The following is a 174,483-nucleotide window of genomic DNA, read 5'->3' on the forward strand; positions in this document are numbered from 1 at the left end:
GGGGAGATCGCGGCGCGGCTTTGCGAGCACGCGTTGGTGCGCGAGGCGGTGGTGGTGGCGCACGAGGGCCCCGGCGGCGAGCAGCGTCTTGTCGCCTATGTGGTGTGCGCGCCGGAAGCAGCTTCGAACGGGCTGGATGGAAGCGAGCTTGCCGGCGCCTTGCGCGCCCACCTAAGTGCGCACCTGCCGGACTACATGGTGCCATCGGCGTTCGTGCGGCTGGCGGCGCTGCCGCTGACGGTGAACGGCAAGCTCGACCGCAAGGCGCTGCCGGCGCCGGACGATGAGGCGTATGCGCATCGCGCCTATGAGCCGCCGCAAGGCGAGATCGAGACGGCGCTGGCCGAGATCTGGGCGGAGCTTCTGGGTGTGGAGCGGGTCGGACGCCACGACCACTTCTTTGCGCTCGGCGGGCACTCGCTATTGGCGGTGCAGCTGCTCAGCCGGGTCTCGCAGGCCATTGGCTTCACACTGCCGCTGACCACGCTGTTTGCCAAACCGGTGCTGGCCGATCTGGCCGCGAGTATCATGGATGAGTTGAGCCGCTCCGGCGCGCAAGACCTGCCAGCCATTGCGCCGGTGTCGCGTGAAGCGCCGCTTGTGCTGTCGTTTGCGCAGCAGCGGCTGTGGTTTTTGGCGCAGCTGGATCAGAGCAGCACGAACTATCACATTCCACTCGGGTGGCGGCTCAAGGGTGGGCTCGACCGCAGGGCCTGGCAGCGTAGCCTGGACCGTGTGTTGGCGCGCCACGAGGCGCTGCGCAGCGTGTTTGTCGCGCCGGAGGGCAAGCCCTGGGTGGAGCTGTTGCCGCAGGATGCGGGGCTGCCGGTTGTGGAGCACGATCTGCGGGACAGGCCGGATGCGGACGAGGCGCTATTGGGTCTGTGCAGGGAAGAGGCGCGCACGCCGTTCGATCTGGCGCGTGGCCCGCTGATCCGCGGCCGGCTGATACGGATCGCGGATGAGGAGCACGTCTTGCTGCTGACGCAGCATCACATTGTCTCGGATGGTTGGTCGCTGGGCGTGTTGGCGCGTGAACTCAGTCAGCTGTACCGGGCGTTCGTGGCCGGAGAAGGCGATCCGCTGCCGCCGCTTGCAATCCAGTATCCGGACTATGCCGCCTGGCAACGGCAGTGGCTGTCGGGCGCGCGGCTGCAGACCCAGGCGCAGTATTGGCGCAGCAATCTGTCCGGCGCGCCGGCCCGTCTGGCGCTGCCGACGGACCGGCCGCGGCCGGCGCAGCAGTCGTTTGCGGGGGCGACGGTCCCGATCGTCATTGATGCGGAGCTGACGCGGGAGCTGAAGCGGCTGAGCCGGCGGCATGGCACGACGCTGTTCATGACGGTGCTGGCGGCGTGGGCCGCGGTGCTGTCGCGTCTGTCGGGACAGGACGATCTTGTGATTGGCGTGCCGAGCGCCAATCGCGGGCGCCGCGAGATCGAAGAGCTGATCGGCTTCTTCGTCAACACGCTGGCGCTCCGGCTGGACCTGTCGGGCGAGCCGAGCGTGTCGGAGCTGTTGGAGCGAACGCGGCGCACGGTGCTGGCTGCGCAGGAGCATCAGGACCTGCCGTTTGAGCAGGTGGTGGAGATCGTGCAACCGCCGCGGTGTCTTGATCACACGCCGCTGTTCCAGGTGATGCTGGCCTGGCAGAACAACACCGCTCCGTGCTTCGATTTGCCCGGGCTGAGCGTAGAGGCTGCGGGGGAGGGGTTCGATCAGGTCAAGTTTGATCTGGAGCTGAACCTTGGCGAGCATGGCGAGGTCATCGCCGGAACGTTTGATTATGCGACGGCGCTGTTTGATCGGACAACGATCGAGCGGCAGCGGGGTTATCTGCTGACGCTGCTGCGGGCGATGGTTGCCGATGCGCAGCAAGAGGTGGGGCGGATTGAGCTTCTGTCGTCCGCCGAGCGGGCGTATCTGTTGGAGGAGCTGAACCGGACGGCATCGGCCTATCCGTCGGACGTGTGCATCCACGAGCTGTTCGAGGCACAGGTTCGCCGTGCGCCGGGCGCGGTGGCGGTGGTCCATAAGGAGGAGCGGCTCAGCTATCGCGAGCTCAATGCGCGGGCCAACCAGCTGGCGCATCATCTGATCGGGCTCGGGGTCAGGCCGGACCAGCCGGTGGCGATCTGNGTTGCGCGCAGCGTGGCGATGGTGGTCGGGCTGCTGGCGATCCTCAAGGCGGGCGGGGCGTACCTGCCGCTGGACCCGGCCTATCCGCCGGCGCGGCTGCGGCAGGTTCTCGACGATGCGGCGCCGCGAGTGCTGCTGGCCGATGCGGCCGGACGATCCGCGCTGGGCGCTGATGCGCTGGCCGATGTGAGCGTGGTGGATCTGGAGACGGCCATGCCGGCGTGGGCAGACCTGCCGGCGTCGGATCCGGACCCACGCGCGCTTGGGCTGACCTCGCGCCATCTCGCCTATGTGATCTACACTTCCGGCTCAACCGGGACGCCCAAGGGGGTCATGGTCGAGCATCGCGGCTTGGTCAATCTCAGCTTGGCTCAGATCGGGCTTTTTGGCGTTTGTTGCAACAGCCGCGTGGTGCAGTTCGCCTCCTTCAGTTTTGATGCAAGCGCCTCGGAGCTTGTTATGGCGTTTGGCTCGGGAGCCGCATTGCATTTGCCTGCGGATGAGCACCGTCAAGCGAGTAACAAGCTATCGGATTATCTGCGGAGCGAAGCCATCACGCATGCGACGCTGCCTCCAGCCTTGCTTCAGGGAAGCCAGAAGCTGGAAGGCTTGGGATCGCAAGTTCTCATTCTTGCTGGAGAGCTGCCCAAGGCAGAACTCGTCCGGAGTCTGGCTCCAGCATCCATTGTCAATGCTTATGGACCTACCGAAGCAACAGTTTGTGCGGCGACCTGGAGTTGCCCCGATGAGTTTGATGGGGCCATTGTCCCGATTGGCCGCCCGATTGCGAACACGCGGGTGTATCTGCTTGACGGTCATGGCGCGCCCGTCCCGTTTGGCGCGGTGGGAGAGCTTTACATTGGCGGGGCGGGGGTGGCGCGCGGCTACCTGAACCGGCCCGAGCTGACCGCGGAGCGGTTCATCGCCAGTCCCTTTGTGGACGGCGACCGGCTGTACAAGACCGGGGATCTGGCGCGCTATCTGCCGGACGGCAATCTGGAGTTTTTGGGCCGCAACGACGACCAGGTGAAGATCCGCGGCTTCCGGATCGAGCCGGGGGAGATCGCGGCGCGGCTTTGCGAGCACGCGTTGGTGCGCGAGGCGGTGGTGGTGGCGCACGAGGGCCCCGGCGGCGAGCAGCGTCTTGTCGCTTATGTGGTGTGCGCGCCGGAAGCAGCTTCGAACGGGCTGGATGGCGCTGACCTTGCCGGCGCCTTGCGCGCGCACCTAAGTGCGCACCTGCCGGACTACATGGTGCCGGCAGCGTTCGTCCGGCTGGCGGCGCTACCCTTGACGGTGAACGGCAAGCTCGACCGCAAGGCGCTGGCTGCGCCGGACGATGAGGCGTATGCGCATTCCGCCTATGAGGCGCCGCGGGGCGAGATCGAGACGGCGCTGGCCGAGATCTGGGCCGAGCTGCTCGGTGTCGAGCGGGTCGGACGCCACGACCACTTCTTTGCGCTCGGCGGGCACTCGCTGGTGGCGGTGCAGCTGATCGAGCGGCTGCGGCGGCGGTCGCTGGGGGTCGACGTGCAGACGCTGTTCGCCAGGCCGGTGCTGGCCGATCTGGCCGCGAGCCTGGGCAGTCATCAGGAGGTGGCAGTCCCGGCCAATCGGATCAGCGAACAAAGTACGGCGATCACGCCAGAGATGCTGCCGCTGATCGAGCTGACGCAGGGCGAGATCGACCGGATCCTCGCCACAGTGCCCGGCGGGGTCGGCAACGTCCAGGACATTTATGGCTTGTCGCCGCTGCAGGACGGCCTCCTGTTCCATCATCTGTTGGCTGGCCAAGGCGATCCGTACCTGCTGGTCACTCAGATGGCGTTTGCCGAGCGTGGGCTGCTGGAGCGCTATCTTTCCGCGGTGCAGCGGGTGCTGGACCGGCACGATATCCTGAGGACGTCGTTTGTCTGGGAGGGGCTGTCGCGCCCGGCCCAGGTGGTGTGGCGCCACGCACCGCTGGAGGTGAGCGAGGTCGAGCTGGACGGGTCTGCTGGTCCTGGCGCCGCGCAGCTTAAGGATCGGTTTGATCCGCGCCAGCACCGCATCGATCTTGGCCGAGCGCCCTTGTTGCGGTTTGTGATTGCGCGCGAACCCGGCAGCGCGCGCTGGCTGGTCTTGCAGCTGCTGCATCATCTGATCGGGGATCACACGACGCTGGAGGTGATGCATGCCGAGGTCCGGGCCGAGCTGGAGGGGCGGGCGCATGAGCTGATGGCGCCGCAGCCGTTCCGCAACCTGGTGGCGCAGGCGCATCTCGGCGGTGATGCCAAGGCGGATGAAGCGTTCTTCCGGGAGCTGCTGGCCGACATCGACGAGCCGACCACGCCGTTCGGCTTGCGCGAGGTGCGCGGCGACGGCAGCGGGATCAGCGAGGCGCAGCGGATGCTGCCGCNAAGGCGCTGGCTGCGCCGGACGATGAGGCGTATGCGCATTCCGCCTATGAGGCGCCGCGGGGCGAGATCGAGACGGCGCTGGCCGAGATCTGGGCGGAGCTGCTCGGTGTTGAGCGGGTCGGACGCCACGACGACTTCTTTGAACTGGGCGGGCACTCACTGCTGGCGGTGCGGCTTCTCAGTCGAGCGCTCGATGCCGGGTTCAAGTTTACCGCCGCCGATCTCTTCCAAGCTCCTGTTCTGAAGGAACTTGCATTGAAGGTTCATTTGGAGCCACAGCCCAGTAGTGCGGGAGTGATTTGTGTTCGCGCAACCGGATCGCAGCCGCCGCTGTTCTTTGTTCCCACAGGCTTAGGAGATTGTTCTTATATCCTCAACTTGGTGGAGGAAATGGACGCAGACTGTCCAATCTATGGTCTACCGTGGCCTTCTTTCAGTGAAGTTTGCTCACCAACTCTTGAAGCGATAGCCTCGCAAGTAGTTCCGGCGATCAGCGAGATACAGTCCCGGGGTCCATATCGATTTGCTGGATACTCATCAGGCGGAATATTGGCTTATGCCATAGCCGAGCACTTACTGAGCCTCAATGAAACTGTCTCATTTATGGCGTTCATTGATGTTACGTTACCCGCAAAGCCAGCCGCCATGACGCCCACCCAGATGGTATGCGAAGTGGTGCTGGAAACTCTTGAATCCCTAGAGGACGAGCACTTCAAACTATTGAAGCGCTTTGCAAGGCACAGTTCAATTGCTCAACTACTTGAGAAGGGTCATCAAATAGGAGCTATACCTCCGGATCACAATGACGCTTTGATGTACGAAAGAATTGAGCAGTTTCAAAGGGCGCTGCAGCTATATCGGGCTCCGTCGCTGCCAATTAAGATACATCAGTTTTACGCGACGGATTCTTCCGTAAGTCGTCGCGCACGACTAGACAAGAGCTCAATAGCTCCAGAGAGGAGGTCGCCGATGCGAGGCTGGGACAGGGTTTTGAGTGCAGCGGCCATTGATACAACACCGATTCCAGGCGATCACGCGACGATGATGAACACTCCAGAAAACCGCAAAGTCCTGGCACGCTCGTTATCAAGAGCCTTAAACAGCTCACCGACGAAATGATCTGAGGCCGCCGGCGAACTCGACCATTTTTGGTTAGAGTTTTTCGCGATTTCCCCGGCCGGGAGGTGCGAAGAACGATGAAGGCTCGAAGTTTTCGGGCGCCCAGAAGGCGTTCATTTTGAAGCTCCACTGGAAGTCCTTGAAGCGGCGTGCGGGTTGATCGGTCTTCTCGGCCGTAGCCCGAGCCGCCGTCAGTTCGTCCGCGATCATGGCGAGCAGCCGCGTGTTGGGTCGAGCCCGAACAGATAATCCACGTGGTTGTCCTCGCACCACGCCATCAGCGGCTCGCGCGCAAAGGTATATCGGCTTCGCGCTTATGTCGGTGTTAACCACACGGACCAACTTGAGATACCGCTTCCTCACAAAGCGGCTATTCATGTATTCGCCACTATCGAAAAATGGACAACAAACGCTCTAAAACGCAGTGCTTGGACCATCTCGCGCCAGCTCTGGTGGGGTCATCGCATCCCGGCTTGGTTCGGTCCGGATGGCGCCATCTTCGTCCAGGAGACCGAAGAGAAAGCCAAAGCTCAGGCTCGCGCGCACTATGGCCATGACGAGCCGCTCACTCAAGACGGGGACGTGCTCGACACTTGGTTTGCCTCGGCGCTGTGGCCGTTCTCGACCCTTGGCTGGCCCGAAAAGACAGGTGATCTTGAGTGCTTCTATTCGGTGATCCCTGGCGCTTGTGCTGCTGATGACGCTGTTCTTCTGAGCGGAAATCAGGCGCCCTTCGTTTCCAGCTTCAATACTCGATTCGGCGTACCTTGCCGCGATGTCAGAGGCAGATCAAACTCGAGTAGATGGTGGCCGGCATGGCCTCGGCCCCACGAAGCACATCACCGCTGTCGATCGTGCGCGCGCCGCGGTCGCGGCCCGTCGAGCAGGCCTTCGAAGGGATGGCGCAGCGCGGCGAAGTGCGTGAGTAGAATGCTGCCTTCAAGGAAGCCGGAGCGTGGACGCGACCCTCCGCTATGCGACCTTCATCTCGGCTAAAAAAGCTGCCATGATCGAGGAGCTCGCGCGGCGAGAGCAGGACTTAGGATTTGAGCCAGTGGGCGGGCTCACCGAGTGAGAAGTGTGACCTCAATTCCGACTTTGAAGTTACCATGTCGGCAAGTAGGTAGGGGTGGACGGCCGGAGAAGCTGTCTGGAGGGGGGCGTTCAATGACACGATGGTCCGCTATGGCCTTGGGGCAAGGCATGCGAGTCGCGGGCGGTGCTGACCACGCAAGCCTAACATTCCTCATCCGGCATCCCATGGATGATGGACGAGAACTGGCCAACTATGTCGCGCATGCGATCACAATGCGATCCGAAAAAGCGCGGGTAACGGCACTCACCTCGGTTCGTGAGAACCCAGGAAGAGAGTTCCCGGCGCGAATGCATCCGGTGCCCGGGCGTAGTCTCGTCAGCTTCTCGAAAGCTTCTCCGAATACGGACTAACCCACTGATGTGATCCTGGACGGGAGACTGGCATGGACTCGCACAATTTCGACATAGCCAACACAGGACCTCCACCATCGGTACAGCACGCCGTCAGACGATCGGCAGCCGAACCACGCGGGAAATCGCCTTTGAGCTGCAATTGGATGCGGCGCGCGGGAACGATTCCGCTGGCCTTGCCCGACGCTCCCGCCGCAAACCGCCGCCGAATGTGTCCACGCTGATTTTGATTAGAGTCGCGAGATGATGAGCGGTGCCAATACTCGACGAAAACTGTCACGGTTGACCGCTTAGAACTATCTTCAAATGCTTTACAAGGTGGCTCGTTTCCCCGGCGAGCGCGACCAGTCGCTCGAAGCCGGTGATGACAATGCACGAAATCGGCTCTCTAACACCCTGTAGGTATGGCTTTGCGGGCGCTTCAAGAACAGCGCGGAGGTTCATCAGCAGTCAAGGTCAGGCGCGCGCGTGCCGCGGCTTCGGCGAGGTGTCGGGCGCACACCTGTTGCTCCCACTGAGGCGATCTGGCAGCGGCTAAGTAGACGAGCCTCAATCGGAGCGCATCGGATCGCCTTCGACAGCTCTTAGCGCCAGCGGCGGTGAACAGCCCATGTCCTTCGCGGGCGCTCGACCTCGATCTTGCCGCCGTGAAAGCCGATCGCCCCCGCGTTCGTCCAACGACGTGTGGCTACAAATCTTGCTGTGCGCCTTCCTGGCTGAACGGCGGCTTCGGTGACAGGTGTCCCTGGGCGCGCCTGTCACTTCTTGTAGTGCGGCTCTTCGATCAAAGATCGATGTGACGCAGCGTCGCGATTCACGCGCAGTTGTTGATGCCGAAAATCGGGGCCGGTTGGGCACTCTCTCAGTGTGAGAACGCTGAGAAGCTGTTTGGATTTTGGACTAACGCTTCGTCTTGTTCGCGCATAGGCAAGGTGCTGCTGCGCAATTGCAACGTTCAGGCCTCCTGCGTCTTATAAATGTCATCTTGCGCGGGCCACTGACGCGCGCGGCGACTCGATCGAGCCAGCGCTCAATACCAGACAAGGCACGCGGCAAGGATGCGCGTGACAAAGCACGAGCAGGTCAATGACGAAGCGTTTTCGCAACTGGGCCCTATTATCCATACTCGCCTCCATCGTTGTCTGCCCCGCCGCAAAAGCGCAAGACCGCCGGACTATCGTCGAACCTGTTGCACCTGATACGGTCTGCGATCGCCCTGTGCCTTCCGGCAAGAACGATACAGTTGGCTTACAGGACGCCATTGAACATTGCCCCGCCGGCGCTGCAGTTTATCTCGGGCGCGGCGAGTTTCACTCAGGTCCACTCGAGATGAAATCGGGCGTGACCTTATGGGTCGGACGCGGTGCGACACTGATCGCCATCCCTGAACCTGCTGCTTACGACAAGGGCCTCGGACAATGTGGTCGCATTGCGGAAAAGGGCGACGGTTGCCGGCCACTCATCAGCTTTTCTAAAACGCGCGGCGGCGGCATCTACGGAGAGGGCATCATCGATGGTCAGGGCGGCGCAATGATTGGTGGCGGCGCGGAAACTTGGTGGCAGCTAGCCCGCCGCGCCCAAGCCCAGGGCGGCAATCAGAACGCCCCACGCTTGATCCAGATCGATCATGCGCAGAACATCACGTTCTCTGGTGTCACTTTGCGCAACGCCGCCAATTTTCATGTCGCGATGAACCGGGTTGAAGGTGCCACGTTTTGGGGCCTCACGATCGATTCGCCGGCGGATGCCCGCAACACCGATGGCATCGATGTTGGCGCCAGTCAGGATGTGACCATCACCCACAGCCTGATCCGTACGGGTGATGACAACGTCGCAATCAAGGCCGGCGACAATGGCTCAAGCAGCCATATCTCAATCATTGATAATTATTTCGGCTGGGGGCATGGCATGTCGATCGGCAGCGAGGTGAATTCCGGGGCCAGAGACATATTGGTGCATAATCTGACGCTGGATGGTACGACGTCGGGCCTGCGCATCAAGAGTGATGTTAGTCGAGGCGGTCTGGTCGAGAGCGTGACCTATGAGTACGTGTGCCTGAGGGGCAACCGGTGGCCGCTGGCTTTCGATACAAAATATGATCCGCGCGCTCAAGGCACGAGGATTCCGGTCTATCGGCAAATCGTTCTCCGTCATGTGCATGGCGACACTGGTGTGCTGCTGATGCGCGGCGTAGACGAGCGGCATGCCCTGGACGTGACACTCGAAGATGTCCGATTTGCCAGTTCCGCGACTTGGCAACTTGAACATGCGAAGGTCACCGCAAATCACTCTGACGTATGGCCCCCGCTGCCCGGGCGAGCTACACAACCGCTGCTGCGCGGATCGGAGGTATGTTCCAGGGCATTCCGCGACGTCAATCGGTAACACTACACCCGGCGCCGAACACAGGTGGTGAGTTCCGCATCTGGGGCCAAAAGGTGCGGACGAGGCCGGGCTCATGTCCCGAGTTGGTGCAACTGGCCGACGGTTTTGCAAGGCCAGAAATGTCAACGTGACGTGCAGGTTCTGATTTGGCGATGAAAATCTCGTGTCGATGCGCGGCGGCTATCCCGCTGAGAAACGAAGTGTAAAATCACATGCGAATTTTCATTTCCTCGGCTGCACTTCTGGCGGGATGTTTCTGCATCCCCGCGGCGTACGCTCATCCACCGTTGGTTTCGCATGCCGGAAATGCAGACTATCACTCCGTGCAGCAAGCCATCGACGCGTTGCCGGCGGAAGGCGGAAGTATCCGGATCGCGCCGGGCGTCTATCGCGAGAAGGTCAAAATCTCCAAATCCGGTATTCATATCGAAGGGACTGGCAGGAAGCCGGAGGATACGGTCATTGTGTATGGCGACGGCGCGATCAATGTAGGAGGAACCGCCCGTTCGGCCACGCTGGATGCCGCTGGCGATAACTTCCGGCTCGAGAATCTGACAATCCAGAACGACTACGCCCTCGATCCGGCCAATCCACCTTCGCAGGCGGTAGCGCTGTCCGTTACCGGAGATAGGGACGTCATTACGCGCGTCCGCCTGCTCGGCGCCCAGGACACGCTGTTTGCCGGCAAGGGACCAAACGGCAGAATGTCACGACAATACTTCTCGAACTGCTACATCGAAGGGCATGTCGATTTCATATTTGGTAACGCCAAGGCTTGGTTCTGGCAATGTGAGTTGCACGGCATCGCCAATCAAGCGGTCATCTATACTGCTCAGAGCAAGGCAACGCCGGACGAGGACAGTGGCTATGTTTTTGATCATTGCAGGCTAAGTGCCGACCCTGCTGCGCGCTATATCGCACTTGGCCGCCCCTGGCGTCCCTACGCCACCGTGGTCTTCCTGTCCGCGAAAATAGATGCCCCTGTGATCGCGGAAGGGTGGCGCGAATGGACGCCCGGTAAGACCAATATGTTGAAGACAAGCTATTATGCTGAATATAGATCCTTCGGCGTCGGGGCTAACCCCTCAGGCCGCGAGCCTCATTCTCATCAACTGACAGATGGCGAGGCTGCGAGATGGTCGCTGAGCGTGTTCTTCGAGGGTGTCACAGATTGGCTGCCAATGAACCATCAGGATGGAACAAAGAGCAACGTTCACGGTGAAGGGGTTCGACGACGATCCTCGGATGAATGACGGGAGGGAGCCTGATTGTAATGGAGCGTCTTGTACAGCAAGCCAACTGCCGCCAGAGTCACACCGACAGAAGGGGTGGGCGCGTTGAAGAGCGACATCATTTCTCGGGTGTGTCGAAGTCAATATAATCAGATGCAAGAGTCGAGACGGCCCCGAGCAGGTGCTGACGAACCTGGATGCAGTATAGCCTCCTGCAGCAAAGGTGGCTTCACAGGGCGAGGTCTCGCGCGTCACCGACGTTGACGTTGATAGCGCAGAGACATGGGAAGCCCGTCCTATCATGGCGTCGAGTGTGGAGGAAATCACGCGGCATGCAGTTCGCCCGGTCTTAGTGCGCGATTGAAGAATTTCTTCGTGCGTTCGTTTCCATATTCGCGCACTGCGCGGCGCAGGCGACGACGGTCAGACGACATGGCGCGCTGCTCAACACGCTTGAGAACCTCGTCCTTGGCTTCGGCAAGCTGATCAACGTTGTTGACAAGATCAACAAGCAGAAACTCCTTGGTCAGAGATTTTGGAAAGCGCGGCTTCAAGCGGAAGGCAAACTCGCGATTGCCGAGCTGAAACACGCCGTGGCGCTTGTGATTGTAGACGACGGTCTTGTCATAAAGCTGCGTCGTCCCCACGCGCAGGCATAGGCGTTGGGGGAAGCTAGCACAAACGTATCTTCCTTCAGAAATGCGCTCACGACATCCTTATCAGAAGCGGGCGCCGGGCCGAATGCCGTTTCCTTCGGATAGGCATAGAGACCTCCTGAGAGTTTCTTGAGCGTGCCCTGCTCGACCAACTGCCTGAGATGTCGATCGACAGACGTCGACCAACGGGCCAGATCCGCACGACGATAGGCGTGGCCCGGTTTCAGGTGACGTTTGAGTTCCTCAAGCTTGCTCATGACCGCCACTTTAGTCCAAAAGCGTCCAATTTGAAGTTTTCTCATTAAAAAATCATGCAAATGCCCCCACTGGAGCTAAACGATTCTACCCGGTTCACCCGCAAGCTGGATTGCTTCGCTCATCAGTCGCAAACTGAGCAACTCTGAGGTTCTGCAGCGGCACTCGTCAGCTGATCGACAGGTAAGCCTGCTAAGGGCAGGACGTTACGCTACCCCGTTGACTGTCCTACCGGACTTAACTGTCAACGAAAGGCAGCAAGCTCGCAGCAGTATCGATCGATTTGCCGCAGTCGGCTCGTGTGAATGTGCACCCACTTAAGTCGGGCGGGAGCCGCAGAGCACGTGCACGGGCGGTCGAATGATCAACGCGCTGCGCTACCGCCTGCTTCGTGAGCTTGAGAAGCGGGGGGATTCTTGTTCTGACGATGGAGAAATTGATGAACACGGGACAGGCACTGTTGAGTGCAGGTTCTTCCTCCGCGCCTTCTGAAGACGCGGACCAGGAAAGCTACCTCGGCGGCTTCAATCGTGCCGTCGCGAATTTGATCGAAACCTTGACAGGTTATCGGACCCCAGCCTCCGCGCGCGCGCAGATCCTGGACAATTGGGTTGCCGAAGAGGGGCAGGGCGAGGCCGAGAATAGGCGACAGGGGCGCAGACGAATCAGGAATTCGGATAACACAGGCTCGCACTCGCTGGATTTGTCCTCGCTCTCGCTAACCGCGCTGCCCGCCGCGCTCCCGCCTAGGTTGCTGGAACTGCGCGCCAGGCACAACGAGCTAAGCAGCCTGCCCGCTATGTTCCCACCCGGTCTCCAGCATCTTCTCGTTGGCCATAATCGCTTGACCAGTTTGCCGGACGATCTTCCGGCGACCCTCTCTGAGCTGGAGATCGCTGATAACAGCTTGACCAGTCTGCCGGCAAACCTTCCGGCCGGGCTCCAGATCCTGAACGCAAACGACAACCGGCTAACCAGCCTGCCGGACGCTCTCCCGAGCGGGCTCACCTCGCTTGCGGTCAGTGGCAATCAGCTGACCGACCTCCCCGAGTCCCTCCCTTCGTGGCTCATAGAACTCGATGTCAGCGGCAATCAATTGGCCGACCTGCCCGGCCCTCTTCCGAGCACGCTGCAATCACTCAATGTCAGCGGTAACCGGCTGACCAGCCTGCCTGAAGGGCTACTAGAAGCTCTTGTACCGCATAATAGTCTTTACTACCCTCATCTGGAGAGCCTCGACTTCCGGGATAACCCGCTGCCGGACGACGTCCTCGGTCATCTGGCGGCGGCTGAAGCGCCACCGCAGCTTGCGCAGCAATCCCTGCATGAGGCGGCCGCACACTGGCTCGCAGACGATCCGGCCGTTCTGGCCGAATGGCAGCACTTTGCGGATGAGCCCGGCGCCCAAGACTACGCACAGTTCCTGGAGAGGCTACGAGGCACCGTGAACTACGGCAATGACGAATTTCGGCAGGCAGTGGCTGATGATCTGCGGCAGGCGGCCACCAATCCGACATTGCGCGAGCAGCTCTTTGCGCAGGCGTCCGAGGCCAACGAGAGCTGCGAGGATCGTGTCACCTTGCATTGGAATGGTATGCAGACCGCGCGCCTCAACGCTGACGTCGAGGACGGGGTATATGACGATCGGCTTGGCGATCTGATCCAGCGCGGCCGAGTCGCATTCCGTTTGGAGACGTTGGACGAGATCGCGCGCGACAGAATCAACTCGCTCGCCAACGGCAACCCGAACGTAGACGACATCGGAGTCTACCTGGCCTATCAACATCGGTTGCGCGAGCCGCTGGAGCTCAGTCATGTCGCCCCTGACATGCGCTTCCTGGCGGTGTCTCACGTAAGCGAGGATGATGCGACGGAGGCGCTCGACCTGATCCGGGAGCGGGAAGCAAGCCAGTTCACCGACTACATGGCAAGCCGCTGGCAACCCTGGGAGACGGTGCTGAGGCGCATCGCTCCGGACGAATATGCCGCGATGCAAGACCGGCTCGTCGAGGCCATGGGCGAGGAGTTTCAGAGCCGCTTGGATCAGCGACTGACCGAGCATGGACTTCTCGGCGATCCGGATGCCGAGCGGGTGCTCGGCGCCCACGTCCGAAACGAGATCGGTGGCGAGATCAAACGCGCGGTCATGCACCGTGTGCTCGCAGAGCGCGGCCTCAAACTATGAGGCTCCCAAACCGCGGCTGAGATATTTATCATTGCTCTGCGGGCGGTACGCTAAGATTGATCGTGAAGCCGCGCCCATCACTGCCAAGGTGCTTTTGCACCTTGCAAAGTGCGCTGCTTTCGATGAGGCGCCTGTCGGCGACGCGCGAGGCGAGGACATATCTGCGTCCCGTCGAAAGCCGCTTCGGGACGAGAGCTCAGTCGGTCGAAAAGTTGTTGAGGAGACCAAGGCGCGCAGCGGTGAAATCATCGTATGGAGGCGTTGCCTGCCAACCAGCTCGGTTTGACGAGGCCGCTGACTGTTCGGCAGGTTGACTTCGGGGGCTTCCCGCGAGCTCCATGTTGGCAAGCAAGTTGTGGAGTTCAAGCATGCACCGCGTCGGTAGCGTGCGATGGCTAAGCCGTCGTGCAGGTGAGGTCGTGCGCGCGCTCGAGCGGGGCGATTCCGAGATTGCACGAGAAGCCTTGCGGTCCCTCAGTCAAAGAGACTGAGCCCGATTGAAGTGAGCGAATCGAAGTCTGCCGGATCTTCATTGACAACTTGGCTTGTCAGGGCCCGTAAGCGAACTGCGCGCTGGATAAACTTTAAACCTATCCGGTCCCGAGAGGCGCTCACCGTTACTGCTGCGAACTCAGGACGGCCTACGCATCTTCTCAAAAAAAATGTTGGGGCGTTTTGATGCCTGAACGCGCTCGTCGCCACTGGGCGAGAATCTCGTCTTCAAGGGCGGAACGTCCCTTTCGAAGGCTGACGGCGCAGTTCGCCGTTTCCCGGACGACGTGGATCTCACATACGGCGTTCGAGCAATAGCTCCGGACCTGGCGAAACACAGCGAGGACAATCCCTCAGAACCGCAGTCAAAGCAAAAAAATGGAACTCCAAGGCACGAGAACGCCTCCCGGTTCGCGTGAAGGGAAAGACGTTGTGCGTCATCAATGAGCGCCTACAACAGGACAAGCTCACTACCAAAGTTGATGCCAACGACAACAAGATGCTCGTCACGTATGGTCCATTGGAGGCTGGTAGCGGCTATGTGAGTCCCGCCGTGATACTCGACTTGGCGCACGATCGACCGGCGGTCCATTGTTATATTGGTCGACCAATTTCGTAAGCTCGAAGACGAGGCCGGCGAAGAGGTGCGACAAGATTGGAGCAACCCGTCCGTCGTCAGGCTGGTGCCGATCCGAGGCCGGTCTCGCGCGCAGCAATATCCTGATCTCGTCAGCTTTTAGAAAGGTTGCGGCTACAACAATCGAGAATCTGAAGAGCTGCTATCTCGCCGTAATCCAGGCCGTACGGATTGCTGCAGGGTCTATACAAACATGAGGAGAACAGGATGGATCCGGTTGACCCATTCTTCGATTCAGGAGCCTGGATGCGGGAGTACGCCGCGCTGCAGGGGCGGGCGGGGCAGCGACGCAGCGACTCAAGCGAGCAAGGCGACTTTGAGAAGCGGATGGAGGATTTGCATCTCGATCCGTCTGATCAAAGCAAGTCAACTTCACCTGATCGGCCTCCCACAGGAGGTGGTCGAGCAGTCCGGCGGGACGATTTCGGCGGTTCGATGCGGGTGCCGCCGCACTCCGCTTTCAGGGCGGGTGCGCTAGGCGGCACGCGCCGGAGCGTAGACATTCCCAGCTTTCAGCTTCCCGCTTCGGCGCAAGTGCCGCAGTCCAGTTTGCGAGATGATCTGTTCAGCAGCGCACGCTACAGCTTTCCGGACGCCGAGTCTGCGTCGGCCAAGAGCGAAAAAAGCCGCGGATTATGGTCACGCTTCAAGTCGGGAATCGGCAAGGCCCTTGGCGGGAGCGGCAGCGGAAAGTCGTCGCGCGACGCGGGTCAATCTGACGTATTTTCGACGAATTTACGAATTGATTACGCTAGGCAGCCCGGTCGGACCCGCGGGGTCTCTGCGGCCGATGAGGAGCTTATTGAAGATTTCCGGAACAGGGCGGGTAACCTCAGCGATGGCACCATCAGGAATGCGGCAGCCGATTTGCGTCATTTGAGCGCGCGCCTGAGCGACGCCGGCAGGCCCTCGATCGCCGATCGAATTCGCCGGGAATTGGAAAACGCGCAGCTGGAAAATCCCGAGGTGGAAAACCACCAGTTGGAAGCTGAGCTCGATGAGGACGTCAACACATACGCAAAGGACCGCGGCAGGCGCATCAAGGCGGCCCTGAAGAAGCTTCGTGAAGTCGGTGCCGGAAACACCTTGGCAGCCGATCTCCGCCGGCTGGCTCCTCATGCTGAGGACGCAACCCTCATCCGCATGTGGGCGGCCGCGGAAAAGGCAACAGACAGGATCGATCCAAAGACGATCGACAGGCAAACTCGCCGCATGTTCAGGCTGAGTGAGTGGCTGCAGACGCATGACAGACAGCCGATCGCCGGCCGACTTTCCACCCCTGGGCTCGCTCAGGACGTCGAGGAGTACAAGCACGAGACCGGGGACAGCAAGATCAATGCTGATCTGGTGAGGCTTGGGCTCTACCAGCAAATCCTTGAGGCGAACAGGGCACTTGGATTGCCGCCTCCTGAGGACCCGGGTCAGCCTTCTGCGGAAGCTGCTCGGCAGGCCCACTCGCCACAGGACCCTCCCGCAACGCCAGCCACGCCGAGCGCGGGAGCTTGGGAATGGCTTGGAGATCAAATGCACGGATCTGGCTCATCGATGCCGGCGCCGCAAAGCGGATGGCAAGCCAGCTCGTCCCAGCTGCTTCCCGCAACGCCTGCGACGCCGAGCGCCGGAGCCTGGGATTGGCTTGGTGAGCAGATCCACGGACCCGCCTCACCGGTGCCAGCGCCGCACTGGGGCGCGCAGGCTCATCTGCCGCTCGAGCTTCCTGCCACTCCGGCCACCCCGAGCCAGGGAGCCTGGGCCTGGCTGGGGCAACAGATGCAAGAGCCCGCATCGCCATCATCCGTGAGGCCCCGATCGTCAAACATCTACGGCGGTCTCGACTCCTTCGTTGATCTGGATCCGCCCACGCCGCACGATTTGCGTGACGATGCGCGCTCTGCGCCGGCACCTGAATTTGCAGCCGCCTCGTCGTTCGCAGGACCGCCGGGGGCGGCTCCGGAGCTGCGGGATATTGGAGCGATCGTTGGCGCCAACTGGCGCCACGGCTCCCAGGCGGCTTCAGACGTGTTGATCGATGTATTGGGCAACATCAATTTGCTGCCAAACCAGTTCGGGCCAAGTCAGTTTGCGATCAATGGGGAGCGCTATTCCGCGACGTTCGGACCGCGAGGCAGCATGGATGTTCGCCTGATCCATCATCCTCGCGTGAGCCAGCCGGATGAACCCGGCCCGTCTCAATCGCTCCATCGTCCCCGGCCGATCGTGCCAGCCGCGCAATCCGGTGAGGGCCGCATTGATCTTGGCTATCTGATCCGCGGGCGATGGGAGCACCGAGAGCGATTCCTGCCACCTTACCTTGTCCGCGTCCTGGAGGGCCAAGGCATCCTGCCGCAGGCGGGGCAGCCAACCCATTTCGATATCCGCGGAGTGCCTTACAGGGGCGAATTGGTGGAAAGCGAAGGCCGCCAGCGCGTACGCATTTATCCTGAACGTGGCTGAAGAGGCAGCAGGGCCTGCAATCAGGCTTTCGGCGGGGCAGCTCGCGTAAGGCGTTCTATGGCGAGGCTTTTGGCAGGCGATGGACGGTTGCAGGGGCACGGCCTGAACCGTTCAGCCTCCTCTTTGTAGAATCTGCCAGGCGATTCTACGAATTTGCTGCATGTCGGGACCCGCTTTCTGCATCCCTGATCCTTTCACATAGTCCGCCAATTCTTGTCTTGGAAACCGCAGCTACTACAGATCCAACGCATTCGTGATCGACGGAGCACCGCGCCGAGTGCAGGCAATGGACAAGCGCCAAGAACATGGCCACGAAACGAAAGTTTGCTGACGAAGGCTTTTCCTGATTGCGGCCCAAATTCCTCGGCGGGCGCTGTACTTCGCAACCTGCATAGCTTAAGCCTTCATGCGCAGTTCAGTATTGAGCTATGCAAAGTCTCCTCGCGCGCTCTGCAAACGCCTGGTCCGCTCGGGAGCAGAGTGCAAGGTCCCGCTGGACTGGGGAAGCCGATGAAAGCGAGCTTGGTGCGACAAAAATCGATAAACCATCGTATAGCTCGCTTCCCCTTTCCTTTCGGTCTTATCGCAGAGTCAGCTATTGGAGCGTCGACTCTCGGTGGCAATTGTCTCCGCTGCCTGTCATCGGATAGCTCGACTTCCATGCAAACCGACTATGCAACAGCGACGTGCCCTTAACAATAGGTGTTGGCCAACCTCAGCTATGTATTCGGCTGGTTGGATAAGGTGTGCCGAGATGATGATACATCATGTAACAGGAAAGGTTTTGCCTGAGACAGCCTCCGAATCGCGATCTCGCTTTGGACTTCACCAAAGGAGTGCTCATCATTTTAGTGATCGTCGGTCACCTGATCCAATATATCCACTATCAAAATGCAGGATTTTGGGATTCGGCATGCTTCAAATGGATCTACATGTTCCACATGCCCCCCTTTATGGCGATAAGCGGTTATCTTTCTTGCCGAGCGCTCCTGGTAAAGTCGTTCACGCAAGCTATCGGCGATCGTGCGACGCAGCTCCTGGTGCCGATGCTGTTTTGGTGCTGCATTCTCGAGTCATTGAAGTTTGCCGTGTTTCCCCGATCGGCGGGCGCACCAGATACCGTTTTGCAGTTTGTGAATGAGTCCGCCGGCACATATTGGTTCGTCTGGGCCGCGTTCATTTGTTTTATTTTCGCTAAAGCTATTTCGATTTCCAAGCATTGGTCGCCCTGGGCCTTGTTCGTATCCGTCATTCTGGTCGTGCTTGCGCCTCTGACTTTTTCCATATTCCCTCTCATAAAGTATATGTACCCGTTCTACTGCCTGGGATTCTCATTTGCGCAGTCGAGAGAACGGTGGACGAGCATAATGCGCTCTCACAGGCCGTTCTTGATTATGTCTGCCTCAATAGCGGCTATGATGTGCTTTCTGGCCTGGCGCAACGACACTTATGCATACAACAATCTCGCTTTGGTCCAGGATTTGCCATCGGCAAAAAATGTTCTTCTGATGTTTCTCGGCTCCGCAGCTGCCTCAGTGGTAATGATCGAGGTCCTGCTTCGATGCTGGAATATTGGTCACTCAAATCGGGTGGTCCGCTTTATCGCCGCGAAACTGGGGCCGAGCACGCTCGTGCTGTACTTGATTCAGGGGCGGTATTCCGTCTCATGGATTCCATACAGTATGGAGAACTTTGGGGCCCCGCAATGAGGTCTGCCGCGGCTGCATTTCTCGGGACAATGATTGTTGCCGTCGCGCTAGCGGTTCGCTGGACGGTGCGCGACATTCCTTATCTGTCCCAGCTCATGCTCGGAGTGCCACCCGCTCACCTCGGTAAGTAGCTGTAACCGAGATCTGATCAGGAGGCTCTCGCAAACCCATCGTAGATTGCGTTTCTTGTACCCCTGCTGTCTACGCAAGGCGAGACAATCTGGCAAAATGTTCTCAAAAATTGGGTCGTTGCGCCACGTAGTTTGTTTCCCCCGAACGTCTAGCGCAGATGCAGCCGATCCCTGCGAGGGGATCGCGAAGGCCCGGTCCCATGCGGCACGATTACGTCGGAGCAGAACGGCGCTTGCGATGATCAGAAGAATATCAACGTAGATACCAACAGATTGAGCGCGTGTTCCGTTTGGGGCGTGTGTGTGATGCTTGTCGGGTAATGAATGTATGACAGTCCGACGCTTGCATATATCCCTGGAGCGAGATGCGCGATGTATGTTCCCGTAACTGCTGTGCTATCGCGGTGCGCAAGCTGGCCTTTAGCCAGAGCAGCATCCACTGCAAGCTTACTCCATGCCGTGTTGGTCGCAACGAGAGCAATCAGATCGCTTGGCCTGCTATCAAAAGGTCCCTTCGCATAAAGACGAAGCTCGTAATACCGGCTGATCCTGTTGCGCTCAGGTGGAGCTCCCATGACGGAGAAGCCGCCGTAGATGCCGCGAGACGGCGACCCAAGGGCGTCACTCTGCCAGAGCTGCCTGTCCGCAGCGATGTAGTGAAAATTATTTCCGCTCTCCCTTTGTTGCTTGGGATCCGCCAAATTCGTGTAGCGGCTACTGTTCAAACCAACGCCCGCCCGCAGCCACGTGTCGGGTACGCCGGGAGCAGCCTTGCTCTTGTAGCCGGCTTCTTCGACGAGAAGGATGCCTGCATTGGCCGTGCTCCATTTCAAGCCGGTGGGATTCTCGGTTATATGAGCATAGGTACCATCCGGACTGATTGAGCGCTGGACGGAGACCTTGTTGTACAAGCGAGCGTCAAAATTGTACTTCAAGTTGGCCGCTGGCGTGGGCGCGGCATTGGTGCTCATCCCAGCCTGGAACAAGGCAGACATGTTCGATCCTGTCCCTCCGAAAAATGTGCCGGTGAATTCATTTTGGTTTCTGAGATAGCCAAGTTTGAGTTCTAGCGTCCTGTCGAAGAAAGTCTGGTAGTAGGCGAGCGTATTGAGTCCCACTCGATCTGGCCCTGGGCGATCCCACGTCCAGTATTGCTGCTCGGCTCCTACGACAATCTGTCCGTCGGCAATGCCAAACCGGCTCAGATCGTAGGTGACGATCATGAAGTTCGCCGACGCGAACGTCGGATTCTGGCCCATATAGAGCTGGTTTGCGATAGTGCTTCTGGCTGCATGCGGTAGCTGGTTGCTTGCAAAGGAGTTTTGTGTCCACCCGATATAGCCGATGCCGACGTCCGCCAGCGCAGATCTAACGCCCCCCTTGTCCTGACCAATCGTATCTGCAGGACCAGGGATGGGGAACCACAACCCTTTTTCACGGAGATTGTCGTACCTTTGGAAGGGATCGATGGTCTTTTGCGGTCTCGTCTGAGCGGCCCCGTTCGCACTGCCGCGCTTCTCCAAAGGCACTCCGGGACCTGCTGCGGGCGCCGGGGCAGGAGGGCGGATTGCCTGACGGATCAGGTGGATCGGGAGCTTTGCGGCCCGGTCGGAAGACTTTCCTCTTTTGCTGGCCTGATCCACAGGGTGGTTACTAGGATCAAGTCCGCTTGCTGCTTGTGCCAGTACGGAATTGCCGACCAGACAAGCCGCTAGCGAAAATGCGATAACAAGCCCAGATTGCTTTCGCCTTGGTCTGGAATTGAAAGAAAGTGCTGCCGTAGCCGAGTATGTCCGAGGCGAGGTCGTCGCAAGAAGGCAATCACGCATGGCGTACTTCGGGTCGATGTCTGCCGGCCATGAATGGATTGAACTGCGGCCTGATTGGCCTGGAGTGAGCTCCCGGCGCAGTGTGGCACGCGCCTGCTTCCACATCGTCATTGCGAGCACAGCGAAGTAATCCAGAATCCCCCCGCGGCGAGGCAGTCCGGATCGCGTCGTCGCCAGCGCTCCTCGCAATGACGAGCAAGCGGCATCGCCGGCGTCGTTTCGCGTCCGAGGGTGAGGGGGACGAGCCAGAACTCGATCTATCCGAACAGAGCCACTCAGGCTTGCTGAACCCCTCAGCTCGCGGCGCGATGATGATCCGATCCGAAATTTGCTTGTGCACGACGCCGGTGCGCCGAGAGCCAGCGGAGAGTGCTGGCTCGGCAAATGCTCACGAGCGCGCGGGGGCTTGCTGTCCTGGCCACCAAAACATTGCGAATGTCCACCTTGCTCATTGTGAGTCAGGCGAGTCTGGCGGTGCCGCGCATTTGCATCCAAGGCAGCTTTCTGGACCAAATGACAGCTACCGGAAAGCAGGGCTCGCCGTGCAAGAGACTCGGCTTCACGAAGCTCTTCATCGGTATTGTTGTCAGCGAAACACGAGACAATCGGCGGGCTTGGCCGAAAGGCCTTTGAATTTGCGCGCTCGGCAACCAGAGCACAACATCCAACGTGAAGGCCCAAGAGACCGGAGGAATCAGCCATCCAGCTTTGGCGGACATCGGCGAGCAGTTGCTGCTTACCGTCAGCGCGGCAAAACTTGTCTTGCATCCGAATCCTTGACGTGCGCGGCGTTCGTTGGCCACGCTTGGCACGTGCCCGTCATCTCGAACAACCTGCCGGAACTGGTAGTTGATCAGGTGCAATGTTTGCCGGTCCAATCGCGCCATTGCGGCTCGGCCGATCAGCCGTGGCGCTTACGTGGCGCGTCCCGGACGAAGTTGTTGGTCTGGGCAATGCGTGAGGCGGGGCTCCATCGAACACTTGCAGGAATCAGTGGACGGTTTGCATTCGTGCCGGGGCAAGGTAAGAAAATCTGCAAGGTGCTTTTGATTGATGAGAAAATGTGCGCGCTGCGCCATCGCCAACGAAGACGAAAACCATTGCTCGCTGGTGGCGCTATCATGGAGAACGCGCGCAAATTGTCGCGTTGCATTGCTCAAGAAGGAGCGTTTCATAGGAGCAGGCGCAGCCGATCGGGAAGATCGCAAACATTGATTATTGTCGACGCGGTAACTCCTGGAGCGCGGGAGCATCGCGGGCTATCGAGTCGACAAAATAAGCCTGCTGCAATGGGATCTCGAGTGAGGGACAATGGACCTGATTGATCAAGCGGCTGCTTCCGACTTGCGGCCGCTCTTGCACGGGCCGTCAAGAAGGATTCTTCCGGTTTTGGTGCTCCCGCTTGTCCTCGTCGGCTCGTGTGCTGCTGGCGCCTGGGTTTGGGCTAACCTTGAAGATTTTGTCGAGACGCCGGAAAGCAGAGATGTCGCTTCAACAATGAGCCTGTCACTGGAGGACAGGGCATCCCTATTCGAGATAAAGTGGGCACAGCAGAAAACTGACGATGAGATCGCAGAACTCAACCGCCGGATTGATGCCCAGCGGGATGCCCTCAAAGAGATCCTGGATCAGATCACCATGCTGACTTCGCGGATCGATTCGCTGCAGAGTTCAACACCTGTCCCTTCTGCTTCCGAGCCGCCTTTGTCGCCACCCCGGGCTGTTTCGACCAGGAAACGCTTCGGGCGGTCCAAACCACGGGGACCTGTTTCCGTCGGAGGCGCGCCAGTGATCGCCGGACCGAAGACCGCCGAGCCTTGAGCTCTGAGACGCTGCAGGCGTGGTCGAGTCTCCAACTGTGCTTGAGGAGGTGGACCGTAGCTTCGCAAAGCGGCCGCCAGCCGTAAAATCCCGAAGCTTGTGCAGGCGCTGCCGTCTCCAGCGGCACGTCGCTGAAGCCACGCCATTATCAAGAGCACTCAAGGGAGGTGGGGCATAGCCCTTTAGGCATGATCGAGCCGTGGCCCTGAACGGGGGAATCCGCTGCGCCTCTCCTTCAAATCAGCTTCCTTTAGTCAGCCCTCCCGGTTTGAGGCCATATCTGAAAGGTCGTTGTCATGACACCGCCGCTGCATTCTCGAAATCTGGCCTGTCTGCCGGAGGTGCCTCTTCAGATCATTTCGTCGCGAAGAGCTTAGATCTTTGGGATCTGCTCACATGCGGAGCTTAGTTAATAGGGGTACGGTCGAGATAGGTGTCGAATGCGGCAGCAACAGCACGAATGAGAAACCGGTGTTCCTGCTTGACCCGAATGAATCCCTCTTCAATGTCCACTATCCCGTCTTCGGCAAGCATTCGCAACCGGTCGGCCGAATTGAGAAGAGGAATCGGATCAAATCCGTGAGCAGCACAGATCGCTGGTACGTCGGCCTGCAAATCGCACATCAGACGCTCGATAATTGCGGCGCGGAGCCGATCTTCGGGGGAGAGACAGTAGCCTTTTGAGGTTGCCAGACGACCAGCCTGAATGTGTTGGCGATAGGAAGCGGTTGCACTCTCGTTCTGGACGTAACCGTCACGCAGACGGCCGATGGCTGACGGACCTAAGCCGATCACGGTTTTGCAGGTATCAGCGGAATAACCCAGGGAGTTGCGGCGCAGCTGCCCGGCTTTCTGCGCCAGCGCGAGCTCGTCGTTCGGCAGGGCGAAATGGTCGAGCCCGATCTGGCGGTAGCCGGCCGAGACCAGCGTATCTGCAATAGCCGCGGCTTGCTCGGCGCGGGCGAGATTATCGGGCAGCGCCGTCTCATCGATCTGGCGCTGACGTTTCATATAGGAGGGGACGTGAGCATAGCCGAAAACCGCAAGCCGGTCTGGCCGCATGGCCAGAGCCGTCCGCGCGGAGTCCACGCAGGACCGCACCGTCTGATGTGGCAGTCCGAAGAGAAGGTCGAAATTGATGCGCCTTATCCCATGCTGGCGAAGGCTTTCGACGACAGAAGCCGTCTGCACCTCGCTCTGGACGCGGTTGACCGCCCTTTGAACCACGGGGTCGAAGCTTTGCACACCTATGCTCGCGCGGCTGATCCCCGCCGCTTCTAACGTTTCGACCATCTCGGCCGTGACCCCACGCGGATCGACTTCTATGGCGATGGTAGCTGATTTGCTGAACGCGAAGCAGCGGCGCAAGAGTTCCATCAAGCCAAGGAAATCGGTCGGCGCAATGGTGGTCGGCGTCCCGCCGCCGAAATGCACGTCACTCACCGGCAGAGGAGGCGGCGCTTGCTCTGCGACCAAACGTATCTCATCTCGCACCGCCGCCAAATAATTGCGGATCGGTCGCTCGCTGCGAGTGAGGCTTGTAGGGAAGCCGCAATACCAGCAGATCGAGCGACAGAACGGAACGTGGAGGTAGAGCGATACGGGTTCGTTCGGCGGCAGCCGCCTCAACCATGTCTCACAAATCTCGGGACCGATCATCGCGGAGAAATCCGGTACGGTTGGGTAGATCGTGTACCAAGGCAGGCGAGCATCGCAATACTTGTTTAGGAGGGAGGTCTGCAAGACTTAACTTTCCCATGCTCAAACAGCGTGAAGCTGACCGGCGCCCTCTCTTGTGTCTTTGCGTTATGTCAAACGCGCCCAACTGTTCTTGAGATTGGTCCCCGCTCTCGATGTCACTGCCAACCCAGCTTAGGGGCCGGGAGTGGGAGTGAGCGCCGCTCCTTGGCGATTATCTGGATGCTTGTGGGTAGAATGAAGGTCTCTTACGAGTACGGCCCAAGCGGCTAGAGAGCCTGCGTGCAGTGTCAATCATTCATCCGAGGGCGCGTTGCTTCTACACTCCCTGACATGCAGCCCTTTTGCGACAAAGACAGAGATCTAAAGGCATCACCAAAAGCGGGCCAGGCTGTCCCCAAACTCAAGCTGGTGTTTCCTGGAAAAATCGATGTGCATGCTCGCAGCATTTGACCGATGCCTCCGTCCAAGGCCGGCGTGTCACGGACAATACGTTGCTTGCTGGATGAAGAGCGCCAAGTTCGCGATCGTACAATGTGACGCTACGTGCGATTCAAGTCCTTTGGAGCAGCTCACGAAAAACATTGTCGAAGTTGAAGTACAAAACGCAATGAGCCTCAATTCCGCCACGCTACTTGTCTCATTGCCGGGAGCATCATCACGGATGTACTGATGATGTTGGGCGAGCCCGGCGCACTTTCGACACCCGGCAAAGTGCGTCGGGTGCGCCTTGGTTCGGCGGCGTCTCGTTCCGGCTCCAATGCAGCTCGCCAACTCACAACAACTTGCAGCTTATAGCGAACGCGCGCCAGGCCAGATACCTCACACGTGACACCATCTGCGATGTTCTATTCTGCTTCAGCGCTTGATGTCTTTTGTTTTTTGACAACGCCTTTGCGGCTAGCGGTCACCGTCCGAGCGCGCACATCGCACTCGGCCCCTCATTGGCCTCGCGATCAATCCGATGCACCAGCAGCTCTCACTGTTCACATAGACCGCCCGGTGAGGCGTCGATCATCCCGTCACTAGGAATCGTTCTCGCGCGGCGACCTGGAGGCCATCTAGGCAGAAGCCGGCTGGGAAATCTTGCGCCGGATCATTACACCAAATGGGAGTCGCACCCTGGCATTCCAGTCCATTCACAGGATTGAGAAAGCTTGTGCTCCGTAAGCCGATCGGGTCTGAAGATCATCTTCCAGGAATGAGAGCTGAGCCGATCAAGGCAGCGAGGATGATCGCCAAACAGTTTGATAACTTGAAACTGGGCACCCACCAGGGGCCCATAACTGAAGTGCTCGGCTCGCCGCGAGCCCTCCATCGGGTGACGACTACCCGCAAGACAGTGGCGGCAACAATCAGCGACGGCTGCCTACGTCAGTATATGATCTGTGGCGATCATCGCCTTCAATTTCGCTATTGAAACGTTTGCCAACTGTCGATACGTCACGCGCCCAGACCGCATGGCTCTATCAGCAGCCTTCAGCGAGACCGCGTGAGAGGGTCTCAGCTTTTTTCAGATGGAGAGGGGATCGAGGAATGATGGCGTCGACCCACCATGGGCCAGCAAGCAACATTCCTGCTGTAAAACGGCGTCGGAGAGCCGGTGAAAGGGTGACTTTGTCGGCGTGGCCGATAGGAGCATGCGCGACGGGGGCTCATTGCCGCGCCTCCGCATCCTTGCCCATTTCGAGTTGACTGCGACTTTCTGGCGCTCAGCAAATCATCTTCCCTGACAATCTCCATGAGCAGCGCGCCGCAAGGACGGACCCAACTTGCTCCGAACTTGGCTTGCAGACCGTCCTCACCAAGCTCCTCGACGTAGTCGACGCGCGAGCCGACAAAGAGATTGCCGCAGCCTTCCAGAATGCTGATAAACATCTCACCGCCCCTGCCGCTCTCGAGGGAGCCGAATGAGCCCCCTGGATCGATCCGCACGAGCGTACCTAGCGAGAGCGCGCTTAGTCGGGGATCCCGCGGCCGGAGGGGCAGTCGGTCCAAGTTCCTCGACGATTGTCATGTGTCGACCGCCCTCATCAATTGCCAAGGCTAATGCTTGAGTGGGCTGGGCACCGACGGTCGGACTCGAGGCCGCCGCCGAGAGAAGGCGTGCACCTTTCGTGGTCCAGGTCAACTCGTGCTGCGGCTCGCGCAAATGGCCCTGTCGGCTTTCCTCCCGATGTCATGATTGCTTCAATGCAACTTACCTTCTAGTCAACCGGCCGCCTTTCAAGCCCTTGTTTCGGCGGTGATTTTTGCGAAATCAGCAGTTGGTATGACACTTGCTGAACTGGTGCGATCCGATCTGGGGTCCTCTCCCTTCTGGAGATGCGCATGCAAAGTGTCCTCTGCATCAAGCGGGTCTCGCGACTGCGAGTATCTCCCATTGCGTCTTTGACGTGGCCATTTTCTGCCCCTTCGATTCATTTGCGCCGGACCTGCCGGACGGACCCGCTGAGACGCCGGGCAATCATGCGAGGAGTATGGCTTCGGCTGTTCCGTGTTGCTCATCGATCGCGTCCCCGACGCCGTCGCAGGGCGGAGCATCAGCCAACGGTTGACGATGGCAATTCGCAAGATTGGGAAGAAAAATGACGCTCCTGTTGTCTTCGTCGGCAAGCAGAGAATCGATACCGACAACGCGCAGGTCCGGTCCGGCACCGCTAACGGCATGGGCGTGCTCTACCTCACCGGTATCGCGGAGTTTAGTGCCCAGCATGTCCTCGTGCTTGGCCTCGATACAAAGCGAAGCGCCGTTCGGACAGGACCATGGTTTCTCGCCATCCAATCTGAAGAGAGCTGGGCCTGTGACCGCTCGTGCTGTTTGGTTCGTCTCGCCAGCTGAGTCGTCAGGGCCCTCGGACTTTCTATCACTGCCAAACCAACAACATGGACGACCGCCCGGTGATCTCCGGTTTCGCCAGTACGCTATCGGCGAGCTCGATCGATCACTTCGCATGTGCAACGGCGCTTCGATTGCGGCGTGCCGTTCAGCCTCGGACTAGGGCATGATGGCGGGAGCTCGGCTGTTTGACGGGACGACCATGCCGGCGCAGCCAGCGGCGGGGCAACGAATCCGGGAATGGCGTCTGACGCAGGATTCGGCGCTCGGACTTCACGAAGAACAAACCCAAGGGTTCAGGTCATGGAATTGAATTTGGCTCCGCCTGAAACAAGCGCAAGCGAACACACTGACCGGGAGCTTGAACGAAGTTCTGAGGCGCCCATCAGGGATCTCTTTAGCTTCACTGAATGCGCGAACCAGACGCATTCGCTCAGAGCGCTGTTCCAGCTTCTTGTAAGCTGTGCCGCCGATGAAGGCTTCAGTGAAGTCGCTTTCGGCGCTCTCAACTTCGTCGAGCCACTTCGGCTGGCGGAATATCCACCTCCGGCTGTGGCTGTGAAGTGGCCGCCAGACTGGTGCGACCGATACTTCAAACGCAAGTACCATACTATCGATCCGGTGGTCCGGAGGACACCGATGCTTTCGCGGCCGTTTTTGTGGGACCAACTCGCCGACCGCTATCAACTTCAAAAGGACGAGAGACGCGTATTGGACGAGGCGAGAGAGGCGGGCCTGAAGCATGGCATGAGCGTGCCATTGTTTGGCCCGTTGGGTCGGGTATCTGTGGTGTCGTTTGCATCTGCGTCAGATGATGCTGATCCTCAGGACCACATCGGTCATCTTAACGCCCTGGCCTGGCAGTTCCACACCGCCTATGGCGAGATCGCACGTCCCTGCAACAATGGCTGCGAAAGAAAAGTTGCACTATCGCAGCGGGAGATCAATTGCTTGCGGTGGGTGGGAGAGGGGAAATCGTCATGGGAAATTGGGAAGATCCTGGACATCAGCGAGAATACAGTCAATTTTCATATCAAAAATGCAATGCGAAAGCTGGGTGCGACCAGCCGGATTCAAGCGGTCCTCATTGCGGTTCGCCTCAATCTTCTTTGAATTCATCAGTCGAATGGAAGGAGCACCAAGTGCCAAATCTTGCTTCAGCTTCTGGCAGGTTCAATCGATGCTTATGGAGCTCCACAACCTCACGCGGCGGGAGGTTTCAGACTTGCGGAGTGCTGTATTTGCGGCCTCGCCGAAAGTGCCATCAGATGTTGAATCGACTGACCTGGTCCGCCAGTGTTGAGGTCAGGTGGCGTCGTTCCATGCAGCCGTTGAGCCCTGCTTAGACGAACTCGAACCTGGTGCTTCGGAACTGCGGGAGGGGTGCCGGAGGGGGAGGAGCGTGTGAAGCAAGAACCCCGACCGCGGTCGGGGTTCCCGATTCACGCAACCGCGTGGAGATCACTATTTGGCAAACCCTTGGCCGAACTTGTAATTGAGCCGTGCCGTGATGAGATCGACGTCCTGGTGGACGCGATCGGCAGCAACGGCCGCTGGGAAGCTTACGTTGCTGCGCTGCATGAACAAGTGGGTATACTCGACGCCAGCTGACCAGCTGGGCGCGAGGCTGACTTCGGCACCGGCGCCCAGCGCGCCACCCCAACGCACATCATTGTCTTTGGCAATCTCGGTGCCAGTAGCCACCGAGTTCAGGTGATAGGTGTTGCTGGTGACCGCAGCACCGCCCTTGGCGTACAGCAGCACGGCATTGAACGCGTAGCCAATATGGCCGGTGAGCAGACCGAATGCATCTGTCTTGGTGCCAATGGTGTCTGCTGGGAAGGCGGTGCTGACATTGGAGCCGCTAAAGTCGGCCCAATTGCCCTGGCCTTCGATCCCGTAGACCATGTTGAAGATGTGCCAACGATAGCCAATCTGACCGCCAATGGTACCGCCAGTCGAATCATGGCAACCCTCGGGTGTGACTCCATTGAAATCCCAGCAGTTGCGGCTCGTTCCCCAGCCGCCATTGACACCGATATAGTAGCCGGACCAATCGATGATCGGAGCTGCGACCGGCGGCGGTGGCGCCTTGACCTGGACGGGCTGCCTGGCCAAGTCCGCGCCGAATGCGGGAGCGGCTGCACTGAGTGCGCCGATGCTTGCGGTCAGAATCAGAAAATTCTTCATTCGAGTGTCGTTCCTTTCGGTGCTCCCCGGCGCCGTGCGTTTAGCAACATGATCGCGAATTGCTGTAACTGCCGCACCACACGTCTTCGAAAGAAATGGGTCGAATCGCACGCCGCGTCAGATTGTGGATCGCGCAACGTGCCATGCACTGCCTCGGCGAAATGCTGCGGCCTGACGTGGTCGCTTCGCGCAGATGCTTCTTTGAATGCGATCCGTTCGTTATGGCCTGTGATGGGACGCAATGCTGCGAGGTGCTTGGCTCCATTTGTCGACAAGGCCCGTCTGCGCCAACCCGTCCCGTGCATGCTCGCTGTTCAGAGAGTTCGGCAAATGAAGACCGCTGATCGAAGACGCGTCTCGGGTGCTCAAGCTCATTCTTCCGGCAGGAGGGTCGTGCTGCCGCTCGCAATCGTGGGCGATGCGGCGATGATCGATCACAGGTCTGGATCGCTTTGGCTCCGGACCTATCATAAGTGCAGCACGATGTTGCTCAACCTCGACCCCCGATCGACGGTTGTCAAGAAGCCGATGCGGCCGTGCTTGACGCGGCTCTTGCCTGAAGTTGCGCAACCGTCCCATCGCCGACTTGCTCTGGGTTCCAGGTTACTGGTCTGGGGTCACCAGAAGAGCTGCGTAGGCAACAGTCGTCGCGAACGTGCTCGTCTTCAGCGGGGCTGAACATGAGTGGAGGAAGGTCAGCTCGACCACGCTCTGCCCCGGTGTTTTCCCGCCGCATAAGGTCCCCAAGAGCCTTAACGAAGCTGATCCTATATGGCAGTAGAGGTGCATTGCTCCGCCGACAGCGCCAGTTCAGCCCGCAAGCTGCGTATCGCGTCGTTTGCCAGATTCAAAGTATTCCGTTCGCCCTTCCTTATCGAAGACTCAAGGAAAGTGTGCAACCGGCTATGGAGGACCGTCTTGGGATTATGCGCCAGCAACGGATCCTTCTCAACAAAGCGCCAGGCCTTGTCAAATGCGACGCTCACGATAGCATCTGTCGTCTGCACTTGCTCGAGTAAGAACTGATCCACCTCAACACTCCACGACGTCCTGATACAAGGAAGTACCTTGGCAAAAGCTAACCGAGAGCCTGTGGCTTGTCCCAGCAAGTAAGACATCAGAGCGGCAGGACGCTCGGACACCGAGCTGCTCTCGGTGCTTCAATGAATTTATAGATGTTTGTTGAAGTTCCGATGACCCCGCAGTCGTATCGTCAGGCGCAATTCGAATAATTTTGAAGCGGCTGAAACGAGTACGCGTTGTTCGCGCGGCTTCGTTGCCGCGTGTGACGTTTTCCGAACACTGCCTGTTTGCTTTCTGACATGTGTCCGCGGCCCTTCGTCCTTTGCTCGGCCCTGCGCGTGACCTCATGCTCTCGGTGCAGGCTGCAGCTTTCGAGCATGGGGACAAACAGTTGCGATATGGAAAAGCCAGCGGAACGGGCGCGCTTACGTGACGGTGAGCCCATAAACGTCGAATCGTCGATCCCTGGTGCGTACGGCCGTAGCAGTCAGCCCAGCGATAAACGTTCAACAAGCGCGCCATCAACCGCAGAAAAAGGCAAATGAAAACTCAATCCGCTGCTGAACGTGACAGAATTAGTTTCGCGATCTTCATTCGATTGGCAGGAGTTCGGAGCACCGCCGGTAATGCTGCCACCGCCTGATCGAGAAGGTGTCCCAAAACCTGAAGGTCTTCCGGGTAGTAAACGCCAAGGTCTCGCGCCAGTCGCGTCGTTCGCCGGTCGCTGGCGCGGCCCCCGGTTCTGGTATCGCCCAGCTGGCCGAGCTCCACTTCCGCCGTAATCATTTGGTTTGTGAGTGCGTTTAGCAGTCGGATCGCTTCGAGCTCGTTGCCTTCTTCGCGTATGAGAGCGGCCACGATGTCGAGTTGCAGGTCGATGCGTTCCGCGAGGTCCTCTGCGCGTGAATTGGAAGGGTCAAGTTCCACAGTGTTGCTCCAAAGTAGTTAAATGCAGGCAGCTGGCTGATTAACGGTTGTGGCAGACGGCGATAGAACGAAGGGCTGCTGCACAGGGCAAGGTGCGCACGCACGGTCGCTGAAGGACGGCAAGTCGAGAAGCGAGGCCCGAACTGCTTCGGGATTGCTTGCCGCCTGACATAGCGATCTAGACGTAACCGGAGGCCTCGCCAAACAAGGGATAACCGCGTCGGGATATGGTTGAAGAGCGCCGGCGCATAGAATGAGACAACGTGGCGTCAGTCTGTAGGAAGTGGGTGTCGGGGCGGCCCGCCGACGAAGACTGTGCATGTGAGCAGAGTGAGAATCCGCGATCACACGAGGTATGGGCGTGGGCAGTAAGGTCGCGAGGCTGGTCTCATCACGCCGATCGACATCAGTGCATCGTCCTGGCCGGAGGATATGTCGCTTGCACTTACCCTGGTCAGATAGCTGATCGCACTGCTTTGTTTGAAGGCCGCGACAGCGGCGGATTGTCGACGCTGCCCGCCTGGTCAGGGCGAAAAGTCCAGCCCGCACCGGTGTAGAGGGCAGTTCGCCTGCCCGAATTCTATGCTGCGCACGCATTTACTTTGGCCAAGCAGTGTGCGTGAGAGCTGATCTTCTTGGAGGGCCTTAGTGAGATTGCAAAGGGGGAGGCGACCGCGCGATAGGTTGCGCGCCAGACGTTGCGGTTGGCCATCCAACTGGATTTGCGCCGCACGCGTCTCGATTCCAAAGATTGATGGGTGTCGTTGGGGATGCAGCCACAAGAAGCGTGAATCGGCCTGCGACTACGCTGAAAGCAAAAAGGATCCATGGTCACGCGACATTCGTGAAATGTGCTTTCCGGAAACCGGCGATCGACTTATGGGGTATTTGGCTGAAATTGGTAAAATCGAAAGTGTTGATGGGATGCATCCAGTTCGTGGATCGCGTACGCGAGTAATCTTACCGCCTACATCGAAAATGGGTTTTTGGTCTTTTCCCGCTGTCTTGGTTCAGTGAGTTTGTGAGCCTTTAGGCGAGCCTGCTGATTCGTTGATGACCGGCCATGATAGAGAAGACAACAATCGCAGCGAATGCCTCTAAATTGGACTCCAGATGTCACGAGGGTCCCGCAAAAACTCCGTTGATCCGCGTAAGCCGAGGAGAAGGCCATGGAATCTCGACGGCGACTATCCACCAGCTCCGGCCTCCGCAGATGCAGGATGCCCCTGAGCAATCGCTGGCCTTCATTGAAAAGGCCCGCGAGATCGAAGCGGACAAGGGCGGCGTCAGCCTGCGGATGAGTTGATAAAGGCTCGCAAACACTCCCTAAGCCAAAGCTCGCTCTCATAGAAGCGCCAGGCGGGTCAGACGTCGCCGATTTCTCCAGTATAACGTGTGCGGGACTACCCTCAATCATGAGCGCCTGTGGCTTCCCATCTGAGAAGTTGGTAGGCCAATCAAGCGTCAGGCTCCTGCCGGTACTTGAGCGCCAATTACAAGCGTGCTGCCGGTTGGCGCATATAGGTGACAGTCCCCTTTATGCGGCGGCCTTGCTCGATATAGGTACCACTATAGCGAAGGTTTCCAACGTCGCCCCCCGACAATCCTGCCGTTGCCGACGTAGACGGCACCCCCCGGTTCGCCCATGCCGACAGTCCATTGCGTAAAGCGCGCTCACAACGAGGAATTCTCTTCGAAAGCAGAGTGTCATGTGCCGAAGTAGGAAGAAGCGCAGTCAGAAAAGTGAATGCTTGATCGCTGCCATTGAGGCTGACGATCGCTTTCGCTTGCAGCGCAAACGACAACCAAAATCGCAACCGGCTTCGGACAACCTCAATGCGCCGGTCTCCTTGCCAAGCATATGATTTCCCAATGTAGACATTAGCCACCAAAGCCATCGAGAATTTCAGCTTTGATTGCGGTTGCCGTGTACAGGGAGATCTCCAGCGGAAGGTTTCCAAATGCAAGCTGGCAGAGCAAGTAGTTGGCACCTGCCTCTTCCATCTGCTGAAGAAGAAGCTGCCGGACGGAAGCTGGCGTTCCAACGACACACAATTCGCTCTCAAGTGCTGCATCGAAGGTCAGCGGAAGGGCGGGCGGCGTCGGAATGGCATTCAGGTCGTAAAGAAACTTGAAGCTCTCCAGCCATCGTCCATACGCAGTTTTGGCCGCCGTATGAGCGTCTTGGTCAGACTTAGCAATTACGACCATGCGGGCCAGGCCGAGAAATGACTCGCGGCCTTGTGCTACTGTATCGTGGGCTCGATGGGAGCGGTAGGCGTCCGTAACTTTCCGGACAACAGAGGCGGGGCCTATGCACGCCAGATTGGCGCCATTTGCAGCGGCCCACTGCGCCGACTCAGCCCGATTGCTTGCGATCCAGGTCGGCGGATATGGACGTTGGTGAGGCCTCAACGTCAAGGGTACCTCGCTCAACTGAAAGTGGTGTCCCTGATAAGATAGCGTATGTCCCTTCAGCGCAATATTCAGGATTTCACTGGCTTCCGTATAACGGCTTGGTGCGGCATCCGCACCGATGCCGAAATAACCCCATTCAATCGGCTGGGAGCCGCGGCCTATCCCGACCTCGAGCCTGCCGCCGCTCAATTGGTCAAGCATGCAGATCTCTTCGAATGCGCGCAATGGATGATAAAGGTTGAGCAACAGGACGAGCGGACCAAAGCGCAATTGCCGGGTGCGCTGCGCGAGGCTTGATAGAAATAGGTTCGGCGAGGGCCCTCTGCCATGAGGCGTGCAGTGGTGTTCGGCCAGGTGATAAGCGTAGAAGCCCAGAGAATCACAGACCTCCGCCAGCTTGAGACGATCTTCATATTGTCGTGCGGCATCTCGACCGTCGTCATCCAAATGGTCGAAAATGCCGCACGTTAGTCTTGAAGGAAGGCCACTCTTCACTCGATCAATCTCCGATTATGGACGGGGCGGCGAGCCCCGGTTGCTTCATGCCGTCGCGTTCAAAGAGGTGTTGTGCGTCATTTGACGGCTTAGGGCGTTTCTCTTTGGGTGCGTGGATCTGAAGTTGCACGTGTGATTGGGTCACGAGAATGCGTAGATGGCGCAGTGACTTTGAAAGAGGTGGCGAAGCGCCTCCACACCGAGCATGTGCTCGACCGGAAGCATCGTTAGCTTCGCGTTCTCCTCTTTCTGGGCCTCACCCAACGCTTGGCCGCAGAAATGTCCATGCCCGAACCTAGCACAACTGTAGATGGCTGCTTCAGAGGTCATGTGCCCGCGAGCCGGATCAGCGCGACAGGGCTGCTATTTGTCTATGGTCGGACGCAGCGTCTCCTTCAGGTCGACATCAGGTAGCCCTGCGAGGGCTGCAGCAAACGCGACGAACGCTACGAAAGCTGCAAGAATAAGAGAGCTTGCGAGTATCGCTGCTCCAACATCCTGAGGGCGTCTCATCATCCGTGTCACTTTGGGTTTGGAGAGACGGCGTTAACGCCAATCAGTTCTGCTCGACAGTTTCAACACGGCCGTCGCGCCAGCGGTAAACCAGAAAACCAGGAACCGCATTGTCTCCCTTTGTATCGAACCGGACTGGGCCAATCACGGTATCGATCGCGCGTGAACGAAGTGCGCTGGCGACGCGCGCAGCATTGAGCGAGCCGGTCCGGTTCACCGCCTCTGCCCATGCTTGCACGGCGGCATAGGCGTAAAGCGTGTAGCCTTCAGCAGACAGGTTGGAAGCTTTGAGTCCGGCGACCACGCCGGCCGCATTGGCATTCCTGGCGGGGTCCGGCATGAAGGTAAACAACGTGCCATTTCCAGCGGTGCTGGTAATGGCCCAGAATTCAGAGGTCATCAACGGATCGTTGGCCATGACGATGAGGCCCGCTCCTGCCTCTGATGCCTGGCGTACAAACAAGCCAATTTCGGTATGATAGCCGCCGATATAGACGACGCGCACCCCATCCTGTTTTATTCTTGAGACCAGCGCCCTGTAATCCTTTTCGCCGGCTACGTAGCTTTGCCGAATGACTTGTTCACCGAACCTCTGAAGCTGTGCCTCAACCACGTCGGCAATACCCTTGCCTGCGGTGCTCTTGTCGTCGAGCACTGCGATCTTGGCGTTAGGGTAGTTCCTACGAATGTACTCAGCGGCAGCGGTGCCCTGTTGGTCGTCGCGGCCGCAGATCCGAAAGACGGTCTGAAGGCCTCGTTCTGTTAGCTGAGGATTTGTCGAGCCAGGGGAGACCTGAACGATGCCTGCTTCGGCATAGATGTCGGAGGCCGGGATCGACGAAGAGGAACAAAAATGGCCAATGACCAACCGTACCCGCTCTGTTGTGAGCTTATTCGCAACTGCGACAGCTTGCTTCGGGTCGCAGGCGTCGTCGGCGACACTCATAATCACCCTGGTATCGGGAAGTAGGCCCGAAGCGTTCAACGCCTCGACCGCCGCAGCCGCACCGTCGCGCATTTGCAAGCCGAACGCAGCGCTGCTTCCGCTCATTGGGCCAGCCACGGCAATCTTGACTTCGGAGCCGCGCGCAGCCGAGGCGAGGGCGCAGAAGAGAAGCGCTGCACTCGCAGCAGAAGCGTAATGCCCATTTAACATTGTAGAGCTCCCAATGCTCACCTGAAGTGAAACGCCAGCAGCTGTGATCAGAGGTGCCTGCACGTTGAGGCTGTCTGCCAAGCGAAGCTTGCGTTAGGTCGGCCAGGTTGCGACCGCGTAGGAGCCTACAATTTGACGTTACGTGCGGTTCAAGCCCCTTTTGAAAGGAGCCTCGATCATGCGTCAGGGAGCGCGGATCGGCGAGGTCATGATGACTGTCCGCTTGAGTCCATAAAATTATCGGCGGCATCAGAGCCGCCGATCAACCAAGCGTCGTTGCATCTTCAGATTGCCAGGGGGCGATTGGCAATGCCATGCGGGGTCAGCCATGAGGACGTCAATACGGCTGATCCTCCAACCCGCCGAGGGCGAGATCGAGATATTGCATGAGGCAGGGATCCCAACCAGCCAGGCTACGGGGGGCGCTTAATCGTGCAAGTACCTTCAGGATCATCGAAACGCGTGAATCGGCGCCGGCGATTTCGCTGATCAGCAAGCGTGCTGCAACCGCGACAGCCTTTGCCCGCTCGCCGCAAGGATGCTCGCCCCGATCCATACAATCACGCAGGTCGTCGCGGATCCGCCGCCACCGCTCCTCGCGATCTGCAGCTAGCTTGCAGGTGCATCGGGACGTCTGACTACGCGTCTCGACCCGCGACATGGCATTCAAGGCAGCAGGCAGCTCATCCACACTTACCTGGATCTCGCTGTCGATGGTCATGTTGCGCAGGCGATCTCGCAACAGGGTTGCTCGAGCTACCTGAAGTTCTATCCGCTCTAGATGCTTGCGCAGCAGGTCGGTGAGCGAGGTCGTGCCCTCCATAGCTTTACGGATCTCGACAAGGGAGAAGCCAAGCTCACGTAGCGCCCGAATCTGGTGAACCCGTTGGACGCTTTCGCGGTCGTACATCCGGTGGCCGCCGTCAGTACGCTCTGAGGCTGCTAGGAGTCCCGTATGTTCATAATGATGCAGCGTGCGCACCGTTACTCCGGTCGCCTCTGCAAGTTCGCCAATGCGCCATCGACGCCTTCGTGGTGTAGCTTTGCTCATGTTGTTCAATTTCAAAGCCTACAACCTGACGTCACGTATGGTTCAAGCTATTTCAAAGCTCTAGCTGGATCGTCTTCCATTCCAGCGCGAGAGTGGTGACTATCCTCAGAATGGCGGGGGATCAACCCTGAGGGGAAATGGTGATCAACAAGTTCGTCAGGCATGCCAGTTGAGCATCGCCAGCCGCTGTACGCTCCAAGATGAGTTTGGCGATTGCAGTGCAATTTTCCGGAGTTTGCATCGATGGGGGTAGCGCGGTGACCGCACTATCATAAAGGTTTCCCAGGGCGGAAAGCTCTTCCGGATCGAACACGCCGCTGCATTGCTCCAACGTTCAGCTCCTTGTTTGTCATTGCGTCATGGCAGCGCACGTCGACAAGACGTTTGGCGGCGATAGGGCAAAAAGAAGTCAGACCCGCGGCGCGGAGCGACGAAGATGCGATGTACTCCAGGCTGATGCGATAGGGCAACACGCGTGCGCGATGCTTGCGTCGACCGCGCAAGAGATCGTGGTCATGTGCATGATCGATGACTTCCAAGCCCACAGTGCGTGGTGGTACGACCTCGAAAATCAAGAACCGTCTCCGCTCGTCGGGAGCCACTACTGATTCGGAGAGTTGACGACGACAGCCCAACGCCGATCCTGCTGTATCGAGGCAGGTGCGCCCGACGGCCAGGTGCAACGTACGTCCCTGTCTCTAAAAGCAGGCCAACGGTCCAGCGGCTGCTCGCACGTCGAGCCTAATGCCAACGTGCAAAAGACCTACACAAGGCCAGCATGATAGCCGTTCGCTCCGACGATCTTTATAGAGCGACCATGAATACGAGCGAGGCGAGCCTAAATTGTGCTTGAGACATTCGTTGGGATGTGAGGTTCGCACATCTTGAGATCGTCCCTAAGACAGCGGCGAGACAGATCGTGCGAAATCTCCGGCGGTATCCGCTCGTTCCGAAGTGCAGATGATGGAGGGGTCTTGTCCAGTTGTCATGCGGGTAGCCTCCTGCAACAATATCTCTCGCATCCACAGGCTTTCTGGATCGCAATTGTGAAGCACGGGCCATTGGACGGACTCAGTGAAGGCGGGGAATGGCTGCGGAAGCTCGGCAATCCGAAGGGGAATCGTTTTTTGGAAATGCTTTACGAGCCTTAATGGCATCGTCCCTATGCGGCTCGTGCCTACCAGCAGGGGCGGGATCATGCTGAAGCTCTGCACGAGAATGTCGATGCGCCGATTGAGACAGAGATCGAGTAGAAAAGAATCCTCGACCGGCGTCTTGCGCGCGCCTCCGAGCTTAACCGCAACATGGCCCATCGACATATAACGATCAAATGTAAGCCGCCGTAGCAGTTGGCTGTTCGTGCAGCAACCTACGCAGACGAGTCTCTCCTCGAATAAGGCCGCCCTGGGGTGCGCTCTGGACATGAATAATTCCGGCAAAATAACAAAATCGACTTCGCCGCGGCGGAGAAGCTCATCGTGCCCATCAGTGAGCGCCATGAGTTCGAAGCTGACGGCAGGTGCTTCTCGCGCGACGCGCTCCACGACATTTCGAAAGAATACGATTGTTATAAAGTCAGAAAGGACGATCCTAAATCGCCGGTTCGACCGAGCTGGGCCGAACACGTCCCGCGCGATAATTGAGAGCTCAATGTGCGTTAGAGCCTCGCGCACAGGAGCTGCGAGTCCTTCCGCGCGTGAGGTCGGGACAAGTTCCCGCCCCCTCATCCCAAACAGCTCGTCATGGAAATAGGAGCGCAGCCGGGCAACGGCTGCACTCATGGCCGGCTGACTAAGGTTAATCTTGCGTGCCGCTGCGCTGAGGTTGCGCTCCGTCATTAGGGCATCCAGCGCGACGAGAAGATTTAGATCCAGACCTTTGAAACGCATGTCTTCTTATCCGGCATGAACACAATTGCGACGCATACAACGAGCGGTGACGGCTGCGTCTGGAGAGGTCCTATTGGCTCGCCCGACTGGACATCGTTTCCGTCGTGCGATCGCGAGAAGACGCTCGTGAAATGACCGCCACAATGGAGAGCGAGGCGGTAGGCGAGCCAGCAGCGGCCGGAAACCGTCGGGAGTCCCGAAGCTGATCGGCTCGCCGCTTCCAGCGAGCCACGCAACAGGACTGGGTCAGTTGGTTAATGGCAGATCAACCAAGTGTCCGGCCAGCGCCATGAGTTCGCCAAAGCGCCCAGTCCACGGCCGCGTAGCGCAGCGTTAGTCACGGCGGCCAACCTACAACCTGACGCGGTGTGCGATTCAAGCGATATTATCGGGCAAGCCAAACATTATCGCACTGGAGGAGGCGTGTTCTGCCGGGATAGTACCGGATGTCGCCTGTTTGCGGTGCAAGTGCACCAAACCTCAGCTGCGAGGTCGTCACGCTCGCCACTCGACAAGTCCTCGCAACCGATCGCCCTCTCCGGCAGCTTCGCCCCAGAGACGTTGAAGTGACGAAAGCGGCCGAGCACGTCGAAGGATTGTTAGCGTATTTGGAACGTGCTGAGAGCGGCTTATGATTTTAGCAGCGCCTGCGAGTTGGAGGCTCCTGAGGCCCAGATGCCATCTTGGATGCTTCCTCCAGCAATATCCGCCGCATCCAAATGCTCGCCGGGTCCGTGTTGTGGAACGCAGGCCACTGCACAGCCTCGGTGAATGTGGGCAGGGGGAGCGGTGGTGCGACGATCCGCAGTGGCATCCGCTGTTCGAAGTGTTTGGCGAGTCGTAAGGGCATTGTGCCGATACGGCGCGTGTCTAACAATATGGGCGGAATCAGGCTAAAGCCCTGCACAACGATCTCAATGCGTCTCTTGACGCCGTGCTCAAGCAAAAACCATTCTTCGAGGTTTGGTCTGAGCGCCCGTCCGAACTTCGCCGTAACGTGGCCCATCGAAATGTATTTCTCGAACGTGAGTTGCCGCGATAGCTGCTTGTTCGCGCGGCATCCCACGCATACGAGGGTCTCGTCGAACAGTGTCGCTTTGGGATGCGCGCTCGACATGAACAGTTCCGGCAGAATGAGAAAGTCGACCTCGCCCCGGCGGAGCAGCTCATCGGGTTCATCGGAGAACGGTAGCAATTCGAAGCGCACCGCGGGAGCTTCCTGTGCAAGACGGTCTACAATCTTGCGCAAAAAGACGATCGTCATGAAATCGGAGAGAATGATCCTGAAGCGTCGGCTCGACTGTGTCGGGTCGAACGCGTCCCGTGATATGATCGAGTGTTGGATGTGCAGCAGCGCCTCGCGAACCGGATCTGCAAGCGCCTCCGCGCCAGGTGTCGGGACGAGCTCGCGACCCCTCATGGTAAATAGGTCATCGCGGAAATAGGTACGCAGCCGCGCAATCGCAGCGCTCATGGCGGGCTGGCTCAGGTTAATTTTGCGCGCCGCCGCTGTGAGGTTGCGTTCCGTCATCAGAGCATCGAGCGCAACGAGAAGGTTTAGATCAAGTCCCTTGAACCGCATCTTGTGAGTCTATCCATCGTGTGGATGTGTTCTATCGAAACAATCGATTTTACCAAATCGCGGAATGTTGGATAGCAAACATCAGTTTGGAAAGGTAATAGGGCATATCACGATGGTTGCTGCTCGTTCACGCGGGCTCAGAGAGAAACTCCTGGACGTGCGAGCTGTCGCCGCATGGGCGTCGAGAGCGGCTATGGGCGCGCCGTGCGAGGCGCGTCGCTCCTTCTCTGTGCGAAGCTCGCTCGATCGGGAGTTCAGGCAGATCTCGATAAACGTTGGTATGCGTGCTCCATCCCTTTCCATATTGCAGGTTTACCCGCGTACACTTGAGAGCGCGTTCAGCGGCATTCTAGTGTCGCGACATAGCGGCAGGCGCAGATTGCGGATGCCAAGCAATTCAGTCGAGTCTCCAAATGGCCCGCCTGTCTACCGCATTCAGGGCGTGTCGAAGATGCATAAGAAACAGTGTGATTTGATGCCACTCCGATGTGCCATCGATGAGGCCCCGCACATCGAAGATCGGCCCTCAGACGTCAAAGCGTCGACAGCGATGCTAGACGAAGCGAAAAAGCTCCGTGCTACAGACAGGCCCTCGCCAGTCCAATCGCCTCGTCGGCATCTTTCAGCATATCTCGCGCAGGGCATTTGCCGGATCACGAGCGCGAACCATGCGCTCGCTTCATCGCGAGAAGGCGCACGGCGCGGTGCAGGCGGGCAGTGCCGCGCTCCAATGGGTCATAGCAGCGCATTTCACCGTTGACCAGCGCTTCGGCGACTAGCGAGTTCAAGTGACCATCTCCGCTCTTCATTCCACGGCGCAAGGAAGCCCGCCATGAATATTGCCGTATCTCGGATTGCGGAAGCTCCTTCTTCACGCGCTCAAGTGCAGTGGAGCTGTCGTTGGGAAAGCGAATTGCAGCTCACCGATCATGCCGAACTCGCCGAGTTCTTCCGCAAGAGTTACGGGCCGACCGGTGCGTTCAATGCGCAGCCATTTGAGGGCAACCGAAGTTGGGCCGGAGCGAGGCCTGAGGTCCGCGTTATCGGTTACGACGCGCGCGGGGTAGCCGCTCACCTCGGGCTACTACGCCGCTTCATCAAGATTGGTAGTGTCGATCTACTCGTTGCCGAACTGGGGTTGTATGCGGTGCGTCCGGATCTCGAAGGGCTGGGAGTCAGCCACGCAATGCGCGTGACCTATCCGCTACTGCATGAGCTTGGGGTTCCGTTCGGCTTTGGTACGGTCCGGCCTGCGCTTGAGAAACATATGACCCGACTGGTCCAAAGGCGTGGGCTCGCCACCCTCATGTCTGGCATTCGCGTCCGCTCCACGCACCCGGATGTCTATCCCAACTTGTCGCCGATCCGCATCGAAGACGTGATCGTGCTGGTTTTCCCGGTTGGACGCTCGATAAGCGATTGGCCGATCGGGACGATGATCGATCGGAATGGGCCTGAGTTGTGAAGGAGCGTTTGCCCCTATCTGCTGTCCGTTGCGACTACGCTGACGTGAGCGGAAGTCGCCCCGTCTATTTGACGTTCGATGACGGGCCAAATCCATTTTGCACGCCAGAGGTGCTCGATGTGCTGGCGCAACATGGGATTCCGGCGACGTTCTTCGTGATCGGCACGTACGCGGCCGAACAACCTGAACTCATTCGAAGAATAATCGCGGAAGGGCACGAGGTTGCGAACCACACGATGACGCATCCGGATCTATCCAGATGCGGACCAGCGGAGATACGTGATGAACTTCTGACGGCGAGCGAGGCGATCCGTTCGGCGTGCCCGCAGGCCTCACCCAGGCACATGCGAGCACCTTACGGTATGTGGACGCAAGAGGTGATCGCTGTCTCAGCGAGCGCCGGTCTCACAGCTGTGCACTGGGCGGTCGATCCGAGAGATTGGTCCCGCCCCGGGGTCGATAGAATTGTGAATTCAGTACTGGCGAGCGTTCGTCCGGGTGCAATTGTGCTCCTGCACGACGGATATCCTCCTGATGAGGAGCGACCGTGCACTGATGCCACGCTGCGCGATCAGACAGCGATGGCCCTGTCACATCTGATCCCGGCACTTCAACGGCGCGGGTTTGTAATCCGTCCACTCCCTCAACTTCACTGAGCGAAAACTGAAACCCTATGGACCTGCTCGCTACAACCAGTGCTGTCGCTGTTTCGTCTTATGCGCTGCTCTCGACGATCTACAAGAGTGCGCAAGCGCTTTATGCCCAACCGGCGATTAACTCATCGTTGCAGGACAACCTGGGACGATCGGAGATGGCCCTTCCCAGTGTAGACGTCATCGTGCCGTGCTTCAACGAGGATCCAATCACGCTCGCCGAATGTCTGGAGTCGCTAGCGAGTCAAGACTACGCCGGAAAGCTACAAGTCTATGTGGTCGACGACGGATCTGCAAATCGCGATCTTGTCGCGCCTGTGCACAAAATCTATGCGAACGATCCGAGGTTCAGCATCATCTTGCTGGCAAACAACGTTGGAAAACGCAAGGCGCAGATCGCTGCGATACGCAGCTCATCCGGTGACCTGGTCCTTAACGTCGACTCGGATACGATACTTGCCGCTGACGTTGTCACGAAGCTGGTGTCGAAGATGCATGACCCGCAAATCGGGGCGGCCATGGGTCAGTTGATAGCGAGCAATCGCAGCCAAACCTGGCTGACCAGGCTGATCGATATGGAATACTGGATGGCGTGCAACGAAGAGCGCGCGGCGCAGGCGCGTTTCGGTGCCGTTATGTGCTGCTGCGGCCCATGTGCCATGTATCGTCGCTCCGCGCTCGCCTTGCTTCTCGATCAATACGAAGCGCAATTCTTTCGTGGAAAGCCGAGCGATTTCGGCGAGGATCGCCATCTAACGATCCTCATGCTCAAGGCGGGGTTTCGAACCGAGTACGTCTCAGACGCGATCGCAGCAACAGTCGTCCCGGACCGCCTTGGGCCATATCTACGTCAGCAACTCCGCTGGGCCCGCAGTACCTTCCGGGACACGTTCCTCGCATTGCGCCTGCTACCAGAGCTCGATGGCTATCTGACGCTGGATGTTATCGGGCAAAATCTCGGCCCGTTGCTTCTCGCTCTTTCATCACTGGCTGCGCTCGCGCAACTCCTAATCGCAGGCTCTGTACCCTGGTGGACCGGATTGACGATTGCAGCAATGACAATGGTCCGGTGCAGTGTGGCAGCCATTCGTGCTCGCGAACTGCGGTTTCTCGGCTTCTCGCTCCACACACCGATCAATATCTTTCTCTTACTTCCCTTGAAGGCCTATGCGCTTTGTACATTGAGCAACAGCGATTGGCTATCGCGCAAGGTCGCCAACGTGCCGGCCGACGGGGAAAAGCAATCTGTCATTCTGCACCCGAACGCTGGACGAAGTGCTGCAAGTAAATTGGGAAGGTCTAGTACAAGTCGTAAGGCAAGGGTTTCCCAGTGTCCCTCGAGCCTGACGGCAACAGAGAGTGTTTGCGGTAGCGATCGTTCGACTGCCTGCAAGTAGGTAATTGGCTCATGATCCAGGACGCAAACCATCAGCTATTAGAGCGAGAGCTGGCTGCCGACGATCCATGGCGGCTCGACAGTAGTTCCTTCGAGCAGGAGCGATACGCGCAAATGCTCCGGATGTCGCGTTGCAACGGAGATGTTTCGTGTGCCCTCGAAGTAGGATGTGCAGCCGGTGCATTCACGGACATGCTGGCTCCGCTATGCGAGCGGCTCACCGTTGTCGATGTCATGCCGCAGGCGATCGAGCGAGCGCGACTCCGGACCAGGAAGTGGTCACATATCACGTGGGTGACCTGCGACATTCAGCGGTTCTCGACCACTGAACAGTTCGACTTGATCGTGGTGGCTGAGGTTCTTTACTACCTCAAGGACATTGTCGAGATGCATGCGGCTATCCGCAACCTGGTGAGTATGCTTGCGCCAAATGGAGCTCTGATTTTCGGGTCCGCACGTGATGCCACATGTCAACGATGGGGGCATGCTGCTGGTGCCGAAACGGTGATCGCTCTCTTCAACGAGAGCCTATCGGAGGTCGAACGTCTGCACTTCAAGACCGAGTCGGTCAACGAAAACTGCTTGATCGTCCGGTTCCGGAAGCCGGGTCACTCGTCAGAACAATCAAACGTCGGCCACTAGACCAGGGGATCGTATGCGTATCTGCGGCATCAAGTTAACACATGACGGGGCAATTGCTGTCGTCGAGGACGGGCGGCTTGTCTTTTGCACCGAGCAAGAAAAGCTCGGCAACGGTCCACGCTACCAATCCGTCGAGAATCTCGATGCAGTCGTGCTCGCCTTGGCGGAGCATGGCCTGGATCCGCGGGACATCGATCAGTTCGTCATCGACGGCTGGGATGGGGAGATTGAGTCGCAGTTCCAGGTCCTAAGTGGAGCTGTGCCGATCGCGCTGAAGGGGGCGCCATATGTCGAGCGCCATGCTGAGGCCCTTCTTGATTCCGTCGACGGCTTTGGCCTGATCCTCGGAGGCAAGGTGTTTCCATATAAGAGCTACCCGCACGTCACAGGCCACGTCGCGTCAGCATATAGCACCAGTCCGTTTGCCAGCGCGGGAAAACCCGCGTTCTGTCTGGTATGGGACGGCTGCATCTTTCCACGTCTTTACTATGTCGAACCTCGGGGCGCACGGCTCATTGCATCCCTGTTTCCGATGATCGGACATGCCTATGCTGCCGCGGGCCTTCACTTCGGCCCATACAAGCAGCCGAACCGCTCCAGTTGGGATTTGGGCATCGCCGGCAAGCTGATGGCTTACATCGCGCTTGGCTCTGTCGACGAAAGCATCGTCGCAGTGTTTCAGGAGCTCTATGAAAAGCGCTTCGCCGCTGACACGGAGCAGGCTCGTCGCTACCGCGCTGAGATCAACAATGCGGAAGCGTCTCTTGCGGCTCTGCACGGCTTCTTCGAGGCAAGCGCTTTGCGCCTGGCGGCCAAGCGAGCGGAGGACGTCCTTGCGTCGTTTCATGTGTTCGTGGAACGTCTTCTTGTCAAGGAAATGGCGATGGTTCTGCTGCAACACTCGTCGCTTCCGGGAGCGCGAAATCTATGTATCGCCGGAGGCTGCGGTCTCAACATCAAGTGGAACAGCGCGCTTCGTGCGACTGGATTGTTCGATGATGTTTGGGTGCCGCCGTTTCCGAATGACAGCGGCTCGGCAATCGGCGCTGCTTGCGGCGCGATGGCGGCGCAAAATGGCTTCGGGCCATTGGAATGGTCAGTCTACAGTGGTCCGGCCCTGCAAGACAGCGAGCTTCCGCCGGATTGGGAGGCGGCGCCGTGCAGTCTGCGTGAACTTGCGGCGATTCTCGCGGACGACAAGCCGGTCATCTTCCTTTCCGGGCGCGCCGAACTTGGGCCGCGGGCGTTGGGCGGCAGAAGCATTGTTGCAGCCCCGACCTCGCCGGCAATGAAGGATCATCTCAACGACATCAAGCGTCGCGAGCACTTCCGGCCGGTGGCGCCGATCTGTCTGGAGGATCGGGCGCCGGAGATTTTCAGCCCTGGTACGCCAGATCCCTACATGCTGTTCGATCACCAGACCCGCGCGGAATGGCGCGACAAGGTCCCCGCTGTGGTCCATCTCGACGGTTCGGCGCGGCTGCAGACAATCTCCCGCAACTCTCCGCACAAAATCGCCGAGCTTCTCGTCGAATTTGAAAAACTTACCGGCATTCCGCTGCTCTGTAATACGAGTGCCAACCTCCACGGACGTGGCTTCTTCCCGGATGCTGCCGCGGCATGCCAATGGGGACGCGTTGAACATGTGTGGTGCGACGGCCTGCTCTGGACCAAAACGGTCGTAGGGAAGCCATCGTCGGCTGAACGACTTTTGCCGGCCTAAGGTGAACATGTCCACCGTAGCAATCGACCTTGCCGGGGTAAGTAAGTCATTTGGCGGCAAGCTCATCGTCAATGAGCTGTCGTTGTCGGTTGCGCGCGGAGAATGCTTCGGCCTGCTCGGGCCGAATGGAGCTGGCAAGAGCACGACTGCACGTATGCTTCTCGGCATGATCTCGCCGGACGCAGGCAAGATTACGGTCCTGAATGAGCCTGTACCTGCACGTGCTCGGCTAGCACGTGTGCGCATCGGCGTGGTGCCGCAGTTCGACAACCTCGAACTAGGATTCACCGTAAAAGAGAACCTGCTTGTGTTTGGCCGTTACTTCGGCATGAGCGCCCGCAAGATCGAGGCGGTCGCTCCCTCGCTGCTCGAGTTTGCGCGCCTCGAAAGCAAGGCGGATGTGCGTGTCGCTGAGCTGTCCGGCGGCATGAAACGGCGGCTGACGCTGGCGCGCGCCCTAATAAATGATCCACACCTGCTCGTGATGGACGAGCCGACGACCGGTCTCGACCCACATGCACGTCACCTGATCTGGGAACGCCTGCGAGTTCTGCTTGCGCGTGGCAAGACGATTCTCTTGACCACGCACTTCATGGAAGAGGCCGAGCGCCTATGCGATCGGCTGTGTGTGCTTGAGGGGGGGCGCAAGATCGCCGAAGGCAAGCCCGACGCCTTGATTGACGAGCATATCGGCTGCGACGTGATCGAGATCTATGGTGGTAATCCACATGAGCTCAGTGAGCTGATTAGGCCTCATGCGCGAAACGTCGAAGTGAGTGGAGAGACGCTGTTTTGTTATGCGGCACATCCGGAGCAGGTACGCGCGCAACTGCGCGGGCGAGCGGGCCTTCGCATTCTGCAGCGCCCGCCGAATCTCGAAGACGTGTTCTTGCAGCTGACCGGGCGCGAGATGGAGAAATGATCGATGGGTGAAAGCTATGCCGCGGTGATGCCGGCTAACGCGTACAACTGGATCGCAGTGTGGCGTCGAAATTGTCTTGCGTGGCGGAAAGTCGCTCCTGCGTCGGTGCTCGGCAGCCTCGCAGATCCTCTAACCAATCTATTTGGCCTGGGCCTTGGCCTTGGCGTAATCGTGGGAAGCGTCGAGGGTACCTCGTACATCGCGTTTCTGGCGGCTGGCGTGGTCGCGACCAGCGCGATGACTTCCGCGACCTTCGAAACCCTCTATGCGACCTTTGCGCGCATGGACATGAGCCGCACCTGGGAGGCGATCCTGTCCACGCAGCTCACGCTTGGCGATATCGTGTTAGGTGAGCTGGTCTGGGCGGCCAGCAAGTCCGTTCTCGCCGGAACAGCAATCGGCACTGTCGCTGCCACGCTTGGTTATGCCTCCTGGCCGTCCATCTTCTATGCGATGCCAGCTGTCGCACTTACCGGCCTTGTCTTCGCCAGCCTGGCGATGGTCGTCATATCTCTCGCACCAAGCTACGAGTACTTCGTGTTCTACCAGACGCTTGTGCTAACGCCCATGATGTTTTTGTGTGGCGCGGTCTTTCCGATGAACCAATTGCCGAGCTCGTTTCAGCACTTCGCCGGCTTGTTGCCCCTCGCACATTCGGTCGACCTCATTCGACCTGTGATGCTTGAGCGCGGCGCCGGCGACGCTGCTCTGCATGTCGCCGCGCTGTGCATGTACGCAGTATTTCCCTTCTTCGTGTCGACGGCGCTACTTCGGCGTCGCCTGCTCCGTTGACATGAAGTGCCGGGAGAGCAAACCAAACTCGATGAATGCGGTCTCTCGATGCCGTTTGCCGCGGCATGAGGCGGTTCGAACCGTCGCGGCCGCGCTGATTGTTAAAGGACGCGATCAAGCCGGGAGTAGGGCCTGTTGGTCCGAGATTCCACTACCTCGATAGGCGCTAAGCAATGAGACGGACTTGGACGCTTGGTCGTGCTGTCTGTCCGTCGCAGCCGCCGGAGCGTGACAGGACAGATAACGTACGGGGAATGGCAGCTAGCCTTTCCGTAATGATCAAATGGAGAGCGAGATGTTGTGTCTGGGAATAAGTGGTGGTCTAGACAGAATCTTTGAAAGTTCGCCTGAGTTGCCGAATACATTTCTGCACGATGGCGCTGCCGTCCTTGTGCGGGATGGTCGCGTGATCGCTGCCGTCGAAGAGGAGCGGCTCAATCGGGTCAAGCACTCCAACAAGTTCCCGAGCAACGCGATCCGATACTGCCTATCTAGTGCAGGCGTTGAGCTTGGCGAGATCGACCGGATCGCGTTTTATGCGACCGAAGCCTACTGCAACGCCATGCTCGAGCGACAGTTTGTGTCTCGGCCGGTTGAGTTGAACGCCAAGCTGTTGGCGCGGCATCTGCTGGCACAGGTGTTCGGCACCGATGTCGATGCGTCGCGGGTTTCATTCGTGAATCACCATGAAGCCCATGCCGCGAGTGCGTTCGCGATGTCCGGGTTCGAGCAAAGCCTCATTTTTGCGGTCGACGGCGGAGGCGATTTTTGCTCCGGTCTACTGGCGGTGGGGTCTGGTACCGAAATTACGCAGCTCGCAAGCTTCCCAGAAAGCGACTCTCTCGGGCTGTTCTATCTCGAGACGATCCGATATCTCGGCTATGGGCTATTCGATGAGTACAAAGTCATGGGGCTTGCCCCCTATGGTGACCCCGCTCCCTATCGCGAGCTCTTCGCGCAGTTCTACGAACTGTTGGACAACGGTGGCTATCGCCTCCACCTGGACCGAATAGGGCCGGCCTTGATCCGCAATATCGAGATCCGGCGAAAGGGCATGCCATTCACGCAGCAGCATCGAGATGTCAGCGCTACGCTGCAGGAAGCGCTGGAGCGGATCATCTTTCACATCCTGCGGCACCATCGCGAAGCGACGGGTATGACGCGTTTGTGTCTGGCTGGAGGGGTGGCCCACAACTGTACGGTGAACGGTAAGCTACTCTATTCGGGGCTTTTCGAGGACATCTTCGTCCAACCCGCTGCACACGACGCCGGTTGCGCACTCGGCGCTGCATTGATGATGTCAAACGAGCTGGGCCGGCCTGCGCCGCGCGAGCGACTGCGGGACGTCTATTGGGGGCCCGGTCTCGGAACCGAGCAAGCGGTGGAACACGAGCTCAATGCATGGTCCGGCCACCTCGATATTCGACGCAGTGACGACATCGCAGCTAGTGCGGCTGACTGGATGGCAAATGGTGCTGTGATCGGTTGGGTTCAGGGCCGTTCTGAGTTCGGACCACGTGCGCTTGGCAATCGCAGCATTCTCGCCGACCCCCGGCCGGCAGAAAACAAGAACCGGATCAACGCGATGGTCAAAAAGCGTGAGGGCTATCGTCCCTTTGCCCCATCCGTGCTGGAGGAGGATGCAAGTGAGTTCTTTGAGCTCCCAGGCGGCAAGCGTGAGTTTCCCTTCATGAACTTCGTGGTTCGTGTGCGTGAAGCCCACCATAGCGTGCTCGGTGCGGTCACGCATGTTGATGGTACCGCTCGGCTGCAAACGGTCTCGCGCAACTCAAACCCCGCCTATTGGGATGTCATTAATGCATTCAAGAATCGAACCGGCATCCCGGTTCTTCTAAACACGTCCTTTAACAACAATGCCGAGCCGATCGTAGATTCTGTTGCGGACGCCATCGTAACGTTTTTGACGACTGACCTGGACGGACTTGTCGTTGGACCATTCCTCGTCAGCAAGCGGGCGGCAACGCTGCAGGATTGGTGCACACTGAGCGTTTCCTTGCCGCCGTATGCATCCCTTCATCGCGTTCGCTCCCACGTGGCGGAAGATCGCCAGGAAACGGTCTGCGAGATCCGCACGGGACATTCGGGCGGCGACGGCGTGCGCATATCACATGAGCTTTTCGAGCTGCTGATGCGGATCGAGGGGGAGGCGTCGCTCGGTGATCTTCTTGACACAACCATGTTGGACCAGGCCAAGCGCGAAGATCTCGTGAAGGAACTGCGGTTCGTGTGGGAGCAGCGCCGCGTTCGGCTGCATCCGTCACGCGCTGCTTGCGGCCGCCTTAAAGCGCAAGGCGAAGCAGAACCGCGGTCGTGAGTATGGTCATGGCTATGCCTCCGTGCACAGGAGGTCAGGCTGAGATGTAGTAGGGCACAATAGGCATCCGGCTGAACTCGGGCATATCAGCGCAATAGCCCTGAATGGAAGAAGGAAAAGTGTTGAGAGAGCTCGCTACGAGGATAGCACTGCTATGAAGTTCTACCGACGCAACTCGCGAGCAGCACACACGCCGACTATAACGTCGGTCAAGAGCATATGTGACGTGTCTCCCGTGACGTCTTTCGTTCAACCAGGAGCACGGAAGGGGGCAATGCAGATGCACGGCGGTTCGAAAAATGATCGGTTCGTTGTGTCCCGACGACGTACGGGGTTGGGCGATTGCCTGTGGTCGCTGGCGGCCGCCTGGCGTTTTGCAAAGCAGACGGGGCGGACGCTAGCCATTGATTGGCGGGGATCTTGTTATCTCGATGAGCCATTCACCAATGCCTTTCCAGTTTTCTTCGAACCGGTTCAAGACATTGCTGGCGTGCGGGTGATTTGCGGTGACGAGATCAACCAGTGTTCATTTCCGGGACCATTCTTCCCGGCATGGTGGAACAAGCCATCCATCGATTGCGTCTATCGCCCGGACGAGCAGATTTTTCGGGAACGCGACGAACTCGATCAATTGTTCCAAAGTCAGAAAGATAGTGACGCTAACACGGTTGTGTGTGACGCCTGCCTGATGTGGCGCTGCGATCAGGAGGCCGAACGAGAAATCTTTCGGAGCATCAAGCCACGACCTGAAATTCAGGGTCGGATTGATGCTATCTACCGCGAGCACTTTGAATCGTACAGCGTAATCGGCATCCATGTCCGGCATGGCAATGGCGAGGATATCATGGGGCATGCTCCCTACTGGGCTGACCCGGAGCGCGCCTTGCGACAGGTCTGTAATGCCATTGATAAGGCCAGGGGGCTACCCCACGCAAAACCCGTGAGGGCTTTCCTGTGCACGGACAGCGCGCTCGTCCTTGAGAAGATTTCGACTATATTCCCTGATGTTTTCACGATCCCAAAACGATTCCAGGCGCCTCAGGCTGGCCCATTGCACAACGCGGCGCTCGGAGCCGAGGGCGGCTTTTCCGCCCTCATCGAAATGTATCTCCTTGCGCGCTGCGACACTGTGATCCGTTTTCCCCCGACGAGCGCCTTCACGCGCTATGCGCGTCTCTTTGCCCCACGCGTTATAGAATTCGACTTGAATGATCCGAGCCGATTGATCTTGATTGAAGAAAAATCGAAAGATCTCGTAGCTTCATGAAAGTCGTAGCTCGATTGATCGATCTGATTGCCGCTCTTTGCATCCAGCAGTACTGGCAGTTCTTTTCGGGGCGGCAAATGTCTGTCCAAAGGGATGCGCTGCCGCGAACTTCCAGCGGAGAACAGAACGATGCGGAGGCCGAATGCCTTCCGCAGAAGCTCGACGTCGACAACAATGGCGTCAACGTTCTGCAGTCGCGTTAAACAAGTGGAACACGTCTTCATCTTCGCCTCGGGCGGACCCGCAAGTCGAAGCTAATCGGTGGTCGATCGCGGATGAACATATCGAAAGGTCCGCCGTTCAGCCGGTGCGTTCCGTCGTGGCGGTCGGGCGCTCGCAGGTGCGGACGGGCGCTCTCGAGATCCACTATTTTGGGGAAACGTTCAGCACGCCAGGTCGTGGTCCGGAATCAATCCGGCCGGCGATGTGCCAGTGTTGGACGTGAAGTCAGCATCAGTTGCCAGCGAATCTAACGTAGAAGCGCGTAACGTCAGTTTTCGAGTTGACGCGGCTACTGGCCGTGGCCGCTATCCTGATCGATCGTTGCTTCGACGAGGGGCGCTGGCCTCCGCTGGCTCTTCCGGCTGTGCAATCAGGAGATAACATGCGGATTGCAACCTGGTCTTGACGCAGGCGTCGTGAGCTCGTGGCATTACGTAGCTGATGCACCATCACTGTCACAAAGCAAACGCACTGTGTCTTGAACCCGCCAAGCATTCCGTGCTCGCGACATTAAGACGCAAAACGGAAGGGGATTTAGCTGCATCGCGATGGCCCAAATCCTGCTACGCGTGCGGCGCGCAACAGGAGAGGAGGCGGGCGTGGGTCTCGATCTGCCAAATGACGATCTGATCACAGGCTCGCTGCCCGAAACACATTTGGGTTGCCTCCTTCACGCCGATAAAGCCCGCATTCGTGGCGGAGAACAGAAGGCGATGTTGCTCACCGGAGCATCGCGCGGAATTGGTCATGCCACTGCTAAGCTGTTCTCTGAGGCGGGCTGGCGCATCATTTCTTGCGCGCGTCAAGCGTTCGACGGGGAGCGATGTCCCTGGCACGAAGGGGACGAGGATCATGTCCAGATCGACCTCAGCAATCATCGAATGCTGCCGCGCGCGATCGCTGAGGTCAAGAAGCGCTTGGCCGGTGCACCTTTGCACGCGCTAGTGAACAATGCCGGTGTCTCGCCGAAAACGCCCGCTGGCGATCGGATGACATCGTTGACGACGTCAACCGAGACCTGGATGAGGGTGTTCCATCTCAATTTGGTGGCCCCGATCCTGCTGGCGCAGGGTTTGTTTGACGAGCTAAGAGCCGCGTCAGGATCGATCGTGAACGTGACTTCGATCGCGGGCTCGCGGGTGCACCCGTTTGCCGGCAGTGCCTATGCGACCTCGAAAGCTGCGCTTGCGAGCCTCACCCGTGAAATGGCGCACGATTATGCGCCGCATGGCATTCGTGTGAATGCGATCGCGCCCGGCGAAATCAGGACGGACATGTTATCGCCCGACACAGAAGCGCGTCTCGTGCCAAGTATCCCGCTGCGCAGAGTGGGAACCCCGGATGAAGTGGCCAAGGTCATTTTCTTCCTGTGCTCGGATGCGGCGAGCTATGTCACGGGGGCCGAGGTGCCGGTCAATGGTGGGCAACATCTGTGAATCGGCCGCCTTGGCGACACAGCTGACTTGAGCGGCAGCAGCGGCACTTATGTTCTCCGCTGACGATGCGCACGCAATCCGCAAAAATGAGTGAAGGCACACTGTAAGTTTATCGTCGTGCCATGAAAAGGTCTTACGATTCTATGTCATCTCGTCAAGACTTGGCGTTAGATCGAGAGTGACATGCAAAACGAAGCTCGCCAACCAGGACAAGGTACCAGGGAGGACGATCAAGACAACGGAGGCCGCCTCATGCTGGATATCCCTTTCTCACACGAAAGACCCGCCTCGCAACCTGAGCCGGAGGGTAAGCTCCCGGGGGAGCCGTTGCGTGAGAGCGCGCTCACCGGCATCTTCGAAATATCGAAAATTCTTACCGCTCCTTGTCGGCTCGAAGTCACGTTGGCCAACGTTGTTGGTCTTTTGCAATCGTTTGTGCAGATGCGACACGGCATCGTCTCACTCTTCGACGAGGACGGCATGCCGGATATCACAGTAGGCGCCGGCTGGAACGAAGGCAGCGACGAAAGTTACCGGATGCGACTGCCGCGGAACGCAATTGACCAGATCATTGCGACGGACAGGCCTCTTGTTGCCGAGAACGTGGCCGCCGAGCCGGTATTCAGCGCTGCCGACCGGGAAGTGCTCGGCGCCTCCAATAGTATCCCAGTGTCGTTCATCGGGGTTCCCATTCGCATTGATCGCAAGGTCGTGGGTACGCTGACGGTCGACCGCATCCAGGACGATAGGTCGAGTCTTCGGCTTGAGTACGATGCGCGACTGCTCGCCATGATCGCCAACCTGGTGGGACAAACAGTGAAGTTACACCGCTTGTTCACCTGCGATCGCGAACGACTGATGGCGGAGAAAGACCGGCTACAAAAGGAAGTACTAGAGCTCAGGCAACCATCTCGGGAGCGCAAGAAGCTACACGTCCATGGGATCATTGGCGACAGTCCGGCGGTGCGAGGGCTGCTCGAGAAGATTGCGGTTGTAGCCAGATCGAACAGCACAGTTCTGCTGCGTGGCGAATCCGGCACCGGAAAGGAACTCGTAGCCAAGGCCATTCACGAATCATCGCCCCGCGCCAAGCGCCCGTTCGTTAAGCTGAATTGCGCGGCGCTTCCTGAGACCGTCTTGGAATCCGAATTATTTGGTCATGAGAAAGGCGCCTTCACCGGAGCGTTCAGCTCGCGCAAGGGACGCTTCGAACTTGCTGACAAAGGAACGCTTTTTCTTGACGAGATCGGCGAAATCTCAGCTCCGTTCCAGGCGAAGTTGCTGCGCGTTTTGCAAGAGCAGGAGTTCGAGCGGGTCGGCAGCAACCAGACTATTAAGGTCGATGTTCGAGTGATAGCTGCGACCAACAAGAACCTTGAAGAGGCTGTCGCAAGGACCGAATTCCGGGCGGACCTTTACTATCGCATCAGCGTAGTTCCCCTACTGTTGCCACCGCTACGCGAAAGACGCAGTGATATTCCTCAGCTTGCCAGGGAGTTCCTCAGAAATTTCAATAACGAGAACGGCCGTACTCTGACGTTGGAGGCGAGTGCAATCGATGTACTGATGAACTGCGGCTTTCCGGGAAATGTCCGCGAACTCGAAAACTGCATCGAGCGGACAGCGACGCTGTGCGGCGGATCATCGATCGTGAGAAGCGACTTTGCATGCTTCCACGGGCAGTGCCTTTCCGCGATGCTGTGGAAAAGCACGTCGGACGAGAGTAAAGAGCAGCCCGCACCTATGCCGCCGGTGCAGGCAAAGGCCATCATTCCGCTAGCTGAAGCGACCCAGCCGGTCCAGTCTGTCGGCGGCGAACTGGCCTCACTGGGGCCTCCCGGCACAGTTCTCGTTAGCGGCGCGAAGATGGCCGATCGCGAACGGGTCATTGCGGCCATGGAAAAATCTGGCTGGGTGCAGGCAAAAGCAGCGCGCCTGCTCGGACTAACGCCGCGCCAGATCGGCTATGCGCTGAGGAAATATGGAATCGAGATAAAGCGGTTCTGAACGACGACATCGGCCGGAACTGCTACTGCCAAATAGCTATATGAGGACGATCTTCGATAGGCGATCTCATCGCAATCCGAAGGAATGGTCCGCCCTCGGCGGCAATTTGGCCCCGAGCGAAACCACCCCGCCCACTTGCGGAACTGCTGTCGAAAGGCGAGCTCACCTGGTTCGGTGAGACATGGACTTGCGCAATGACATACCGAGCGTCACCTGCGGGCCATACGATCGCGAACCGTCGATTGCTCACCTGAACAAGCTATATACCTATCCGCCGATCAAGCTCGGACTAGGGCATGATCCGCAAAAGTGTGAAGCGGATTTCCGAAAGATCATGCTCAAACAAAGGATCTAAAGCGCGATGGCGATTTCATCTTAATCTCATCGCGCTTTAGTGAGCGGCAATGACCAATGAACGTCAATCGGTCCGCCGCCCGCTGGTGATTAGCGGCGGTTAATCTGTCGCAAGCTGGCCTCACTCAGCTGGCGTGCCCTGCGGAACAGCGCTGTCGCAACCCTGACTTATGTTGGCATTGTTCGTCGGGAAGAGCGGGCTAGAGGGGCGGATCACCCGGTCTAAGCCTGTGTAAAGGCAAGCCGACTCCAAAAGGGCGGGTGATGGTACAACACTTGCTCTGCTCTTCGCAGCTGTCGCAACTGTTGGAGCAACACCGTGCACAATGTCGTCTGCATCAAACAGGTTCCGGACTCGGCGCAGATCCGCGTGCACCCCGTGACCAATACAATCATGCGTCAGGGGGTCCCGACCATCATCAACCCATATGACCTCTTCGCGCTCGAGGCCGCGCTGGAGCTGCGCGATCGGTTCGGCGGCGAAATTACCGTGCTTACAATGGGACCGCCATCGGCGGAAGACTCTTTGCGAAAGGCGCTGACTTATGGCGCCGATCGCGCCGTCCTACTCACCGATCGCTGCTTTGCGGGCTCCGACACCCTGGCAACAACGTATGCACTTGCAACAGCCATCCGAAAAATTGATAAGGAATATGGCCCGACAAACCTCATCTTCACGGGAAAGCAGACCATCGACGGCGATACGGCGCAGGTTGGGCCCGGCATCGCAAAGCGGCTGGGCGTACTGCAGCTAACTTACGTTGCGAAGGTCAGATCCTTAGATCTCGCCAACCATACGATTGAAGTGGAACGACGCTCCGAAGGTGGTATCCAGGTGCTGCACACGAGACTGCCTTGTCTCATCACCATGCTGGAGGCGACGAATCAGATTCGGCGTGGCGCGATGGCAGATGCCTTGCGTGCCGCGCGTGCCCAAATCGTGAAATGGAGTGCGCACGATGCCGGTATCGAAGACGTCTCCAAATGCGGCCTCAAGGGATCGCCGACCGTCGTCAAGCGAGTGTTCGCTCCCTCTGCGCGGGCTGAGAAGGCGGCGCTGGTTGAGGCCACCGAACAACCGGCGCAAGCGCTGATAGATGCGATTTTCAAGCGTCACCCGAAGCTCGAAGCTGATCTTGCAGCCCTCGTCCGCGACGCTTGACCTGGAGAGTCCGGCAACGACAGTTCGAAACGGTCCAAGGATGTACCAACGCCAAGAGGCACCCGCGTCAAGTGAGCGCGCTAGATGTAGCTAGGCATCTCAGCCCGCAACCAGCGCATTCCGGGTGCATGGCGTTCTCGATTGCTTGCGATCACCTGGGACCGCATGTTCCGTAGACCACGTTATGGCCTCGATCAATGTCCGGAGTTGGCCGCGATTGTCAGGCAGATCGACAAAGGCCTGCGCATACGACCAGATCCGACTGCATGATCGTGTTGGATCACCATACTAGCGTCCGAACGCCCAAAGCACTGTAGCGCTGTCGAGGGCGCGAAGCCCACCTATGTGGCACCTTTGGACTAATTTTCGCGATTCAACAGCCCTATACCATTGTGAGTGGCGCTTCGCCGTCTGGTTTTTGACTGCCGTGCAAGCGCTGTCAGGTTCAATACACTTGCAATGAGAAATCGGTCGCTAGCGTTTTGTCAATGTAGTCAGAATCTGTGGGGTGAGTGCACGAGTTGGCACGGTGATTGCTGTAAGCATGCAAGAGAACGGCGGGGTGGTGCTCGCGAACGCGAAACCTAGCGGCGGTCTCTTTGAGAAGCTCGTGCCGGCCAGCAGCCGGCATTTCGCGCGGCTTGCGGCCGAAGGCCCCAAGAGCCAGGTAGAGGCGGATAGTCCTTGTAATGTTGTATGAAGCTCATAGCGGTTCGACCAACTGGCAGGAGCAGAAACCGAGAGGGCCTGGCGCGGCGCAAATCTCACCATGGCTCTGCAAGCGAATGCTGGCCGTGCCGGGAATTCGCGTCGCGGACCGGCATCCGTCTGGATCGCCGTTGCTCAGTTGATGAACGCGTTGAAGCGCGTGAGCAGGACTGAGCATGCCGATGTCTGCTGCCGCGAAGGTGGCCACCAAGAATGTCGCCCGAGTGGTAAACGCGATCACAAGCCCATGGAAACCAACGAAATCGCAATAGCCCATAGTTGGCCCGGAGACGAAGTTGCTCCGTCAAGGACCGTTCTCTCCTTATCGCCAGGGGTCAAATGACATCTCAAAGGTCTCGATTTACATCCGATCAGCATCCGCAGATATGCTGCGAGTATTTGACTGAGCAAGCGCGAGCCCTGTTCGGCCCGCACCCGTTTGCTGCGCAGATGTCCCAGGGCCAGGTCGCAAGCCTGCTGCCCGAATATCTGGCCATGTCACAGGCGTTCCCGTACCTGCAGGCGGGGTCGCAAAAGGATCTCATATTCGATGCGATGAATCACAATCGAGATCTTGCGAGGGACGTTGAACTGACCAGCGTGGTCGCAAATTTCATCTGTTGGGATGAGACGGGTGGTTATGGCCAGATTCTCCAGGGCGGAAAGGCGGCGCTACCCGATATTCTGGTGACTAAAAACTTCCACTCGAACCTGTTTAGAAAGGATGCGTCGCAACTACTCGGCAGAGCAATACGGCCCAACTACAGCGCAACGACGAAGCGGTACTTGCATTCTCTCTATGCCGGATTGTCATCGAAAGATCCCTTAGTGCGTTGCGCCTACATGGTCGCTTTTGAACTACATGCTGCGGACATGATCCAGTCGCTATGGACAACTCTGGTCAAAACCTTTGAGGTGCGGTCTGACGACCTTGAGTACTTCCGCAGCCATGTCGGCGGAGAAGATCCCGCGGAGAAGTATCACGGAGAAATGACAAGCCGGCTGATTGGCGAACTTGTCCCGGCTGACCGTAATGATCGCTTTTTGGATGAATTCGATCGAGCCTATCGGCTCAGCTTACAGTGGTGCCGCGATCTGCTCCGAATTGTCTCACTTCAGGGAGATGATCATTCGGAGATCGAACACCATGGCCGTTGTCATTGTGGTTCTGTCAAGTTCTACGTCCAAGCGCCGCGAGAGCTCTCTGCAGTTCGATGCAATTGCTCAATCTGTCAAATGTCTGGATTTCTGCACTTGCTCGTACCTGGCAATAAGCTTGGCATTGAGTGCGGCGAAGAATTCCTCACGACGTACCAGTTCAACAAGAACATCGCTCGGCACACGTTTTGTCGGGTTTGCGGCGTAAAGCCATTCTATAGGCCGCGGTCGAACCCCTCCGGTTTCAGCGTAAATATCCGATGCCTGGATAACAGGACCATCGAACGCATATCAATAAGCGAGTTCGATGGCGAGCATTGGGACCAAGCATTCCGCTCGATGCACCAGGACCTAGAGTCCTGCGTCGAAGATAAAACTCTGGAGTGAACTCGAATGACGCGCGCAATGAATCACAAATCCCGTCTGCTTTCAGAAGAAGCTTTGACAAAATACCGCATAGAGCTGTTGGTGAAGGGGACGGTCGTGATTGGTCCCCAGATATTGTTCACCCAAGAGGACTTGGCCAAGATCGATCAGCTGCAGGCTGAGATTCCCGAAGAAGAAGTGAGGGAGGGAGATGCCGGCGACTCGCACAATGTTTTCGTCAAACGCGTGAGGATAGACCCGCCCGGCCGCGCTCCTAGCGACGCGAGTGGTGCAGCTCCAGGCCAGCTCATGGAGCTACTTGAAAGGAAAGACCGCAGCTTCGCGCTAAAAAAGATCTTGGGCGCCACGTCAGATTGCGTGATTCGCCGGTGCCAAATGCATCGGATGCCTCCGGGTTCCTTTGTTGGCATCCATCTGGATGCTGCGAGCGACCCGGATTTCGAGTACTCGGTGATTGTGCAGCTCGCGAGAGACTTCGAGGGGGGTGAGTTCGTGGTATATCCAAGCGGGTACGAACAACAGGTGTTCCGACCGCCATTTGGTGCGGTACTTGTCACCACATGTAAGCTCCGGCATGAAGTGAAGCCTGTGCTGACCGGGGAGCGCCGATCGCTGGTCTACTTCTGTTCAAAGCGCAGCGGCGCGAACCGCCGGATCATCGAAAGCTCTACAGGGGCCTCTGATTGAGGGGGCTGAACTGGTTTTCGAATGACTTGGGTAACGGGTGAGCTCTCAGGACAGATTGGTAGCTTGCCCATCTTGTAGTCAGACTGTCCCTCGCAAAGGCTGCGACAATGCAGGTCGGAAGCCACAGCTAGCTTTGCTGCCTGTAAAGGCGACCACGCGTAATCCGAGCAAAGGTTTGCTCAGGGTAGGTGTGGTAAGTCATCGTCGCTGCCTCGAACCGAGAGGCGTGTCGGCGCGTGCGCGATGGTGTAATCGCGCCGCGCGCAGGAAGGCCCTGTTGTCGTCACGTTCTCGACAGCTACACACCCAGCAAAACTGCCGAATGCTCGGGCTGATTTGGGACGGATGTGCGCGAACTGGGCCTTTGCAGGGTCCATCAGAAGAGAAGTCTGATCTGAAGGCCCTAATCGCGCGCGGTCTTTTGCTCGATCGTCCTGCATTGGTCGAGACCTGAGTATTCATTTCGAAAGTGAGAACGGATGGACTTTACCTCAACTCGCGGGAGGCTCCATGGGTCGGGCAGCCCGGGCCAGCAAGAGAACTTGTCGGCTTCCCCGTCGGCAGACGCCCGGCCGACCGCGCTCTCGTGGACGAGTTGCACAGAAGGATCCGGATCTCACGGCCTAGACCCGATTCGTTCAACCCGCGCAAGCCCAGCTGCTGCGCTTAATCCGGAGCCGGAGCGACGATGCACAAACCTTCCGGCAGATCGTCAATGATCAGGATGACAACGGTAGCGCCAACTTCCTGTTCGTGACTGTGAACGATGGTGGTGTTACTGACGGCGGCGCCGACTGGTCGCTGCTGCCGGTTGATCGCCGCGTGCCCGCCGCCCCCCATTGCATATCACTATGACTCTGCCGGGTCTCACAACAGCACCGTCGCAGAGCAGCTCGCAGCACGTCTCGGCTCCCGCCTGCAAGCGGCCCGCATGGCCCGGCAGCAGAACGGCTGATTGCGGAGTACTTTGTGGTAGACGCGAAGCGAGCGCTGATTAGACGATTGTCGCAGGGCGAGCGGCCGGACGATGAGCCGCTGCGCATCGAACGCCTCATCGCCGATCGTGCCCAGGGAGACGCAGGGGAATCGCATTTGGCTTTTCTTTGCCTATTGCATTGGAAAGCAAGCCGGATTTTGAAGCCGACTCCCGAATCATGGAGGGGGTCGGATGCGCAAATTCAAGAAGGCGTTTTGTCGGCTGCAAGACCCGCGGGCAGCCAATGCCAGGCACGATCTTCTGGAGGTGTTGGTCATCGCGCTGGCGGCAACGCTGTGCGGGGCGGAGTCGTGTTCGGACATGGCGGACTTCGGAGAGGCGAAGGAGGAGCTGTTTCGACTGTTCCTTCGCCTGGAGCATGGCGTGCCGAGCCACGATACCTTCAGCCGTGTGTTCCGCCTGCTCGAGCCGGAGGTCTTCGAGAAGGCATTCCGTCGCTTCATGGCGGCCTTCGCCAAGGCCAACGGGGTCAAGCTCACAGGAGTGGTGGCCGTGGATGGCAAGGCGTTGCGCGGCGCCTACGAGCGCGGCGAGAAGGCCACGCCGCTGCATCTGGTCAATGTCTTCGCGGTGGAAGCCCGCATGGCTTTGGCTCAACAAAAAGCGCCGGGTCGCAACGAGACGGCAGGCGCCTTGGAAGTGCTGGAGCTTCTCAGCCTGGAGGGCTGTATCGTCACCGCCGATGCGCTGCATTGCAGCCGCGCCTTTGCCAGTGCGGTGCTGCAACGAGGCGGCGATTACGCGCTTGTGGTCAAAGCCAACCGTGGCCCCTTGTTCAAGGCTGTTATGCAGCAGTTTGCGCGGTCGGGCAAACGCAGCAGTGCCGCACAGATCGACCTCTCCAGTCACGATCGGCACGAAGCGCGGCGTGCCACTGTCATGCGCAATACCAGTCTGGCTACGAACCACAAGTTTCCTGGCGTTGTTGCGGTGGGGCGCCTCACTTCGCGCAGGCGCCTGCGCGGCAAGTCGGCCGATACGCCGGTCGTGCGCTACTATCTCTTGTCCAAATACCTCTCCCCCAAGCGACTGCTGCAAGTCACCCGCAGTCATTGGGGCATCGAGAACCAGCTCCATTGGGTGCTCGACGTTCATTTCGCCGAGGATGGCAATCGCGCCCGGAAGGACAATGCTCCCGAGAACCTCGCCATCTTGCGCAGGCTTGCCCTCAACATCCTGCGAACTCACCCGGACCGCGCCTCGATCCGACGAAAAATCAAGCGCTCCGGCTGGGACGATGCCTTCCTTCTCAGCATGCTTGGCCAAATGCGATAGCCCTGCAGGGAGACGGTAGGGCATGTTCTGCTCTTGCGCAGCAAGTAGCCAAAGAGTCCCGTTGTGTTCCTTCCAGGGCGCCGAGATTTCCTTCGTGAGGCCCCTCGTTCAGCGTTGAACCGTAGCGCTCAATGCTCAATGAAAACCGTTTAATACAACAAATCCCGCATGGGCGCCTAAATTCGGCGTTCCATCGCCTTCTTTCGTGGTTTTGTTGCGCGTATTATCGGTTTGTCCCGCAGAGCGCGATGTTTGATCACTGCGCCTGCTGTGATTCATCGATGAAAGCCCGCCATGTAGCGGATTACGAAGAAAGTCACGGCGACGACGGCGGACGTTACAGCGAGCGAAAACGCTACTCGCGCCAAGAACTGGCCAGGGCTAAGTCCGTCCCATGAACTCATTTTCGTGCTTTGCGTTACGACTCGGATTTGCGCCTGCAGCATGATCGTTACCATACGAACTTTGCGAGTAATCAGCGGAATTCGGTTTGTGCGCGCCGCGAATCGTCGCGCCTCTTGAGGCAGTCACTCTGCAACCCTAAGCTCCATTAGGGGTACAAAATTCCGCTGCTGAGCAACTGACGATGCACAGCTTATTGTCGGCGATACTCGGAAATAAAACCTGGACTCTCGAGTAATTCCCATCGCTGCTTGGGATCGGCAGGGTCGTAGACTTCAAGCGTCAGCGCTACTTCCGGAGCGGTGCGATCGCCTTTCCGTGCGATTGCGAGCTTACCTGCGCTTGAGTTCAACGTTCACACGCGAATGTCGGGTTGCAAACATTTTGCCTCCTGATGGACAGTGGGACAGAACAAAATAGGACAAACTCGAGAAGTACACACAGCCAGGCGAGGTACAGCAGCCTTTTGACAAAAAAGGCACGTTGCTTGCTTGGGTGCAGTGAGCATCACTGGTCTTGCAGGGGCTGTGATGCTGGGGCGGGCCTGACATGATCCAGGGCCATTTCGGGTCCGCCCCGTTATTGCTCGCGAGGCAACATGGAGCAACGTATTCGAGCAGCTTCAGCGGCTATCGCGTTCGCTCATGCGCTCGGTCGCGAAGTCCTCAGCGTGTACGAACATGAAGGCCGTAGGTACAACAGAATCAGAGTCGGTGTAACCGGGAGCATAACAAACGGTTACGACTTCGAAAGTGAATGTCACATCGCCGGTGCGCTACCGAGTATATATCACTTCGGTACGGAGTCGCATTGGCTACTGACGCCCAGGTACCCACGACTCTACAGCGGCCTTGATTATTGCACCTCAACCCACTTCTCCGTGAGAGTGACGGACAATCGTGTCCAGATAGTCGATTGGCGGAGGAATTCCTTCACATACACCGTCTGGTGGGTGGTCCGCGCAATAGAAGGAAGCCGACGATGGAGATTGCGCTAGCAATCGGCGCTGTACTCGTTTTCACCGCAATCACGGTCGCTTGCCTGTGGGCGCTTGGAGGCTGGAGTGGCTGAGTATCTTGGTGAATGAGGCCGATAGAGAAAGCGTTTGTTAGATGGTTCCGGCCGCCTTTTCCGAGATTGGCCGGCGCGAATGCCTCCCGGCTACAGGACCGTGGCCACGTCAGGTTCTCGAAAGCTTGCCCGAGTAGAAGACCTGCTCAGGTGTTTTTGGACGTGAGGCTAGCGTGGACCCGCAAAATTTTGACCCATCGAATTTAACAGCGTGGCCCCAGGTGCAACACGCTGTGCCGCAAGAACATCAAGGGGACCGACCCGGGCAAGAGGCCTTTGAGCAGCAATTGCACGAGGCGCGTCAGGCCGATAATGCGCGGCCCGACGGAGGGCCACGCCGTAGTCCCCGTCCCAATGTGTCTAGCGACAGCCAGCAGTCCCCGGACGAGCTGATGGGTACGCTTGCCAGGAGCAACCTCCTGCCAAGCAAGGAGGTCCTCATCAACAATGAGCATGAGACAGATCAGTTGAGAGCAGCGAAGAGGCCGAGGACCCTGGAGAATCCGCAAGGGATTGCGATTGAGCGGCAGCTGAGCGACGTCGCCGATTCAGGAGGAGGTGGTGGAGCAATGCCGGCCGCCTCGGCGCTGCAGCCGGCTCAGTCAATGGGGATTGTGATACGGGGGCATCAGCGGGACATGCGGCCTGTTTATTCCGAGGATGCTTCCGCTATCTTGGGGCTTGAGGAGGCCCTCATCAAGGGCGGGATGCCCCCCAGCGGGGTGAAGCAGCATGTAAGCGCTCTTCTTAGCTATAGCCGTTGGCTCTTCGAAAAACGCAGACCGAGCATTGTTGCTCGGATGGACAGTAACTCGCTGAGCGATGGCGGTGACGTACGCGAGTTCGTCGGTAAAGGCAATCCCGCGAGACTCATTGCAGCATTAGACCATCTCCGCACCTTTCGGTCGACGGGCGAAGTCAAAGTCGTCGTACGCCCAAGGAGCGGTCGCGCCAAGCTCAATCCTGCCACCCCGAACGTGGCCCCCATCCATTCCGAAAGCGCGGCACTGATGGAACAGAGGCGCCTCGACAACGCCGTTGCGCAGCCCAGCGCGCGCTCGGCGCCGCAGCCGGGTCAGTCGACGGGGATTGTGAGAGGGCACGACATGCGGCCTCCTTCCGAGGATGCTCCCGTTGTCCCGTGGCTTGAGAAGGCCCTCATCGAGGCCGGGACTAGGCGCCTCGACATCGCCGCTGCGCAGCTTAGTGCGTCCTCGGCGCTGCGGCCGGCTCAATCGAGGGGGGTTGTGACAGGGGGGGACATGCGGCCTCTTTATTTCGAGGATGCTCGCGATATCTCGGGGCTCCAGGAGGCCTTCATCAAGGCCGGGTTGCCAAGAGACGCCGCCTGCCAATATGCAAGTCCTCTTCGTAGCTTTGGCCGTTGGCTCTTCGCGAAAAACAAACCAAGCCTTGTTGTTCAGCTCGACAGTGGTTCGTTGAGCGGTGATGTGTCCGGGTTCATGGGAAAGCGTAATCCCGACCGACTCCTTAGGGCAATAAACCATCTCCGGACCTTCCGGTCGACAGGCACGATCGTACGCCCATTCACCAAGCGCGATCCTCACCCCTCGGACGCGGCTCCCATTCATCCCGAAAGCGCGGTACTGATGGAGCCGAGGCGCCTCGACCACGCCATTGCGCAGCACAGCGCGTTGCAGCAAGCCAGTCGGCCCGAAGAGATTCGGGGACTGCGGGATGATCAACCCGCCCCGTCGGCTTTCGTCCAAGGGCAGGTCGCGTTCGATCCGGAGCAGATTTCGCAGGAGGAGCTTCGGCAAGTGCTGGATAATCAACCCATCCCCTCGCCAGTTTCCGTCTCTTCAGAGGAGCTTCAGCGACTGGAAAAAGATGTACATGACGAGCTTGACGTCCGAACGGACGATCACCCTGCCCAGTCGTTCTCCGTCGATCCAGAAGAGTTTACTTTCAATCTAGACCAGTTCTCTCCAGGGGAGCTTCGGCGACTGATTGATGATGACTCCGCGCAACTAGCGGAGCTTCAGGAACGGCGGAATGATCAACCCGCCCCGTCGGCTTTCGTCCAAGGGCAGGTCGCGTTCGATCCAGAGCAGATTTCTCAGGAGGAGCTTCGGCGAGTACTCGATCATCTGGATAATCCCATCCCGTCGCCAGTTTCCGTCCCTACAGAGGAGCTTCAGCGACTGGAAAACGATTTGCATGACGAGCTTGACGGCCGACGGGACGCTCACCCTGCCCAGAACTCCGCGCAACTAGCGGAACTTCAGGAACGGCGGAATGATCAACCCGCGCCCTCGGCTTTCGTCGAAGGGCAGGTCGCGTTCGATCCAGAGCAGATTTCTCAGGAGGAGCTTCGGCGACTACTCGATCATCTGGATAATCCGATCCAGCCGCCAGTTTCCGCCCCTTCAGAGGAGCTTCAGCGACTGGAAAACGATGTGCATGAGGAGCTTGACGTCCGAGGGGACGATCACCGTGCCCAGTCGTTCTCCATCGATCCAGAAGAGTTTAGTTTCAATCTAGAGGAGTTCTCTCCAGGGGAGCTTCGGCGACTGATAGATGATGACTCAGCGCAACTAGGGTACGTTCGGGAACGGTGGAATGATCAACCCGCGCCGTCGGCTTTCGTCGAAGGGCAGGTCGCGTTCGATCCAGAGCAGATTTCTCAGGAGGAGCTTCGGCAAGTACTCGATCATCCGGATAATCCGATCCAGCCGCCAGTTTCCGTCCCTTTAGAGGAGCTTCAGCGACTGGAAAACGATCTGCATGACGAGCTTGACGGCCGACGGGACGATCACCGTGCCCAGTCGTTCTCCATCGATCCAGAAGAGTCTACTTTCAATCAAGAGCAGTTCTCTCCAGGGGAGCTTCGACGACTTCTTGATGATGGACTCCCACAGTTGGAAGTGGATCGTCTAGCCCGCCAGTCGCTGACCTTACCCCCCGGGGCTTAATCCAGTTTGAAGTTCGTTCTGGCCCACGACGAGGACCAGAGCATGAAGCGTAGCCGCTTTACGCGAAAAGCAGATTATCGGGATCTTGAAGGAGCACGAGGCCGGGGTGTCGGTCGCCGATCTATGCCGCAAGCACGGCGTGAGCGCACGCCAGCATCGTTTGTTACCTTGCCGCCCCTTCTCGTTGAATTTCTCTGCCGTCCCACTCGATTGGCCTGACGGACCTCCCTAGCGGTCGTGCTGTTGTGGGTGTTGATTGTGTGCGAATGCCGCCGGAACAAACGGGTGCTCACTCCTCGCAAACCTATACGGGTGCGGTGAGCTAACTCGCGGCCCGCTCTCACGGCCGCGCGTTTTGAGCGGATCACTCTGCAAGCTTAAGGTTCAGGTAGTTCGGGGAGTAGGGCAGGTCAGCGGTTTCGTTAACCTGACAGCACCGAAACGCCCATCTTGGAGGCCATGATCTGATTGGCGCGTCCTTTGTAGAAGACAAGGCAGTCATCATCGCTCAAGACGTGCGCTAAATTGGCTCCATTCAGTGGAAGCGCCTCGCCGCCGACAGCTTGAATGCGCCGATAGCTGTCTTCGTGATGCTTTGGGATGCACCTGTTCTGGCGAGGGGCCATCTGGCTGACGCCGGTGGCTGACTTACTTCTAAAATCATACAGTTCGCTAGAAAGGCGCGACAATTCCAACTTAAGTAAGCCATCTCCCAATGAGCCTGCGAATGCGTGCGTTATCCTCGCTTGCTGATCGTCCCGTGGAAGAACGGGCGGTCTCGGCTCAGTGGTCATCGTGCGGTTGCTCTCTCTTCGGTTTACCACGGCTTTTGGCGGATTCACCAACTCTCCCGCTCGTTTGTATCCATCCGAGCTAAGCCACGGATAAGGGATTACGGATTCCACCGCTTGAGGAGTTCGGGGTCTTCCTTGTGCATCCTGATAAGCTCGATCAGGTTTTCGATGCCGAAGTCGGTGAATGCCAGGACGTCGTCTTCACCTATGCCTTTGCGACGCGATCGATGGTGAAGATGGCATGAACTTTATTGACGTGCATAGCTACGCAGCCCGGGTGGAGAGAGTGTCGACGCAGGAGGCGTCCAGTTCCAGGGCAACAACTCGCATAGGCGGCTCTGTGGGATGTTGGCAAAGCGCGCAAGAACGTCGGCAAGCCAGGCGTTCGGATCGATGTCGTTGAGACGCGCTGTCATGATGAGCGTGGCCACCACGGCAGCCCGCTCGGCTCCACGATCAGAACCGGCGAACAACCATGCCTTTCTTCCTAGTGCAAACCGCGCAGCGCTCGTTCGCCTGCATTGTCGTCAGACAGATCCTTCCCTCATGGACAAAGGGGGCAAAGCCCTCCCAGCAGTTGAGCAGATAATGATTGGCTTGAGCACGTTGGACGAACGCGAGAGCCGGGCAGAGTCCGCCTGGAGCCTAGCCTCAAACGTCGGTCAGCAGTGGTGCGCTTCTCTTCCGGCGGATCTGCAGCCGCTCCTCAGCGTTCAGCCCATAGATGTCGCGTCGATGTCGAACAATTGGTCAATCCGACGAACCGCTTCCAAGAGCGTTGAACCCGCTACAGGCATCGGCCTGCAGGATGCCGGCGAAGTTCTAAAGTTGCCGCCCGGGATGCTCGCCCCGCCGATCACGTGAGGCGTAGAACAGGGCCGCCGGTGGATCTCGCCCACCGAATTGCGCGGCGGCGATCAGGGTGAGACTCCGTATTGCCTCACATATGGATGCTCCCGAGTGCGATCGGATGCCTCATTTATTTTGCTCCCGACTTGGGTTGAGGAGGAGGCCGGGTGCGGAGATGGCCGGGGTTTCGGAGCGCCCGGCCTCCTCCGCTGGCGCCTGGCACATCATTGGGTTGTTGTGACCTCATACCCCGGCGGCGTCTTCTCCGTAGGAACGAACAGTAATGCGTTCGCTTGCTCGCTGCGCCAGGATTTAAGCCGACGTTGAAGCGTTCGAAGAAGCTTGTTCGGATAGGCTCCAGGATATTCCACCTGCAACCGGCAAAGCAGTTCGCTACCAGTCCGCCAGGGCTCGGCCTCAAACCATTTTCGCAAATCTGGCGTCGCGCGGATGAGCGGGTCGGGACGCCGCCGGCCTGTTTTCGCTTTTACGATTGGCCGATCAGTCGGTCACATAGCTCCGTCCTTCCAGGCGGTTCGTAGGCTTGCCAGGAAGAGATCGATCGATTGCGATGCCGCAGCGGGATGGGCGATTGGCTGGGTATCCGCGAGCGCCGCGAGGCGCTCCTGTGCAGCGCGGATATCTCGCAACAACGCGACCGGGTCGAGAGCGGCATAGATTTCTTGGAGATGGGCGCGAACCGCGTCAGGCGTGCGGGCGTCGGCGGCCAAGCGCTGGTGTGGAGTTGCCGGCGCGCTGTATGTCTTGCGCACACGAGCCCCGTCGCGCTGCTTGGCTATCAATTTGAACGAGGGTTGGAAGAAGTTCACGAACAGCCGCGCCGATCGATAGAGTTCAGCCAGCACCTTGGCCGCTTCCAGGCCCTCGAACCGACGATAGCCGACCATCCTGCGCACGACGGCGCCGTTCTTCTGCTCGACGAATGCCTGGTCATTCTTGCGGTAGGGCCGGCAGCGTGTGAAGACTATGTCGGCCGCCTCGCAGTAGGCTTTCAGCGTCTCGTTTATGAACACGGTATCGTTGTCCGTATCGAGGCCGAGCAGCGCAAAAGGCAATTGTTTGCGCAATTCCGTCAACACCGTGCTCAACAGCGTCTGTTCGCGTACGATCAGAGGGGCGCAGTCCGTCTAGCCGGTAGCAATGTCGGTGAGCACGAGGGTCTGGATGAAGCTGCCGCGCGCAGATGGACCGCTATGCGCGACGAGGTCAGCCTCGACGAATCCCGGCGCCGGATCGTTCCAATCTGCCGACGTCCGTATTGGAACACTGCGGCGCAACGAATGCGTCGTGTACCGCCGGAGCTTGCGACCCAATCCTTCTCGGACCCGCACCAATGCGCGGTCGATCGTCGCAGCGCTCATCGCCAAAAGGTTTGGCGCGGATCTCGGGGGCAAGGTCGAGGTGGCCGTGCCGTTCCATCGCCTCAATCAGCGCAGGCATTAACCGCCTTCAGCCGCTTCCCGCAAATCCGGTCTGACGCCTCCCAAAGGAGCACGAGCGCGTTGTGTTCCGCCTCGTTATAGACCCGACGTCGCGCCCGCCGGCCTGAGGGTGCGTCTTCCCGACCTCGAAGTAATCGCATCGCATGCTTGCGATGGAATCCGGTGATGTCGACGAACTCGTCCAATATCCGCGCCTTCTTCGCGCGATCCGAACGCCGATAGCGCGCCTCCGCCGCCGCCGTTAGTTCCTTCCGCGTTGCCATGCTTAGCCACCCCATCTTCGCCCCCGCTCGTTCCCGATCCAAGAGAGCAATTTACGTGAGGCAACGGCTCAGCATCCGGTAACAATTAAGCCGAGGCAATGCGCAACCAGGCGTGGCTCGGACATGCTTTCCAAAACAATCCGAGCCTTATCCTCTTCAGACCAACGCCGCCGCCGGCCGGTTTCCACCACTTCAAGTCGATTCAGCGCATTGATCGTATGGCTGTCCATACGTACAGTTCTCAACCATCAGGCCAGTCCGCTGCACGGCGTTTCTTCTCGGAGGCTTACCGCCGATCGGCACGCACTTCAGAAGCGACTTGGTCTTCAATCAAACCATGCTCAGTAGGCGGTGCTGCAGATCGCGGGCCGCCGGCCTGTCGCGCGCAATCACAAGGCACTCCACCGTGCCAGCTTCTTCGTCTGCGGCAAGCGGGATCACGCCCTCCTTGCGTGTGCGGTCGAATAGAAATCCTTCCTTACCGAAACGATCCCGCGCTGTTTGGAGGGATCGTGATCGAACATTTCTCACGGATAAAATGACGTTGCAACCGGAATAGTCGAAGCCCAGCAGCCGGACGGCAATACTATGTAACACCGAGCCGCCACCCCAGCGGCCGTTCGCTTCATTAAACAGCAACCGTCCGTTATTCGCGAAAATCGCGTCAATGTTGATCATCCCGCGATATCCCAGGTCTCGCGCAAGCGCCACAAATCGATAGGCGTGCGCCTGGGCGGTCAACCATTGCTCGTTCCTCAGGTCACTTGGAAGCTCAAGTCCTGTCCAGATCAGAGCTCTTTCGGATCGATCTGTGCTTTTACGCAGACGTATGTTTCCACTGTTCATGAAAATGATTGAACCATCATCCTCGATTTCATACTCGAGATAGAAAAAAGACCGGGCCAGGTGGTACGATTCCACGACCAGCGTCTTACACGATGGTGTTGTCATCTCAGACCAAAGCGCGTCAGGATCAAACGACGGCCATGGAATTCGCCGGGTATCTCTTGCTCCAGGTAGTGGATCGCTTTCATTGCCGGTCAGGATGACATTTCCGACTCCACCGGCTCCATTGTCCAGCTTTACGATGACGCTGCCGGTCTCGATTCTGAGGGAAGTGACCGCTCTGAATAGTTCGTTTGAGTCCGTCGTGACGGATCCATTGGGCAGCGGAAGTCCGACGCTTGTCGCCAATTGACGGAAGTGGCTCTTGCGGTTCAACAGATCAGGCCCTCGCTGCAAAGCGAAGTCGTCGCCGGTCTGCGGTATGCCCAGCATGGCCGCCAAGCGTGCGACGCCTTCAGTAGAGTAGCAGGGATACAATCGCCAGTTTGATTTATCACGAATATGTCTTTTGATTCGCTCAACGACAGTCTTGGACAGCAGTGTGCAATCGTCAAGGACCGGCGATTGGCGGCCGCCTTCAGGTACAAGCAGACAAAGACTCGATGCGTCGAAATCGAGCGTCGCGCCAATGAAGGATAGCAGATCCGCCGGGATGACTACCGGGGAGACTATCAGGTCGCCGTGCTGGGCAAACCACGCTGAACGGTATGCCGAGTTGGCGGCCAGCGAAAGTTGAGCTGCTGTCAGATCGGCGCCCGACATTTGAGCCGTACCGGCATTCATGATTAAGATCCGCGGCATCCGCGACCTCCGGACATCTGGACGCGATCAGACAGGGATCGTCACGCCAACAATGTTGAACTTGCTGCGCCGTGGTGAGGCGCTGAGCGAAGGTGATTTTGCGCCGTCTCGATGTCACCTGCGATGTAGCGGGAGAGCACTGCCCGCCTCCGATCTGCCGATCTCAAGTGATAGCTCCTTTCGGGCGGATCGCGTGGCGATTTCCTTCAGCAAAAAATGCTGGATCTTGCCCAACGCGGTTTTCGGTAGTTCTTGTGTGAAGATGATTTCGCGCGGCACCTTAAAGCGGGCGAGCTGTGACTGGACATGCGCCGTCAGCGCTTCCGCCTCGACCCGGGCCCCCGGTCGCTTGATCACATAGGCGACCGGTACTTCTTCCCAGCGCGCATCGGGTCGACCGACCACGGCGCATTCCGCGACATCCGGATGGTCCGTAAGCACACGCTCTACTTCTGCCGGATAGATATTCTCTCCGCCCGAAATGATTAGGTTTTTCTTACGGTCGTGGACCCAAATATATCCATCTGCGTCGCAGCGGCCAATGTCCCCAGTGCGATACCAACCATTGCTCAGAGCCTCACGCGATGCCTGTTGATTGCCCCAATATCCGCAGAAAACGTTGGGCCCACGGATTGCGATTTCGCCTGGGGTACCGGGCGGCAACTTGCTGCCCGAATCATCGATGATCGCCGCTTCGCAGCAGAGACCTGCCAAGCCGCTTGAGCCCTCAGGCACGAGATTTCCGCCGAGCTTCGTATACACAGCGATCGGGCAGGTCTCCGTCGAACCGTAAACCTGCAGGACCGGAACGCCGCGCGCGACAAAGCGCTCGACAAGGTGCTGAGGCACCATCGTCGATCCGGTACAGATTGCTCTGAGCGAGGATAGGTCGGTGCTTTCCCATCGACCATTGCTGGCCAGGGCTTGCATCATGGCTGGCACCAGGGCTGCCAGGCTCGGCCGGTCACGCTCGAACGCATCAAGCATGGTCTCCGCCCCAAAGCGGGTGTGGATACTCACCGTCGCGCCGTGATGCAAACTCGGCGTCGTCTGGATGTTCAAGCCACCGACGTGGAAGAACGGCAAAACAGCCAGCGTGTGATCGGCCGAGGTGAGGTCATGCATGTGCTGACTCATGATGCCGTTCCACAGCAACGCTTCCTGACGCAGCACGGCGCCTTTCGGTCGCCCTGTGGTGCCCGAAGTATAGACGATCAGAAGCGGGCAAGACGGCTCCGCGCGAGGATTGCGTCCGTCACCACAGTCTCCGTCCAGGAGATCGTCCAACTTGCAGCCGCCGGGAGGCGTAAAGTCCAATCCGACAAGAGAGGGATGGGGCACTTGCTTCGTCAGGACAGGCAAAGCCGCGCCGAAGCACTGCTCAAGAACGAGCACTTTTGCCCCCGAGTCCGACAAAATGAAAAGGTGCTCGGCGGCCGCAAGACGCCAGTTCAATGGCACGAGGATTGCGCCGAGCCTCGCGCATGCATAGAGCAGCGCCAGATAATCAGGCCTGTTGAGGCTGAGGATCGCGATCCGGTCTCCCCTTTGGACGCCGAGCTGGCTCTTGAAGGCGCGAGCGATCCGCTCGATCCGTCGATTGAGGCTGGCGTAGCTGAGACTTTTCCCTTCGAAATGGATCGCGGTTTTGCCGGGAGTATACGCAGCGTTTCGCTCGATCAGTGTGCAGAGATCCAACTTGTTATCCATGCGCCCCGGGCCCGCACATTACATTTGTCCCGATGCGCTTCAGCCGCAGCCCGAAATTGCTCGGCGAGGCTCCGATCACATGCTTCGGTTGGCCTTTGTACAGGCTATGATCACACGGCATAGGCCGGACCGGGTTCTTGATGGATGTCATGGGTTGCGAACGATGGATATTGCTTGAGGCATCTCAGTCGACTGATCACTCACTCTGTTCTGCTCGGCGGCGGTCGTGTGCATCTGTCGGTAGTGATAGGCACACCACGAAGACAGTTTCTTGCCGCGTCTTTGATATACAGGCTCGCCGCACATATAGGCCGCTCTGGCATCTCCATCTTTGAAGCCGATAATGCAACGGCATTGGCCTTCAATATGGTCGATTAAAAGGACCTTCTTGACGCCGTTGGGCTCTTTCAACGTCCTGCTCCAGAATGCCAAGCAATATCTTCCGATGCCGCGCTGGTCACGCCGAGCGACGCTTGCAGCTCAGGCTCCTTGAGAACCTGCGCCGTTCTGAGGCCCGCCGTCTGTCGCACGTTTGCGCGATGGAAATGCCTTGCCAGCCACGGGAAAGCAGTTTGAACAGAGCGGAAAGCCGGTTCGGCGAACTGATTTTGGCGCGGTGTCGCGCCAGAGGAGGGGCTTGTTTCAGATTCGGGAAGCCGGCGCCCCTCCCTAGGGGCTTCGGATGGAGGTCTGCGTCGATCAATTCTGACCTCATCGGCTCTCAGGTGGCCCGCCCCAGGACAGCCACGTAGTTTCAATTCCGGAGTGGCGAACCATTCAAAGCCGCGTGCGAGCCATCGCGCCGCAATCGGGACTCGCTGCATAGCCCTTTCGGCCGACCCGCCACCGGGGACGAGGATCATGACCGACCATCGGGGCGGCGTGGACCTGACCAGCTGAGACATTCGCAATCCTTCACAATTCCGGCGGAAGACCAAGATCCAACCTCAAGACCGTACAACTTAACGTTACGTCCGATTCAAGCCCTTTTGGGCAGCCGGTGTGAACGCGGCCAAGCTCTCGGGCTGCCGGAAACGGGCCGCCGGCTGGTCTGGTGTCGCACGCATTCAGCGCTGCGAATTCGCGTCAGGAAAGTTCGCCATCCCGTTGAGATCGGCGTTGCTGCCGATGAGCCCATTATCGGAAACGCTCGCCCTTCCGCGACCAAGTGCTCGCTGCCCTTGCAGCCGATTGCGCGCCTGATGTCCTGCGCCGTCATTGAATAGCTGTCACTTCTATCCGGCGCTGACCAAGTGCGGCATCCGACCGATAGTTTTCGATCTGGTGGGCCTGCTGGGGGCGTAGCCTGTAGCCCTTGGGCGTTCGAGGAACGATCGCGCGAATGTTCGGGCGGCCGTCATCCAACGCACGTCGCGGTCGCTGACTTCGCCTGGTGCCGGGGACTATCGCAGCGTCTGATAAAGGCGGTATAGCAGTTGCGCGCGAGGTCCAATCGACGAGATGTAGAGTTGCTCATAATGCGTATGCGCGCCCTTGCCGTCGACGCCAAGGCCGTCAAGTGTCGCGGTATGCGGCGCGGTGAAATTGCTATCGGAGCCGCCGCCGCTGAACGCGTCGAGCAGCTCGAAGCCGAGCTCGGCGGCAAGCTTTTTGGCGTGTTCGTAAAGCGCGGCACCGGCGCTGGTTTTCTCATATGGCGGACGGTTCAATTTGCCTGATACCTTCACCTTGACGCCCTCGGTGCGCGAGCTGATGCCGAGAATCTTCGGCAGCAGCTCGTCGGCATGGGCCATGGTCGGGACGCGCATGTCGACTTGCGCATAGGCCAGTTCCGCGATCACGTTTGGCCTGGTGCCGCCGCGGACGACGCCGACATTGACGGTGATACCGCGCGTGAGATCGTTCATCGCCTCCAGCGTCTGGATCACATGGCCGAGTTCCCGAATCGCGCTGCGGCCGTCCTCGGGTCGCGTACCGGCATGCGCGGGCGCGCCCTTGATGAATACCTCGAAGCGCACAACGCCCTTGCGCCCCGTGATGACCTTGCCGCCGTCGTACGCCGGCTCGGTCACGAGCACGTATTTGGCCCTGCGGCCCTCGGCCTCGATCAGCGCGCGCGAGGTTGGGCTGCCAATCTCTTCGTCCGAGACGTAGAGCTGGGTGATGCCCAGCGGTGGGCGTACGTCATCGGCGCAGATTTGCCGGAATGCATGATAGGCGAGGTAGGCGCCGCCCTTCATGTCGTAGATGCCGGGGCCGAACGCACTGTCGCCGTCGATCTTGAATGGTAGCCGTTCGATGGATCCCATCGGATGGACGGTGTCGAGATGGCTCAAGACTAGAATGCCCGGTACGCCCTGCCCCCAAGAAGAGCGGGTGACCAAATGATCGCCGCAGCCGTCACGCCCCGCAACGCGCTCGACGCTGGCCGGCAGGTCGCGATAGCCTGCTGCGACGACATCAGCCAGTTTGTTGATCTGATCCGGCCGCTCCGTCGGAGATTCGATCACGACCCAGCGGCGAATGCCCTCGAGAATCGGGGCGATTTCGAACGGGTTGCTGGACATCTGACGCCTTTGAATTCGATTGTCATCACGCTGCAAGATGATGAAATATCTCTCACGTCAGAATCGAGGCCGAACATCTAGAGAGTCACCAACCGTTGTGACCCAGGCGTGCCTCTGGATCCGATCTTGCTGCGGCAAAGATGTACGCGCCTGTTGATTCTAACTGAGCTACCAAGGCTGGTAGTTTTCGACGGGGATTATGTGGCCTCAAGAAGAAGGCCCCTTCTGGACTTGGCCGTTCTGGTGAGCTGTAATTATTCTGATCAGGACCTTCCCTGCGACATCCGCGCAAATCGCATTGGCCTGACCAGTTGACCCCCACGCGTCCAAACGCGGGAGGTCGCCGGCCAGCGCCAGCATAGCACGAGCGGCGAAGCGCCGAAATCGCCGGAGCTGAGGGACCTCTCAATACGAGCTCTAATCTGTGAAACAGTTGCAGCCCGGTCGATTGTTCGATGACTGTCGCTGGAAGCGACCAGGGATCGAGGCCATCCATCGTTCTGCTCTCCCGAGGGCATCTGCGCAACCCGCGCTCAGTCAAGCATTAGGGTTCGAAGCGCGCCCGCAAGTTGATCAATGGATTGCCACGGCCTTGTCGGTCGCGATAATTCGGTCCGATAAAGATGGTATGGGTGCCAAGCACCTTGTGATCATACAAAACGCATTCGAGCGCGCAAAATGCGTTCGGCAATAGCGGTACATTGAGAACGCCTTGGGTCTAGGGCGCTGTATCGAAGCGGTGAACGCCTTGGGGCCCCCCGACCGCCAAAATGCAGGGCAAGGTCTTCCTGGTCAGTGCGGTGAAGACTGACTCCAAAGCCGCCACTGGCGAGGATCATGTGCCTCGGAGCAGGCATTGATGCCAACGACCAGGCACGGCGGCTCCATGCAGATGGACGTCACAGAACTCACCGTCAGTCCACGTCGTCCGGCTGTCGTTCCGGTCGTCACGATGGCGACACCGCTCGCCAAATTACGCAGGGCCTGACGGAACTCTGCCGCTTGGATAGACGGCATTTCAAACTGGCGACTCCCGACCAGCTGGGCTGAAACCTCGCTGCGCCGCCGTGCGGAGGGGATGGCCGATTGCGGTACCGGCGCGCGCCTGCCAGAGTTTCTCCGCATGCAGACGGCATCGGCGCACCTAAAGCGCCTTTAGGAGAATACGTTTTCTTGCCTCGAGAAGATGCTTATCCAGCGTCGCGTGCAGCTCACCCCGCAACTCCGGCGGGATCGAGCTATCTGTATCGATCAATTCCCGGAACTTCCGAATGATGTGTTCTAACACTGCAATAGATCCTTGTGTTTCAATCGTCAGCCAGGACATCATCGATTCTCTCCTTTGCGCGCAGCGCGCTTCGTCGTGTGTCCTCACCGAGGCAACCCTGACTGCAACAGGTTCTCGTCGATAAAAAAGTTGGCGCTCGGGGCCGCGTGCTCAGCGCGAATTGCCTTGGTGAAGGCGAGCGCAGGCGGCACAAGCTCCTTGAAATCCTGCAGAAATGACGCGCATTCGCGCCTGCAATACTTTCGCGCTCGTGAGCAGCAGTCTTGGTCGGAATACTGGAACATCGGCCAGCTCGGCTGTCACGCGTTCGAAACCGCGATCAGGCGCTTCAGTCGAGCGGCTGCGGCGCCGCCATCAAGTGATTCTTGTCCAAGTGCTACGCCTTCCTGCAGGGTCGAGGCCCGGCCGGCCACAACCAATGCCGCCGCCGCGTTCAAAAGCGCGGCGTTGCGAAATCGACCTGGTTCGCCATCGAGCACATTTTGCAGAGCAACGGCATTAGCCTCGGCATCGCTGTTCTCCAGCGCGTCGTTGCGGCAGCGGGGGAGCCCGGCTTCTTCCGGCGTCACTTCGAAGATGCGGACTATACCCGCCTCAAGCGCAGCAACAAGGGTTGGACCGCTAATGGTTATCCCGTCGAGCCCGTCCGAGCCATGAACAACCCATACCGACTCGGCACCAAGGTTCTTCAAGACGTATGCCAGAGGCTGGACCCATTCAGGAGAGAATACCCCAACGATCTGCCGCCTGACCCTGGCCGGATTGGACAGAGGCTCGATTAGATTAAAGATCGTGTGGGTTCCAAGTGCGGTCCGGATCTGGCCGACGCGCTGCATCGCCGGATAACGGGCTAACGCAAACATGAAACCGATGTTGGCTTCCTGTACACAACGTGCAATAGCTTCAGGCTTGAGATCGACCTTCACGCCGAGGCGCGCCAACACGTCTGCGGCGCTTGAACCCGAAGGCGCAGCGCGGTTGGCATGCTTGGCGACAGGAATGCCGACCCCGGCGACGATGAAGGAAGCACACGTCGACACGTTGACCGAATATATTGGGGTGTCGCTCGTGCCGGCGATACCGACGGCGTCGCATGCCGCCTCCACGCGCGGCATTCTATTCCGCATCGCGGAGGCGGCGCCGGTGACTTCTTCGACCGTCTCGCCCCGGACCCGCATCCCCATCAACAAGCCACCGATTTGCGAGGGAGTCGCGTGCCCCGACATCATGCTGTCGAAGGCTGACGCAGTTTCCTCGCGCGTCAGAGTGGCGCCAGTGGCAACTTTGCCGATGATCGATCTAAGCTCTTCCATCGAACTTTACACGTTCCTTGTCCAAACTCTCGATCTCTTCCGCGACGCTTGAGGCGGCAGTCGGTTGAGTGTGGACGCCCCTGGCGAGGCTACAACCTGACGCTACGTGAGGGTCAAGCTCTCCTTTTCGTGGTGCCGTCGAGAGGAGATCGTCGGCGAGTTTGAACGCTGTAGTTTCTTGCCAGGATCAATGGCACTGTCTTGCGCCCGCTTGCCGCGTCCGCAGCGGCCTCTTTACCGCGGTGTTCCGGCCGGATCACCGCATCCTTCAAACCCTTTTAGCTTTCGGGCGCCGCCGTCGCGGAGCGTTGAAGCGGCTTCCTCTACCTGCTTCGCGAGTATTGGTGCTGCGATATGGACCCGATCTCAGCTGGGCTCTACAAAATAGCCCCAAATGATTGTGAATGAAGGTGCGCAGGACAGCCTTCATAGAGCGATCGACGCGTCCCGTTGATCCGCCCGCATGAGGCGGTGAGCCACCCGTGTTCGGTCCTGCCTTACAGTCGGAATACGCCGTACTGCGGCGCATCGATCGGCGCATTGAGCGAAGCGCTCAATGCGATTGCGAGGGCAGTTCTGGTATCGACAGGATCGAGAATGCCGTCGTCCCAGATTTCCGAGGTCGCATAATAGGCACTTGACCGCTCGCGATATTCTTCAAGAATTGGTGCTCGAATGGCTGTCAATTCCTGCTCCGAGAGGCGCCCTCCGGCGCGAGCCAATTGTCTCGCCTTGACGTGGGTGAGAACTCCGGCGGCCTGCTCGGCGCCCATAGCAGATATCTGAGAATTCGGCCAGCTGAACACGAATCGAGGGTCAAACGCGCGTCCCGACATGGCGTAAGTTCCTGCGCCGTGCGAGCTATTGCAAATGATCGTAAACTTCGGCACGGACGCTCCGGACACCGCCATGATCAGCTTGGCGCCGTCCTTGGTGATCCCACGCCGTTCATATTCGCGCCCAACCATAAAGCCAGTGACGTTCTGCAGGAAGAGCAGGGGCGTCCGGTTCTTGTCGCACAATTGAATGAAATGAGCCCCCTTTAGCGCGCTGTCGCCGAACAGCACGCCATTATTGGCAAGGATCCCGATTTGATATCCATGAAGTCGCGCAAGGCCGCACACGAGTGATGTCGCATAGCGCGGCTGGTATTCTTGAAATCGGCTGCCATCGACCAGACGAGCGATGATCTCTCGCATGTCGAACTGCGCTCGCGCGTCCTTTGGAATGATGCCGTAGAGTTCGGACGCGCTATAGGCGGGCGGCTCGGGGGCCACTCGATCGATCGAGGCCTTCGCCGGTTGGTGGAAGCGAGCAACGACGTCGCGCGCAATCGCAATCGCATGGATTTCGGAGCTTGCGAAGTAATCACAGGTACCCGACACGCTGGTATGCATGAGGGCGCCACCAAGTTCGTCGGCGGACACTTGTTCACCGGTGGCAGCCTTCACGACCGGAGGGCCCCCGAGAAAAATCGCTCCAGTGCCTTCGACAATAATGTTGTATTCACTAAGCGCAGGGACGTAGGCCCCGGCCGCGGTGCAGTGGCCCATGACGATGGCGACCTGCGGCACCCCCATCTTCGAGAGAACGGATTGATTGCGGAGAATTCGACCGGCATGGTAGCGATCAGCAAAGAATTCCGCCTGCAAAGGCAGGAATCCGCCGGCGCAGTCGCACAGGTGAACCACCGGCAGACGGTTCTCGATGGCTATATCCAGTGTGCGCACGATCTTCTTGACCGAGAGTGGATACCATGCGCCGCTCTTCACGCTGGCATCGTCGGCGTGAACAATAACCTCTCGCCCCGCCACAATGCCGATGCCGACAACCTGGGCGGCGCCGGGCACCTCGCCGTCGTATGCCTTGTTAGCCGCCAGCGTCGAAAGCTCTAGGAACGGAGTCTCCGGATCGAGCAAGGCCGCGAGCCGCTCACGAACAAACAGTTTATTCTGCCGACGCAGCCGCTCGAAGTCCCGCTCAGGCCTGTGGAAGCGGGCAACGCGTTGGCGCTCCTTCAATTCGGCGGCAAGTTGTCTGTTGTGCAGGTCGTTGCGACGAAAATCCTGCGAGTTCACGTTCGCCACGGAACCGATCCGCTGCATTTCAGCGCCCTTCCTTAGAGAGCGTGACCAGCACAGCGTCGTGCTCGAAGCTCTCACCTTCCTTGACGTGAATTCGATCGACGATGCCATCCTGTGGTGAGCGTATGATCGTTTCCAGCTTCATGCTTTCAATCCGCATCAGTGCCATTCCCGCCGAGACCGATTGACCAGACGAAACTGTGACCGCAACAACAAAGCCAGGCATCGGCGCCCGGGCCACCAGAGCGTGAGTCTTGTTGTTCTCGGATGCGCACGCTCGCAACGGGTCATTGTAGCGCAAAATGCGCGTCCTGCCGCGGATGTGGAGGTGAATGAAATCCTCCTCGATGGCGAACCTGACCGGTTCGCTCTGGCCCGCAATGGTCAAGATGCCGCTACTCTCATTGCGATGGGTGAACGCGACAGGGGTAATCACCTGGTCTCGGAGATGGAGCCGGTAGCCCTGCTGGCTGGGTGAAAGCCACAATTCATGATATACGCCGTCGACCTCGAATGAGTGATGCACGTCAATTTCTCCAACTACCGAGCGCTGCGTGAAGCTCGGGCACGGCATCGGCCGCCTCGCGGACCGGTCTTGTCAGAAGAGCCGCAGATGCCAGGAACGCAGACATTTCGGCAGTAAAGTTGCCGGCTGCGAGATGTGGGTTTTCTTCTAGGTATCCCGTATGGAACTGACTGCCAAGAAATGCCTCGTCGCAAAGAATCTGGGCGAGCAAGCTCGCGTTGGTCTCGCACCCAAGTAGAACCAGTTCGCGAACGGCGCGATGGGCTTTCAGCGCAGCCTCTATGCGGGTCGGTGAATGCACGATGATCTTGGCGAGCATGGAATCGAATGCCGGCGTGATGTGCTGGCCTTGCATGATGCCGCTGTCGATTCGTACGCCATCCGGATACTCGATAAGAAGTACTTTGCCGGTGGTCGGGACGTATCCGCGTTCGGGAGCCTCCGCGCAAAGCCTGAGCTCGATTGCATGGCCATTTGAAACAATGTCGGACTGCGAAAGTGCAAGTTTTCGGCCCGCTGCCGCATAGAGTTGTTCGGCGATCAGATCGACGCCGGTGATCATCTCGGTCACCGGATGTTCGACCTGAAGGCGTGTATTCATTTCCAGAAAGTAGAACTCTCCGCCACTGAAAATGAACTCGACCGTTCCTGCATTCTGATAGTTCGCTGCACGGGCGATGCCGACGGCGGTTTCGCAAATCCGGGTCCTCAATTCTGGTGATAGCGCTGGCGAGGGCGTTTCCTCGATGATCTTCTGGAAACGGCGCTGCACCGAACATTCGCGCTCGAAGAGATGGACCAGGTTACCGAAGGAGTCACCGAGCACCTGTACTTCAATATGTCGCGGGCTTTCGATATATCGTTCAACATAAAGTCGGCCATCTCCAAAGTGGCGACGCGCTTCACTGCTCGCCTCCTCAATGGCCGCCTCCAACGTAGCGGGGTCGCGTACAATCCGCATTCCCTTGCCGCCACCGCCACCTGATGGCTTCACGAGCAAAGGAACTCCAATAGCCCGGGCTCTCGAAACGAATGTGGCCGGATCATCTTCCTCGATGGCGCAGGGGGCGACTGGAAAGCCGTTGCCTTGGACGAAATTACGGGCGCGGATCTTATCGCCCATTAGCTCGATAGTTTCTGGAGCGGGTCCGATGAATACAATGCCGGCCTTTATCACTCTACTGGCGAATTCCGCATTCTCGGAAAGCATTCCATAACCCGGATGTATCGCGCCGGCATTCGCCTTGTGGGCGGCGGCGATGATCTGCTCGATATCCAGATAGCTTGCGATTGGCGTGCGGCCGCTGATCGGAATAGCCAGGTCGGCCATTGAGACGGCCGGGGTTCCCGCGTCAACCTCATGGTAGGCAATTGCAGAACGAAGCCCAAGCTTGTTCAAGGTTTTGATGATACGTGCGGCTATCTCACCCCTGTTGGCGATCAGAACGGTATCGAAGGGTAACTTATGCATTCGCCTATCCGGAAAAGCGGGATTGGACCAGAGCGTCGGTCAATTGTAGGCGGCCATGCTCGTCACCTGACCTCGGGTGACCGTCCTGCCGGTCAGGCTGGGGCCACTCTGTGGATGAGGCAAACGAACAGGCCGCCACATCTTCACTTCGAGTCGCTGCTTTTCTTGCCAGTGTCTCGCACGGAGATCACGTAGCGACATTGCTGACTGAGGCTCGCTTGCCTGGATCTGAGGCAGGCAGTGATAGCGGTGGGATCTGGTATGTGGCTGCTACAAAGGCGGAACACGTCCTCCATGCAAGCCTCTTTCTCCTCTGCGGTCGGCGCTTGATCGCGCGCGTTGACCAGCCTGGGCATTAGAGCCGTCATTGCGACGGCAAGAGCGACGGCGCAGTAGTAGAGTTTGAGGCGCGAAGGCAGCTGAGTTCGTTGATTTTGAGTCATGATATCCCTTTAGGTCGGTAGGCTGCGGTATTGTTCTTCCTGCGCGAAGCGCCAACATGACCTGTCAACCGCGAAACAGGCCGGAACTGCTTAAGTGCGGTGCCGGCAAGCTCGTCCTTTCATTTTTGCGGTCTGACTGTACGGTGCTGGTCATCTTTCCGGCATAACGAAACGACGCCTGCCCTAGTGGCGGAGCTCCGCGAAGAGGGGAAGCACTGGGGGTGAGCTGGCCAAACAAGTGAATCATTTGGGAGCTTCCAGTGATCGTGCGGTTGGTGCATGCTTGGATGTCGCGAGGCATTACTTGGGCGGGACATGTGCTTAGGTGCTCTGGCTCAGCCTACTTGCCAGCCGACTAATGACGCCGTAGCAGGCGCGACGCCGGGTTGAAGGGGCCGGGCCGCAAGGCAGAGAGATCAGGCAAAAGCTAGGTGCGCTCAAGCCATTGTTGATGATGCATTCGATCGTGCAGAGCGAACCATGATGGCGCGCGCCCAGACTGTGTTTGGTGTAGTCGCGCCTGTGTTCTGCGTTATGTGAAGACGTTGGGTGGGGTATCTGGGCCGGAGCCTCCGTCTTGCGTCCGTTCCGGTAAGGCTACGGTGATGGAAGCGCCTGCCGTGCAGATCTCGAAACGTGCGATTTCGTCCAGCCGCGACAGGAACAGCTCCGACGAAGTGCGGACAAGGATGCGCTTGAAGGATCTTATCGTCCTGATCGAGTTACGCCAGGTGAGTTTAGATGTTTGAAACATTCGCAATTCTCATGACGTGTCCGGACCACCTGGATTGTCGGACGTGGTTCCAACTTGTCCAGGATCGTACAATCTAACGCTACGTGCGATTCAAGCCCCTTGTGCATCCCATCGTCTGAGGAGGTCGCGGCTGTGCATTCTTCGTTCGAGCCTCGGCTGCAAGGCGCGCTTTGGTGCTTCAGAATTGCGGCTGTCCATGACGATCGTCGGCGTGGGCAACCGAGGGCACGAGCGTCGCTGTTACGTGATTATACGGAGCGCCGGTGTCGCACTTCTTTGATCTGCAAATTGCATGCTCTCGGCATGAATCCGAAAAGTAAACTATACCAGCCCGACCACTGGCGAGGCCGTGCGGAAGCAACGCGAAAGAAAGCGGAAGCGCTCGCTGACGGAAAAGCCAAGGACAGGCTGCTTAAAATTGCCGTGGAATACGACAGGTTGGCTCGGCGTGCCCACGTGTGGCAGATGCACAAAAACGAGGACGATACGTGGCCTGAGGAAGAGCTGTAAAACGTCGCTGCGGATCATCAAAAGGGGCCCCCAGCCTGTTGATCGCTACCCGACCCCATGGCCCGCGCAAATGTCGCTCAGCAAGCAAGTCAGTGCTTGGAAGGGACCTTGACGCTTCTGTGGCGCGCTCCAGATCGCGAGGCGGATCAGGCCGCCTGCCAACGCTCCTTCAGGTCTACTTGGTTAGTCAGCTTCTCGAAAGCTAATCCTGCTATCACGAAACTGCGAAATCCGAGACCTCAATTTGCAGTCACTGCGTCGCAGCTAATGCGGAAGCCCGGATGACATCCGCGCGGGGACATGTTGAGCCGTTACAGGTCAGTGTTTGGCACTTCGTTGCGGCTGCAATGGCATATCAGTTTCGCCAATTCGAGGTATCTGCGGCATGCCTCAATATTCCTTTGCGTTCGTCGGAGGGGGCGGATTTCCAGGTAGTCGCGCGAAATGTGCATTGGAAGCAAGTCCGTGAAAGAGGTGTCCACGTTCGAATGGCGCGCATACGGTCCGGCCGCGGCATGCGAGAGGCGTCTGTAAGCTCCTCCCGCCTTGCCATCCGCGAGATCAGAAGAGCGCTGAAATGATCCAGTAGATAGCGGCCCAAAGCAGCGCATTTATGAGGAGTGCGGCCAGCGGCCAAAGGTTCCACCTCCTTTGCACCTGCCGAGAGCGACAATTGGCGCCGTAATGCTTGCCCGTTGGTTGCTTTGGTGCGCGCCAATGCGTCATTTTATCAGACGTCGCGCTGGTCCACAGAAAAATGCCAGGCTTTGCATGCCTCGTACCACTCATAGGTTCGCGGTCCTCTTTCATAAGGCGAGTATCAGAATCGCTGTTGTCTGCGCGCGGCGAGCATCCGGCCAATGGTATGCTCGTGTATCGTCGGTGCATTGAACGTCGCGTTCCGTTGCCACAGCAATCTACATGCCACCACGGAAAAGTGTCGGCACCGCTTTAATGCATACGAAAGCGCGTCTGTCGGGCGTTGGCCGACAGGGAGCCGCAGTCCAAGGTCGGATTCGCGACGTACATGTCTGAAAGACAACACCCGCATTAGCGGCAAAAGCGTGAGCGCTTCGTCGGGCGTCATCCCCTGAACAATGCGTTAGGAGTTGCATCGTAGTAACGCGGGAAAGACGGCCGACGGTCGCACCCATTGAGATCAACTAATCATTGTTTCTGACCGTCACCTTACGGGGAGACACCGAGATGGCGGGCGAACCGCTGGATGTTATCAGCGCAAAAACAGTTCACGCCCGGCGCCCGCCGCTCTGGTGCAAGCCCGTTCGATTTGGCCCCGCAAAAAGTCAGTCGTGCTCACGTAGACGGCGCATTGGCACTGTTCAGACTCGACCGAAAGCTGCGAATGGTCAAGTACTACGATCTCACCAAGCAGTAAGATCGCCGCGAAGCATCAACCGGTGCCGGCAGTGGCTTTGCGAGCCATCATGGAATGTGAACCTCAAACGTCACCATAGGGAGCATGCCATGATGACGACCAATTCATTGAAGAGGAGGTGACGGCCAAGAGCCGACAAGTTCTTGTGCTCAGAAGGTCACCATGAAACATGAATGGGACGCTAACGCTCGCTTGAAGAGCGATGGCGGACATTGCTGTTGCTGATGCGCGCTCTGTTCGGCGACGGACTGCCATCGCGCAGATCGTGCTATCGCGCATACTCAGGCAATCAGTGGCCGGCTGAGAGCGATCTTCGCCCACAATGCGAGCGTTAGAAGACTATAACAGGAGAACGAGTGGTGATGGACATCTGCGGCTTTCTCAGATGGTGCACTGAAGTGGGGTACCGGAGCGCTGGGCCGAGGATCGAGCCGGTTGACGAGTTGCGAGACAACGTCATCTGGGAGTTCAAGGCCATCCGAGGGGCAAAGGAGGGGGCATGCGGGCGCAGATGATTGAGAAGCTGGAGGCCGGCCGCGTGCAACACGGCCGATTCGCTACCGTTCCGGGATCAGGCCCTTGCGGCGTGTTCCTTGTGCAGGGGCCTTGCGGGTGTGAACTAAAGATAAGTGGATTCGTCCGTCCTGGCTGGGAGCATGTCGCTGTCTCGACGCCGCGGCGCTGTCCGAATTGGGACGAGATGTGCTTTGTCAAAGACCTGTTCTGGGATGAAGAGGAGTGCGTCATGCAACTGCATCCGCCACATTCGCAGTATGTGAATAACAGCCGATATTGCCTGCACCTGTGGAGACCCACTCATCGCGGCATCCCAATGCCGCCGCCGAGCTTTGTAGGCATCGTTGGGCTGGGGCCATCAGAAGCCGCAATGTTGTTCGCCCAGATGAGCGCGACAGCATGATGAGCTGAGAAGGATAACCGAGCGGAAGATGAGGCCGAGCGGGTGCATAAGCACCGGTTCGGCGCCGCCGTAACGCGCGTCGCAAGCGGGATATAGTCAGAACCGATCGCCCTGTTGCACTGTGCGGGGGTCACGGCTAAGCCGCGGTGCTGCAGCAGCGGTATCATGACTTAAGGGCGGCGGAAGGTTCTCACAATCGTCATGCAAGAAGCACGATGTTACGCGAAGCCGGTCTAGAGCCGTCCGCCGAACAAACTCGATATAGGTTTGGTACATCTTCGCGCATCGACCAGATCGTAAACGAGGTTACCCAGGATCCATCAGTCTATTTGGTCAGCTTGCGTTTCGCCCAAGGTGACGCCCACATGATCGCAACGTCGACATCGAATGAAGTGACGACCCTCTTTGATCCTAATTATGGAGAGTTTACTGTTCGGCCAGATCAGATGCGTGATTTGTTCAAAAGTCTTGCCGACCGTTACCGCAACCCGCCGAACGGACTTGATATATCGATGGTCGTCACACAAAGGATGAGGTGAGTGTTTCGGAGGTTCCGACTGACCTTGCCGATCCCACGCGCGGGTTCTTTCGTGATCGATGCCGGACAGCCCCAGGCGCATCGCGTCCGACAGTGCAACACCACGGCAGAGAAGACGGATTGGGGCACCCTGAACGTGCGCCCGACGTGGTAGCGGAGCTCACCGCGGCCCTTCGGACGTTGGAGGGGCACGCTCGACGGAAGCTCTCCGGGAGTAGTGCAGCGAGGGGAGAATATTCAGAGAGAGGCTGGCCGGTCACTCAGCTTCATGAGCTCGTGCCCTCGCGCGTCAAAGCTTGATGGGCTGCGCTTGCACGCAAGTAGGACCGTTGGCCGCTCGCCACGAGCTCCGCAACCATCCGCGCCCTGTCCTCGTGGCTGCACTTCCGCTGACGTCCGGCTTCTGGTGAAGGATCTCAAAACCGGAACCGACGCAGTGATAACACTATACACTGTGTTCGTTCCAAGGCTGACGGTCAAACTGCTGGGCTACAAGGTCGTTTGACAATTTGCTTCCCGGATAATGCCAGGTGACATGCGGCCCTGGAGCTCCTCGCCGCGGAGCGCGCGCAAACAGGCTTTGATCTGGAAGACGTCGCCCGATGGTTTAGAGTTGATCCCAGTCTCACACCGGAAGTAGCGCGGGCGCAACTCGGCGCCGGTCGGGCTGGATGGATCAGACGCTGTCCCTGCCACGCCCGCACTGATTGAAGTTAGCAGAAACGTGACTCGGCGCCCAAAAGCCCCACGCATACACAGGACAAGCGCTGTCCCTACCACGCGCCGCTAACTTCAACGGCATTGTACACGGACTAGCTTTCCGAAAGCTGACGAACCCGACGCGGTTCATAAAGCGAAAGCGGCCGGTGTCGATCGATGCCCTCCTGTCCGGAACGCACGCGTCTGTCCAGCGGACATCCGACTTAAGGGTATGGTTAAGCATAGACACAAGACGATCTCTTCAAAGAGGTCGTGGAACTCGCATATGCCATGTGCCGCGGAAGGTGGCAGCGGAAGCCCATCGATATCTGCAAGGCGCGGCGCTGCGACATCATTCGCGAAAGACGAATCCATTATCTCTGCGACTTCGACGACAGCTGGGCCCATCCGATCAAGCGCGAAAAGTGATCCGACAACAGGCCAACGAACGGCCTTCCACTCCTAATCGATGCCGCCGGTCGTTGTCCGCCGGAAGATGTCAGCGGTGTGTCGGACTATGTCGGAATACCTCGATGTCATAGGTGGCCCCTCTCGTCCCGAGCGCGAACATAGCGTCCGTGCGGCTCAGACAGATTGATCGCCACTTCATCGACCGGATAGCGCTCGAGGCCGGTGTCGCCGCATTGTCCGGAAAAGGGAAGGCGCATAAGCGTCGGCCAACGTCTCCCAAGTCCGGTCGCAAACCGTTGTGTTCGGCCAAACGCTCGGGGGTCTTCTCGCCATAGGCGGCACCGGTCTGGCATTCGATTTCCAGTCCATCGGGGGCTGGGCGGCAAGGCCGATCATCTCGCGCCAGAGATCGGAGTCTTCTCCAAGAGCGTGCGCAGGTTCATCATGTCGGCCATGGGTGGTTCCTCCGTTGCGTTGGCATGTCGCAATCTAATTCTACCGGAGAACTGCCGGTGACTACCGCAAAGCCGCCGCCCGGTACTGCGCCATTTGGGCGCGCGTCCGGGCGGCTTTGCTCTGTCGAACTACACCATCATTGGGAACACGACCATGAGATGATGATCGCCCTGGATCGGCTCTACGAGAGTGAGTGTGCCGCCCTTTCGCTGGACCACCTGCGAGTGTCGCAAGTTCAAGCGGGATTATCGAATGGTTCGACTATCTTGATGCTAGGCCAGACCGTTATATGGGCTTACACATGGCTGATGGGTTCAGCATAGTGGCTTTGCCGCTCTTGCCCGAAACAACAGAAGCCTCCTGGCACTGGCTAAGTTCGGTCATCTCGTTGCGGCATGCGCTTCGGTGCCCCCAATTCCAATGGAGCGAAACAGTGCCAGGAATGAAGGGGCGGGCTTTTTGAGTGTAGGGCGGAGCTTCGGTGGTACATAGCATTTCTCGGGCGCATTATGAGAAATGTCGGAACACGCATCCGTCTCGCGCAGTCGCCAGGCGCGAGTATCGACCATGGCGGACCACGAAACGGTGGCTGGCCACCATGGATGGGGGAGACGTGCTCAAGTTCATCGAGGCCGCCCATCCTTGTGGAGCGGCAGCGGGTCGAGGAGCGGTGTCGGGTCCTCATGAACGCGAAAGCCTTTGCTGCGGTGGCGCGCTGCCCGGAGCGAGATTAGGTTAGGCCCTCATAGCGGAGCCTGCGGGGGTTTAGACGTGGCCAGTGCTCAGGGATGCTTCGGCTTTCCGGAGTTGCATCGTCGCGCTCGGGACCACCAGGTGGAAAGACGTCCGGCATCCGCTAAATCTCAGACATACTGCACGAGCTTAAGGTAATCGTCTGTGAGAACGGGTGAGCGAATAGAACAAGCCGCGTCATGAAGGAAGGTGGTCAGAGTCCGACTGGCCCGATTGCGGACTTCGACAGATTGCCGCGCCGGCGCGCGAGTACGGAGAGTTGCTAGTTCGGAACTGACCAGGTCAGCCGCTGCTGCGGCGCAATCTGAGACAGAGAAGCACCCAGCAGACACGACAGCGTTTGCCAATCCCAATGTGGTGAGCCAACCCGCATAGATCAGCACGGCACCGTCTGTCTCATCGAGTCCAGAGAGCTCCTCAATTGCAGCAGCATGGCCTGATGCCGCACCAACAGATCGAAAGAGATCGGCTATTTCATCACGGGTGGCTTTAGAAAGGAGGCAGCGGCCGAGATGTGATAAGAGCGCCTCAGTCGGGCCTTCGAAGATGCGAAGGATGCGAGCGTCTCGATAGATTTTGGCCAAAGGCGTTCCCTCATCGTAACCACGGCCACCTAACAGCTGGACGCATTGATCAGCGACAAGGCCACACCACTCCGAGGACAAAACTTTCGTTGCGGACGCGAGGTAAACGTTGGGCGCGCCCTGCGCTGAAACAAGTCGGCAGGATGCTGCCAGCATCGCCTTCACGACTTCCCGCCGCAGCACCATCTGACCAAATAACTGCTCGATGTAGCTGTTCTCGATCATACGCAGTTTACCGAGCCGACGATGGCTTGCATAAGAGGCTGCGAGCTGGATAGAGCGCTCAAGCGCTCCAAGACCCATAGCAGCCACACCGATACGGCCCCGGTTCATACTAGATGACGCCGCGCCCCAGCCGTCTTGATCGCGAGAGAGCACGTAAGCACGCGGCACCTCGACATCCTGGAACTCCAGCGTATTCTGAATAATGCCACGTAGACCGAGCGTGCGATGCTCGTGCGTGACCTTTAGCCCTGGAGCCTGCCTGTCAACAAGTACACCAACGAGCCGACCTTTCGCATCGGGACCAGACGCGCGAGCAAAGCAAACGATCCAGCGAGCCCAGTCAGCGAGGCCGATCCAGATCTTGCGGCCAGAGATCCGAACTTTATCTTCGCGCATGAGAGCCGAAGCTTCTATATGCCTCGGGGCAGAGCCAGCTCCAGGCTCGGTCAAAGCGAAAGCGCAGAGATCGCCGCGTGTTGCACCCCAAATGATATGCTTTTGTTCGGGGATGTGCGGTGCCGCTTCGATGCAGGGCAAGGCTAGGAAGTTATGGATGACGAGGGTAGAGGCAGCGGAGACATCGAAGGATGCAGTGGCGGAGATGAGGTCGATGGCCTCTTGCAAGGGAAGAGCTAATCCGCCGAGCTCTCCTGGTGTGGTGAGTCCGAACAGTCCATGCCTTGCCAAGATGCTGTGTAGGGTTGGAGGGAATGCTCGGCGGTCATCCGCGTCTGCGAAATTCAGCTGACTGAGGTCAGCGATCAAACTGGAGTATAGTGCAGCTGCACGGCGCTCAGCTGTGCGTTCCTGCGCCTCACCGTATTGGGCGTAAACCTGAGTATACATAGCCATAAGGTCCACAATGACCCCGGCCCCGCTTCGTGCCAATTCATCCGCGTGGCTAGCTTGGCTACACATTGGTATAGCGTGGATGCAAGCGCAGCATAGGCACGTTGTCGGGACAGGTTTATTGCGGCCACCTTCGCTTCCGGGCCGATCTCAGCGCCGATCAGTACCTCAGCCTTGAGGACGCCCAAGAAAAAGTGGGAGATTTGGCGCAAAGACTACAAAACAATGCTCCCAGAGGGCAATTGGCAACAGATCGCCGATTTTGCCGCGAACCCACGTGGCGCAACCAGCCCGCCAACGTGTTCAGAGTCGTAAAACTCGACTTCTGGGTAGTCCAAAGTTCGGTCTCGCTGCATCCTCAAAAGTCATTCCCCGTGATTTGCCTGGCCGGATGCTCAACAGCATCAATTGCGCAACCTGCTGACACACACTCTCTCTAAAACAGATATCATGGTAGGACGCTTCGGCGCAGTTCCGGGGCCCGGCAGGCGAAGCGGAGCCCATCCGCGAGGACAAAAAGAAGCGTACACTAAATCATGGCACTTCCGCAGGACATCTTGTGGTTCTTGACAATGAGCATTCTCGCTGAGGGGTTTCAAACAAGCCCTCTCGCCATGAGATGTAAGTGCGAAATTGCAGGAAAGGGCATTTGGGCGCTTGGGACCAGGACAGGAAAGTAGGCAAGAAGGGTCGAAAGCGGGCAGGCTGCGCCGGATAAGCCCCAGACGAAACACTCAGCAGGGCAGCCCGTGAGACTCAAATAGCGATAGGCCCACTTTCCATCGCAGTGTTGGACCCGTTTAACGTTGACCGAGGCCAAGTCCCCGCCGAAGGAAAAGTCACAAGCAAATTAGGTCTGGGCCCTAGCGCCGTTCATATGGATAGGCGGATGGGTTGGGCCTTTGGCGCGGCTTGCAAGGCCTACGTTGCAAGCTCGCCCGAAGCAAAAACCCTGGCATTCGTGCCAGGGTTTTGATGTCATCGCCACTTTGAGAGAGCGGATCAAAAGTCCATACCGCCCATGCCGGCGCCTGGAGGCATTGCTGGACCAGGCGCGGCCTTCTTCGGCAGCTCGGCAACCATCGCTTCCGTCGTGATCAGCAGCGCGGCCACCGAAGAGGCGTTCTGGACCGCGATGCGCACGACCTTGGTCGGGTCAATAATGCCCTTGGAGACAAGGTTGCTATACTCGCCTGTCTGCGCATCGAAGCCATAAGAGTACTGCTCGTTGTCGAGGACTTTGCCGACCACGATCGAACCGTCTTCACCGGCGTTGATCGCGATCTGGCGGGCCGGCCAGGACAGCGCCTTGCGCACGATCTCGACGCCGGTCTTCTGGTCGTCGTTCGTGGTGCGCAGACCCTTGAGCTGCTCGGAGGCACGGAGCAGGGCGACGCCGCCGCCCGGCAGGATGCCTTCCTCGACCGCCGCGCGGGTCGCATGCATCGCGTCATCAACGCGATCCTTGCGCTCCTTCACCTCGACCTCGGTCGCGCCGCCGACGCGGATCACCGCGACGCCGCCCGCGAGCTTGGCGAGACGCTCCTGGAGCTTCTCACGGTCGTAGTCCGAGGTGGTCTCCTCGATCTGCGCCTTGATCTGGGCGACGCGCGCGTCGATGTCGGCCTTCTTGCCGGCGCCGTTAACGATCGTGGTGTTCTCCTTGTCGATCATCACCTTCTTGGCGCGACCGAGCATGTTGAGCGTAACGTTCTCGAGCTTGATGCCGAGATCTTCTGAGATCGCTTGGCCGCCGGTCAGGATCGCGATGTCCTGCAGCATGGCCTTGCGGCGATCGCCGAAGCCCGGAGCCTTGACGGCCGCGACCTTCAGGCCGCCACGCAGGCGGTTCACGACCAGGGTGGCAAGCGCTTCGCCTTCGACGTCCTCGGCGACGATGACCAGCGGCTTGCCACTCTGCACCACGGCCTCGAGCAGCGGCAGCAGCTCGTTCAGCGAGGAGAGCTTCTTCTCGTTGATGAGGATGTAGGCGTCGTCCATCTCGACGCGCATCTTGTCGGCGTTGGTGACGAAATAGGGCGAGATGTAGCCGCGGTCGAACTGCATGCCCTCGACGACGTCGAGCTCGGTCTCGAGCGACTTGGCCTCCTCGACCGTGATGACACCCTCGTTGCCGACCTTTTTCACGGCGTCGGCGAGGAACTTGCCGATCTCGACATCGCCGTTGGCCGAAATGGTGCCGACCTGGGCGATCTCCTCATTCGAGGTGACCTTCTTCGAGTTCTTCTGGAGATCCGCGACGACGGCTTCGACCGCGAGGTCGATACCGCGCTTCAGGTCCATCGGGTTCATACCGGCGGCAACCGACTTGGCGCCTTCGCGGACAATCGCGGCGGCCAGGACGGTCGCGGTGGTGGTGCCGTCGCCGGCAGCATCCGCGGCCTTCGAAGCCACCTCGCGCACCATTTGGGCGCCCATGTTCTCGAACTTGTCGTCGAGTTCGATGTCCTTGGCGACAGCAACGCCGTCCTTGGTGATGCGAGGCGCGCCGAACGACTTGTCGAGCACGACGTTGCGGCCCTTCGGACCGAGCGTGACCTGCACGGCATTGGCGAGGATGTCGACGCCGCGCAGCATGCGGTCCCTCGCGTCTACTCCGAATTTGACTTCTTTGGCTGACATAAAGAATTCCTCAGTTTCTTATTTTCTCATCCTTCAGCGCGCCCGGCGGGCGCTCGTCAGGGGGTGAGCTGTGCGAGCGCCGGGTTAGGCGGCATTCTTCTTGGAAAACACATCGGTGAGAACGCCCATGATGTCGCTCTCCTTCATGATCAGCAGGTCCTGGCTGTCGATCTTGACTTCGGTGCCCGACCATTTGCCGAATAGCACGCGATCGCCGACCTCGACGTCGACTGGAATTAGCTTGCCGGTCTCATCGCGCCCGCCCGGGCCAATTGCAATGACTTCGCCCTGCGAGGGCTTTTCCTTGGCTGTGTCGGGAATGATAATGCCGCCAGCGGTCTTCTCATCGGCGTCGATGCGCTTGACCACGACGCGGTCGTGAAGCGGACGGAAATTCATACAAGTCTCCTGAGCGTCTGAACAAGTTGGAGATAGTCACATTGTGACGAGCCCAATTATAGCAAGAGTCAGGCCAAAAATGAGCTGAACGATCATGCCTGCAGTTCTGCTGAATCGTTGCGCGGCCTGCGCGTGTCTTTGTCCGTAAGCAAACGCCCTCAGGTACACAGCCCGCCAAGCTGTTGCGAAAATGACATTGCGTTTCGTCGGAACACCCGGTTGATCACAGGATTCCTCAACTTGGCGGCCCTTACACCGATCGACGCGCCGCGTATTTCGACGGCGGCGGCCTGGCTGCACACAATTGGTTCGTCTTACAGCAGCATCTAGTAGCCGGGGAAACGTACGGCGCACAAGATTCTTTCGAAGGGCGGGTTCGAACAATATGAGATCCTCGCGTAATAACAATTATGCCGACTATCTAGAGCGCGGGACCTTCAAGAATTGATCTGGACCGAGCTCGATCAGGTCATTGCACGCTGCGGCACGAACACAGCAGAGGCGCGCCATGACGAAGGCGCACGGCGGTCTCCAGACAGCGAGAGGCAATTTGCATTGCAGGGCAGTCGCTGCACCTATCGGTCCGAGAGGTTTCCCTTTTGATGTCGATGGCATCCAAATAGCCGTCATGGATCAAGGGGACTGAGGGGCATATGAACTATATACGTTGATATACGTTGTGCCGGCGCATCTGGCGTGTGATTGCAGCTTCGAAGTTCGAAATTCACGCGATCTCCGCGCCCAATGGAAAAAGCATCTGTGTCCTCTGTAGAAGTCCACCAGTACATCGTCTCACTTCTTCAGAAGCCGAATCCAGTCATCCTGGATATCGGCTGCAATGACGGGACCGATACGCAACAGTTTCTCAACCTCTGCCCGCAAGCTCAGCTCTACTGCTTTGAGCCGGACCCCAGAGCGATCGCGCGCTTCAGGAAAAAGCTGGGCTCATCCCTCAATAAGGTGAAGCTCCTTGAAATCGCGATCAGTGATCGAAACGGGATGATCGACTTCCATCCAAGCAACGCAGATGGTGATGCGAAGGAATGGGACCTCTCCGGCTCAATACGCCGCCCGAAGAATCATCTTACAGAGTATGATTGGGTCCGATTCGATCGCCCTGTCTCGGTTGAAACGCGGCGGCTGGACGACTGGTGCAGCGAGGTAAAGCTGAACACGGTCGATCTCATCTGGATGGATGTCCAGGGAGCCGAAGCCGATGTTATTACCGGCGGCATGCGGACCTTGAGCAACACGCGCTTCATCTACACGGAATATAGCGACCGTGAGCTCTACGAAGGGCAATTGTCCCTGCAAGCCATTTTGGACCTGCTACCATCATTCGAAGTGGCGGCCCAGTATCCACGCACAGTGGAAGGGGATATATTGCTCAAAAATACGCGCTTCTAGTGGCTGCTCGTATCGAGCGCCTCATTCATCGCTGGAAGACCTGACCAGCGCGCTCCATGCCCCCCAAAGCTGCACAACTGGTGGTCAGGGGATGTCAGTAGCCGAACGGGCACTCCGGTTTCCGTCTGCCATCGCAGACCGCACGCATCAGGTCGGCGTCGGGCGGGTGGTGGGTTCCGACTATCATTTATTTGGCGAGCCGGCCACAAGTGACGACTTCGTGGCCAGCAGGCCGCGCCGTTTCATATACTTGAATCAACACTGCCAGCTGGGGCTCGAAGCGTTAAATCACCTGAACGGCTGCTGTTGGTCTGGACCTCTTGTAAGCTGGTGCACTGCTTCGAACAAATGCCAAAGCAACTGCATGGGCTCTCGTAGTTCCTTGTCTCAATGGGAAACCGAACTGAAGCATGTGCTCATTCCATGAGGATCGCCGTGAGGCGTCCAACGTAACTGCAGCAGCCGATTCTCCAGCAAGGCGTCCTGGATACGGCGCAGGAGAAGGCGGCTGCGATCATCAGCGGCCGGTCTCGCGCCGGATCGAATCAAGACCGTCATCGTAATCGCGGTTACTTGCCTGCTCATTTGCCGCAGGCGGAGCCGATCATCGAATCTGCGAGCACGCTCGGCGTATGCGGCTGCGGCGCGATGACGAAGATCGGCGAGAACGTCAGTAAACGCCTCGACGTAATCCCGGCGCAATGGCCGAAGTGTCTCATAGCCGCGCCGCCAAATCACCCGCAATTCCAGATCGGCCCGATCGGCGTCCGCGTCCAGCATGGCCCGAAACTGCCGCCATTGTAGCGGCCGCCGCTGAAGCCGGGGCGGCCGAAATAGTGCCACTCGCCATCCCAACCGTAGTACTGAGGAACCGGATCAACATACCTGTGGCGCCGGTCGGCGCGTGAGAGCCGGCGCATCGGGTCCTCTTGCTTGTAGAGCGGAATGCTGTTGCTCAGGGGCTGGCGATAGCCGGGCAGGAAGCCGTAACTTTGCCAGACCGGCTTGGGTCGCTTTTGAGTTGACGCAGCGTTCGCGACGACCGACAGCAGCGACAGGATGATAGTAGCAGTTAGACACACAAGGCGCGACATGGATCGACAATAGTCGGTCGGTTGCGCGGAGGCCATTCAAATTTGGGTGCAGAGTCGTGCGCAATCTTGCATAGAATCGTTCTCTTAGCTGATCACGCCCTTCCTGATCAGTAAGCGCCCATATCCCGTGCTGTCACCCACCTGCACCACGCCGAAGCCCAAAGCCGTAGCACGAGAAAATCCGGACCTGAGAGCTTGCCGCGACTGAATGGGCGACCGGCCGAGCGCTCGATCTCGGCCAACATCGTGCGTGCGTCCGGGCACACGGTCGAGATCGTCGACCGGCATCATTACGCCGCGGATCGACGAAATCCTCGAGCGGATAGAGCGTTAGGATGGCGCGGACAGTCTTCTCCATACTCATGCCTGCGCTCCGAGCAGAGTCGCGGGTGGCCGGGTGGTTGGCGTCGACGGCCATGAGGTCGTCGCCATGGCCCGCGAGGCGAGCAACCGGAGCAGCTCGGGCGCTAAGATCGGATCAATCGATTTCAGGATGTGATGAACGATCCACCCGATCAATCTTACGTTTGTCTCTGTCTCCCTAGCCCTTCACAATCATCAGATACCGCGAGCCAGAACAGTCCGAACTGTCGTTGATAGGTGGCAAAAAAAGCCCGGCCTCATTTCGATAGCCGGGCCGAAGTCAGTCGTCGACAGAGGGAGAACTGCCGACGGTTATTTGCGGCAAAACGATCACCGCAAATTCTAATTACGAAACAGTCAATGACCGGAGAAATCTGGCGTCTTTTCCTTCCATCAGACGATTTGGCCGGGCATCCTAAGCTATTCGCATGGTACACCGTGACGTCACGTGCGATTCAAGGCCGTTTTAGCTCATCCGCAAAACTCCAAGCCGGCGACTTCTCACAGGCAGCCGCGTGGCTGCACGCAGCGGGATGCTGAGGGGCCGGGAGGGCAATGGCGGATCAGACGAGCCTGCCGGCGAGCGTTGAACAGCAATTGAGCCAGTTGCAAACAACTGTGCCCCGACCGCAAGGTCTCTCTCTCTTGCCCTTTAAAAAAAGGCCGGCAGGCCGCCAGGTCCTGTAGCTGCAGGCCGCATCACATCGCAGGTCGCAGCAATCCGTTGCTGCGGAGCGTGCGGGAACGTGTGTGAACCACTTCATGGAAAGCCCGGCTGTGCTGCGCTTCCGAGCAGTAGGCGGCCGGCGCTCTGGAGCGTTCCCTCGTTTAGAGCTGCGTGCTGGGCAACCACGAAGCTGTCGCACATGGCGCGCGTCAGATTGCTGGTGGTATACAGCGACCCACTTCCAGCGAGACCGCTCGCAATCCTACAGACCTCAGCGCTCTGCCGCGCGGCGTTCGTCGCGGCGAGTCGCATCAGCGTCGCCGTGCTCGGGTTTACCGCTCCCTTGAGCGCTTCCTTCCACAGCTCCTCGGTGGCCTCATAGAAGAAGGAACGGGCGGAGCGCAGCATGGCTTCGGCCCTGGCCATCTCCAGTTGGACATAGCCGCGCTCTGCCATCACGGGCGCTCCAGTGATCGAGGCGCGACTTCCGGCCATGGCGATCACCTCGTCTAGCGCGGAGCGCGCGATACCGATGCCGACAATCGCATGCACCTGCGCAGCGAAAGCCACGGACGGATAACGATAGACCGGCCCGTCGAGTGTCGGCGGACCGCCGCGGATCAAAGTCCATTCCTCCGGCACAATGACATCGTTGACAACGACGTCGTGGCTGCCGGTGCCTTGCAGGCCGATGACGTCCCAATTGGGGCGGATTGTCACCTTCTCGGCCGGCATTACGGCCACACGCACAAGACCACCGGTTGGATCGTCTTCCACAGTGATGCCAACGCCTATCAGGTCCGCGCCCGGTGACCCGCTGGCAAATGGCCACACGCCGTTCACGACAAATCCGTCGGTGCTTCGTCTGGCGGGCTGGAGTGGGAAAACCGCACCTGCCAACACCACGTCAGGTCCATTCGCGTATACCTTGCGAAGCGTGTCGTCCGGAAGAGCAGCGAGGTAGCGAGCGCCATCGCCGAAGCTGGCGACCCAACCGGCGGAGCCGTCGGCTTCGGAAATACGCTCGATCAGGCGACAAAAATCGGCCGGCGTTCGCTCCTCGCCGCCGAATCGCCTGGCGGCCATAGCCCGATAGACGCCAATGCGCTTGAAGCCGTCGATGATCTCGTCGGGAATCCTCTGCGCGCGGGCGAACTCGTCTCGACGCGCGCGGATATCGATCAGTAGCGGCGACAGGTTATCCCAGGTCGCAGCCGTAGCGTCGGTTTCTGCAGTGATCTTCTCTGGTGGAGCGTTCATAAACTGTCCTCGGTGTCTTGGGCCGATCGACGGCGCGCGTCATTGATATGGATTGCGCGTGCATCGTGAAGCCGGCCGGATTGAAATCCGAGCCGGAAGGAATCGTCGAAACTGTCGCAGTTGATACTCGACTGTGATGCGATTGCAGGCGGTTGCTGGTCCAAACCGCACGCCGAACGGATTGGCTCAAAGAAAAGGAGTTGAGGGCCGGCAAGGCTGACGGAGAGTTGGCCGTCGAAGTTGTCATTGAGGCTGAACCCGCAATGCAGCCGACATGCGGCGGCGAGATTGATCCGCCTCTGCAGCACTATGTCTCCGACGGCTGAGGGCAGCGCTCGTATTGTCATGTCTTCTCCAACGGACGATTTGTCACACTTGGCGCCCGGTTGGCTCGAACCACCTTGTGAACTCCTAACTTGGCGACCCCTACGTCGCCCAAGCCTGCGGCTCTTTTCCATGTTGCAGCAATCGACGTGCCATCAATCAGGGTCTGCCGGTCGTGTCTGAATCGAGCGAGATCACGTGGCCCATGCTGCGCCAGCAGGATGCTCGCGCCTCCCGTGTCTGATTCCAGGCACAAGATGTCATCAACCGAACACGGCGGGAGGAGAACGACTGAAGTGGACCTCGACCGCGGACCGGTCGGGCGCGGCTTGCCTGCCGGAGTTTCAGGCCCGCTCCGATCTCCTGAGATTGCCAAAGGCGCAATTTGCCGCAGTCAAGGAGCTGTCCGCATCGGCAAAACGAACTCAAAGGTGCGGGCCGCCGCGAAGATGCTCCGTTCCGATGCGCCACTTCGGAACTCCCAATGACAAGACCCGCCTGCGCAGAGCCACGAATGCCCTTTAGATGGCACGTCAACGCGTCTGTCGATAGTTGACCGCCAGGCTTGACGCACTCCGGCGAGGACATAAGAGAGTGTTCTCCGCTCGACCCGGTGGTCGCAATTGTCGTACGCCCCACAAGTTTCTGTTTATGCTGATCCAAGGTACAGGCCCAAATCAGATGCAACGAGGCTGCTTTTCCGAGACTGGCGGTCTCCCAAATGGCTGATGCGGGAGAGACGTCCGATGCCGACGGGAGTAGCTTTTGTCTTTACGTCGGTGGGTGGTTGGTCACGGCGGTCGTAATCCTGCTCTATTGATCTTCGGCCCTGGCTGAGCCTTGTGATCATAAGCAGGACCATAGATGACTTGCCGGGTCGGGCGTGAGAGTCTACCGGAATTGTCGCGTGTTCCGGAGGCCGAGAGCTCAGACCCTGCATGCCTCGCACTGCGATCTGCCGCTTGAACCACGTGCGTCGGCCTAGCGCGTTAAAGTGCAGGCATAAATAAAGTTGGCCGCTGTATGAGTGTTTCTTGGTGCTGGCCTCGCGTTGCCAACATGAGCACGTAGAATACGAGGAGAATTAAGAGGCCGCGCATACCTAAGATCTTCCCGAAGCTATCACAACTGTGGAGCGGATTGTATCCGGTGCATTTGATGCAGCCGATGCACGAGTGAATTGCGCGGAACTCGACCGGAGCCCTGTATCAGGCGGCAAACGACCAGCCGGCCGCGCGAAGGTGCCAGCGTCAACTCAGCAAATCGACCCTGCCGGTGTCGAGCCGATACAGCCCCCCGACGACCTTCAGTCTGTTCTGCTCCACTGCCGCGTTCAGAATCGGTCCCGTCGATTTGAGTTTGTTGACATTATCGACGACATTTTGTCGGGTTGCTTCTGCGAACGTGTCACCGGTTTGCTGGCGAGATGCTTTTACTGCAGGCGCAAGCGCGCCGACGAGGGATGAAATGTGCCCCGGCGGCGGCCTATCGTCGTGGAGCGACTTGATCGTGGCGTCAATCGCACCGCAATGATCGTGGCCAAGTACCAGGATCAGCGGCGTGTTCAGCACGGCGACCGCATATTCCATACTGGCGAGCGTGTCATCGTTGGCGAAGTTGCCGGCGAGGCGGCACACGAACAGATCACCAAGTCCGCTGCCGAAGACAAGTTCAGGCGCCACGCGAGAGTCGGCGCAGCTCAGAACCGCGGCATATGGATTTTGCCCGTCCACCAAGACAGACCGCTCGCGCGTGAAATCGTCACCTCGTGATACGCCCTGGACATAACGGTCGTTGCCTTCCATTAGCCGCTTCAGGGCAGCATCCGGCGAGAGTAGGTTATCCGGCTTGGGCGGCGCTTTTGCTTCCTTCGCATCGACAATGTTGTTGCCAAGCCGCCGGCAAACCGCCGAAACAGCGAACAGCAAAAGCGAGCGGCGCGAAGGCGCGATCTTGGTCAGATAGGACATATTCGGATAATGGCCTGAACGCATCTCACCTCATCGCGCGGCTTTGCGCCACCCGGTGGCTTCGGCTTCCGCTTCGCTGCAGAGCCAGCGTTCACCGGACTTCTTCGTCATGTCGATTTCTTCGTAACCGAGTTGCCCGGGCAAGTAATAAATACGCTCGCCGTTGCGGTCCACGGTGCCTTTTATCAGACACTCTGACGAGGGCGGGTCCGATAGCAGCGCGGATCCGAGCAGGAGTTCCTGAGCGTCGATCGGAACCGAGCTCGCGCCGATGATGATCGTCCCCTTGTTGCGGCGACGCCAGTCCCAGGGCGCGATGAACGCCCCCGACCACAGTCCCGCATAGGCTTTGCTCGCCACAACCTCATATATAGCGTAGGTATGGGTCGAGAGACCCGATAGTGCCCACCCGGAGCGTACCATCCAGGCGTTCACGTCCTCGCCTTCGATGAAGCAACTGCCGCGCGACCTGCCGTATTCATCAACTCCTGTGGTATGACAATCCCACGTTCGTCCGTTCGAATGCTTGATAAGCTCGTCGCGAGCCGCTACGCCGCAAGCCCATTTCCGGCCGTGTGCGTCGAGGCAAATCTGGTCAGTCTCAGGAGCGTCGATGCCTGAAAGCCGAAGCTTGGTTTTCTCGAGCTCGATCGTATTGCCGTCGAGGATGCGCGGAGGGCCGCTGAGCTTCGCCGCGCAGACCGGAGATGTGATGATAGCGAACAATGCGACCATCATTACGCGGTGTTTCATCCCGACAATAACCTTTCGCTCTTGATTCATATTCACGCACGATCCGGCGCCGCCACATTCGACTGCTTGAGCGCACTATGCCCATTATTGGGCCGCATCTTGGACGTTCGCTTTATGAAAGCTTGGCCCTCATTTCCAAGCTACGACCTGACGCTGCGTGAGGTTCAAGCGATTTCTTCCGGTTGCGTGTCGCGATATCCTGCGAGCCTCGCCGGTCTCACTCACTGGGCGCGCACTGCACCCTCTCGGCCTCAGGAGGAGGTCCCCATCCCTCAGCCGCCAACTCGGTATGCGGGAGAAAGCCGAATCTCGGAACGCTGTTTCTCACGCGATTGAAGAAGAAAAGCGCCTGTGAAATTTGACGGTCGAGTTGGAAGTCAGGCGTGGAGGAGCAACCTGGTTATGATTTGTGCCAACCCTCATCGGCAGACAGAAGGCTGCCGGCGGTCTTGGCGAGAGCGATGACATTTTAAGTTCTTGTCACGAAAAGACTGATGTTCGAAAGAAATCTGGTCTCGCGTCCTGTCTGAGATTTAGTCGAAAGGCGCCACGGAGTTCAGCTCAACGCTCGCTGCGCAAGTGAATCGGTATCGTTTGCCCAAACCGCGCAAAACCCCGGAGCCCTCTTTCGGAGAGCCAGCCGGGATGCTCGTTGATGCAAATCTCATTATGGCTTTTCGCACCTCTGCGCCATAATTGGTCGTGGTGCCGCGGCCCCGTTCGTAGCGTTTGCGCCTGGGAAATTTGGAAGGACAACCATGTGGAGCCGTGGCTTCGTCGCATACGCACCGGCGAGGGGTAAGCTGCCCGCGTGTTCGGACGACCGCGAGTGCCGTCCTGATGCCATTCGGTGCGAGGCGTCAATCCACAACATGGGTTGGCCCCCAACGCGGCACCCGAGCAGGTAGCTCTGGTGCGGTTCAGCCGACTCAAGCTACACATGATTCTCAACCACCTCACTACACAATGGGAATGAAATGGTTGCAGCCCCGCGGGAATTGCCGGTCTCTTCTTACGCGCTTGAAGTGGATGGCCGACTCAGAGCTGAATTCGCAACCAAAGACGGCGCCAAGGCAGGTGGAGCAGAACTAAAGAAGCGTTTTCCCATGCTTCAAATCCGGATCTATGATGCGCAGACGAATGCGCGCGAGGAAATCTAGCGGCCCCACTCAGTTCGGTCCTCGATGCCTCGGGCACGGCTCCGGGCTCCTCGCCGGGGGCACTCGGAAAAGGAGCGGTGGTCAGGGGGTATGCCGGGGCCGCTAACACCGCCCCATTACCCTATTAACCGGTTTCCTCGCAGCACTCGATCCCGCGTGCCGTCTCGGCCTCGGAATGCTCACGCTCTTGCGGGTGCCAGTCAGTCGCGCGATGGGCGGTTCGCACGCCGGATCGGGCTTGGGCCCGAGGCATCTGCAGGCCCGGTCCCGTGAAGAATGGCATGGAGAGCTGGTTCCCTCGCAGATAGTGTCCTCTCACTGCGTGGGGTGCGCTGGGGACCAAGCCACTTCTCGCCAGCTGGCACGCGCCGCTGAGCTCGACTCCTCGCAGAATGGGTCGGAGGTAATCGTGCTCCCATTTTTCGATGCTGGCTGAAGTCCGCGGGAAGGCTCGCGACTGCTCAAGGCGTAAACACCCGAGATTTTAGAGCTGATATGTCTTGCCGTTGCTCTGATCGTTCGGCCCTACAGGAGCTGCGGCGCGATCTTGCTCTGCGCGATCATTTATCGAGGCCTTTCGCTCCCCTCTACTCTTCCCGTTCCTTTGGCTCCATGCGAGCGAACCAGGAGCCAGGAGGAAAACCCGCGATACGCTTGGCAAAGGAGGATTGCGGCTCCCAATCTTGTCCTTCGCTCTTCTCGAAAGTGATGACCCCGTTGTGTATAAAATAACGCGGCCCTGGGATATTACAGTTCACCAAAAGCAAAACGCGCCACAGATCACCTTTCTCGGTCGGCTTGTCATTCTGCTTCGGCAAGTAGTCCACTCCAACAGGGTCAACGATAGTGCAGCGGCCCTGCCGCAGAAGATCGCCGAGCCGGCCTTGCTTGGTCGTCACAAAATTGAAGTTGGTCGTGTCATGCAGAAAGCCAAGATTTGCGTCCCTTTCGCCATCCGAGACTTCACGGGCGATCAAGGAGAGCGCGAAGGCGCGCCAGCCCAATTCCATGGGCTTTGCATAGGTCGACGCAAGTTCAATCGTCCCGTCGAGCGCGACCTTCCAGGTGATAACGTACTGATCGTCTGATTTATCATTCCGATGCCTGGTCCACGAAACGAAAACATGTTCATTTTGGTCAAGTTCAGCGACGCCCCACATTCGAGGGACGAACTGTGCCACCTTCGAGACGTTGGAGATCACTTCTTCTATTGTCTCACCGTCTTGCGCTCGCCACGTTGACTTCACTCTTTCGATAAGGGGGTTGTTGTTTTCGATAAGGGGGCTGTCGTTGGCGCGAACACTGTTGCTCGCCGCAGCCAGCCCGGCAAGGCAGATCAGGAATCGACCGAGGCAAAGCCATAGCGCGCGTCTTCCAGACATTTTCTTCATAACCGTCGGCCTATCTGGTCTCATCCACACGTCATTCCAGAGCGGGCAACCTTCAACCTGTTATGCGCGAGCGCAAGAAGTTAGCGGCGACGCGACGGGGCGACCGCCGGTTTCCCGTGCGAGCAGGCGCTCCCCTCTATGTCACGCGCCGCTAACTTCACTGCCACCGACAGCCTCAATTTGCTGTGCTGGACATGCCCAGCAGGAGGACTGGGCATAGCGAGGACGTGCATTCTTCGTGCCAGGTAACAGACGTCAATTCGCACCGGTTTTGTGTCCTCTTTGTCGACTTTCCGACTGGCGCACGTCTCGATGTTTCCATTCAACCTATCCACCCGGGCTTATGCATCTCCGTCGCGCATCGGATATTCGACGGCTCAGCGGAGCGCCTCGGTGCCAAGTTCCTGATGAGAAGTGGCAGCACGTTTGCCATCACTGAACGGTGTGGTTCGGTTATCGTTGCCGGAATGTGGGCTTTCGATCTCTGTCACGCCTTGGGCACATGTGGCGCCATGGTGTCTTTTGCGCGCCTTTCGCGACGTGCGGCGACTCCGGAAGTCGAGAACAGCCTCAGTCAGGTGCGCTTTGTACTCGATGACGAACGACGCGAAGCCGATCTTCACCGCGGAGCATTTGGAATCTGGCCGGCGCCGCAAACCAACGTGCTGGCCGGGTATGTTGTTGGCTTCACAGGTGTGTTGGGCCTACGGATCCTGTTGGTCGAGAAGGTGGCTGGTGGCGAACGTGCTCCAAGAACCGCTGGCAAGTCCGGACGCGCAACAGCTCCATTCTGCTCGAGGCAGCGGTCCCGACCGCGGAAGCCGCATTTGTTCCTTCCGATCTGGCGTGCGGCCGGCAGATAGCTGTGATCGCCATTCCGATATCGCTGACTTGGAGAGCACTTCTGCATCATCTCAACGATAGAGATGCACGGTCATTCGCGTAGCAGATGTCGCAGCATCTGCTTGAGACATAATCTGAGAGGTTGACGGAAGACTCCTCTTGCCGATAATCCAAGTCGTCGAGGTTCTCCGGTTTCCATTTGATCCGGAGCTAAGAGGGAAGCCGGTGAAAATGCCGGCGCTGCCCCCGCAACTGTGAGCGGCGAGCCGCTGTCCAACGATGTCACTGAAGCCTGCGCGGCTTCGGGAAGGCCGGACAGCAGCGATGACCCGCGAGCCAGGAGACCTGCCCCGACAATATATTCGTCCACGGGCGGGGTGTCCGGTGGTGCGCCAAGCAGCCGTCGCACCGCGCGACTTCCCCTGCCTGCGTCCGCCATGGCCTTTGCCCCCAACATGGGGTTAACGCTATGTCTCTTCTCTCCCTTCCTGTTGCCACGCTCGGAACGCCACGCATCGGTCCAAGGCGCGAGCTCAAATTCGCTCTAGAAAGCTACTGGGCCGGAAAAAGCAGCGAACAGCAGCTGCTCGAGGACGCAGCTGGCCTGCGTGCCGCGAACTGGGCTCGTCAGAAATCTATCGGCGTCACGGTCATTCCATCGAACGATTTCTCGCTGTATGACCAGGTGCTCGACACAAGTTTCATGGTTGGCGCCATCCCGCAGATCTACGCCTCGAAAGCCGAATCCGTTTCGCTCAAGACGTACTTCGCCATGGCCCGCGGTTCACAATGCGACGACCAGGAAGCGAGTTGCGGTCACGGACCGCGCGGATTTGGCGCACCCGCGCAGGAGATGACCAAGTGGTTCGACACCAACTACCACTACATGGTCCCCGAGTTTCACAGGGGACAGACTTTCAGGCTATGCTCTCGCAAGCCGATCGAGGAGTATGAGGAGGCCAAGGCCCTTGGCTTTCAGACCCGCCCTGTCCTGATCGGGCCGGTCACATTCCTAAAGCTCGGCAAGAGTCCCGATTCCACATTCCAGCCACTCTCACTGCTGGATGAACTGATACCGGCCTATATCGAGGTTATGCAGGAATTGGCCAAACGTGGGGCAAATTGGGTTCAGTTCGACGAGCCCTGCCTAGTTCTTGATCTGGATGAGGGGGCGCGAAAATCTTTGCGACATGCCTATGACCGGCTCGCCAAGGAGGGGCCGGCCATCAAGATCATGGTTGCCAGCTATTTCGGCGACCTCGGCGACAATCTGGACACTGCCTTGAGGCTGCCAGTTGCCGGATTGCACCTCGATCTTGTTCGAGCGCCACAGTTGTTGAACCAGATTATCGCTGGCGGCCGAAATGATCTCGTCATGTCGCTCGGGGTCATCGACGGTCGGAATGTATGGCGGTCGAATTTGTCGTCGCTGCACCAGCGGCTCGAACCAGCGATTGCGAAGCTCGGCAAGGATCGTGTACAGATCGCCCCATCCTGCTCGCTACTTCATGTGCCGGTCGATGTTGAACTCGAGACTCGGCTCGCTTCCGACGTGAAGAGCTGGCTTGCTTTCTCGGTCCAGAAGATGCGGGAGCTTGCGATCCTGGCGCGGGCACTCGCAGGCGACCAGAATGTTGCGCTAGCTCTTGCCGAGTCGGAATGTGCCGCGACTGCCCGCCAGACTTCGCCGAAAATCCGTGATGCCAATGTCGCTGTCCGGATGAGAGCGATCGACCAGACCATGCGTCGCCGCGCGAGCCCATTTGCCCGTCGTGCCGAGATCCAAAGCAATCGTTTCGGACTACCGGCTTTTCCTACCACGACGATAGGATCGTTTCCGCAGACCACAGAGATCCGGAATGCCCGCGCGGCGCATGCGCGAGGTGCGATAAGCGACGAGCAATACGACAGGTTCCTCAAGGAGGAGACTGCGCGCGCCGTACGTTGGCAGGAGGACATCGGTCTTGACGTCCTCGTGCACGGCGAGTTCGAGCGCAATGACATGGTGCAGTACTTCGGCGAGCAACTCGCCGGCTTCGCATTTACCAGGAGCGGATGGGTGCAGTCCTACGGCTCGCGCTGCGTCAGGCCACCGATCCTGTTTGGCGATGTAGCGCGACCGAAGCCTATCACCGTGGACTGGTGGCGCTATGCGCAATCACTAACCAGGAAACCGATGAAAGCGATGTTGACCGGGCCGGTGACGATCTTGAACTGGTCCTTTGTTCGCGATGATATTCCCAGAAGCGAGGTCTGCCGCCAGATTGCGCTCGCGATCCGAGACGAAGTCCGCGATCTCGAGAATGCTGGTGCGACCATGATCCAGATCGACGAAGCGGCAGTCCGCGAAGGATTGCCGTTGCGTCGATCGGAGTGGGCGGCTTATCTCGACTGGGCCGTCGATTGCTTCCGCATCTGTTCATCGGGCGTCGCCGATCAAACGCAAATTCATACACATATGTGCTACTCGGAGTTCAACGACATCATCGGTGCGATCGCTGCAATGGACGCGGATGTCATCTCGATCGAGACATCGCGCTCGAAAATGGAACTACTCGACGCGTTCAGGAACTACGATTATCCAAATCAGATCGGGCCGGGCGTGTACGACATCCACTCTCCACGCGTTCCCGAGACGGACGAAATGAAGGAGCTGATGGCGTTGGCTCGGACGCGGCTGCAGGATTCGCAGCTCTGGATCAATCCAGACTGCGGCCTGAAGACGCGCAGGTGGGAGGAGGTTCGGCCAGCGCTAGCGAACATGGTCGCTGCCGCCCGCGAACTGCGCGCTGCACTCGATCCGCGAGGCCGTTAATCCGGGCTTCGGTCTCTTCTCGACAAAGCTGATCCGTCTGTGATCATTTGCGCGGGAGCCTTGGGAACACAAAAAAATGCCCGGCCCCGCTTAGCGGGCCGGGCGAAAGTCTGGAAGGAGCGAAGCTGACGCAGCCGCGCGGACTTCCATCGGCGGAGGGAGGACAGCCGCCGGTTCGATCACGGCGAGGACATTCGCCGAAAATCTGAGCCGAGTTGAAGCACAAGCTCAGCGCAGCTCAACTATGCTGTGGTATGCGACCGTATAGCCTGAGGGTTAGAAATCTACACCAAGGTTTGTGGCTCATGAGCACGTCGGCACGATTACGACAGCAGCGAGGGGGCATGCCGGGCGGTCACCGCAGGGCACCAACAGCTAACTTGGTGCGCTTTCCTGCCTGGAACCTTTATGTTCGATCAGCGAGACTTAAGCCGCGGCTCCAAGAATCTCGCAAGCTTAGCCAATGCATAAGCGGTTACTATTGATTTGAACCTCTGCTTAAGGCAGTCCTTGATCGACCGGTTCCATCCGATGTCGGGGTTCGGCTTGGGCGCTGAGGAGCACCCTATCGGCACCGCGGCATCTTCAAGCTCGTGATATCCCCCGCATGGTCCGCTCATCGATCTCAAATAGAAGTTTCTGGACCCGATCACCGGAGTGTCGCCGATGGCTATGACGGCTCCAAGGCGCAATGGGAGGGCATGCTGCACGCCGCATACACGTATGTAGGATCGCGATGAAGCAGTCACGCGTCAGGAATGAGCATCTTTTACGATGTGGATCCCATAGCTTGTTGAAATCCAGTCGCGCCAGAACTGCTTGTGGCGATCCACGTCCAGCGCCTTGCTGTTGGTGCTGAACGTACCCGGGTCTGGCAGTGCCTCGCATTTCGCGTGCAGTGAGTAGAACCGGCTGCGGCTGGACGATTCAGAGCGTATGGGGCGGGGCTCAAAGAGTGGGAGTGACTTCGCCGCACCCCGGACGGCCGCAATCGTCCGTCCTCATCCGTCGGCGGACATGAGAGGCGTCCGTTTCGCGCGATATCATTGCGCAACTACCGGACCTGCGAGGGTTACATTGTGGTGCCGGAACCAGAGCTCAGCCAGGATCGGCCAGGCTGCTTGCACCGGTGGTCGACGAAGCGATCATCTTGCGCAGAAGTCATTTCGGGGGACGGCACTAGTGCCCGCGAGCAACCCCATTTTCTTTCGACAGGATGAGCAAGAGGTCCACTTCCTGCTGTCAAACGGCCGCGATCAATACGGCCCGTCCGTCTCGGCGCCGTGTCAGGGCTTGCCGGCCTCGGCGGACGAAAACGCGACCGAACTCCGTTCGGTCTCAGCTTCTTGCTCCAATCGCAGAATATGCGCTCTTAGCGCATCGGAAGTCGCTGCCGCTGTCTCGCTGAACAGCGGATCTCCATCATTGGAGAGGGCTGAAGCGATTTCGGTCCAATCCCGAGCCGAGAGAGCCTTCAGGGCGGCGGGAAAGAAATCTCGTTCTTCCCACATCATGTGGTGCCGCTCGCGTATTATAAAATCGCGTATGATATTGCCGACGTCTTGCCGAAGGAGGTCACGATCCGCGAGGATAGCGTCAATAGCTCGCGCGAAGTGGTGCAAACGGTCGATGACTTCCTGGTGTTCAAGCGCGAGATCGCCGACGATTGCAGCTGCATCCGGATCGCGAGACTTAAGCTTGGAAAAAATCAAGTCTTCCTGTGGATGATGGTACACCTCGGGGTAAACCTCGAAATAGCTGATAATGGCGCGAATGACCTCATAATCCGGACGGATCCCTTTCTCAAAAATCTCCAATTCGCGTTGAAGAGCGACCAGAAGCAGATCAATGTTGCGATGCTCTCGAAGCAGAAGATCGATGATCATAGCGGTGCTCCTGGAGGCACAATCTAGGCACGAAGCGTTTCAGCCATTTGCAAGACTGTCCAAGCCGAATTCGGTGTCCTTCGCTGCGCTGCGATTTGTCCGCGCCGTTCGACGCAAAAAGTAGCGCGCTTCAATTTGAGCTGGCGTAAATCAACTTAGCCGAAGTGTTGCACGAAGCTCCTGGGCTCCGTCGTTAGCAGCGCGACTCGGCCTGAGGTCGGCAGGGCGATCACGCGTCCACGACGATGAGCTTGCCCACGCAAGACGCTGGTCGGATGGCGTCTCGTCTCGCTAAAACTGGCGGCCTGGGCGTGCATGGCGGACCCTATCTTGCGAATGGCGATGGGACGCAGATTGGCTGCTCCTGACGAATTGGGAAATTTGGATGTTTTCCCTAGGTAGAAACCCCTAAGTATTTACACGTAAGGCCCATGAGGAGGGCGTCTTGAATTGGGGGCGCCGCGGTCACTTGGTCTCAAACATGCTCAAATCGGATTAGAAAGCCGCATGCTGGCTTCGTCGGCCGCGTCCATGGAAACAGTCGGAAACGCACTGCCGTACCCCCGAAAAGCTCCAGTCAGCCGAAACGTTGTCGTCCACCGCCACTTTCGGGCTCACCGCAGGAGGTCTTGTTCGGCGCCTTGACTTTGATCCTCGTCAGCATCGGTCGGCCGCGGATCTGACGGGGCGGATGTTGATGGCATCCTTATCGATGTAAGCTGGCATGGTCGACGTGCTTGATGATCATGCGATAAGTGCGCATGTGAACCGAGGTGGGGCCTACCCCCGGATCATAGGACTCGGCTTGCGTGACATATTGACGCCTGGCGCAACGGCCGGCCTGCGTGTTTTGCATCGGCAGCCGTCACCGAAAACATGATCGGCTCGGTGCGCGCGAAACCCACCGTTCGTCGTCTGGAGAGCGCAGCTTGAATGCATGAATAAGCCATTTACGCTATTTGCGCTGCTGCTAGAGTCCCGCGGTAATGGCGATCCGCATCAACTCGGACATGCTGCGGACATTGGTCTTGGCCATCAGGTTCGCACGGTAAACCTCGACTGTCCGCGGACTTATGCCGAGATCATGGGCGATCACCTTGTTAATCTTGCCGGCTAATAGTCCCTGCAGGACGTCGCGCTCGCGCGACGACAGGTCCGCGAGGCGGGCTTCCGCCTGCAGTTTCGCTGCGTCGGCTGGCTTTGTTGGCCGCGCTTTCAAAGCACTATTGATCGCACGCAATAGCACCTCCTCCTTGAACGGTTTCTCGATGAAGTCGACCGCACCCGCTTTCATCGCTTCGACTGCGAGCGATACGTCGCCATGACCAGTTATCAAGACGACGGGGCAGTCGACGCGATCGGCTTTCACTTTTCTGACCAGTTCGAGACCGCTCATACCTGGCATATGGATGTCTGACACAATGCAGTCAACCGGACCGCTTGCGACGTCATTGAGAAACGCGGTCGCCGTCTCATAAGTTGCTACGTAGAAGCCATTAACATCAAGCAGAAACGCGAGCGAGTCCCGCATGGCGGCGTCATCGTCGATCACGAGAATGCGCCGCCAAGTCATGTGTCTTCACTAAGCTCCGCAAATCGCGCGGTGAACTGAAAGATCCTGCCGCCGCTCGGATTCGTCCGCGACGATGTGGCTAGCATGTGACTCGATGATCGTCCGGCAGATTGATAGCCCCACACCCATGCCATGCGTCTAAGTCGTGACAACTGGCTGGAACAGGCTGTCGCTGATGCAGAGCAGGGTAGCGAAGCTCGCCCAGTCCGCAGCCGCGGCGAAAGCGGTAAAAACGACGACCGGAAGGTAGATGATCGTGAACGTGCGGTCCTGAAGATACGGATTAACGCCGGGCGCAGCACGAGAGCCAACGCGGCGTCTGCCGCGCCAGTCCCATAGCCGTACCAAATGTGGTCCGACATGTTTCTAGCAGGCCCTCTCATTGATCAACTCTACATTGTTTCCCACGAGAGGCCAGCCCGAGGCAGTCCGGGCCTCAACTCACGCCAATCTATTGTGCAGGATGGCCGCCGCTATCCGGGCCAGATGCGCCAGTGCGTCGGCTGCACGGCGACGCGTTCTCCGGTCTTTGCCTTGATCCAGCCGTCGAAGATCCAGCGGCAAGGAAAGACCACCCGGTGAATGGTATTACCCTCGATCACGGCAATCTCCAGATCCTGATCAAAGGGCGGCGCAGTTTCGAGCCGCTCCCAGGTCAGGTCGGCACTAGATCCTGGATGGAGTTCATCGCTGCGGGCTGACAAATTCAGGCAACCTTCTGAACACTACGGACGAGATCGCTTGGCCGCCGCGCGAACAGGCTCAACTCAGTATAATCCAGGCTGCGCGTGCTCTCGATGGGGGCGGCCCGGGCCGGGATCTTATCGGCTGTGGCGTCGTTGAACGTATCGTGCCGGGACATGAGCCGCTCGCCAGCCGAGATATTAGGGTTGGCGCTGCGAAACAACTCCCGGGCTTCGGTCGAATCGATCTGGATCAGCTCAAGCCCACGGCGGGTGGTTTTCATCGCTGTTCTGTAGAAGTTAAACTGGACTGCCGCTCCCGCCATCTGGCCGGCGCCGGGACAAAGGTCGCCGTGGTCTGTCATGTCGAAACACCTCCGTGGTGAGAAAGCTCCTTGTCCCACGGCTTCAGCGCGGGGCGTTGGGTTGTGATGACGTCAGCCGCGCCCTTGCGAGTGGGACGGCATCCCAAGACGCCGGAATTCCCTTGACACCATTCGGATGGGCCTAGTTGCGCTCGGCGCCGATCATCCCGCCCGTCCGCAGGTCGATGACGTGGACGCTATCGCATGCGGCGCAACTTATTGTGTGCAGGTCATCGGCACGCGGCTCGGGTGCGTCCGGCAGCAGTCCTTCTCGGTCGCCGGTATCTGGACATGAAGAGATGATGGGGCGCCAAGTCTTTCTGTCTGCCATGTGTCTGACCTTGGACTGGAAACTCACTTCTATCAGTAGCAAGTCTCTATCAGTAGCAAGTCGCCGCAGAATTGATACAGCTCAAAAGAGCTGATGCGCGTCCAGAACGGCCAAGCTCGAGCGATCGCTGCGAGCCGGACAGGCCGGCGTTGGTAGGCGACATGTCCCAACTCGGGCGATCCGCCAGGGCCTCGCCTTGGTCTGCAACACTCCAGCGTGTAGCTGGGTTGATTTGAGGCGCACCGCTCGCGGTGCGCCACCGCAGCATTTGTCCTCAATGCTGCGCTAGCCGGCAAGCAGATAGTCAATTGATCGCTCGCTTCGCATTGTCGGTAGCCTTGCCGGCGCTGATCCCAGCAATAGTCTTTGGCGCTGAAGGCCGGAATCTTCGGCTTATCGAAACGTCGGTTGCGACAAGCCTGATCATCGGCTTTGCTGTCGGGGCGGCAGGGTGGACCGTCAGAGGGTCGGAGCGGTTCGCCCTATTGGCCCACGATCACTTCGCGTAGGTCTCGCCGTCGATAGCCCTGGCCGGCGGCACGCCTCAGAAATGCCTCTGCCCGGTCATCGGCGCAATGACCTGGTGTTTGCGGCAATGCCTCGTGAGGCACCAAATATCGCCTGTAAGGTTCGCGCCGTCTCGAGCCTCCATATTGCCAGCGGTTGAGTATGGGATCGATAGAGATCAATAGCCGGCATCTTGGGCGTGACGGCGCATGCTGCTCTCAATCCTCTCTTCGAGACATTCCCCGATTCATCGGCCCCCCAATTTGTCGGTCTCGAGCGCTTGAGCAGACCAGAAGACGCTGTCCCTCGGCTCAAACAGAGTGCGATCTGCCAAGCTAGACAGATAGAGATCGCGTGGTTTGCGGGACAACAGGAGCGCTCGGGCCGCGCTGCCGAAGTCTCGATCTTATCTTGACGCAGCAGCGGACAACCTCTTGGGGATGCTGCTTGAGGCAGATCAAATACTCTTGAAGCGTCAATGGCAGAATGGTGGATAAGCGAACCCATAAGAAGAGGGTGCCATGCCTTCATTTAACGTTCGGTTCATCAAGACCGTTTGTGACGATGCCGGACACGAACATCGTGCCTGTGAGGCAGCGTTTAAGATCGATGCCGCCTCGCTAAGTGCTGCTGCAAAGCAGGCGGAGACCGATTTCTGCAAGCAAAAGAGTGTCCGCGATTGGACAGTCTTCGCCGATGTGATAGAGCTTCGAACCCCGCCTGCATTTCCGCGGGCATCGGCTGGTTAGCTTGACTTTGGCAACGGAAGTCTGCGAATTGAATTTTGGGGTCAATCTGTAATCTAACCGTGATCCCGGACAGGGACGTGCCGATGGTCGATTCGAGAGAACACCTGGCAATGCTGTCGTCAATTCGGCGGGCACCCTGTTGTCTCACGATAAGCGGATCTCGCTGGAGGGTTCGCCGCCTGCCGTTCAATTGGCTCTGCAGCGCTCCGCCAACCACCGTACCGGCAGGGCCATGCGGATCGAAGGATCTCGCACAAATCGGTCTTGTTTGATTGAATGTCAAAAGCAAGTTTGCCTCCGCCGCTATGGCTGTTTCGAAGGGTATGCCTGATTGACCATTCTGCACACATACCCTTGACGGTTTAGGCATCTTCTCAGCCGGTTACGCGCGAGCCTGTCCCAGACATCGGAACCGGCTTACTTGAGCCCGCAGGACATCGGTGCGATCGCACGTGAGCTTAATCTGTCCGCATCCGCCTTTCGAACCATGGCGCAAAGACCGAGCTCTCCTGAACTCTTAAGCAAGCGCCTCGCACTTGCCGGTTTTTCCGAGAATGCGCTTGCTGCCGCCATCGAGACGTATTGCGCGATGTGCAACGCGTGTGCGGCCCTGTGTCAGACCAAAGTCCGATGCGCGGCCGACCTCAAGAGGCAAAACCATGCAAGTCCGCGCAAAGACTGCTCGAACGAAACAGACCCTTCGCGCTCGCTTGTGAGATATCCTCCGGCTGCGCTTTCGCGATTGATCGCGCTCAATCAGTTCCTCACCGAAGATGTTGACTCCTGAGCATGCCCACATTCAAAGAGAAAACCGACACAGGACAAGCCTATCGCCGCCTCGAAATTCACGACATCTGTGAAGCAGTCCTTCTGTCAATATTTGCTGTTTCCGCCTACGTTTTCTTCTTTGCCACAGCGATGGGACAGAATCCGGCGTTTGCCTTCTGCGATTGCTGGCTTGCGCCGCCAGCCTGGCCGCCGCCGTCATCCTCAATCGCCGCTATGAACGGCCGGCGCGTCTACCGCCGGCGGAAATCAAAGGTCGGCCGAACTACAGCTCGGTCCGATCAAATTCGGCTCGGCGACGGCGATGTGGCCGCTGCGTAACAAGGACGGCAATATTCTTCAAAACGCGGACGGTCACTATCGTGTCGATCTGACGAGGCCCCGACAAGTGGATCTGTTAGCAACAATAAGGCGTGCGAAGCTCCTGCGTTCTCGGCGATGTGGAGCACCTGAAGGAGCAGCGGAATTGCGCCCTGCACGCCCAAGTGCTGGCGACATCCGGAGAAAACTCGCGTAGAGTTTCTTAATCGCGAGCTGTTGCTTCGATGTCACCAAATATATGAACCGGCGATCTACGCTCGTGTCAAACGAGGTACGGCATGTTCGATATTTATTTGAACGGAAGGCGCGATCTTTTGGTCCTTCCGCGAGGCTTTGCGATCCCGGCGGGGTTGGACGGCAATTGGAAGCGAAAGAAGCGGGCGGTGCGTTCAGTGAGCGATGCCATTCGCCAAGATGTCCAACAGCGCGGTTACCACCGACGTAGTTTGATCTCAAATCGGTCGGAGACGGCAGTGGAGACCTCGTCACAAACGTAGCCAAAGCGGATATCTATGACCCATGCTTAGAAACACTATGCGCAGAAAGCATGACCGAACTTATACGCTGGCGCGAGTTCCGATGATTGCCTCTTTTTTGCGGTCGTCGCTCCAAAAAAAATGTGCTACAGGCGCTCCTCTCAGAAGGAGCATTCATCGTGAAAAAAGCAACCAAGAAACGCGTTAAGCGGCGCGAGTGGACGAAGGCAGATATCAAAGAGCTCAAAATCCATTCGAAGGCTCGGACCCCGGTCATAAAACTAGCCAAAATGACCAAACGCAGCGAAGGTGCGCTACGCCAGAAGGCCTTAAATCTCGGAATCGGACTCGGACATCAGCGGTAATGGTGAGCAACGCTGGCTAGTGGCCCAGTAGGGCGGCTCGCGGGCCGCCCTCGCTGGCCATAGAAACTTTCGTCGCACATTCGCTTTGCGCGACCCGCGCTGAGAGAGTTTTTCACGCACGTGCTGGATGCCTTCAATGTCGCGGAACGTGCTCCAGCGCCTCCTCATGTTTATGTTTGATCAAGTTTCTTGGAAGCCTGTTTTCGACAGCCGCTTGCGATGTATGATCGCGAGTGAAGAGATAGTCTTAGCCATAGCCCTGTTTCGAAGATGAAACCCCGAGACACTCGGCCCCGGAACGCATGCGATGGGGCCACAACGCCCAGTCCTAGGCGCGTTAGTTCGAGAAGCTGACCAGTCTCAGAGGAACTCCTGTAGGGAATCTAGCATCCGTTCGGCCAGCAGCTTCTTCAGCTTCGGCGAGGCAGTCTTGGCCGCCCTGGGCCGAACACATCGGCTGATCGCTTTATCCAAATGGAAACAAATCCTCCTCGAAGCTCATGAAAGGCTAAAGTTTGGGCGTAAGCGGACCTCGCCGAGCCTGTTCGCTAGCTCGAGCTCCGAGGCGATATGGCGCGCTCAACAGCAATTGAAAAAGCGCTCTGTTAGCTTGATAGATGGCGGCGGAGCGGTTTCGTCCTGAACCCGTCATCACCTGACCGCATTCGGCGTTGTGAACGGACCACAACCACCTTCGACCGCGCTGCTTCAAGACATATTCGAACGATGGCAGACTCATGTTAGCGAGCTCGATTTCTGACAGTCGTGCGTTTGATCTTCTGAATGCCAGCGCGGGCCCTTTCCAGGCGAAGCCTCACCGTAGCAGCGTTGGCAATGAACTCGCTTGATCGGTCAACGCCGCTTTCATCAAAAGCGAGCTCATCCAGCGCCGCCTGTCGTGGCTCCAGAGTCGCGAAATGGTTGCGCGTTTTGGCCGTCAGCAACATCCGCCCGATCCGGACATCGTTTGCGGACGACTTATGCCGCAGCAAATTGTTTTTATCTAGCAGCTTTGAGCGGGTTGTTAGGAAGGAAGGGTCGACGAGCATCAATCGTGACACCAGGTTGACCGGTACACCCGTTTCTCTGCCCAAATAGGTCACAGCCATCAGGATCGTCTACGGCGGCCAAGTGATGCCCAGCACATTTGATTTGGCAAGTTCTTCGAGACACGCCCGGATCGATTTGATCTCCCACATGAATGACCGGACATGCGGCCAAGCGCGCTTGCTGGATCAGGTAGATCCGCAGGCATCTTAAGTCAGGTTCCATCGTTTACAAGCCTCCTTAGCGCCGATTGGGGCAGGGGCAACGCTCCAAGGGCAGGCAAATCAAACACTTGGTATAGTTCGGAAGGTAAGCTGGCGAACAACAGGCTGGCTGGAGCTATGGCTCAGTGTCTTGGCGGACCAAGGGCAGCATTCACGGTTGCGTCGGCAGCGATACGCGTTGACAAGATTGCTGCACCTTGCCGCGTGAGATGTCCGCGACATGATCTGCCTTCTTTGCCGCGCTCGCCGAGCTGTCCCGCTCTTTTGCCGAACTTCTTTGGTGTATGCCGAGCATCAGAGAGGTGCATGTCGCATTTACGTCTTCAATGCCTCGGCAACAGGCAGCTGTGATTATACGTAATAACCTTCCATGTGCCGTGGGCGGTCTTGCAAACGTCCGTATAGTTCGTTCCAACCTTCCCATATCCGCAATCAATCTTCGTGTACTTGAGCTGGCTCGTGACTTCGTTTCAACCGTCGAGTAATCGAGTGGGCGATTGCGGTGTCCTCCTGTCCAGCCGATCGATCGAACTGAGCGGTTCTCAAGTCATGAGTGGCAGACAAAAGTCTTGTCGTTTTAGCGCTTTGCGGCTGGCTTTGCGCCGCTCAATCGAGCGAGCGCTTACGGGGCGTGTTTTTCAAGCACGAGCGTCTGGCCAATGAGCGGACGTTTTGGCCGTTCGCCTGCGGTGTGCTTTCTCCTCGGCCTTCCACGATCCGGGACGACACTCGTGGCGCATTTGCTCCAGCACCATCCAGACATTGTGGCTCCGCCTGAACCCTGGTTGATGCTGGCGCTTGAAGCATTTGGCAGGGTGGATCAGCGCCATCCGGCGGGTAGCTCACTGATTGAAGCTGCGACCTCTGAATTCCTGGGGCGCATAGATCGCACGATCCCCAGCCGCGCTTTTGCCGATGCAGCATATGATCAGTATCTGGCACAAGCGGGCAAGCGCATCATCCTAGACAAGACACCACGCTATTGGATGGCGCTTGAGTTTCTTGAATCTGTCTATCCAGAAGCGCCACACATCCTTCTGATGCGCAATCCCTATGCCATCGCGGCTTCACTGAAATCGACGTGGGGCATCCCACTGCAGGCAGAAAGCTCGCATCCTGTCAGCGTCTCCAGTCTCGTCGATCTCATGCTCCGTCTGCCCGACGGCATCATAACTTCACTCGCCGATTTGGTTCTGGGCCTTCCAAAGCTCGCCGCGCAGCGCACTCGCCCGCACACACAGTTCGTGCAATACGAAGTCCTCGTGGCGCATCCGGACGAGGAAATCCGGCGTCTGTTGACGGGGCTCGGCTGTGATCCAGCGGCCGTCGCATCGGCGGGGATGAGACAAGCGGATTATCTTCGATCGAGCAGCTTCGGAGACCGAAAAATCTTGGAACGAAACGCCGTCGACCAGAGCTCTGTCAAGGCATGGCAATCTCAATTGAGCGTCGAAGAGATGCAAACCGTGACCGATCTTATCGGCGCCGAGCTTTTGCTAGAACTCGGATATGAGCAGGAACTGGTACATGCACAGCAAGCCGGAGTCCTGGATAGGGGAGGGGAAGTAACTGAACTTTATCGTCAGATATTCCGAACTTGGTGGGATTTGCGAAGTACCAAGGCGGGAGCATTATCCGGCTTATCTGACGCCGGAGAGCCGGTCCACGCGATGGCTGCCCAGTTGCAGCAGATGCCGTTAGCGTCAGAAGTTGATCGAGCTGCGGGGCTGGATGGCATTCGCAACCGCGACGCGGCTATCGAGATGTTGCGAGGCGAAGTCGCGCGGCTTGAGCGGATCCTCAATATCCACTAGGGGATCTGAATGCTTGCGAACAAAACACGCTGGCTGATTTAGCCAAGATCCTTAACCCGCACGAGGCTGATCCCCCGATCAGGTGTGACGCAGGCGCCGGCCGCACTAGCGGCGGAATGCGATATGCTCCCGCATCTGCAAGTCTGCTGCCCAGCGGGGCTTGAGCTTATCGACGAGCCAGCGTCTCGGCCGGCCATTTCCGCCGCGGATATTCGAACTCTAGGCTGGAGCCATAGAACGGCGAAGAACAGAGACCTGCATCGAAAAGAAGACATATGCTACCGAAACATCTGCGCCGCCTCGAAGCTGAAATCGATTGAAATCATGCGTGAGGTGTTCGCCGAGTTCAAAAGGCCGGTCATGCTTTACTCGATCGGAAAAGACTCAAGCGTAATGCTGCACATTGCAATCAAGGCGTTCTATCCGGCAAATGCCTTTTCCCCTGCTTCACGTTGATACGACCTGGAAGTTCCGCGAGATGATCAGGGGGACGCGACAGCCAGGCGACTCGGCCTCGACCTGATGTCCATGTCGGCCGGACACGTATGGGATCCCCGTAACCAGCGGCCGGAGCTCTGGAGCCTGTTCAACACACGGATCCCCAGGCCGAAACCATGCGCGTGTTTGCGATTTCAAACTGGCCCGAGCTCGAGGTGTGGGAATACATCATGATCGAGAAGATTCCGGTCGTTCCGCTCTACTTCGCAAAACAAGACCCATAGTGCGTCGAAATGGTGCGACGATCAGGGTCGATGACTAGCGATTGCCCTTAACCGCGATGAGACGCCGGAAATGCGGATGGTCCGCTTTCGCACGCTTTGGATGTTATCCTTTGAGCGGGGTCTATTGAATCCGATGCGGCAACGATCGAAAATATCGTCGCGGAAATGCAGACTACGACTGTGTCGGAGCGCCAGGGACGCCTAATTGATACCGACGAAGCTGCTTCAACGGAGAAGAAGAAGCGGGAAGGCGACTTTTGATGTTTTCGAATCCGACAACGGAACCGGTCCTGGCCAGGACAAAGGATCAGCTGCGATTCATCACATGTGGCTCGATGGACGACGGCAAATCGACGCTGATCGGCCGATTACTGCACGACAGCAAGATGATCTACCACGATCAGCTCACGGCACTGGAACGCGACAGCCTCAAGCACGGTAGCACCGGGAATGACATCGACTTCGCGCTGCTCGTGGACGGGCTGGAGGCCGAACGGGAGCAGGGCATCACGATCGACGTCGCCTACCGCTTCTTCACGCCGCCGCGGCGCTCCTTCATGGTGGCCGACCACTCCCGGCCACGAGCAGTATACCCGCAATATGGCTACCGGCGCCTCGCATGCCCAGCTCGCCATCTTCCTGATCGATGCCCGCAAAGGCGTGACGGTTCAGACCCGCCGCCACTCGTTTATCTGTTCGCTGCTCGGTATTCGTCATGTCGTGCTGGCAGTGAACAAGATCGATCTTGTCGCATATAACAAAGAGTGCTTCGATCGGATCGCCCGTGACTATCTGGCCTTTGCCGCCGGTCTCAGCGTCACCTCGATCGTTCCGATCCCGATCTCGGCCCGCTACGGCGACAACGTCGTGGACCGCTCCGCTCATGCCAACGGGTATCATGGTCCCTGCCTGCTCGAGCATTTGGAGAGCATTGACATCCAGTCCGGCACCGCAAGCCAAGCTTTCCGCTCTCCGGTCTAATGGGTAAATCGGCCAAACCCGTATTTTCGGGGCTATGCCGGGTCGGTGGCGAGGATCTCGACAGGAGACGAGATCGTTGTCGCTGCGTCGGGGCGGACCACGCGCGTCAAGCGGATCGTGACCCACGATGGCGACCTTGTCGCCGCCGAAGCCGAGGATGCGGTTACCATTACGCTGGAAGACGAAATCGATATCAGTCGTGGCGACATTCTGTCGCGACCGGACGACCGACCGAAGCTGGCCGACCAGCTTGCCGCTTATATGATCTGGATGGACAGGGAGCCGCTCGCTCTCGGACGCAATTACGTCCTGCGGATTGGATCGCAGACGATTTCCGGCAGCATTACAGCAATTGGGCATTGAATCGACGCTAACACTTGGGAGCATCTGGCCGCCGGGACGCTTTTCCTCAACGAGATCGCCTTCTCCGATTGTGACCGCAACGCCCGCAATATTCGATCCTTACGACCTCAATCGAAAGACTGGATCATTCATCGTCATGGATCGTTACACGAATCGTACGGTCGGGGCCGGCATGATTGCCTTCCGCTACGGCGGGCCACCAATATTGCCAGGCAACCGCTATCCGTGGACAGGATGGAGCGCGCCGCGCTCAAGAATCAGAAGGCCTTGCGTCATCTCGTTCGCTGGCATGTCTGGCGCGGGAAAGTCGATGATTGCCAAGCTCGTTGATCAAAAGCTGTTTGCGATGTCGCGGCATACCATGCTGCTGGATGGCGACAACCTCCGGCACGGATTGAACGCGGACCTCGGCTTCTCGGAGACGGACCGCGTGGAGAACATCCGGCGCGTCGGCGAAGTTGCCAAGTTGATGGCGGACGGCGGCTTGATCGTGATCTGCTCGTTCATCTCGCCCACTAGGGCCGAACGGGACAGGCTGCGCAGCCTGGTTGGCAAGCAAGAGTTCATAGAAGTCTTTGCCGATACGCTGCTCGAGGAATGCGCGCGGCGAGACCCAAAAGGCCTGTATTCAAAGGTAAAATCCGGCAAGATCAAGAACTTCAGTGGGATCGATTCGTGCTACGAAGCACCAACGACACAGGAGGTTCATCTCAGGACCATGGAGCAGATCCTAGAGCATTCAGCGGAAGCGGTGGTGGATGTTTTGATGGCGCGCTCAGTTCTTGATGGTTAGAGGTCCTCGCGTCGCACCATCGATTCGCACAGTATCCCGCAGGCCCGGCCAAGGCCATCCAGCTCAGGCGAGCCTCCGATCGGACTTTTTGGCTCTAAAGGAACAAAATGGTCTCACCCACTCGTCGATTGCCCCTTTCCGGTTATGTGCTCGAAGTGGATGGTCAATTCAAAACCGAGTACGCGAGCAGAGATGGAGCATGGGCGGGAGCGGAGGAGCTCAAGAAACGCCGTCCCATGCTCCAGATCAGAATCTACAATGCGACAACAAAGGCCAGAGAAGAAGTCCGACTTCCAGTAAGTTGAATTTTTGCTTGGCGCTTCTTGCTGCGCGTGCGGCCAGCGACACGCCGAGCTCCCGTTAAAGCCGAGCCGGGCAGCGTCTCGGCCGGCTTCGATCTCTCGCGCAGTATGAGGGACCTCGATTTCCGGACCTGGCCGCATCCGGCGAGCGGGCACTTGCTTTCCAGTATATTGACCAATCCGAACTTGGCAGTCGACCGCGACTCCCTCCTGTCGCGGCCATGCCGGATTTCGTCAAGCTTGCTTCCTTTTGGCCCGCTCGATGGCGGACAACGCCTGCCTACGCCCGCGCCTTCGCATTGCGAGACAAAGTAGCCGCGAACCTCAGCAATCCCGTGCTGCGCTAAGGACCTCCGCCGCGATTTGGGTTCTGCTACCGCCTGCCATCGTTGATCGCCATGACGGCGGCCATGGCGCGGCCGAAAAGGCAAGCGAGCTCATCCATGCCAAGCCGCGAGGACGATCTCTTGATGATCTGCTCTGGTCAACCGTCAACCTGTTCGACCGTGCGGTAGACCGCGTCGAACGCGAGCTCGCCATCAACGAGCAGGCGCTGCAGAGGGGCCAACGCGAGCAGAACGGCTGGGAGGTGCGATTCGTCGAACCAGAGCGCCTCACCGCCGAGGTACTTGCGCTCATTGATTGCTGGGCGCGATGGAACTCCGTTCACCTTGGGGCTTACGGTTCGGACCAGCCGTCAACCGCGGCACGCTCGCCACGGCGATGATTGTCCGCGAGACTTTCTCGCGCGAAGCGGCGTGCTGAACCCGCCATTCTTACCTGCTGGTATGCGGTCGCAGGCGGAATGCCGACGGTCTTGATGTCGAACTCTCAGATTATTTCAGCTCGCTGTGAATCTCCGCACTCTGCTGCCTACGTCGGCTTGTCGCCGAAAGATGGGAGTACGTCAGGAAAAAAATCTCACGAGAAAATCCCCGGAGAGGGTTGAAACGCCCCTAACGTCAAGTTGTACGATTTCGAAATGGACAACGACAAGTCATCAGCGTCCCAAACCCTCCAACGATCTACGAAGTGCGAATGCATCAAGTCCAAGCCCATGCATCACACTCCCGCTGCCAGCGACGTCATCAAGTGTGCCATGCCTTAATCTGCATCCCGGCGCGATGATCCGGCTGCATCGCGTTCCTAATGTCAGGTTTGCCTGAATGACGCAGGTTCGCACGTAAGTCGGTCGGTCGACCTGCCGCTTCCCGACGCAAGAAGGCGACCGCGCTCACGCCTGCGCGTGCGTGATGGCTAGATGACAGCGCGGGTCGCCGCCGGTTGTGTTCGAGGGCGGTCGCAAGGCCAATTTGTAGGAGGTGATGAATGGTATCGGTGAGGAGCTTTGTGAAAGATCGCCCTGCATCTGCGATGAGATATGGAGGCTGCCATCCGGCAGGTGTTTCGGGCGCCGACCCGAAACGCGCCCGCGATTTATGGCGCTTGCCCCGAAGCTGTTGACCCGAGGAAGTCGACTCTCGCCACAGGGGCTCCCTGGTGGGGTGGGCGTACTCCAGATCCATTGACGAATACAACTTGAGGAGGAATGGTTTGATAAGACAGCGCTCTTTGCTGACGCCTGGTCCATTGTCGTTATCGCCGGCGGTCAGGAGCCAGATGCAGCTTGATCTTGCATCGCGCGATTGCGAGTTCAAGGAAGTGACCGCCTGCATGAGGCGGCTGATGCTCAACTTGCTCGGAAACGCTGACGACTATTCGGTCGTACCTATTCAGGGAGGCGGCTCCTTTGCGACGGAGGCCGCTCTCTCTTCATTTGTGTCCCGAGCCCACAGGCCGCTCGTTTGCATAAACGGCATCTATGGCGAGCGCATTTTGCAAATTTTGCGGCTGTGGGGCGTCGAAGCGCTGAAGCTTGTGAAGCGAGCGACCGATCCTTTGGATCCTCAAGAAATTGGCGAGCATCTGAGCCGAAATCCTGGCGTTACGCACCTGTGCTTCGTGCATTGTGAGACGACAACCGGAATCGTCAATCCGCTGGACGCAATCGTAGAGGAGGCGAGAAGACGTGGCGTAAAGACCATCGTCGATGGGATGAGTTCCTTCGGCGCCCTCAATATCGACCTGAGCCAGCGTGGACCTGACGTCCTGGTCACGTCGAGCAACAAGTGCATAGAAGGGCCGCCGGGAGTGGCGTTTGTCATCGCCTCCCGCGAGCTGCTGGAGAATGCGGTTCAAGAACCGAGGTCGTTTGTGCTCGACGTGAGAGATCAATGGATCTCGCTCGAGCGCACCGGTGAGTGGCGCTCGACCCCTCCCACCCACATTGTTCAGGCAACGACAAAGGCCCTGAAGATTCTGCACGAGGAGGGCATCGATGCCAGGCGCTGCAGGTACGAGAAGGTCCGGGACGATCTCGTCAAAGAACTCGAAGGACTGGTGTCTCCGCTGCTGTCCGCGGACTTGCAGTCGCCGGTCTGCGTCGCGTTTACTGCGCCGTCGGGAATCGTAGACCAGACAGGATTCGATGGGCTTTATCGCCACTTGGCGGCCCACAACCTTTACATCTACTCAAAGCTGCATCTTGCCACGCGGAGTTTTCGCGTCGGTTGCATTGGGGAAATCCAATCCAGCTGGATCGAGCAGTTGGGGTGCGCTTTTCGTACATATTTCCGGTCCGGTCAGGCTCGGTTAGCAAGGCCGATGTCGGGCCAAGAGGCATGCGGGGCTCGCGTAAAGATGCCGGCTCGAGCGGCTGAGGACCCGCGGCTGCCGTTTTCGGCCGAGACTGCTGTTCTGCATGCGGGCTATCGGCGAGACCCGGTGACGAAAGCCGTCGCAGTGCCGATTTACCAGAATACGGCTTATGAACTCGATGGCGATCTAAACCACATCGCTGACGTCTACAACGTCAAGGCCGATGGGTTCACCTACACAAGGATCATCAATCCAACGACCCGCGCGCTTGAAAGGCGCTACGCCGCCGTCGATATGGGAAGCGACTCGCTCGCCGTTGCGTCAGGTCAAGCAGCGACGTTCCTTGCGATCGTCAACCTGTCAAGTGGCGAAGTGGGGGACAATGTCGTCGCCTCGCCGTATCTATATGGCAATACCTGGAACCTGCTCCACAACACATTAAAGCGTCTTGGGATCAGCGTGAGGACGGCCGATCCTCGAAGGCCCGAGACGTTTGAACGTGCCATTGATGATCGCACGATATGCCTGTTCGGAGAGGTGATTTCGAATCCTTGTCTGATTCCGCTCCCGGTCAAACAGCTGGCGGAGATCGGCCGAAAGTACGGCGTGCCTTTGGTCGTGGACAATACGACAACGCCACTGGTATGCCGGCCGTCAGATCTCGGCACTGCTATAACGACGTACTCCGCAACGAAATATATATGCGGCCACGGGACGACGCTCGGTGGACTGATCGTTGACAACGGCGAGTTTAGCTACCGGGGAGCCTCTCGCTTTCCCTTGTTCAACCGTCCCGACGATGCGCATGGCGGAATTGTTTGGCATAATGCGGTGCGCGATGTCGACGATCTTGGAAAGAGCGAGTTTCTTCTTAAGGCTCGCATGACCTGGTTGCGCGATACCGGGGCGGCCATCGCCCCGTTTGCGAGCTTTCAACTTATCCAAGGGCTTGAAACGCTGCCACTTCGCATGAAGCAGCACTGCGCGAATGCCAGGATCGTGGCCGACGCTCTCAAGGAGCATCCAAAAGTGCGCCGTGTCTTCTACCCGGGACTCTTTGAAGGCGCCGATCGGGAAACCGTTGAACAGACACTCAATGCTGCATACGGACACGGGGCCATGGTCATGTTCGAAGTGGAGGACGAACAAGCCGGGCGCAAGTTCATCCAGAACGTCGACTTGATGTATCACGTTTCGAATGTAGGCGATGCCCGCACGCTCGTGACCCATCCTGTCTCGACGACCCACACCACCGTCCCGCGGGAAAAGCGCGAAGCCGCCGGCATATTTGGCGGCTCGATCCGGCTTTGCGTCGGCATTGAAGATGTCAACGACATCCTGCGCGATCTGGACAAGGCGCTTTCCGCAATCTGACAACCTGCAAGGCGATCAGGAGGAGGTTCTCATGAATCAGGCAGACGCTTGGAAATTGAGGTCATCACGCTATGAGGCCGTTCAATTCAGCCGAGAAATCAACAGGCAGCTCTCCGAGCTGAGGCCCGACAACATAACGGGAGCGGCTTATATTGGCAAAGATTACGCTGTCATCACAGCGTGTACGCTTGCGACTGTGTCGGTCTCATGGTGGCTCTACCCGCTGGCCGTCCTTCTGATTGGTGCCTATCAGCGCGGATTGACAACCATCGCTCATGATGCGGCTCACCGCACGCTCGCGAAGAACACGACCTGGAACTACGTTCTGGGCATTCTGTTCGCCTCCTATCCCTTGTTCCAGCGCCACTGGGCCTACCGGATCTCGCACGTCTATTTGCATCATCCCTATCTCGGAGATCCGGACAAGGATCCCGACCTGAAGTTCTTCCTGGCCAGCGGCGTTTACGACGTGCAGCCTCCGGAGCGGTACGCTTTCAACATGATCTGGAAGCCGATCTTCGGGGGCGCGACAATAGCGTATCTGAAGTATCTTTGGGCCAATCGATTCTCGATCACAGATGTCGAGGATCAGAGCCGCTCAGGCATACTTATCGACAAGTATGGCTTCTATCTCTTCTGGATCAGCATCCTGGCCGGATCATATGCTGTTGGGCTGCTCCATATCGTTGTCCTGTTTTGGATCGTGCCCTATCTCACCACGTTTCAGGTCCTCGGATGGTTTATCGAGCTAGCCGAGCACTCACCTATGTGCGAAACCGAGACGCAGAACGTCTATCTCACCAGGAATCGGAAAGGAAATTTCCTCGAGCGGGCCATCCTCGGGCAGAATCTGGATGAGTACCACCTTGAGCATCACCTTTCGCCGGGGATCCCGTTTTGGCTGCTGCGCAAAGCTCAGAAAATCCGAATGCAGGATCCGAACTACGCCAAGGTTGCCGCGACCTGGGGCGGGCTCTTTGTCAAGGGACCTCAAGGTCAACCCAGCGTCATCGCTCAGTTAAAAGAGCGAAATCGACGCTTGTATGAGCAGGCCGTTGCCGAGGTTCGCGCGCGAGGGCAGGTCGCGTGACGTTGCTACGGCCAGAGAGCGCCCGAGTCGTGGTCGGCGTCACTTCGAACCGTCTTCTGGTCGATGGTGTGCATCGCGACTGGTTGCGGCGCAAGTACTTGCAGGCACTCCATCGTCATGCGGGAGTGGCTTGCGTCATATTGCCGACGGTCGACGCCGAAGATGCGAGGGAGGAGGTCGCCCCGGCGATCATCCGCCGGCTCGACGGCTTGGTGTTGACAGGTGATGAATCGAACATCGACCCCGCCGTCCTGAGAGCGCCTGCGTCCTTGACGCAGGCTGATCGGCAGGACATTGAGGTTGGGATCCTTGACCGTCCGCGGGACAGGCTCTCTGCCGTAGCCATAGAGAGCGCCATCGCGCTCGGAATGCCTATTCTGGGCATCTGCCGTGGGCTTCAGGAACTCAACGTCTATTTCGGCGGCACGCTCCGCTCATCGCTTGCGGAGTGGAGGCCGGAAAGTGGCGCGATGCATGCCGAGAAGCCAGATCGTCCAAGAGACCGTCAGTACGACGCCGCGCACAGCGTCAGGATATGTTCCCATGGCGCGCTTTTTCCAATCGCGCGGACGATCGAAGCGCAAGTCAACTCGCTGCACAATCAAGGCATCGAGGCGCTTGCCCCGGCGCTGAGGCGGGAGGCGTGGGCGCCTGACGGCTTGGTCGAGGCGGCTTCGGTCATTGGCGCCCCGACCCTCCAAATCGGTGTGCAATGGCACCCCGAATGGCACGTCTCAACCGATCTCCTCAGCAAGCAACTGTTCAAGGCATTTGGAGAGGCGTGTGTTGGGTACTACCGAACTCAGAAGAACTAGAGGCCGGTTGTGACATTTCAAACGAAACGTGGTCCGTGCACGTCGAAAGGACAGTCCCTCGGAGCAGATGCACGCGTCCGGTCCTGCGAGGGCCGGGCGCCGCCTCGCGGGCACAGGAAGACTGGGCGATTGGCGAATAGCTTCGCTCTGGGAGTTCTATTTGTGGCGCTTTATGTCGTCGTGAGCGCGGCAGGCGAGGTTTATGCGGCGTCGTATTTTCAGCAAGCGGATGTGTTCGTCGCGCTCCTGCTGTCCTTCGCTGTGGTTTGTCTGATGTTCAATCTCCTGGCTCGTCACGAGGGAGGCGGGGCAACGGTGGCGAAATCGTCGCTCCTGGTCTTCGTCGCGCTCAATGTCGTGACAGCGATCAACTGGATCGGCCTATTTATCGGACTGAAATACGCTGAACCTGCGATCGTCGTCGCCTTCATGGTGGCGCTGGGGCCCACCGCAACAGTGTGGTTAAACGCACTGATCAGGCGCCAGGGTGCCCCTCCGGCATCCGATATTTCCGTGAGCGTTACGATCGCAACGATCGGGAGCTACATGATTTGGATCTCGGCCAGCGGCAACGCAGGCGTGGAGTGGGGGGCACGATCGTGCTTTGGCATCATCTTGGCGATCGTGGCCGGCCTATCGCTGGCCCTTACAAATATACTTGTCAAACTGCTGTTCGACCGTGGGTTTTCTGGCCGGAAAGTCCTGGCGCATCGCTTTTATGGAACGATTCTCTTGCTGCTGGGACTGGTCGACCATTCATCTATCGTGCCTGAGATCTCGCAGCATTGGTTTGCGATCGCGGCAATTGGGCTATCGACGATCATTGTTCCTTTGCTCTTGATCCAGCAGGGCATTCGCCGGGTAGAGCCCTTCACCGTCAACATGGTGCTGTCCACTGCCCCTATCATCACCTTCCTGTTCCAGTACTTCGATTCTCGCATCGTGCCTTCGTTACATACGTTCATAGGAAATGCTCTCATTACGGCTGTCGCTGTCGGCAACATCTACTTGCAGTATCGGAGATCCGCATGAAAGAACGGAATTGTGTAATCGTAGACGCATACTCTACCGGCCGATACCTACCGGAAGAATTCAAGCGCTATGGAATTGGAACTGTGCATGTGATGTCGGCTGCACAGATTCCGCCGATATTCCAATCGCATTTCAATGCGGATCTGTATGATGAAGTCATTCGCCCCAGCGAGCGCATGGGATATGACGACATCGTTGATTATCATCTTCAGGCTCTCCATGGCCGGGAATTGGAGTTCGTTATCGCGGGCTGCGAGACCGGAGTTGAACTCGCCGATTCTTTGTCGGAGCGGCTGGGCTTACCATCAAATGGGACCGCACTATCCGCTGCTCGGCGTGACAAAGCGCGATTGTCTTGCGCGCTGAGCTCTGCAGGCGTGCGATCGATCAGACAAGTCGTGTCCGACAGTCCTGCAGAGATCGCGAGGTGGAAGCGTGAAGCGAAATTCGATCAGATCGTGATCAAGCCGCTAAACAGTACGGGTACCGAGGATGTATTCTTTTGCTCGACAGATGCTGATATTCAGCGGGCTCTGAGCGCAATTGTCGGGAAGACGAACCGTGTCGGAGCGTTGAATCGCTTTGCCCTTGGCCAAGAAAAAATAAACGGCCAGCAATATACCGTAAATGCCGTCTCGATCGACGGGGAAGCCTTCGTTACGGAGGCCTGGACCTATGACACGGTTCCGATTGAGAGGGCATCATCGGTCTGCTCACTTGAGAGATTGTTGGAGGGCAGCGAACCAATCGTTCAGGAACTGTCCGACTACTTGATGCGTGCGTTGCAGGCACTACAGATCGTCGACGGACCGGCTCATGCTGAGATCATCGTCGATCATCGGGGACCGGTTCTGGTGGACTTCGGAGCAAGGCTTCAAGGGACCATGTCGGCAAAAGCACGAACGATGGCGTTGGGGCACAACCATATGAGCCTGACGGCCTGGCGCTACGCAGATCCCAAGGGCTTTGGTGAATATATGCGGTTGCGCGGGCCCTACAAGCGGCAGGCTCACGCACTTTGCGTCTCGCTGATCTCAGATATGGGCGGTGTCGTTGCCGGTTATCCGGGACTCGAAGAAATCCGCAAGCTCCCGAGCTTCGCGGATGCCATTGCATTCGTTCCGATTGGTCAAGAGCTAGTTCCCACGATTGACTTGGCGTCGACACCAGGCATCGTTTATCTCGTGAATAGCGACTTGACTCAGCTTGAGAATGACTATCGCAAGTTGCGAGCGATGCGGATGGACCAGGTGTTCGATTTGGTGATGCAGGATCGCGACTAATGCCAACTGATCCCAGGTTAACCGGAGCGAATCGAGCCCGCGCGGCAATGGTCGGCGTAAGCGACTTCGATGGCGTTCTGCGAGGCAAACACGTCTTGGGTGATGATCTCTCGGACAGAGATAAAGTTATCAAGTTCTCTGAAGCGGTGCTGGCGTGGGATTGCATGGACCGCGTCATTCCGGCCAGTTTCACGCAAAAGCCGCTATCAGCGTTCGGAGATGCTGACCTGCGTATTCTGTCGGGCTCCGGCCGTTCGGTGTCTCATCTCGGCGACCAATATCTCTACCTCGCGGAGTTCGCGGGCGCACATGAGAACATCTGCCCGCGCGGTGTCTTGCGTAAGGTCCTGCGAAGAGCTGCTGACCACGGATACGACTGCACTGCCGGGTTCGAGTTTGAGTTTATGCTGTTCAAGGAGAACGCAGACACGATTGAAGAAAAGCCGTTCGGCGAATGGGCTCCCTTAACGCGCGGCCCGTTCGGCTACTCGATTGCGCGCTCTGTCGCGCAACATGAGCTGTTCGATGAGATCTTGGCGCTTTGTGAGAAGGCTAGAATACCTCTCAGCGGACTACACTTTGAAACGGGACCTGGCGTGGTCGAAGCGTCACTTCGTCATTGTGATGCGCTGGAATCTGCCGATCGGGCAACCATATTCAAGTCAATGATAAAAGCCTGGGCGCAAACGCGTGGCATGATGGCTACATTCATGGCCAAGGTTTCCGAGAAATGGCCCGGCCAGTCCGGCCATATTCACATCTCGATGTCCTCGGATAGTCAGAATGCGTTTTACGACGGTGATGCGTTCGCCAACGTCTCGGAGCTTATGAAGCAATTCATCGCCGGACAACTAGAATACATGAATGAGTTCTGTGTACTCGCTGCGCCGAACTTCAACAGCTACAAGAGATTGGTGCCTGGCTCCTGGGCACCAATCTGTCCAAGCTGGGGAGTTGACAACCGCTCCTGCGCGGTTCGCGCCATTCCGGGAGAGCCATCTGCCCATCGTCTGGAGTATAGGCTGCCTGGCGCAGACGTGAACCCATATCTCGCGCTCGCATGTGCGATTGGTTCGGGAATATTGGGCGTCGAGACAGGTCCGGCACTACCCGATTCGAGCGTCGGTGATGCAAGCGTGGAAATGTGTCGTTCGTCCGCGTCGCTGCCTCAAAGCTTATCGGAGGCAACATCTCGGTTTGCACGGTCTGCAGCGGCCAGTGATGTCTTCGGAGAAAGCTTTGTTGGAGCGTTTTCTTGCTCGCGCCGTTGGGAGTGGGAAGCCGTTCAACATCGGGTCACCGACTTTGAACGTCAAAGATACTTCGAGATCATTTAGCTTGAGCTCTTCGACAGTTCTGAACCTCATTACTCTGGCCGGTGCCGGCGGGGCTACTGCGGCTGTCTGCGCCGCTGATGTTGGACTTCATACAGAACAAATGTGCTTACTCGTTAAGTGATGACCTTGGGACGCTGAGGAGGTCTGCTGTTAGCTGCTCTGCGGTGGCAACCGCGATTGCGTTTGCGACGCTAGGTAATTCTAGCAACGAACAACACCATTTCCATTCGCATCAATGAAGACGTGCTCGGCTCTTTCAAGAGGGAAGGCAAAGTCGATTATGCTCAGAGGCGAGCCGAAGAGGCCCGTGATGCGCGACGCTGTAGCCAAGCCGCGGAGCCACGCAGGACGCGAGGCGCAGCATCAATGGGGGCTGCGCGACCAGACGATGGCTTAGCCGCCGCCGGCTACGACGAGGCTGGCGTAGATCGGTGCTGACTAGTACGCGCTTCGCGCGGCGCACGTGAATTTATGGTCGTCCGCCCAGTTTGAGATGGCGGCCAGCGAAGTATGCCGATCGGCTCCTTGAGCTTGGGTGTACGCCCGGACTTTAGTGCGGCTACGCCAGTTCCGCAGTGACATAATGACGTAACTGTCCCTAGGCTGGGGAGGAAGATGTGCTGCCTACAGCAGCGGTGCAGATCGCAAGCTGAGTCTGAGTAGTTGCCTAATACTGATGAAGTGCGTCAAGTCATTGCGGACAGAGGCAGGTGCTTGGGTTACGGCACGTCGACCGGGGGCATGGATGCCGTCGGACGTGGCACGAAACCATTGTGGTGCTGGTCACGTGCCGCCAACATGATCGTAAAAGCCGCGAGGAGCATTAGGAAAACGCGCATGCGAAGGATTACTCGAAACGATATATCGCAATTATGAAACGGCTCATATCCCGTGCCTTGGAGGAGGGGCGGCTCGTACGGGGCATCCCGCGCACGCAGCCTATTGGCCAGCAAACACCTCACAAGTTTTGATACTCGTTCGTTCTCGCCTGTAGCCGCCGAACAACGGGGCGATTGCGCTCAAAAAATGCATTTTCCTTTGCATGCCGCAGGAATAGTGCAGCGAATTTGAGTAGTAATCCGGTGATTGGCTACTCACCGCGAAGGCAGCCACCCACTCGTGCTGCTTCCGGGCGCCATGAAGGACGGTTCATGCGCAATCATGACATTGTGTCCGGCAGCCTGTTGGCGCTGACCGCCGCTGGGCTTGCGCTGCTTTGCTCTAGCCTGCTCGCATTTGCTTTCATTTAGATCCCGCGGTCGACCTTCGCTAGGATCCCTGCGAGACCTCACGCAAGACGGTACGCAGCCGGACAGGGGCGCTGGTATGGTTTTCTACGTATGGAAGCCTGGCGGTTGCAGATGATCTGCTCAGGCATCCGTAGGGATTAGCTTCCTCCGATCCCTTCATTTTCGCATGTAGTGCCCGTCTTTCTGAACGGCCGACCCGATCTCGTGGCTGGGCTTCGTGCAGTTGCCCACTAGCAACGTAAGTCCTCGCCATCGAACGATAGAGTTAGTCTTATGGTTGCGCTCGCATCACGCATTTTTTGCGTGGGTTGGGCAGCATTTTGCGCCAGGTCAACTTCGGCGCTACAACAATCGATTCTCGAACAATCAGGCACAGGAGTGCTGGAGCGTCACCTCGCAAATCCCCGACGTGCACAGCCTTTCGGTGAGGCGGCCCTCTCAAGGGCAAGCAGGTATGAATGTGCTTCACGGGTAATCCCCTCTACCGGCCCTCATTATTTACCTCGTCACCTGCAGCGCAATGCCTGGCCTGTAAAACCCCTGATGCCATCAAGACCCGGCTTTGGGGACAACGTTGCTGAAAACGATGCAGGGGGGCGGCTCGCGGCAGCTCTTGACCATCTTCTGCTATCGCGGCAACGAGAACGATCAAACCAGATGATATGACGAGAGCGGGGTGATGGCTGTGACGGAACAATCCCAAGCATCGGAGTTTCCGCCGGTCCTGCAGAGACCGTCAAAAGGCTTTCGGTGGATCTTTGGTCTTCTAGCCGTATTGCTCGTTCTTTGCACCGGAGGAGCCTATTTTTTGACGAGAATCGAAACGTTTGCCGAGGCGGCGCCGGCGCATGAAGTCGTGCCGCCCACGCTTGGCTTGTCAACTGAGGATAGGGACGCGCTTTTAGGGATCCAATCGAGGCAGCAGAAGACAGCCGATGAAATTGTCGAGCTCAATCGCAACGTCGGTGCGCAGCAAGCCGAGCTAAAGCGGATCTTGGATCAGATCGCAACCCTGACCCAAAGAATCGAGGAGCTGCAGAATGCGGCGCCTGTTGCTTCTCCTGCTCCTGCTGCTTCCTCGCCGCCCGTGCGCACCACATCCAAGCCGGCCAAGAGAGACGTCCGTCCCTCGAAACCACAAGGTCCGGTTTCTGTCGGAGGCGCGCCGCTGACTGCGGAGCCGAGCACGGAACAGCGCTGATTACCACAAAATGCCTGCCACATGACGCTGCGCCTTCCAACCACGTCAGAAACCAACGGTTCACCATCTTGATCGGCAGGCGAGCCTCTCATTGCTCCGCGTGATTTCGAAAATCCTCTATCAATCGCAAGAAGTTCATAAGCAGGACGTGCCCCTGTGAGGTAAGTATCGACTCGGGATGGAACTGGACCCCATAAGTGGGATAATAGCCGTGCGTGAGGGCCATGATCTCGCCTTCCTCCGAACGCGCCGTCACGATGAGGTTCTGCGCACATGACTGATCAAGCTCGACGATAAGAGAATGGTAGCGTCCGACGTCAAGCGGGGTTGGCAGCCCCTTGAATAACCCTCGGCCGTCATGCGCAATGTATGAGCGCCGACCGTGCATGGGCCGATGCGCACGCGCCACCCGTCCTCCGAAAACGCTCCCAATACACTGATGTCCAAGGCAGATGCCGAGAATTGGTACGCGTCCTGAAAGTTCGCGAACCACTGTTGTCGATATTCCTGCCTCATTTGGGGTGCAGGGGCCGGGCGATATGACCACCGCGCGCGGGTTGAGACCAACGAGCTCGCTGATGCTGATAGCGTCGTTTCGGATCACTTCCGTTGCTTCACTGAGCTTGTGGAAATAGCGGGCAATGTTGAACACGAAGGAATCGTAATTATCGATGATGACAATCAAAATGCACCAGCTGGTTCAGAACCAAATGCGTGAAAGATTCGCTCTGCCTTGGCGAGCGTTTCCTCATATTCGGCCTCGGGCTCCGACAGGGCGGTTATACCGCTGCCCGCATGAAACACAGCCAGGTCGCCGTCGATCGTGACCGTGCGGATCGCAATACTTGTGTCCATGTGCCCGTTGAAGCCGATGAAGCCGATCGCCCCACAATAGACCTCTCGCGCTATGCGCTCGATTTCTGTAATAATTTCCATCGACCGCAGCTTTGGCGCTCCCGTAATGGAGCCGCCGGGAAAGCAAGCACGGAGCAGGCTAACGGCGTCTTCGTCTCCGGCAAGTTTCCCCGTAACGATCGACACGAGATGGTGCACTGAGGCATAGGACTCGAGATTGCACAGGGCCGGAACCTCGACCGAATGCGCGGTGCAAACGCGTGACAGATCGTTGCGCAAAAGGTCGACAATCATCGTGTTCTCGGCATGATCCTTTTCGGAAGCGAGGAGAACAGCCGCACGGCGGTGGTCTTCCTTGAAATCAGGAGAACGCGCGATCGTGCCCTTGATTGGTCGTGTCTCGACTTGTCGCCCCTCAAGCTTCAGGAATCGTTCCGGCGAACTTGATGCGATGGTCAGCTTTCCCCATCGCAGCAGGGCCGCAAAAGGCGCCGGATTCAATGATCGTAGCTGGCAATAGAAGGCGAGTGGATCAAACGAGGTCGGCAGGCGGATGCTGAAACGCTGCGCAATATTCGTCTGGAACACGTCCCCCGCCAGGATCAAGTCGATCACGCGTTGTACCGCCGCAATGTAGTCCTCGCGGCTGAAGTTCGAGCGCCATGCGCCCGCTTTGCTGGGACACCCCTTCTGTGGCGCCCTTGGACCGGCCAGCAATGCTGCAAACTCGTCGGCTCGACGACGCGCTCGTTCGCTCCGTCGCACGCGATCCTGCTCCGGCCATCCGGTCGAGACGATCCAGCATTTGTTGTCCCGGTGGTCGAAGCTGATGACCACATCATAGAAGTGCAGGATAGATTGGGGCAAACCCAGACCGGCAATTGCCGGCGCAGACAATCGCTCCAATGTCCTGTTCATGTCGTAGGCAATGTAGCCTGCCGCTCCTCCCTGGAACGGCGGGAGATCGGGACGATGCTCTTGCGGGTACTTCGCGAGTAGCGTGCGAAGGACCTTCCATGGATCGGCCTCGAGAGTCAGCCCGCTCCAACTGACTTGGCCGTTCGCGACCCTATAGGTGCTGAACGGGTCGCACGTTAGATATGAGTAGCGCCCAAGCAGCTCGTGCCTTGCTACGCTATCGAGAAATGTGACATGCGATCGATGCCCAAGACGTCGCATCGCTGTGACAGGTTCAACCCACTGCAACTCGCGAACATACATCGGGTTATCGGTCACCTGCGGCTGACGTCGTGAAAGTGCCGTTCCATCTGTTGCCCCACCCGATGAGAACGACGCTTGTCTGCGATCGGCCGAAACTTGAGGCCCATTGTCAAGTTAACCCGGCGGCGGACGTTGTACTGCGACGGCACCTGGATCATCCTGCCGTGGAGGCGAAAGCGGTATCTATTGATGCATCGTAGTCGGCCGCGAACCGCAGCTCGCGGAGCGGTCGGACCCGTTTAATCGACTGCTGGTAGAGATCGTGCGCCTTGTACGCTGCGAGCTCCGCCTCGCTGTCGAACTCACCATAGACCACGATGTCGATATCGTTGCCGAGCTGATCGGTCTTGCGGTTGCGGGCAACCTCAAGCCGGCGCGCATGTGGTATCGTGGTGAGAAGCGAAAGACCTTCGATGATATGGTCGATATGCGCCTCGTCCTTGGCGCTGAAGAAGACGATGTGACGAATCATAGCTGTCCGTGGAGATGTCGCTAGCGGATGCGATAACTATCTGGGAATAGAGCCCGTTGCAATGAGGCTAGTCGCTTGCAGCATGATCCTCGCTTGCGATCCTCGGCGATCCGCAATCGAGCTTGCCAGATTTGCTCAGGACGCCGGAAGGGCAAGGCGCTCAATGGTTTGAATGTGCCGCGTGAGCAGGTTACAGGCTTGATCGACGTTGCGCGTTCGCAAGGCTTGCAGAATCAGGCGGTGATCTTGATTGGAGCGCGGTCGCCAGCCCACCGATCGCGCCATCGCGAACACCAGTCGAGAATTGGCAAGCTGCAGTCCATCGAGGCTCGCGAGCAGACGCGGCATTCCGCACGGCGCGACCAAGGCTTGGTGAAAGGCGCGGTTGGCTATCTCAAACTCTTCGATCGTCTTTGCATTGTCTCCTTCGATCAGGGCGAGCTCGATCTGAGCCAAATGAGCTGTTGTGAGCCTTGGCCCCGAATGGCGCAATGCCACCACTTCGAGCGCGGCGCGCATTTCGGCGATCTCCTTCACTGAGCGGGTATCGAGCGGGGCAACCCGAACACCGCGACGCGGCACAGCGACAACAAGATGTTGTGCCTGCAGCTGCCGAAAGGCCTCGCGCACGGGGACGTGGCTGGAATTGAATTCTCGTGCCACGTGATCCTGACGGAGTGGCGCGTCTGGCTCTAAGGCGCCACTGATAATGCGCTCAGCGATTGAGTCCGCGATGCGCGCGACCGTCGTCATGTTGTCAGTGGTGATCATAGATTATCTACCGCAATAACCGGTGCATTTGCGAGACAGCTCGATTAGCATCTCTCCGAGAGCAATGACTATAGATAATTGACGCGATTATCTACAATTGAGCGGGAGTGGGTTATGGATGCTGCTGCGCAAGTCCAGATGGAAACAGGCAATGGGGCGCAGATTCGTTATCATTGGAACGTCGAAGAGGCTAAGGCGCTCTACGACCTTCCTTTTGCCGACCTCATGCTTCAGGCGCAGCGCGCTCATCGCAAGAACTTCGATCCAAACCACGTCGAAACTGCGAGCCTGCTCAGCATCAAGACCGGCGGCTGTCCGGAAGATTGCGGCTACTGCTCGCAAAGCGCACATTACGAGACCGGCCTGAAAGCCACCCGTCTGATGCGTTGCGCCGATGTGGTTGCGACCGCGCAGCGCGCGAAGGATGCCGGCGCCACGCGCTTCTGCATGGCCGCGGCCTGGCGTACGCCAAAAGATCGCGATCTTGATTCCGTCTGCGACATGGTCAACGCGGTCAAAGGACTCGGCATGGAAACGTGCGTCACGCTCGGCATGCTGACACCGAAGCAGGCCGCGCGCCTCGCCGAGGCCGGCCTTGACTTCTACAATCACAATCTCGACACATCGCCCGAGTTTTACAGCAAGATCATCACCACCCGCAGCCTGCAGGACCGCATCGATACGCTGGCGCATGTGCGCGATGCCGGGATCAAGATCTGCTGCGGCGGTATCATCGGCATGGGCGAGCGCGTCGAGGACCGCCTAGGTATGCTCGTGCTGCTCGCCAATCTTCCCAACCATCCCGAAAGCGTGCCGATCAACCTGTGGAACAAGATCGAGGGCGTGCCGGTGGAAGACACCGCGCAGCCTCCCGATCCGATCGCGCTGGTCCGGCTGCTGGCGACCGCGCGGATCATGATGCCGAGGAGCGTGGTTCGCTTGTCCGCCGGGCGGCAATACATGACCGACGAATTGCAGGCGCTTTGCTTCTTGGCCGGCGCAAACTCAATCTTCGTCGGCGACGTGCTCTTGACCACCAAAAACCCGAAAGTTGATCGCGACGCGGATCTGCTGGCCCGGCTCGGCATCACGTCCGGGCTCGCCTGACGGAAGCAGTGCGCTCAATATGTTGCCCCTACATCCAGCCTAGGTGAGAAATGCAGATAACTTTGATGAAGGGAAAAATCCATCGCGCCTCAGTGACCGAAGCTGATCTGCACTATGAAGGCTCGATCTCGATAGATCGTACGCTCCTGGACGCAGCAGGAATGGTGATCAACGAGCGCGTCGAAATCTACAATGTCGAAACAGGGGCGCGCTTTGCCACCTACGTGATCGAGGCGCCGCCGATGTCTGGCACGATAAGCCTGAACGGTGCGGCCGCCCGACTGGCGATGCCCGGAGACAAGGTCATTATCGTTGCATATGCCTCATTCGACGAGGTCGAAGCAAAGATATTCAAGCCACGCATTGTGCGTGTGGACCGAGACAATCGCATCCTGGCAAGTTGAACCTAGCGGGCCATCCTTCCTTCTTACACGGCCAACTCACCTTTTGCGTGATTTGATGCGATCCTCGGAGTGATGAATGCGGTCAGTCCAAACAGCTAGACTTGGTCCCTACGTCGCAGCGTTGAATGCCTTGAACGAAGATAAACGGCTGCGCTGCCTCAAGCCGCGCGTGGGGATCGATTTCGCATCGAACGACTATCTGGCGCTCGGGAACGCCTCGCGCATCAAAAAGGCGATGGTTGCCGCGCTCGAGGCGGGCACTCCGGTTGGAGCCGGCGGGTCGCGGCTTCTGCGCGGCAATTGCGAGGAGCATGAACGGCTCGAAACGGAAGCGGCTCAGTTCTTTGGCGCGGAGGCAGCGCTTTTCTTTGGAGGCGGCTACATCGCAAATTTTGCCCTCCTGACAACGCTGCCGCAGCGCGGCGATCTGCTCGTTCTCGATTCGCTCGTGCACGCCAGTATTCACGAGGGGGCGCGGGCCAGCCGCGCAGAGTGTCGAATTCACGCGCACAATGATCCCCAGTCAGTCGAAGACGCAATTCGCGACTGGCGAAACAAAGGTGGGGCGGGCCGCGTCTGGATTGTGGCCGAAAGTCTCTACAGTATGGATGGCGACTTCGCTCCACTCGAAGAGCTGGTGGCGATCGCCGATCGACAAGACGCGTTTCTGATCGTGGATGAGGCTCATGCCACAGGCGCTTACGGGCATCAGGGACGAGGGCTCACGGCCCCTTATGACAGGCGCGAAAATCTCATCGTCGTTCATACCTGCGGCAAAGCGCTCGGTGCGGCGGGTGCACTTGTTACGGCCTCCGGCATCTTGCGCGATTTCATGGTCAACCGCTGTCGTCCGTTTATTTTTGCCACCGCCCCATCACCATTGATGGCCGTTGCCGTTCGAGAGGCACTCCTCACCCTGCAGAAAGAGCCGGAGCGGCAGCAACGGCTGACCAAACTCGTTGCGTTCGCGCATCGGCAGATCACCTCGCTTGGTTTGCGCACACCATCGACTTCTCAGATCGTGCCGTACATCGTAGGTGATAATGCTCATGCAATGCGACTTGCCTCTGCTCTGCAGGCGCGCGGCTTCGATATCCGCGGAATTCGGCCGCCAACCGTCCCTGCAGGCACCGCCCGCTTGCGAATTTCGTTGACACTCAATGTTGGGGAAGCGGACGTGCGCGCAATGCTCGATGCACTGGTCGAGGTGACCCGAGGGGCTCGTTTGGATGAATAGGCGAATCGTCGTGACTGGTACGGACACCGGGGTCGGCAAAACGGTATTTTCCGCAGGGCTCGCCGGCCTTCTCGGCGCGAATTACTGGAAACCGGTCCAGGCTGGACTCGAACAAGAGACCGACTCCGAGTGCATCCGCCGCCTCGGGGGCCTCTCGTCCGATCGGATTGTCCCGGAGCTCTATCGACTTCGGACGCCTGCGTCGCCCCATTCCTCCGCGGAGATCGACGGCGTTCGCATAGATACAGAGACGTTTCGACTGCCCGACAGCGGCGAGCGGCAACTCGTGATCGAGGGCGCCGGCGGACTCATGGTGCCGCTGACAGCGCGCACTCTTTACATCGACATCTTTGAGCGCTGGCAGCTTCCCGTCGTGCTTTGCGCAAGGACCGGACTGGGCACAATCAATCACTCCCTGCTCTCCATAGAGGCTCTGCGGAAGCGTCAGATTCGAATCCTTGGAATTGCGTTCATCGGCGAAAGAAACGCCGAAACTGAAAGCGCGATTTGCGAGATCGGGAGAGTGCGTTGGTTGGGACGGCTCCCGTGGCTTGTTCCCCTCACGGACGATAGGCTGCAGGCTGCTTTCAAAGACTCCTTTGTTAGTACCGATTTCCTGCACCTATGAAGACAGTCAAGAGGTCGCCGATCTGGCACCCGTTCACGCAGCATGCTCTACAGCGGGACATGACGAAGGTGCTGCGGGGAGAGGGGGCGTATCTCTACACCGAAGATGGCCGACGCCTTATCGATGCGATCTCCTCCTGGTGGGTCGTGACCCATGGCCATTGCCATCCATGCATCGTGAACGCGATCCGAGAACAGGCAGGCCAGCTCAACCAGGTCATCTTCGCCGGATACACTCACGACCCAGCTGAGCAAGTTGCGACGGAACTATTGAAGGTTACCTCCCCGGCGCTCGAGCATGTGTTCTTCTCCGATAGCGGGTCAACCAGCGTCGAAGTCGCGCTGAAAATGGCGCTCGGCTACTGGCGCAATACCGGAAGACAGCGAACCCAAATTGTGGTGATGCAGCACTCGTACCATGGCGACACGATCGGGGCGATGTCGGTAGGTAGCCGAGGCGTCTTCAATGCGGCCTACGGGGCGCTGATGTTCGAGGTGACCTCGATTCCGTTCCCGGCAAGGGATCGTGAGCAAAGAGCGCTCGATGCGCTTGAAAACGCGTGTCGAAGCGAGCATCCCGCAGCCTTTATCGTTGAGCCCCTGATATTGGGTGCCGGTGGAATGCTGATGTATTCTCCCTCGGTACTAAGAGAGATGAAGCGGATCTGCGAAGCCTTCGACGTCCTGTTCATTGCGGACGAGGTCATGACCGGCTGGGGTCGGACGGGTACCTTGTTTGCGTGTGAGCAGGCCGATGTGACGCCCGATATTGCCTGCTATTCGAAAGGACTCACGGCTGGGGCGCTGCCGCTCGCCGTCACACTCTGTCGTGCCGATATTTTCGATGCGCATTATTCTGAAGATCGCACGCGTACGTTTTTTCATTCGAGCTCATATACGGCCAATCCAGTGGCCTGTGCCGCCGCCAAGGCGAATCTGGACCTATGGAACGATCCGGAATATCGCGGGCGGCTGGCATCCTTGGCCAGGATGCAAGAACAGGCACTCGCGCCATTCCGCGCCGATTCGCGGTTCGCAAACGTCCGACGCACAGGAACAGTCACAGCGCTTGAACTCAACACGAGCGATGCCGGCTATCTGGCGGACATCGGTCCGAGGCTTTTGGCATTCTTCCAAGCGCGGAACCTGCTGTTACGCCCACTCGGTAACACAATCTACGTGATGCCGCCTTACTGCGTTACGGCGTCCGACCTTGATGAAATCTATACTGCCATCCGCGACGCCGCTGACTTGCTGATGTGAGATGCACAAGACTGTGCAATCGTCTGCGGTGACAGGATCTTGCAAGGTGGAAGTGTCCGTATTGCTGCCGCTTGATAGTGCAACGAGAATGCAGCACCCAAGGCTCGCAGGCTAATCGTGCTTTAAGCACTTAAGCCCTCCCGATCCAGCTGCCGCAGCTATCCTGCGGGCTAGCCATGAAAGGCGCAGCATTTGGCCGAAATGTCGGGTGAATTGCGTTAACCACGATAGAGAAATCCATTATCTTGAGCAAATTCTCGGCGAGGCTTTCTGCGGAAAGTACCTGCTTCGCGAGGCAGCCGCACATCAGAGTCGAGGCTCTTGATGGCTGCAAGAACCAGGAGACGGACCGCCGGGCGAGCGCACCTTTGGTGCGCGCGTGGTGCTGTGGTCGGAGGGCAGCGGAGCTTCCCAAGTAAATGTCTGATAGGAGGCGAGAATGCACATTGGCTTGCGTAATTCCCTCGACCATCCAGCCACATGTTGCGCGATATGCGGCGGAAAGTTTGGGCTGATCCGCCATTACTGCTGGCGAACGGCCCTTTGCTCGAAGAAATGCGTCAACCGCTTCAAGGCGCGGCGGGAGGCCGATCAGAAATGGTTTCGATGGCGAGCGGCTTAGGAATGGACTGAGTTTGTGCTGGTACGGCCCTGGTCAGAGGATTCGAGTGGCCCTCTAGAGCGCGTGGAAATCAAGTGACAGAAACATCTGCAAAAATAATCGACTTTAGGGCCTACAGGGCCAGCAGGCTGGCTCGGTCTGAGCGCCTTCGCGACGACATTTCCTCGACCGCGACTCTCGCTGCGCTTACAGCGGCCTATCACCTTTGGACGTTCCTGGCCTGCCATCCGTTTACTTTGCTCGGTGCGCCAGCGCCGAAGCAGGAGTCTAAGGAGTACCCCTAGAGGGGCAGACACGCAGATGTGCCCTAAAGACGAAGTCCCCACTGCGTGCATCTGCAGCTCGGTCCGGTCGAGTCGTTACCGTTTGGAGAGACTGCAATCAGCCCAGAAACGCGTGCAGATGGTGGCTCGTCGCGAGCGCGCTCCTCGATTGAGGACGCGGCTGGCATAGCCGCTGAAACTGCACGGGAAGCCGAGCCATCGAGTGATGAAATCGCGATGAGAAAGGTCTTGTCTCATGGTTGCGCGATCATTGGGCTGTTTTTGTCCTGTTCTCCAGTTCTAGAGAACTGGGGTCTCCATCCTCCATGCCATTGACAGGTTTCTCCCGCCTTCTCTAGGAAACGCTGACGGTGTGTGGGGAGCGCATCCAATATGAGCCACAGTTCAGAGCAACCGCTAGAGCGCGTCACGATTCCGGCGCTGCAGCAGTGGAGGGATAAAGGACGGCGTGTCGTGATGACCACCGCCTACGATGCGGTTGCGGCGCGCATCGCGGATCCCATTGTCGATATCATCCTGGTCGGCGATAGCGTTGGAAATGTCTGCCTGGGATTCGACAACACGCTGCCTGTCAGCGTGGCCATGATGAATCATCACCTGGAGGCTGTTGCGCGCACGAGGCCTCATGCGCTGCTTGTGGCCGACATGCCCTTTCTGAGCTTTCATGTCGGTTCTGAGGATACGATTCGCAATGCAGGAGGTTTTCTGCAGCGTGGCGCCGATGCTGTGAAACTCGAGGGTGGCGCCAAACGCATCGAGATGGTACGGGCCTTGGTCGACTGCGAAATTCCTGTGATGGGACATCTCGGTCTGACCCCGCAGAGCGTCAACGTTATGGGTGGATTCAAGGTGCAGGGACGGACAACGGATACCGCCTTGCGGCTCCTCGATGACGCGCACTATCTGCAGGAAGCCGGTTGCTTCGCGCTGGTCTTGGAGGGCATTCCTGCCGAGCTCGCGGCGCGAGCGACCGAATGTCTCACGATACCCACCATCGGGATCGGAGCAGGACCTGATTGCTCGGGCCAAGTGCTCGTGTTTCATGATGTCTTGGGGCTGACCGAAGGTCATCGCCCCAAATTCGTTCGTGCCTATACAAATGGATTCCAGCTGTTCCAGGAGGCGCTGTCGCGCTGGGCTACCGATGTCCGCAAAGGTGCATTCCCGGGCTCAGAGGAGTGCTATCGTCTTCCTGATCAGCTTCGGCATGCCGTCGCCAACTGGGTGCCCTCCAATTCAAGCTCAAGGTAAGAAATGCAAGTAATTACGAAGGTCGCCGAGCTTCGTCGCGCCCTTGCAGACGTTCGCAATGCCGATAAGCGCATCGGATTCGTTCCGACGATGGGATACTTGCACGACGGCCACCTGGCCCTGATCTCGGCTAGTAGGGAACACTGCGACGTCACTGTCGTTAGCATCTTCGTCAACCCCACTCAGTTCGGCCCAAATGAGGATCTCAGCAGGTACCCTCGCGACTTCGCGCGCGATGAAGCGTTGTGCCGCAGTGCCGGGGTCACCATCATCTTCGCGCCAAGTGCAGAGGAGATCTATCCGGCTCAATTTCAGAGCTTTGTCGAGCCGGGCGAACTCGCAAAACCGCTCTGCGGGGCTTTCAGGCCTGGACATTTTCGTGGTGTAGCGACTGTCGTCTGCAAGCTATTCAACATGGTGCAGCCGGACGTCGCGTACTTTGGACAGAAGGATTTTCAGCAATGCGCTGTGATACGCCGCATGACGGTTGACCTGAATCTTCCGATCGAGATTGTCACTGTGCCAACCGTGCGGGAGCCAGATGGGCTGGCAATGAGCAGTCGCAACCGTTATCTCAGCCCGGAAGAACGTGGTCGGAGCCTTGCGATCAGCCGTGGTTTGTTCGCCGCAGCGCAAGAGTTTGCCTCAGGGGAGCGCGACCCGGCAACGCTGATTGCGCTTGCAAGAAAGCATTTGGAAAGGGTCGATCGACTGCAGTACCTTGAGCTTGTCGATGCTGGGACCTTAACGATTGCCGAGAGTCCTCTGCGCTATCCGGCGGTGCTCTGTGTGGCAGCGTACGTCGGCTCGACTCGGTTGATCGACAATGTAGTCCTGTCCTGGTCGCCATCGTAGCCAGATCCGCAAGTGATTGCGCTCAGAAGCCGTCGAACCGGGGGGCACTGAAATCCTCAACATCCTGGAAGAACTCTCGAAGGCGATCCGGAACTGCCCTTTGCGCGCTAAACAACTGCCCCACGCTCGAGCTCATGATGTCGGCTGGAGATTGGCTCTGCCGCTGACGGGGTGGAGCGAGTCGGGGCCGCGCCCACGCTGCCGAGAGCAGCCAAGCGCGAGTTCGCTTTCCGTATTATGACTTCGGCGGCTCCCTCAGACACTCCGGGACGTTCCGACCGCTTTGCGGGCTTTTTACGAGGTCGCGCAAAGCAATTTCAGAAAGTCGTACAACCAGCTGTTTGAGGCGCTCAATCTCCTGCTTGCAGCGCTCCAGCTCGTGCTGTTCGTCTGTCATCACAGATGGTGTGCGGCGATGGCTGCTACCGAGATGGTTCATGTATTTCCCTTTCCGATTCGACAAACACAGCAGATAATCTGAACAGCCCAGTCGCGTCTCTTCCCTGACGAGGCGCCTCGGCGTCAGATTGGAGCGTTTCACACGCCCGCGGTGGGCTGGTTGCTAGCTCACTCCCTGCAAAGAGCTTCCGCCCAGCTCGCAGATACGACGGCACTTTCGGCGACGCCACCTCGCTCGCCGCTCATGCTCAGTTGCAGTAATGGCCCCAACAATGTAGCCGCGGAATATGCCGCCCTAAGGCTGCACGTGATTGCTCTGGGCGGAGACTGTAACAAAGTGGCAATATCGATTAATGCAACGAGCCGCGCTCTCGCGCTCAAATCCTGCATTACGGCAGCGCCCCCGATGATTTTCACGCGACGTTCGCGTGTCCGTGCTGGGGTCCTTCAGCTACACCAGGCTTATATATCCAAAACGCAAGTCGCTACCGAGATCACCGCCTGCAAGCGGACATTGCCAAAGGAGTTTCACTCAAATCGTGTGCTGCCAATACTGCGATTATGGATCAATAACCACACGCCCATGACCATGAAATTACTTCACGATCGCGCAGACGACCTCCTAAGCTGCATAAAGCCGAAGTTCCCTCCAAGAGCGGCCAGGGGGCGAGTCAACGGGGCACTGAGGCGGGCGCCGGATCCTGGCCCGATTTCGTCGCCAGACGTGGGGCGGGCGCTGGTTTTTGACGCACTTCACCGCATGAATTGAAGTCCCTCTACAGTGCGGGATGCCAAGCGCTCGGGTTTGGAGCCGATAGGGGCGTGTCGTGAAACGACATCGGAGCAGGGCAATGGTAAGCTATTTCTGCCAACTCCATCGGGCAGGTATGCCAAAGCATTGGTTGGACGCAGCGGGCGCGATAAACGGCAAATCCTCTAGCCGCAATTGAACCTGATGAGGCACGGCAACGAACTAGCGCCGTCCGAGCATTGGCCTGCCGCAGCCGCCCAGTCCAATCGCATAGCATGATCGCAGGGCGCTCACATTGGCCTCTGAGCTGTAGCAAGCTTGTCTGTTAAGCCGAGACGGCCGACGAGAAGACAAAAGCAGGCCGATCAAGCGAGCTGCCGCAATGGTCAGCGATCAGAGGTGCTGGACATTGCACCGCGCCGGAAATCCGGTGATCGTCAGTCGCGGAGGCTCATAAGATCTGATGTACTTGAGTTCTGGTCCAGCAAATGCCCATTATCTTCCTCGATGGTATGAGGGAGATCTCCCAATGCTGGACGGTGCCACGACCGCGCTTCTGCGTACGATCCTGGATGAGGTTTGTGAAAGCGTCTCACCGTATGACGCCGGCGTCCGCGCCTACGTTGCCTCCAAAATCCTGGAGGCTGCCACCAGAGGTGAAACGCGCCCCGATCTGCTTAAACAGATCGGTCAGGAAGCTCTTTCCAGAGCACCAACGATGTGGCGACAGATCTAGAACGTGGCTTGTCATTGAGGTGAATTTCCAAATCACAGTGCTGAAGATCCTGGCCTTGCTATCCAGGTTCGCGCGCGGCGTCGCGTCGCCTGCGGCATAGTGATCCGGCCACCTCGCAGAGGTGTATCGTGGTTGCACCCAAGACGCGGCGTTATCCGATGTGAATCGGTTGGCGCGTTGCTCGCTGCGAGGCCGTTCGTTGAAACGAGAGAGCAGCTCGCACAACAGGCAGCGCATCAAAGCCTTGGCGCACGCAACCTTGCGCGCCACGATGTCGGTGAGGCCTCGCGCTAATATCCTTCGTCCGGAAACGAGGGCGAACTCAGTGTTCGGCGTCGGAGCGCCATCACTCAAGCGAGCCGATGCGCCATTGCTGTTTACTCCTGTGCGAGCGCCGCAAGTGCCCTTTCGATCACTGTGATGTCTTGACTGACCTGAGCGATCGCTGGCTTCGGATCAACTCCGGTAACGCAGTTCAACTGCTGCAGTAGCTCCCGCCGATGCGCCAGAAGGTTCTCCAGCGCGCTGCGGTTGTTTAGTTTCACATAGCCGTCGACAACCAATCCAATCGAAAGAGACATCGAAACTCTCAAACAAAGCTGTTCTCAACGAAGATGCGTATAGCACATCGGCAAACGATGTTCTGCTCGTCGAGAGAGAATACTGACGGGCGAGCTTGCTGGCGACAAACGTCCAGCGCCGGGGACGTGACCGCCTATTCCTTGCGCCTTACAAGCGTCCAGCTCTGTTTGAGCGACTAGCCGAGCAGAAAGACGGCTATGGCGAGCCAAAAACGCTGCGGATCGTCGCGATGGAAGTGCTCAGTTCCTGCTTCAAGTTACGCTCTGGTCTCGTCAATTTTGCGAGGAAATTGCCAATCCTACGATCCAAGGAAGGAAAGGTTTACTTTCAATACGGCGCTGACATCTTAGTTCGGTTTTTAACAGCCGCGCTGTGGCGTCGATGCCGCGTCGAACGCAACCTGAAATTACACATGATACTCCACTTCGCCTTGCCGATGCCGTGAAGATCGCATTCCCTTTGGGAGGAATGACGGTCGCGGGTTTGCGTCGTGAGCGCGACCGTAATCGACTGGTTATCGAGAAGATTGCCGGCAAGGAATTTACAACGCTAGCTCATATCGGACGGATGAGAGAGCTATGCCGCCAAGACGCAAGGGCGCCCGACTTCAGCTCAAGGCTGCCCGCCGAAACAAGAGCGCATAAATCACTCACCTTGCAACCTGGATCATCAGAGACAACGGCCGGGATGTCAGCACAGGCTGCGCTGCAGATGAGATTGCGGCCGCGGAGGAAAAACTAGGAGATTACATCAGCTCTAAACACGAGCCAAAGCGAAGAAGCGCGAGCAAATGAACGAGGAACGAATCGCGGAAGGCTGGTCGTGGATTTGCGAGAACGATCCGGATCAACTGTGGCGTGGCACCCATACTTGCACCTGCGGCGCCGCCGGTATGCCGTTTTGCAACCCGAGCAATGACGAGCCGTCGGCTCCCATGCCGCCGCAAGACTTCATCGGGCGGGAGGAGGGCGGGTCCTGAAACCCATGAAGGCCTGCGACGATCGAGAGCCGCGGGGCAGTTTCGTTTTGCAGATGTCGCGATGCATTGCCTCACGAGCAATGGCCTCGTCAGCTTCTGGAAAGCCAGGATGGCTCCAGCCGGTGTCGGATTTCTTACTCGATGTCCTGGATAACATCGGGGGCCTGCCGGCCCGGTTCAGCGGCCCAGCCCAGGTCTCGATTAACGGTGAGACCTACTCGATCACATCGGGGCCGCGAGGACGCCGCGGTGCGCAATTCATCCACCATTCTCGCCCGTCCCCTGTCCCGAGTGCTCAGATCCGCCCCTCGGCTACCGTTGCCTCTTCCGACCACCGCAGCGGACCCGTGCTGGGGCCCACAGTGGCTGGGCGACGAGCACATTCTACGAGGCGGTGAGTAGTCTTAGGGTCGGGACCCTGATACCCTGTCGGCGATTGCGGTGTTCGGACCCGTGCCCGACACCGCGCAGCTTGCACAGGCTTGAGCAGGTCGGCGCGCCGGGACGGCGGGACGACCCACTGTCCGAAATGGGTCTTTCCGGCTCAGATGGTCTCTCGCGGGCGCGCAGCATTCGCTCCAGTATGTCTCAATCCGTCTCAGAGTTCAGCGCGGCGTGCAGCCGAGCCTTCTCCAACCGAGACCTGAGCCCACTCAAACAGCCCGCCAGTTTGGCGAACTCCTGAATGCTGAGATAATCAAAGACGAACTGCTCGAGCTCTTCCTGCTGCCTTGCAATGCTCGCGAGGCTCTTGCGAGCAATGTCCGTGAGCGACAAAAGGACGTACCGGGCATCATTCGCGTCAGATTTCCGGCGCACGAACCGCTTGCTCTCGAGCTCCTTGGAATGCTTGGTGATGAAACCCGACTCAACTCTCATCAGCTTCGCGACAGCGTTGACGGGAACACCATCATCTTCTTCCAGTTCCGTCAGCGCCATCAAGATCATCATTTGCGGGCCTGTAATGCCAAGCGCATTCGCCTGGTAGGACCGAAGATCGTCGAGACATATGTCGATCGATCTGATCTCCCATGTGAAGCGCCTCAGTAGATCTTGACTCACGCGCTGCTCCTTCCGGAGGCGTGTTGCTAATCCAGGCAGCTTCGGTGGCATCTGATCTCAGGAGCTCCATCCTCGAAACGATTGGCTGCTGGCCGACCTCAAAAAACGGGACCGATTTTCGCTGATCGCTTCGACGTCCCCGGCGCGCGATCTAAAATCAATCGCCACACTCAGACGAGTTCGTCCCGTTTCGATATCTAAGAGGAGGAGCCCCGGTCCAGGTTCGAGTGTACCACGTAACTTCACCTAGTCGTTGTGATTAAATTCGTCAAATACTTGAAAATGTCCGCAGGATTTCCGTGGATCGCGCCTCTTGTGCGCGGTTATTCCGCAGACGTCTTCTATCTGATGTCGCGAATCGCAGGCACCGAGTTCGAGTTCGGATAGGACGGAGGAGCAGTTGATTCACCGTGCCCACCAACGCCGGTATCAAACCCACTGTTTTCTAAGCCTGCTAGGATTGCCGGCATCGTCTCCCAGTGATTTGGTCCTCTCAGAGCGATGTCCGTCTCGACGAGGCAAGTCATTCTATACGGAGATTTTCTGCCAACACTTTACCCGAGTTGTCCGTCTTGGGCTCGAAGCTGATCCGGGACCCTCAGCACGGTGTAGTCCGCCTTCTCGACTGCCCTAATGTGCCCAAATACGTCGGGTTCGCCATCAACCGGCCTGATAAAGCCATAGCCCTTTGTCGCACTAACCACTTCACAATGAAGGACATAAACGAGGGCGTTCTAAGCAATTGCTGAGGCATCAAGGTCCTGCGGGGATGCTCTATGAAATGTTGCCGGCCCCGCAATATGCAGCCACATCGTCGCCGGCCGTGAGCTAAAGGGCTAGGTGGACCGGCCATCGCGCGTCCTCAGGCGCTTACGTCGACGATGCCTACGACTGGCGCTGTGATCGTGTCGGCCCGGGGCCAGCGCGGGAAGCTTACTTGCGAGAGGTTTCTCATCCGTGCCTTCGAGCGCTCGCTCCTGAGAGGTCGGTCGGCCCGTCTGTTCCAGCAAAGCAAGAAAGGCCCGGCCTTTTTCCGTTATGATCCAGTGTCCGGGTTCTCGCGCAACCAGCCCTTGTCCGAGAATGTTGAGATCCGGTGCTCGCTCTGCCAATCGCTTCATACGAGCCGTCCACTCCGGACCGCTGGTGTAGAACACCGCCAAGTAGTCCTTCAGGACGACGAGACTCGCACGGCCTTCCGGTTGGCCGGCGAGAATTTTAAGTATCGAGACCTGAAAACTCAATTTCTAACCAAGCGCGATAGAACGAACGCCGCACATCTTAGCGGCACCTGCCGGACCCCTCGCTGGACTTCAAAACAAGAACCTGAAAACAAATGCTGGTAAGCGGATCATCCAGCAAAGTTGGATGAGGCTTAGACTGTCCTGTCTGATCTGGGGAGGCCCTTTTGATGCAATTCTCGGCCCTTCCTGGATGGCCTGCAGGCTGTCGAGCATCGAACCTGACTGATCGTGGACAGCCCAGAGCCTTGCGAAACGAACTTGCGCGTCTCACGTCAGGTCGAAACTCGCGAGCGCGAGTTTTCGATCTAAGGTCGATGTCGCAAGAAAGCTGAAGACTACCATACGCGCGTAAATGTATCGGCGCCCTTCAGCTTGCTGGGCTTGCCGTTCTTATCAACGTAGAACAGCGTCCATGATGTTGGCATTTTAGGACCGTTAATCTTTCCAACCCACTGGGTGAAAGAATTGCACTGACTAAAAGTAACAATAAAATATAGTCCGGTTGGACGGACGGATCCCGATGCGGGATAAGGGATACCTTGGCAGGCAAACCCTTGAGCATGGTTTGTGAAGGTCCCTTGTATAGCGCCGCCATTGGCGGACCAAACAAACAATTCCGAGCCCCGTTCATTCTTCCAGTATGAGGGAGCAGGAAGCCCCTGCGCCCAGGCGTGACCGACGGCCAAGAAAAACTGAGCGATCAACAAAAATGCCAGAAGTCTCTTCATATTGAAGCCCCAAAAGTGTTCGCGCCTAAAGTAGCAATTTGGATCGCCAGTCTGATACAATCTCAGTAACGTTCGCTGCTCTTATCTCGCGTTCAGCGATGGATTGCGGCGCATACGCACTAGTTCGTGCTGGATGTCGACGTCGCTCCAGCTCCGCGGCCCTGCATCCGCAAGCCAGTCCGCCCAGCGGCCGAACTCCGAGCCATGATTGATTGGTTAGCTGCCCGTCAAAGTCTGATCTCTAGAGGCAACGCTATTGTTGGTAGCGATAGGGCCCGACTTTTGGCTGAGATTGCGCTCAGCATCCTGCCTCGCCCGCAGCTCTTGATATCGGTGCGCTGCAGGCCAAGTTGAGACGGATGGCGGACCAGATCGAGGCGCTCACTGCGAAGATCGAATCCTTGCAGAATGTACCCGTCCCTGCCTCTGTTCTCCCGGCTCCTTCTCCGCCGGCCGCCCATCCCGTTTTGAGGCCACCCAAGAGAGCGGTCTAACCCCCAAAAGCTGAAGGGCCGACCTCGGCCGGGGGCGCCCCCTGGTTTCGCAACCAGGCCCGACCAGCGTAGCGGCTTTGTCGTGAACGGGTTTCGTTGTTGCAGCGCTCTCGGCCGTTCTCGCCATGGCGCGTTTGATGGTTCTGTGCGTCCAAAGCACACACGAAGAAGATATGCAGATTCAACATCGTTATTGATGCGCTATTCTCAGTCGGTGATCGTATACGTCCGGCGATTGACGCTTTGTGTGTAATTTGCAGCAGATGATAGGCGCGGGGTCTCGATGACGGTCCGGATCGTCTTGAGAATAGCGTGGGCGATGCCTGCCTCTTCCAGCTCCATCAGGAGGCTGTCTGCCCGTCACTCGTCCGAAGCTTCGAAGAAATGTTCGAGCTGTATAAGGGGTGCTTCGTTCCCATGCACTAGCGTTACCCTTGCAATTTTGTGCCTGAGATGGGCTTTGCGCGCGTTGGCTTGATGAGCCCTGCGCCAAGACGACCATGCAAGGATGGGGGCGTGCGAGATGCGCGGCTGGGCAAGCTTCATGGCGATGCGGCGGATTTCCTGGATCGACCAGCGGATCAAGAACGATGCTTCGGTCGAGACTGCGGTCGCGTGTTTTTGAGCAACGGCCCGGTGTTGGCCCGATGACGGCCATCATCGCGAAGGCCAGCATGACGCCGCTTGACTGAGGATCTCCAAGCCAAGGCCGGACGGCGCCGTCTTCTTTCTGATGCTCGACTAGTTCCCGGCGCTCGGCTTTTCCACCTAAGACGCGCGGCTTGTTTCAAAATCCACCGATCTTGTTGCGAAGACAACATAGCGATCGAAAAACCGCAGGAAATGCGCATTGCGTCCGCTGGCCTCGATCCTGCACACCACAAGCGCCGTGGAAGCGGAGCCAACAACGTCGGCTATTCGGCCTTCGTTGCAGGTTGGCGCGCGTCATGTGTTCGTGAGGTGAAATGCGATCTGAACTTCTTTTCTGCGGGGTCACAACAGCTGCGCTCGTTGCAGGCGGTGCCGTCAATTCGGCCAATCTTAAGCCGGCAGTAAAAGTCCCACCCGCCGTCTGGAACTGGACCGGCGGGTACATCGGCGGGCACGTCGGCGGGGGCTACGGGCTGACATCATTCAGTGATCCCTATGGTCCGTCACTCTATGGGGACGTTGTCGACACCCCCGTGTTTCTGGCCGGAGGTCAGATCGGCTACAACTGGCAGAGGGAGCGCTGGGTTTTTGGCCTTGAATTGGATGCTAGTGGCGCTGCGTCGGACGGTAAAAACACCTGTCTTGCCGTTTCCAGCTCTGTGGTGAGCGCGAACTGCAACGCCAGCCCGAACGTCTTTGTCACCGGGACGGGTCGCCTGGGATATGCGTTTGGACCGCAGGGCCACACGCTGGCTTATCTCAAAGGGGGCGTGGCCTGGCAGCACAACCGCGGCGATGTCACCAACAACAACGAATTCCGTGGCTGGGCGCAACAGAATGCCACCCATTTCGACTATGGTCGTGTCGGTGGCACAATCGGGGTGGGCGTCGAGCACGCGCTCACGCCGGCTTGGTCCCTGACACTTGAGTACGACTATCTAAGGTTCGGCGGAGCAAACGTGGCGACCCCTCCGACCCTACGGTACCCGCCGTTGGCAACGGCGCCAGCCAACGTCAGTAGCCTATCCAGCAGCTACCACGTCGGAAAGCTTGGTCTGAACTACCATTTTGACGCCGGCCCATCGACACCGGCATGGTCAGATGCGCCGCTATACCCGACAAAACCGACGTTCAGCGCCTCGCCGATTGCCCTCGCTGATGGGTGGTCGCTGGAAACCGGCACACGGCTGTGGTTAAGCCGAGGAAAGTATCAATGGGACCACGGGAGCAGTGATCTCGTATCAAGACTCTCCTATCATGGGCTGGATGGGATTTCCGGCGAGTTGTTCGAACGTGTGGACAGCCCCTGGGGGTCTTCCTGAAGGGCAATATCGGGATCGGGCGCTTCAACACGGGAAATATGAACGATGAAGATTGGGGCCTACGCCCTCCGTACGCGAGCGCCCCCATCGCCTACGTCAACACGATATCGGGTCAGGCCAACGGAAGGTTCACCTACTACACCGCCGATGCCGGCTACGATTTCCTCCGCGGCAGCACCTACAAGGTCGGCGGGTTCATGGGCTGGAGCTACTACGGCCAGAAGTCCGACTCGATAGGCTGCGTTCAGATCGCCGCCCCCGACCATCCATGCCTCGCGCCGGGCGATAGAAGGGTCATCGGCAGCCAAGACACTGACTGGAATGCGCTGCGCATCGGCCTCAGCGCTGAGACCATGTTGCTCGACCGTTGGCGCGTAAGTGCCGATGTTGCTTACCTGCCGTGGACGGATTTCCAGGGGCGCGACAACCATCTGCTGCGTTCATACACGAAGTTCACTGATCAACGCGGGAGTGATGGCAGTGGTGTGCAGGTCGAGGCAGTCCTATCCTACTTCATCACTGAAAACTTCAGCGTCGGCGTCGGTGGCCGTTATTGGGCCATGTGGACCCCAAATGAGCGTAAAGGATACGTCACGCAAGCCCCGGACGCGGACCACGCCCCCGTTACCAAAGGGCCCTTTGCTGCGGACCATCGCATGGAACGATGGGGCACGTTCCTGCAGGCCTCCTACAAGTTTGACTGAAACTGCTTGCTCCTCGCTCTAAGCTTGGCACGGCCGAGATTACACAATGACGACGGCGCCGCGCTCTTGGCTAGGCTGGAACTAAGCGAAGGACCGGGACTAAAGCTGCAAGCTTTGTGGGCCGTTCAAGCCCGAAAGCTTGCATCGACGCATCAAAGGTGAAGGCCAGGCGCCGCGGAGGTGGTGCAACGTTTGATCTTCGGTGTCAGCGCCGTCATCCCGCCCACGGCAAGCGCGCCGTCAGAGCTTTGATTTGCGCCGCTTTGTTGTCGTTTGCGGTGCGCGGGTTGTCGTTATCAACTTGCAGCTTAGCGATGACGTCGTGATCGGTAGGGACACGGTCGCCGGACCGATGTCAATCGTTTGCATTGACCCCTTGCATTGGCGATAAATCCCTATTGTGGAGATTTGTCGAGCGCGGGGAGATGGCATTTTCGCTATCGAGTTGCGCCACGAGCCAATCTGCAAAGGCTCGTACCGCAGATCTCTGTCGGCTGGCCCGTGGGTAGATCAGGCGATGGCCGACGTAGCGGATATCGTTGGCGCGTCCTGTCAGCGGCGCAACCAGGCGCCCGCTCGCCAGTTCGCGTTCGGCCAGAAGCGTTGATTCCAGCGCGACTCCCAGACCTTCCGCCGCTGTCGCGATCGCGAGAAAGCTACGATCGAACCTCATGCCGTGGAGTGCAGGGGCCTCCATTCCATTGGCCGTGAACCATTGGTGCCACTGAACCTGCTTCACGTCGGAGCGGATCAGCGTCTGATCGAGGAGATCGGCAGGCTTCCGGATCGATTTTGCGAGGGCAGGTGAGCAGAGCGGGGTGACCGTCTCCTCCGGAAGAGGGACGACCTCGACGCCTTCCGCCCGCGGTGGACCGTAGACGATATCGATGTCGAAATCATCGTTGCTGAACCGCGCATAATCCGTATTGGCAGCCAGTCGAACTTCGAGCTTCGGGTAAGCGGCGAGAAATTGTGCAAGCCGGGGTGCGAGCCATTGTGCGGCAAAGCTGGGTGCGGAGTGCACGCGCACCAATTGTGGTCCGCGCGCGGCGACTTCCTCGAGGCCACGGCGAAGCTGATCAAATGCCGCTCCCGTGTGTCGCATCAGATTTTCTCCGGCCGGTGTGAGTCGCACCGATCGCGCGCTGCGCTCGAACAGAACGGTGCGAAGCGTGTCCTCCAGCTTGCGGATCGCATGACTGACGGCACTCGGCGTCAGGTGAAGCTCATTCGCCGCATCGCGGAATGATCCCGTGCGAGCAGCGGCTTCAAAGGCGCGAATTGCCGATATCGGGACATTCGACAGCATTCCACAAGTGAACCAGATTCATCGATCCGTGACAACTGTGCGTTTGTCTGTTGTGCGTCCGCGGGGCATTTCTAGCCTTGCCAAGGAAAAACAATCTGCGGGAGGAACTGATGCTGCTCAGCGGTAAGACGGCCATCATTTCGGGTGCGGCATCGCCGCGCGGCATCGGGCTTGCCACGGCACGGCGGTTTGCCACCGAGGGCGCTCGGGTCGCCATTCTGGATATCGACGCCGATGCTGCGGCAGATGCTGCGGCATCCCTCGGAAAATCCCACATCGGAATTCAGTGCGACGTCGCCGACAAATCATCCTGCGAGCAGGCGGTGGCTCGAGTGATCGAATTCTTCGGCGGCGTCGATATCCTGATCAACAATGCTGGCATCACCCAGCCGGTCAAGTTCCTACAGATCTCGGCGGCCGATTGGGATCGCATCCAGGACGTCAATCTGAAGGGTGTCCTGTTCCTCTCCCAGGCTGTGATCCCCCATATGCGCGGACGGAAGTCTGGATCGATTGCATGCATGTCGTCGGTCTCGGCTCAGCGCGGCGGCGGAATCTTTGGCGGCCCGCATTATTCGGCGGCCAAGGCGGGCGTGCTTGGTCTCGCCAAGGCGATGGCCCGCGAGTTCGGCCCGGACGGCATCCGCGTCAATTGCGTGACGCCCGGCCTGATCGGCACCGATATCACCGCGGGCAAGCTGACCGACGAGATGAGGGCGAAGATCTTGGAAGGCATTCCGCTCAATCGCCTTGGCACGGCAGACGACGTCGCCGGCATCTACACCTTCCTTGCCTCGGATCTCTCCGCCTACGTGACTGGTGCCGTGATCGACGTTAACGGCGGCATGCTGATCCACTGAGCCAGCAAGACAAGGTCCAGATCGATGGAAACGCTGACAAACATGCCCAAGCTGGCGGATCGCGCCTACAATATTCGCCGCAATGCGCTGCGCATGGGCGAGGTCCAGGGCCAGGGCTATATCGCCCAGGCGCTGGACATCTCGGACGTTCTCGCCGTGGCCTATTTTCACGCGATGCGCTACCGGCCGGAAGATCCCTCCTGGGAGGACCGCGACCGCTTCCTGCTCTCGAACGGGCACTACGCCATCGCGCTTTACGCGGCTTTGATCGAGGCGGGGATCGTCCCCGAGGAGGAGCTCGAAACCTATGGCAGCGACGAGAGCCGCCTGCCGATGTCGGGCATGGCCTCCTATACGCCCGGAATGGAAATGTCGGGCGGCTCGCTCGGGCTTGGGCTCAGCATCGCCGTCGGCATGGGCCTGGGGCTCAAGCGCAAGAAATCCGACGCCCGGGTGTACACGTTGTTTTCCGACGGTGAGCTCGATGAAGGCTCCGTCTGGGAAGCCGTCCAGTCGGCGGGCCACTACAAGCTGGACAATCTGATCGGAATCGTCGACGTCAACAATCAGCAGGCGGATGGTCCTTCGACGCAGGTGATGGCGTTCGAGCCGCTGGTCGACAAGCTTCAAGCCTTCGGCTGGTTCGTACAGCGCATCGATGGCAACGATCTCGATGCCGTGGTTGCTGCGTTCGACGCGGCCAAGTCCCACCCCGAGCCAAAACCGCGCATGATCGTCGCCGACACGCTGATGGGCAAGGGCGTTCCTTTCCTGGAGCAGCGCGAGAAGAACCATTTCATCCGCGTCGAGCAGCACGAATGGCAGCTCGCGCTGGCCGCGCTGGAAGCCGGGAGGCAGGCATGAAGACCGTCAGATCAGCACCCCAGCCGGGCAAGCCGCGCCTGACCACCTCGGCCATGATCGCCTCGATTGCGGCGGAGGGACAGAAGACGAAGCCGGCGCCGTTTGGACACGCGCTCGTCGATCTCGCGCGCAGCCGTCCCGATGTGGTCGGCATGACGGCCGATCTTGGCAAATACACCGACCTGCACATCTTCGCAAAGGAATTTCCGGACCGCTATTATCAGATGGGCATGGCCGAGCAGCTTCTGTTCGGCGCGGCCTCAGGTCTTGCCGCCGAAGGCTTCATGCCGTTCGCGACCACCTACGCCGTGTTTGCATCGCGGCGCGCTTACGACTTCATTCACCAAACGATTGCGGAGGAAGACCGAAACGTGAAGATCGTCTGCGCGTTGCCGGGCCTGACCTCGGGCTATGGCCCGAGTCATCAAGCCGCGGAGGATCTCGCGCTGTTTCGCGCGATGCCGAACATGACGATCATCGATCCCTGCGATGCCCATGAAATCGAGCAGCTGGTGCCCGAGATCGCGGCACATCAGGGGCCAGTCTACATGCGCCTCCTGCGTGGTCAGGTGCCGGTCGTGCTGGACGGATATGATTACAGGTTCGAGCTCGGCAAAGCCAAGCTGATCCGTGACGGGAAGGATGTCCTTATCATCTCGTCCGGCATCATGACCATGCGTGCGCTCGAGGCCGTGCAAGTCCTTAAAAACGACAGCGTCGATGCTGCGGTGCTCCACGTTCCGACCATCAAGCCGCTCGACGCCGAGACGATACTGCGTGAAGCCGGCAAGTCAGGCCGCCTGGTCGTCGTCGCCGAAAACCACACCACAATCGGCGGACTTGGCGAGGCGATTGCCGCACTCCTGATGCGTTCAGGCGTTCATCCGCCTTTCCGCCAGATTGCATTGCCGGACGAGTTTCTTGACGCCGGCGCACTTCCGACACTGCACGACCGCTACGGCATTTCCACCGCAGAGGTCGCAAGGCAGATCAAGCTGTGGCTCTAGCGCACCGGCACTAGGCGCCAACCAGGCCAAGCCCGAGCGAAGAGTTACGCCCGCTGCATGTTGCGACGGGCGAGCGATGGCTCTTGCCCGGAATGCAGCTGTCCGAAGAGCCCGGAAAGCTGAAAACCAGCGCAGGCTGATGCAGCCGGCACAACGCCAATAAAGGATCAGGAGGAAAACATGACTGTCTCGAAACCCGGACGCATCAGCCGTCGTTCGTTGTTGCTGGCGGCCAGTTCGGTACCTCTCTGCGGGATTCTGACCCGCCCGGTATCTGCCGCAGAATTCGTCTACAAGCTCGCAACGGGACAGGATGCAACCCATCCGGTGAACATCCGGGCGCAAGAGGCGATCGACCGCATCCGCGAAGCGACCAGCGGCCGGCTGGAGATCAGGCTGTTCCCGGCCAACCAGCTCGGTTCCGACACCGAACTACTGACCCAGGTTCGCAGCGGTGGCGTCGAGTTCTTCAATCAATCGTCCTCGATCCTCGCCACCCTGGTGCCGAACGCGGGTATCGTGAACACGGGCTTCGCATTCACCGACTACGATAGCGTATGGAAGGCGATGGACGGCGACCTCGGCACCTACATCCGGGCGCAGATTGCCAAGACGCCGATCATGGCGGTCTCGAAGGCCTGGGACAACGGCTTTCGCCAGGTCACCTCGTCCGGCCGCGAGATCCGCACCCCGGATGATCTGAAGAATTTCCAGATCCGCGTCCCGCCCGCGCCGCTGCTGACCTCGCTCTTCAAGGCGCTCGGCGCCGGGCCGACGCCGATCAACTTCAACGAGGTCTATTCCGCGCTGCAGACCAAGGTCGTCGATGGCCAGGAGAACCCGCTCCCCATCATCGCGACCGCCCGTCTCTATGAAGTGCAGAGCACGTGCAGCCTGACGGGGCACGTCTGGGACGGCTACTGGATCCTCGGCAACAAGCGCGCCTTCGAGCGCCTGCCGAAGGACGTCCAGGAGATCGTGACGCGCGAGCTCGACCGCTCCGCCCTCGATCAGCGCGCCGACATCGCGAAGCTCAGCCAGTCACTTCGCGCCGATCTCTCGGCGAAGGGCCTCAAGTTCATCGACGTCGATCGCGCCGCCTTCCGTCAGGCCTTGTCCAAAACCAGCTTCTACGCCGACTGGAAAGCCAAGTTTGGCGAGGAGGCATGGTCGCAGCTCGAAAAAGCCGCGGGCCAGTTATCATGACCAGCGTGAGCCATCCGCCCCACGTCGATGTCGGCATGGCGGCCAGCGCCCAGCAGGCGGGCCGGCGCAGTTGGGTGACAACGGCGAACACGGTGCTTGGTCATGTCGTGGCGGTCCCAGCAGCACTGCTCGTGCTGGCGGAGATTGCGGTGCTGTCTGCCGGCATCGTGAGTCGATACGTGTTCCGCTCGCCGATCATCTGGTCCGACGAGCTTGCCGGCATCCTCTTCCTCTGGCTCGCTATGTTCGGCTCCGTGATCGCGTTCCAGCGCGGCGAACACATGCGGATGACGGCTATCGTCGGCGTTCTCGGCGCGGAGCTTCGCGCGTTTCTGGATGTCATCGCGGCCGCAGCATCGCTGGCATTTCTTGCGCTCGTTGTCTGGCCGGCCTATGAGTTTGCGGTCGACGAGGCCTTTGTCACGACGCCGGCGCTCGAGATCGTCAACAGCTGGCGGGCGGCGGCGTTGCCGATCGGCATCGGCTTGATGCTGGCCGCAGCGGTCCTCCGGCTGATCCGGATCGCGAGCCTGCGCAGCCTGCTCGCGTCCTTGGCGATCGTCGCGGGCGTCATTGCGACCTTCGTTCTGCTGGCGCCGGTCTTGAAGACGCTCGGCAATCTGAATCTTCTGATTTTCTTCGTTATCCTGGTTGGCGCCATGGTCTTCGCGGCCGTGCCGATCGCGTTCGCGTTCGGCCTCGCCACGGTCGGCTATCTCGCCCTGACAACCAGCACGCCCGACGTGGTGATGATCGGACGAATGGATGAGGGCATGAGCCACCTGATCCTGCTTGCGGTGCCTCTCTTCGTCTTTCTCGGCCTCCTGATCGAGATGACGGGCATGGCGCGCGCCATGGTCAGCTTCCTGGCGAGCCTCCTGGGCCACGTGCGCGGCGGATTGCACTACGTGCTGGTCGGAGCAATGTATCTGGTCTCTGGCATCTCCGGCTCCAAGGCAGCGGACATGGCTGCGGTGGCTCCTGTCCTGTTTCCCGAGATGCGGCAGCGCGGGGCCAAACCGGGAGACCTCGTTGCGCTTCTCGCGGCGACCGGCGCCCAGACCGAGACGATCCCGCCCTCGCTGGTCCTGATCACGATCGGCTCGGTGACCGGCGTGTCGATCTCGGCATTGTTCACCGGCGGGTTGCTTCCGGGCGTGGTGCTCGCGGTCATGCTCGCTGCCGTAGTCTGGTGGCGATACCGCCGCGAAGACCTGTCTCACGTCAACCGGGCTACCGGCCGGCAAATCGGGCGGGCCTTTGTGATCGCGATACCTGCTATCGCGCTGCCGTTCGTGATCCGCACGGCGGTCGTCGAGGGCGTTGCGACGGCAACGGAGGTCTCGACGATCGGCATCCTGTACTCGGTCTGCGCGGGTCTGTTCATCTACCAGCAGTTCGACTGGCGTCGCATCTATCCGATGCTGGTCGAGACTGCCTCTCTATCGGGGGCGATTCTGCTCATCATCGGCGCGGCGACAGGCATGGCCTGGGCGCTGACCCAGTCGGGATTTTCGGCCTCTCTGGCCAAATTCATGACCAGCCTTCCCGGTGGGGTCCCCGTCTTCCTAGCCGTAACGATCGTGACCTTTGTGATCCTTGGCAGCGTGCTGGAGGGAATCCCGGCCATCGTCCTGTTCGGTCCGTTGCTGTTCCCGATCGCACGGCAGGTCGGGGTGCACGATGTCCACTACGCGATGGTCGTCGTCCTCGCCATGGGAATCGGCCTGTTCGCTCCGCCGTTCGGCGTCGGCTACTACGCGGCCTGCGCCATCAGCCGCATCAATCCGGACGACGGCATGAAGCCGATCGTGGGCTATATGGTCGCGCTCCTGATCGGCACGCTGATCGTTGCCGCCGTGCCCTGGCTATCGATCGGCTTCCTTTGATATGGGCGAGGCGCCCTCGCCGGAAACGTCGCGAGGGCATCTCGTCAGGCGAATTTCGGCAGATGCAGCGGCAAGCCATCGCAGGCCATGTCAATCTCCTCGACCTGGCCCTTGCCGATCTCGCTGACCCGTAGCTTCCTGCCTTCGAGCGCAAACGCACAATTCGTCGGCTGCGGTCCGTCCAGCACCAGACGATCGGCGACCTTGCCTCGGCAGTCGAGCACAGTGACGTTCTTCTGGTTGTAAACCCGCGCAGTAGAGCCGACCGTCCGTTCCGAAAGCCATCCCGTCCGGCCCTTTGAAATCCGTATTCGAATCCGGCTGCAGCACGTTGCCGAAGACGACGCGTTTCGGCGCTGCCTCGCCAAGCACGTCATATCGATAGATCTCGCCGGTGAAGGACGCGTTGGCGTAGAGGTGGTTGTCGGGACCGAAGGCAATGCCGTTGGTGAAGCGGACCCTGCGATCCAGCACGCGGAGCACCTTCATGGCTGCCGGATCGATCTCATACAGACGGCCGTCCCAGTCCAGGTCCATATAACCGTCGAAAGGCCAGGCCGTTGATGAAATCCTCGGCGGCCATCCCGGAGTCGGTCATATACAGCAGTCCGTTCGGACCGAAGCAGAGGTCGTTCGGAAACAGAACCGGTCCGCGTCTTCGCCCTGCATGCGTCGGACCTCGTTTCCGCTTTCGTCGATGCAAATCAGCGCCCGGAGGCCGGCTTCCGCGATCCAGATCCGTCCGTGGCCGTCGGTCGTCAGTCGCCCGCCCGTCGTGCGGATGACGCGGCGATTGCCGCGAGGATCGAGCCGCGTGACGCAAAGGGTCGACGCGGACATTTCTGTGACATACATCGACCCGTCGGGCAGGCACACCGGACCCTCCGGCGCGCCAATTCCGGTTGCAAACAGCCTCGACGCCATTCATCCCTCCCGTTCTCGAATGTTGCTCCCGTTATGCGATGACCAGGCCGCTGGCCGGATCGATCAGCACCACGCGATTGAGGTCGATGGCGAGGTCGATCCGCTCGCCATGGCTGCTGACGTCATGGGCCTGCAGCTCGGCAACCGCATCCACGCCGCCGATCTTGATCATGGTGAAGGCTCGGGTCCCTGTCGGCTGAATGAGATCGACGACGGCCGAATAAGAAACCACCCCTTTGCGGAAAGGTCCTCCGCCGGCCCGACTGAAGTGCTGGGGCCGAATGCCTACGAGAATCTTTCGCCCTCGCGCCGGCCAGTGACATGACCTTTCCGCTCGGAAGCTTCAGTTCACCGCCGGACTGAAACACAACGGCTGCGGCGGGACCGTTGTCTTGAGGGGCGCCGGGATGAGATTGATCGAGGGAGAGCCGAGGAAGCCTGCCACGAACCCCGTACGGGGGCTGCTCGAACAGATCGAGAGGAGCCCCCTGCACCGACATTGCCGCGCGATTGACGTCATTTCACAAAGGTCGACTGATACAGCTCCTTCACGCCTTCGACGTTCACGACCTCGGCGATGGGCCGAGAGACGTGGCAGCGAAGGTGCTCGACTCCGAACACGCACAGCGCTGACCGGTCGAGTGGAAGGATTCGCGTGCATGGGACGGACCCGCATTGGCTTGTTGCTCCAAGTTCGTCGTGCTGCCCGGGCTGCTATGTACTGCCGTACGCGAACGTTGTCCTCGCGAGCCTGTTATGAATGTGCACTATCTCATAAATCCGTTACCGATGTTTGCGTTCGACGCAGCCGCAGATCAGCCGCGCGCAATTTCTCCACTCGCATGTTCGCAGGGCTAACTGTGGGAAAGCTGATCAAGCGCCGAGCCAAGCCGCATTGCCCTCATATCTAGGACAGCCTGCCGGTCCTCGCTTTGGGCGTGGAGGCCCACTATTTACAAGACGATTGGGTTTCCTGCGTATTGTGGTCTGACGTCCAATTCGGCCCCTGACCGGGATGTAGTCATGGCACTGGGGAACGACCGACGAGAACGGTGAGCAAACCGCCGCCCCACAGGCGCGCCGCTGCTCTCTTGGCATCCTCCAACGTTACCGCATCGACGACGGAGTCGTATTTTTCGAGATAGTCGATCGGCAGCTTATCAAGCTGATGCTGCAACAGCGTTCGCGCAAGCTTCGATGTTGTGTTGAGAGCTAGCATCTGCGAGCCCTTCAGGTAAGACTTTGCATCATCGAGTTCCTGCTGGGTCGGTCCTTTCTCGGCAAGGTGGCGGACCTGCCTCTCGATCTCTTCGACTGTCCTGCCGGCGCGGTCAGCCCGCGTGCCGCTATCGCCGACGAACACGGCTGAATGATCCATCCAGACCAGCCGCTCGCTGACGAAATAGGCCAACCCGCGCTTCTCGCGGACTTCGCGGAAGAGCCGCGAGGTCAAACCGCCGCCGCCAAGGATGTGGTTGACGACATAGGCTGCCATGAAATCCGGTTCGGTGCGCCGGACGCCGGGACCGCCGAATGTCACAAACGTCTGAGGTACATCGAGCGGAATGAAGATGCGCTGCGGCGGTTTTGCTGCGACCACGCTCGCAACCGGCGTCGAATTCGAGTTGGCCGGCAGGCCCCCAAAAGTCATGTCGAGCAATTTGCAGAGGACCTCTGGATCGATGTCGCCGACGACCGCGATCTTGAGTGTGTCTTTTGCGATTACGCTTCGGAGATAGTTCTTGAGATCGGCTACATCAATCTTGGGCACGCTCTCGAGGGTGCCTTCGGCCTGCCGAGCATAAGGATGATCCTTGAAGGCCACCTCGAAGAATTTACGATTTGCGAGCGACTCCGGATTGGTCGATTCATGTCGAAGGTTCGCAAGCACGCCGGCACGAATTCGTTCGACATCGGCCGGGTCGAAACGTGGTGAGGTTAGCGCCATCCGTAAGAGGTCAAAGGCGTCCTCCTTGCAGTCCTTCAGCGTGTGCAAACTACCGCGGAAGTAGTCGCGATGCGATGCAAAGCTCAACTCAATGGCGCGGCCATCGAGCCGCTCATGAAACGTCTTGGCGTCAAGATCGCCGGCGCCTTCGTCGAGCAGGCTAGCCACCATGTGTCCAACACCGGGTTTCTCGGTGGGATCCTGCGTCGCGCCGCCGCCGAAGGCATATTCTACGGCGATCAGTGGGACAGTCGCATCCTGCACTAACGTTGCCTTTATACCGCAAGGCGAGACCAGGCGTTTGATCTTGGTCGCGGCAAGCGTGCTGGTGGCAGCAAGCAAACTTGGTGATGCGAGGATTGCGATTGAACCCGACGCCCCGGCGAGGAGGACGTCACGTCGTGTGCAAGACTGGGTCATTATCGCCTCTCCGCGTGTCTTTGGGTGGGTTCCTTGACGAGATAGCCTGTCACCGAGCGCTTTTTGTCGAGCCATTTGCGCGCGGCCGCGAGCACTTGCGCGGCACTGACTTCGCGGATGCTGTCCGGCCAGCCTCGGATCTCGTCGATGGTCAGTCCTGTCGTGAGCCGGCGGCCGTACCAGGCCGCAAGCTTTGCTTGGTCGTCCTGGGCATAGATTGCTTGAGCGACCAGCCGCGTCTTGGCCAGCTCGATATCTTCTGTGCGCGCAGGATGCTGCGCAATACCGCCAATCACGCCGTCGATGGCGTATTCAATCTGCCCGAACTCGATGCCGGGTTCTGGTGTAACAGAAATTGTGAGTAGCGACGAATCAAGGGCGGTGGGCTCGTACCTCGCCGAGGCACTACTCGCGAGCTTCTTGTCGATCACCAGCGCGCGATAGAGATATGAGTTGATGCCGCCGCCCATCAATTGCGCGAGCACGTCGAGCACCGGACTCTCGCCTGCGACCGCAGTGCGCGCCGACGGCACCAGATAGTAGCGGTGCAGCACTGGCTGCTCAACGCGGGGATCGGCCAGTGTCACCGTGCGTTCCGCGGCCGGAGGCGGCTCCTGAGGTCGCAAGCGTTCCGCCGGGATCCGTGGTTGCGAGGGAATGCCGCCAAAACTCGTCTCCACCAGCGGGCGGAGCGCGCCCGCCTCTACGTCACCGGCGATGATTAGGATAGCGTTGTTCGGTGCATAGAACCGCTTGTAGAACCCGAGCGCGTCTTCACGGCCAAGCTTTTCGATCTCCTGCCGCCAACCGATGATGAGCCGACCGTAGGGGTGGTTGAGGTAAAGTGCCGCCAACATCTGCTCGATGAGCCGCGCACCTGGATTGTTGGCGACGCCCATATTTAATTCTTCGAGCACGACGTCGCGCTCGGATAGCACGTCCTCATCTTTAAGAACAAGATTGGTCATGCGATCAGCTTCAAATTCCAGCATCTTGCCGAGCTGATCGCGCGGAACATACTGAAAATAGCTTGTATAGTCGGTGCCGGTGAAAGCGTTTTGGTAGCCGCCGACGCGCTGCACGGCCTGGGTAAATTCACCCGGCGGATGTTTGGATGTGCCCTTGAACATCAGATGTTCGAGGAAATGCGCCAGCCCCGATCTTCCGGGTGGCTCGTCCGCGGAGCCGACCTTATACCAGATCATCTGAGTTACGACGGGCGTCCGATGATCCGGTATCACCACAACCTCGAGCCCATTATGAAGCGAAAAGATGGCTGGTCGATCCCACCTGGCCTGAGCAAGAACGCCGCCCTCGTGAGAACCGTATTGGTTAGGAGTAGTGCTATCCCTCGTTCTCTCTTCGACTGGTGTCGTCCGTGTCATCGGGAAGGCACGTGCGGCGATCTCCTTCGTGTTGGCGGTGACCGAACTCCGATCGCTCATGGTAACGCCTTTCCTTCCATACATATGCATCGACTGTGGCGGAGCAGAACAAGGCTTGGCAGCCGCTCACCGTCCGAATTGCAATGAAGCAAAGGCTGGGCCATTTGCCATGGGATGCGCAAGGGCGTGCGCCACCTGGATATAAAGCAGAACCAACGCCTATCCTGTCGAAAGGCCGCTGTCGCCATGTCGTGAACACGACATGGCAGGGAGCCTTACAAGTTGGCGAGATTGTACAGCGACAACTTACTCACATAGATTGGGCTGAGACTTGATAGGCGGCTCCACTTGTTGGAGTTTGCTATTAGACGTTTTGCTGCTGTGGCTTTTCCATATTGTGAAGCTACTACTCTGACGGTTGGTTCGCACGGAAACGGTAGAGCCAACGAGCGCCAGCTCGTTCCGGCATTCAACCGTTATGGGCGCCCGCTGAAAGCGGCGACGACGCTCTCAAGGATCTCCCTCTGGCTTGGCCATTCAATCGCTTACTTCCGTCATTAGTGTCAGCATCCATCAACGACCAAGAACGTCTGATTCAATTAGGGTCCAAGGTCGTGGCCCCAGTGATGGTGTAGCTCGCAAACAGCGCTGTAGCGGGCGGGCGGCTTTGCGGTGGTCATCGATGATTCGTCGGTAGGGTCGGGTTGCTAACCCCAACCTGATTCGAGGAGCCGCCGATGACCGACGAGATGATGAACTCTTCCAAGCTAGCGCGCCGATTCGCTTCCCGACGCGGGAGCCGGTTGGATGATTGATCCGACTCAGCTTCTTGGTCATCCAGGGACGACTATTCTAAGTGGACCCAACCGGCTCATATCATGCGGCAAAGTCGGGGGCCGACTTCCTCGAAGCCGTTGCGCAGATAGAAGTCGAGGGTACGCTTCCATTTCGGCTGCCACGGTGCTCCGACCTCCAACCGCTTCCATCCTCGCACGCGTCCTTCGGACAGAGCGACCGCGATCAGATGAGGCGCAATGCCCTGCGATCTCATGTCGGGGCGAACATAGAGCTCCGAGATTTCTCCGAACTTGCCGCCCGCGTAGATCGCAGTGCATTCGTTTAGAAGCATGACGCCAGCCGGCTCGTTGTCTCCGCAGGCGATCACCGCGACGACGCTGACATCCGCAAGAACTGCCGTCGCGCTTCGCGTGACGATTTCGATCCCGGGGGCCATCCGGCCCAAGAGCTCGACTTGGAGAGCATGAACGAAGCGGGCGACGGTTCCGGCATCTGTGACTTCAGCGCGGCGTGTGGATATGACCGGCATCTTTCTTTCCTGTCTGCTCCGCATCGGAATGGAATCACTCTGCGCCACGAGCGTCAGCGTGACATTTGTCATCTGCTAGACAGAGACAAGCCTAGCTGAGAATCCCGAACACCTCGAACCACAGCCGATTGGAGCACTTTTCAATTAGCTGATCTCTGCTGCGGGTCTTGGTTGAGTGAAAACGCCTGATGACCCGCGATTTCGGCTGTCAATCAGCGTCCACAACTGAATTTCGATCCAACCGATCGCTTTCACGTCGCAGGGTACACGAAGTAAAGCTCGCCTCTCCAAGATAGGATCATGATCATCGCGAACCTCATTTGTCGAAACGGTCCTTCAAGCGGCTGCTGATCTTGAGCCGACAATCCGATGAGACGATCACGTGTTCCAAGTCAAAAAGCCGATGGATGTCGGTACGTAGAAGGAACCGTTCAGAGGTGTATGCGCTCCACCGCATTTTGACTCTCGGGAACCGAGCTCATTGGCCCGTGACCGCAGTCTATCGATATTGGCCATCTCCTTCCTCGATGCTGAATCCTTTACCAGTCACAATGTTTGGAGGCCAGCTCTCTGGAATGGTAGCCATGAATCCCCGGCCAGAAGGACCGCTGGGGTAGGATTCGACAGCCGATAACAGGATCCTCTCGGTCGTCGACAGCGATGGGATCGAGACTATAACTCCCTAGGAGGGTGGCGCAACAAGTGGCGAGAGTCGCAACATCGCCAAGGCAGTCGGGGCGCGGTCGGGCGAGATCGACCGTACGGTCACCGCCTTTGAGCACGACGATCTCCGGCGATCGCTGGCGCTGTGACGAAGACTCATCTTGGCGAATCCAAGTCGATCTCAATCTCGCCCGGACGCTGTTTGATTGAGTCCCGCGAAGAAAACTGGAGAAGGCAAGCGCCATGGGCGGGCTGGCGGGCGGGATCATCACCCGCGGGAGGCCAGTCGTCGACACCGGTGTCGCGCCCGCCGACCAGGAGGGACTTGCTCGCCTCCACCTCCGGCGATCCGCACCATTAGTTTGGCCGCAACCTCTCGCCCCTCGCTCCACAATCTCGAGGCATAGCCGAGCAGCAAGTACAGCACAAGCTCGCGGCTGATGCGCCCATGCATCAGCGAAACTGTCGCTACGTAGACCAGGGCGGCGGCAACGAAGCAGTATTCGGGCGCGATCGGCGCGAGCTCGCGGACTACGCGCCAGCCTCCAATGACGAGCGCCACGAGCGCGAGCCCGGCGAGCCAGCCGAACTCGAGCGCCGCCCGCAGGAAGACGTTATGCACGCCGATGCTCTCGATGCAGCCCGTCGCCTCAAAGCCATCGAGGCTGATTCCAGACGGACCTGCCGCCAGAAAGAGACGCATAGCATCGGAAAGATCCGGCCGCGGATCGCAATCCGGATGTCGCGATCGACCGCATCGCAGGCGGTCGACCAGGCGCCGGCGGCTGCATAAAAGGCAAGGTCGACAAATACCCGCGTGGTCTGCGAGCGCAGCGCCAGCGCGCCGACGATCGCGAAGAGCGCCAGGGCGGTCACGGCCGCAATCACCTTGCGGCTCTGCACGCGCGGGCTGAGCACTGCGGGGACGAGCAGCGCCAGCGCCACAAAGCTAAACCGCACCATCGAGGCGGCGAAGATCGCAGGCGGCACCATAGCAAGAACGCCGAGCGCGATTACACCAGAGGCACGGGACGGGCTCGTCAGCCAAGCCAGCAGGTAGAAATCCATCAAACTCGCGAACTGCGGCCGGCGCGGGGTCGAATTGGCCAAACACCATTGACTTGCCATGCGGCGCCAACCATTGCTGGATTAAGGCAACCACGTCGCCAGCGCGCCGGCCGCCATCACCGCGGACTCGATCATCATCAGTCTCCGCCGGATCTCGCGCTCGCCGCAAAGGCGCCCCGCCAGGTAGCCGCTCAGCGTGATCACCAGAAGCGTCAGCTCCTTGAGGTCGACGCCAATCACCGGGTCGATTAACTGTCTGATGGCTCCGGGGCGGGTAAGATTTGGCTGCTTTTGCTGGAGCTTCAATCGTGTCCGCTTGTCGGCGTGTATGTCTGAATCCCGACACGAAGGCGCAGATGATCGGCCTGCGCGGCACAGTGCATTGATTTTTTCTTCCCCAAGCAAGTGTCGCACAGATACGTTTGCGGCATGCTGATTGCAGGGAGGCGAAGGACCGTTTCGGCAATAGTGGCCTCTCGGTCAACGACGCAGGAGAGATGAAAGTTCTCGATCGTCACAAATTGATACCAGACACTGGCCCCGGTAAGGCACCTCCCCAATTGAAGCTTTGTCCGTCGCGGGTCCCTCCGTCGTTCTTCACGACGACCGCAGATCATGTCGTTCACGCAAACTAAAAGCGAAGTGCCGGCACAGGATTTCTGATGAGCTCTACGCAAGCAATTCGTGAACGCCTGCGCGACGCCGGCGTGTCGTTTGCGGCAAACGACAATATCGCAGAATATCTGCTGCCTGGCGACATTGATGTGATCCAAGCCGAAGTCGAGCAGCACGTGCAGGCTGTGCTTGAAGCCCTGGTTATCGACACCAGCCGCGACCACAACACCAAAGCGACCGCAAAGCGCGTTGCCAGGATGTACGTGCGCGAGGTTTTTGCCGGCCGCTTTGAGCCCGCGCCCGAGATTACGGGCTTCCCGAACGCGAGCGGCCTGAACGAACTCTACACGTTGGGTCCCATTGCCGTGCGCTCGACGTGCTCGCATCACCTCGTACCCATGACCGGCCGCATGTGGGTTGGCGTGGTGCCCGGCGAAAAAGTGATCGGTATCAGCAAACTGGTGCGCGTTGCCAACTGGATCATGTCGCGCCCGCACATCCAGGAGGAGGCCGCTGTTATGTTGGCGGACGAGCTGGAACGCCGCATCCAGCCGAAGGGATTGGCCGTCATCGTTAGGGCGCAGCACCAATGCATGATCTGGCGGGGTGTTCGCGAGACTGACACCATCATGATAACCAACATCATGCGCGGTGCTTTCCGCGACGACAGGACATTGCGCAGCGAATTTATGGCACTGATCAAGGATCAACCGTGACCTACCTATCGACGAAGACATACGGTCATGAAATGGGACTATCCACTACATTTCGCCAGTGGCGCGCGCTGTCACACTGTCGTCTGCTGCACGGTTACTCGTTGTCATTTCGCTTCGAGTTCGAGGCCGACACTCTAGACGACAAGAATTGGGTCGTTGATTTTGGTGGCCTCAAAGAGCTGAAAGCGATCCTCGAACACACGTTTGACCATAAGACCGTCGTAGCTGCGGACGATCCAGAGCTTGAATGGTTCCACGAAGCGGCGCGGCGTGGCGTCGCGGATATCGTTGTGCTACCTGCTGTCGGCTGCGAAAAGTTTGCCGAGCACGTCTACGGCATCGCGAGCAAGTGGCTGCTGACAGAGCGACTTGCTCCGCGTTGCCGGCTTGCATCTGTCGAAGTCAAAGAGCACGGTGCGAACAGCGCGATCTATCGGGGAACGAGCCGTGCTGCCGGTCAACGAGATCTATGAAAGTATCCAGGGCGAAACCTGCAAGAGCGGGACGCCGTCCGTGTTCTTGCGGCTACAGGCTGGCCCAGTTGGTTGCCCCGGGGTGTGACAGCAAGCGCACATGGATCGCAGATCCAGCACGCCAAGTGCCGATAGCCGAGATCACCGCCAAGATCGAGGACGCCAACACCTGGGGCTATGATGTCGCCGGAGGAAATGCTCGCCGTGCAGGGGTTTAGGGCTCGGCATGTCATGATCACGGGCGGCAAGCCCGCAGGATACGACCTTTAGCCATTGATGACGCTACTTATCAAGTCTGGTTCTGGCACTGAGCCGCTCCCCCACGCGGAAAGCGTCCTGAACAGGACCTCTCCTACTTTCAGCTATCGCTTCGGTGGCGACGCCGCTAATATTTCAATTTTTGGCACCTTTAGGATAAGGCTCTTTGCAAAATCGCGCCAGAAATCTCCCCTGTAGTGAGTCGTGACTATCCGAATATTCCTTTTGCAGGCGGCAGACAGGAGACTATCGAGCAGGGCGCAGCCGGTTTTCAGACTTTCTTGTTCTGCCGCTGGTTCGACAGCCTGGGCGAACAACAGGAGCCATTCCGCGCCGATGTGCAATGCAGCGGTAGCCATCAGTCGAGTAGAGGCACCTCACGTTTCGGATCTCGACAAGCCTCTCAATGAACGTTCCAGGGGCGACATCAAGGTGATCTGGATCATGGATTTCGGAAGCGGTCTGGCCGGGGTTGGCAAAGATCTCTTTAATATGAGCTGTCCCCAATTTCCTAAGAAGGCGAGTTGTCTTTAGGGCTGCGGCCGCTTTATCGACGCACAGCAAGCGTTGCTTTTTGTTCTTCACTGTCGCGCAGTCCGTTATTGGCATACTGGCCCGCCGTACATCGGCTGCCAATGCGGGCGAAGACGAAAAGAGGATGATTGCGGCGCTACAAAGGTACGAAGCATCTCTGCTTCTGAATTGGCTGCTGAGACTCATCCGGACTCATCTTTCCACAAAGAGAAGGCATGAAGGCTGCTCGAAACTCGGCAACGGCCCTCCGTGGGCGGTTCGCCCGGGGGCTGCGGCGCCGCGCAGCCTACGCGTTGCAGGCTTTCATCGCGCATCGGTTAGGTTAGCTATAAGACTTATGCGCTTGCAGACCAATTCACTGAAACTTGTAGGACGCCTCTAAGAAGGTACCCCATCGCTCCATGCTGTACTTCGCGAGTGCAGGGATCTGAATGAACGTGGCTCGGCCGCTGCAGCCGCTGCAGTTGAATATGAAATCGCTGTCGTTCTTGGTCCACATTGCCCAGTACCGAGCGCCGACGCCGATACTGATTCTGCCGACGAGGTACGACAGCGTTCCTCCCCCATCTTGCCTGCGCTGATCGTAGAAAGTTGTTTCAGGACGGACGAGATGGTTATCGCGACCGGTGAAGTCGGTCCAGGCAGGTAAGCAACATCTGCGCTCACGCGCCAGTCCTCAAACAGCATAGTCTCGGCTTTAAGCCCGATGCGCAGCGCATCCCAATTGGCATGTTGAGTGCCGATGATTTGCTGGGCCGGAACCGCCATGCCCCTATAGCGAGGCTGTGTGCACGGTCGAAGTAAGTACCACCGATAAATACGCGCGCATGCGATCGAATCCGACTTCTGGCCCGGGAGCGGATCGGCATTCAGTATTGGGGCAGCGCCTCGACGGTCGCTGGAATGTCGAGCGGGCATTGCGGAGAAAGTCCTCAGTCTCGCGGCCGCTTCGCGCTCCATTAGCCTAAGCCGGGATGAGCTCGAAGCCGGTCCTGGAGGGACCGCCGATTGGCGACGAGGTTGTCAAGGTGCAGCAACTCGTGCCCTGGCCGCTCTCCTTGGGCCAATCGTCGAACCAGCGCCCGCGTGCCGTCCACCACGAAGACGCCGCAATCATAGGTGTTCCGCTGCTGGACCATCCTGGGTGACTCCAGGCGGGCGCGCAGCCGTCGTGCGAGCTGCGCTGCCGCCTCGTGGTTATGTCCCCGGACAGAGTCGTAGTGATAGGCAATCGGCTCTCCTCGCGTGCGGCGATCAAGGAGCAGCAGCGACCAATGCGTGCCGAGGCGATTAGGATCCATCGCATCGTTCACCGGCAGGAACAGGAAGTCGGCGGTATCATTACCATTCGGATCGTACACGATACGCTGGAATGCACGGAGCATGTCGGGGTCGGCGCCGAAGCGCAGTTGATAGTGAGCTATTAGGGGGTCCACCAGCTGCGTCAGGGCGGCGAGTTCCGGACGGCTCCGCCGCAACTCCTCCGCCAGGAGCTCGTAATCCCTGTTGATATGCTTGTCGCCCAGCCATTCCTTGGCACCGAGCTCTAGTTTGCTGCGGCCGTAGGAGGAGGCTGTCGGATCCATAGCCCCGATTTGAGCATCGTCGGATCTGCGCGGGAAGGGCGCAGAACGAGCATCATCACGCAGCTCCTGCAGCGTGGGCGGATTTAGATCAATCACCTGCGGTCTGGGCGCATCCCGACCAACAAATGATACAGAACCAGCGTAGGTGTCTGAGCGAGCCCTGGCAGGATCGGCTGGCGCAAAGTGAGCATCGTCCCGCAACTCGGACGGCGTTGGCGCATTCAGATCAACAAATGGCTCAAGACCAGCGTAG

Annotated in this window: 123 protein-coding genes, 9 pseudogenes and 1 riboswitch; of the genes and pseudogenes, 69 read left to right on the plus strand and 63 right to left on the minus strand. The window is 58.6% G+C overall.

Annotated features, from left to right (window positions below; all coding sequences use genetic code 11):
- Window positions 1-4,782, plus strand: a 4,782-nt coding sequence (locus tag YU9_RS44205; RefSeq protein WP_156952415.1) for a non-ribosomal peptide synthetase, incomplete at its 5' end; no start/stop codon positions are given.
- Window positions 4,674-5,657: pseudogene (locus YU9_RS51390) on the plus strand (thioesterase domain-containing protein); the annotation flags it as partial. The gene YU9_RS44205 and the pseudogene YU9_RS51390, both read left to right, overlap by 109 nt.
- A 33-nt stretch (window positions 5,658-5,690) precedes the next feature.
- Here YU9_RS51390 and YU9_RS49510 read toward each other — a convergent pair.
- Entirely contained in the window at window positions 5,691-5,867 is a 177-nt protein-coding gene (locus YU9_RS49510; RefSeq protein ID WP_198028392.1) for a hypothetical protein, read from the minus strand.
- 177 nt (window positions 5,868-6,044) lie between these two features.
- Between YU9_RS49510 and YU9_RS50915 the strand changes: the two are divergent.
- The 3 genes and pseudogenes from YU9_RS50915 to YU9_RS0139595 all read left to right on the plus strand — a co-directional run.
- Window positions 6,045-6,326: pseudogene (locus YU9_RS50915) on the plus strand (class I tRNA ligase family protein); the annotation flags it as partial.
- A 1,863-nt stretch (window positions 6,327-8,189) separates the two neighbouring features.
- On the plus strand, window positions 8,190-9,488 hold the full coding sequence (locus YU9_RS0139590; protein ID WP_027577616.1) for a glycoside hydrolase family 28 protein: 1,299 nt from the start codon (window positions 8,190-8,192) through the stop codon (window positions 9,486-9,488).
- A gap of 212 nt (window positions 9,489-9,700) precedes the next feature.
- Window positions 9,701-10,741, plus strand: coding sequence for a pectinesterase family protein (locus YU9_RS0139595; protein ID WP_027577617.1), 1,041 nt, complete (start codon window positions 9,701-9,703; stop codon window positions 10,739-10,741).
- 302 nt (window positions 10,742-11,043) lie between these two features.
- Here the strand turns inward: YU9_RS0139595 and YU9_RS50620 are convergent, their stop codons facing one another.
- Window positions 11,044-11,367, minus strand: a complete 324-nt coding sequence (locus tag YU9_RS50620; RefSeq protein ID WP_245266747.1) for a hypothetical protein — start codon at window positions 11,365-11,367, stop codon at window positions 11,044-11,046.
- 703 nt (window positions 11,368-12,070) lie between these two features.
- Between YU9_RS50620 and nopM the strand changes: the two genes are divergently transcribed.
- The 4 genes and pseudogenes from nopM (at window position 12,071) to nolL (ending at window position 19,239) form a co-directional block, all read left to right on the plus strand.
- Window positions 12,071-13,816: a T3SS effector NEL-type E3 ubiquitin ligase NopM gene (gene nopM / locus YU9_RS0139605; protein ID WP_027577618.1), complete on the plus strand. Its 1,746-nt coding sequence runs from the start codon at window positions 12,071-12,073 to the stop codon at window positions 13,814-13,816.
- Window positions 13,817-14,517: 701 nt separating this feature from the next.
- A complete protein-coding gene (locus YU9_RS51395; RefSeq protein WP_084299238.1) occupies window positions 14,518-14,727 on the plus strand; it encodes a nucleotidyl transferase AbiEii/AbiGii toxin family protein in 210 nt (69 codons plus the stop codon).
- A gap of 425 nt (window positions 14,728-15,152) precedes the next feature.
- The gene (locus YU9_RS44990; protein WP_027577619.1) at window positions 15,153-17,399 is read left to right on the plus strand and encodes a hypothetical protein; all 2,247 of its coding nucleotides are present in this window, start codon (window positions 15,153-15,155) and stop codon (window positions 17,397-17,399) included.
- Between the two features lie 788 nt (window positions 17,400-18,187).
- A pseudogene (nolL, locus tag YU9_RS44220) lies at window positions 18,188-19,239 on the plus strand (nodulation factor fucose acetyltransferase NolL).
- Between the two features lie 242 nt (window positions 19,240-19,481).
- On the opposite strand, the gene YU9_RS44225 reads toward nolL, so the two are convergent.
- Window positions 19,482-21,179 carry a carbohydrate porin gene (locus tag YU9_RS44225; protein WP_245266750.1) on the minus strand — a complete coding sequence of 566 codons (1,698 nt, stop codon included), beginning with the start codon at window positions 21,177-21,179 and terminating at the stop codon, window positions 19,482-19,484.
- 347 nt (window positions 21,180-21,526) lie between these two features.
- Window positions 21,527-21,955 (minus strand): hypothetical protein, encoded by a 429-nt coding sequence (locus YU9_RS49515; protein WP_198028386.1) that lies wholly within the window; start codon window positions 21,953-21,955, stop codon window positions 21,527-21,529.
- A 424-nt stretch (window positions 21,956-22,379) separates the two neighbouring features.
- On the opposite strand from YU9_RS49515, the gene YU9_RS0139635 reads away from it, so the two are divergent.
- Window positions 22,380-22,889: a hypothetical protein gene (locus YU9_RS0139635; RefSeq protein ID WP_027577621.1), complete on the plus strand. Its 510-nt coding sequence runs from the start codon at window positions 22,380-22,382 to the stop codon at window positions 22,887-22,889.
- Between the two features lie 405 nt (window positions 22,890-23,294).
- On the opposite strand, the gene hemN is transcribed toward YU9_RS0139635, so the two are convergent.
- The gene (gene hemN / locus YU9_RS0139640) at window positions 23,295-24,632 is read right to left on the minus strand and encodes an oxygen-independent coproporphyrinogen III oxidase (protein ID WP_027577622.1); all 1,338 of its coding nucleotides are present in this window, start codon (window positions 24,630-24,632) and stop codon (window positions 23,295-23,297) included.
- A 1,186-nt stretch (window positions 24,633-25,818) separates the two neighbouring features.
- Between hemN and YU9_RS49645 the strand changes: the two genes are divergently transcribed.
- The 3 genes from YU9_RS49645 to YU9_RS0139660 all read left to right on the plus strand — a co-directional run bounded on the left by YU9_RS49645 (window position 25,819) and on the right by YU9_RS0139660 (window position 28,539).
- Window positions 25,819-26,007, plus strand: coding sequence for a hypothetical protein (locus tag YU9_RS49645; RefSeq protein WP_210163518.1), 189 nt, complete (start codon window positions 25,819-25,821; stop codon window positions 26,005-26,007).
- A 1,077-nt stretch (window positions 26,008-27,084) separates the two neighbouring features.
- On the plus strand, window positions 27,085-27,429 hold the full coding sequence (locus YU9_RS48720) for a hypothetical protein (RefSeq protein WP_156952416.1): 345 nt from the start codon (window positions 27,085-27,087) through the stop codon (window positions 27,427-27,429).
- A 300-nt stretch (window positions 27,430-27,729) separates the two neighbouring features.
- A complete protein-coding gene (locus YU9_RS0139660) occupies window positions 27,730-28,539 on the plus strand; it encodes a LuxR family transcriptional regulator (RefSeq protein ID WP_084299239.1) in 810 nt (269 codons plus the stop codon).
- 351 nt (window positions 28,540-28,890) lie between these two features.
- Here the strand turns inward: YU9_RS0139660 and YU9_RS0139665 are convergent, their stop codons facing one another.
- The 9 genes from YU9_RS0139665 to nodD1 all read right to left on the minus strand — a co-directional run bounded on the left by YU9_RS0139665 (window position 28,891) and on the right by nodD1 (window position 40,670).
- The gene (locus YU9_RS0139665) at window positions 28,891-29,616 is read right to left on the minus strand and encodes an outer membrane protein (protein WP_027577625.1); all 726 of its coding nucleotides are present in this window, start codon (window positions 29,614-29,616) and stop codon (window positions 28,891-28,893) included.
- 767 nt (window positions 29,617-30,383) lie between these two features.
- On the minus strand, window positions 30,384-30,647 hold the full coding sequence (locus tag YU9_RS0139670; protein WP_027577626.1) for a hypothetical protein: 264 nt from the start codon (window positions 30,645-30,647) through the stop codon (window positions 30,384-30,386).
- A 541-nt stretch (window positions 30,648-31,188) separates the two neighbouring features.
- A complete protein-coding gene (locus YU9_RS0139675; protein ID WP_027577627.1) occupies window positions 31,189-31,566 on the minus strand; it encodes a hypothetical protein in 378 nt (125 codons plus the stop codon).
- A gap of 1,881 nt (window positions 31,567-33,447) precedes the next feature.
- Window positions 33,448-34,479, minus strand: a complete 1,032-nt coding sequence (locus tag YU9_RS44240) for an LLM class flavin-dependent oxidoreductase (protein ID WP_036019513.1) — start codon at window positions 34,477-34,479, stop codon at window positions 33,448-33,450.
- Window positions 34,480-35,035: 556 nt separating this feature from the next.
- Complete coding sequence (locus YU9_RS45210; protein ID WP_027577629.1) at window positions 35,036-36,148, minus strand: branched-chain amino acid ABC transporter substrate-binding protein; 1,113 nt, start codon at window positions 36,146-36,148, stop codon at window positions 35,036-35,038.
- 337 nt (window positions 36,149-36,485) lie between these two features.
- Window positions 36,486-37,199, minus strand: coding sequence for a MerR family transcriptional regulator (locus YU9_RS0139705; RefSeq protein ID WP_027577630.1), 714 nt, complete (start codon window positions 37,197-37,199; stop codon window positions 36,486-36,488).
- A 121-nt stretch (window positions 37,200-37,320) separates the two neighbouring features.
- Window positions 37,321-37,530 carry a hypothetical protein gene (locus YU9_RS44245; RefSeq protein WP_036019517.1) on the minus strand — a complete coding sequence of 70 codons (210 nt, stop codon included), beginning with the start codon at window positions 37,528-37,530 and terminating at the stop codon, window positions 37,321-37,323.
- Window positions 37,531-38,095: 565 nt separating this feature from the next.
- Window positions 38,096-39,088 carry a transcriptional regulator NodD2 gene (nodD2, locus tag YU9_RS0139715; RefSeq protein WP_027577632.1) on the minus strand — a complete coding sequence of 331 codons (993 nt, stop codon included), beginning with the start codon at window positions 39,086-39,088 and terminating at the stop codon, window positions 38,096-38,098.
- 637 nt (window positions 39,089-39,725) lie between these two features.
- Window positions 39,726-40,670 (minus strand): transcriptional regulator NodD1, encoded by a 945-nt coding sequence (nodD1, locus tag YU9_RS0139720; protein ID WP_027577633.1) that lies wholly within the window; start codon window positions 40,668-40,670, stop codon window positions 39,726-39,728.
- 832 nt (window positions 40,671-41,502) lie between these two features.
- Here nodD1 and YU9_RS0139730 point away from each other — a divergent pair.
- The 18 genes and pseudogenes from YU9_RS0139730 to YU9_RS44270 form a co-directional block, all read left to right on the plus strand.
- Complete coding sequence (locus YU9_RS0139730; RefSeq protein WP_027577634.1) at window positions 41,503-42,135, plus strand: NodA family N-acyltransferase; 633 nt, start codon at window positions 41,503-41,505, stop codon at window positions 42,133-42,135.
- Window positions 42,132-42,791 (plus strand): chitooligosaccharide deacetylase NodB, encoded by a 660-nt coding sequence (nodB, locus tag YU9_RS44250; RefSeq protein WP_051380689.1) that lies wholly within the window; start codon window positions 42,132-42,134, stop codon window positions 42,789-42,791. Before YU9_RS0139730 ends, nodB begins: the two co-directional genes overlap by 4 nt.
- Window positions 42,792-42,808: 17 nt before the next feature.
- On the plus strand, window positions 42,809-44,185 hold the full coding sequence (gene nodC, locus YU9_RS0139735; RefSeq protein WP_027577635.1) for a chitooligosaccharide synthase NodC: 1,377 nt from the start codon (window positions 42,809-42,811) through the stop codon (window positions 44,183-44,185).
- Between the two features lie 11 nt (window positions 44,186-44,196).
- Complete coding sequence (gene nodS / locus YU9_RS0139740; protein WP_027577636.1) at window positions 44,197-44,826, plus strand: nodulation methyltransferase NodS; 630 nt, start codon at window positions 44,197-44,199, stop codon at window positions 44,824-44,826.
- 13 nt (window positions 44,827-44,839) lie between these two features.
- On the plus strand, window positions 44,840-46,549 hold the full coding sequence (gene nodU, locus YU9_RS0139745) for a nodulation protein NodU (protein WP_027577637.1): 1,710 nt from the start codon (window positions 44,840-44,842) through the stop codon (window positions 46,547-46,549).
- A 1-nt stretch (window position 46,550) separates the two neighbouring features.
- The gene (gene nodI, locus YU9_RS0139750) at window positions 46,551-47,471 is read left to right on the plus strand and encodes a nodulation factor ABC transporter ATP-binding protein NodI (protein ID WP_371259264.1); all 921 of its coding nucleotides are present in this window, start codon (window positions 46,551-46,553) and stop codon (window positions 47,469-47,471) included.
- Window positions 47,472-47,474: 3 nt separating this feature from the next.
- A complete protein-coding gene (locus tag YU9_RS0139755; protein ID WP_027577639.1) occupies window positions 47,475-48,263 on the plus strand; it encodes an ABC transporter permease in 789 nt (262 codons plus the stop codon).
- Window positions 48,264-48,558: 295 nt separating this feature from the next.
- Window positions 48,559-50,598, plus strand: coding sequence for a carbamoyltransferase (locus tag YU9_RS0139760; protein WP_036019591.1), 2,040 nt, complete (start codon window positions 48,559-48,561; stop codon window positions 50,596-50,598).
- A 154-nt stretch (window positions 50,599-50,752) separates the two neighbouring features.
- A complete protein-coding gene (locus YU9_RS0139765) occupies window positions 50,753-51,865 on the plus strand; it encodes a nodulation protein NodZ (RefSeq protein ID WP_084299240.1) in 1,113 nt (370 codons plus the stop codon).
- Window positions 51,862-52,068, plus strand: coding sequence for a hypothetical protein (locus tag YU9_RS0139770; protein WP_027577642.1), 207 nt, complete (start codon window positions 51,862-51,864; stop codon window positions 52,066-52,068). The genes YU9_RS0139765 and YU9_RS0139770 overlap by 4 nt, the downstream gene beginning before the upstream one ends.
- 618 nt (window positions 52,069-52,686) lie before the next feature.
- Entirely contained in the window at window positions 52,687-53,523 is an 837-nt protein-coding gene (locus YU9_RS0139775) for an SDR family NAD(P)-dependent oxidoreductase (protein ID WP_027577643.1), read from the plus strand.
- Between the two features lie 183 nt (window positions 53,524-53,706).
- On the plus strand, window positions 53,707-55,530 hold the full coding sequence (nifA, locus tag YU9_RS0139780) for a nif-specific transcriptional activator NifA (protein ID WP_027577644.1): 1,824 nt from the start codon (window positions 53,707-53,709) through the stop codon (window positions 55,528-55,530).
- 673 nt (window positions 55,531-56,203) lie between these two features.
- Window positions 56,204-57,046 carry an electron transfer flavoprotein subunit beta/FixA family protein gene (locus YU9_RS0139785; protein ID WP_027577645.1) on the plus strand — a complete coding sequence of 281 codons (843 nt, stop codon included), beginning with the start codon at window positions 56,204-56,206 and terminating at the stop codon, window positions 57,044-57,046.
- Between the two features lie 1,107 nt (window positions 57,047-58,153).
- On the plus strand, window positions 58,154-59,299 hold the full coding sequence (locus YU9_RS0139790; protein ID WP_245266752.1) for a GFA family protein: 1,146 nt from the start codon (window positions 58,154-58,156) through the stop codon (window positions 59,297-59,299).
- A 6-nt stretch (window positions 59,300-59,305) separates the two neighbouring features.
- The gene (locus tag YU9_RS0139795; protein ID WP_036019526.1) at window positions 59,306-59,986 is read left to right on the plus strand and encodes a 2OG-Fe(II) oxygenase; all 681 of its coding nucleotides are present in this window, start codon (window positions 59,306-59,308) and stop codon (window positions 59,984-59,986) included.
- A gap of 1,168 nt (window positions 59,987-61,154) precedes the next feature.
- Entirely contained in the window at window positions 61,155-62,258 is a 1,104-nt protein-coding gene (locus YU9_RS0139805) for an ISAs1 family transposase (RefSeq protein ID WP_027577648.1), read from the plus strand.
- 1,865 nt (window positions 62,259-64,123) lie between these two features.
- Window positions 64,124-66,667 carry a DUF1513 domain-containing protein gene (locus YU9_RS49520; protein ID WP_245266754.1) on the plus strand — a complete coding sequence of 848 codons (2,544 nt, stop codon included), beginning with the start codon at window positions 64,124-64,126 and terminating at the stop codon, window positions 66,665-66,667.
- Between the two features lie 42 nt (window positions 66,668-66,709).
- Window positions 66,710-66,812 (plus strand): annotated as a pseudogene (locus YU9_RS44270) (transposase); the annotation flags it as partial.
- A gap of 277 nt (window positions 66,813-67,089) precedes the next feature.
- On the opposite strand, the gene YU9_RS48725 reads toward YU9_RS44270, so the two are convergent.
- From YU9_RS48725 to YU9_RS0139890, 13 genes and pseudogenes are all read right to left on the minus strand, one after another.
- A complete protein-coding gene (locus YU9_RS48725; RefSeq protein ID WP_156952417.1) occupies window positions 67,090-67,509 on the minus strand; it encodes a hypothetical protein in 420 nt (139 codons plus the stop codon).
- A 200-nt stretch (window positions 67,510-67,709) separates the two neighbouring features.
- Window positions 67,710-68,364, minus strand: a pseudogene (locus tag YU9_RS47095) (transposase); the annotation flags it as partial.
- Window positions 68,365-68,534: 170 nt separating this feature from the next.
- A pseudogene (locus YU9_RS44275) lies at window positions 68,535-70,051 on the minus strand (ISNCY family transposase).
- A 315-nt stretch (window positions 70,052-70,366) separates the two neighbouring features.
- On the minus strand, window positions 70,367-71,683 hold the full coding sequence (locus YU9_RS0139845) for a peptide ligase PGM1-related protein (RefSeq protein ID WP_027577652.1): 1,317 nt from the start codon (window positions 71,681-71,683) through the stop codon (window positions 70,367-70,369).
- Between the two features lie 114 nt (window positions 71,684-71,797).
- Complete coding sequence (locus YU9_RS44280; protein ID WP_051380700.1) at window positions 71,798-73,381, minus strand: class I adenylate-forming enzyme family protein; 1,584 nt, start codon at window positions 73,379-73,381, stop codon at window positions 71,798-71,800.
- Window positions 73,382-73,540: 159 nt separating this feature from the next.
- On the minus strand, window positions 73,541-73,804 hold the full coding sequence (locus YU9_RS48730) for a hypothetical protein (RefSeq protein WP_156952418.1): 264 nt from the start codon (window positions 73,802-73,804) through the stop codon (window positions 73,541-73,543).
- 992 nt (window positions 73,805-74,796) lie between these two features.
- Window positions 74,797-75,921: a M20 family metallopeptidase gene (locus YU9_RS0139855; protein WP_027577653.1), complete on the minus strand. Its 1,125-nt coding sequence runs from the start codon at window positions 75,919-75,921 to the stop codon at window positions 74,797-74,799.
- A gap of 792 nt (window positions 75,922-76,713) precedes the next feature.
- Entirely contained in the window at window positions 76,714-77,046 is a 333-nt protein-coding gene (locus YU9_RS50625; protein ID WP_371259265.1) for a flavin reductase family protein, read from the minus strand.
- A 19-nt stretch (window positions 77,047-77,065) separates the two neighbouring features.
- On the minus strand, window positions 77,066-77,251 hold the full coding sequence (locus tag YU9_RS0139865) for a hypothetical protein (protein WP_027577654.1): 186 nt from the start codon (window positions 77,249-77,251) through the stop codon (window positions 77,066-77,068).
- Between the two features lie 257 nt (window positions 77,252-77,508).
- Window positions 77,509-78,522 (minus strand): anthranilate phosphoribosyltransferase, encoded by a 1,014-nt coding sequence (gene trpD, locus YU9_RS0139875; protein WP_027577656.1) that lies wholly within the window; start codon window positions 78,520-78,522, stop codon window positions 77,509-77,511.
- A gap of 497 nt (window positions 78,523-79,019) precedes the next feature.
- The gene (locus YU9_RS0139880) at window positions 79,020-80,627 is read right to left on the minus strand and encodes an acyl-CoA carboxylase subunit beta (protein ID WP_027577657.1); all 1,608 of its coding nucleotides are present in this window, start codon (window positions 80,625-80,627) and stop codon (window positions 79,020-79,022) included.
- A gap of 1 nt (window position 80,628) precedes the next feature.
- A complete protein-coding gene (locus YU9_RS48735) occupies window positions 80,629-81,132 on the minus strand; it encodes an acetyl-CoA carboxylase biotin carboxyl carrier protein subunit (RefSeq protein ID WP_036019533.1) in 504 nt (167 codons plus the stop codon).
- 1 nt (window position 81,133) lies between these two features.
- A complete protein-coding gene (locus tag YU9_RS0139890) occupies window positions 81,134-82,603 on the minus strand; it encodes an acetyl/propionyl/methylcrotonyl-CoA carboxylase subunit alpha (protein WP_027577658.1) in 1,470 nt (489 codons plus the stop codon).
- 4,168 nt (window positions 82,604-86,771) lie between these two features.
- Between YU9_RS0139890 and YU9_RS44300 the strand changes: the two genes are divergently transcribed.
- Window positions 86,772-87,164: a YopT-type cysteine protease domain-containing protein gene (locus YU9_RS44300; protein ID WP_156952420.1), complete on the plus strand. Its 393-nt coding sequence runs from the start codon at window positions 86,772-86,774 to the stop codon at window positions 87,162-87,164.
- Window positions 87,165-89,592: 2,428 nt separating this feature from the next.
- Here the strand turns inward: YU9_RS44300 and YU9_RS0139930 are convergent.
- The 3 genes from YU9_RS0139930 to YU9_RS0139940 form a co-directional block, all read right to left on the minus strand.
- Window positions 89,593-91,143: an acyl-CoA dehydrogenase family protein gene (locus YU9_RS0139930; protein WP_245266777.1), complete on the minus strand. Its 1,551-nt coding sequence runs from the start codon at window positions 91,141-91,143 to the stop codon at window positions 89,593-89,595.
- Window positions 91,144-92,142: 999 nt separating this feature from the next.
- Window positions 92,143-93,783: a chaperonin GroEL gene (groL, locus tag YU9_RS0139935; protein WP_027577662.1), complete on the minus strand. Its 1,641-nt coding sequence runs from the start codon at window positions 93,781-93,783 to the stop codon at window positions 92,143-92,145.
- A gap of 84 nt (window positions 93,784-93,867) precedes the next feature.
- On the minus strand, window positions 93,868-94,182 hold the full coding sequence (locus YU9_RS0139940; protein ID WP_027577663.1) for a co-chaperone GroES: 315 nt from the start codon (window positions 94,180-94,182) through the stop codon (window positions 93,868-93,870).
- Window positions 94,183-94,941: 759 nt separating this feature from the next.
- Between YU9_RS0139940 and YU9_RS0139945 the strand changes: the two genes are divergently transcribed.
- Entirely contained in the window at window positions 94,942-95,589 is a 648-nt protein-coding gene (locus YU9_RS0139945; RefSeq protein WP_027577664.1) for an FkbM family methyltransferase, read from the plus strand.
- A 387-nt stretch (window positions 95,590-95,976) separates the two neighbouring features.
- On the opposite strand, the gene YU9_RS51400 is transcribed toward YU9_RS0139945, so the two are convergent.
- The 7 genes from YU9_RS51400 to YU9_RS0139975 form a co-directional block, all read right to left on the minus strand.
- A complete protein-coding gene (locus YU9_RS51400; RefSeq protein WP_156952421.1) occupies window positions 95,977-96,369 on the minus strand; it encodes a hypothetical protein in 393 nt (130 codons plus the stop codon).
- Window positions 96,324-96,683, minus strand: a complete 360-nt coding sequence (locus YU9_RS47115) for a hypothetical protein (protein WP_084299256.1) — start codon at window positions 96,681-96,683, stop codon at window positions 96,324-96,326. Before YU9_RS47115 ends, YU9_RS51400 begins: the two co-directional genes overlap by 46 nt.
- Before the next feature lie 133 nt (window positions 96,684-96,816).
- The gene (locus tag YU9_RS51405; RefSeq protein WP_371259266.1) at window positions 96,817-97,101 is read right to left on the minus strand and encodes a hypothetical protein; all 285 of its coding nucleotides are present in this window, start codon (window positions 97,099-97,101) and stop codon (window positions 96,817-96,819) included.
- 705 nt (window positions 97,102-97,806) lie between these two features.
- Window positions 97,807-98,973, minus strand: coding sequence for an acyl-CoA dehydrogenase family protein (locus tag YU9_RS0139960; protein ID WP_027577666.1), 1,167 nt, complete (start codon window positions 98,971-98,973; stop codon window positions 97,807-97,809).
- On the minus strand, window positions 98,970-99,320 hold the full coding sequence (locus YU9_RS48750; protein ID WP_156952423.1) for a hypothetical protein: 351 nt from the start codon (window positions 99,318-99,320) through the stop codon (window positions 98,970-98,972). Before YU9_RS48750 ends, YU9_RS0139960 begins: the two co-directional genes overlap by 4 nt.
- Window positions 99,321-100,547: 1,227 nt before the next feature.
- On the minus strand, window positions 100,548-101,267 hold the full coding sequence (locus tag YU9_RS0139970; RefSeq protein WP_027577667.1) for a carbonic anhydrase: 720 nt from the start codon (window positions 101,265-101,267) through the stop codon (window positions 100,548-100,550).
- Between the two features lie 30 nt (window positions 101,268-101,297).
- Complete coding sequence (locus YU9_RS0139975) at window positions 101,298-102,050, minus strand: thermonuclease family protein (protein WP_051380691.1); 753 nt, start codon at window positions 102,048-102,050, stop codon at window positions 101,298-101,300.
- A 947-nt stretch (window positions 102,051-102,997) separates the two neighbouring features.
- Between YU9_RS0139975 and YU9_RS44315 the strand changes: the two genes are divergently transcribed.
- Window positions 102,998-103,180 (plus strand): hypothetical protein, encoded by a 183-nt coding sequence (locus YU9_RS44315; RefSeq protein WP_036019539.1) that lies wholly within the window; start codon window positions 102,998-103,000, stop codon window positions 103,178-103,180.
- Window positions 103,181-103,767: 587 nt separating this feature from the next.
- On the opposite strand, the gene YU9_RS0139980 is transcribed toward YU9_RS44315, so the two are convergent.
- A complete protein-coding gene (locus YU9_RS0139980; protein ID WP_245266759.1) occupies window positions 103,768-104,571 on the minus strand; it encodes a nodulate formation efficiency C protein in 804 nt (267 codons plus the stop codon).
- A 1,007-nt stretch (window positions 104,572-105,578) separates the two neighbouring features.
- A riboswitch (cobalamin riboswitch) is annotated at window positions 105,579-105,782 on the plus strand.
- A gap of 101 nt (window positions 105,783-105,883) precedes the next feature.
- On the opposite strand from YU9_RS0139980, the gene metE reads away from it, so the two are divergent.
- Complete coding sequence (metE, locus tag YU9_RS0139985; protein WP_027577670.1) at window positions 105,884-108,229, plus strand: 5-methyltetrahydropteroyltriglutamate--homocysteine S-methyltransferase; 2,346 nt, start codon at window positions 105,884-105,886, stop codon at window positions 108,227-108,229.
- Between the two features lie 1,286 nt (window positions 108,230-109,515).
- On the opposite strand, the gene YU9_RS44320 is transcribed toward metE, so the two are convergent.
- From YU9_RS44320 to YU9_RS0140015, 4 genes are all read right to left on the minus strand, one after another.
- The gene (locus tag YU9_RS44320) at window positions 109,516-110,115 is read right to left on the minus strand and encodes a hemerythrin domain-containing protein (RefSeq protein ID WP_036019541.1); all 600 of its coding nucleotides are present in this window, start codon (window positions 110,113-110,115) and stop codon (window positions 109,516-109,518) included.
- A 970-nt stretch (window positions 110,116-111,085) separates the two neighbouring features.
- Window positions 111,086-111,688: a response regulator FixJ gene (gene fixJ / locus YU9_RS0140000; RefSeq protein ID WP_027577673.1), complete on the minus strand. Its 603-nt coding sequence runs from the start codon at window positions 111,686-111,688 to the stop codon at window positions 111,086-111,088.
- Window positions 111,689-112,161: 473 nt separating this feature from the next.
- Window positions 112,162-112,392, minus strand: a complete 231-nt coding sequence (locus YU9_RS0140010; RefSeq protein WP_245266760.1) for a hypothetical protein — start codon at window positions 112,390-112,392, stop codon at window positions 112,162-112,164.
- Window positions 112,393-112,394: 2 nt separating this feature from the next.
- The gene (locus YU9_RS0140015) at window positions 112,395-112,736 is read right to left on the minus strand and encodes a hypothetical protein (RefSeq protein ID WP_027577676.1); all 342 of its coding nucleotides are present in this window, start codon (window positions 112,734-112,736) and stop codon (window positions 112,395-112,397) included.
- A 1,359-nt stretch (window positions 112,737-114,095) separates the two neighbouring features.
- On the opposite strand from YU9_RS0140015, the gene YU9_RS47120 reads away from it, so the two are divergent.
- The 4 genes from YU9_RS47120 to YU9_RS44325 all read left to right on the plus strand — a co-directional run bounded on the left by YU9_RS47120 (window position 114,096) and on the right by YU9_RS44325 (window position 116,271).
- The gene (locus tag YU9_RS47120; protein ID WP_084299243.1) at window positions 114,096-114,323 is read left to right on the plus strand and encodes a hypothetical protein; all 228 of its coding nucleotides are present in this window, start codon (window positions 114,096-114,098) and stop codon (window positions 114,321-114,323) included.
- A 421-nt stretch (window positions 114,324-114,744) separates the two neighbouring features.
- A complete protein-coding gene (locus YU9_RS48755; protein ID WP_156952424.1) occupies window positions 114,745-115,110 on the plus strand; it encodes a hypothetical protein in 366 nt (121 codons plus the stop codon).
- Window positions 115,111-115,112: 2 nt separating this feature from the next.
- Window positions 115,113-115,430: a hypothetical protein gene (locus tag YU9_RS47125; RefSeq protein WP_198028389.1), complete on the plus strand. Its 318-nt coding sequence runs from the start codon at window positions 115,113-115,115 to the stop codon at window positions 115,428-115,430.
- Window positions 115,431-116,085: 655 nt separating this feature from the next.
- On the plus strand, window positions 116,086-116,271 hold the full coding sequence (locus tag YU9_RS44325; protein WP_051380701.1) for a hypothetical protein: 186 nt from the start codon (window positions 116,086-116,088) through the stop codon (window positions 116,269-116,271).
- A 740-nt stretch (window positions 116,272-117,011) separates the two neighbouring features.
- Here the strand turns inward: YU9_RS44325 and YU9_RS44330 are convergent.
- Window positions 117,012-117,380, minus strand: coding sequence for a hypothetical protein (locus tag YU9_RS44330; RefSeq protein WP_051380692.1), 369 nt, complete (start codon window positions 117,378-117,380; stop codon window positions 117,012-117,014).
- A gap of 821 nt (window positions 117,381-118,201) precedes the next feature.
- Here YU9_RS44330 and YU9_RS47135 point away from each other — a divergent pair.
- The 11 genes and pseudogenes from YU9_RS47135 to YU9_RS0140115 all read left to right on the plus strand — a co-directional run bounded on the left by YU9_RS47135 (window position 118,202) and on the right by YU9_RS0140115 (window position 134,557).
- Entirely contained in the window at window positions 118,202-119,356 is a 1,155-nt protein-coding gene (locus tag YU9_RS47135; protein WP_084299245.1) for a sulfotransferase, read from the plus strand.
- Window positions 119,357-119,631: 275 nt separating this feature from the next.
- Window positions 119,632-120,339 (plus strand): annotated as a pseudogene (gene cysD / locus YU9_RS44340) (sulfate adenylyltransferase subunit CysD).
- Window positions 120,339-122,215 (plus strand): annotated as a pseudogene (gene cysC, locus YU9_RS44345) (adenylyl-sulfate kinase). Before cysD ends, cysC begins: the two co-directional pseudogenes overlap by 1 nt.
- A gap of 564 nt (window positions 122,216-122,779) precedes the next feature.
- Complete coding sequence (locus tag YU9_RS45010; RefSeq protein ID WP_051380693.1) at window positions 122,780-123,244, plus strand: hypothetical protein; 465 nt, start codon at window positions 122,780-122,782, stop codon at window positions 123,242-123,244.
- 893 nt (window positions 123,245-124,137) lie between these two features.
- Complete coding sequence (locus YU9_RS47145; RefSeq protein ID WP_245266761.1) at window positions 124,138-126,549, plus strand: 2-aminoethylphosphonate--pyruvate transaminase; 2,412 nt, start codon at window positions 124,138-124,140, stop codon at window positions 126,547-126,549.
- Window positions 126,550-126,580: 31 nt separating this feature from the next.
- Window positions 126,581-127,639 (plus strand): dhydrorhizobitoxine desaturase, encoded by a 1,059-nt coding sequence (rtxC, locus tag YU9_RS0140085; protein ID WP_027577680.1) that lies wholly within the window; start codon window positions 126,581-126,583, stop codon window positions 127,637-127,639.
- Between the two features lie 29 nt (window positions 127,640-127,668).
- Window positions 127,669-128,454 carry a gamma-glutamyl-gamma-aminobutyrate hydrolase family protein gene (locus YU9_RS0140090; protein ID WP_245266762.1) on the plus strand — a complete coding sequence of 262 codons (786 nt, stop codon included), beginning with the start codon at window positions 127,669-127,671 and terminating at the stop codon, window positions 128,452-128,454.
- 162 nt (window positions 128,455-128,616) lie between these two features.
- Window positions 128,617-129,486 (plus strand): EamA family transporter, encoded by an 870-nt coding sequence (locus tag YU9_RS0140095; RefSeq protein ID WP_245266764.1) that lies wholly within the window; start codon window positions 128,617-128,619, stop codon window positions 129,484-129,486.
- Window positions 129,483-130,769, plus strand: coding sequence for a hypothetical protein (locus YU9_RS0140100; RefSeq protein ID WP_027577683.1), 1,287 nt, complete (start codon window positions 129,483-129,485; stop codon window positions 130,767-130,769). The genes YU9_RS0140095 and YU9_RS0140100 overlap by 4 nt, the downstream gene beginning before the upstream one ends.
- A gap of 95 nt (window positions 130,770-130,864) precedes the next feature.
- Window positions 130,865-132,106, plus strand: a complete 1,242-nt coding sequence (locus YU9_RS0140105) for a glutamine synthetase (RefSeq protein ID WP_245266766.1) — start codon at window positions 130,865-130,867, stop codon at window positions 132,104-132,106.
- A 1,929-nt stretch (window positions 132,107-134,035) separates the two neighbouring features.
- Window positions 134,036-134,557 (plus strand): hypothetical protein, encoded by a 522-nt coding sequence (locus tag YU9_RS0140115; RefSeq protein WP_027577685.1) that lies wholly within the window; start codon window positions 134,036-134,038, stop codon window positions 134,555-134,557.
- A gap of 88 nt (window positions 134,558-134,645) precedes the next feature.
- Here the strand turns inward: YU9_RS0140115 and YU9_RS0140120 are convergent, their stop codons facing one another.
- The 4 genes from YU9_RS0140120 to YU9_RS0140140 all read right to left on the minus strand — a co-directional run bounded on the left by YU9_RS0140120 (window position 134,646) and on the right by YU9_RS0140140 (window position 137,876).
- Complete coding sequence (locus YU9_RS0140120) at window positions 134,646-135,242, minus strand: aminodeoxychorismate/anthranilate synthase component II (RefSeq protein WP_027577686.1); 597 nt, start codon at window positions 135,240-135,242, stop codon at window positions 134,646-134,648.
- Window positions 135,239-136,648: an aminodeoxychorismate synthase component I gene (gene pabB, locus YU9_RS0140125; RefSeq protein ID WP_084299247.1), complete on the minus strand. Its 1,410-nt coding sequence runs from the start codon at window positions 136,646-136,648 to the stop codon at window positions 135,239-135,241. Before pabB ends, YU9_RS0140120 begins: the two co-directional genes overlap by 4 nt.
- 139 nt (window positions 136,649-136,787) lie before the next feature.
- Window positions 136,788-137,105, minus strand: coding sequence for a Dabb family protein (locus YU9_RS0140135; protein ID WP_027577688.1), 318 nt, complete (start codon window positions 137,103-137,105; stop codon window positions 136,788-136,790).
- A 135-nt stretch (window positions 137,106-137,240) separates the two neighbouring features.
- A complete protein-coding gene (locus YU9_RS0140140) occupies window positions 137,241-137,876 on the minus strand; it encodes a GntR family transcriptional regulator (protein ID WP_027577689.1) in 636 nt (211 codons plus the stop codon).
- Window positions 137,877-137,990: 114 nt separating this feature from the next.
- Here YU9_RS0140140 and bioB point away from each other — a divergent pair, with 114 nt between their 5' ends.
- The 7 genes from bioB (at window position 137,991) to panC (ending at window position 145,526) form a co-directional block, all read left to right on the plus strand.
- Window positions 137,991-138,983 carry a biotin synthase BioB gene (bioB, locus tag YU9_RS0140145; RefSeq protein WP_027577690.1) on the plus strand — a complete coding sequence of 331 codons (993 nt, stop codon included), beginning with the start codon at window positions 137,991-137,993 and terminating at the stop codon, window positions 138,981-138,983.
- 50 nt (window positions 138,984-139,033) lie between these two features.
- Complete coding sequence (panD, locus tag YU9_RS0140150; protein WP_027577691.1) at window positions 139,034-139,387, plus strand: aspartate 1-decarboxylase; 354 nt, start codon at window positions 139,034-139,036, stop codon at window positions 139,385-139,387.
- 76 nt (window positions 139,388-139,463) lie between these two features.
- Window positions 139,464-140,624 (plus strand): 8-amino-7-oxononanoate synthase, encoded by a 1,161-nt coding sequence (locus YU9_RS0140155; protein ID WP_027577692.1) that lies wholly within the window; start codon window positions 139,464-139,466, stop codon window positions 140,622-140,624.
- The gene (gene bioD, locus YU9_RS0140160; RefSeq protein WP_027577693.1) at window positions 140,617-141,252 is read left to right on the plus strand and encodes a dethiobiotin synthase; all 636 of its coding nucleotides are present in this window, start codon (window positions 140,617-140,619) and stop codon (window positions 141,250-141,252) included. The genes YU9_RS0140155 and bioD overlap by 8 nt, the downstream gene beginning before the upstream one ends.
- A complete protein-coding gene (locus YU9_RS0140165; protein WP_027577694.1) occupies window positions 141,249-142,514 on the plus strand; it encodes an adenosylmethionine--8-amino-7-oxononanoate transaminase in 1,266 nt (421 codons plus the stop codon). The genes bioD and YU9_RS0140165 overlap by 4 nt, the downstream gene beginning before the upstream one ends.
- 1,278 nt (window positions 142,515-143,792) lie before the next feature.
- Window positions 143,793-144,671, plus strand: a complete 879-nt coding sequence (panB, locus tag YU9_RS0140175) for a 3-methyl-2-oxobutanoate hydroxymethyltransferase (RefSeq protein ID WP_027577695.1) — start codon at window positions 143,793-143,795, stop codon at window positions 144,669-144,671.
- A gap of 3 nt (window positions 144,672-144,674) precedes the next feature.
- The gene (gene panC, locus YU9_RS0140180) at window positions 144,675-145,526 is read left to right on the plus strand and encodes a pantoate--beta-alanine ligase (protein WP_027577696.1); all 852 of its coding nucleotides are present in this window, start codon (window positions 144,675-144,677) and stop codon (window positions 145,524-145,526) included.
- 235 nt (window positions 145,527-145,761) lie between these two features.
- On the opposite strand, the gene YU9_RS48760 is transcribed toward panC, so the two are convergent.
- Entirely contained in the window at window positions 145,762-145,965 is a 204-nt protein-coding gene (locus tag YU9_RS48760) for a hypothetical protein (protein WP_156952426.1), read from the minus strand.
- Window positions 145,966-147,205: 1,240 nt separating this feature from the next.
- On the opposite strand from YU9_RS48760, the gene YU9_RS49525 reads away from it, so the two are divergent.
- The gene (locus YU9_RS49525; RefSeq protein ID WP_027577697.1) at window positions 147,206-147,412 is read left to right on the plus strand and encodes a hypothetical protein; all 207 of its coding nucleotides are present in this window, start codon (window positions 147,206-147,208) and stop codon (window positions 147,410-147,412) included.
- Window positions 147,413-147,789: 377 nt separating this feature from the next.
- On the opposite strand, the gene YU9_RS0140200 is transcribed toward YU9_RS49525, so the two are convergent.
- Window positions 147,790-147,993: a hypothetical protein gene (locus tag YU9_RS0140200; protein ID WP_027577698.1), complete on the minus strand. Its 204-nt coding sequence runs from the start codon at window positions 147,991-147,993 to the stop codon at window positions 147,790-147,792.
- 95 nt (window positions 147,994-148,088) lie between these two features.
- On the opposite strand from YU9_RS0140200, the gene YU9_RS48770 reads away from it, so the two are divergent.
- Complete coding sequence (locus tag YU9_RS48770; protein WP_027577699.1) at window positions 148,089-148,439, plus strand: hypothetical protein; 351 nt, start codon at window positions 148,089-148,091, stop codon at window positions 148,437-148,439.
- Window positions 148,440-148,784: 345 nt separating this feature from the next.
- On the plus strand, window positions 148,785-148,973 hold the full coding sequence (locus tag YU9_RS48775; protein ID WP_156952427.1) for a hypothetical protein: 189 nt from the start codon (window positions 148,785-148,787) through the stop codon (window positions 148,971-148,973).
- Window positions 148,974-149,561: 588 nt separating this feature from the next.
- Here YU9_RS48775 and YU9_RS0140210 read toward each other — a convergent pair.
- The 3 genes from YU9_RS0140210 to YU9_RS44390 form a co-directional block, all read right to left on the minus strand.
- Complete coding sequence (locus tag YU9_RS0140210; RefSeq protein WP_245266768.1) at window positions 149,562-150,035, minus strand: MarR family winged helix-turn-helix transcriptional regulator; 474 nt, start codon at window positions 150,033-150,035, stop codon at window positions 149,562-149,564.
- Window positions 150,036-150,589: 554 nt separating this feature from the next.
- Window positions 150,590-150,739: a cold shock domain-containing protein gene (locus YU9_RS44380; protein WP_371259267.1), complete on the minus strand. Its 150-nt coding sequence runs from the start codon at window positions 150,737-150,739 to the stop codon at window positions 150,590-150,592.
- Window positions 150,740-151,614: 875 nt separating this feature from the next.
- The gene (locus tag YU9_RS44390; RefSeq protein ID WP_036019548.1) at window positions 151,615-152,007 is read right to left on the minus strand and encodes an avidin/streptavidin family protein; all 393 of its coding nucleotides are present in this window, start codon (window positions 152,005-152,007) and stop codon (window positions 151,615-151,617) included.
- Between the two features lie 1,459 nt (window positions 152,008-153,466).
- On the opposite strand from YU9_RS44390, the gene YU9_RS50640 reads away from it, so the two are divergent.
- Window positions 153,467-154,474, plus strand: coding sequence for an outer membrane protein (locus tag YU9_RS50640; protein ID WP_245266770.1), 1,008 nt, complete (start codon window positions 153,467-153,469; stop codon window positions 154,472-154,474).
- Window positions 154,475-154,512: 38 nt separating this feature from the next.
- The gene (locus tag YU9_RS50645; RefSeq protein ID WP_245266771.1) at window positions 154,513-155,178 is read left to right on the plus strand and encodes a hypothetical protein; all 666 of its coding nucleotides are present in this window, start codon (window positions 154,513-154,515) and stop codon (window positions 155,176-155,178) included.
- Between the two features lie 355 nt (window positions 155,179-155,533).
- Here the strand turns inward: YU9_RS50645 and YU9_RS44405 are convergent, their stop codons facing one another.
- Window positions 155,534-156,487, minus strand: coding sequence for a LysR substrate-binding domain-containing protein (locus tag YU9_RS44405; protein ID WP_051380694.1), 954 nt, complete (start codon window positions 156,485-156,487; stop codon window positions 155,534-155,536).
- 110 nt (window positions 156,488-156,597) lie between these two features.
- Between YU9_RS44405 and YU9_RS0140235 the strand changes: the two genes are divergently transcribed.
- From YU9_RS0140235 to YU9_RS0140255, 5 genes are all read left to right on the plus strand, one after another.
- On the plus strand, window positions 156,598-157,347 hold the full coding sequence (locus tag YU9_RS0140235; protein ID WP_027577701.1) for an SDR family NAD(P)-dependent oxidoreductase: 750 nt from the start codon (window positions 156,598-156,600) through the stop codon (window positions 157,345-157,347).
- 24 nt (window positions 157,348-157,371) lie between these two features.
- On the plus strand, window positions 157,372-158,211 hold the full coding sequence (locus YU9_RS0140240; protein ID WP_027577702.1) for a transketolase: 840 nt from the start codon (window positions 157,372-157,374) through the stop codon (window positions 158,209-158,211).
- Complete coding sequence (locus YU9_RS0140245) at window positions 158,208-159,218, plus strand: transketolase family protein (RefSeq protein ID WP_027577703.1); 1,011 nt, start codon at window positions 158,208-158,210, stop codon at window positions 159,216-159,218. Before YU9_RS0140240 ends, YU9_RS0140245 begins: the two co-directional genes overlap by 4 nt.
- A gap of 180 nt (window positions 159,219-159,398) precedes the next feature.
- Window positions 159,399-160,424, plus strand: a complete 1,026-nt coding sequence (locus YU9_RS0140250) for a TRAP transporter substrate-binding protein (protein WP_027577704.1) — start codon at window positions 159,399-159,401, stop codon at window positions 160,422-160,424.
- Window positions 160,421-162,313, plus strand: coding sequence for a TRAP transporter large permease subunit (locus YU9_RS0140255; protein ID WP_027577705.1), 1,893 nt, complete (start codon window positions 160,421-160,423; stop codon window positions 162,311-162,313). Before YU9_RS0140250 ends, YU9_RS0140255 begins: the two co-directional genes overlap by 4 nt.
- Before the next feature lie 44 nt (window positions 162,314-162,357).
- Here YU9_RS0140255 and YU9_RS50650 read toward each other — a convergent pair whose 3' ends face one another.
- The 9 genes and pseudogenes from YU9_RS50650 to YU9_RS0140300 all read right to left on the minus strand — a co-directional run bounded on the left by YU9_RS50650 (window position 162,358) and on the right by YU9_RS0140300 (window position 170,354).
- Window positions 162,358-162,537 carry a hypothetical protein gene (locus YU9_RS50650; protein WP_027577706.1) on the minus strand — a complete coding sequence of 60 codons (180 nt, stop codon included), beginning with the start codon at window positions 162,535-162,537 and terminating at the stop codon, window positions 162,358-162,360.
- 70 nt (window positions 162,538-162,607) lie between these two features.
- Window positions 162,608-162,850: pseudogene (locus tag YU9_RS50655) on the minus strand (SMP-30/gluconolactonase/LRE family protein); the annotation flags it as partial.
- A 57-nt stretch (window positions 162,851-162,907) separates the two neighbouring features.
- Window positions 162,908-163,237 (minus strand): hypothetical protein, encoded by a 330-nt coding sequence (locus YU9_RS50660; protein WP_027577707.1) that lies wholly within the window; start codon window positions 163,235-163,237, stop codon window positions 162,908-162,910.
- A 31-nt stretch (window positions 163,238-163,268) separates the two neighbouring features.
- Window positions 163,269-163,409, minus strand: a complete 141-nt coding sequence (locus YU9_RS50665) for a hypothetical protein (protein WP_245266772.1) — start codon at window positions 163,407-163,409, stop codon at window positions 163,269-163,271.
- 849 nt (window positions 163,410-164,258) lie between these two features.
- On the minus strand, window positions 164,259-165,605 hold the full coding sequence (locus YU9_RS44420) for a pitrilysin family protein (RefSeq protein WP_051380695.1): 1,347 nt from the start codon (window positions 165,603-165,605) through the stop codon (window positions 164,259-164,261).
- Window positions 165,605-167,050 carry a pitrilysin family protein gene (locus YU9_RS44425; RefSeq protein ID WP_245266773.1) on the minus strand — a complete coding sequence of 482 codons (1,446 nt, stop codon included), beginning with the start codon at window positions 167,048-167,050 and terminating at the stop codon, window positions 165,605-165,607. Before YU9_RS44425 ends, YU9_RS44420 begins: the two co-directional genes overlap by 1 nt.
- Before the next feature lie 811 nt (window positions 167,051-167,861).
- On the minus strand, window positions 167,862-168,317 hold the full coding sequence (locus YU9_RS0140290; RefSeq protein WP_027577708.1) for a GNAT family N-acetyltransferase: 456 nt from the start codon (window positions 168,315-168,317) through the stop codon (window positions 167,862-167,864).
- Between the two features lie 1,194 nt (window positions 168,318-169,511).
- The gene (locus YU9_RS0140295; RefSeq protein ID WP_027577709.1) at window positions 169,512-170,048 is read right to left on the minus strand and encodes a hypothetical protein; all 537 of its coding nucleotides are present in this window, start codon (window positions 170,046-170,048) and stop codon (window positions 169,512-169,514) included.
- Between the two features lie 81 nt (window positions 170,049-170,129).
- Complete coding sequence (locus tag YU9_RS0140300; RefSeq protein WP_027577710.1) at window positions 170,130-170,354, minus strand: hypothetical protein; 225 nt, start codon at window positions 170,352-170,354, stop codon at window positions 170,130-170,132.
- A 356-nt stretch (window positions 170,355-170,710) separates the two neighbouring features.
- Between YU9_RS0140300 and folE the strand changes: the two genes are divergently transcribed.
- Window positions 170,711-171,379 carry a GTP cyclohydrolase I gene (folE, locus tag YU9_RS44430; protein WP_084299251.1) on the plus strand — a complete coding sequence of 223 codons (669 nt, stop codon included), beginning with the start codon at window positions 170,711-170,713 and terminating at the stop codon, window positions 171,377-171,379.
- A complete protein-coding gene (locus YU9_RS44435) occupies window positions 171,376-171,852 on the plus strand; it encodes a 6-carboxytetrahydropterin synthase (protein WP_036019553.1) in 477 nt (158 codons plus the stop codon). The genes folE and YU9_RS44435 overlap by 4 nt, the downstream gene beginning before the upstream one ends.
- Before the next feature lie 1,751 nt (window positions 171,853-173,603).
- Here YU9_RS44435 and YU9_RS0140330 read toward each other — a convergent pair.
- A partial coding sequence (locus tag YU9_RS0140330; RefSeq protein WP_027577712.1) for a Ulp1 family isopeptidase occupies window positions 173,604-174,483 on the minus strand: 880 nt, incomplete at its 5' end.

Source organism: Bradyrhizobium sp. WSM1743 (genome assembly GCF_000473065.1).
In the GTDB taxonomy this organism is placed as follows: domain Bacteria; phylum Pseudomonadota; class Alphaproteobacteria; order Rhizobiales; family Xanthobacteraceae; genus Bradyrhizobium.

What these genes read in the sequence shown, in the direction of transcription:
- YU9_RS44990 (WP_027577619.1), top strand. Translation starts at nt 15,153, where the DNA reads ATGGATCCGGTTGACCCATTCTTCGATTCAGGAGCCTGGATGCGGGAG.
- YU9_RS0139765 (WP_084299240.1), top strand. Translation starts at nt 50,753, where the DNA reads ATGAAGTTCTACCGACGCAACTCGCGAGCAGCACACACGCCGACTATA.
- nodD2 (WP_027577632.1), bottom strand. Translation starts at nt 39,088, where the DNA reads ATGCGTTTCAAAGGTCTGGATCTAAATCTTCTCGTCGCGCTGGATGCC.
- fixJ (WP_027577673.1), bottom strand. Translation starts at nt 111,688, where the DNA reads ATGACTTGGCGGCGCATTCTCGTGATCGACGATGACGCCGCCATGCGG.
- YU9_RS0139855 (WP_027577653.1), bottom strand. Translation starts at nt 75,921, where the DNA reads ATGTCCAGCAACCCGTTCGAAATCGCCCCGATTCTCGAGGGCATTCGC.
- YU9_RS0139760 (WP_036019591.1), top strand. Translation starts at nt 48,559, where the DNA reads ATGTTGTGTCTGGGAATAAGTGGTGGTCTAGACAGAATCTTTGAAAGT.
- YU9_RS0140015 (WP_027577676.1), bottom strand. Translation starts at nt 112,736, where the DNA reads ATGACAGACCACGGCGACCTTTGTCCCGGCGCCGGCCAGATGGCGGGA.
- YU9_RS49645 (WP_210163518.1), top strand. Translation starts at nt 25,819, where the DNA reads ATGATCGCCAAACAGTTTGATAACTTGAAACTGGGCACCCACCAGGGG.
- YU9_RS0139590 (WP_027577616.1), top strand. Translation starts at nt 8,190, where the DNA reads ATGACGAAGCGTTTTCGCAACTGGGCCCTATTATCCATACTCGCCTCC.
- YU9_RS0140135 (WP_027577688.1), bottom strand. Translation starts at nt 137,105, where the DNA reads ATGATTCGTCACATCGTCTTCTTCAGCGCCAAGGACGAGGCGCATATC.
- nifA (WP_027577644.1), top strand. Translation starts at nt 53,707, where the DNA reads ATGCAAAACGAAGCTCGCCAACCAGGACAAGGTACCAGGGAGGACGAT.
- YU9_RS49510 (WP_198028392.1), bottom strand. Translation starts at nt 5,867, where the DNA reads ATGATCGCGGACGAACTGACGGCGGCTCGGGCTACGGCCGAGAAGACC.
- YU9_RS44425 (WP_245266773.1), bottom strand. Translation starts at nt 167,050, where the DNA reads ATGAGCGATCGGAGTTCGGTCACCGCCAACACGAAGGAGATCGCCGCA.
- bioB (WP_027577690.1), top strand. Translation starts at nt 137,991, where the DNA reads ATGGATGCTGCTGCGCAAGTCCAGATGGAAACAGGCAATGGGGCGCAG.
- trpD (WP_027577656.1), bottom strand. Translation starts at nt 78,522, where the DNA reads ATGGAAGAGCTTAGATCGATCATCGGCAAAGTTGCCACTGGCGCCACT.
- YU9_RS0140250 (WP_027577704.1), top strand. Translation starts at nt 159,399, where the DNA reads ATGACTGTCTCGAAACCCGGACGCATCAGCCGTCGTTCGTTGTTGCTG.
- YU9_RS49515 (WP_198028386.1), bottom strand. Translation starts at nt 21,955, where the DNA reads ATGGCGCGATTGGACCGGCAAACATTGCACCTGATCAACTACCAGTTC.
- YU9_RS50645 (WP_245266771.1), top strand. Translation starts at nt 154,513, where the DNA reads ATGAACGATGAAGATTGGGGCCTACGCCCTCCGTACGCGAGCGCCCCC.
- YU9_RS0140155 (WP_027577692.1), top strand. Translation starts at nt 139,464, where the DNA reads ATGCGGTCAGTCCAAACAGCTAGACTTGGTCCCTACGTCGCAGCGTTG.
- YU9_RS0139660 (WP_084299239.1), top strand. Translation starts at nt 27,730, where the DNA reads ATGGAATTGAATTTGGCTCCGCCTGAAACAAGCGCAAGCGAACACACT.
- YU9_RS0139980 (WP_245266759.1), bottom strand. Translation starts at nt 104,571, where the DNA reads ATGAAGAAAATGTCTGGAAGACGCGCGCTATGGCTTTGCCTCGGTCGA.
- nodD1 (WP_027577633.1), bottom strand. Translation starts at nt 40,670, where the DNA reads ATGCGGTTCAAGGGACTTGATCTAAACCTTCTCGTTGCGCTCGATGCT.
- YU9_RS0140240 (WP_027577702.1), top strand. Translation starts at nt 157,372, where the DNA reads ATGGAAACGCTGACAAACATGCCCAAGCTGGCGGATCGCGCCTACAAT.
- YU9_RS0140245 (WP_027577703.1), top strand. Translation starts at nt 158,208, where the DNA reads ATGAAGACCGTCAGATCAGCACCCCAGCCGGGCAAGCCGCGCCTGACC.
- panD (WP_027577691.1), top strand. Translation starts at nt 139,034, where the DNA reads ATGCAGATAACTTTGATGAAGGGAAAAATCCATCGCGCCTCAGTGACC.
- YU9_RS0139635 (WP_027577621.1), top strand. Translation starts at nt 22,380, where the DNA reads ATGGACCTGATTGATCAAGCGGCTGCTTCCGACTTGCGGCCGCTCTTG.
- YU9_RS0139940 (WP_027577663.1), bottom strand. Translation starts at nt 94,182, where the DNA reads ATGAATTTCCGTCCGCTTCACGACCGCGTCGTGGTCAAGCGCATCGAC.
- nodC (WP_027577635.1), top strand. Translation starts at nt 42,809, where the DNA reads ATGGACCTGCTCGCTACAACCAGTGCTGTCGCTGTTTCGTCTTATGCG.
- YU9_RS51405 (WP_371259266.1), bottom strand. Translation starts at nt 97,101, where the DNA reads ATGGCCGTCGACGCCAACCACCCGGCCACCCGCGACTCTGCTCGGAGC.
- metE (WP_027577670.1), top strand. Translation starts at nt 105,884, where the DNA reads ATGTCTCTTCTCTCCCTTCCTGTTGCCACGCTCGGAACGCCACGCATC.
- YU9_RS44225 (WP_245266750.1), bottom strand. Translation starts at nt 21,179, where the DNA reads ATGACGATGTGGAAGCAGGCGCGTGCCACACTGCGCCGGGAGCTCACT.
- YU9_RS44390 (WP_036019548.1), bottom strand. Translation starts at nt 152,007, where the DNA reads ATGAAGAGACTTCTGGCATTTTTGTTGATCGCTCAGTTTTTCTTGGCC.
- YU9_RS44330 (WP_051380692.1), bottom strand. Translation starts at nt 117,380, where the DNA reads ATGGCTGTGACCTATTTGGGCAGAGAAACGGGTGTACCGGTCAACCTG.
- YU9_RS0139975 (WP_051380691.1), bottom strand. Translation starts at nt 102,050, where the DNA reads ATGAATCAAGAGCGAAAGGTTATTGTCGGGATGAAACACCGCGTAATG.
- YU9_RS0139755 (WP_027577639.1), top strand. Translation starts at nt 47,475, where the DNA reads ATGGGTGAAAGCTATGCCGCGGTGATGCCGGCTAACGCGTACAACTGG.
- YU9_RS50625 (WP_371259265.1), bottom strand. Translation starts at nt 77,046, where the DNA reads ATGCGGAGAAACTCTGGCAGGCGCGCGCCGGTACCGCAATCGGCCATC.
- YU9_RS44315 (WP_036019539.1), top strand. Translation starts at nt 102,998, where the DNA reads ATGGTTGCAGCCCCGCGGGAATTGCCGGTCTCTTCTTACGCGCTTGAA.
- YU9_RS48750 (WP_156952423.1), bottom strand. Translation starts at nt 99,320, where the DNA reads ATGACAATACGAGCGCTGCCCTCAGCCGTCGGAGACATAGTGCTGCAG.
- YU9_RS0139865 (WP_027577654.1), bottom strand. Translation starts at nt 77,251, where the DNA reads ATGATGTCCTGGCTGACGATTGAAACACAAGGATCTATTGCAGTGTTA.
- YU9_RS0140200 (WP_027577698.1), bottom strand. Translation starts at nt 147,993, where the DNA reads ATGTCTCTTTCGATTGGATTGGTTGTCGACGGCTATGTGAAACTAAAC.
- YU9_RS47145 (WP_245266761.1), top strand. Translation starts at nt 124,138, where the DNA reads ATGCAGCTTGATCTTGCATCGCGCGATTGCGAGTTCAAGGAAGTGACC.
- YU9_RS47135 (WP_084299245.1), top strand. Translation starts at nt 118,202, where the DNA reads ATGAGCGGACGTTTTGGCCGTTCGCCTGCGGTGTGCTTTCTCCTCGGC.
- YU9_RS0139960 (WP_027577666.1), bottom strand. Translation starts at nt 98,973, where the DNA reads ATGAACGCTCCACCAGAGAAGATCACTGCAGAAACCGACGCTACGGCT.
- YU9_RS0139705 (WP_027577630.1), bottom strand. Translation starts at nt 37,199, where the DNA reads ATGAGCAAAGCTACACCACGAAGGCGTCGATGGCGCATTGGCGAACTT.
- YU9_RS50665 (WP_245266772.1), bottom strand. Translation starts at nt 163,409, where the DNA reads ATGATCAAGATCGGCGGCGTGGATGCGGTTGCCGAGCTGCAGGCCCAT.
- YU9_RS0140140 (WP_027577689.1), bottom strand. Translation starts at nt 137,876, where the DNA reads ATGATCACCACTGACAACATGACGACGGTCGCGCGCATCGCGGACTCA.
- YU9_RS47115 (WP_084299256.1), bottom strand. Translation starts at nt 96,683, where the DNA reads ATGTCGCGCCTTGTGTGTCTAACTGCTACTATCATCCTGTCGCTGCTG.
- YU9_RS0140235 (WP_027577701.1), top strand. Translation starts at nt 156,598, where the DNA reads ATGCTGCTCAGCGGTAAGACGGCCATCATTTCGGGTGCGGCATCGCCG.
- YU9_RS0139930 (WP_245266777.1), bottom strand. Translation starts at nt 91,143, where the DNA reads ATGGCTATGTATACTCAGGTTTACGCCCAATACGGTGAGGCGCAGGAA.
- YU9_RS45010 (WP_051380693.1), top strand. Translation starts at nt 122,780, where the DNA reads ATGGCGGACAACGCCTGCCTACGCCCGCGCCTTCGCATTGCGAGACAA.
- YU9_RS0139970 (WP_027577667.1), bottom strand. Translation starts at nt 101,267, where the DNA reads ATGTCCTATCTGACCAAGATCGCGCCTTCGCGCCGCTCGCTTTTGCTG.
- YU9_RS0140100 (WP_027577683.1), top strand. Translation starts at nt 129,483, where the DNA reads ATGAAAGAACGGAATTGTGTAATCGTAGACGCATACTCTACCGGCCGA.
- panB (WP_027577695.1), top strand. Translation starts at nt 143,793, where the DNA reads ATGAGCCACAGTTCAGAGCAACCGCTAGAGCGCGTCACGATTCCGGCG.
- YU9_RS49525 (WP_027577697.1), top strand. Translation starts at nt 147,206, where the DNA reads ATGCTGGACGGTGCCACGACCGCGCTTCTGCGTACGATCCTGGATGAG.
- YU9_RS48760 (WP_156952426.1), bottom strand. Translation starts at nt 145,965, where the DNA reads ATGAACCATCTCGGTAGCAGCCATCGCCGCACACCATCTGTGATGACA.
- rtxC (WP_027577680.1), top strand. Translation starts at nt 126,581, where the DNA reads ATGAATCAGGCAGACGCTTGGAAATTGAGGTCATCACGCTATGAGGCC.
- YU9_RS44405 (WP_051380694.1), bottom strand. Translation starts at nt 156,487, where the DNA reads ATGCTGTCGAATGTCCCGATATCGGCAATTCGCGCCTTTGAAGCCGCT.
- YU9_RS47120 (WP_084299243.1), top strand. Translation starts at nt 114,096, where the DNA reads ATGCCTTCATTTAACGTTCGGTTCATCAAGACCGTTTGTGACGATGCC.
- YU9_RS0139845 (WP_027577652.1), bottom strand. Translation starts at nt 71,683, where the DNA reads ATGCCGCGGATCTTAATCATGAATGCCGGTACGGCTCAAATGTCGGGC.
- nodS (WP_027577636.1), top strand. Translation starts at nt 44,197, where the DNA reads ATGATCCAGGACGCAAACCATCAGCTATTAGAGCGAGAGCTGGCTGCC.
- folE (WP_084299251.1), top strand. Translation starts at nt 170,711, where the DNA reads ATGAGCTCTACGCAAGCAATTCGTGAACGCCTGCGCGACGCCGGCGTG.
- YU9_RS0139595 (WP_027577617.1), top strand. Translation starts at nt 9,701, where the DNA reads ATGCGAATTTTCATTTCCTCGGCTGCACTTCTGGCGGGATGTTTCTGC.
- YU9_RS49520 (WP_245266754.1), top strand. Translation starts at nt 64,124, where the DNA reads ATGGGTACGCTTGCCAGGAGCAACCTCCTGCCAAGCAAGGAGGTCCTC.
- YU9_RS0139665 (WP_027577625.1), bottom strand. Translation starts at nt 29,616, where the DNA reads ATGAAGAATTTTCTGATTCTGACCGCAAGCATCGGCGCACTCAGTGCA.
- YU9_RS0140165 (WP_027577694.1), top strand. Translation starts at nt 141,249, where the DNA reads ATGAAGACAGTCAAGAGGTCGCCGATCTGGCACCCGTTCACGCAGCAT.
- YU9_RS0139890 (WP_027577658.1), bottom strand. Translation starts at nt 82,603, where the DNA reads ATGCATAAGTTACCCTTCGATACCGTTCTGATCGCCAACAGGGGTGAG.
- YU9_RS48775 (WP_156952427.1), top strand. Translation starts at nt 148,785, where the DNA reads ATGAACGAGGAACGAATCGCGGAAGGCTGGTCGTGGATTTGCGAGAAC.
- YU9_RS0139795 (WP_036019526.1), top strand. Translation starts at nt 59,306, where the DNA reads ATGACGCGCGCAATGAATCACAAATCCCGTCTGCTTTCAGAAGAAGCT.
- YU9_RS44420 (WP_051380695.1), bottom strand. Translation starts at nt 165,605, where the DNA reads ATGACCCAGTCTTGCACACGACGTGACGTCCTCCTCGCCGGGGCGTCG.
- bioD (WP_027577693.1), top strand. Translation starts at nt 140,617, where the DNA reads ATGAATAGGCGAATCGTCGTGACTGGTACGGACACCGGGGTCGGCAAA.
- YU9_RS47125 (WP_198028389.1), top strand. Translation starts at nt 115,113, where the DNA reads ATGCCCACATTCAAAGAGAAAACCGACACAGGACAAGCCTATCGCCGC.
- nodU (WP_027577637.1), top strand. Translation starts at nt 44,840, where the DNA reads ATGCGTATCTGCGGCATCAAGTTAACACATGACGGGGCAATTGCTGTC.
- YU9_RS44320 (WP_036019541.1), bottom strand. Translation starts at nt 110,115, where the DNA reads ATGATCATCGATCTTCTGCTTCGAGAGCATCGCAACATTGATCTGCTT.
- YU9_RS0139730 (WP_027577634.1), top strand. Translation starts at nt 41,503, where the DNA reads ATGAATATTGCCGTATCTCGGATTGCGGAAGCTCCTTCTTCACGCGCT.
- YU9_RS51400 (WP_156952421.1), bottom strand. Translation starts at nt 96,369, where the DNA reads ATGCTGGACGCGGACGCCGATCGGGCCGATCTGGAATTGCGGGTGATT.
- YU9_RS0140255 (WP_027577705.1), top strand. Translation starts at nt 160,421, where the DNA reads ATGACCAGCGTGAGCCATCCGCCCCACGTCGATGTCGGCATGGCGGCC.
- groL (WP_027577662.1), bottom strand. Translation starts at nt 93,783, where the DNA reads ATGTCAGCCAAAGAAGTCAAATTCGGAGTAGACGCGAGGGACCGCATG.
- YU9_RS0140290 (WP_027577708.1), bottom strand. Translation starts at nt 168,317, where the DNA reads ATGCCGGTCATATCCACACGCCGCGCTGAAGTCACAGATGCCGGAACC.
- YU9_RS0140295 (WP_027577709.1), bottom strand. Translation starts at nt 170,048, where the DNA reads ATGGATTTCTACCTGCTGGCTTGGCTGACGAGCCCGTCCCGTGCCTCT.
- YU9_RS50640 (WP_245266770.1), top strand. Translation starts at nt 153,467, where the DNA reads ATGCGATCTGAACTTCTTTTCTGCGGGGTCACAACAGCTGCGCTCGTT.
- nopM (WP_027577618.1), top strand. Translation starts at nt 12,071, where the DNA reads ATGAACACGGGACAGGCACTGTTGAGTGCAGGTTCTTCCTCCGCGCCT.
- YU9_RS0140115 (WP_027577685.1), top strand. Translation starts at nt 134,036, where the DNA reads ATGGCTGTGACGGAACAATCCCAAGCATCGGAGTTTCCGCCGGTCCTG.
- panC (WP_027577696.1), top strand. Translation starts at nt 144,675, where the DNA reads ATGCAAGTAATTACGAAGGTCGCCGAGCTTCGTCGCGCCCTTGCAGAC.
- YU9_RS50660 (WP_027577707.1), bottom strand. Translation starts at nt 163,237, where the DNA reads ATGGCGTCGAGGCTGTTTGCAACCGGAATTGGCGCGCCGGAGGGTCCG.
- YU9_RS0139770 (WP_027577642.1), top strand. Translation starts at nt 51,862, where the DNA reads ATGAAAGTCGTAGCTCGATTGATCGATCTGATTGCCGCTCTTTGCATC.
- YU9_RS0139880 (WP_027577657.1), bottom strand. Translation starts at nt 80,627, where the DNA reads ATGCAGCGGATCGGTTCCGTGGCGAACGTGAACTCGCAGGATTTTCGT.
- YU9_RS45210 (WP_027577629.1), bottom strand. Translation starts at nt 36,148, where the DNA reads ATGTTAAATGGGCATTACGCTTCTGCTGCGAGTGCAGCGCTTCTCTTC.
- YU9_RS0139805 (WP_027577648.1), top strand. Translation starts at nt 61,155, where the DNA reads ATGCGCAAATTCAAGAAGGCGTTTTGTCGGCTGCAAGACCCGCGGGCA.